Consider the following 230,686-nt stretch of genomic DNA (forward strand, 5'->3'; position numbering starts at 1 on the left):
GATATTCCCGCCTGGCAGACATTAAGTGTCGTAGAACAACAACTGACGATGCGCGTTTTTACTGGCCTGACGCTGCTCGACACGCTGCAAAATGTTATCGGCGCACCTTCGCTGATGCCCGATGCGATCACGCCCCATGAAGAGGCGGTTTTATCGAATATCAGCTTTATGGAAGCGGTTCATGCCCGCTCTTACAGTTCGATTTTCTCGACGCTGTGCCAGACCAAAGATGTCGATGCCGCCTACGCCTGGAGTGAAGAAAACGCGCCGTTGCAGCGAAAAGCACAGATTATTCAGCAACATTATCGCGGTGATAATCCGCTGAAAAAGAAAATCGCCAGTGTGTTTCTTGAATCATTTTTGTTCTATTCCGGTTTCTGGCTACCGATGTATTTCTCCAGCCGCGGAAAGCTAACTAATACCGCAGACCTGATCCGTCTGATTATCCGGGATGAAGCAGTCCACGGTTACTACATCGGCTATAAATATCAGAAAAACCTTGAAAAGATCTCCATGGCACGACGTGAAGAATTGAAGAGTTTCGCCTTCGATATGTTGCTGGAACTCTATGACAACGAGTTGCAATACACCGATGAGCTGTACGCCGAAACCCCGTGGGCTGACGATGTGAAAGCGTTTCTCTGTTACAACGCCAATAAGGCGTTGATGAATCTGGGCTACGAACCGCTATTTCCCGCAGAAATGGCGGAAGTAAATCCGGCAATCCTCGCCGCGCTTTCGCCGAATGCCGATGAAAATCACGATTTCTTTTCCGGTTCAGGCTCTTCATATGTGATGGGAAAAGCGGTCGAAACAGAAGATGAAGACTGGAATTTCTGAGTGTGTTATTTTCAAAAATATCACCAACCACAGTAGGGAAATAATTCCTGCCAAATAGCTTTTTATCACGCAAATATTTTGTGGTGATCTACACTGATACTCTGTTGCATTATTCGCCTGAAACCACAATATTCAGGCGTTTTTTCGCTATCTATGACAAAAAAATATCAACTTTCTCGATTTGCTCTCAGCCCTTATATCATGGGAAATTCCGGCGATTTGCTCGCATCAATATTCATGCCACATTTGCCATCAGGGGTTGCCTCAGATTCTCAGTATGTTAGGGTAGAAAAAAGTGACTATTTCCATTGGGTAATGTATCGACATAAACAAATAACAGGAATCTTTCTATTGCATGGCAATTAAATTAGAAATTAAAAATCTCTATAAAATATTTGGCGAGCATCCTCAGCGAGCGTTCAAATATATCGAACAAGGACTTTCAAAAGAACAAATTCTGGAAAAAACCGGGCTATCGCTTGGCGTAAAAGACGCCAGTCTGGCCATTGAAGAAGGCGAGATATTTGTCATCATGGGATTATCCGGTTCGGGTAAATCCACAATGGTACGCCTTCTCAATCGCCTGATTGAACCCACCCGCGGGCAAGTGCTGATTGATGGTGTGGATATTGCCAAAATATCCGACGCCGAACTCCGTGAGGTGCGCAGAAAAAAGATTGCGATGGTCTTCCAGTCCTTTGCCTTAATGCCGCATATGACCGTGCTGGACAATACTGCATTCGGTATGGAATTGGCCGGAATTAATGCCGAAGAACGCCGGGAAAAAGCCCTTGATGCACTGCGTCAGGTCGGGCTGGAAAATTATGCCCATAGCTACCCGGACGAGCTCTCTGGTGGGATGCGTCAACGCGTCGGATTAGCACGCGCATTAGCAATTAATCCGGATATATTATTAATGGACGAAGCCTTCTCGGCGCTTGATCCATTAATTCGCACTGAGATGCAGGATGAGCTGGTAAAATTACAGGCGAAACATCAACGTACAATTGTCTTTATTTCTCACGATCTCGACGAAGCTATGCGTATTGGCGACCGAATTGCCATTATGCAAAATGGTGAAGTGGTGCAGGTTGGCACACCGGATGAAATTCTCAATAATCCGGCGAATGATTATGTCCGAACCTTCTTCCGTGGCGTCGATATTAGCCAGGTGTTCAGTGCAAAAGATATTGCCCGTCGTACACCGAACGGCTTAATTCGTAAAACCCCCGGCTTCGGCCCGCGTTCTGCACTGAAATTATTGCAGGATGAAGATCGCGAATATGGCTACGTTATCGAACGCGGTAATAGATTTGTCGGTGCAGTGTCTATCGATTCGCTTAAAACCGCGTTAACGCAGCAGCAAGGTCTTGATGCGGCGCTGATTGATGCGCCATTAGCAGTCGATGCGCAAACGCCTCTTAGCGAGTTGCTCTCTCATGTCGGACAAGCGCCCTGTGCGGTGCCCGTGGTCGACGAGGACCAACAGTATGTCGGCATCATTTCGAAAGGAATGCTGCTGCGCGCTTTAGATCGTGAGGGGGTAAATAATGGCTGATCAAAATAATCCGTGGGATACCACGCCAGCGGCGGACAGTGCTGCACAATCTGCAGACGCCTGGGGTACACCGGCGACTGCACCGACTGACGGCGGTGGCGCTGACTGGCTGACCAGTACGCCTGCACCAAACGTCGAGCATTTTAATATTCTCGATCCGTTCCATAAAACGCTGATCCCGCTTGACAGTTGGGTAACTGAAGGGATCGACTGGGTCGTTACCCATTTCCGTCCGGTCTTCCAGGGCGTGCGCGTTCCGGTCGATTACATACTTAACGGTTTCCAGCAATTGCTGCTGGGTATGCCCGCACCGGTGGCGATTATCGTTTTCGCTCTCATCGCCTGGCAGATTTCCGGCATCGGAATGGGCGTGGCGACGCTGATTTCGCTGATTGCTATCGGCGCAATCGGTGCATGGTCGCAGGCAATGGTCACTCTGGCGCTGGTGTTAACCGCCCTACTGTTCTGTATCGTCATCGGTTTGCCATTGGGGATCTGGCTGGCGAGAAGTCCGCGAGCGGCGAAAATTATTCGTCCACTGCTTGATGCCATGCAGACCACGCCAGCGTTTGTTTATCTGGTGCCAATCGTCATGCTGTTTGGCATCGGCAACGTGCCGGGCGTAGTGGTGACTATAATCTTTGCTCTGCCGCCGATTATCCGTCTGACGATTCTTGGTATTAACCAGGTTCCGGCGGATTTAATTGAAGCCTCGCGCTCATTCGGTGCCAGCCCGCGGCAGATGCTGTTCAAAGTTCAGTTACCGCTGGCGATGCCGACCATTATGGCGGGTGTTAACCAGACGCTGATGCTGGCCCTTTCTATGGTGGTCATTGCCTCGATGATTGCCGTCGGTGGGCTGGGTCAGATGGTACTTCGCGGTATCGGTCGTCTGGATATGGGCCTTGCCACCGTTGGCGGCGTCGGGATTGTGATCCTCGCCATTATCCTCGACCGCCTGACGCAGGCCGTTGGGCGCGACTCACGCAGTCGCGGCAACCGTCGCTGGTACACCACTGGCCCTGTCGGTCTGCTGACCCGCCCATTCATTAAGTAACTCTGCACTTGCCCGGTGACGCCGGGCATTATCACCCTGCCAAAAAAAGGAATAACAATGCGACATAGCGTACTTTTTGCGACAGCGTTTGCCACGCTTATCTCTACACAAACTTTTGCTGCCGACCTGCCGGGCAAAGGCATTACTGTTAATCCGGTTCAGAGCACCATCACCGAAGAAACTTTCCAGACGCTGCTGGTCAGCCGCGCGCTGGAGAAATTAGGTTATACCGTCAATAAACCCAGCGAAGTGGATTACAACGTTGGCTACACCTCGCTTGCTTCCGGCGATGCAACCTTCACCGCCGTGAACTGGACGCCACTGCATGACAACATGTACGAAGCTGCCGGTGGCGATAAGAAATTTTATCGTGAAGGAGTATTTGTTAACGGCGCGGCACAGGGTTACCTGATCGATAAGAAAACCGCCGACCAGTATAAAATTACCAACATCGCGCAACTTAAAGATCCGAAGATCGCCAAACTGTTCGATACCAACGGCGACGGTAAAGCGGATTTAACCGGCTGTAACCCAGGCTGGGGCTGCGAAGGTGCGATCAACCACCAGCTTGCCGCGTATGGACTGACCAATACCGTGACGCATAATCAGGGGAACTACGCAGCGATGATGGCTGACACCATCAGTCGTTACAAAGAGGGTAAGCCGGTGTTTTACTACACCTGGACGCCGTACTGGGTGAGTAACGAACTGAAACCGGGGAAAGATGTGGTCTGGTTGCAGGTGCCGTTCTCCGCACTGCCGGGCGATAAAAATGCCGATACCAAACTGCCGAATGGCGCGAATTACGGCTTCCCGGTCAGTACCATGCATATCGTTGCCAACAAAGCCTGGGCCGAGAAAAACCCGGCAGCAGCGAAACTGTTTGCCATTATGCAGTTGCCGGTGGCAGACATTAACGCCCAGAACGCCATCATGCATGACGGCAAAGCCTCAGAAGGCGATATTCAGGGACACGTTGATGGCTGGATCAAAGCCCACCAGCAGCAGTTCGATGGCTGGGTGAATGAGGCGCTGGCAGCGCAGAAGTAATTTTTATTCGGGCGGATAAGGCGCTTTTGCCTCATCCGCCGCTCTGTACACAATGCCTGATGCGATGCGGCCGCGTCTTATCATGCCTACAAACCACACCGCACATTTCAACAATCTATCTTTCATCCCATATTCATCAACATCCGCTATTATTGATTTCCAGCTTAATCATCACCTGATGAACAAAAATAATGACTAAACCTAATCATGAGCTTAGCCCGGCACTGATCGTGCTGATGTCTATCGCCACCGGTCTGGCGGTAGCCAGTAACTATTACGCCCAGCCATTACTCGACACCATCGCGCGTAACTTTTCCCTTTCCGCCAGTTCGGCGGGCTTTATTGTTACCGCCGCGCAGTTGGGCTATGCCGCAGGTCTGCTGTTTCTTGTTCCCCTCGGTGATATGTTTGAACGCCGCCGCCTGATTGTCTCGATGACCTTACTGGCAGCGGGCGGTATGTTGATTACCGCCAGCAGTCAGTCGCTGGCGATGATGATCCTCGGTACGGCATTAACCGGTTTATTCTCGGTCGTGGCACAAATTCTGGTTCCGCTGGCAGCGACGCTGGCTTCACCGGACAAACGCGGCAAAGTGGTCGGCACCATTATGAGCGGGCTGCTGTTGGGGATCTTGCTGGCACGAACCGTTGCCGGGTTGCTGGCAAACCTCGGCGGCTGGCGCACCGTCTTTTGGGTTGCCTCGGTGTTAATGGCACTGATGGCGCTGGCGTTATGGCGCGGCCTGCCGCAGATGAAATCAGAAACCCACCTCAACTATCCACAGTTGTTAGGTTCCGTTTTCAGTATGTTTATCAGCGATAAAATTCTGCGCACCCGCGCGTTGCTGGGCTGCCTGACCTTTGCCAACTTCAGCATTCTCTGGACCTCAATGGCCTTTTTGCTCGCCGCTCCACCTTTTAACTACAGCGATGGCGTCATTGGTCTGTTTGGACTCGCGGGAGCTGCCGGAGCGTTGGGCGCTCGTCCGGCGGGCGGTTTTGCCGATAAGGGCAAATCGCACCACACCACAACTTTCGGTCTGCTGCTGCTGTTACTTTCATGGCTTGCTATCTGGTTTGGCCACACTTCCGTACTGGCCTTGATTATCGGCATCCTGGTGCTGGACCTCACCGTGCAGGGCGTGCATATCACTAACCAGACGGTAATTTATCGAATACACCCTGATGCGCGTAATCGCCTGACCGCAGGTTACATGACCAGCTACTTTATTGGCGGTGCCGCCGGTTCGCTAATTTCAGCCTCAGCCTGGCAACATGGCGGTTGGTCTGGCGTTTGTCTGGCTGGCGCGACGATTGCCCTGGTTAACTTACTGGTCTGGTGGCGAGGTTTTCATCGTCAGGAAGCCGCAAATTAAGCAATCAGCAACCGTTTTCGTGGCTTTACACTTATAAGGGTGTTAAGAAGCCCATCAGTCTGATAAGGTTAAGATATTCATTCAGTCTATTTATAATATTAACAATCGTTAAGCGTACACTCTATGGAAAGCCCTACTCCACAGCCTGCTCCTGGTTCGGCGACCTTCATGGAAGGATGCAAAGACAGTTTACCGATTGTTATTAGTTATATTCCGGTGGCCTTTGCGTTCGGTCTGAATGCGACCCGTCTGGGATTCTCTCCTCTCGAAAGCGTTTTTTTCTCCTGCATCATTTATGCAGGCGCGAGCCAGTTCGTCATTACCGCGATGCTGGCAGCCGGGAGTAGTTTGTGGGTTGCTGCACTGACCGTCATGGCAATGGATGTTCGCCATGTTTTGTATGGCCCGTCACTGCGTAGCCGTATTATTCAGCGTCTGCAAAAATCGAAAACCGCCCTGTGGGCGTTTGGCCTGACGGATGAGGTTTTTGCCGCCGCAACCGCAAAACTGGTACGCAATAATCGCCGCTGGAGCGAGAACTGGATGATCGGCATTGCCTTCAGTTCATGGTCATCGTGGGTATTTGGTACGGTAATAGGGGCATTCTCCGGCAGCGGCTTGCTGCAAGGATATCCCGCCGTTGAAGCAGCATTAGGTTTTATGCTTCCGGCACTCTTTATGAGTTTCCTGCTCGCATCTTTCCAGCGCAAACAATCTCTTTGCGTTACCGCAGCGTTAGTTGGTGCCCTTGCAGGCGTAACGCTATTTTCTATTCCCGTCGCCATTCTGGCAGGCATTGTCTGTGGCTGCCTCACTGCGTTAATCCAGGCATTCTGGCAAGGAGCGCCCGATGAGCTATGAGGTTCTGCTGCTTGGGTTACTGGTTGGCGCGGCGAATTATTGCTTCCGCTATTTGCCGCTGCGCCTGCGTGTGGGTAATGCCCGCCCAACCAAACGTGGCGCGGTAGGTATTTTGCTCGACACCATTGGCATCGCCTCGATATGCGCTCTGCTGGTTGTCTCTACCGCACCAGAAGTGATGCACGATACACGCCGTTTCGTGCCCACTCTGGTCGGCTTCGCGGTACTGGGTGCCAGTTTCTATAAAACACGCAGCATTATCATCCCAACACTGCTTAGTGCGCTGGCCTATGGGCTCGCCTGGAAAGTGATGGCGATTATATAACCCACAAGAATCATTTTTCTAAAACAATACATTTACTTTATTTGTCACTGTCGTTACTATATCGGCTGAAATTAATGAGGTCATACCCAAATGGATAGTTCGTTTACGCCCATTGAACAAATGCTAAAATTTCGCGCCAGCCGCCACGAAGATTTTCCTTATCAGGAGATCCTTCTGACCCGTCTTTGCATGCATATGCAAAGCAAGCTGCTGGAGAACCGCAATAAAATGCTGAAGGCTCAGGGGATTAACGAGACGTTGTTTATGGCGTTGATTACGCTGGAGTCTCAGGAAAACCACAGTATTCAGCCTTCTGAATTGAGTTGTGCTCTTGGATCATCCCGTACCAACGCGACGCGTATTGCCGATGAACTGGAAAAACGCGGTTGGATCGAACGTCGTGAAAGCGATAACGATCGCCGCTGCCTGCATCTGCAATTAACGGAAAAAGGTCACGAGTTTTTGCGCGAAGTTTTACCACCGCAGCATAATTGCCTGCATCAACTCTGGTCCGCGCTCAGCACAACAGAAAAAGATCAGCTCGAGCAATTCACCCGCAAATTGCTCTCCCGTCTCGACCAGATGGAACAAGACGGTGTGGTTCTCGAAGCGATGAGCTAACGCGTCATCTCGCTCAAAAATCCAGATTTATAACAGAAAAAATGACTGGCCAGCATCGCAACATGCTGGCCTTTTTGGCAAGCAGGTCGGCTCAGCCGATGAGTTAAGAAGATCGTGGAGAACAATATGAGCGCAAATGCGGAGACTCAAACCCCGCAGCAACCGGTAAAGAAGAGCGGCAAACGTAAGCGTCTGCTCCTGCTTCTCACCTTGCTCTTTATAATTATTGCCGTAGCGATAGGGATTTATTGGTTTTTAGTACTGCGTCATTTCGAAGAAACCGATGACGCATACGTGGCAGGGAATCAGATTCAAATTATGTCTCAGGTGTCTGGCAGCGTGACGAAAGTCTGGGCCGATAACACCGATTTTGTAAAAGAAGGCGATGTGCTGGTCACTCTCGACCCGACAGATGCTCGCCAGGCGTTTGAAAAAGCCAAAACGGCACTGGCTTCCAGCGTGCGCCAAACCCACCAGCTGATGATTAACAGCAAACAGTTGCAGGCGAATATTGAGGTGCAAAAAATCGCCCTCGCGAAAGCACAAAGCGACTACAACCGCCGTGTGCCGCTGGGCAATGCCAACCTGATTGGTCGCGAAGAGCTGCAACACGCCCGCGACGCGGTGACCAGTGCCCAGGCGCAACTGGATGTCGCCATTCAACAATACAATGCCAATCAGGCGATGATTCTGGGGACTAAACTGGAAGATCAGCCTGCCGTGCAACAGGCTGCCACCGAAGTACGTAACGCCTGGCTGGCGCTGGAGCGTACCCGTATTGTCAGTCCGATGACCGGTTATGTCTCCCGCCGAGCAGTACAGCCTGGGGCGCAAATTAGCCCAACGACGCCGCTGATGGCGGTCGTTCCAGCCACCAATATGTGGGTGGATGCCAACTTTAAAGAGACGCAGATTGCCAATATGCGCATCGGTCAGCCGGTCACCATCACCACGGATATTTACGGCGATGATGTGAAATACACCGGTAAAGTGGTTGGTCTGGATATGGGGACAGGTAGCGCGTTCTCGCTGCTTCCGGCGCAAAATGCCACTGGTAACTGGATAAAAGTTGTTCAGCGTCTGCCTGTACGTATTGAACTGGACCAAAAACAGCTGGAACAATACCCGCTGCGTATCGGTTTATCCACGCTGGTGAGCGTCAATACCACTAACCGTGACGGTCAGGTACTGGCAAATAAAGTACGTTCTACGCCGGTAGCGGTGAGCACCGCGCGTGAAATAAGCCTGGCTCCTGTCAATAAACTGATCGACGATATCGTAAAAGCTAACGCTGGCTAATCCAGAGGTGCGTGTAATGCAACAGCAAAAACCGCTGGAAGGCGCGCAACTGGTCATTATGACGATTGCGCTGTCACTAGCGACATTCATGCAGGTGCTGGACTCCACCATTGCTAACGTGGCGATCCCCACTATCGCCGGGAATCTGGGCTCATCGCTCAGCCAGGGAACGTGGGTAATCACTTCTTTCGGGGTGGCGAATGCCATCTCGATCCCGCTTACCGGCTGGCTGGCAAAACGTGTTGGGGAAGTGAAGCTGTTCCTCTGGTCGACCATCGCCTTTGCTATTGCATCGTGGGCATGTGGTGTCTCCAGCAGCCTGAATATGCTGATCTTCTTCCGCGTGATTCAGGGGATTGTCGCCGGGCCATTGATCCCGCTTTCGCAAAGTCTATTGCTGAATAACTACCCGCCAGCCAAACGCTCGATCGCGCTGGCGTTGTGGTCGATGACGGTGATTGTCGCGCCAATTTGCGGCCCGATCCTCGGCGGTTATATCAGCGATAATTACCACTGGGGCTGGATATTCTTCATCAACGTGCCGATTGGCGTGGCGGTGGTGTTGATGACACTGCAAACCCTGCGCGGACGCGAAACCCGCACCGAACGGCGGCGGATTGATGCCGTGGGGCTGGCACTGCTGGTGATTGGTATCGGCAGCCTGCAGATTATGCTCGACCGCGGTAAAGAGCTGGACTGGTTCTCATCGCAGGAAATAATCATCCTCACCGTGGTGGCGGTGGTGGCTATCTGCTTCCTGATTGTCTGGGAGCTGACCGACGATAACCCGATAGTCGATCTGTCGTTGTTTAAGTCGCGCAACTTCACCATCGGCTGCTTGTGTATCAGCCTCGCGTATATGCTCTACTTCGGCGCGATTGTTCTGCTGCCGCAGTTGTTGCAGGAGGTCTACGGTTACACGGCGACCTGGGCAGGTTTGGCCTCTGCGCCGGTAGGGATTATTCCGGTGATCCTGTCGCCGATTATCGGCCGCTTCGCGCATAAACTGGATATGCGGCGGCTGGTAACCTTCAGCTTTATTATGTATGCCGTCTGCTTCTACTGGCGTGCCTATACCTTTGAACCGGGTATGGATTTTGGTGCGTCGGCCTGGCCGCAGTTTATCCAGGGCTTCGCAGTGGCCTGCTTCTTTATGCCGCTGACCACCATTACGCTGTCTGGTTTGCCACCGGAACGACTGGCGGCGGCATCGAGCCTCTCTAACTTTACGCGAACGCTGGCGGGGTCTATCGGCACATCCATCACCACCACCATGTGGACTAACCGCGAGTCGATGCACCACGCACAGTTAACCGAGTCGGTAAACCCGTTTAACCCGAACGCTCAGGCGATGTACAGCCAACTGGAAGGGCTGGGGATGACGCAACAACAGGCATCAGGCTGGATTGCCCAGCAGATCACCAATCAGGGGCTGATTATTTCCGCCAATGAGATCTTCTGGATGTCAGCCGGGATATTCCTCGTCCTGCTGGGGCTGGTGTGGTTTGCTAAACCGCCATTTGGCGCAGGTGGCGGCGGAGGCGGTGCGCACTAAGGTTGTCAAAGGGAGCTGCGGCTCCCTTTTTATTTGCTCATTCTGTAAACGGTTGTTTTATCATCTCAAACGGTGTATCTTTTCGCCGCCCCAAACTCTTCCATTCACCATTAACCGGTTCTGAGCATTCGCTCAGGTTGTTAATTCTCTTTTTCCTTCGCCCTCGCTTTCGCGGGTGATACTCACATTTTTCTTTTAACCCCATAACTCGCACCCTCGCGGGCGTACATTTATTACACACAAAATAATGGATTATTATGAATACCCAACGGAAATACGGGAGAACCTGGCATTATCCTTTCTCCCCTGGCACCACCAGCGATGACCGTATTAATGCCGATTACTGGCAGGATTTACAGGCCATCACGCAATTGGTGCATACAGAAAAACTCGACGGCGAAAATAACTGCCTTAACCGCTACGGCGTGTTTGCCCGTTCCCATGCTGCGCCTACGCAGTCGGCATGGACTTATAAAATTCGCCAGCGTTGGCAACTGCTGAAAAACGATCTCGGCGATCTGGAACTGTTTGGTGAAAATCTCTACGCCGTTCATTCCATTGAATACCGCGCCCTGGAACAGGACTTTTACCTGTTTGCCGTTCGCTGCCAGGATATGTGGCTGAGCTGGGAAGAGGTGCAGTTTTACGCCGCTCTGTTTGATTTCCCCTGCGTTCCCGAAATCTCCGGCCCGCAGCCGGGGAATGATGAAAAAAGCTGGCAACGTGATTTTCTGGCGCTGACCAATGCGCGCGGCGCGTTCGATCCCTGGGATACACAAACCGGGCAACCCTGTACGCTGGAAGGCATTGTCAGCCGGAATCGTGATGCGTTTTCCGTCGCTGACTTTTCGCATAACGTCTTCAAGTATGTGCGCAAAAATCATGTCAAAACCACCGAGCACTGGAAACGCCACTGGCGACGGGCGCGGATGGCCCATGAGTTCGCTTATGGAGAACAGTCATGATTTGGCAACTTACCGACGACAAACGCTGGTCGACGCTACGCCAGCGTTTTAGCTGGGTTGAGGATATGCATAACACGCCGCAAGACCCGGAGCATCATGGTGAAGGCGACGTTGGTGTGCATACTGAAATGGTGCTGAACGCACTCGTTGCGATGGCTGAGTTTCAGCAACTCCCCGCTCAGCAGCAGGAAATTTTATGGGCGGCGGCGTTATTGCATGACGTTGAAAAGCGCAGTACTACCGTGCAGGAAAACGGACGTATTCAGTCCCCTGGTCATGCTCGTCGGGGGGAATTGACGGCCCGACAAATTTTATGGCGCGATATCCCGACGCCGTTCGTGCTACGCGAGCAAATTGTTGCACTGGTGCGTCTGCATGGGTTACCGCTATGGTTACTGGAACGTCCGGAACCGGAGCGTTTGCTGCTCACGGCTGCAATGCGTATCGACACACGTCTGCTCGCTTTGCTTGCTCGTGCCGATCTGCTTGGTCGCCATTGTCATGATCAGCAATCAATGCTGGAACGCATCGATCTGTTCGAGCTATTTTGCCAGGAGCAACAATGCTGGGGAAAAGTGCGTTCATTCGCTTCGGATTCCGCACGCTGGCATTACCTGACCCATGAACAAAGTTCTCCTGATTTTGTTCCCTGGGAGGCTGAATCTTTTGAGGTTATTTTGCTGTGTGGTTTACCGGGTATGGGCAAAGATCGCTTTATCAGTGAACAGTGCCAGAGAGTGAACGTTATCAGCCTTGATGATATGCGGCGGCGAATCAATGCCAGTCCGGACGACAAAACCGCCACCGGGCGTATTGTGCAACAGGCAAAAGAAGAAGCGCGCGTTTTTTTACGCCAGAAGAAGCCGTTCATCTGGAATGCAACGAACATTACCCGCCAGTTGCGTAGCCAGCTCATCAGTCTATTTACGGCTTACGGTGCACGAGTAAAAATCGTTTATCTGGAAGTACCGTGGGCGCAATGGAAGCAGCAAAATGCCAGGCGCGAGTATGCCGTTCCTGAAGCGGTCGTGATGCGGATGGCCTCAAGGCTGGAAGTTCCTCAACCTGATGAAGCACATAGCGTGGAATATCGGGTGACTGACAGGTAATAAAAGCCGGGCGGTGATTTCACCAGCCCGGCCTCTTCTGCTTAAACTGACTAGATGTGCAATTCCTGCAACTTCTCTTTTGGCAGTGCCAGTTCTTCATTACTGTTAATGCGTACATCGCGCTCCAGAATGCTACGCGCAATATCCTGCGCTTCCTGCAACGAATGCATCTGGTAAGTGCCACACTGGTAGACGTTCAGTTCCGGGATCTGATTCTGATCCTGCACTTTCAGCACGTCTTCCATTGCCGCTTTCCAGGCATTAGCGACACGCTGCTCATCTGGCGTACCAATCAGACTCATATAAAAACCGGTGCGGCAGCCCATTGGCGAGATATCGATAATCTCTACGCCATTACCGTTAAGATGGTTACGCATAAAACCAGCAAACAGGTGCTCCAGGGTATGGATCCCTCTTTCTGGCATCACTTCTTTGTTCGGCACGCAGAAGCGCAGATCGAACACGATGATTGCGTCGCCATGCGGGGTGTTCATTGTTTTCGCCACCCGAACTGCAGGCGCTTCCATCCGGGTATGATCGACTGTGAAGCTATCTAACAACGGCATTTAGCCACCTCCGGTATTTTTTTTAAAAATTTTCTGAACTCTTTCTTCCCAGGCGAGTCTGAGTATATGAAAGACGCGCATTTGTTATCATCATCCCTGAATTCAGAGATGAAATTTTGGCCACTCACGAGTGGCCTTTTTCTTTTCTGTCAGGCGTGTTTTTCCAGCCACACCGCAAACGGTTCGGTATCAGCGGCTTCCATTTCCTGCTGACGGCGTTCAGACGCCTCGCGCTCAGCTACAAAATCCTCTTCGCGCAGAATTTCCAGCGGCTCTTCACGCAGCAGATTACGGTACGCTTCAGCAAACGCTTTACCTGTTCCGCCAATACCATTATCAATCATAGACCTTAAGATACGGGCAGAGAAAGTCAGATCGGGATTATCGAAGCAGGCGACCAGTTCATCACACACTTTCTGGTACGCTTCGCCGCCGTTAATGCTATCCAGCGTTTGCGCCACGCGTTTCAGATCGCGGAACAAATCTTTCCCCACCTGCGGCAACGGGAACTGCGCGGTTTCGCAGCCGATACCCAGCGTCAGGCCCGGTTTGCGACCTTCGAGGATCACCCGGTTCCAGTTAACGCGTGTACAGGCAAGCTCGCTACTGCTCATTTCCGGTGCATCAGCCAGCGCACACCAGACCATAAACAGATCGAGGAATCGCACCTGTTGTTCATCTACACCAATCGGCGAGAACGGGTTGATGTCCAGCGAACGCACTTCAATATATTCAATGCCGCCACGTAACAGTGCATCAGAAGGCGACTCGCCGCTGCGGGTAACGCGTTTTGGACGAATCGGCGCGTACAGTTCGTTTTCAATCTGCAGCACATTGCTGTTGATTTGCAACCGCTTACCGTCTTTCTCAATACCAATCTTTGCGTACTCTTCCGATGGCGTTTTGATTGCCTGTTTAAGGCCCGCTACGTACTCGTAGAGATCGTTGAAGGTGATACCAAGATTGCTTTGCGATTTATTGGTATAGCCAAGATCGCTCAAACGAAGAGAGGTTGCATAGGGCAGGTAATACATACCGCACTCGGTTTTCTCAAACGGCAACGACGTTGGTTTTCCTTGCAAGAAAGAAGAACAAATCGCCGGAGACGCGCCAAACAGATAAGGAATGACCCAACCGAAACGATAGTAATTGCGAATAACGCGGAAATAGCCCGCAGAAATTTTCTCTTTGGCATCAGCGCCCGAGATATCGCCGCACTTCGCTTGCCAGAATGCCATTGGCAAAGAGAAATTGTAGTGCACGCCGGAAATGGTTTGCATCAGCGCGCCGTAGCGATTTTTCAGCCCTTCACGGTACAGCGTTTTAAAGCGTCCGGTGTTAGAAGTGCCGTACTGTGCCAGTTCGATGTCCTGACCTTCTGCGATGTAGCATGGCATACTTAACGGCCACATCCGCTCATCGCCCATATTGCGCGCCGTATAGCGATGCAGATCGCGCATAAAGGTCAGCATATGTTCAATATCACCATCCACTGGTGTAATGAATTCCAGCAATGCTTCCGCAAAATCGGTAGTAATCCATTTGTGCGTCAGTGCGGAACCTAATGCTTCAGGATGACCTGTTGTTGCCAGTGTGCCATCAGCATTAACACGCAAAGTTTCGCGCTCAAGCCCACGCTGTATCCCCTTTAACGCCTGAGGATGTTTTTCCAGCCAGGCCAGCGCCTGTGATACGTCCGGGATCAAATTGACCTCCCGCCTGTCAAAATCGTTTTAATTAGCATAACTGTAATGGTGACCATGTGTGCAGGCCTACAATTAGTGCCACCATATCATGCCCTGAACGGTCGCTGCTGCAACTGCAACATAACGTAACGCTTTACCAAGACACAAAAAAAAGATTACTGGCCCCCAGGAGATGCGCATCCATCCCGCTAACAGACACAGTAAATCGCCAACCACGGGCATCCAGCTTAATAATAGCGTGACTGCACCATAGCGTTTCAGCCAACCAGTAGCTTTCTCTTGCCAGCGCGATGTTTTACGCAATGGAAAGAAACGCCCAAGAATAACGTTAGTTAACCCTCCAAGGCTATTACCCATTATTGCTGTTAACACTAAAACCCAGGGATGACTTACCCCGGAAAGCAACATTGCAACCAGCACGACTTCGGAATTACCGGGTAATAGTGTAGCGCTGAGGAAACTACTGGCAAACAACGAGAAAAGCGATAAAGCTTCACTCACAGCAAGCGAACATCCACAGCGTCCATGCCTGCAGCACGGGCCGCCTGAATACCGAAATCAGCATCTTCAAAGACCACACACTGCGTTGGTTGCACGCCCATACGCTGCGCGCACAACAAAAATGTGTCTGGCGCAGGTTTATGATGTTTGACGTGATCGGCAGCAACGACGGCGTCAAAATAACGGCGTAATCCCAGGTGCGTTAGCAGTGCCTCAGCGATGGCGCTTTCACTCCCCGTTCCTACAGCCATTGGTCGACGTCCGTGCCAGCTTTTCACCACTTCAACAAGGGGGAGTGGTTCGACGCTATCGAGTAACATGCTTCTGACTGCTTCTGTTTTTTCACGCGCCAGCGCATGCGGGTCGAGATCGGCCTGATTCAGTTCAATAATCGCCTGAGCAATGCGCCACGTGGGCGAGCCATTAAGCGCAATCATCGACTGAACATCGTACTGAAGACCGTAGTGCCCTAATACTTCGCGCCACGCTTTACGGTGCGTAGGCTCCGTATCCAGGATTGTGCCATCCATATCAAAAATTAAACCTGCATAACGCTCGTACATGGTCTTCTCGCAAGTCGAAAAATATGACGCTACTTTAGCGTAATTGCTTGATTTTGTCGCTGATGGCGAAGGAGAAGAATATTCAGGAAATGGATAAAATAGTTATTTAGAAATGAAATATTTTTGAAGGGGATTTTTTGGAGGAGATGGTGCCTGCGGTTAGTACCGCTACCTCTTCGATACGTTCATTGCTGAAGGTTACGGAGAATATGGTGCATCCGGGAGGATTCGAACCTCCGACCGCTCGGTTCGTAGCCGAGTACTCTATCCAGCTGAGCTACGGATGCATCGGGAAAACTTATTTTACTGCTGATATTGATACCGCTACTAAAGCCATATCAAATAAGAAAATCCATCTTAACCATCATCACTGATGATTACGGAGAATATGGTGCATCCGGGAGGATTCGAACCTCCGACCGCTCGGTTCGTAGCCGAGTACTCTATCCAGCTGAGCTACGGATGCATCGGGAAATTTATTTTACTGCTGATATTGATACCGCTACTAAAGCCATATCAAGTAAGAGATGGTGCATCCGGGAGGATTCGAACCTCCGACCGCTCGGTTCGTAGCCGAGTACTCTATCCAGCTGAGCTACGGATGCATCGGGAAACTTACTTTACTGCAGATTTTTTGATACCGCTACTAAAGCCGTATCAAGTAAGAGATGGTGCATCCGGGAGGATTACTCGCCTTACGGCTCGCCCTTCGGGCCGTTGCTAAAGCAACGTTATCCTCCCTGGTGCTTGCGGTTAGTACCGCCACCTCTTCGACACCTTCATTGCTGAAGATTTCGTAGAATATGGTGCATCCGGGAGGATTCGAACCTCCGACCGCTCGGTTCGTAGCCGAGTACTCTATCCAGCTGAGCTACGGATGCAAATGGCGGTGAGGCGGGGATTCGAACCCCGGATGCAGCTTTTGACCGCATACTCCCTTAGCAGGGGAGCGCCTTCAGCCTCTCGGCCACCTCACCACACGCCTCTTACGAGTGCTTCGAAGAACTTGTTTATCGCTCATCGTCGCTGCGTGGCGCACATATTACTTTCTGAGACTTATAAGTCAAACAATTTTTCCCACACTTTTATCGTTTGCACACTTCACGCTCAATTAGTCTGTAAAAACGTCAAAAAGAGTGTTTTATCAACAGAAAAACGGAGGTCTGACAGATAGCAGTAATGCAAAAAAATGGAGACTTAAGTTGAATGAACGGGAATAACGCGAAAAGAAATGGAGTGAAGGAGGAATTTTGAGGGTGCGTCTCACCGATAAAGATGAGACGCGGAAAGATTAGTAACTGGACTGCTGGGATTTTTCAGCCTGGATACGCTGGTAGATCTCTTCACGGTGAACAGAAACTTCCTTCGGGGCATTTACGCCAATACGTACCTGGTTGCCCTTTACCCCTAAAACTGTCACGGTGACCTCATCCCCAATCATGAGGGTCTCACCAACTCGACGAGTCAGAATCAGCATTCTTTGCTCCTTGAAAGATTAAAAGAGTCGGGTCTCTCTGTATCCCGGCATTATCCATCATATAACGCCAAAAAGTAAGCAATGACAAACACATTACATGTAAGCAGTCATGGCATTACATTCTGTTAAACCTAAGTTTAGCCGATATACACAACTTCAACCTGACTTTATCGTTGTCGATAGCGTTAATGCGAATGCCGTGAAGCGAGTCCACGGCATTGCCTGACGCTTATATTATTGCAATTTCGCGCTGACCCAGCCTTTCACACTGGCTAACGCTGCAGGTAAGGCCGCAGCATCCGTACCACCGGCTTGCGCCATGTCAGGACGTCCACCACCCTTGCCGCCCACCTGCTGAGCGACCATACCAATCAGTTCCCCTGCTTTCACACGATCTGTGACGTCCTTAGATACGCCTGCAATCAGAGAAACCTTACCTTCGGCTACCGTTGCCAGCACGATAATTGTCGACCCCAGCTGATTTTTTAAATCGTCAACCATGGTACGCAACATTTTCGGCTCAACACCGCTAAGCTCGCTAACCAACAGCTTAACACCATTAACATCAATTGCCTTACTGGAAAGATTTGCGCTCTCCTGTGCGGCAGCTTGTTCTTTAAGCTGTTGTAACTCTTTTTCCAGCTGACGCGTACGTTCCAGTACTGAGCGCACTTTATCAGCCAGATTATTGCTATCGCCTTTCAACAGATGTGCGACTTCGCTTAAGCGATCGCTGTCTGCATGAACGGTGGCGATAGCGCCTTCTCCGGTTACCGCTTCGATACGACGAACGCCTGCAGCAGTACCCGATTCAGAGATGATGCGGAACAGACCAATATCACCGGTGCGGCTGGCGTGAGTACCGCCACACAGCTCGGTGGAGAAATCGCCCATGCTCAGCACGCGTACGCGCTCATCATACTTCTCGCCAAACAGCGCCATCGCACCTTTCGCTTTCGCCGCTTCGAGATCCATGATGTTGGTTTCGATCGGCAAGTTACGGCGAATCTGCGCGTTCACCAGGTCTTCAACCGCACGAATCTCTTCTGGTTTCATCGCTTCGTTGTGTGAGAAGTCGAAGCGCAGCACTTTGTCGTTAACCAGTGAACCTTTCTGCGATACATGAGTACCCAAAACCTGGCGCAGCGCAGCGTGCATCAGGTGCGTTGCGGAGTGATTCAGACGAATACGAGAGCGACGAGCCTCATCAACATCAGCCTGCACCGCGTCGCCCACTTTCAGAGAACCCGCAGCAAGTTTACCGATATGACCAATCGCCTGGCCGTATTTCTGCGTATCTTCCACCGCAAAGGAGAAGTTAGCGCCTTTCAGTTCACCTTTATCGCCAACCTGACCGCCAGATTCCGCATAGAATGGCGTTTGATCCAGCACGACCACAGCTTCCTGGCCTGCATTGATGGCATCAACCGCTTTACCATCAACAAACAGCGCAGTCACTTTGCCGTTCAGTTCCAGATGGTCATAGCCTTTAAATTCAGATGCACTGTCAACACGGATCATTGCGTTGTAATCGGCACCAAAGCCGCTGGCTTCGCGCGCACGACGACGCTGCTCTTCCATTGCTGCTTCAAAACCAGCTTCGTCAACTTTGATGTTGCGTTCACGACAAACATCAGCCGTCAGGTCAACCGGGAAACCGTAGGTGTCGTACAGACGGAAAGCAGTTTCGCCATCCAGCGTATCGCCAGAAAGTTTCGCCAGCTCTTCGTCCAGCAGCGCCAGACCGCGTTCCAGCGTGCGGGCAAACTGCTCTTCTTCAGTCTTCAGCACCTGCTCAACCTGCGCCTGCTGGCGTTTCAGGTCTTCACCTGCAGATCCCATAACGTCGATCAGCGGACCAACCAGTTTGTAGAAGAAGGTTTCTTTCGCGCCGAGCATATTGCCGTGACGCACTGCGCGACGAATGATACGACGCAGTACATAACCACGGTTTTCGTTGGACGGCATTACGCCATCCGCGATCAGGAACGCACAAGAACGAATGTGGTCAGCGATTACGCGCAGTGATTTATTGCTCAGATCGGTCGCGCCAGTGACTTTCGCTACTGCCTGGATCAGCGTGCGGAACAGGTCAATGTCATAGTTAGAGTTAACGTGTTGCAGCACCGCAGCAATACGCTCCAGACCCATACCGGTATCTACAGACGGCTTCGGCAGCGGTTCCATCGTGCCATCGGCCTGGCGGTTGAACTGCATGAAGACGATGTTCCAGATCTCAATGTAGCGATCGCCGTCTTCTTCCGGACTTCCCGGAGGGCCACCCCAAATGTGGTCGCCGTGATCGTAGAAGATTTCGGTGCACGGGCCACACGGACCAGTGTCACCCATCTGCCAGAAGTTGTCAGATGCGTATGGCGCACCTTTGTTATCGCCGATGCGAATAATACGTTCGCGCGGGATCCCTACTTCTTTTTCCCAGATTTCGTAGGCTTCGTCGTCGCTTTCATAGACGGTAACCCACAGACGCTCTTTCGGCAGGGCAAACCATTTTTCGCTGGTCAGCAGTTCCCATGCAAACTGAATAGCATCGTGTTTGAAATAGTCGCCGAAGCTGAAGTTGCCCAGCATTTCGAAGAAGGTATGGTGACGCGCGGTGTAACCGACGTTTTCCAGGTCGTTGTGTTTACCACCCGCACGCACGCAGCGTTGGGAAGTGGTAGCGCGGGAATAATTACGCTTGTCGAGCCCAAGGAACACATCCTTGAACTGGTTCATCCCGGCGTTGGTAAACAACAAAGTTGGGTCGTTATGGGGTACCAGGGAGCTGCTGGCAACTACCTGATGTCCCTTACTATGGAAAAAGTCGAGAAACGCCTGACGGATCTCAGCGGTGCTCTTGCTCATAATTATCCTGAAATCAAGCTAACGAAATATCGCCACCAGCTACAGCGTGTCTTAACCGCCGGGCTGGTAACTGAAAAGTGGGAATAAGATAAGTTTTCTTGACTGGGAAGTAAAATACCGTATGCGTTCAGTCGGCAAAATTTCGCCAAATATCCTGGATATCCTCCATCAGATAGCCGCGATAGAGCAGAAAACGCTGGATCTTAACTTTTTCTGAAAAGACAGTTGGCAAAGGTTCGCCATATTTTCGCGTCGCCTGATCGCGCGCCAGTGCACACCAGTCGATGTCACATTCACGCATCGCTTTTTCTGTCGCTTCGCGGGAAATACCTTTCTGATTCAGTTCCTGACGAATACGCGCAGGTCCATAACCTTTGCGGCTACGGCTGGCGATAAAGCGCGCAACAAATCGGCTGTCATCGAGATAGCCATGTTCATGGCACCAGGCAATAACACGCTCGTAATCCTCTGCCGTGGCATCAATCTCTTCCGGGCCATTTTTGCCCATGATCGGTGCCGCGAGTTTACGTCGCACTTCTTGCTCACTGTGATCGCGCACCGCCAGAATGCGTACCGCACGATCCAACAGGCGAGCATATGCCGGGCGACGGGATGTTGATTCTGTCATGGCATACCCTTACAACTTAAAAAGCAAAAGGGCCGCAGATGCGACCCTTGTGTATCAAACAAGACGATTAAAAATCTTCGTTAGTTTCTGCTACGCCTTCGCTGTCATCTACAGAGAAATCCGGCGTTGAGTTCGGGTTGCTCAGCAGCAACTCACGTACTTTCTTCTCGATCTCTTTCGCAGTTTCCGGGTTGTCTTTCAGCCAGGCAGTCGCATTCGCTTTACCCTGACCGATCTTCTCACCTTTGTAGCTGTACCACGCGCCCGCTTTCTCGATCAGCTTCTCTTTCACGCCCAGGTCAACCAGTTCGCCGTAGAAGTTGATACCTTCGCCGTAGAGGATCTGGAATTCAGCCTGTTTAAACGGCGCAGCGATTTTGTTCTTCACCACTTTCACGCGGGTTTCGCTACCCACCACGTTTTCGCCCTCTTTCACCGCGCCGATGCGACGGATGTCGAGACGAACAGAAGCGTAGAATTTCAGCGCGTTACCACCGGTAGTCGTTTCCGGGTTACCGAACATCACACCAATTTTCATACGGATCTGGTTGATGAAGATCAGCAGCGTGTTGGACTGCTTCAGGTTACCCGCCAGCTTACGCATCGCCTGGCTCATCATACGTGCCGCAAGGCCCATGTGAGAGTCGCCGATTTCGCCTTCGATTTCCGCTTTCGGTGTCAGTGCCGCCACGGAGTCAACGACGATAACGTCTACTGCGCCAGAACGCGCCAGAGCGTCACAGATTTCCAGTGCCTGCTCGCCGGTGTCCGGCTGGGAGCACAGCAGGTTGTCGATATCGACGCCCAGTTTACGTGCATAGATTGGGTCCAGCGCGTGTTCAGCATCGATAAACGCACAGGTTTTACCTTCGCGCTGGGCTGCGGCGATCACCTGCAGCGTCAGTGTAGTTTTACCGGAAGATTCCGGTCCGTAGATTTCGACGATACGGCCCATCGGCAGACCACCTGCCCCAAGCGCGATATCCAGTGAAAGCGAACCGGTAGAGATGGTTTCCACATCCATGGAACGGTCTTCACCCAGGCGCATGATGGAGCCTTTACCAAATTGTTTCTCAATCTGGCCCAGTGCTGCCGCCAACGCTTTCTGTTTGTTTTCGTCGATAGCCATTTTTACTCCTGTCATGCCGGGTAATACCGGATAGTCAATATGTTCTGTTGAAGCAATTATACTGTATGCTCATACAGTATCAAGTGTTTTGTAGAAATTGTTGCCACAAGGTTTGCAATGCATACGCAGTAGCCTGACGACGCACCGCATCACGGTCACCGCTGAAGCATTCCCGGCGGGTAATGCCTTCGCCGCGGGCAGTGGCAAAAGCAAACCAGACAGTGCCGACAGGTTTCTCTTCACTGCCGCCATCCGGCCCGGCGATACCGCTGACAGACACAGCATAATCAGCACGAGCCGCTTTCAGTGCGCCTATCGCCATTTCCACCACGACGGGTTCGCTCACCGCGCCGTGCTGCGCCAGCGTCTCTTCGCGTACGCCGATCATCTGCGCTTTGGCTTCGTTACTGTAGGTGACAAATCCGCGTTCAAACCAGGCGGAACTACCGGCAATATCGGTAATCACTTTCGCTACCCAACCGCCGGTACAAGACTCGGCAGTTGTTACGGTTGCGCCACGGGCTTTCAGCGCCTGCCCAACCTGTTCGCTTAACTGCATCAGTTCACTGTCAGTCATCACAACCTCTGTCAGTCAAAAATTTATGTCGGACAAGATAGCACTTTCGTCAGGAAGATGGTGTTGGCGTTGCAATTTTACGAGGAGGATTCAGAAAAAAGCTGATTAGCCAGAGGGAAGCTCACGCCCCCCTCTTGCAAATAGTTACTGCACGCGCGCCAGTGCCACGGCTTGTCCTAACTGCCAGACGGCCATTGCGTAATGGGTGCTGTGATTGTAACGGGTGATAGTGTAGAAGTTCGGCAAACCGTACCAGTACTGATAACCGGTGCCAACATCCAGGCGCAGTAAGCTGGCCTGCTGATGATTGCCCAGCGGCTGCTGTGGCGTTAGTCCAGCTGCAGCAAGTTGTGAAATGCTGTACTTGGTTTTGAAGCCATTCGGTAAGCCTGGAGCCTGACCGTTTGCCATCACCGCAACCTGATCACCTTTCACCCAGCCGTGCGCTTTAAAATAGTTCGCCACACTACCGATGGCATCAACCGGATCCCACAGGTTGATATGCCCGTCGCCGCTAAAATCCACTGCATATTGTTTATAAGACGATGGCATAAACTGACCGTAGCCCATCGCACCGGCAAAAGAGCCTTTCAGATTGAGCGGATCGTCCTGCTCGTCGCGCGCCATCAGCAAGAAGGTTTCCAGCTCACCAGAGAAATACTCCGCGCGGCGTGGGTAGTTAAATGACAACGTTGCCAGCGCATCGAGGATACGAGTTTTCCCCATCACGCGTCCCCAGCGAGTTTCGACGCCGATAATCCCGACGATAATTTCCGGCGGTACACCATACACCTGCCACGCACGATTCAACGCGTCTTCATACTGATTCCAGAAAACCACGCCGTTTTGCACGTTGTCCGGCGTAATAAATTTTTTGCGATAACGCAGCCATGCGCCGTTCGGACCTGATGGCGGCTTCACCGATGTGGTTGGTGCCTGGTTATCCATCAGCCGCAATACCGAATCCAGACGTTTCGCCTGGGAGAGAATTTCCTGCAACTGCTGACGATTGAAACCGTGTTTGTTCACCATTTTGTCGATGAACTGCTGGGCATTCGGGTTGTTAGCGAAATCGCCGCCCATCTGCATCACATTGTGCTGCGGCTCAAGCAGGAAGCCGCCAGACGGCGTTCCGGTGGTCGTTTCAGTCTCAGTAGATTTTGGCTTGCTGCTACAGGCGGCAAGCAACACAAAAAGGGGAAGCAATGTTACATAACGACGCTTGAACATGAGGGGTCCATTTAACAGATTCAACCAGGGGCAAGTATGGTAAAGCATCACGCCCCGCACAAGGAAGCGGTAGTCACTGCCCGATACGGACTTTACATAACTCAACTCATCCGCCTCACTATCCTTTTATACAAACTTTCAAATTAAAATATTTATCTTTCATTTTGCGATCAAAATAACACTTTTAAATCTTTCAATCTGATTAGATTAGGTTGCCGTTTGGTAATAAAACAATAAATCCTGAAGGAGAGAACAATGATAGAAACCATTACTCATGGTGCAGAGTGGTTTATCGGGCTGTTCCAAAAGGGCGGAGAGGTATTTACCGGTATGGTGACCGGCATTCTTCCGCTGTTGATTAGCCTGCTGGTTATCATGAACGCACTGATTAATTTTATCGGTCAGCATCGTATTGAACGCTTTGCTCAACGTTGCGCCGGTAACCCTGTTTCCCGTTACCTACTGCTTCCGTGCATTGGCACGTTTGTCTTTTGTAATCCAATGACCTTAAGCCTGGGTCGTTTTATGCCGGAAAAGTACAAACCCAGCTATTATGCGGCGGCCTCTTATAGCTGCCACTCAATGAATGGCCTCTTCCCCCATATCAACCCTGGCGAACTGTTTGTTTATCTTGGCATTGCCAGTGGTCTGACAACGCTAAATCTGCCACTTGGCCCACTGGCGGTGAGCTATCTGCTGGTTGGTCTGGTGACCAACTTCTTCCGCGGCTGGGTAACCGATCTGACCACCGCTATTTTTGAGAAAAAGATGGGCATTCAACTTGAACAAAAAGTTCACCTGGCAGGAGCAACATCATGACACGTATTCGGATCGAAAAAGGAACGGGTGGCTGGGGCGGCCCGCTTGAGCTGGAAGCCACACCGGGCAAAAAAATCGTCTATATCACCGCCGGTACACGTCCTGCAATTGTCGACAAACTGGCACAGCTTACTGGCTGGCAGGCTATCGACGGATTTAAAGAAGGTGAACCTGCGGAGGCAGAAATTGGTGTCGCGGTAATCGACTGTGGCGGCACATTACGCTGCGGCATCTATCCGAAACGGCGTATTCCCACCATTAATATCCACTCGACGGGCAAGTCCGGTCCACTGGCGCAGTACATTGTGGAAGATATTTATGTCTCTGGCGTGAAAGAAGAAAACATCACTGTAGTGGGTGATGCGACACCACAACCCTCTTCCGTGGGCCGTGACTATGACACCAGCAAGAAAATCACCGAACAAAGCGATGGTTTACTGGCGAAGGTGGGAATGGGTATGGGTTCTGCCGTTGCCGTGCTGTTTCAATCTGGCCGTGACACCATCGACACTGTATTAAAAACCATTCTGCCGTTTATGGCGTTCGTCTCGGCGCTCATTGGCATCATTATGGCTTCTGGCCTTGGTGACTGGATTGCCCACGGTCTTGCTCCGCTGGCGAGCCATCCACTGGGTCTGGTCATGCTGGCGCTCATCTGCTCCTTCCCGCTGCTTTCACCTTTCCTCGGCCCAGGCGCAGTTATCGCACAGGTTATCGGCGTATTGATTGGCGTGCAGATTGGTCTCGGCAATATTCCGCCGCATCTGGCTTTACCTGCACTGTTTGCCATCAACGCGCAGGCGGCCTGCGACTTCATCCCGGTCGGTTTGTCGCTGGCGGAAGCCCGTCAGGACACGGTTCGCGTCGGTGTCCCTTCTGTACTGGTGAGCCGCTTTTTAACCGGCGCGCCGACTGTACTGATCGCCTGGTTTGTCTCCGGTTTTATCTATCAATAGAGGCTGAAACATGACCGTTATTTATCAGACCACCATCACCCGTATCGGCGCGAGTGCCACTGACGCCCTCAGCGACCAGATGCTCATCACCTTTCGTGAAGGCGCGCCTGCGGATCTCGAAGAGTATTGCTTCATTCATTGCCACGGCGAGTTGAAAGGTGCACTCCATCCCGGTTTGCAATTTTCACTCGGGCAGCATCGCTATCCGGTGACCGCCGTTGGCAGCGTGGCGGAAGACAACCTTCGCGAACTGGGTCATGTCACCCTGCGCTTCGATGGTTTAAACGAAGCGGAATTCCCGGGCACTGTCCATGTGGCAGGCCCTGTACCCGACGATATCGCGCCGGGATCGGTTTTGAAGTTTGAATCTGTTAAGGAGTAAAAAATGAATCAGGTTGCCGTTGTCATCGGTGGTGGGCAAACCTTAGGCGCGTTCCTGTGCCACGGTCTGGCTGCCGAGGGGTATCGCGTCGCGGTTGTCGATATTCAGAGCGACAAAGCCGCAAATGTGGCACAAGAAATTAACGCCGAATATGGTGAAGGAACAGCGTATGGTTTTGGTGCTGACGCCACCAGCGAGCAAAGCGTTCTGGCGCTCTCTCGTGGGGTAGATGAAATCTTTGGTCGCGTGGATTTGCTGGTCTACAGCGCCGGAATTGCAAAAGCAGCCTTTATCAGCGACTTCCAGCTCGGTGATTTTGACCGTTCGCTACAGGTGAATCTGGTGGGTTATTTCCTGTGTGCGCGTGAATTTTCGCGTTTGATGATCCGCGACGGGATTCAGGGGCGCATTATTCAGATCAACTCGAAATCCGGCAAAGTGGGCAGCAAACACAACTCTGGTTATAGCGCCGCGAAATTTGGTGGCGTCGGGCTGACTCAATCACTGGCGCTGGATCTGGCGGAGTACGGCATTACGGTGCATTCACTGATGCTCGGTAATCTGCTGAAATCGCCGATGTTTCAGTCGCTATTGCCACAATATGCGACCAAGCTGGGTATCAAACCGGATCAAGTCGAGCAGTATTACATCGATAAAGTACCGCTCAAACGCGGCTGCGATTATCAGGATGTGCTGAATATGCTGCTGTTCTACGCCAGTCCAAAGGCATCGTACTGCACTGGTCAGTCGATCAATGTCACCGGCGGTCAGGTGATGTTCTGATCAACAGCGGAGATCCGTTAAGGATCTCCGCGAGACTAATAGAATGCCTGATGCGCTACGTTGATCAGGCCTACAGGACTTCCGCCGCTACATTAAGGAAAAGTTATGGTATCCACACTCATCACCGTCGCCGTTATCGCCTGGTGTGCGCAACTGGCCTTAGGCGGCTGGCAAATTTCTCGTTTTAACCGCGCCTTCGACGCACTTTGCCAGCAAGGGCGGGTTGGCGTGGGCCGTTCCAGCGGGCGCTTTAAACCGCGGGTCGTGGTCGCCATCGCCCTGGACGATCAGCAGCGCATCGTCGACACCTTGTTTATGAAAGGACTGACTGTCTTCGCCCGACCGCAAAAAATTCCCGCAATTACGGGCATGCATTCTGCTGATTTACAGCCCGATGTGATCTTTCCCCATGATCCACTATCACAGAATGCTCTATCATTGGCGCTTAAACTGAAACGTGGATAATTTCGTTGTGAATGTTACTAGCTTGCGAAGTTATCATTTTGAAACCTAAATCAGGTAATCACGCCCATGAAACCTCGTCAGCGTCAGGCCGCCATTCTGGAGTACCTGCAAAAGCAGGGGAAATGCTCGGTTGAAGAATTGGCGCAATACTTTGACACCACAGGCACAACCATTCGCAAAGATCTGGTCATTCTGGAACATGCAGGAACCGTCATTCGTACTTATGGCGGAGTGGTGTTGAATAAAGAGGAATCCGATCCGCCTATCGATCATAAAACACTCATCAACACCCACAAGAAAGAGCTGATTGCAGAAGCTGCCGTCAGTTTTATTCATGATGGCGATTCAATCATTCTTGATGCTGGAAGTACTGTATTACAGATGGTGCCCCTGCTCTCGCGCTTTAATAACATCACGGTGATGACCAACAGCCTGCACATCGTCAATGCGCTATCCGAACTGGATAACGAACAAACTATCCTGATGCCAGGCGGCACATTTCGTAAAAAATCGGCCTCATTTCACGGGCAGCTGGCAGAGAACGCCTTCGAACATTTCAGCTTCGATAAATTGTTTATGGGCACCGATGGCATCGATCTCAATGCAGGCGTAACCACCTTCAACGAGGTCTATACCGTCAGTAAAGCGATGTGTAATGCCGCGCGCGAAGTGATTTTGATGGCTGACTCATCGAAGTTTGGCCGTAAAAGCCCCAACGTGGTTTGTAGTCTTGAAAGCGTCGATAAGCTGATTACCGACGCAGGTATCGATCCGGCGTTTCGTCAGGCGCTGGAAGAGAAAGGGATCGATGTGATCATAACCGGAGAGAGCAATGAGTGAAGCACTACTGAACGCGGGGCGTCAGACGTTAATGCTGGAGTTGCAGGAAGCAAGCCGTTTACCAGAACGTCTGGGCGATGATTTTGTTCGCGCCGCCAATATCATCCTGCACTGCGAAGGCAAAGTGGTGGTTTCGGGAATTGGCAAATCGGGCCACATTGGTAAGAAAATCGCCGCAACGCTTGCCAGTACCGGCACGCCTGCTTTTTTTGTCCATCCGGCAGAAGCACTGCACGGCGATCTGGGGATGATTGAAAGCCGCGATGTGATGCTGTTTATCTCTTACTCCGGTGGCGCAAAGGAACTGGATCTGATTATTCCGCGTCTGGAAGACAAATCTATCGCGCTGCTGGCGATGACCGGTAAACCGACATCACCGCTGGGCCTGGCGGCGAAAGCGGTGCTGGATATCTCTGTAGAACGCGAAGCCTGCCCGATGCACCTTGCGCCGACCTCCAGCACCGTCAATACCCTGATGATGGGCGACGCGCTGGCGATGGCGGTCATGCAGGCGCGCGGATTTAATGAAGAAGATTTTGCCCGCTCCCACCCAGCTGGGGCTCTGGGCGCTCGCTTGCTGAACAAAGTGCATCATCTGATGCGCCGTGATGACACCATCCCGCAGGTGGCGTTAACCGCCAGCGTGATGGATGCGATGCTGGAACTTAGTCGCACCGGTCTGGGACTGGTAGCCGTGTGCGACGATCAACGGCTGGTGAAAGGCGTCTTTACCGACGGGGATTTACGTCGCTGGCTGGTTGGCGGCGGTGCACTCACCACGCCAGTTAATGAAGCGATGACGGCAGGCGGCACGACGTTGCTATCGCAAAGTCGCGCCATCGACGCCAAAGAAGTTCTGATGAAGCGCAAAATCACCGCCGCACCAGTGGTGGATGAAAATGGCAAACTTACCGGCGCAATTAACCTGCAGGATTTCTATCAGGCCGGGATTATTTAATCCTTCAGCCCCAGACGTTTCGCCAGCCGATGCAGGTTGGCGACGTCGGTTTCCAGCATCCGTGCGCTGGCAGCCCAGTTGTGATGATTTTGTGCCAGCGCCTGGCGAATAGTTTCACGCTGGAACGCTTCTGTCGCTTCACGCAGGTTTTGCTTAACAATAGGCACCGCCGCCGCTTCTGGCGGCGGCAACGTCACCTCAGGAAAAGCAAAATGTTGCGCCTCGAGAATCACTTCATCGCCGCTGCGGGTCGCTCTCGCCAGCACCACCGCCCGATGAATAGCATGTTCCAGTTCGCGCACGTTCCCCGGGAAACTATAATGTTGCAATAAATTCCGCGCCCCGGAACTTAACACCACGCGGGAAAGCCCCAACCGCAGGCGGCACTGTTCGCAGTAATACCCCGCCAGCAGAATGACGTCATCACCCCGCTCACGCAGCGGCGGCACCGAAAGCGGAAACACACTCAGGCGATGAAACAAGTCAGCACGAAATCGCCCTGCCAGCACCTCTTCGCGCAAGTCGCGGTTAGTCGCCGCCAGCACGCGCACATCGACCCGCAAACTGCGGTCATCGCCAACGCGCTGAATATCGCCATACTGCAACACCCGCAGCAGCTTGGCCTGCAATGCCAACGACAACTCGCCGATCTCATCCAGAAACAGCGTGCCGTTATCCGCCATTTCAAACTTCCCACTGCGGTTACTGATAGCGCCAGTAAACGCCCCTTTCACGTGCCCAAACAACTCACTTTCCGCCACACTTTCCGGCAGTGCGGCACAGTTGAGATAGACTAACGGATTCACCGCCCGTGGCGAGGCTTCATGAATCGCTTTCGCCACCAGCTCCTTACCCGTTCCCGTCTCACCACTGATTAGGACGTTGAGATCGGACGCCGCCACAATCTCAATCTCTTTTTTCAATTGCGTCATGCCTGGCGACAGGCCGATCATCTGCGTCTCTTTCAGCGCTTCAAACGGCGCGGCATCGCCCGGCAGCATATTCTGACTTTCCAGCTGTTCAATCAGCAACGCATTGCTTAACGCTCCCGCCGCCAGCGCGGCAATCAGCCGTAACTCTTCGTCGCTGAAAACATCGAACTGATCGGGCTGCATCCCGTCGAGTGTCAATGCACCGATCAGGTTTTGTCCGGCAAATAACGGCAGACCAACGCAGGCGTGAACCTTCAGACTCTCCTGCCCGGGAATCAAACCGTCATAGGGATCGGGCAATTCGCTGTCTGCGGGAAAACGCACCACGTCCCCGGCGCGGGCAATCGCTTCCAGCCGTGGATGACCTTCCAGCGCAAAGCGTCTACCGAGTACATCCTTCGCCAGCCCGTCGATGGCAAGCGGAATAAACTGCCGCGAGTCGTAACGTAGCAACGCAGACGCATCGCACTCCAGCACCTGACGCAGCGTGGTGATCAGGCGCTGAAAACGATCCTGATGACCAATCCCACGCTGCAATTCGATGGCGATATTCGCCAGCACATCAACGGAAAAACTCATCTTTGCCTCACTGTCAATTTGACTATAGATATTGTCATATCGACCATTTTATTGATAGTCATTTTGACTACTCATTAATGAGCATAAATTAATTTATAGATTAAAAACAATTAGATAAAAAACTGGCACGCAATCTGCAATTAGCAAGACATCTTTTTAGAACACGCTGAATAAATTGAGGTTGCTATGTCTATTGTGGTGAAAAATAACATTCATTGGGTTGGTCAACGTGACTGGGAAGTGCGTGATTTTCACGGTACAGAATATAAAACGCTGCGCGGCAGCAGTTACAACAGCTACCTCATCCGCGAAGAAAAAAACGTACTGATCGACACCGTCGACCATAAATTCAGCCGCGAATTTGTGCAGAACCTGCGTAATGAAATCGATCTGGCGGATATCGATTACATCGTGATTAACCATGCTGAAGAGGACCACGCCGGGGCGCTGACCGAACTGATGGCGCAAATTCCCGATACGCCGATCTATTGTACTGCCAACGCTATCGACTCAATAAATGGTCATCACCATCATCCGGAGTGGAATTTCAACGTGGTGAAAACCGGCGACACGCTGGATATCGGCAACGGCAAACAACTCATTTTTGTCGAAACGCCAATGCTGCACTGGCCGGACAGCATGATGACTTACCTGACGGGCGACGCGGTGCTGTTCAGTAACGATGCTTTCGGTCAGCACTACTGCGACGAGCATCTCTTCAACGATGAAGTGGATCAGACCGAGCTTTTCGAGCAGTGTCAGCGTTACTACGCCAATATCCTGACACCGTTCAGCCGCCTGGTAACGCCGAAAATCACCGAGATCCTGGGCTTTAACTTGCCGGTCGATATGATAGCGACCTCTCACGGCGTGGTATGGCGCGATAACCCGACGCAAATTGTCGAGCTGTACCTGAAATGGGCGGCGGATTATCAGGAAGACAGAATCACCATTTTCTACGACACCATGTCGAATAATACCCGCATGATGGCCGATGCTATCGCCCAGGGTATTGCGGAAACCGACCCACGCGTGGCGGTGAAAATTTTCAACGTTGCCCGAAGCGATAAAAACGAAATCCTGACCAATGTCTTCCGCTCAAAAGGCGTGCTGGTCGGCACGTCGACGATGAATAACGTGATGATGCCGAAAATCGCCGGGCTGGTGGAGGAGATGACCGGATTACGCTTCCGTAACAAACGCGCCAGTGCTTTCGGCTCTCACGGCTGGAGCGGCGGTGCGGTGGATCGTCTTTCCACACGCCTGCAGGATGCAGGTTTCGAAATGTCGCTTAGCCTGAAAGCCAAATGGCGACCGGACCAGGACGCGCTGGAGTTATGCCGTGAACACGGTCGTGAAATTGCCCGTCAGTGGGCGCTTTCGCCGCTGCCACAGAGCACGGTGAATACGGTGGTTAAAGAAGAAACCTGTGCCACCACGACGGCTGACCTCGGCCCACGGATGCAGTGCAGTGTCTGCCAGTGGATTTACGATCCGGCAAAAGGCGAGCCAATGCAGGACGTTGCGCCAGGAACGCCGTGGAGTGAAGTCCCGGATAACTTCCTGTGCCCGGAATGCTCTCTCGGCAAAGACGTCTTTGACGAACTGGCATCGGAGGCAAAATGAGCAACGGCATTGTGATCATTGGTTCAGGCTTCGCCGCCCGCCAACTGGTGAAAAATATTCGTAAACAGGATACCGGTATTCCATTGACCCTGATTGCCGCCGACAGCATGGATGAGTACAACAAACCTGATCTTAGCCATGTGATCAGTCAGGGGCAACGTGCCGACGACCTTACCCGCCAGACGGCGGGTGAATTTGCCGAGCAGTTTAATCTGCGCCTGTTTCCGCACACCTGGGTGACGGATATCGATGCCGAAGCCCATGTGGTGAAAAGCCAGAATAATCAGTGGCAATACGACAAGCTAGTGCTGGCAACCGGTGCCAACGCCTTTGTCCCGCCGGTGCCTGGGCGTGAGTTAATGCTGACGTTAAATAGTCAGCAAGAGTATCGCGCCTGTGAAACACAACTGAGGGATGCCCGACGGGTGTTGATTGTAGGCGGTGGTTTGATTGGTAGCGAACTGGCGATGGATTTTTGTCGGGCAGGCAAAGCGGTCACGCTAATCGACAACGCTGCCAGTATTCTGGCGTCGTTAATGCCACCGGAAGTAAGCAGTCGCTTACAGCATCGGTTGACGGAGATGGGCGTTCATCTGCTGTTGAAATCTCAGTTGCAGGGGCTGGAAAAAACGGATTCTGGCATTCTGGCAACGCTGGACCGCCAGCGCAGCATCGAAGTGGATGCGGTAATTGCCGCCACCGGACTGCGCCCGGAAACCGCCCTGGCACGACGTGCAGGGCTGACGATTAATCGCGGCGTTTGCGTCGATAGTTATCTGCAAACCAGTAATGCCGATATTTATGCGCTGGGCGATTGCGCGGAAATTAACGGTCAGGTATTGCCGTTCCTCCAGCCGATTCAACTTAGCGCGATGGTGCTGGCAAAAAATCTTCTCGGCAATAACACGCCGCTGAAACTCCCGGCGATGCTGGTGAAAATCAAAACGCCGGAATTACCGCTGCATCTGGCAGGCGAAACCCAGCGTCGGGATTTGCGCTGGCAGATTTGTACCGAAAGCCAGGGAATGGTGGCGCGCGGCGTTGACGATGCCGACCAGCTTCGCGCCTTTGTAGTCAGTGAGGATCGGATGAAAGAGGCGTTTGGATTGTTGAAAACCTTGCCGATGTAGGCGGGCTAGTGTGCCCAAAATGTCGGATGCGACGCTGGCGCGTCTTATCCGACCTACGGGAAGCGCATGTGTAGGCCGGATAAGGCGTTCACGCCGCATCCGGCACTGCGCCCAAATGCAACACGTTTATCCGTTCTGGGCTTCACCCGCCACCCAACGGGCCGCAGCAATAACCCCCTGCCCCAGAGACAACCCGCCATCCCCCGCAGGTAAACTCTGCGGGAAGAGCAACGTAAAGTCAGCAAGATAATGCGCCAGACGTGCACGCAGCAAACGGTTATGAATAACCCCGCCGCTAAATACCAGCGTAGTGATACCACGCATCGTGGCCTGCTCACGCATCAACGCGGCAAAACCCTGCGCCAGCGCATCATGAAATGCCCACGCGCGTTGATTAACCGGTGCCTGCCAGTTCAGCCACTGCTGCCAGAAAGTGGCGAGATCCAGTTGATTGTCCACCAGCGGCATCGTCACCGGATGCGTCACTCCCTGGCACGAAGCCGCCAGCGCCTCGAGGGCACAAGCCGCTTCACCTTCATAACTTAACGTGGCTGGCGCACAGCCCAGTGCCGCCGCCACAGCATCGAACAAACGCCCACACGATGACGCCAGCGGCGCGTTAATTCCACGCTCAATGGCCCGCGCCAGCACGCTCCAGTTTTGCTGTTGCACACTTACCGTTTCAGGGTAATTCTGCCACTCCGGCACAAAGCGCAGGCACTGCGCCAGCAGGTTTCGCCACGGCTGCTTTGCCGCAAGATCGCCCCCCGGAAGCGCCACCGCAGGCAAGCCGCCCAGGTGCTGGCATTCGCGATAGTTCACCCGCAAGCACTCGCCGCCCCATAAAGCGCCGTTTTCGCCCATACCAATACCGTCGAGCGTCAAAGCAATGACATCACTGCCATCCAGCGGCCAGTGATGTTCTGCCAGACACGCCGCCGCGTGGGCATGGTGATGCAGCACCGTTTGCGTCGGCAGATTCATCTCACGCGCCCACTGGCTGGAGACATAGCCCGGATGCGCATCATGCACCACAAACTGTGGAGTAAAATCGTAGATGTTTTGCATCAGGCGCAACGCTTCGCGCCACTGCATCTGAATGCCATCGTCACTTAAATCGCCCAAATGTTGACTCAACACCGCCTGTTCACCACGCACCAGACAGAAGGTATTTTTCAGATCCGCACCGAGACACAGCACAGGAGGAATATTTTTAAAGCCCGGAGGCAAAGCCAGCGCATCCGGTACATACCCCCGCGAGCGGCGCAACATTTCGCCACTTTCGCGCACCACTGAATCATCCATCCGCTGCACGATGTCGCGGTTATGAATCAAGAATCCGTCGGCAATGTCCTGCAAATCCTCCAGCGCCTGTTCGTTGCTGATAGCCGGTGGTTTACCGCTCAGGTTGCCGGAGGTCATCACCAGCGGGCATTGCAGTTCCTGTAACAGCAAATGCTGGAGCGGATTCGCAGGCAACATCACCCCGACTTCGTTAAGGCCAGGGGCGATATCGTCACAAAGTTCCGGAACATATATTTTATCCACCAGAACAATCGGCGCGGCAGGCGTGGTGAGCAACTGACGGGCAGCGTCGGGTAAACCTTCTGCCGTTGGCAACATAACCGCCAGCGGTTTCGCCGGGCGATGTTTGCGCGCCCGTAGTGTCGCCACCGCGTTACTGTTACGCGCATCGCAGGCGAGATGAAATCCGCCAATCCCTTTGATAGCGACAATGTTGCCCATTTTTAACTGAGCGATAGCCGCCTGTAATGCCGCATCTTGTTTCGCATGTTCACCATGACTTAGCCATTCAAGATGTGGGCCACACTCCGGGCAGGCCACCGGCTGGGCGTGGAAGCGACGATCGAGCGGGTCGCGATATTCTTTATCGCAGGCCGGACATAGCGGAAACGCCGCCATCACGGTAAATGGACGGTCGTAAGGCATCGCGCGAATAATGGTGAAACGCGGGCCGCAATGGGTACAGTTGATAAACGGATAACGATAACGCCGTTCGCCTGGGGTATTCATTTCGGCAAGACAGGCAGGGCAAGTTGCGGCATCGGGAACAATTTGCGTATTCATGACGCCGCCCGCGCTCTGGCGGATGGTGAACTCAGTGGGCGGCTGCATCCAGATAAACGGCTCACATTCGACGCTATCAATACGCGCCAGCGGCGGGCAGTGCTGATGCAATTGAACAAGAAACGTTTTCGGGTCTTCCAGCAGCCGGACTTCTACGCCATCGCCGTCATTACAGACATCGCCGTGAAGATTTAATTGCTGTGCCAGTTGCCAGACAAAGGGACGAAAACCGACGCCCTGCACTTTGCCACGAATACGCAGTTGGACACCGCAAGATGTGTTTTTTGCCATTGAGTTATTCCCGCCATCATGAATTGCGTAACCCGCCCAGCCGGACACGACCGCGTCGCATCCGGTAGTCACAGGTTGGCGATACCGCCCGCTCCGTATTCTACGAATATTTCCGGGAATTCCTTTGATGCCAGAACAGTTCTGTAAGATTTTTAGAACATTAGCGCCGTGCGGCGGCGTTTTTCTGCGCTCAGTTGTTCAAGTTTATTACGATCGACACAAATCAGCGCATGGGTCGGGCAAGCAGCCATACAGGCCGGGCCGTCTTCACGATGGTTACAGAGGTCGCATTTATTAGCTTCGGCTTTGTCAGCGCGTACGTTAAGCCCTGCGCCGCTGTTGCGAATCACCGGACGCACTACCACTTCCATCGCACCATACGGGCAAGCCACAACGCAGGTTTTGCAACCAATGCAACGTTCCTGCATGACATGAACAAACCCTTTATCACGGCTGATAGCACCATTCGGGCAGACGTTAGCGCACGGTGCATCTTCACACTGACGGCAAACTGTCGCCGTGGAAATGTTCACACCTTTAATGACATGGATTCGCGGTAAAAAAGTTTCCGGGGTCAGCGATGCACAGTCCTGATTCTCCTGATGAGAAACCACGCACGCCACTTCACAGGTACGACAACCAATACATTTACTCGCGTCAGCAATGATGAAACGGTTCATCAAATTCTCCAGCAATGACAGTTAATGCGCCGATACATTCACAAATCATGCCAACTTTTAATTGATTGTTATTTAAAGAAATTAAATTCTGCAATGCAGAAAAAACGATGTCATCGACACTAGTGACGATGACATGTGATGACAATGCTTATCGCGAAAGATCAATGAGGGAGTCGCGGCGGATCAGTTTTCCGCTGAAGGTTTTCGGCGGTGTGTAAGCACCACCATCGAGCATAAATATCAGCCGCCCAATTATTTCCTGAATCATCTCAGTCACAGGAATTTTTACGCTGGAGAGCGCCGGAACGGTGTAGGGGGCAATTGCGATATCATCAAATCCAATAACCGATACTTGCCCCGGCACCGCTACACCACGGTCATGCAACGCTTTCATCGCACCTATCGCCATATCGTCGTTACTGGCAACTAACGCGCTAAATTTAGCACCACGTTCGAGCAACGTTTCTACCCCTTCGGCCCCGCTGGCAGGCGTCCATTTACCGTTAGCGATAAGTTTTTCATTGAGTGCAATACCATGCTGCGCCAGCGCGTCTTTATATCCGGCAAGGCGTTCAATGCTGGTGGGGGAATCCATCGAACCGGTAAGGAAAGCAATCTCCTGATGTCCGGCGTTTATCAACTCTGCCACGGCGTTAAAGCTGGTCTGTTTATGATCGCACCAGACGCTATGGCTACTGTTTTTGCGCAGGCGGCGATTGAGCACCATTATCGGCTGATTGTGTGCATCAATGATGTCATCAATCTCATCCACGCTTAAAAAGCGCGGGTAAATCATAATGGCGTCGCAGCGCAGATCCAGTAGATACTGAATCGCCTGGCGTTCTTCTTCGGCGCTATGTTTGCCATCTGCCAATAGCAGCTGACGCCCTTTCTCTTCCGCCATTCTCGCGGTATGAAACAGTAATTCACTAAAATAAATGCCGTGGTAAAGCGTGTTGGTCACTACCAGCCCCAGCGTCTGGGTACTCTTCGCTGACAGATTGCGCGCCAGCAAATTTGGGCGGTAGCCGCTCTCTTCCACCGCCTGAAACACGCGATCTTTAGTTTCCTGGCTGACGTAGCCATTACCTGAAAGCACGCGGGAAACGGTCGCTTTTGAAACCCCGGCGCGCTTCGCCACTTCCAGCATTGTCGTCATCATTTTCATCCCTTTACACGCAATCAACGCAGTGTACTGCACCGTTGGCTGATTGTCCTTGTGCAAGCAGCGGGAAAAATATTCAGGTGACCGGTTTCACAAATATAAAAAATGAGCAATTAACTCTCTTGCTTAATCAGTATCAACTATTCATGATTTTGTGAAACCGGTTTCTTAATTCCGTTTCAGCATCGGCAATTTCCCGTCACGTCGACTGATAACAACTACCTCTACCCTACTGATAACAGGATAAAATCCGATGGCCAAAAATTATGCGGCGCTGGCACGCTCGGTGATAGCGGCACTGGGCGGCGTTGATAACATCTCGGCAGTCACGCACTGTATGACGCGTTTACGCTTTGTTATCAAAGATGATGCATTGATCGACAGCCCAACGTTAAAAACTATCTCCGGCGTGCTCGGTGTGGTACGTAGTGACAACCAGTGTCAGGTGATTATAGGTAATACGGTTTCGCAGACCTTTCAGGAAGTTGTCAGCTTGTTACCTGGAGATATGCAGCCCACGCAGCCCGTGGGGAAACCCAAACTCACGCTACGTCGCATTGGTGCGGGGATCCTGGATGCGCTGATCGGCACCATGTCACCGCTGATCCCGGCGATCATCGGCGGATCGATGGTCAAACTGCTGGCGATGATCCTCGAGATGAGCGGCGTGCTGACAAAAGGATCGCCGACCTTAACCATTCTCAATGTGATTGGTGATGGTGCTTTCTTCTTCCTGCCGCTGATGGTCGCTGCTTCTGCCGCCATCAAATTTAAAACCAATATGTCGCTGGCGATTGCCATTGCGGGTGTGCTGGTACATCCGAGTTTTATTGAGCTGATGGCGAAAGCGGCCCAGGGTGAACATGTTGAATTTGCCCTGATTCCGGTCACCGCGGTGAAATACACCTACACGGTGATCCCGGCGCTGGTGATGACCTGGTGCCTGTCATATATCGAACGCTGGGTGGACAGCATTACACCGGCGGTGACGAAAAACTTCCTCAAGCCAATGCTGATTGTGTTGATTGCCGCACCGCTGGCAATCCTGCTGATTGGCCCGATTGGTATCTGGATCGGTAGCGCCATTTCGGCGCTGGTTTACACCATTCATGGTTATCTGGGCTGGCTTTCAGTCGCCATTATGGGCGCACTGTGGCCTCTGCTGGTAATGACCGGGATGCACCGCGTCTTTACGCCAACCATCATTCAAACTATTGCCGAAACCGGCAAAGAAGGAATGGTCATGCCATCAGAGATCGGCGCTAACCTGTCGCTGGGCGGTTCATCACTGGCGGTGGCGTGGAAAACGAAAAACCCGGAACTGCGCCAGACGGCGCTGGCTGCGGCGGCATCAGCCATTATGGCGGGGATTTCCGAACCCGCGTTATACGGCGTGGCGATCCGCCTGAAACGTCCGCTTATCGCCAGTCTTATCAGCGGTTTTATTTGCGGCGCGGTTGCCGGTATGGCGGGGCTTGCCAGCCACTCAATGGCAGCGCCGGGATTATTTACCAGCGTGCAGTTCTTCGATCCGGCGAATCCAATGAGCATCGTCTGGGTGTTCGCCGTCATGGCGCTGGCGGTCGTGCTGTCGTTTATCCTCACACTGTTGCTCGGCTTTGAGGATATTCCTGTTGAGGAAGCGGCTGCCCAGGCGCGAAAGCATCAGAGCGTACAACCGACTGTCGCCAAAGAAGTAAGTCTTAATTGAGGATGAAAATGTCAGTATTTCCGCAAGGTTTTTTATGGGGCGGCGCGCTTGCCGCCAACCAATCTGAAGGTGCGTACCGTGAAGGTGGCAAAGGGCTGACCACGGTCGATATGATCCCGCACGGCGAACATCGAATGGCGGTGAAACTGGGGCTGGAAAAACGTTTTCAGTTGCGCGATGACGAGTTTTATCCCAGCCATGAGGCGACGGATTTTTATCATCGTTATAAAGAAGATATCGCCCTGATGGCAGAGATGGGATTCAAGGTTTTTCGTACCTCGATTGCCTGGAGCCGCCTCTTCCCGCAGGGCGATGAACTGACGCCCAACCAGCAGGGCATTGCTTTTTACCGCACGGTTTTTGAAGAGTGTAAAAAGTACGGTATCGAACCGCTGGTCACGTTGTGTCACTTCGACGTGCCGATGCATCTGGTCACTGAATATGGCTCCTGGCGTAACCGCAAGCTGGTGGAGTTTTTCAGCCGCTACGCCCGGACCTGCTTTGAAGCATTTGATGGGCTGGTGAAATACTGGCTCACCTTTAATGAAATCAACATCATGTTGCATAGCCCGTTCTCCGGCGCGGGTCTGGTTTTTGAAGAAGGAGAAGATCAGGAGCAGGTGAAATATCAGGCTGCGCACCACCAGCTGGTTGCCAGTGCGTTAGCCACCAAAATCGCCCATGAGGTTAACCCGCAAAATCAGGTGGGCTGTATGCTGGCGGGCGGCAACTTCTACCCTTACAGCTGCAAGCCGGAAGATGTCTGGGCAGCGCTGGAGAAAGACCGGGAAAACCTGTTTTTTATCGATGTGCAGGCGCGGGGTGCGTATCCGGCTTACTCTGCCCGCGTATTTCGCGAAAAAGGGGTAACCATCGACAAAGCACCGGGCGATGATGAGATCCTGAAAAACACCGTCGATTTTGTCTCTTTCAGCTATTACGCCTCGCGCTGCGCCTCGGCGGAGATGAACGCCAACAACAGCAGTGCGGCGAACGTGGTGAAATCGCTGCGTAACCCGTATCTACAGGTGAGCGACTGGGGCTGGGGAATTGATCCACTCGGTCTGCGTATCACCATGAATATGATGTACGATCGTTATCAGAAGCCGCTGTTTCTGGTGGAAAACGGCCTGGGCGCAAAAGATGAATTTGCTGCCAATGGCGAGATTAACGACGACTATCGCATCAGCTATTTACGCGAACATATCCGCGCAATGGGCGAAGCGATTGCAGACGGCATTCCGCTGATGGGCTACACCACCTGGGGCTGTATTGATTTAGTTTCCGCGTCAACGGGTGAAATGAGCAAACGCTACGGTTTTGTCTATGTAGACCGTGACGATGCAGGCAACGGCACGCTGGCGCGCACGCGTAAGAAATCATTCTGGTGGTATAAAAAAGTGATTGCCAGTAACGGTGAAGATTTAGAGTAAGCAAACGTGCCGGATGCGGCGTGAACGCCTTATCCGGCCTACATAGTTCGTGCGACATGTAGGCCCGATAAGCGCAGCGCATCGGGCAATCTGGCGTTTGGCATCAGAGCTGATTCACCCCATCAAGCATATCCTCTGTTATCAAGCAACGCTGGGTCAACGCCAGATCTTCCGTTTGCGGGTCGCGCCCGGCAATGGGTTTGAGGACGAGTTTACGGTTGGGGGTATAAGTGAAACGCGTGAGCGCGGGATAGCTTAACTTGCCAAACCAGCCGTGAACACGTTGCCATTTGGCGTCTTTTACCTGATACAGACTGGTTATCCAGTAACCAGAATTAAACTGCATATCCAGCAATTGTGTGTGGCCATTGCCTTGCAAATCCAGCAAATCATCTACGCCAGTTTTGCTTGCGGTGTAGAATCCCCAGGGTTCAAAGACACAGGGACGACCATCGCGCGTGAACGTCATAAGGATTAAATGTGCATAAGGAGCCAGACCATTACCAGCACTTGGTAACCAGATAACCAGATCCTGAATGCCGTTACGATCCAGATCGGCGCGATAGAGTTGCCCTTTGCCCGCCATATTTGCCAGCATACCCACAGGCACCTTCCAGGATTTACCGGCGCGGTCTTTAGCAGTTAATTGCCAGTAATCCTCTTCATTTGGCATCTTCTCAAGCGTCACGCCAGCAACGCCCACTTTTCTAAAATGCCAGGTTTGCTCGGTATAATAAGGCATAGTCAGGAGAGGTTTCAGCGCCCGCTTTTGCGCGTATTCGCTGTCACTCATTGGCAGATATTCGGTAAAGCTGGTAGCCTGCGCAGGAAGCACTAAGCAAAATAAAAAAGCGCACATCCCTGTTCTGATTTTCAATTCCCTGAATTCCTTACTGAAAAACTACTCTTCTTCCACCGCTAACTGCGCAAATCCACCATTCCCTTCCCAGCCTTCAAGTCGTTGATAAACGGTTTCTACGGCGTCTTTAATCGGCTGGGTCATCGGGTAGTAAAAACCGACGATATCCGGCTGGATGCCGAGGAAAATCACTTCGCCAATGTCTTCTTTTAACTGGTCGATAAGGTAGTTCAGCGGCATGTTATGGGTAGTCATCATAAACATCTCGGCGATGTCATCCGGGTCGATGATGCGGATCTCGCCGGGGTTTAGCCCCATATCAGTGGCGTCGACAATCAGCAGTCGCGTAGGGCGCAGTTCACGGATGGCGACAATGTCGTTTTCCGGTGCGCTACCGCCGTCAATCACCACCCAGTTACCTTTCGGCGCGGCGGCGCACTTTTCCGCCAGCAGCGGACCTGCGCCATCATCGCCCATCATGCTATTGCCAACACAGAGTAAAACGTCAGTCACGCAGTCTCCTCACCATCAAATAGATGGCATTTTCCTGATAAATATCATGCAGCATACTTAACAGCATGGTACTCCATTCTTTCTGCTGCGAAGTTTGCGTTGCCCGGGCTTTATCGAATGCGTTGGCCAGCATCGGCACATGGTTAATGTCGATAACGATCTCACCATATTTCGGCACGCCTTCCATTTTACGGCGGGCTTCACTGCCCGCCTCCAGAGTGGCAATCCATGCCAGATATTCATCCCACGGGCAGGTGAGCGCGGCTTCCAGGCAATCGATAACCCCAAGGTGGTGACCAATCGCCAGGCTGTAATAGACCACCTGCTGCGCCTCGGCGGGCGTAGCATCGTTCTCATCAATAAATTTACGGCTCAGTTGACTGAACACCACCTTTTCACTCATCGAATACGCGCCTCTTCAACAACATGATTCAGATGGCTGACAATCTCGTTCAGACGCGGATCGTTTTCCGCTTCCAGCCAGCGTGCAACCTGCTCTTCACCCTGCCCTAACTGCGTCAGGAAATCATCGGCAATCTGGCGACCGTAACGATAACCCGCCAGGCGGCGTGCTTCGCGATCTACTTTTACACGCAGCGGCTGCACCATATCGCCATGCAGGATCTCTGCCGGTTGTTCATCCAGTTCACCCGGCCCACGGGCGTGAATTTTCTGCTCCAGCAGGCCGAGCGCCATTGCAAAGCCGTACAGCGTGGCGGCTGGCGTTGGCGGGCACCCCGGAATGTAGACATCCACCGGGACGATTTTATCCGTACCCCCCCACACGCAGTAGAGATCGTGGAAGATCCCGCCGCTGTTACCGCAGGCACCGTAGGAGATACAGATTTTCGGGTCCGGCGCGGACTGCCACGCACGCAGCGCAGGGGATCGCATTGCACGGGTGACCGCGCCGGTAAACAGTAAAATATCCGCATGACGCGGAGAAGGAACGACTTTAATGCCGAAGCGTTCTGCATCGAACAGCGGCGATAAGGTTGCGAAAATTTCAATTTCGCAGCCGTTGCAGCCGCCGCAGTCCACGCGGTAAACGTAGGCAGAACGTTTGATTTTTTTCAGTAACGACGCCTTCATACTGGCGATGGATTCATCCACCGTCATCGGGACCGGAATGCCGTTGGCGTCACGGGGGCCTAATAAATTGCTCATCAGATGGCCTCTTTCATATGGCGAGTCAGTTCAATACGGTCGGACGGCACCAGGCATTTCTGGCGCTTACATTCCGGGCAAGTCTCAAAGCTTTCGCGGTGGTTTTCCGCACGGCTGTCACCATTGTGCTTAAGCAGCGCAATGGCGTAGTCGATCTCTTTCTGGACGGCGAAAGGACGATTGCAGACGCGGCAGTTGCACAGCGCGAAGCGAGACTGTTGCAGGAAATCTTCTTTCTTCCACACCGCCAGTTCGTACTCTTGCGACAGTTTGATCGCCGCCGTCGGGCAGACTTCTTCGCAGCGTCCACAGAAGATGCAGCGACCGAGATTGAACTGCCATGCCAGCTCACCGGTGGCGAGATCAGTTTCAACCGTTAAGGCGTTTGACGGGCAGGCATTGACGCAGGCTGCACAGCCGATGCACTGCTGCGGGTTCTGCTCTGGCTTACCACGGAAGTTTTTATCAACCGCAATCGGCTCCAGCGGGTAAGACGAGGTCGCCGTGCCGGTTTTGATGACTTTTTTGATAAAGGTAAACATGGCGATTCCTTATTTCAGCGGCGAGTTTTTACGCTCAATGCTGTAGCGCTCAAGTTCTTTGTACGGCACCACTTTGCTCTTCTTCTTACGCACATCGACCACGGTCATGCGGTCGGTACAGGAGTAGCAAGGGTCCAGGCTACCAATAATCAGCGGCGCATCAGAAACGGTGTTGCCGCGCAGCATGTAGCGCAGGGTCGGCCAGTTCGCGTAGGTCGCGGCACGGCAGCGCCAGCGGTACAGCTTCTGGTTGTCGCCGGTCATGCTCCAGTGAATATCATCACCGCGCGGCGCTTCGGCAAAGCCCAGCGCAAAACGGTGCGGAATGTAGGTAAAGCCTTCCACCATCAGCGGGCCGCCCGGCAGGTTATCCAGACCGTAGTCAATCATGTTCAGCGCGGTATAGACTTCGTTGATACGCACTTTCAGACGGGAAATCACATCGCAGCCCTGCTCACTGTGAACTTCCATTGGCAGTAAGCCATAGCCAACAAACGGGTGATCGGCGCGGGTATCGCGGGCGTGACCACTGGCGCGGACCATCGGGCCGACGTTACTGAAGTCGCGGGCAATTTCCGGGTCCAGACGACCAATGCCGACAGTGCGCTGTTCCATGTTCGGTGTGCTCAGCAGCACATCCACCAGCTCCTGCACTTCACGACGCATCTGCTGCGCCAGTTGACGGGTCTGGATCATGTCATCTTTCAGCAGATCGCGACGAATCCCGCCGATCAGGTTCAGGCCGTAGGTTTTACGCGCACCGGTAAGGATCTCCGCCATTTTCATGGAGGTTTCACGCACGCGGAAGAACTGCATAAAACCAGAGTCAAAGCCAGTGAAGTGGCAGGCAAGGCCAAGGTTGAGCAGATGCGAGTGCAGGCGTTCCACTTCCAGCAAAATGGCGCGAATCATCTGCGCACGTTCTGGCACCTGAATACCCATCGCGTTTTCCACCGACGTGGTGTAAGCGGTGCTGTGGGCGAAGCCGCAGATCCCGCACACACGGTCGGAGAGGAAGGTCACTTCGTTGTAACCCATGCGGGTTTCCGCCAGTTTTTCCATGCCGCGATGGACATAGAACAGGCGGTAGTCGGCGTCGATAATGTTTTCGCCATCAACGAACAGACGGAAGTGGCCCGGTTCGTCAGAAGTGACGTGCAGTGGACCAATCGGCACGACGTTGTTTTTCTTGTCGCCCAGTTCGTTGATGAACTCGTAGGTTTCAGCATCAGTAGTTGGTGCCGGACGTTGACGATAATCCATGCTGTCTTTACGCAGCGGGTAGAGTTCATCCGGCCAGTCATCCGGCAGCACCAGACGGCGTTCATCCGGAAGCCCTACCGGAATCAAACCGTACATATCGCGCACTTCACGCTCGCCCCACACCGCCGCCGGAACGCGCGGCGTCACGGACGGATATTCTGGTTTGTTGGCGTCAACTTCGACGCGAACCGTAATCCAACACTTGGTGCCCTTCTCCATCGACAGCACGTAATAAACGGCGTAATGACCATTCAGTTTGCGTTCATCGTTACCAAACAGCACCGACAGCCAGCCCCCCTGCTTGTAGTAGAGGAACTCCACCACTTCCGGCAGATAGTTCACCTTCACGGTGACAGTCAGCTGATCTTTGGTCTGCCAGGCGTGGTCCAGCACGACGCCCGGAAATGCCTCATTCAGCGCGGCGAGATAATGTTGACCTAATTTTTCTTCAGACATGCTCAAACTCTCTTTAATCACGCCGCCAGCAAGGAGACGAACGCTAAAAATGCAAAGCCAAAACCAGCCCAGGTAATGCGTGGAGTAATATCAAGACGCAGACGGGCCATGCTGTTTTCGAACAGCGCGATAACCAGTACGCCGACCACAAGTTTGACGATGGCAATCACCAGCGCCAGCAGCAGCCCACCGGCAGTGAAGGTTTCCATTTGTCCCCACGGAATAAACACCCCGACGAACATCTGTAACACCACCAGCTGTTTCAGGCTGATACCCCATTTCATGACGCCAAAGCCGCTGCCGCTGTACTCAGAGAGCGGACCTTCCTGCAGCTCCTGCTCGGCTTCCGCCAGGTCGAACGGCAGTTTGCCCATTTCGATAAAGGTGGCGAATGCGCAGGCACAGAGCGCCAGCACCAGCGGAATGCTCTGGCTCAGCGGCCAGTGATAAACGGTGTCGGTGATGTTGCTGATGTTGGTGGAACCAGCCACCTGCGCGGCGACCCACAGACCAAGCAACAACATCGGTTCGACCAGCACGCCCAGCATCGCTTCACGGCTCGCGCCAATAGCAGTAAACGGACTACCGGTATCCAGACCAGAAATGGCAAAGAAGAAACGCGCAATGGCGAAGAGATACAGTAAAGTGATCAAATCCCCCAGTTGCGGCAGCGGAGAACCGACGGTCACCACCGGCAGCGCGGTAGCGATAGTCAGCATGACGCCCACCATCACATACGGCGTCAGGCGGAACACCCAGCCGGAGGCATCGGGGCCAACGCTCTGACGACCCAGCAGTTTGATAATGTCGCGATACTCCTGCAACACGTCCGGCCCGCGACGGTTATGCAAGCGGGCGCGCGCCACGCGGGTAATACCAGAGAGCAGCGGCGCAACGGCAAATAACACCAGCGCCTGAATTAACGGATATAAAACACTCATTCTCAGGCTCCTCGTGAAACAATAATCACCACCAGCACCGCCAGTTCAACCAGCGCCATCCGGCGGAACAGCAACGCACTCCCCTCGCACTGCCAGCCTGGTACCAGCGACACCGGATTCAGCCATTTGCGCAGTTTCAGCACTGGCGCAAATGCCTGTTTCACCGGCATGGCAAAACCGTGAGCGGTAATCACCATTGATTTTTCATGGTCGTAGCCGCACACCCAGGCCGCGCCGCGGGAACGCGACGGCAAACGATCGCCTTTGCAAATCGCCATAATGATGAATGGCAGCAGCGGGCAGGCAATCAGCAGCAACGTGATCATTGGTTGAGAAACGGTTGTATTAGCAGGCTCCAGCGGCAGAGGTACGGCAGCAGACAACATCGGCAGCAGCCACGGCGCAGCAACACCGCCAATCACGCAGCAAATCGCCAGTGCCACTACGCTTACGCTCATCAGGAGCGGCGCACAGGTGGCGTTTTCGGCTTCTTTGGTACGCGGCGCGCCAAGGAAAGTAACGCCATAAACTTTCGCCATACACATCACTGCCAGCGCACCGGTAATTGCCAGCCCCACTGCGAGCAGCGGCCCCAGCAGACGGGCAACAAACGCGCCACTATTGCTCAGTTTGAAGAAGGATTGATAGATAACCCATTCCCCGGCAAACCCGTTCAGTGGCGGCAACGCAGCCATTGCCATCAGCCCAACTAACATGGCGATGGAGATAACCGGCATTTTTTTGCCAATACCACCGAGTTTTTCGATATCGCGATGCCCGGTACGGAACCAGACGCTCCCCGCACCAAGGAACAGTACGCTTTTGAACAGGCTATGGTTAAGCAGATGGTACAGACCACCGACCAGGCCAAGGGCAATCAGCGCCGGTTGTTCAAGCGCGATACCCGTTACGCCAGCGCCTAGCCCCAGCAGGATGATGCCGATATTTTCCAGAGTGTGGTAAGCCAGCAGACGCTGAATGTTGTGCTCCATCAGCGCATACAGACCGCCGACGAACGCGGTGATCATGCCGAGTACCAGAAGTGCAATTCCCCACCACAGCGGCGCATTACCGCCCAGCAGAGACAGGGTTAAAATACCCAGCAGGCCAATTTTCATCACCACCGTGGAAAACAGCGCGGCAGCTGGCGCAGAGGCGTTAGCATGAGCCTGTGGCACCCAGCCGTGCAGCGGGATAATCCCGGCCAGCAGGCCAAAACCAATCACACCGAGCAGCCAGATATCGGAACCAAGCGGCAGCTGTTGCATGCGCATATCCAGCAGGCGCAGATCCAGCGTGCCGTAACGTTGCCACAGCAGCCAGCAAGCAATCGCCAGCAGCAAAGTGCCAAGACGCCCCAGCGCAAACCACAGTTTGCCCTCTTTGCTGTTGTTGGTGAGGAACACCGCACACAGGGCCATGATTTCTGCCATTACTACGAACATGCCCAGATTGCTGGCAATGACGGCACAGACGGCAGCAGCCATCAACATATTGATCTGCAAGCCGTTACACTTCACCTGCGCATGGCGATGCCAGTCAATGTTGTAGAGGCTGACAAACAGACCGCACAGGCCGAGGGTTATCAGCCAAATCGCATTAAGCGGAGAGATTTGCACATTGTAGCTTACCAGCGACAACGCGCCGCTCACGCCAACCGCGCCAGTCAGCACAGTGAAGCCTGCGGCTGCCGTATACAGGCTACCCACCGCGCCGCCAATTCCGGCAATCCAGCTGCTTAACGCCTTTTGAAAAGAAAAGAGAAATGCCAGAACAGCAGCAGCAACAAACCACGCCACGCCGCTATTGATCAGGGAAATTGCGCTCATTTAGCCTCTCCACTTTGAGCCTGCTGAAACAAGGTGAGATCGCCAAAGTCCGTGTTAAAGGTCAGCTCACGCTTACGCTTGCTGACGCGGGCGATATCGGTGTTATCCACCAGATGCAGGGCTTTGGTTGGGCACATCCGCACGCAGGCCGGACCTTGTTCATCAAAGCTACAGAGGTCACATTTGACGGCGATCGCGCGAATACCCGGCACCCAGTCAAGCAACGTGCTGACACGCGCCGGAGCAGGCGGTGCCGGTGGTGCTTTCGGGGTATTGGCGTTTGCCGGAATATCCAGCGGACGGCTGCCGGAAAATTCGATTGCGCCAAACGGGCAGGCGATGCCGCACAGTTTGCAGCTTACGCACAGGCTTTCATTCAGCTGCACTGCCCCATCAACGCGGGTGATAGCGTTAACCGGGCAGACCACCGCACAGGGTGCATCTTCACAGTGGTGACAGAGCTGCGGCGCAGATTCTTTTTCATTTAGCATCACTCGCAGGCGCGGCATTGATTGCAGGCCGTGCTGGCGATGCGTCTCTGAACAGGCGGCCTCACAGGTGTGGCAGCCGATACAGAGCGTGGAGTCAGCAATTACAAAACGATTCACCAGGCATTCCTCAGGTGATTGTCATTTTTGACGAAAACATGCCGATGAAATGTCATTTTCGACACTCATCGACACGCCCATCCCCAAACAGGCGTAACGCCTGCAAAACGGGCAAAGCCTCAGCTCATGCCGCCGGGCTTTGTCCCTTTACCAGTTGGCTTAAATTCACCGGTACATTGTTTTCAATGGCGGTGTATAAGCTGTCGTAAACGCCAGCGATTTTTTCGAGATAGTGTTCCAGTACCTGTTCGCGATCGCGGATGTTGACCTTGCCATCTATCATTCCGTCAATGCTCAATTGTGCCTGCGCAATCCGCTGTTTTTCTTCACCCTCTTTCGTTTCGACGTAATACTCGATGGTGTGGCTGTTAAAGCCATCCGCCAGGGTGACGTAAATGCGAAAATGTTCAAAAAGGACGAAACAGAGTTCTTTGTCTGGCGCACAGCTCATGGCGTGATGCAGGCGCGCTTTCGATAACGTGATCCCCTGAACCAGCGAATTGCAGTAGAGATGCCACTGGTCCTGTAGGCGACGATGCCGCTGTGCGATGTAATCGGCTTTCTCGCTTATTTCCCAAATAGTCATTGTCAGGTTACCCGTTTAACAGAGATGCCAGCTTTAAGCATTTTCTGTGCCAACTTTTAATTTATTGTTATTAAAGCAATTTTTAAGCTAAAGATGAATTTCGTCGCCGTGTCGACGTGTCATTTCGACATCATCGACATTATTCACTTTAGGGATAATCAACACTGGCACAATTATTGCTTGTAGCTGGCAATAGTTAATGGGAGGCGATATGCACGAAATAACCCTCTGCCAACGGGCACTGGAATTGATCGAACAGCAGGCCGCAAAACACGGCGCAAAACGCGTAACTGGGGTCTGGCTCAAAATTGGCGCATTTTCTTGTGTCGAAACCAGCTCTCTTGCCTTTTGTTTTGATCTGGTTTGCCGCGGCAGCGTGGCAGAAGGTTGTAAACTGCACCTCGAAGAACAAGAGGCCGAATGCTGGTGTGAAACATGCCAACAGTATGTGACGCTACTGACCCAGCGCGTCCGGCGCTGTCCACAGTGTCATGGCGACATGCTACAAATTGTGGCAGACGACGGTTTACAGATTCGGCGGATAGAAATAGACCAGGAGTGAGCGATGTGTACAACATGCGGTTGCGGTGAAGGCAACCTGTATATCGAGGGTGATGAACATAACCCTCATTCCGCGTTTCGTAGCGCGCCATTTGCCCCGGCGGCACGCCCGAAGATGAAAATCACCGGCATTAAAGCGCCTGAATTTACCCCCAGCCAGACTGAAGAAGGCGACCTGCATTACGGTCATGGCGAAGCGGGCACTCACGCGCCGGGCATGAGCCAGCGTCGGATGCTGGAAGTCGAAATTGACGTGCTAGACAAAAACAACCGTCTGGCTGAACGCAACCGAGCGCGCTTTGCTGCCCGCAATCAGTTGGTACTCAACCTGGTTTCCAGCCCTGGTTCCGGTAAAACCACCCTGCTGACGGAAACCTTGATACGCCTGAAAGACAGCGTTCCGTGCGCAGTTATTGAAGGCGATCAGCAAACCGTGAACGATGCCGCGCGCATTCGCGCTACCGGCACACCAGCGATTCAGGTGAATACCGGTAAAGGCTGCCATCTTGACGCACAGATGATTGCCGACGCCGCGCCGCGCCTGCCACTGGACGATAACGGTATTCTGTTTATCGAAAACGTTGGCAACCTCGTATGTCCGGCGAGCTTCGATCTCGGTGAAAAACACAAAGTGGCGGTGCTTTCCGTTACCGAAGGTGAAGACAAACCGCTGAAATATCCACATATGTTTGCCGCCGCCTCGCTGATGCTGCTCAACAAAGTTGACCTGCTGCCGTATCTCAATTTCGACGTTGAGAAGTGCATCGCCTGCGCCCGCGAAGTCAATCCAGAAATTGAAATCATCCTTATTTCCGCCACCAGCGGCGAAGGGATGGACCAGTGGCTGAACTGGCTGGAGACACAGCGATGTGCATAGGCGTTCCCGGCCAGATCCGCACCATTGACGGCAACCAGGCGAAAGTCGACGTCTGCGGTATTCAACGCGACGTCGATCTAACGTTAGTCGGCAGCTGCGATGAAAACGGTCAGCCACGCGTGGGCCAGTGGGTACTGGTTCACGTTGGCTTTGCCATGAGCGTAATTAATGAAGCCGAAGCGCGCGACACCCTCGACGCCTTACAAAACATGTTTGACGTTGAGCCGGATGTCGGCGCGCTGTTGTATGGCGAGGAAAAATAATGCGTTTTGTTGATGAATATCGCGCGCCGGAACAGGTGATGCAGTTAATTGAGCATCTGCGCGAACGTGCTTCACATCTCTCTTACACCGCCGAACGCCCTCTGCGGATTATGGAAGTGTGTGGCGGTCATACCCACGCCATTTTTAAATTCGGCCTCGACCAGTTGCTGCCGGAAAACGTCGAGTTTATCCACGGTCCGGGTTGCCCGGTATGTGTACTGCCGATGGGAAGAATCGACACCTGCGTGGAGATTGCCAGCCATCCGGAAGTCATCTTCTGTACCTTTGGCGACGCCATGCGCGTACCAGGGAAACAGGGGTCGCTGTTACAGGCAAAAGCGCGCGGTGCCGATGTTCGCATCGTTTACTCGCCAATGGATGCGTTAAAATTGGCGCAGGAGAATCCAACTCGTAAAGTGGTGTTCTTCGGCTTAGGGTTTGAAACCACCATGCCGACGACGGCCATCACTCTGCAACAGGCGAAAGCCCGCGATGTGCAAAATTTTTACTTTTTCTGCCAGCATATTACGCTGATCCCAACGCTACGCAGTTTGCTGGAACAGCCGGATAACGGTATCGATGCGTTCCTCGCGCCGGGCCACGTCAGTATGGTTATCGGCACCGACGCCTATAATTTTATCGCCAGTGATTTTCATCGTCCTCTGGTGGTTGCTGGATTCGAACCGCTTGATCTACTACAAGGCGTGGTCATGCTGGTGGAGCAGAAAATAGCGGCCCACAGCAAGGTGGAGAATCAGTATCGTCGGGTGGTGCCGGATGCCGGTAACCTGCTGGCGCAACAGGCGATTGCGGATGTCTTCTGCGTCAACGGCGACAGCGAATGGCGCGGCTTAGGCGTGATTGAATCTTCTGGTGTACACCTGACGCCGGATTATCAACGATTTGACGCCGAAGCGCATTTCCGCCCGGCACCGCAGCAGGTCTGCGATGACCCGCGCGCGCGTTGTGGCGAAGTCTTGACGGGCAAATGTAAGCCGCATCAATGCCCGCTGTTTGGTAACACCTGTAATCCTCAAACCGCGTTTGGTGCGCTGATGGTTTCCTCCGAAGGAGCGTGCGCCGCGTGGTATCAGTATCGTCAGCAGGAGAGTGAAGCGTGAATAATATCCAACTCGCCCACGGCAGCGGCGGCCAGGCGATGCAGCAATTAATCAACAGCCTGTTTATGGAAGCTTTTGCCAATCCGTGGCTGGCAGAACAGGAAGACCAGGCGCGCCTTGAGCTGGCGCAGCTGGTGGCAGAAGGCGACCGTCTGGCGTTCTCCACCGACAGCTACGTCATCGACCCGCTGTTCTTTCCTGGTGGCAATATCGGCAAGCTGGCGATTTGTGGCACCGCGAATGACGTTGCGGTCAGTGGCGCTATTCCGCGCTATCTCTCTTGTGGCTTTATCCTCGAAGAGGGATTGCCGATGGAGACGCTAAAAGCCGTGGTGACCAGCATGGCAGAAACCGCCCGCGCGGCAGGCATTGCCATCGTTACAGGCGACACTAAAGTGGTGCAACGCGGCGCGGCAGATAAACTGTTTATCAACACCGCTGGCATGGGCGCGATCCCGGCGAATATTCACTGGGGCGCACAGACGCTAACCGCAGGCGATGTTCTGCTGGTGAGTGGAACTCTCGGCGACCACGGAGCAACTATTCTTAATCTGCGCGAGCAACTGGGGCTGGATGGCGAACTGGTCAGCGACTGCGCAGTGCTGACGCCGCTCATCCAGACGCTGCGTGATATTCCCGGTGTGAAGGCACTGCGTGACGCCACCCGTGGTGGAGTGAACGCGGTAGTTCATGAGTTCGCGGCAGCCTGCGGTTGTGGTATTGAAATTTCAGAAGCGGCACTGCCGGTTAAACCTGCCGTGCGCGGCGTTTGCGAACTGCTGGGGCTGGACGCCCTTAACTTTGCCAACGAAGGCAAACTGGTGATCGCCGTTGAACGCAACGCAGCAGAGCAAGTGCTGGCGGCGTTACATTCCCATCCACTGGGGAAAGACGCGGCGCTGATTGGTGAAGTGGTGGAACGTAAAGGTGTTCGTCTTGCCGGTCTGTATGGCGTGAAACGAACCCTCGATTTACCACACGCCGAACCGCTTCCGCGTATATGCTAATAAAATTCTAAATCTCCTATATTTAGTCAATGACCTTTTGCACCGCTTTGCGGTGCTTTCCTGGAAGAACAAAATGTCATATACACCGATGAGTGATCTCGGACAACAAGGGTTGTTCGACATCACTCGGACACTATTGCAGCAGCCCGATCTGGCCTCGCTGTGTGAGGCTCTTTCGCAATTGGTAAAGCGTTCTGCGCTCGCCGACAATGCAGCTATTGTGTTGTGGCAAGCGCAGACTCAACGTGCGTCTTATTACGCGTCGCGTGAAAAAGACACCCCCATAAATTATGAAGACGAAACTGTTCTGGCACACGGTCCGGTGCGCAGCATTTTGTCGCGCCCTGATACACTGCATTGCAGTTACGAAGAATTTTGTGAAACCTGGCCGCAGCTGGCCGCTGGTGGGCTATACCCCAAATTTGGTCACTATTGCCTGATGCCACTGGCGGCGGAAGGGCATATTTTTGGTGGCTGTGAATTTATTCGTTATGACGATCGCCCGTGGAGTGAAAAAGAGTTCAATCGCCTGCAAACTTTTACGCAGATCATTTCTGTCGTCACCGAACAAATCCAGAGCCGCGTCGTCAATAATGTCGACTATGAGTTGTTATGCCGGGAACGCGATAACTTCCGCATCCTGGTTGCCATCACCAACGCGGTGCTTTCTCGCCTGGATATGGACGAACTGGTCAGCGAAGTCGCCAAAGAAATCCATTACTATTTCGACATTGACGATATCAGCATCGTCTTACGCAGCCACCGTAAAAACAAACTCAACATCTACTCCACTCACTATCTTGATAAACAGCATCCCGCTCACGAACAGAGCGAAGTCGATGAAGCAGGAACCCTCACCGAACGCGTGTTTAAAAGCAAAGAGATGCTGCTGATTAATCTCCACGAGCGAGATAATTTAGCCCCCTACGAACGCATGTTGTTCGACACCTGGGGCAACCAGATTCAAACCTTGTGCCTGTTACCGCTGATGTCTGGCGACACCATGCTGGGCGTGCTGAAACTGGCGCAATGCGAAGAGAAAGTGTTTACCACGACCAATCTGAATTTACTGCGCCAGATTGCCGAACGTGTGGCAATCGCTGTCGATAACGCCCTTGCCTATCAGGAAATTCATCGTCTGAAAGAACGACTGGTTGATGAAAATCTCGCCCTGACCGAGCAGCTCAACAATGTTGATAGTGAATTTGGCGAGATTATTGGTCGCAGTGAAGCCATGTACAGCGTGCTTAAACAAGTTGAAATGGTGGCACAAAGTGACAGTACAGTTCTGATCCTCGGTGAAACTGGCACCGGTAAAGAACTGATTGCCCGCGCGATCCATAATCTCAGTGGGCGTAATAATCGCCGCATGGTAAAAATGAACTGCGCGGCGATGCCTGCCGGATTGTTAGAAAGCGATCTGTTTGGTCATGAGCGTGGTGCGTTTACCGGAGCCAGCGCCCAGCGTATCGGTCGTTTTGAACTGGCGGATAAAAGCTCCCTGTTCCTCGATGAAGTGGGTGATATGCCGCTGGAGTTACAACCGAAGTTGCTGCGTGTATTACAGGAACAGGAGTTTGAACGTCTCGGCAGTAATAAAATTATACAGACGGACGTGCGTTTAATTGCCGCGACTAACCGCGATCTGAAAAAAATGGTTGCCGACCGCGAGTTCCGTAGCGATCTCTATTATCGCCTGAACGTATTCCCGATCCACCTGCCGCCACTACGCGAGCGTCCGGAAGATATTCCGCTGCTGGCGAAAGCCTTTACCTTCAAAATTGCCCGTCGTCTGGGGCGCAATATCGACAGCATTCCTGCCGAAACGTTGCGCGCGTTGAGCAATATGGAGTGGCCAGGTAACGTACGCGAGCTGGAAAACGTCATTGAGCGCGCGGTATTGCTGACACGTGGCAACGTGCTGCAGCTGTCATTGCCTGATATTGCTTTACCGGAACCTAAAACGCCGCCGACTGCAACGGTCGTCGCTCAGGAGGGCGAAGATGAATATCAGCTAATTGTGCGTGTATTAAAAGAGACTAACGGCGTGGTTGCCGGGCCGAAAGGCGCGGCGCAACGTCTGGGACTAAAACGCACCACACTGCTATCACGGATGAAACGACTGGGGATTGATAAATCGGCATTGGTTTAACTGCATGAGGTGCCGGACAGATCTGCCTGTCCGGTATACTATTCACGATTTTTTTTCGGGCGATATTTTTCTGGCAACTCCGGCACCGGACGCTTGTCATCAATGAGATGGCGTACGGTTAGGATCGGATGACGCCACAGCATGCGCGGCCCGGCCCAACGCATAATCTGTTTCATCTCTTCACGCTTTGCAGACTGGTAACAGTGCACCGGACACTGCTTACAGGCGGGTTTGTCTTCGCCGAACACACATTTATCCAGCCGTTTTTGCGCGTAGGCAAACAGCGCTTCGTAATGCTCCGGCTCCGCTGACGCCTGCGGGCATTTCGCTTGATAAAGATCGATCATTTTTTTAATCGTCAGTTTTTCACGAGAGATACGCTTGCCAGACATGCTGCCTCCATACTCTTAAGATGTATTTATATTACAACTTAATTTGAAAGGGGACTATGGCTCTGAAGAAGAAGGGTTCGCCAACTGATACAATTTTGCGTACTTGCTTCATAAGCATCACGCAAAAGCTGCAAAACAGCATCTTTCCCGGAATCACCATCAAGAACTCGCCGTTCGCTTCTTCCCCTGAAATGATTAACTCCGGTATCATGTGCGCCTTATGTGATTACAACGAAAATAAAAACCATCACACCCCATTTAATATCAGGGAACCGGACATAACCCCATGAGTGCAATAGAAAATTTCGATGCCCATACGCCCATGATGCAACAGTATCTCAAGCTGAAAGCCCAGCATCCCGAGATCCTGCTGTTCTACCGGATGGGTGACTTTTACGAACTGTTTTATGACGACGCAAAACGTGCGTCACAACTGCTGGATATTTCACTGACCAAACGCGGCGCTTCCGCGGGAGAGCCGATCCCGATGGCGGGGATTCCATACCATGCGGTGGAAAACTACCTCGCCAAACTGGTGAATCAGGGCGAGTCCGTTGCCATCTGCGAACAAATTGGCGATCCGGCGACCAGCAAAGGTCCGGTTGAGCGCAAAGTTGTGCGTATCGTTACGCCGGGCACCATCAGCGATGAAGCGCTGTTGCAGGAGCGTCAGGACAACCTGCTGGCGGCTATCTGGCAGGACAGTAAAGGTTTCGGCTACGCGACGCTGGATATCAGTTCCGGTCGTTTTCGCCTGAGTGAACCGGCTGACCGCGAAACGATGGCGGCAGAACTGCAACGCACTAATCCGGCGGAACTGCTGTATGCAGAAGATTTTGCTGAAATGTCGCTGATTGAAGGTCGTCGCGGCTTGCGCCGTCGCCCGCTGTGGGAGTTTGAAATCGACACCGCGCGCCAGCAGTTGAATCTACAATTTGGCACTCGCGATCTGGTCGGTTTTGGCGTCGAGAACGCGCCGCGCGGACTTTGTGCAGCCGGTTGTCTGTTGCAGTATGCGAAAGATACTCAACGTACGACTCTGCCGCATATTCGTTCTATCACTATGGAACGTGAGCAGGACAGCATCATTATGGATGCCGCGACGCGTCGTAACCTGGAAATTACCCAGAACCTGGCGGGCGGTGCGGAAAACACGCTGGCTTCCGTGCTCGACTGCACTGTAACGCCGATGGGGAGTCGAATGCTGAAACGCTGGCTGCATATGCCAGTGCGCGATACCCGCGTGTTGCTTGAGCGCCAGCAAACTATTGGCGCATTGCAGGATTTCACCGCTGAGCTGCAGCCGGTACTGCGTCAGGTCGGCGACCTGGAACGTATTCTGGCACGTCTGGCTTTACGGACTGCCCGCCCACGCGATCTGGCCCGTATGCGTCACGCTTTCCAGCAACTGCCGGAGCTGCGTGCACAGTTAGAAAATGTCGATAGTGCACCGGTACAGGCGCTGCGTGAGAAAATGGGCGAGTTTGCCGAGCTGCGCGATCTGCTGGAGCGGGCAATCATCGATACACCGCCGGTGCTGGTACGCGACGGTGGTGTTATCGCATCAGGCTATAACGAAGAGCTGGATGAGTGGCGAGCGCTGGCTGACGGCGCGACAGATTATCTGGAGCGTCTGGAAGTTCGCGAGCGTGAACGTACCGGCCTGGACACGCTGAAAGTCGGCTTTAACGCGGTGCATGGTTATTACATTCAGATCAGCCGTGGACAAAGCCATCTGGCACCCATCAACTATATGCGTCGTCAGACGCTGAAAAACGCCGAACGCTACATTATTCCAGAGCTAAAAGAGTATGAAGACAAAGTACTCACCTCGAAAGGTAAAGCGCTGGCACTGGAAAAACAGCTTTATGAAGAGTTGTTCGACCTGCTGTTGCCGCATCTGGAGGCGTTGCAACAGAGCGCGAGCGCACTGGCAGAACTCGACGTACTGGTGAACCTGGCGGAACGGGCCTATACCCTGAACTACACCTGCCCGACCTTCATTGATAAACCGGGTATTCGCATTACCGAAGGTCGCCATCCGGTAGTTGAACAGGTACTGAATGAGCCGTTTATCGCTAACCCGCTGAACCTGTCGCCGCAGCGTCGCATGTTGATCATCACCGGTCCGAACATGGGCGGTAAAAGTACCTATATGCGCCAGACCGCACTGATTGCGCTGATGGCCTATATCGGCAGCTACGTACCGGCGCAAAAAGTCGAGATTGGCCCGATTGACCGTATCTTTACCCGTGTGGGCGCGGCTGACGATCTGGCATCCGGGCGTTCAACCTTTATGGTGGAGATGACCGAAACCGCCAATATTCTGCATAACGCCACGGAGTACAGCCTGGTGTTGATGGATGAGATTGGGCGCGGAACGTCCACTTACGATGGTCTGTCGCTGGCATGGGCGTGCGCTGAAAATCTGGCGAATAAGATTAAAGCGTTGACGTTGTTTGCTACCCACTACTTTGAACTGACTCAACTGCCGGAGAAAATGGAAGGCGTCGCCAACGTGCATCTTGATGCGCTGGAGCACGGCGATACCATTGCCTTTATGCACAGTGTGCAGGATGGCGCGGCGAGCAAAAGCTACGGCCTGGCGGTTGCTGCTCTGGCGGGCGTGCCAAAAGAGGTGATTAAGCGCGCACGGCAAAAACTGCGTGAACTGGAAAGCATTTCGCCGAACGCCGCCGCTACGCAAGTGGATGGTACGCAAATGTCTTTGCTGTCAGTACCGGAAGAAACCTCGCCAGCGGTCGAAGCACTGGAAAATCTCGACCCGGATTCACTGACTCCGCGTCAGGCGCTGGAGTGGATTTACCGCTTGAAGAGTTTGCTGTAATGGCATAATCCCCGATGGCCTTCCCATCGGGGATTATTAATTATTATTGGCTCAATAACAGATGGAGTATAATTAAAATCAGGACTCAACAATTAATTCATGGAATGTATGAAAAAGTTAATTTTATTTACTCTACTAATTTTGCATTTTCCTCTTACAGGTTATTGTGCCAAAGAACCCTCGCTTGATGATCTTATCCAGGCTGAACAACGTTATTCTAAAAACAAACAGGAAAACCTGAAAAATATCATCGCAAAGGCACAAGGCGGCGATAAATCTGCGCAAAAAGGATTGGGAATTGTTTACCAGGAAGGGGTAACGGGGGTTAAAAACCGCGATAAAGCATTTTACTGGTTTAATCTGGCAGCCAGTCAGGGAGATGACATTGCGCAATTTTATGTCGGGCTTTTATATCATCAGGGAGATGAAGACACACCGCCGGATTACCAGAATGCCATTCACTGGTATGAGAAATCAGCCAGACAGGGAAATCTTCAGGCACAGATAAACTGTGCCAATATCTATCAGTTTGGTCCAGAGAAGTTCCATGATATCGATAAAGCAAAATCCTGGCTCGTTAAAGCGGCGCAAAAGGGAAACCCCATTGCACATGCTAATTTAGGGCTCCTCGCAGCCGAGGAAAAGAATTATCTCCAGGCTGCGACATATCTTAAGTTTGCCGCAGAAAAAGGCGACAAAATTGGTCAGTATAATTATGGTACGCTCTTTTTAACGGGCGATGGTGTACCCGCTGATATTAAACAGGCTAAATACTGGTTTGAAAAAGCTGCCGCACAAGATTTACCTCATGCCCAAATATCCTTAGGCCGCATTTACGCCTGGGGCATTGATGAGAACGGTGTGGATAAAGACAAAGCGCTATACTGGTTACATAAAGCAGAAGCAGCTGGCGCAATCACTGATGTCGAGATTAACACCATTCTGTTTCAGAAGCCGGAATAATTCTTTTTACGGAACGCGATCAATGCCAGATATTCGTTATCGTAAAATTGAAACCACTCATTATCGCCATATCTGGGTGGTAGGTGACATTCATGGAGATTATCAATTATTGCAATCCCGCCTGCACCAATTATCTTTTTGCCCTGAAACCGACTTACTTATTTCTGTCGGCGATAATATTGATCGTGGGCCGGAGAGTCTTAACGTGCTGCGCCTGCTAAACCAGCCCTGGTTTACATCGGTTAAAGGCAACCATGAAGCGATGGCATTGGATGCGTTCGCGACCGGCGATGGCAATATGTGGCTTGCCAGCGGTGGCGACTGGTTCTTTGAGTTAAGTGATACGGAACAAAAAGAAGCAATAGACCTGTTGCTACGTTTTCATAATCTTCCGCATATTGTTGAAATCACTAACGACATAATAAAATATGTCATCGCGCATGCAGATTATCCGGGGAATGAATATCTCTTTGGCAAAGAAATAGCGGAGAGAGAATTGCTCTGGCCTGTTGATCGCGTACTGAAATCGCTCAAAGGCGAGTTACAGGAAATAAACGGCGCCGACTGCTTTATCTTCGGTCATATGATGTTTGATAACATCCAGACGTTCGCAAACCAGATTTATATTGATACCGGATCGCCGAAAAGCGGGCGGCTGTCATTTTATAAAATCAAATAACGTGGCCGGGTAAAGCAAAGCCTCTACCCGGCCCTTTTTTATTAGCGCTTATCTGCCGCCAGCAGCGGCGGAATGCTCGGCACCATCGGTGCGTCATCAATATCTTTTTGAGTCATACGGAACGCTTGCGGGTAATGTTCGCGGCTGGTGCGGCGTAGCGGTTCAGTATCGCGCCAGGTATAAAGGCAATGCTGGCACTGGTAGACCGTCCAGACATCTTTCACCGGCGATTTCGCCATCACTTCAATCTGTTCATCGGCACAACGTGGACAAATCATCTTGTTCTCCTTATTTACGTGCGGCCAGCATAGCGGTCAGTTTTTCAGCCCAGGCTTTGGTTTCCGGTAAGTCCACCACCGGCTGGCTGTAGTGACCACGGTTGTCCGGGGCGACAGGCGTAGTGGCGTCGATAATCAGCTTATCGGTGATCCCCGCCGGGCTTGAGCCAGGGTCGAGTTCCAGTACTGACATATTCGGCAACTGCACCAGATCCCCTGCCGGGTTCACTTTCGACGAAAGCGCCCACATCACCTGCGGCAGGTTGAACGGATCAACGTCTTCATCGACCATAATCACCATCTTCACGTAGCCCAGACCGTGCGGCGTGGTCATCGCACGCAGGCCCACCGCGCGGGCAAAGCCGCCGTAGCGTTTTTTGGTGGAGATAATCGCCAGCAGGCCGTGGGTGTACATGGCGTTCACCGCCTGCACTTCCGGGAACTCGGCTTTCAGTTGCTGATACAGCGGCACACAGGTGGCTGGCCCCATCAGATAGTCGATTTCGGTCCACGGCATACCGAGATAGAGCGATTCAAAAATCGGTTTGGTGCGGTAAGAGACTTTATCGATGCGCACTACGGTCATGTTGCGCCCGCCGGAGTAGTGGCCGGTAAATTCACCGAACGGCCCTTCAATCTCGCGTTTACGGCTTTCGATTACCCCTTCGAGGATCACCTCCGAGCCCCACGGCACATCAAAACCGGTCAGCGGGGCGGTGGCGATCGGGTACGGGCTTTCGCGTAGTGCGCCAGCCATTTCGTACTCTGATTGATCGTATTTCAGCGGGGTGGCGCCCATCAGGGTGATGATCGGATCGTTACCCAGCGTGATGGCAATTGGCAAATCTTCACCACGTTCTTCCGCTTTATGCAGATGCAGGGCGATATCGTGCATCGGCACCGGTTGCAGGCCGAGCTTACGCTTACCCTTCACTTCCATGCGATAGATGCCGACATTCTGCTTGCCGAAGTTATCCGGGTCGAGCGGATCGCGGGAAACCACGCAGGCTTTGTCGAGATAGAAACCGCCATCGCCATCGTTTAAACGAAACAGCGGCAGGATATCGAACAGGTTAATCTCTTCGCCATCGACGGTGTTCTGCGCCCACGCTGGATTAGCGCGGCGTTCCGGGGCAATCGGGAAGTTATCCCAGCGGCGGATAAACTCATCAATCTGTTTTTTAACCGGGGTGTTTGGCGGCAGGCCGAGGGAAATCGCGTGGTTCTGCCAGGAACCGATAGTGTTCATCGCCACGCGGGCATCGGTAAAGCCGCGAATATTGTCAAACCACAGCGCCGGTGCACCGTCGCCGATACGCCCAGTGGCGTTGGCAGCGGCTGCCAGATCCGGCTCGGCGTTCACTTCTTCACTGATTTTCAGTAACTGACCGTAGTCATCAAGCGCCTGTAAAAAGCTGCGTAAATCATCAAATGCCATTATTCATTCTCCTGGGAAAAATTCCGGGCCTGCGGCAATCCTTGCCAGCGCCTGGCGTGAGGATGTTCGAGGCCAAATTGATCCAGCACGCGGGCTACCACGTGGTGGACAATGTCATCTACCGTTTCGGGATGGTTATAAAAGGCAGGCATCGGCGGCACCATCGCCACGCCCATGCGCGAAAGTGCGAGCATATTTTCGAGATGGATGGTGCTAAGCGGCATTTCACGCGGCACCAGCACCAGTTTGCGGCCTTCTTTGAGCACGACGTCCGCCGCGCGCCCTACCAGGCCATCGGCGTAACCAGCGCGGATACCGGCGAGCGTTTTCATACTGCACGGAATAACGATCATGCCGTCGGTACGAAAGGAACCTGAGGAGATGGTTGCGGCCTGATCCGCCGGGTTATGGCAGAAGTCTGCGAGGGCAGCAACATCGCGGGCGTTGTAAAGCGTTTCCAGTTCAATGGTGGTTTTCGCCCACTTCGACATCACCAGATGAGTCTCGACATTCGGCATCTCCCGCAGCGCTTGCAGTAATGCCACACCAAGAGGCGCTCCGGTGGCCCCTGTCATCCCGACGATCAGTCTCATTGTTAATTCTCTTAATTGTTCGTATACGAACGTTATTATTAAAATACGCCTCTGTTCTCATCGCGGCAAGCACTGAAAAGTAACAACATCCCCTGCGTCACTGAAAAACCGCTATGATAGCGGCAGATAGTTTGCCCGGAGTTTACATGGCGTTACGAAATAAAGCGTTCCATCAGTTACGACAGCTTTTTCAGCAGCACACATCTCGCTGGCAGCACGAGCTACCTGACCTGACCAAACCGCAGTACGCGGTGATGCGCGCCATTGCTGATAAGCCTGGCATCGAACAGGTTGCGCTGATGGAAGCAGCAGTCAGCACCAAAGCAACGCTGGCAGAAATGCTGGCACGAATGGAAAATCGTGGCTTAGTCAGACGAGAACATGACTCTGCTGATAAGCGGCGACGCTTTGTCTGGCTGACTGCCGAAGGAGAAAAGGTACTTGCTGCGGCGATACCGATTGGTGACAGTGTGGATGAGGAATTTTTGGGGCGTTTGAGTGGAGAAGAGCAGGAGCTGTTTATGCAGCTGGTGCGCAAGATGATGAGCAAATAGGATGCTGATTGCCGGATGGGACGCTGACGTGTCTTATCCAGGCGACAAAACACACCAACTCCCCATACAAAAGAAAAAGGCCAGCCTCATAAGAGACTGGCCTTTCTGACAGATGCTTACTTATTCGCGGAACAGCGCTTCGATATTCAGCCCCTGCGTTTGCAGGATTTCGCGCAAACGGCGCAGGCCTTCAACCTGAATCTGGCGAACACGTTCACGGGTGAGGCCAATTTCACGACCTACATCTTCCAGTGTTGCCGCTTCGTACCCCAGCAAACCGAATCGACGTGCCAGCACTTCACGCTGTTTGGCGTTCAGTTCGAACAGCCATTTGACGATGCTTTGTTTCATATCGTCATCTTGCGTGGTATCTTCCGGGCCGTTTTCTTTTTCATCGGCCAGGATGTCCAGCAACGCTTTTTCGGAATCTCCACCCAGCGGGGTGTCCACCGAGGTAATGCGCTCGTTAAGACGAAGCATACGGCTGACGTCATCAACTGGCTTATCCAGTTGCTCTGCGATCTCTTCCGCACTTGGTTCGTGGTCCAGTTTATGCGACAACTCACGTGCGGTTCGCAGGTAAACGTTCAGCTCCTTTACGATGTGAATCGGCAAACGAATAGTACGGGTTTGGTTCATAATCGCCCGCTCGATCGTCTGGCGAATCCACCAGGTTGCGTATGTTGAGAAGCGGAAACCACGTTCCGGGTCAAACTTCTCTACCGCGCGGATCAGCCCCAGGTTGCCCTCTTCGATAAGATCCAGCAAAGCCAGACCACGATTGCCATAACGGCGGGCAATTTTTACCACCAGACGCAAGTTACTCTCGATCATCCGGCGGCGGGAGGCAACATCTCCTCGCAGTGCGCGACGCGCAAAATAAACTTCTTCTTCGGCCGTTAACAGTGGTGAATAACCAATCTCACCAAGGTAAAGCTGAGTCGCGTCCAACACACGCTGTGTGGCCCCTTGCGATAACAGTTCCTCTTCGGCCAAATCGTTATCACTGGGTTCCTCTTCTACTAAGGCCTTTTCGTCAAAAACCTCAACTCCGTTCTCATCAAATTCCGCATCTTCATTTAAATCATGAACTTTCAGCGTATTCTGACTCATAAGGTGGCTCCTACCCGTGATCCCTTGACGGAACATTCAAGCAAAAGCCTGGTTCCGCCGATTTATCGCTGCGGCAAATAGCGCAGCGGGTTTACGGATTTCCCCTTGTAACGAATTTCAAAATGCAAGCGTGTTGAACTGGTTCCGGTGCTACCCATAGTCGCTATTTTTTGCCCCGCCTTCACTTCTTGTTGTTCCCGGACCAGCATTGTGTCGTTATGGGCGTAGGCACTCAGGTAATCATCATTATGTTTGATGATAATCAGATTACCGTAGCCGCGCAGCGCGTTACCGGCATAAACAACGCGGCCATCTGCGGTCGCGATAATTGCCTGTCCTTTGCTGCCTGCGATATCAATCCCCTTGTTACCCCCCTCAGAAGCACCAAAGGTTTCGATCACTTTGCCCTCAGTCGGCCAGCGCCAGGTGGAGATAGGCGCACTGGTTGATGTACTGCTGACAGTCGGCTCGGTTGTGCTTGCTGTTGGTACCGTTACAGGCGCTGTGACCGTGGTCCCAGTTGGCTTGTTGTTCGGCAACATTTTGTTAGCACTCTGTTCACCCGAAGACTCAGAATACGTAATTGTCGGTTGCGACGCAACAGCAACGGTGGAATTTTGTGCAGGCTTGATCACAACTCCTTGCTCTGCTGCATCGGCCTGGGTAATGGCATTTCCACCAGTGATTGGCGTACCGGAAGCATTACCCACCTGTAAGGTCTGACCTACATTCAGCGCGTATGGTGCCTGAATATTGTTGCGCTGAGCAAGGTCACGGAAATCATTGCCAGTAATCCAGGCGATATAGAAAAGTGTGTCGCCTTTTTTCACGGTGTATGTACTGCCGCTATAACTGCCTTTCGGAATGTTCCCATACTGACGGTTGTAGACGATGCGTCCGTTTTCCATCTGTACCGGCTGCTGAGCTACTGGCTGCACTGGCTGGATTTGCGGTTGTTGTGCAGATTGAATTTGTGGCTGCTGTACCGGCTGAATTTGCGGTTGCTGCGTTGTAGACGTCGTCCCCATTTTCGGCGGCGGCGTAATCAACATACCAGAATTGGTGTTTGCAGACGCATTGCCATTAACGGAGCTGACCGGTGCCGGTGGATTTGAAGTGTCAGAACAGCCTGCCAGCCATAGCGAAACCAGTGACAAAGCCGCAATGCGGCGAACGGTGAATTTTGGGCTTCCCGCGCTCATTTATCCCCCAAGAAAAATTGGTTAATAACCAGTGACATAATTACCGTGCAAGGCACCATACTGAACACTGGAAAAGATGTTCACGATACGCTGACCTGCGGCAAAATAACCAGGAAAAATCCAGGTATTTCCTCACGTTTTAAGCCAGCTCACCCTTCACTAAAGGGACAAAGCGCACGGCCTCCACGGTATCGATAATAAATTCGCCTCCCCGACGACGCACCCGTTTCAAATACTGGTGCTCCTCCCCTACGGGTAAGACGAGAATCCCGCCTTCGTCCAGCTGCGTCATTAGCGCAGTTGGAATTTCCGGCGGTGCCGCCGTAACAATGATAGCGTCAAACGGCGCACGTGCCTGCCAACCTTGCCATCCATCGCCATGACGGGTTGAAACATTATGTAAATCAAGGTTTTTCAGGCGGCGACGCGCCTGCCACTGCAAGCCTTTAATACGTTCAACCGAGCAAACATGCTGAACAAGATGCGCCAGAATTGCCGTTTGATATCCCGAACCGGTGCCAATTTCCAGCACCCGCGACTGCGGCGTCAGCTCGAGTAATTCGGTCATTCGCGCCACCATATACGGCTGCGAAATTGTCTGCCCCTGACCTATCGGCAAGGCGATATTGTCCCAGGCTTTTTGTTCAAACGCTTCATCAACGAATTTTTCACGCGGCACGGCGGCAAGTGCATTCAGCACCTGCTCATCCTGAATACCTTGCGCACGTAATTGATCCAGAAGTGCTTGTACGCGTCTGCTTACCATTGCGTGCCAACTCCCACGCTGTTTAACCAGTCTGAAACCACATCTTGCGCGCTATGCGCAGTTAAATCCACATGCAGCGGCGTGATAGAGACATAGCCCTCATCGACCGCAGCAAAATCGGTCCCCGGACCGGCATCGCACTTACCACCCGGCGGGCCAATCCAGTACAGCGTATTGCCGCGCGGATCTTGCTGCGGGATCACCTGATCTGCCGGATGTCGGGTACCGCAGCGCGTCACGCGAATACCTTTGATTTGATCCAACGGTAAATCCGGTACGTTAATATTGAGAATACGCCCGGTGCGCAACGGCTCTTTACACAGAGCTCGCAAAATGGAACAGGTTACCGCCGCGGCAGTGTCGTAATGTTTATGCCCGTCAAGCGAGACAGCAAGCGCCGGAAATCCTAAATGACGGCCCTCCATCGCGGCGGCTACCGTACCGGAATAGATAACATCATCCCCCAGATTCGGCCCGGCGTTAATCCCCGACACAACAATGTCCGGGCGCGGACGCATCAGAGCATTCACGCCAAGATAGACGCAATCGGTCGGGGTTCCCATTTGCACAGCAATATCACCATTTTCAAAGGTAAACGTGCGCAAGGAGGATTCCAGTGTCAGAGAATTTGAAGCGCCGCTGCGGTTACGATCTGGGGCGACCACCTGAACGTCAGCAAACTCACGCAAGGCTTTCGCCAGCGTTTGTATACCGGGTGCATGTACCCCGTCATCATTACTCAGCAATATGCGCATAATCACCTGTTGTGTTGATAAGTTCCCTGACAACGCTGGTCGCAAAACTGCCTGCCGGAAGCCAGAAACGGATTTCTACGGTGACGTCATCCCACCAGTTCCAGCTTAATTGTTGCGGATACAGCAGCATCGCTCTGCGCGCGGCTTCAACTTTTTCGCGCACCAGTAAGGCTTGCAATTCAGTTTCTTCGGCGACAGCTGCTTGTTCGAATGCCAGCGCTTCACGCTGAGTTCCCCATTCGCCACTGCCCGGCAATGCAGCAGTAATCATCAGCTCTTTATCGTTGACGCGACGCTGTAATTCCGCCAGTTCTTCATTGGAGGCAACAAACCAGCTGCCACGTCCGGCTAATTGTAGCGCATCGCCGTCAACAACTTGATTAACGTCTGCTTTTTTGAGGCGCTCAGCAACAATCTGATTAAACAACGCACTGCGGGCTGCCGACAACCAAAAACTCCGTTTATTGCGATCACGCACCGGAGTATTGGTTTGCGCCCAGCGCAGCGCACCCTGCAAGTTGCTGCCGCTAATACCAAAACGTTGGGCACCAAAGTAGTTCGGTACACCTTTTACGCAAATATCGATCAGACGTTGTTCAACGTCATCACGATTGCTCACTTCGCGGAGTACCAGGGTAAAAGCGTTACCTTTCAGCGCCCCTAAACGCAGCTTACGCTTGTGCCGCGCATACTCCAGCACCTGACAACCTTCCAGTTGAAAAGCACTGAGATCGGGCATCTCTTTGCCTGGCACGCGAGCGCATAACCACTGTTCCGTAACAGCATGTTTGTCTTTTTGCCCAGCGAAGCTGACTTCACGGGCATGAATTTTCAGGAATTTCGCCAGTGCATCCGCCACAAAACGGGTATTACAGCCGTTTTTGAGGATTCTAACCAGAATATGCTCACCTTCACCATCAGGCTCAAAGCCCAAATCTTCCACCACCACAAAGTCTTCCGGATTGGCTTTCAGCAGCCCGGTACCTTGCGGTTTACCGTGGAGGTAAGTGAGATTATCAAACTCAATCATTTTGTTGCCTTAATGAGTAGCGCCACCGCTTCACAGGCAATCCCTTCCCCACGCCCGGTAAATCCTAATTTTTCCGTAGTAGTGGCTTTCACGTTAACATCATCCATATGGCAGCCGAGATCTTCGGCAATAAACACGCGCATTTGTGGAATATGCGGCAACATCTTCGGTGCCTGAGCGATGATAGTGACATCGACGTTACCGAGGGTATACCCCTTCGCCTGAATACGACGCCAGGCTTCGCGCAGCAATTCGCGGCTGTCGGCCCCTTTAAATGATGGATCGGTATCCGGGAACAGCTTGCCGATATCCCCCAACGCCGCTGCACCAAGCAATGCATCGGTCAGCGCATGTAACGCCACGTCGCCATCAGAATGCGCCAGCAACCCTTTTTCGTAAGGAATGCGTACGCCACCAATGATAATTGGGCCTTCACCGCCAAAGGCGTGTACGTCAAAACCGTGTCCAATTCGCATTATGTATTCTCCTGATGGATGGTTCGGGTGAGGTAAAACTCGGCCAGTGCCAAATCTTCCGGACGCGTGACTTTAATGTTATCCGCGCGGCCTTCGACCAACTGCGGATGGAATCCGCAATATTCCAGCGCCGAGGCTTCGTCGGTAATAGTCGCACCTTCATTTAAAGCGCGCGTCAGACAGTCATGTAACAGCTCACGAGGGAAAAATTGCGGCGTCAGCGCGTGCCATAAGCCGTTGCGATCAACGGTATGAGCAATGGCATTTTTGCCAGGTTCGGCACGTTTCATGGTATCGCGCACCGGTGCGGCGAGGATCCCCCCTGTGCGACTGGTTTCGCTCAACGCCAACAATCGCGCAAGGTCATCCTGATGCAGACAAGGACGAGCGGCGTCATGCACCAATACCCACTGCGCGCCGTCAGCGGCTTTCAGACCTGCCAGCACGGAATCGGCACGCTCATTACCGCCATCTACAACGGTAATTTGCGGATGATTCGCCAGAGGAAGTTGTGCAAAGCGGCTATCGCCAGGACTTATGGCAATGACGACACGAGTCACCCGGGGATGCGCCAGCAGCGCATGCACCGAGTGTTCAAGAATGGTTTGATTACCGATTGAGAGATATTGCTTAGGACATTCCGTTTGCATTCGACGGCCAAATCCGGCCGCCGGAACCACGGCGCAAACATCCAAATGAGTGGTTGCCATGTTAATTCCCGGGCTGATTTATCGAGTGTTTTGCCCCGCAGACTGTGCGCGTTTCGACGCGTCAGGCACCAGACGATAAAAAGTTTCGCCCGGCCTGGTCATGCTGAGTTCATTACGCGCACGCTCTTCGAGCGCCTCCTGGCCGCCATTGAGATCGTCAATTTCGGCAAAAAGTTGATCGTTTCGCGCTTTAAGTTTCGCGTTTGTAGCTTGCTGTGCCGCCACATCATCATTGACGCGGGTATAGTCATGTATACCGTTCTTACCGAACCACAGCGAATACTGTAGCCAGACCAGAATAGCCAGCAACAGCAGCGTTAGTTTACCCATCCTGCCCCCTGAAAAACGGCATCATCATCCCATGCATCCGAAGACGACTCTACATCCTCTGTTGGGGATACCGCGACAACGCGGGCAAATGTACCACATTTGTCCATTGTTACGTATACCCAGGGCGTGCAGAACATAATCTCATTATTCGTTACGGTTTGAATTATGAACAGAGGAGACGGGAAAGTACAAATTAGCCCAGTAGCCACATAAACAGTGCGCCAAACATAATGCCGACTGTCACCAGGGTGAAAACAATACTGTAGCGTAGCTTTCCGTCCATCAATGAATGCAGTGCAATCCCCACCACCACCGCGACAGGCATCAGTGCCAGAAAGAAAGGCCAGGTGTAGATAAAGAAGAACAGCGTGTTAGAGCCATAAATCAACATCGGCATCGCCAGCGCAAATAACCAGGAGACAAAACCGACCACAGCACCTGGCAGTGACCATGTGGTTTCTTCATCCTCAGTAAGGCTGTCGTTATTTGTTAGTGTAATGTTATGGCTATTACGCATATTTGATCCTGTAACTTTGACGGACCGGGCATGGAAACCCGGTGGTGTCTCAGGATCTGATAATATCGTTCTGTCTCAACAGATCTAATAATTGCTGTACCAAATTTGTTACTAATTGTTCACCATTGAGATGAATTTCTGCCGATTCAGGCGCTTCGTAAACGGAATCTATTCCCGTAAAGTTGCGCAGTTCACCGGCACGCGCTTTCTTATATAAGCCTTTTGGATCGCGGGCCTCGCAAATCGCCAGCGGCGTATCGACAAACACTTCGATAAAACGCCCTTCTCCTACACGTTCGCGAACCATCTGGCGTTCGGCGCGGTGTGGCGAGATAAACGCGGTCAGCACCACCAGTCCAGCTTCAACCATTAAATTCGCCACTTCACCGACGCGACGGATATTCTCTTTACGATCGGCATCGCTAAAACCGAGATCGCTGCATAATCCGTGGCGAACATTGTCGCCATCCAGCAGATACGTACTGACGCCGAGTTTATGTAACGCCTCCTCCAGCGCCCCGGCGACCGTTGATTTACCGGACCCGGAGAGGCCGGTAAACCACAGCACTACACCACGATGACCGTGGTGTAGCTCGCGTTGTTGTACAGTGACTGGATGGCTATGCCAGACGACGTTTTCGTCATGCAGCGCCATTATTTATCCCCCAGTAAATCGCGCGCGCCCCAGTGTGGAAAATGGCGGCGAACCAGGGCATTCAATTCCAGTTCGAATGCACTGAATTCAGATGGCGCAGTAGTTGCCTGGCTAACTGGCTCGTGCACCATACCGGCCCCCACGGTCACATTGCTCAGGCGATCGATAAAAATCAGCCCACCAGTAACCGGGTTTTGCTGATAACGATCTAACACCAGCGGCTCGTCAAAAGTGAGATCCACCAAACCAATGCCGTTTAGCGGCAGATTTTCAACTTCGCGTTGAGTAAGGTTATTAATATCAACCTGATAGCGAATACCATCAACACGGGCACGCGTCTTCTTACCGGCAATTTTGATGTCGTAGCTTTGTCCAGGGGAAAGTGGCTGTTCCGCCATCCACACCACATCCACCGACGCGCTCTGCACTGCCGGTAGCGCTTCGTCTGCCGCCAGCAGCAGATCACCACGGCTGATGTCGATCTCATCCGTTAGCACCAGGGTGATCGCTTCTCCGGCAAAGGCTTCTTCGCGATCGCCATCAAAGGTCACGATCCGCGCGACGTTTGATTCCACACCAGAGGGCAGCACTTTGACACGTTGTCCGACTTCCACGCGACCGGATGCCAGCGTTCCGGCATAGCCACGAAAATCGAGATTCGGGCGGTTAACGTACTGCACCGGAAAGCGCATTGGCTGAGCATCCACCACTCGCTGGATTTCCACGGTTTCCAGCACTTCGAGCAGTGTCGGACCGCTGTACCACGGCATACTTTCACTTTGCGAAGCCACGTTGTCGCCTTCCAGTGCAGAGAGCGGCACAAAGCGGATATCCAGATTACCCGGCAGCTGCCCGGCAAAAGTCAGATAATCTTCACGAATACGGGTGAACGTCTCTTCACTGTAATCCACCAGATCCATTTTGTTGATCGCCACGACCAGATGTTTGATCCCCAACAGTGTGGAGATAAAACTGTGACGACGGGTTTGATCGAGCACGCCTTTACGGGCATCGATCAGTAAGATCGCCAGTTCACATGTCGATGCGCCAGTCGCCATATTGCGGGTGTACTGCTCGTGCCCTGGGGTGTCGGCGATAATAAATTTACGCTTCTCGGTAGAGAAATAGCGGTAGGCCACATCAATAGTGATGCCCTGTTCGCGCTCAGCTTGCAGGCCGTCCACCAGCAGTGCCAGATCCAGCTTTTCGCCCTGGGTGCCGTGACGCTTACTGTCGTTATGCAGCGATGAGAGCTGATCTTCGTAGATTTGGCGGGTATCGTGTAGCAGGCGACCAATCAGGGTACTTTTGCCGTCATCGACGCTACCACAGGTCAGAAAACGCAGCAGGCTTTTATGTTGTTGCGCAATCATCCAGGCTTCGACGCCGCCTTCATTGGCGATTTGTTGTGCAAGTGCGGTGTTCATCTTAAAAATACCCCTGACGTTTTTTCAGCTCCATAGACCCCGCCTGGTCGCGGTCAATTACGCGGCCCTGACGTTCACTGGTGGTGGAAACCAGCATCTCTTCGATGATCTCCGGCAGTGTTTGCGCATTTGACTCCACCGCGCCGGTCAGCGGCCAGCAGCCCAGCGTACGGAAACGCACCATCCGTTTTTTAATCACTTCGCCTGGTTGCAGGTCGATACGGTTGTCATCAATCATCATCAACATACCGTCGCGTTCCAGAACCGGACGTTCCGCAGCAAGATACAGCGGAACAATGTCGATATTTTCCAGCCAGATGTATTGCCAGATATCCTGCTCGGTCCAGTTAGAGAGCGGGAAGACGCGGATACTTTCGCCTTTGTTAATTTGCCCGTTGTAGTTGTGCCACAGCTCCGGGCGCTGATTTTTCGGGTCCCAGCGATGAAAGCGGTCACGGAAAGAGTAGATTCGCTCCTTAGCGCGGGATTTCTCTTCGTCGCGGCGCGCGCCACCGAAGGCGGCATCAAAACCGTACTTGTTCAACGCCTGCTTCAAACCTTCGGTTTTCATAATATCGGTATGTTTTGCGCTGCCGTGCACGAACGGGTTAATCCCCATCGCCACGCCTTCCGGGTTTTTATGTACCAGGAGCTCGCAGCCGTAGGCTTTAGCCGTACGATCGCGGAACTCATACATCTCGCGGAATTTCCAGCCAGTATCGACATGCAGCAATGGGAAAGGCAGCGTACCCGGATAAAACGCCTTGCGCGCCAGATGCAGCATGACGCTGGAATCTTTACCGATAGAGTAGAGCATCACCGGATTTGAGAATTCTGCCGCCACCTCACGAATAATGTGGATGCTTTCCGCCTCCAGTTGCCGCAGGTGAGTAAGTCGTTTTTGATCCATAACCGTTCCTTTGCAATACCGCTATTTTCTTGCCATCAGATGTTTCGACTATAGGGAGCGTAAGAGAACGAATGAAATTACCAATTAGAATGAGTAGTTCCTTAACGGAATAACGATTTGGCAAAGCTAATATCAAAAAGTGCTTAAGGCACCGGATTTCGGGCGTTTAGGAAGATTTGAAATTGTTTTAGCGCAGCGGCAGTTTCATACTATGGCGGTAAAAAAATTTGCATGGTATTTAAGGACTCACTATGTTTTCCGCATTGCGCCACCGTACCGCTGCCCTGGCGCTCGGCGTATGCTTTATTCTCCCCGTACACGCCTCGTCACCTAAACCTGGTGATTTTGCTAATACACAGGCACGACATATTGCTACTTTCTTTCCGGGACGCATGACCGGAACTCCTGCAGAAATGTTATCCGCCGATTATATTCGCCAACAGTTTCAACAGATGGGTTATCGCAGTGATATTCGGACATTTAATAGCCGATATATTTACACCGCCCGCGATAACCGCAAAAACTGGCACAACGTGACGGGAAGTACGGTGATTGCCGCTCATGAAGGCAAAGCGCCGCAGCAGATCATTATTATGGCGCATCTTGATACGTACGCTCCACTGAGCGATGCCGACGCCGATGCCAATCTCGGCGGGCTGACGTTACAAGGAATGGATGATAACGCCGCAGGTTTAGGTGTCATGCTGGAACTGGCTGAACGTCTGAAAAATACGCCTACCGAGTATGGTATTCGTTTTGTGGCAACCAGTGGAGAAGAAGAAGGGAAATTAGGCGCTGAGAATTTACTCAAGCGCATGAGCGATACTGAAAAGAAAAATACGCTGCTGGTGATTAATCTCGATAACTTAATTGTTGGCGATAAATTGTATTTTAATAGTGGTGTAAATACACCAGAGGCTGTCAGGAAATTAACCCGTGATCGAGCGCTGGCAATTGCGCGTAATCATGGGATTGCAGCGACAACAAATCCAGGTTTGAATAAAAACTATCCGAAAGGCACCGGGTGTTGTAACGATGCAGAAGTTTTCGACAAAGCCGGTATTGCGGTACTTTCGGTGGAGGCGACCAACTGGAATCTTGGAAATAAGGATGGTTATCAGCAACGCGCAAAAACACCGGCCTTCCCGGCGGGAAATAGCTGGCATGATGTAAGGCTTGATAATCAACAGCATATTGATAAGGCGCTTCCTGGAAGAATAGAACGTCGCTGCCGTGACGTTATGCGGATAATGCTACCGCTGGTGAAGGAACTGGCGAAGGCGTCATGAGGCGTTTGAAAATGGGAGCTGGGAGTTCCCCGCTGACGCGGGGGAGCTCAGTTATGGGTAACAGTACCCCAGAACCGAGAGCGGTTTATCCCCGCTGGCGCGGGGAACACGGCACGCTGGACTGAACAAATCCCTGGGCCATCGGTTTATCCCCGCTGGCGCGGGGAACACCCCATCGCTTTCAGCGCATCAAGTACAGTTTCCGGTTTATCCCCGCTGGCGCGGGGAACACGCCAGAACTCCGTTTTTTCTTTGCCGGTGGCCACGGTTTATCCCCGCTAGCGCGGGGAACACCACATCCGATAGTGAGAACGTCATGGTTTTGGCGGTTTATCCCCGCTAGCGCGGGGAACACGATTTTGATATTTACAATCTCCGCTCCGCGCACGGTTTATCCCCGCTAGCGCGGGGAACACATATCGTCACCGTGCCCGTGATTTCCCTGCCCCGGTTTATCCCCGCTAGCGCGGGGAACACCGCAGTGAGTCTGTGCAGGCGCAATATGACCGCGGTTTATCCCCGCTAGCGCGGGGAACACTGAAGCCCATGCGGTAGCGACCTGTGGTAGCGCGGTTTATCCCCGCTAGCGCGGGGAACACCGAAACAGGTCGGCGTCAAAGATGATCGCCGCCGGTTTATCCCCGCTAGCGCGGGGAACACACTAAGCATACGTATCTGTTTTTAAACAATTTTATTCCACATCAACAATCTACCAACTAAATTCAAACATTTCCTTATTTTTAAAGAACGGGTAACTTATTGATTCTCAACAGGAAGAAACGAAACCAACCGTAACCCATCCAAATCCACCGGAATACGTCTGTTTTCACCCCAGGTCTGAAATTCAAAACCCGACTCGGTATTGGTCGCCCAGGCCATGACCACATTTCCGCAACCTGCCAGTTGGGAGATTTGCTGCCAGATCATCTCCCGAATACGTTTGGATGTATCACCAACATAAACACCAGCACGCACTTCCAGTAGCCAGATCACGAGCCGTCCACGTAAGCGCGGCGGGACATTTTCTGTAACAACCACGACCATGCTCATCCGCTGCGCCCCCGGTGACCACTATCACCCAGCGTTTCAGGTTCCGGGATAGCTGGCGGTAACATATCCGGCGCGGGTTGTGGTGGTTCAATTTCACCGGCGGCAAGGACTTCCTCAATTAACGGGATTAATTTGCCCGTTAACTTAGTGCTACGGAAAATATCGCGACAGGCCAACCTGACTTCTTTATCTGGTTCTGCGGGTTGCCTCGCCGCTATTTCAAATGCCTTTGGCACAACCAAATCAAATTTAATGATATCGGCTATGTCATAAACAAATGAAAGCGGTTTGCCACTATGGATAAATCCAATAGCGGGCGCATATCCCGCGGCTAATACTGCCGCTTCAGAAATACCGTACAGACATGATGTGGCAGCACTGATGCAGCGATTCACAACATCGCCTTTTTCCCAGTCTTTAGGATCGTATTTGCGACCATTCCATTTCACACCATATTGCTTCGCCAGTAATGCATAGGTCTGGCGTACTCGGGCTCCCTCAATTCCCCGTAGCTGCTCCACTGAACGGCGAGCTGGCGGTGGTTCACGAAAACGTAATTCATACATTTTGCGCACCACCTTCAACCGTAGATCTTCCGTTAAAGCCAGCTTTGCCTGGTAGAGTAATTTATCTGCCCGCGCCCCTCCGGGTTGTCCGGAGGAGTAAACGCGAACGCCCGCTTCACCAACCCAGACCAGCAGTGTCCCCACCGTGGCGGCCAGATGCACCGCCGCGTGGGAAACTCTCGTTCCTGGTTCGAGCATTATGCAAGCGACCGATCCCACCGGAATATGCGTGCGGATCCCTGTTTTGTCGATCAGCACGAAAGCGCCGTCCAGTACGTCGATCTGACCGTACTGGAGGAAGATCATGGAGGTGCGATCTTTTAACGGGATCGGACTCAGTGGTACAAACGTCACGCCTCTGCTCCGGGTTTGATTAACATCAGACCACAGCCGAACGCCCGGCTTTTGCCATACCCCAGGCAGAGACGTTGCAGAAATAACCCTGGCTCGGTGACCGTCAGCATCCCCGTATAATCCACGCTACTGAACTGGATCAGTTGCCGGGCATTTTCCCGCCGCAGTTGCTGTTGTCGGTAGGCATCGACCGAGGTATCCAGCAGTGTAAAACCACTTCTCTCTCCCTGCGCAGCCAGCCAGCCCAGCGCCGCCTGTTGTTGATGCAACCAGACATCACTTCCTTCCGCCTGCCCCCTCACCTGCCGTTTCGCCTCCATCAGCAGATCGTGGCGCTTACCCGCTTTACAGACTGTTGGATTCGCTCGCAGGTTGAAAAAAAGGGATTGTCCGGTACGCAGTTCCGGCGCAAATGACCGGCATTCGATGGTGAACGTTTCACTTTCCGCCGGGCGTTCCTGCGACAGGACAAAAAAGCGAAACGCGCCCTGGAGTTCTTCCCGACGATAAAGAAATTGCCTTTCTTTGCCGCCAGGAAAAAGATCCCACAGCCACTGATGCATCACATATTCACCGCGATCCACCAGATGCAGTAACTGCGCAGGCGAAAGCTGGCCGGTATGTAAGGTTATTCTTGAGAGGTACATGGTTCCTCCTTGCTGAGCCACGGCCCCTGATTGACGGTGCGTTCCCCAAACAGCCACTGCTGACGATTTAAAGGAACATCCCGGCGGCGTAATATTTTGCTCGCGACCAGGCCATCGTGCTCCCCTTCCCACCAGCATTCATCCTGAAGTTTCGGGAGTGAGACTTTTAGTTCGTGGAAACGATCCTGATACTGTTGATATGCGGTACGTAAGGCATCAGACGCGTTGCCTTCGAGCAGTAACGGCGCAAGGGGTAACGCCAGCGGATGGCTTTTTCGCCCCAGATAAAGCGGAAAAACCGGATGGCGTAAACCTTCCTGCAACTGTTCGAGGCTGTAAGGCGCATCAGCTGTTGTTGCCACGGCCACCATCCACCAGGCATCGGTGTAGTAGTCGCGCCGGGAGATAATCGCGCTTAGAAGATCAGGGTCGCTCAACTCTTCGCGACGGCTGAAATAACGCGCTTTACGCACCTCTTTTGGCATCTGGACCGTGTGATAATCCCGTGCCCAGCGCGGGTTACGGCTGGCGCAAACCACCAGTGAATAGTGGCGATTAAACGCGTTTAAGCATTCGGTGTCATCACGCCGTATCCCTAACCCGGCAGCCAGCAGCCCCAGCAATGCTGAACGCGAAGGCAGTTCATGGGTATGACGCACCTCACCGGGTGCATCAACGCCCCAGGATGCCATTGGCCCATGAAGCTGAAAAATCAGATATTGGCTCATAAGCCGCCCCTTACGCGCAGATAAAGTCCAGCACGTCCTTCATGCTTCCCTGTTTGTTCATCACGTCAAAACTTGCGCATTCGGTCTTCTGTTCGTAAACCGTATTCATGTTTTCGCGAAGCGTTGTAATACGCTGCACTGCCACATCTAACTGACGTGTGCCATTAATGGGTTCATAGAAAGCCGCCGCCAGAGAACGCGGTTGTTCGGTGCCTTTTTCTGCCAGCGCCCAGGAGGCGTAGGCACGGCTGGCAAAGCTGTTTTGTTTACCGGTTGGGGAAACTTTAAACGCTGCTTCCGTAAAGGCGCGCAGGGTCTGATTAGCTAATGCTTCGTCACCGCCGAGGTTTTCGACCAGCAGATCTTTATCAATGCAGATATAGGTGTAGAACAGCGCAGAACCAAACCCAGTTTCACCAAGATGCCCTGCACCAGCATCTTCAGAGGCCTGGCGCAAATCATCAACGGCGGTGAAAAAATCATCTTCGACAATCGTTTCACTGACACCAAACGCGTGCGCGACCTGACAGGCGGCTTCAACATTAAACTCGGGTTTATTCGCCAGCATACGACCAAACATGGCGATATCTACCGCCATACGATCTTTACGTAACAAAGCGAGATCGTCCTCTTTTGGCGCGCGCTTTTCTTCTGCCAGTTGATGGGCCAGCGCTTTTACGGCGTCAAATTCTGCCGGGCTGATATGGACGAGCTGTTCAGTTTCAGCGTTAGTGAGCGGATCTTTTGTTTTTTTGTCTTTTTTGGCTTTACCAAGATAATCGGCAATATCTGCCGCCCATTCGATGGCTTTTTTTTCTTCGATTCCTTTCTCAATCATGATAGTTGCTGCCTCGCGCGCGATACGCCCACTACGAATACCAATATGGCCCGCCAGCGCCTGTTCAAAAAGTGCAGAAGTGCGCCACGCACGTTTCAGACTTTGCGAGGAAACGCGCAGACGCGTTGCTCCACCCAGCACCACGGTTTTCGGCGCACCGGTGTCATCACGGTTAAGGTTGGCTGCAGGGTAAGCGGTTAACAAATGGAGCTGAATAAATGTCGTCATGAGATAGTCCTTTATTAATTTTGTTCGTTATCGGCGTCGCCAGCCTTGTAATATTCCAGCGCCCAGCGGATACGGATAAATTCTGTTGGCCGCTGCTGACGGCGGTGATGGTTGAGCAGGTCGTCACTCTCCTGGCACCAGCGGAAAATATCGTCTGCCAAAGAGATAAGATTGACGGAACCGTTTAATAATTTGACCGCGCGACGTAACTGGCGCAGTAAATCATCCGGCGTTTTTACTGCCGACAGGCGCGAAAACCGCCCTTCTGACATTACTGCCGCCAGCTGCGCGGCAAAAGGCTGCCGTTCATCAATGGCTTTTACATTGGCGCTAACTGCAGCGACCAGTGCCAGTGCGGTAAAACGCCACTCTTGCGCTTCAACTTTCCACAACGTGTGGGTCTGCATCAGCAGAGAACGAAACCCTTCTGACAAACAAACATCATTAACCGTCGTACTACGCCGCAGACTGGCACGATTGCCGCGTTTTTCCTGCAATTCCTCGTGCCATTTGCGCAGCGTGGCTTTGTGCTCCTCTTTTACAATACTCATTCAGCAGCCTCCTGCTTTTTCTCCCTGGCGGCTTTAGCACTTTGCTTCTCCGCCGATGTTGTAAAATATTTCTTGCGCGCGGTCATGACGCGTTTCAAATCAACGGGCTCATAAGGATTAGTGAATACCCGCTCGTCAAAATCCTGACGCGCGAATAACCACATTTCCTTTTGCCATTTGCTGAGTAATTCATCCGGCTCCTGACCTTCTTCAATTTGACGCACTAACCTCAGGAAGCGATGCTGAGTTTTGTTCCAGAAGTCGATATCCACAAAACTGAAATCACCCCGTGCACCTTTTGGATCGGAGAACCATGCTTCTTTCAATGCACTCCGTAACAGACTTAGAATCCGTGAAGCCGTTTGCGCAGCCAGCCGCAGCTTTGGTATCTGGCCTTCTTTTTTATTGAGCAGTAGCGGGAAATGGTGTTCGTACCAACAGCGCGCTTTCATGTTGTCGAAATCATAGCCAAATCCCCACAGGCCCACTTTTGCCTGTTTCAGACTGCTGGCATTAAAGAGTTTCACCACCAGCGCGGGAAATTCCGTATTGTTTTCTGACTTACCCGTTTCGATAAGACCTAACCAGTCGCGCCAGATTAAACCGCCCGGTTGTGGCTTGACCGAGTAAAGCTCGCCGCCCTCTTTAAGTGGTACACGGTAGGGCGTTAAGGGATGCTGCCACATGGCATAATTCGCACCGTAATTTTTGGTCGTCATCAGGCTCAGGAGCGCGTCGCTCTGCTCACCGCAAATATCGCAGTTGCCGACTGTCGTGGTATTAAAATCAACACGTAAGCGCCGAGGCATTCCCCAGTACGCCTGGAGTTTGTTGACCTGATCATCAGTTACCACCGCACCGGCCAGTTCACTGGTACGCGTCGGGCCAAGCCAGGGGAAAACCAGATCGTCAAATTTTTTGGGTAGCGGTAAGTCAGATTCATCCTGCGGCATCACGTTGAGCCACAGTTTGCGCCACAAGGGAGTTTGTTGATTGCCCTGATATTCCTGCAATTCAATCAGCGTCGTCATCGGCCCACCGCCGCGCAAACCGGTGCGATAGCCTTTGCCGCCCGCTGGTGCATTCAACTGTAAAGAGAACAAGGCCAATGCTAAGCAATGGGGGCACAGGTGTTCCGTTACACCACGCTTGATAAAGTGGTCTTTATTAAACTTCGTCGTTTGAGAGCCGGGAATTTCAGGCAGTAATGAAGCTACCGGAACTTTATCTCCCGTAAGCGCCTCGAAATCCTGCATAAATGAAGGGGAATCTGGGCCAAACTGGAAAACGTGTTCTAAAGACAGCAATGCTTCCCGTAGCTTTTCAACCTCCAGCCCGTCTTCCCAGATATCATCCCAACGACCGTGATTTTTGGGCGCGAAGCTGGTTTGTAGTAGTCCCAGCAAAAACTGCCATGCCGCCCCCTGGAGATCTGCCCGCGGCGCAGCGATATCGACAACATTTTCATCCGCCAGATCGACTGGCGCCAGTTTGCCTGTCGTTCCGTCTTTATAACGAACGGGCAACCACGGGGTTGTCAGAAGTGAAAACGAGTTCATACGCATCCTCTCGTAAAAAAGACCATCCCAGGTCGGTTATCCATCCTTCCATCCTTTTTTGTGTATCAACTATTCAGAGAATCCTGTCGCAGGCATCTCAACCAACCTTGCCAATCAATCCCTCCGTAGCCGAATACCCGCAACTTTCGTCATCGGTAACTAAAATCACATTTACCATCTCCGGATCTTGCCGCTGTTCAACGCACCACTGCCTGAACGCATCCCCTTCCAGTAAAGAAAACTCATCCCGATGTTTTTTCCACCAGCTTTGGCGCGCTCTGACAACGCTCATTTCCCATGCGTGAGCGCCAGTGGCATAAGGCTTCACCACACCGTCAATACAGGTAGCCAACCACAAGGAAACAGACTCCTCAGCCAGACGTGTCGACAGTTTTTCCGGAAGGTAATCGTTGATATTGGCGGCATAGCCGGGCCTGAAGTTCAGCACAAACTTATTAGCCATTGAACGATCGCAGTAGTATTTGCCCACTTGCTCCTGCTCGCTGCGGGCAAACCCTTCCGGCATTACCACGTCCTCACCGTAGACTGATTCAATCAGAAGCCGGGCTGAGTGTGGCATCTGAATCGCGCCTTGTTCACGCAGCACACGCTGCGTCAACCAGATTCGCCCATGATCGGGATAGACAAATGCACTGTTACGCATGGCACTGGCAAACCATTCTTCACCCGGAGAGTCGTCCCAGACGGGGGCCAGAATCAGCAATACAGGAGGGTGACGCTCGTCTTTACCGTCACGCTTTAACTGACCATTAATATCGCGGATATGTCGCTGTAATCGCCCTGCTCGCTGGATCAGTAAATCAACAGGGGCAAGGTCGGAAATCATTTCGTCCAGGTCGCAGTCGACGCTCTGCTCCAGGACCTGAGTACAAATGAGGACTTTTCCGGCACGCTGTGAACAGTCTTCTTTACCAAAGCGTGCCAGCGTCTCCGTTTCAATTCGCTGGCGATCGCTAAAAGCAAAGCGGCTATGAAAAAGTGAAAGGCTGGAAGCAGGAATGACGCCGCGGGCAAGCAGCTGACGATGAACCTGGATGGCGTCATCGACAGAATTCCGAATCCAGGCGATGCATTTCCCCTGACTTACCGCCGATTCGATACGCGCAATACACTCTTGTTCGCTATGAAGCCAACCCACACTCACGCTGCGCTCAACGTCTTTGCGCGTCGCTACCCGGTGCGAATGCACATCGGATTTCGTGACATGCGTCAGCCAGGGATAATCATCTTTTTCCAGCAACGGAGCTTCTTGCTGGCCCTCTGCACCACGCGCAAAGGCGGCGACGAGTTTGTCACGCTGCTGTTGAGACAACGTAGCAGAAAGCAAAATAACGCTGTTTCCGCCACGCGCCTGCCGCTCGATCAGCCCTTCAAGAATGCACGACATATAAGCGTCACAGGCGTGGATCTCATCGGCTAGCAGGATTTTGTTACTCAGCCCCAGAAGCCGCAGATTATTATGTTTGAACGGCATCACCGCCATCATCGCCTGATCCAGCGTGCCGACGCCAATTTCAGCCAGCAACGCCTTCTTGTTACTGCCAGCAAACCAGGCCGCACATCCCTGACTGAACGCTTGTTCATCCGGTTCTTCTGACCCCACAAAATCACCAGACCACAGCGATGCGTTAAAGCGATCCATTAGCGAACGAGCGCTGTGTGCCAGCACCAGGCTGGGGCGGGATTCCGGCGAATAGAAAGCAAGCCAGGTTTTGACCAGCCTATCGTACATGGCATTGGCCGTTGCCATTGTCGGCAAACCAAAAAACAGCCCCTGAGCGTTACCCGCAGACATCAACCTGTGCGCCAGGATAAGCGCCGCTTCTGTTTTACCTGCGCCAGTCACATCTTCCAGAATAAACAACTGCGGTTCTGGCTGGCTGATATCCAGATCCAGCACCTTTTGCTGTAACGGTGTTGGGTTCTCAATAAAAGGAAACAGCGTGTTAATTCCAGTGAAAGGTGCGGTTTCTGCTTTTGGAGGAAAGACGGTTAATGCGTTTTGAGCCTGAGCTAAAGCATTCTGCCAGTAATCTTTAATATCCATTACATGTGCGACGCGTGGAAAAAACCGCGTTGACGATCCCGTCCAGTCTGCGAGTACGACGGTTGCAGATATATACCAGGAAAGATGTTTTATAAGTTCAACGCCCTCGTCATCATCCCAGAATGTGGGGATCTCTATGAGCGGAAACAGTGACTTGATTGCAAGGAGAAAATCTCGTGCGGCAGCTTTGTCTTCAGGCAGAAAGTTGTCCAGTTCATCGATACGGTCAGGAGGCCGACCATGATGCCCGGTCGTCACGGGCATCCACATATCTATTACCCGTTTAAGTTTGCGCAAAGAGAGTGAAGATGAAGGAAGCAACTCTTCACATTCAATTAAATAATGATGCCACAACCAGTAACCCAGCGTTGAATGAGAGATCTTTTCGTAATTCTTTCTTGCGCCTTCCGGAACCTTGAGTTGTGGGTGCAGGTAAAGTTGCTGAAATGAGCGGGCAAATTTTCCAGTATCGTGCCAGCACAACAACCAGGCGAAAAATTGTGCTGCCTGATCCGTGTCAGCGAAACCTAATTGACGAAAATAGTCAGCCAGCCCGAAACAGTTGTTTTTGACCATTAAATAGCCTATCGCGGCTACATCCAGCGAATGCCAGCAAAGAAGGTGATAATCGTCGCCACCCTCTTTCTCGCCACGTCGGGTTTTTCCCCAGAAATCAAAGAAAGTCACAATGTTTTTATCCTTCAGTAAAACTTAAAGGATATTTACGCATATATTAAGAATTATCTGTGATATATATCGTTCAATAAAATATTTACATTGTAAATAATTCAATGATTTTCATTGGTGATATATATAAATAATAAACACAGGCATAATATTCACAAAAACAATATAAATGAAAAAAAGGGTGCAGGAGACCAAACCATCACAATTCAATACGCGGGGTTTTACCCCCGCGTGGTGGCTACTTCTTCGATTCGTAAGCGAGAACTGCCTTAAACTCCATACCACGTTCTCTGATACTCAACTCACACAACGAGTCGCCTACCATCAGCGTGAATCCCAGTACTGTACAACACAGTACGATGATTGCCACAAGGGCATATTTTGTCAGCATGTCTTGCCTCCCTGCAAAGAAGAGACTAACATCCGAATTGCTACGTTCGAACGCGAGCCTCAGGTTGATAGAAATATCGCCTGGGGCTTTTGTCCATCTGGAACCTCGCGAATGCTCAACGCCAGACAGCCTCAAGCACCCGACGCCATTCTATAACTGTTGATTTCCCTTGCTATATTCACGTTTAAATGCCGGAATGCTGCTCGCAAAATAAAAACGCCCCATCATTTCTGACAGAGGCGTTTATTTTATCCGGCAATATTTACCCTTCGTGCAGCCCACATTCCCTTTTTAAGCCAAAGAAACGCGTTTCTTCTTCCGCCATACCAGGTTCCCATTTACGGGTTGTATGGGTATCACCGACCGATAAATATCCTTCGTCCCATAATGGATGATATTTCAGGCCATGTTTTTGCAGATACTGATATATCGTCCGATTATCCCAGTCAATAATGGGCAGCACCTTAAATACGCCACGCTGAATTGCCAGCACCGGTAAATTAGCGCGGCTGCCGGATTGTTCACGGCGCAGGCCAGCAAACCACGTTTGCGCGTTTAGTTCTTTCAGCGCCCGGTTCATCGGTTCGACTTTGTTGATATCGTTGTACTTTTCAATGCCTTCAACGCCCTGTTCCCACAGTTTGCCGTAGCGTGCTTCCTGCCAGGCGGCGCTTTCGGTAGCGCGGTACACTTTCAGGTTGAGCTTGAGTTTGTCCGTTAACTCGTCAATAAAGCGGTAGGTTTCCGGGAACAGATAACCGGTATCGGTGAGGATCACCGGAATATCCGGGCGAATCTGATTCACCAGATGCAGGCTCACCGCCGCCTGAATGCCAAAGCTGGAAGAAAGTACATATTCACCGGGCAGATTATCCAGCGCCCAGGCAACGCGGCCTTCAGCATCCAGTTTTTCAAGCTCGGCGTTAGTTTCCGCCAGCGCCAGAATGCGATCTACCTTCGGCAGTTCGTTCAGGGCATTTAGATCGAGTTTGGACATAGATTCCTCACTGTTTGCCTTGCCTGATGCGACGCTTACGCGTCTTATCAGGCCTACAAGACTGGACTGATGGTTAATCCCACAAATCGCGCGCCGGATCGAGCACCGGGCGAATGATGCCCGCACGCACCGTAAAGTCGCCGAAGCCTTCACCCGCTTCACGTTCTTTCGCCCAGCGCCCTATCAGTTCATCAAGCGTCGCCAGGATTTCCGGCTCGGTGATGTTTTCTTTATGCATCCGTGGGATACGTGTCCCAATGCGGTTGCCACCAAGATGCAGGTTGTAGCGCCCAGGCGCTTTACCCACCAGGCCAACTTCCGCCAGCATCGCGCGACCACAACCGTTCGGGCAGCCTGTTACACGCATCACGATGTGCTCATCGCTGACACCATGTTTCGCCATTAAATTATCGATGTTATCGATAAACGACGGCAGGAAACGCTCCGCTTCCGCCATCGCCAACGGGCAAGTCGGGAATGACACGCAGGCCATTGAGTTTTCGCGCTGCGGCGTGACGGCATTCATCAATCCGCTCTCTTTGGCGATCTTCTCAATCTTCGCTTTCTCGCTTTCCGGTACACCAGCGATGATCAGATTCTGGTTCGCCGTAATGCGGAAATCACCTCTGTGGATCTTTGCGATCTCCAGCAGGCCGGTTTTCAGCGGACGCCCCGGATAATCAATAATTCGGCCATTTTCGATAAACAGCGTCAGGTGCCATTTGTCGTCGATCCCTTTTACCCAGCCGATACGATCGCCGCGTCCGGTAAATTCATAAGGACGGATCGGCTCAAATTTGATCCCCGCGCGACGTTCCACTTCTGCTTTAAACGTCTCAACACCCACGCGCTCCAGCGTGTATTTGGTTTTGGCGTTTTTACGGTCAGTACGATTACCCCAGTCACGCTGAGTGGTAACGACCGCTTCCGCCACCGCCAGCGTATGCTCCAGTGGCAGATAGCCAAACTCGCTCGCCGTGCGGGCGTAGGTTTTCTTGTTGCCGTGTTCGATAGAAAGCCCACCGCCCACCAGCAGGTTGAAGCCCACCAGCTTGCCGTTTTCCGCGATCGCCACAAAGTTCATGTCGTTGGCGTGCAGATCGATATCGTTCTGCGGTGGGATCACTACCGTGGTTTTGAATTTACGCGGCAGGTAGGTCTGACCGAGGATCGGTTCTTCATCGGTGGTGGCGACTTTCTCCTGATCGAGCCAGATCTCCGCGTAGGCGCGGGTACGCGGCAGCAGATGTTCAGAGATTTTCTTCGCCCACTCATACGCTTCTGCGTGCAGTTGCGACTCGTACGGGTTCGAGGTGCACAACACGTTACGGTTCATGTCGTTGGCGGTCGCCAGCGCATCAAGACCGACCGAATGCAGCATCTGGTGCACCGGTTTGACGTTCTTTTTCAGAATGCCGTGGAACTGGAACGTCTGGCGGTTGGTCAGGCGAATGCTGCCATAAATGGTGTTTTCACCGGCGAATTTATCAATTGCCTGCCACTGTTTAGTGGTGATCACCCCACCCGGCAGACGGCAGCGCAGCAGCATCGCATGACGCGGTTCCAGCTTCTGTTCAGCACGTTCCGCGCGGATATCGCGGTCATCCTGCTGATACATACCGTGGAAACGGATCAGCAGGAAGTTGTCGCCCTTAAAGCCGCCGGTCAGACCGTCGTTTAAATCTTCCGCAATGGTCCCGCGCAGGTAGTTGCTCTCAAGCTTCATGCGCTCCGCGTCTGTCAGTTTTCCTTCGACCACTAAAGGCCCTGGATGTTTTTCGTTCATTAGTAGACATCTCGCTGATAACGGCGCTCTACGCGCAGCTCACTTAAAAATTCATCCGCCGCTTCGGTGTCCATGCCACCAAATTCGGCAATCACTTCCAGAAGTGCCTGTTCAACGTCTTTCGCCATGCGATTAGCGTCGCCGCAGACATAAATGTGGGCACCGTCATTGATCCAGCGCCACAGCTCTGCGCCCTGTTCGCGCAGTTTGTCTTGTACGTAAACTTTTTCTTTTTGATCGCGCGACCAGGCAAGATCAATACGTGTCAGCACGCCCTCTTTGACGTAGCGCTGCCACTCCACCTGGTAGAGGAAATCTTCCGTAAAGTGCGGATTGCCAAAGAACAGCCAGTTTTTGCCCGGCGCTTCGTCAGCAGCACGTTGCTGCATAAAGGCGCGGAACGGCGCGATGCCGGTGCCTGGACCAATCATAATCACCGGCGTTTCCGGGTTAGCGGGCAGGCGGAAGTTATCGTTATGTTCGATAAAGACGCGGACTTCGCCCTCTTCTTCCACACGATCCGCAAGGAAGCTGGAGGCACCACCGGCACGGGCGCGGCCTTCAATGTCATAACGAACGACACCAACGGTGACGTGTACTTCGTTCTCGACTTCCGCCTGCGAGGAGGCGATGGAATACAGGCGCGGCGTCAGCGGGCGCAGCAAGTTAATGAGGGCTTCAGCGTCAAGCTGTGCCGGAGAGAAACGCACCATATCGACAATCGGCGTCGTCGCGGCGTAATGCTGTAACTTCGCTTTATCGCCCACCAGCGGCAGCAGCGTTTCACTGCGGGTAAGCGTGGCGTAGTTCTCAACGATGTTGGCGGTGTTGACGGTCAGTTCGAAGTGCCACTGTAGGGCCTCGTTCAGAGGTAACGTTTTGCCCTCGACGGTGACAGGTTCATCGCCTTTCAGCCACAGCAGTTCGACAAGTTCTTTCACCAGTGCCGGATCGTTCTGATACCAGACGCCCAGCGCGTCACCCGGCTGGTAACGCAGGCCCGAGTCACCTAAGTCAATTTCGATATGGCGAACGTCTTTTTCAGAGTTACGCCCGGTAATTTTCTGGTTAACAGAGAGGCTCGCCACCAGCGGCGCGTCTTTGCTGTACGGGCTGGTGTGGATTTCATTTACCGCGCCAGTAGCGACGGATTGCGAAGGTGCCGCGACAGGCGTACGGGACTTCAGAACATCAACCACGCGGGCGCGCCACTCGATGGCAGCAGCCTGGTATTCAACGTCGGCATCGACACGGTCGAGCAGGCGTTCACCGCCCAGTTCCGCCAGCTTGCTGTCAAAATCTTTCCCGGACTGGCAGAAAAATTCATAAGAGCTATCGCCGAGGCTAAACACGGCAAATGCAGTGTTTTCCAGCTTTGGCGCTTTTTTGGAGAACAGGAACTTATGCAGCGCGACGGCTTCTTCCGGCGGTTCCCCTTCACCTTGCGTTGACGTCACCACGATGAGCAGTTTTTCGCTGGCGATTTGTTTGAATTTATAGTCGCCCGCGTTCACCAGCTTAACGTTCAGTTTTGCCGCTAATAAATCATCGCGTAATGTTTCAGCAACCCGGCGCGCATTGCCGGTTTGCGAAGCGGAGATAATAGTTATACCCGGCATTTCTGCGGCGGGGGCGGGCGCTGGCGTCGCTGTAAGCGCAGCAGGCTGTTGGTTGAGCACGCCCCAGAAATAGCCAGAAACCCAGGCAAGCTGGGTGGGAGTTAAATCGGTCGTGGCCGCCTGAAGGCGTGCCAGTTGCTCCGGGTTCAACGGAAGCAACGCGGAAGGTGGGACCTGTGTCGTCATGCGTCGTTATGTTCCAGTAAGCAAAGCTGTTTCTGCGCCCTGTCAGCGCCCATAAAACAGAAGAGAAGGTAAGGTTAACGGGGTGAACGGTGTGGATTAAAGACGGGATAGCGATAACTAATAACCAAATCGACTAACCTGTTTTAGCAATAGTCTTTAACAACAAAACAGATTAACCAACCCAATGAAAAACAAATGAATTTAGCCAATCATTAAGATAAATCAGCGATTTTGCGCAACAAAGTCGTTTTAGATAATGCGAAAAAACAGCCTTTCCGGTACTCTACGGCGGTTTTATCGTCATGTAGAGAAATTATGATGTCCACCACGTTATTTAAAGATTTCACCTTCGAAGCCGCTCACCGCTTACCACACGTCCCGGAAGGACATAAATGTGGTCGCCTGCACGGGCATTCCTTTATGGTGCGACTGGAAATTACCGGGGAAGTCGATCCGCATACGGGCTGGATTATCGATTTCGCTGAACTGAAAGCAGCGTTTAAGCCAACTTATGAGCGCCTCGATCACCATTATCTCAATGATATTCCAGGTCTGGAAAACCCAACCAGCGAAGTTTTAGCAAAATGGATTTGGGATCAGGTTAAACCCGTTGTGCCGCTGTTAAGTGCGGTGATGGTAAAAGAAACCTGCACCGCAGGTTGTATCTATCGCGGCGAATGATAAGAGTGTGTCGGCGGTCAATTTCCCTTAAGTAACGCTATGTTAGGGTGTTGCGCTCTGGATATCTGGGGCATGACATGGAAGACGACTGCGACATTATTATTATTGGTGCGGGTATAGCAGGCACCGCTTGTGCTTTACGCTGCGCGCGGGCAGGTTTATCCGTTCTGTTACTGGAACGCGCTGAAATTCCCGGCAGTAAAAACCTTTCCGGCGGGCGTTTATACACCCATGCGCTCGCGGAACTCCTCCCTCAGTTTCACCTGACCGCGCCTCTTGAACGACGCATCACTCACGAAAGTCTTTCTCTGCTAACGCCGGATGGCGCAACGACGTTTTCCAGCTTACAGCCCGGCGGTGAATCCTGGAGCGTATTACGTGCACGGTTCGATCCGTGGCTGGTTGCCGAAGCCGAAAAAGAAGGTGTCGAATGCATCCCTGGTGCGACGGTGGATGCACTGTATGAAGAAAACGGCAGAGTTTGCGGCGTTATTTGTGGTGACGATATTCTCCGCGCCCGTTATGTGGTGCTGGCAGAAGGTGCCAACAGCGTCCTGGCTGAGCGTCACGGGTTAGTGACTCGTCCTGCTGGCGAAGTGATGGCGTTGGGGATCAAAGAAGTTCTTTCACTGGAAACATCCGCTATTGAAGAACGTTTTCATCTGGAGAATAACGAAGGCGCAGCGTTGCTGTTCAGCGGCGGAATCTGTGATGACTTACCCGGCGGCGCATTTCTTTATACTAATCAACAAACGCTCTCGTTAGGGATTGTTTGCCCGCTCTCTTCACTTACGCAAAGTCGTGTTCCGGCAAGCGAGCTGCTGGCTCGCTTTAAAACGCATCCGGCAGTGCGCCCGCTTATCAAAAACACGGAATCACTGGAGTATGGTGCGCATCTGGTGCCAGAAGGTGGCTTGCACAGTATGCCGGTGCAATATGGCGGTAACGGCTGGCTGCTGGTGGGCGATACGTTACGCAGTTGCGTCAATACCGGAATTTCCGTGCGCGGCATGGATATGGCGCTGACTGGCGCGCAGGCGGCGGCACAAACGCTGATAAGCGCCTGCCAGCACCGCGAGCTGCAAAATCTGTTTCCGCTTTATCATTACAACGTAGAGCGCAGCCTGTTGTGGGATGTTCTACAGCGTTATCAGCATGTTCCGGCGCTTTTGCAACGCCCTGGCTGGTATCGGGCGTGGCCTGCGTTAATGCAGGATATTTCCCGTGATTTATGGGATCAAGGTGATAAACCTGTTCCGCCGCTGCGCCAGTTGCTCTGGCGTCATTTACGTCGTCATGGCCTGTGGCATCTGGCGGGCGATGTTGTCAGGAGTATTCGATGTCTGTAGCCCGTAATCTCTGGCGCGCTGCTGATGCGCCACATATTGTTCCGGCAGACTCCGTTGAGCGCCAGACGGCAGAACGGTTGATTAACGCTTGTCCGGCTGGTCTTTTTTCGCTCACGCCGGAAGGCGACTTACGCGTTGATTATCGCGGCTGCCTGGAGTGTGGCACCTGCCGTTTACTGTGTGATGAAAAAACCCTACAACAGTGGCGCTATCCGCCTTCCGGATTCGGCATCACCTACCGCTTTGGATAAATAATAAGGATAATTTATGCCCCTCTTACACCTGCTCCGCCAGAATCCGGTGATTGCTGCCGTTAAAGACAATGCCAGCCTGCAACTGGCAATCGACTCTGAATGCCGGTTTATTTCCGTGTTGTACGGCAATATTTGCACCATCAGTCATATCGTCAAAAAGATTAAGAACGCCGGAAAATATGCTTTTATTCATGTCGATTTGCTGGAAGGCGCGTCAAATAAAGAAGTAGTAATTCAGTTTCTGAAACTGGTGACCGAGGCGGACGGCATTATCAGTACCAAAGCGTCAATGCTAAAAGCGGCGAGAGCGGAAGGCTTTTTCTGTATTCATCGCTTGTTTATTGTTGATTCGATTTCATTTCACAACATTGATAAACAGGTTGCGCAATCGAACCCGGATTGTATTGAAATTCTGCCAGGCTGTATGCCTAAAGTACTGGGCTGGGTAACGGAGAAAATCCACCAGCCGCTGGTTGCTGGCGGGCTGGTGTGCGATGAAGAAGATGCGCGTAATGCGATTAACGCCGGTGTAGTGGCGCTTTCTACCACGAATACCGGGGTCTGGACGTTAGCGAAAAAATTGCTTTGACGAGATAATCGTAACGAATTGAATTTGTGTGATTTGTAGGCTGCACGCCACATCCGACATTCAGCGCCTGATACGACGCTTGACGCGTCTTATCAGGCTTACAAGTCCCCAGCCCAGAACCGTAGGCAGGATCATCCGGCAGCACGTTATTGGCAATCTGCGTGAATGGTTGTCACCAGTGCCTCCAGCACCGCTTTCCAGTCATCAACCACGCCAACATCTGCCTGTGAAAATACCGCCGCGCTGGCGTCATGATTAATCGCCACCACAAACTTGCTATTGCGGACGCCCGCCATTAACGCTGCTGCGCCGGAAGCGCCAACAACAATACACACCTCAGGTGCCAGCAGATGTCCGGAAATACCAATCACTTTTTCGGCATCAACGCCACCGTTCATTACTCGCGCCCGACTGTAGCCCACTTCGGCTCCCAGCTTTTCTGCCAGCATAGCGATTTCCTGGTTATCTGCCTCTCCGCCCTGCCCCACCACCAGCACCCGTCTGGCCTCAGCTAATGGGTCACGGGTAACATTTTTCAGATCCTCTGTGCTAACCAGCCAGTCGGGAAGCGCGCCGGGGACAATGTTCAGTTGCTGCATACCAGAGGGCAACGTGGCATTTTTCACTGCTCCCGCCTGGCGGGCAAGGGAAAGGCATAGCGGGCGTTTTTCTGTTTGCAGCGTCGCCGTTAGCGCATTTCCCCAGTGGGATTTGCGTACGCTTCCGGTTGGAATATTTAATGAAGTCACCTGGCATATACTGGCACCATGTAAACGCCAGGACAGGCGGGTAGCCAGTTCATCGCCAAACGTTCCCGGCGGAAAGAGAACAACGTCCGCAGGCGTTCGCTGCCACTGTTCTACCAGCGCATCCAGCACCTGTTCCGCGACCATCGGCTGCGGCTCGATTTGCCAGTGCGTTAATGTGCTGCCGCTGAAATCCTGCTCCGCCAGCCAGCTCGCTATTGCGGCATGGTCCTGATTTATTGTCACAATTGCGATATTCATGGCTGCATCCTCTGGCACAAATAATCCCGCCACAGTTTTTGCGCTTTTTCTGCTACCGTTGGCCCATCAAGAAGCGTTGCACCGCGTCGTTGCTCTGGCCTTTCCAGTTGCCGGCACTGCATCGCTGGCGATTCAGCAGTAACAGTTTTGCGGATAATTTCAGCTTTCCCCGCAGCCATTCGCTGGCGCATTCCCGGTACTGGCAAGGCCACCTCGCCACACTGGCGCACGGCAATCACCGCAGGCAAGCGAACCCGACAACAGCGTAATCCATGTTCAGTACGCTGTTCGAGCGAGATAAACGGTGCGTCGAGAGTAAAACGCTCCACCTGGGTAAAGCAGGGCCAGGTCAGCATTTCCGCCAGCAAAAATGGCGTTTGCCCGTTCTGCCCTTCGCTGCTCTGGCAGCCAGTAATGATCAGATCCAGCGGATTCTGGCGCTGCCATTCGGCAATATGGCGAGCGACAAATTCCGGCGCAAAGCGCATATCTGCCGCCGTCTCCAGCAATACAGCTTCCTCAAACCCAAGAGCCATGAGATAGCGCAGCCAGTGCAACGCCCGTTCATCCCCCATGCTCAACGCGGTTAAAGACATCGACATACCGTTTTTTCTCTGCGCCAACAGCAGCGCGGCGGCAGCCTGTTCATCAGCACCGAGTAAACTTCGCAGAAGCGAAACATCCGGTCCGCTATTACCCTGAGCCGCTGCCTGCCACTCTTTTTCCGCCAGCATTCCGGCATCCGGTTCGGCTTTAAACGCTAACAGAATGTTCATTCGTACCTCCTACATTTCCCGCCGCCACCAGCGGGAGTGCTTTGGTTTCTGGTGCCCATAGCCAGGTCACAACAAAACCAACCAACAACACTGCCGCCAGGAGCAATAAGGTGACTTGCATTCCCCACTGCGCCAGCACCCACGGCAGCAGGCCAGTACTTACCGCCGCCCCCAACCGACTCATGGCAGTGGCAAAACCGACACCCAGCGAGCGAATGTCAGTAGGAAAACTTTCCGCAGGCAAAATGCCCACCAGATTACTGACTGCCGAAATGGTGGTGCTGAAGAGAACAAAAAGCAGCAGCGTTAATGAACTGCCAGAAGGCAAACAGGCCATCACTACCAGCGTTGCCGCCAGCAGCAAAAAACTTCCCAGCAAAAATTTGCGATGTGCCAGCAGGTGCGTCAGAAATAATCCCAGCAGCGCGCCCACAATTAACAACGCATTAAGCATCAGGCTGGCAGTCAGCGCATCTTCCAGTCCAATAGTCTGGGCGATAGTTGGCAGCCAGGTATAAATCACAAACCACGGGATCACGAGGCAGACAAAGAAGACACTGTTAAACGCCGTGCGCCGCCAGTAGCGCGAAGAGAACAAGGTTTTGATGTGTTTATGGGTCGCCGTTGCCACTTCATCGCCCAGTAAAACATGGGGACCAAAATAGCGATGCACGATAGCGTGAGCTTCTGCAAAACGCCCCTGGCGCAGTAGCCAGCGTGGCGATTCTGGCGTTCCCCAACGTAACAACGTAATCAACAGGGCAGGAAATGCCGCCGATGCAAGTAACCATCGCCAGGCTTCGGGGCTTTCGCTAATAAAGTGATGTCCGGCAAGACTTGCCAACACATAACCTACGGTCCACACCACGCTGAAAGCGCCCAGCAAAATACCGCGATGGCGGCGCGGAGAAAATTCAGCCAGCAAGGTGTGGCCTACTGAGTAATCGCCTCCCAGCCCAATGCCGATCAAAATGCGCAGTCCAATAAGATGCTCTGGCGTGGTGGCAAAAAATTGCAGGAACGAGGCGAGTGTAATCAGCATAAAGCTGAAGGTGAAGATTTTTTGCCGCCCGATATGGTCGGAGATCCAGCCCAAAACCAGGCTGCCGATAAACAGGCCAAGTAGCGCCGAGCCGCCGATCATTCCCGCCATAAACGGCGTCAGTTGCATGGCGGGTGTAAGCTGAATTATGGCGTAACCAATGACGCCGAGAACATAACCGTCGGTCAGGTGTGCGCCGAAAGTCAGCGCAGCAATTCGACAGTGAAAACGGTTAAGCGGTAAATCATCCATTCGCACCGGTGAAGTGTTCATCTTTACCCCTTCATTGTCCGGTAATAAGAACGGCTTCCCTGTTGAGAAGCCGAAAAGACAACGCCCCGTCATCGCGAAACGCTGCCTGACACATTATTTTTCAATCGGATAGATAGTACCCGTATTCATAATGCCGTTAGGATCGAACTGTTTTTTCAGCCCTTCCAGCAATGTCCACGCGCTGCCGTGTTCCAGTTTGCTCCAGTGAACACGATGTTTACCGATACCGTGATGGTGTACCATCGAACCGCCGAGGCGAATGGTTTCTTCGCAGATGATTTTGTTGAGCGGATTGTGGTATTTGTCGATTTCCTCTTCCGGCTTACAGTCAACGACGTTGTAGTCGTAGACGAAGTACATGTTGGTGCCGTTCTGATAGCTATGAGAGGAGTGACCGCCCAGCATGGTGATGTCGTCGGCGTGCGCGAACTCGGTACGAATACGGTTAATAACGCTTTCGTAGATTTCGTGTATACAACTCCAGCAGCCGGACACTTCGGTGGTAAAGCCCATGTTGCCGGTTTTGAGGATCTGCACACGTTCGGCAGCCACTTTATCCGGTCCCCAGTTCAGGTTGTTAAACCAGGTTTCGATCAGCTTACTGTCCACGCGCTGGCATTGCGGGTAACGTGCCACGATTTCTGCAATCCCTTCGCCCGTCGCCTTCGCAATGCGAGGGTTACCTTCAGCCATAAAGATCAGTACACATTTACCGTCGGCAAAATGGGTGAAGTGTTGCGTGCCATCTTCAGCATCATATAAACGAGCGATCGACGGACGATATCCTTCCACCATGATTTCACGTAGGATGTTGAAGCCGGTTTTCATGTTTTCCAGGATATAACCGTAGAAGAGGTTGTTTTCCGGGGTGAATTTAAAGATTTTCACAGTGACTTCAGTGATATAGCACAATGCGCCTTCGTTGCCGATGATGATGTGACGAATGTCCGGGCCCGCCGCGCGTCGTGGCACGTTTTTAATGCGTGTCACGGTGCCATCAGCCAGTACTGCTTCCAGGCCAACGACCATATCCTCGATTGCGCCGTAGAGTGTGGAGAACTGCCCGATACTACGGGTCGCCACCAGTCCCCCCATCTGCGCCAACGGTTTTGACTGCGGAGAATGCCCCGTGGTGTAACCTTTTTCACGCAACGCGTTTTCCAGCACTTCCAGCGGAACGCCACATTGCGCCGTCGCCTGCATATTCTCTATATCAATATTAATGATTTGATTCATTGCAGAGCCATCAAGCACTATCGAGTTTTCCACAACAGTTTCCAGTCCACCTTCGGTAGCGGAAGCACCGGTACGCGGCACACCGTTAATTTTGTGCGCATTCATAAAATTCAGCACACGGGATACTTGTTCTGTGGAACCGAGTTTTACGACCGCTGCCGGAATCGGCAAAGTATAAATGCCATGAATATCCGGAAATTTGCGAAAACGGTCAATACTGTTTTTCTTTAATACTGTTTCATCGGTAATTACGCGATCTGCACCAACAATTTCCTTTAGCTGGTCGACAATCGCTGCGCGAGATAAAGACATAGTAATTCCTTCCTGATAATAAAAATGGAATAATCATTAATAAGAGAAAACAGAAACCACCGTTATGGATTAGCGCACTAAATAACCGCCATCGACCACTAATAAATGCCCGTTAACATAATTTGAAGCCGGACTTGCGAGGAATACGGCTGCGCCCATTAAATCCTGAGTATCGCCCCAACGGTTTGCCGGAATATGATCAAGAACGCGCTGATTAGTTTCTGGATTACTGCGTGTCGCCAGGGTGATATCTGTTGCATAATAGCCAGGGGCAATACCATTTACCTGAATATTATATTGACCTAGTTCATCGCAATAAGCTTTGGTGAATCCGGCAAGAGCATGTTTAGTGGCAGAATAAGCAGGAGACCATTGACCACCTAAGTAGGAAAACAGTGAACAGATATTAATGATTTTACCGCTTTTCTGCGGGATCATAATTTTTGCCGCTTCGTAGCTTAACTCGAATGCGGCGGTCAGGTTCACGTCAATCATCGGGTCCCAGTCGGCACGACCGAAATCCAGCACCTTATTCAGCTTACATATACCGGCATTGTTAACCAGAATATCGACGGTGCCGAAACGTTCACAACAGGCGGCAATTATCTTCTGCGCCGCGCCTTCTGCGGTGATATCCACCTGCATGAAGCCCACCTCAACCCCCTGTTTTTCAATCATTTCCTTTGTTTCGCCATTATCTTTAACGAAACTAGGAATAAAGATATTTGCGCCTGCTTTTGCCAGTGCCATGGCAAATGCCTGGCCTAAACCGCTATTCCCACCAGTAACAATTGCGGTTTTACCTTTCAGGGAGAAAAAATCCATTGAGAACGCATTGAGAGATTCGATTGACATAGTTAGCTCCAATTTCCGTAAGGCAAAAAAAAAGAAAGGTAACTTCCCCCGCGAGAGGGAAGTTACCTTTCTCATTATCTCTGGTAACTGGAGATAATTTTTAGCATAAGGGCATAAGCGCTAATGTGATCGTAATCACAGTGTGATATTCGTATTATCAAATAATTTTAAAAAGCAGAAGCGTGACTACTCTCACACAACACCACTGCTTTCCATGTTATTTCTTATTGCAATTACTAGAGACCTGAGAAAAGTAATCCACCTGAAAGGGCGGCTTACTTTTCTCTTTTTTTTGTCTATTACAAATGGGAATACGATATGCAACACAACTCATATCGCCGTTGGATAACCCTCGCGATAATTAGTTTTAGTGGCGGCGTTAGTTTTGATCTGGCTTATTTACGTTATATTTATCAAATTCCCATGGCTAAATTTATGGGATTCAGCAATACCGAGATAGGTTTAATAATGAGTACCTTTGGTATTGCGGCTATTATTCTTTATGCCCCCAGCGGCGTTATTGCCGATAAATTTTCGCATCGCAAAATGATTACTTCCGCGATGATCATTACCGGATTGCTGGGTCTGTTAATGGCAACGTATCCACCGCTGTGGGTAATGCTCTGTATTCAGGTCGCCTTTGCGATAACGACGATTTTAATGCTGTGGTCGGTGTCGATTAAAGCCGCATCGTTGCTTGGCGATCATAGCGAGCAAGGGAAAATTATGGGCTGGATGGAAGGGCTGCGCGGCGTCGGTGTAATGTCGCTGGCGGTGTTTACCATGTGGGTCTTTTCTCGCTTTGCACCGGATGACAGCGCCAGCCTGAAAACGGTCATTATCATCTATAGTGTGGTTTACATCTTGTTGGGGATTCTGTGCTGGTTTTTTGTTAGCGATAACAACAACCTGCGCAATACCAACACCGAAGAAAAACAGTCATTCCAGCTTAGCGACATCCTTGCCGTTTTGCGTATCAGGACCACATGGTACTGCAGCATGGTGATTTTTGGCGTCTTCACCATCTACGCCATTCTGAGTTACTCCACCAACTATCTGACCGAAATGTACGGCATGTCGCTGGTGGCGGCGAGCTACATGGGGATTGTGATCAACAAAATCTTCCGCGCACTGTGCGGCCCACTTGGTGGCATTATCACCACCTACAGCAAAGTGAAATCCCCTACCCGCGTGATCCAAATCCTTTCCGTACTCGGCCTGCTGGCGTTAACTGCCCTGCTCATCACGAACTCTAACCCGCAATCGGTCGCGATGGGGGTTGGTCTGATTTTACTTCTGGGATTCACCTGTTACGCCTCACGCGGGCTGTACTGGGCCTGCCCCGGCGAAGCGAGAACACCGTCTTACATTATGGGCACCACGGTAGGTATTTGTTCGGTGATTGGATTCCTGCCGGATGTCTTCGTTTACCCAATTATCGGCTACTGGCAAGACACCCTGCCCGCGGCAGAAGCCTACCGCAATATGTGGCTGATGGGCATGGCGGCGCTTGGCATGGTGATCGTCTTTACCTTTTTGCTGTTCCAAAAAATTCGTACTGCTGATAGCGCCCCCGCAATGGCTAGCAGCAAGTAAGTCCAGAAAATTACAGGAGAAAAATCATGTCGAAAAAATACATCATAGGGATTGATGGCGGAAGTCAGAGCACAAAAGTGGTGATGTACGATCTGGAAGGTAATGTGGTATGCGAAGGCAAAGGCTTATTGCAGCCGATGCGCACGCCAGATGCCGATACCGCAGAACATCCTGACGACGATTTATGGGCATCATTATGTTTTGCCGGTCACGATTTGATGAGCCAGTTTGCCGGGAATAAAGAAGATATTGTCGGCATTGGTCTGGGATCTATCCGTTGCTGCCGTGCGTTATTGAAAGCCGATGGCACGCCAGCTGCGCCGTTGATTAGCTGGCAGGATGCACGCGTAACACGTCCCTACGAGCACACCAATCCTGATGTGGCATATGTCACCTCTTTTTCAGGTTATCTGACACACCGTTTAACCGGCGAGTTTAAAGACAATATCGCCAACTATTTTGGTCAGTGGCCGGTGGATTATAAGACCTGGGCATGGAGCGAAGATACCGCGGTAATGGAGAAGTTTAATATTCCCCGACAGATGCTTTTTGATGTGCAAATGCCGGGCACTGTTCTTGGGCATATCACACCACAAGCCGCGCTGGCGACACATTTCCCGGCTGGGCTGCCGGTTGTTTGTACCACCAGTGATAAACCGGTAGAAGCACTGGGAGCCGGGTTACTGGATGATGAAACTGCGGTAATTTCTCTTGGCACTTACATCGCGTTGATGATGAACGGCAAAGTACTGCCGAAAGATCCGGTAGCGTACTGGCCGATTATGTCTTCTATTCCGCAAACCTTGCTGTATGAAGGTTACGGTATCCGCAAAGGCATGTGGACAGTGAGCTGGCTGCGCGACATGTTAGGCGAGTCGTTAATTCAGGATGCCAAAGCACAGGATCTTTCACCGGAAGATTTGCTCAACAAAAAAGCGTCTTGTGTGCCGCCTGGCTGTAATGGTCTGATGACGGTGCTGGACTGGCTGACCAATCCGTGGGAACCGTACAAACGCGGGATTATGATCGGCTTTGATTCCAGCATGGATTACGCATGGATATATCGTTCAATACTGGAAAGCGTGGCGCTGACGCTGAAGAACAATTACGACAATATGTGTAATGAAATGAATCACTTTGCAAAGCATGTGATCATTACTGGCGGCGGTTCGAACAGCGATCTGTTTATGCAGATTTTTGCCGACGTGTTCAACCTTCCGGCACGCCGTAACGCCATTAATGGTTGTGCAAGTCTGGGGGCAGCGATTAATACGACGGTAGGTCTGGGGCTATACCCGGATTACGCAACGGCTGTCGACAAAATGGTTCGCGTGAAAGATATCTTTATGCCTGTTGAGAGCAACGCCAAACGCTACGACGCGATGAATAAAGGCATTTTCAAAGACCTAACCAAGCACACTGATGTGATCCTGAAAAAATCGTATGAAGTGATGCATGGTGAGCTGGGGAATGAAGATTCGATCCAGAGCTGGTCGAATGCGTAAGTGAGGAAGGCCGGGCGGGAAACTGCCCGGCCTGAACATACCTGAATGGTTATCCCCGCTGGCGCGGGGAACATAAGTTCGACAACTTAAAAAATGATAACAAGTCCGGTTTATCCCCGCTGATGCAGGGAACATAATAAAAACTTTAACTAGTTCGGTTTATCCCTGTTTTTACAAGGAATATTAACTACACTCGATGTCATTAGAATAAAAGACAATACGAATCGCACTTTATCAATTTTCACTTAAAGTATGAACTGGATATCTTTATTCATAAGAACTATTCATCAACAGCCTATAGAGGCGATTATGTAAAATCACTCATTAGCCTCAAAACAAAGACAAATTTCCAGATTTATTACTTAATCAATGAATAATAAGCTTAAAAAACAAACTATTATCCTAAAGAAAAAATTAACAAACATCAATTCAATATTAAAAAAATAATATATGATAATTTCTTAATGATTTAAGTATTATACAACTAACACTTTAATTAAATTTGATTTTTTGTATCGATAATTGTGAACTTCTCATATATGGAGAGCTATTTTGAACATGAGGTGTTACGTGGATATGTTGCTTAATACGAGTACTGCTAATATAAAAACTTGAGAAAGAGATAACGGGTTATATGGTGGTTTATTCCCGCTGGTGCGGGGAACTCTTGGCATAGGCGCTATAGCGGCGCTCTGTGTCCGGTTTATCCCCGCTAGCGCGGGGAACTCCGTAGTTCGTTCAATTCCGTGAGATCATCTTACGGTTTATCCCCGCTGGCGCGGGGAACTCACGTTGCTGGCAAAACCGGATGTGGGGCTGATCGGTTTATCCCCGCTGGCGCGGGGAACTCGATTGAATTAACCCCGGATGAGACATTATAGACGGTTTATCCCCGCTGGCGCGGGGAACTCCGGCGTGCCACAGTTCAGATGGCAAAAAACACCGGTTTATCCCCGCTGGCGCGGGGAACTCTGTCATCCAGTTAAACGCTGCGATATAGCTCTCGGTTTATCCCCGCTGGCGCGGGGAACTCCAGGCACTATTTGAACAATCCGCACTGGTGATCGGTTTATCCCCGCTGGCGCGGGGAACTCATTTAGTTACGTGTTGAGCGTACAAAATTACGCGGTTTATCCCCGCTGGCGCGGGGAACTCCTAATTAAACTGTTGATCAGCGATACTGACGGCGGTTTATCCCCGCTGGCGCGGGGAACTCGCCTATAAAAAAGTTAACGCCCGCATCGAGCAAGGTTTATCCCCGCTGACGTGGGGAACTCTCTAAACATAACCTATTATTAATTAATGATTTTTTAAGCCAGTCACAATCTACCAACTTTACAGGATCACACAAACAACACATCCATTATGTTAAAGAACACTTAATCCATTGATTAAAAAAGTAAATATTTAAAATAACTCTATACCCACTAAAATCTACCAAACTTTACCGCAATAATTTTCACTCCAACGAAAAATTAACGCCAGAGAATTTGTAGAGAATGATAATGATTAGTCCAGGATGGGCAAAATGGAGTTTTTTCAGAGGCGACAAAGAATATAAATGAGTGGAAGTCTTTACAGGTTCCACCCATTTATAACGCTTATAAATGTTTAATCAGGCAATATTTAAATATTTATGTGTTTGCATCGATAAACGCCAGTTACGCGCAATACAGGTTTCAATGCACAAACGTGTGGCATCGTCCTTCTGGCTAATTGGCTGCAGTGCAATGACTCGTGGTTTATCATCGGTCAGCGTTGCCAGTAGTTCATCCAGTGCTTCAATATCACGTACGCGTCCCACTGGATGCTTGATTTCGTTGGCTCGTTCCAGTGCCTGTGACAACACTTCATAGCCGCCGCGCATGTTCAGCTTTGGCGATACGGTAACCCAGGTATTCGGCGTGCAGCGTACTTCATGAGTACCGCTGGTTTCGATCTGGCAGCTAAAACCGTTCTTTTCGAGCAGGTCAGTCAGTGGCAGCAAATCATGAATGCAAGGCTCACCACCCGTAATCACCACATGCCGCGCGGTGTATCCCTGACGACCAATGACAGCCAGCAAATCTTCACTGCTCGCCGCCCCCCACTTATCACTCTCTTTGGTCTTCGCCAGAATGCTGAAAAGGGAGACTTCCCGATCCTCAAGCTTTTCCCAGGTGTGTTTGGTGTCGCACCAGGCACAGCCGACCGGGCATCCCTGTAAACGAATAAAAATGGCGGGGACGCCGGTAAAGTAACCCTCACCTTGCAGGGTCTGGAACATCTCGTTAATCGGGTACTGCATAGCATTCTCTGTGAAGTGGATAATTGTTAATTATTGCAGATCCTGCCACAACAATCATGTCTTATTAACATTCTGTTACAGGCAGGTTTAAGGCAAAAAGTGGATTAGATCATAAAGAATAAAATGAAGTGGCGTATTATGTTTTAAGGAATTAATTAAAAGGGATTTAACCATGCTCAGAACATTCATCGTAATTATATTTATTTTCAATTTATCAGGCTGTGGATATAACGATATTCAAACCTATGATGAGCAGGTTAACGCTTCCTGGTCTGAGGTATTAAATCAATATCAACGTCGCGCCGATCTTATTCCTAATCTTGTCGCCAGTATTAAAGGTTATTCCAGCCATGAACAAGAGGTACTGGAAGCCGTAACATTGGCACGTAGTCAGGCTAATCGCGCCAGTAGTGCTCTTCAGCAAACTCCGGGAGATGAACAAAAATTACAAACCTGGCAACAAGCTCAGGCGCAGGTGTCTCGCACTCTCGGTCAGTTAACGATAATTAGTGAACGTTACCCTGAGCTAAAGGCCCAGGAACTCTATCAAAATTTGATGGTACAGCTCGAAGGAAGTGAAAATCGAATTGCCGTTGCGCGAGGAAGATATATTAAAGCTATTGAACAATATAATGTCACTATCCGCAAATTCCCCGCAGTGTTAACCGCAAAGGTTATGGATTACACACCAAAGAAAAATTATTTGCCGGATGATGTCGCCGCTGTGAGTAAAGCCCCGACAATAGATTTTAGCCAGAATACTAATGCTCATTAAGCGAGGAAGTCCTGTGCGAAATTTTATCTTCCTTATGGCTTTCTTTTGTTCATCTGTGTTTGCCATACAAATTCCAGTACCTGAATCACCCAGGTATGTGAATGACTTAACCGGCAAATTGACGAACGATGAAGTAAATACGTTGACCAATCAGATTAAAGAGCTGACGCAAAAAAGCCACGCACAACTGGTCGTGTTAGTGGTTGAAACAACGGGCGATGAAACCATCGAGCAGTACGCTACGCGGGTATTCGATAGCTGGAAACCGGGTGATAAAGACCGCGATGATGGCGTTCTACTGTTAGTCGCCTGGCAGGATCATACCGTGCGTATTGAAGTCGGTTACGGACTGGAAGGCGTTATTACGGATGCGCAGTCCGGGAAAATTATTCGCAACAGTATTATTCCGGCATTTAAAAATGGCGACCTGGCTGGCGGCTTGCAAAAGGGAATAAGCGATATTGATAATCGTCTGACGGGGAATAATTTAGCAACGATAACACCGACCGATCACCCTTTGCCCTTTAACGGTTGGTGGGCTTTGTTAGTCTGGGCAATAGTACTGACCTTTATTTCCGCCAGAGGATATGTCAAAACGCTGGGACTAATTTGCTTCACAGCTATTGTACTGGCCTTTGTTTTACCTATAGCAGGTTTCAGCGGAAGCTGGGGAGTACTCGCAACATTACTCTGCTTCGCCACACCGTTCCTGGCTGTCGCCATCGCTTTTACCCCCTTCGGCAAAAAGGTTCGGGATTCGATGCGCAGTGCCAACCGACCGTCACATTACGAAAGAAGTAACTCGGCCTCCAGGCGTTCTTCATCATCGTCGTCATCTTCCTCTTCATCCTCTTTTGACAATGATAATTTCAGCGGCGGCGGCGGTTCATCTGGCGGCGGTGGCGCCTCCGGGCGCTGGTAACAAAAGGAATTGAAATGCGTATTTTTCTCTTACTTCTGATGCTATGTGGTTTCCAGGCATTCGCTGAACAATTGCCTTCAGTAACTGACTTAACCGGGACATTAACGACAGAAGAACAAACTGCTTTAACTCAACAATTACAGACTCTCGAGCAGCAAAACCACTTTCAGGTTGCCGTGTTGGTAACGCCGACCACTGGGGGTAAAGACATTAAACTTGCAGCCTCGCAAAGCTACGGGTTATATCACTGGAAACCTGTTGGAGAGAAGCGGTACGGCGAAGGTATCTTAATTCTCGTCGTTTGGCCGGAAGGGCTGGCGTCAATGAAGATTGGGCATGGACTGGAAGAGATGCTGCCACCGGAACAAGCTGCGCAAATTGTTCATTACCATATGCAACCGGAATTCAAAAAAAATAATCTCTTCTCCGGGTTAACGCAGGGAATTGAAGGCATTGCACAGTTTACCTATATAAAAGCGAATCTTAGCCCTTTGGATGCTTTAGCCAATCATCTGTTTGCTAATCCGCAACGCTCTCTGCCATGTCTTGCCTGGACACTGCTGATGATCGTTGCCATCGTTGTCCTCTGGCGATTTACCACCCATCCAGGGCCTGGCATATGGATGATATCGATGATTACCCCTATGGTCTGGTTTTTCTGCTTTCAGAACGATGTCATCATTCGACGGGTATCGGTCGTTTGTTTTAGTTTATTTTTCGCAGCAATCTGCTGGCAGCGTCTCGCGGTAGTTTTTAATATATGCCGCGCATTTCCTATGATGCTGGCCCCCCAAAATAAAAACGCTAAAGTGAAAAAACAAAAGAAGGCTCCGCAGGTTCGTGAATCAGGACGAAATTCATTGTTTGTCGTGCTGCTGATAATTGTTGTGGGATGGTGCCTGGTATTTGCCAGTAATAAAGATATTGCGTTCATCTCAACAATTATTGGGCTAATTGATCATTTTATCGGCCCAATAACCATTGCTGGCATCGTTCTGCTGATCATTGTGGCCAAATTTACTGGCAATCTTAAACTGGGATCAGGACATAAAATCAACAGGAAAATGGGGAATCGTAATGCTCATTCTCGCTCTTCGTCGAAAAACTCTTTCCGCGGTGGCGGCGGTTCTTCTGGCGGTGGCGGTTCATCCGGCCGTTGGTGATCGTTATGCGTATAATCCTTTTTCTACTCACTTTATGGTGCCTTCCTGTGCTTGCCCAGCAAATTGCTGTGCCGGAGCTGCGCCAACATGTGACCGATATTACTGGTACCTTAAGCACGTCTGAACAACAATCACTGACACAACAGCTGCAGGATATTACACAAAAAACACGGGCACAGGTTGCCGTATTAATAGTGCCATCCACCGGAGACGATACCATTGAACAATATGCAACACGCGTTTTTGATAGCTGGAAACTGGGAGATAAGCAGCGAAACGATGGCATTTTACTTCTGGTTGCCTGGGAAGATCATGCTGTTCGTATAGAAGTCGGCTATGGGCTGGAAGGGGTGGTTACCGACCTGCAAGCGGCAAAGATTATCCGTGATATATTAATCCCTGCTTTCAAAAGTGATGACCTGATGGGGGGGGTAACACTGGCAAGCGAAAATATCGGCGCACTTCTGATGAATGGTGAATTACCGGAAGGCAGGGGGAATTATTACAGTATCAATCCCCCTATCCCATTTTCGCTTGCTGTACTTATATTGCTGGCAGTGCTTTCATATTTTATTGTTTTTACCGATCCGTCGAATCTACCCTGGATAACTCTCACTGCCGCAATTTACGGGATGGTATTCCTCTATGTTGCCGAGCCAGGACCATGGACGAATTTAATCGTTGCCTGCGGTATGTTAACGCCTTTTGCGATCGTAGCGCTGCTTATCTTTTGGCTTATCGTTAATAAAAAGCTACGAGCCAAATACAAGACGCTCGGTAAAGAAAGAGCTTCAAGAAAAGGTTCTTCTTCATCCTCTTCCGGTGGCGGCTCAAGTGGCGGCGGATTTAGCGGAGGTGGCGGTTCTTCTGGCGGTGGCGGCGCGTCTGGCCGCTGGTAACTCAGCCATAAAAAATGCCAGCCCGAAGGCTGGCATTTTTAAATCAGATAAAGTCAGGCTTATGCCTGGCCTTTGATCTCTTTACGACCGTTGTACGGTGCTTTTTCGCCCAGAGCTTCTTCGATACGAATCAGCTGGTTGTATTTAGCAACACGGTCAGAACGGCTCATAGAACCCGTTTTGATCTGGCCTGCAGCAGTACCAACAGCCAGGTCAGCGATGGTAGCGTCTTCAGTTTCGCCAGAACGGTGAGAGATTACTGCAGTGTAGCCAGCGTCTTTCGCCATCTTAATAGCAGCCAGAGTTTCGGTCAGAGAACCGATCTGGTTGAATTTGATCAGGATGGAGTTAGCGATGCCTTTTTCGATACCTTCTTTCAGGATCTTGGTGTTGGTTACGAACAGGTCGTCACCAACCAGCTGGATTTTGTCGCCCAGAACTTTGGTCTGGTATGCGAAACCGTCCCAGTCAGATTCGTCCAGACCGTCTTCGATAGAAACGATCGGGTACTGTTTGGTCAGTTCTTCCAGGAAGTGAGTGAATTCTTCAGAGGTGAACGCTTTGTTGCCTTCGCCAGCCAGAACGTATTTACCGTCTTTGTAGAATTCAGAAGCTGCGCAGTCCATCGCCAGAGTGATGTCTTTGCCCAGTTCATAACCAGCAGCTTTAACAGCTTCAGCGATAACAGCCAGAGCTTCAGCGTTGGAACCCAGGTTCGGCGCATAGCCACCTTCGTCACCAACAGCAGTGTTCATGCCTTTCGCTTTCAGAACTTTTGCCAGGTGATGGAAAACTTCAGAACCCATGCGGATGGCTTCTTTCACAGTTTTCGCGCCAACCGGCTGAATCATGAATTCCTGGATATCAACGTTGTTGTCAGCGTGCTCACCACCGTTGATGATGTTCATCATCGGAACCGGCATGGAGTATTTGCCCGGAGTACCGTTCAGTTCAGCGATGTGCTCGTACAGCGGCATACCTTTAGCGGCAGCAGCAGCTTTGGCGTTAGCCAGAGATACAGCCAGGATTGCGTTCGCGCCGAATTTGGATTTGTTTTCGGTGCCGTCCAGGTCGATCATGATCTTGTCAATGCCAGCCTGATCTTTGGCATCTTTGCCAATCAGCGCCTGAGCGATCGGGCCATTCACCGCAGCAACAGCTTTGGTTACGCCTTTACCCAGGAAACGGGATTTGTCGCCATCGCGCAGTTCCAGAGCTTCACGGGAACCAGTAGAAGCACCTGACGGAGCAGCTGCCATACCGACGAAACCACCCTCCAGATGTACTTCGGCTTCAACAGTCGGGTTACCACGGGAGTCGATGATTTCACGACCGATGATTTTTACGATTTTGGACATTAGGTTTTCCTCAAGTCACTAGTTAAACTGAAACTCCAGACAAACAACGCGTACCCAGGGTACGCGTTGCCGTTCTAACTTTTTTCTTACTTCGCCTGACGTTTCTGGAACTCGCTGGCGGCTTTCACAAAGCCTGCAAACAGCGGGTGACCATCACGTGGAGTAGAAGTAAACTCCGGATGGAACTGGCAAGCCACGAACCACGGGTGATTCGGAACTTCGATGATCTCGACCAACTGATCATCCCCGGAACGGCCCGCAACGCGCAGACCTGCATCTTCAATCTGTTTCAACAGCATGTTGTTGACTTCGTAACGGTGACGATGACGCTCAACAATTGTCGGCGCATTGTACAGCTGGCGAACCAGGCTATCGTCAACCAACTGGCACTGCTGTGCGCCGAGACGCATGGTACCGCCGAGATCGCTCTTCTCGCTACGAACTTCAACGTTGCCGTTTTCATCGCGCCACTCGGTAATCAGCGCCACAACCGGGTACTTACAGTCTGGCACAAATTCCGTAGAGTTGGCGTTCTCCATGTTGGCAACATGGCGAGCGTAATCAATTAACGCCACCTGCATACCCAGGCAAATGCCCAGATAAGGAATATTGTTCTCACGCGCAAAACGCGCGGTCGTAATCATGCCTTCTACGCCACGATAGCCGAAACCGCCAGGTACGAGGATTGCGTCAAGACCTTTAAGGATTTCAACACCGCGCGTTTCAACATCTTGTGAATCGATCAGTTTGATGTTGACGCTGACACGATTCTTCAGCCCACCGTGTTTCAGTGCTTCGATCACGGATTTGTATGCATCCGGCAGTTCAATGTACTTACCGACCATACCGATGGTAACTTCACTTACCGGATTCGCTTCTTCGAAGATAACCTGTTCCCATTCGGACAGATTTGCTTCCGGGCAGTTTAAGCTGAATCGTTTACAAATATAATCGTCCAGCCCCTGCGATTTCAACAGGCCCGGAATTTTATAGATGGAATCGACGTCTTTCAGAGAAATAACCGCTTTTTCCGGAACATTACAGAACAATGCAATCTTCGCACGTTCGTTCGCCGGAACGGCGCGATCTGAACGACAAATCAGGATATCAGGCTGGATACCGATTGAAAGCAGCTCTTTTACAGAGTGCTGAGTCGGTTTGGTTTTGACTTCACCAGACGCTGCCATGTACGGCACCAGCGTCAGGTGCATAAACAGGGTGTGCTCACGGCCAATTTCAACAGCCATCTGGCGAATCGCTTCAAGGAACGGCAGGGATTCGATATCACCTACAGTACCGCCGATTTCTACCAGTACCACGTCATGACCTTCGCCGCCTTCCAGCACGCGCTCTTTGATAGCGTTAGTGATGTGCGGAATAACCTGTACGGTTGCGCCGAGGTAGTCGCCGTGGCGTTCTTTGCGCAGAACGTCAGAGTAGATACGACCCGTGGTGAAGTTGTTGCGGCGGCTCATTTTGGTACGAATGAAACGCTCGTAGTGCCCCAGGTCCAGGTCGGTTTCAGCGCCGTCTTCAGTAACGAACACTTCCCCGTGTTGGATTGGGCTCATAGTACCTGGATCGACGTTGATGTACGGATCCAGTTTCATGATGGTCACATTGAGGCCACGGGCTTCAAGAATGGCTGCGAGGGAGGCTGCGGCAATGCCTTTACCCAGAGAGGATACGACCCCGCCGGTCACAAAAATATAGTTCGTTGTCATGCTGAACCTGAGAAGTTAGGTTGAAAAGACGATGGAATAACCAGGACGGGAAAGCAGTATACCCGAACATGACCTGTGCCACAAACTTTCATTATCCCTCCTCTTCGCCAGCGCACTATTGAAATCAGGAGTGAGAAAATAGCCCCTTTGGGGTAAATGTTTTTGACGCAAATCAAGCGCTTGTCATTTAAAAAATGACACAAATCGCGCTTGACCACGTAATTCCCTTAGAGATCAATTTCCTGCCGTTTTACCTGTTGCCAGACTTCTTCCATTGTTTCGAGGTCAACACCTGTCATTTCCAGTCCACGCGCGGCAACAATACGCTCCACTTCGCGAAAACGGCGCTCGAATTTTTCATTGGCTTTTTGTAGTGCAATCTCTGCTTTTGTCCCTAAATGGCGGGCCATGTTGACCGTGGCAAACAGCAGGTCACCCATTTCCTCCTCCAGTTTAGCCTGGTCGACAACAGCCTGCCGCGCCTCGTACATCACCTCGTCGATCTCTTCGTAGACTTTATCGACTACCGGACCAAGCGTCGTCCAATCGAAGCCAACGTTGGCGCAACGTTTCTGGATTTTTTGCGCACGCATTAAAGCCGGTAAACTACGAGGAATATCGTCTAGCGCCGAATGCTGCGCTTTCTGCGCGCGCTCTTCGGTTTTGATTTGCTCCCAACGGGCAAGCACTTCATTACTGTTTTCGGCAGAACTGCCTGCAAAAACATGTGGATGGCGACGTTCTAGCTTATCGCTAATCGCGGCGCAGATATCATTAAAATCAAAGCGCCCTTCTTCCTGAGCCATTTGCGCGTAAAACACCACCTGAAACAATAGATCGCCGAGCTCACCGCGCAGATCGTCAAAATCTTCACGGGCGATGGCGTCCAGCACTTCGTAGGTTTCTTCAAGGGTGTAAGGTGCAATGGTGGCAAATGTCTGCTCTTTATCCCACGGGCAGCCGTTTTCCGGGTCGCGCAGGCGCTGCATAATAGTGAGCAAACGGTCGATTTGATTCATTGAATTGTCCTGAAAATTGCGGGTCTGTCAGGTGGAAACCTGTGACCAGAATAGAAGTGAGTTAGTAACACTACCCAATCAGTACGTTAATTTTGGCTTTAATGAGTTGTAATTCCTCTGGGGCAACCGTTCCTTTCTTCGTTGCTCCTCTTGCCCGCCAGGCGATACTTTTTACCTGATCAGCTAACGCTACACCATCACGTTCCTGACCGGATAAAACAACTTCGAACGGATATCCTTTTGATTGCGTTGTACAAGGAACACACAGACACATACCTGTTTTGTTGTTGTACATGAACGGACTCAGGACAACAGCCGGACGATGTCCGGCTTGCTCGCTACCTTTTGTCGGGTCAAAATCAACCCAAATCAGATCGCCCGTATCGGGTACGTATCGGCTTACCATTACCAGACTTCCTTATCTTTCGGCTCCCCCCAGTCGATATTCTCGTGGAGGTTTTCCGGCGTGATGTCGTTGACCAGTTCAGCAAGCGTAAATACGGGCTCTTTACGCACTGGCTCAATAATTAATTTGCCATCCACTAGGTCAATCTTCACTTCATCATCAATATTCAGATTGAGCGCCTGCATTAACGTAGCCGGGATCCGCACCGCCGGTGAATTTCCCCAACGCTTTACGCTACTGTGGATCATAACCCTTTCCTCAAACCGCTATCATATGTAGATACAGTATATATCAATCTACATTGTAGATACGAGCTAATTTCGGCCTAACTCCCGTGCAACCGACGCGCGTCGATAACATCCGGCACCTGGTTGAGTTTACCCAGCACGCGGCCCAGCACTTGCAGGTTGTAAATCTCAATAGTCATGTCGATGGTTGCCAGTTGCTGTTTGGTGTCGCTACGGCTGGCAACGCCAAGCACGTTCACTTTCTCGTTGGCGAGAATGGTCGTGATATCACGTAACAACCCACTACGATCATTAGCCACCACGCGGACCACCAGCGAATATCCGGCGGAGTAGCTCTCACCCCATACCGCGTCAACAATGCGTTCTGGCGCATGGGAGCGCAGTTCCGCCAGTTGTTCGCAATCGGCGCGGTGTACTGAAATACCGCGCCCCTGGGTAATGAAGCCGACAATCTCATCTCCAGGAATCGGCTGGCAGCAGCGCGCGATGTGGTGCATCAGGTTGCCGACACCTTCAACCACCACCCGACCGTTATCTTTACTGCGGTTTTGTGGCGTATAGCTTTTTTGCTGAAGTTGCTTCAGCGCGGCGGCATCCTGCTCTTCGGCACTCGGTTTATTAAATTGTGATTGCAGGAAGTTCACCATCTGATTGAGACGGATATCCCCGCCACCAATCGCTGCCAACAACTCGTCGACATCATTGAAGTTGTAACGCGGCAGCAGATGTTTTTCTGCTTCTTTCAGGCTGATCCCCAGATGTTCCAGCTCGTCGTCAAGGATTTGCCGCCCTGCCAGAATGTTTTTGTCACGGTCCTGTTTACGGAACCAGGCGTGAATTTTCGAACGCCCACGGCTGGTTGTGACGTAACCGAGGTTTGGGTTTAACCAGTCACGGCTGGGGTTCGGCTGTTTCTGGGTGATAATTTCAATCTGGTCGCCCATCTGCAACTGGTAGGTGAACGGCACAATGCGCCCGCCTATTTTTGCCCCGATGCAGCGGTGTCCGACATCACTGTGGATGTGGTAAGCGAAGTCCAGCGGCGTTGATCCCGCAGGCAAATCAACGACATCACCTTTCGGCGTAAAGACATACACCCGGTCGTCAAAGACCTGGCTGCGTACTTCGTCGAGCATTTCGCCGGAATCAGCCATCTCTTCCTGCCACGCAATCAGTTTACGCAGCCAGGCAATTCGGTCTTCATGTCCCGAACGTGCGCCGCCAGCAGCCGCGCCCTCTTTATATTTCCAGTGCGCAGCAACACCCAACTCTGCATCTTCATGCATCTGTTTGGTGCGGATTTGGATCTCAACGGTTTTGCCACCCGGCCCCAGAACCACGGTATGAATAGACTGATAACCGTTTGGTTTCGGGTTAGCAACGTAATCATCAAACTCATCCGGCAGGTGGCGATAGTGAGTGTGCACTATCCCCAGTGCGGCATAACAATCCTGTAAACGCTCGGCGACAATACGTACCGCACGCACATCAAACAGCTCATCGAAGGCGAGGTTCTTTTTCTGCATTTTGCGCCAGATACTGTAGATGTGTTTCGGACGACCATACACTTCAGCTTTAACGCCTTCAGCTTTCATCTCAGCGCGCAGATGACCGACAAACTCTTCGATATAGTGTTCGCGGTCGAGACGGCGTTCATGCAGCAGTTTTGCGATGCGTTTGTATTCGGTCGGGTGGAGATAACGGAAGCAGTAATCTTCCAGCTCCCATTTCAGTTGTCCAATCCCAAGACGGTTCGCCAACGGCGCGTAGATATTGGTGCACTCTTTTGCCGCCAGTACGCGTTCATCTTCCGGCGCGTCTTTTACTTCGCGCAGATGAGCAATACGCTCTGCCAGTTTGATGACCACGCAGCGGAAATCATCGACCATCGCCAATAACATCCGGCGAACGTTATCGACCTGTTCGGAGGAAACAGAATCGGTATGCGTCGCTTTCAGCTGGCGGATCGCCGCCATATCACGCACGCCGTGAATAAGGTTAACGACCGACTTACCGACGCTCTCACGCAGCACATCTTCGCTAACTACGTTGGCATCCGCCAGAGGGAACAGCAGCGCCGCCCGCAGCGTGTCAATGTCCATACTTAATGTCGAGAGGATCTCCACCATCTCAACACCACGCCACAATAACAGACTGGCATCCGGATGCCCCTGCGTCTGTTGCAGACAATACGCCCAGGTTTCGGCTAAGCACTCACACGACTTCTGGCTGGTAATACCCAGACTTGCGATCCATTTTTCCGGATCAAATTCACCAGCCTTATTGATATGTGCACTTCTTACCGCAACCATCGTCCTCTCCTTTAGGGACCAGACCTGCCGAAATCGGCAAATCGTAACTATTTAACGCGCGAGAAAAGTACCATCGATTCCAGATGTCCCGTGTGTGGGAACATATCCAGCATCGCCAGTCGCGCAATGGTATATCCTGCTTTTAATAACGCTTCGCTATCCCGAGCCAGCGTTGCAGGATTACAGGATACATAAACTATACGAATAGGTTCCAGTTTTATAATTTGCTGCATAACACCTGCGGCACCTGCTCGCGCCGGGTCCAGCAACACTTTATCGAAGCCGTTTTTCGCCCACGGCTGCTTTGTGACATCTTCTTCAAGATTTTCGTGATAAAACGTCACATTGTGTAAGCCATTAAGACGCGCATTCTGCTGGCCTTTTTCAACCAGCGCCGGAACGCCTTCTACACCCACCACACTGGCAGCTTGTGTCGCCAATGGCAGTGTAAAGTTGCCCATACCGCAGAACAGATCCAGTACGCGATCTTCAGGTTGTACATCCAGCCATTCCAACGCACGCGCTACCATTTTTTGGTTCACACCCGCATTGACCTGAATAAAATCGCGCGGGCTAAAAGTTAAGCGCAACCCGTTTGAGTCATACCAGGGCATCTCACCAGAGACGGTTTCGAGTATCTCACTATCGGGGGCGAGATACAGATCCAGGCCTTCAGAATGCGAAAAGCGTTCCAGTTTTTCGCGATCTGCCGAACTTAGCGGTGCGGTATGGCGCAAAATCATCAGCTTGCCGCTGGTTGCCTGTACCAGTTCAACATGACCAAGATGGCGCATAGCTTGTAAGCTGCCCAGGCATGCCCTGACTTTGGGCAGCAATGCTTCAAGTTGGGGCACTAAAATGGGGCATTGTTTAACGTCGACAATGTCACTGGAGCCCGCTTTGCGAAACCCCATCTGAAGTTGCTGTGTTTTCGGTAAGTAGTTCAAACTTAAACGCGCGCGACGGCGATAGCCCCAGGGAACATCGGCGATCACTTCAGAGACTTCGTGTTTCATTAATCGGGCAAGTGCCGCACTTTTGCTTCGCTGCTGTAAATCCTCGCTGGCGTGTTGTTGCTGACAGCCACCGCATACGCCAAAATGAGGGCAGCGTGGCGTTTCGCGTTCCGGGCTATCGCTTAACCGGCGCACGACTTTAGCGCGGGCGTACTGTTTTTTATCTTCAGTAACAGTAACTTCCGCGTTTTCCTGTGGCAATAATCCAGGAATAAATAACGCTTTGCCGTTATGTCGTGCCACGCCCTGACCAAAAGAGTCGAGGTCGTTGACTGAAACAGTTATGATCTGACGCGTCGTCGTGCGTCGTTTTGCAGAGTAGAATTGCGCCATTGGCGAGACTTTCTCAATTTAACAGTGTGACCTTAATTGTCCCATAACGGAACTCCATGACCAACTACAGCCTGCGCGCACGCATGATGATTCTGATCCTGGCACCGACCGTCCTTATTGGTTTATTGCTGAGTATCTTTTTCGTTGTGCATCGCTATAACGACTTGCAGCGTCAACTGGAAGATGCCGGAGCCAGCATTATTGAGCCGCTTGCAGTTTCTACTGAATATGGCATGAGCCTGCAAAATCGCGAATCTATCGGTCAGTTAATAAGCGTACTGCATCGTCGCCATTCCGATATTGTTCGCGCGATTTCGGTTTATGATGAAAATAACCGACTCTTTGTCACCTCCAATTTTCATCTTGATCCCTCATCAATGCAGCTCGGCAGCAACGTGCCGTTTCCTCGCCAGCTCACTGTCACACGTGACGGTGATATTATGATCTTACGCACACCAATTATTTCCGAGAGTTATTCCCCCGACGAATCGCCCAGTAGTGATGCCAAAAATAGTCAAAATATGCTGGGATATATCGCGCTTGAACTGGATCTAAAATCGGTTCGCTTGCAGCAATATAAAGAGATCTTTATTTCCAGCGTGATGATGCTGTTTTGTATCGGTATTGCGCTTATTTTTGGCTGGCGACTCATGCGTGATGTAACCGGTCCAATTCGCAACATGGTGAATACCGTCGACCGTATCCGTCGCGGACAACTCGACAGCCGAGTGGAAGGATTTATGCTCGGCGAGCTGGATATGCTGAAAAATGGCATCAACTCGATGGCAATGTCGCTGGCAGCTTATCACGAAGAGATGCAGCACAATATCGACCAGGCGACGTCCGATCTACGTGAAACGCTGGAGCAGATGGAAATTCAGAACGTTGAGTTGGATCTGGCGAAAAAACGTGCCCAGGAAGCGGCGCGGATTAAGTCTGAGTTTCTGGCAAATATGTCCCACGAGCTGCGAACTCCGCTCAATGGCGTTATTGGCTTTACCCGCCTGACGCTGAAAACAGAATTAACACCAACGCAGCGCGATCACCTGAATACGATTGAACGTTCGGCAAATAATTTGCTGGCAATTATTAATGATGTTCTCGACTTCTCGAAACTGGAAGCAGGTAAGCTGATTCTGGAAAGTATTCCATTCCCACTACGCAGCACGCTGGATGAAGTCGTTACCCTGCTGGCACATTCTTCTCACGATAAAGGGCTGGAACTGACGCTCAATATTAAGAGCGACGTGCCCGATAATGTAATTGGCGACCCACTGCGATTACAGCAAATCATCACTAACCTGGTAGGGAATGCAATTAAATTCACCGAGAATGGCAACATTGATATTCTGGTAGAAAAACGTGCGCTGAGTAATACCAAAGTGCAGATTGAAGTGCAGATTCGGGATACCGGCATTGGTATTCCGGAACGCGATCAATCGCGCTTATTCCAGGCCTTCCGACAGGCTGATGCCAGTATTTCCCGCCGTCATGGTGGCACCGGGCTGGGGCTGGTGATCACACAGAAACTGGTTAATGAAATGGGCGGCGATATTTCGTTCCATAGCCAGCCGAATCGCGGTTCAACTTTCTGGTTCCACATTAATCTCGATCTGAATCCGAACATTATTATCGAAGGGCCATCCACCCAGTGCCTCGCCGGCAAGCGCCTGGCCTATGTCGAACCAAACTCCGCAGCAGCGCAATGCACGCTGGATATTTTAAGTGAAACGCCGCTGGAAGTGGTTTATAGCCCAACGTTCTCCGCGCTGCCTCCCGCGCATTACGACATGATGTTATTAGGCATTGCGGTGACCTTCCGCGAGCCGCTAACAATGCAACATGAGCGATTAGCGAAAGCGGTATCGATGACCGATTTTCTGATGCTGGCACTTCCTTGCCATGCACAAGTCAATGCTGAAAAACTTAAGCAAGATGGTATCGGCGCGTGTCTGCTGAAACCATTAACACCTACACGCCTGTTCCCTGCCCTGACGGAATTTTGTCATCACAAACAAAACACGCTTTTGCCTGTAACCGATGAAAGTAAGCTGGCAATGACAGTCATGGCGGTTGATGACAACCCCGCTAACCTGAAACTTATCGGCGCATTGCTGGAAGATATGGTGCAACATGTGGAACTTTGCGATAGCGGGCATCAGGCCGTTGAACGGGCGAAACAGATGCCGTTCGATCTGATCTTAATGGATATTCAAATGCCGGACATGGACGGAATTCGGGCCTGCGAACTCATCCACCAGCTCCCACATCAGCAACAAACGCCGGTTATCGCGGTAACGGCGCATGCAATGGCCGGGCAAAAAGAGAAGCTGCTTGGCGCAGGGATGAGCGATTATCTGGCGAAACCGATTGAAGAAGAACGATTGCATAATTTGCTGTTGCGCTACAAGCCTGGCAGCGGTATTTCCTCTCGCGTCGTGACCCCCGAAGTCAATGAAATTGTGGTGAACCCGAATGCGACCCTCGACTGGCAACTGGCACTACGCCAGGCAGCAGGAAAAACCGATTTAGCGCGCGATATGCTGCAAATGTTACTCGATTTCCTGCCTGAAGTTCGCAACAAAGTTGAGGAACAGCTGGTTGGAGAAAACCCGGAAGGCCTGGTTGATTTGATTCATAAACTGCATGGCAGTTGCGGCTATAGCGGTGTGCCGCGTATGAAGAATCTCTGCCAACTGATCGAACAACAGCTACGCAGCGGTACTAAAGAAGAAGATTTGGAGCCGGAGCTGCTGGAACTGTTGGACGAGATGGATAATGTAGCGCGCGAAGCCAGCAAAATTCTTGGGTAATAAATATGTTATCCAGTAAAAACCGGCTCCTGACAGAGCCGGTTTTGGTTTTCTGTCTTAACGCACCATGCACGGACGCTTGTTATCGAACGTCCAGCCAGGAATCAGATACTGCATTCCCATTGCATCGTCACGCGCGCCAAGCCCGTGTTTCTGATACAGCTCGTGGGCTTTCATCACCTGATCCATATCGATTTCTATGCCCAATCCTGGTTTTTGCGGCACCTGTACCAGCCCGCCTTTGATCTCAAACGGTTCTTTGGTCAGACGCTGATTGCCTTCCTGCCAGATCCAGTGCGTATCAATAGCAGTAATTTTACCCGGTGCAGCAGCGGCTACATGGGTAAACATCGCCAGGGAAATATCGAAGTGGTTGTTAGAGTGTGAACCCCAGGTCAGGCCAAATTCATGGCACATTTGCGCCACACGTACCGAACCTTGCATCGTCCAGAAATGCGGATCCGCCAGCGGGATATCAACGGATTGTAACGAGAGCGTATGGCCCATCTGCCGCCAGTCGGTGGCGATCATATTGGTTGCGGTCGGCAGGCCAGTCGCGCGACGGAACTCTGCCATCACTTCACGCCCGGAGAAACCTTGCTCCGCACCACACGGATCTTCTGCATAAGCCAGCGAACCTTTCAGGTATTTACCGATTTTAATCGCTTCGTTCAGCGACCAGGCACCGTTAGGATCGAGGGTAATACGCGCCTGCGGGAAGCGTTGCGCCAGTGCCACAATAGATTCGGCTTCTTCTTCTCCGGCCAGTACACCGCCCTTCAGTTTGAAATCGTTGAAGCCATATTTTTCATATGCCGCTTCCGCCAGGCGCACCACCGCATCCGGCGTCATCGCTTCTTCGTGACGCAGGCGATACCAGTCGCATGAGTCATCCGGCTGGCTTTGATACGGCAGCGGTGTGGCTTTGCGATTACCGACGAAGAACAGATAACCGAGCATTTCGACTTCGCTACGCTGTTGACCATCGCCCAGCAGCGATGCCACGTTAACCCCCAGATGCTGCCCCAGCAGATCCAGCATTGCCGCTTCTATCCCGGTAACCACATGAATAGTGGTCCGCAAATCAAATGTCTGCAAACCGCGCCCGCCGGCATCACGATCGGCAAATGTATTACGCACCAGCGTCAGAACGTTTTTGTATTCACCCAGCGTTTTACCCACCACCAGCGGAATTGCATCTTCCAGCGTTTTACGGATTTTCTCGCCGCCGGGAATTTCCCCTACGCCAGTGTGACCAGAATTATCTTTGATAATCACAATATTACGCGTGAAGAACGGTGCGTGTGCACCACTCAGATTCATCAGCATACTGTCATGGCCCGCCACCGGGATGACCTGCATTTCAGTAACAACAGGCGTCGTAAATTGAGAACTCATCTTTATGTCCTTTTTCAAAATCAATGACGGCCGAAAACGGGACGTTTACGGTCAAAGGTCCAGCCGGGGATCAGGTACTGCATCGGGCCTGCGTCGTTACGCGCACCGCCAGGCAGACGTTTATAGGCCTCATGCGCCTTTTGTACCTGCTCCCAGTCCAGTTCCACGCCCAGACCGGGCGCATCAGGAACGGCAATTTTTCCGTTTTTAATCTCCAGCGGATTTTTGGTCAGGCGACAATCTCCCTCCTGCCAAATCCAGTGGGTATCGATAGCGGTAGGATTACCCGGTGCCGCCGCACCCACATGGGTAAACATCGCCAGAGAGATATCGAAATGGTTGTTGGAATGGCAGCCCCAGGTCAGCCCCCAGTCGTCGCAAAGCTGCGCCACGCGGACTGCACCGGAAAGCGTCCAGAAGTGCGGATCGGCAAGTGGAATATCTACCGCATTGAGCATCACCGCATGGCCCATTTCGCGCCAATTGGTGGCGATCATATTAGTCGCGACGGGCAAGCCGGTCGCCCGCCGAAACTTCGCCATCACTTCACGTCCGGAGAAGCCCTGTTCTGCTCCGCATGGATCTTCGGCATAGGTAAGAACATCATTCAGCCCTTTGCACAGAGAAATGGCTTCATCAAGCAGCCATGCACCGTTGGGATCAACGGTAATCCGCGCATCCGGGAAGCGTTTCTTCAATGCACGAACAGTGTCGATTTCTTGCTCGCCAGGTAACACTCCGCCCTTAAGTTTGAAATCTTTAAAGCCGTAGCGATCCTGTGAGGCTTCCGCCAGACGCACAACGGCTTCGCTGTTCATCGCTTTCTGATGCCGCAATTGATACCACTCATGGTTGCCCGGCGTATTTTCCAGATAAGGAAGATCGGTTTTAGTCCGATCACCGATATAAAACAGATAACCGAGGACAGTAATAGCATCGCGTTGCTTGCCTGGCCCTAACAGTTCGCAGACCGGAACATTCAGCGCCTTACCTAGCAGGTCAAGCAAGGCGGCTTCCAGCGCCGCCACGGCATTAACGCGCAATTCAAAAGTCCAGGCACCTTTGCCGAAGGTATCAAAATCGGCTGCCTGATTACCTTTATGCACCTGCTGAACCACTTTATTCAGGCGTGCGACCTCCTGGCCCAGCACCATCGGAATAGCATCGACCAGTGTCTGATAAATCACCTCTCCGCCGGGCGCTTCACCAATACCGGTATGCCCGGCGTTATCGGTGAGTACCACAATATTGCGGGTGAAATATGCGTTATGTGCCCCACCAATATTAAGCAACATGCTGTCATGCCCGGCCACCGGAATGACTTTCATATCAGTAATAACAGGACTGGATTGTGTCGCCATCTTATTGCCCCGCAACAGGTTTCAACTCGATACGCTTGATATCGCCCACCAGCACCAGGTAGCTCAGTACCGCGATTAGGGCATGAACACCAACATAAATCAGCGCCCCATTAAAGGAGCCAGTCGTGCCAACGATATAACCAATTGCGATTGGCGTGACGATACCGGAAATGTTACCAAACATATTGAACAGGCCACCGGAAAGACCGCTGATCTCTTTTGGCGCGGTATCTGCCATTACTGCCCAACCCAGCGCCCCAATGCCCTTACCGAAGAAGGCCAGCGCCATAAAGCCGATGATCATCCACTCAACGTTGACGTAGTTACAGAACACCATCACCATTGATAGCAACATGCCCATCACGATCGGTGTTTTACGCGCAATGTTCAGCGAACCTGTGCGGCGCATCAGCCAGTCTGAAATAATCCCCCCCAACACGCCGCCGATAAAACCGCAAACCGCCGGTACGGAAGCCACAAAGCCCGCTTTCAGAATCGACATCCCGCGTGCCTGCACCAGATAAACCGGAAACCAGGTAATGAAGAAGTAAGTCAGGGCGTTGATACAGTACTGACCGATATAAACGCCGATCATCATCCGTGACCCGAGCAGCTGTTTGATCTGCCCCCACTTCACGCTGAACGACACTTTAACTTTGGTATTTTGCTGATCCATATTGATCAGCGCACCACCCGCGGCGATGTACTCCAGCTCTTTCTGATTTACGCCCGGATGTTGATTTGGCTCATGGATGACTTTCAACCAGATAAAGCTGATGACAATGCCCAGACCGCCCATGAAGAAGAATACATGTGACCAACCCACTTCATGAGTCAGCCAGCCCATAATCGGCGCGAAGATCACCGTTGCGAAGTATTGGGCGGAGTTAAAAATCGACACCGCCGTTCCCCTTTCCTGCGCCGGAAACCAGGCCGCAACAATGCGGCTGTTGCCAGGGAAAGATGGCGCTTCAGCAAGCCCGACCAGGAAGCGCAGCGTAAACAGGGCAACGATAATGCCGAATCCACTAAAGATATCGACGAAGCCTTGCAGCAAGGTAAACATCGACCAGATAAAGATCGACCAAAAGTAGACGCGTTTTGAACCAAAACGATCCAGCAACCAGCCACCAGGGATCTGCCCGATAACATAAGCCCATGAGAAGGCAGAGAACACATAGCCCATTCCCACAGGATCAAGGCCGATATCTTTGGCCATTTCCGAACCGGCGATAGAGAGCGTAGCGCGGTCGCCGTAGTTGAAGGATGTGACGATAAACAACATCACCACTATCCAGTAACGAGCATTCGTGCGTTTTTCCACACTGCTCGCAGCCTGACTTAAAGAACTCATTGTTGCACTCCTGAAAATTCGCGTTAGCCACGCTCACTCTGGACTGCGACATCGCCAGGAAATCAGAGGTGACGTAGGGTATTTTTTGCCGTTTTTATAGGTCGTTCGCCGAATACGGCGCGTGTTTATATCTGGCAATAACAGTATAAAAAGCGCGCCATAGCGGCTCACCGTGCAACAACACAACATTAATGCGTTCAATGAGGCCCGATTTTGGCATTAGCCCTGGACGGTGGAATCCACTTCACGGAAATGAAAACAAGAACAAGAAAGGAAGGGTTAAAACGAAGAAATAAAGAAGAGTATGAAATGGATCGCTTGACTCCAGGCAAACGCCAGTAAAAATCCGCGCTATGAAGCAGTTTTTACTGGCATTTGCCTGAAAAGATTCGATTCAGTTTGCTTAAAACGGCAATTTTTCAGGACAACAGCGTGCCCCACTGTTCGACCCACGGATTTGATTCCGTTTCCGGTTCCGGGTTATCACTGGCGTCAATCAGCAGCATTTCCCCTATCCGCTGCGCACTCTGTTCCTGCAACAAGGCATCGAACTGTTTGCCGCCATTGCAGAAATTCACATAACTACTGTCGCCGAGCGCAATCACGCCATAACGCAGATTCGGCTGGAAGCCCAGGGTATCTTTAATTCCCTGAAAGAGCGGCACAATGCTATCAGGAAGGTCGCCCTGCCCGGTCGTGGACGTAACCACCAGAACATACTTATCCTGATAGGGCAGCCAGTCGCTTAATTCAGGATCTTCAAATACCGTTGCTTTGTGGCCCTGCGCGGTCAGAATTGCTTCCGCTTCTTCCGCCACTAACAGCGAATTTCCGTACATTGTGCCCACAAAAATACCAATTTCCGCCATACCGTTTTCTCCCTGGATTAGGAACTTATCTCTCCATCCTGACCCGATGGCGCACTGAACTCAACCCTTTCATTTTCAGGAAGCAGACCCCGCCAGCCAAATTGTGATAACGCCTGCATCCAGGTGCCGTCCAGGCCCGCGTGAATAGTCAACGGCTCGCCAGTAAAAGGATGTGTCAATGACAACTGACTGGCATGCAGCATTAACCGCTGAAGGCCAAAATGTTCAGCACCGCTACGATTTTGACGTAAATCACCATGTTTGCTGTCGCCAATAATCGGATGGCGCAAGTGGGCAAGATGGCGACGGAGCTGATGCTTGCGTCCTGTTTTCGGCTCCAGTTCCACCAGACCGTAGCGCGTAGTCGGGTAACGTCCGGTCGCTACAGGCATTTCTACGGTCGCCAGACCGCGATAATGTGTCACCGCTGGCTGTGGACCTTTATCTTCGCGGACGAATTTATCAGCGATTTTGTCCAGTTCTTCCACCAGCGGATAATCCAGCACAGCCTCTTCCATCAGCCAGCCGCGCACAATCGCATGGTAACGTTTCTGGATTTGGTGCTGTTCAAACTGTTGTGCCAGCAGCCGTCCGGCCTCGCTGGATAGTCCCATCAGCAATACGCCGGACGTCGGTCGATCCAGCCGATGCGCGGTAAATACATGCTGACCAATCTGGTCACGCACGGTTTGCATAACCACCACTTTCTCGTCGCGATCCAGCCAGCTGCGGTGAACCAGCCAGCCGGAGGGTTTATTTACCGCAACCAGCCATTCATCCTGGTAGATTATTTCCAGCATCAGCTCGCATCATCCGCAAAAAGAGCATCCAGTTTTTCCAGCTCAGCCAGAATAAGCGCGCGTTGCGGATGGTCCGTCGCCAGCGCCATTTCATAATAGGGTGCAACAGCAAAAGCGCCCGGTAATGGCTGGTTATTATCTAACAAATCGTGCATTCGCGGGATCAGCACCCATTGCAACCACTCCAGTGGTTCCATGGTGTCCATAAAGAACGGTTGGGTACTGTTAAATTGATGCGGCTGAGGATCATCGTTTCGCCAGTGCTGATGTTCACGCAGTAATGCTTCAAGCGCCTGCAACTGGAGACGAACGCGGTCATGAGTGGTCATAAAGCAACCTCAATAAGAAAAACTGCCGCGAAGGATAGCAGGAATAAAAATAAATATCCTCCGGCATAGCCGGAGGTTTTTCAAATGCGCCTGTAAGGCTCTGTTACCAGCCGCGCCCTAACAGGCGCATACGATCTGACATTTGCATTCAACTTCGTTACTTACGGCCCGTAAACGGGCTGCCCGGATATGGAATCGATAACTGCTCCCCCATTTTATCCTCTTCAAGCTGGTGCTTTATGTAGTCCTGTATCTTCGCCGTGTTCTTACCCACCGTATCGACATAGTACCCTCGGCACCAGAACTCCCTGTTTCTGTATTTGAATTTCAAATCCCCAAACTGCTCGTAAAGCATCAGACTGCTTTTCCCTTTCAGATATCCCATAAAGCCGGATACGCTCATTTTGGGTGGGATTTCCACAAGCATATGGATATGATCTGCGCAGCACTCTGCTTCCAGAATCCGTACGCTTTTCCACTCACACAGCTTTCTCAAAATACTGCCTATCGCCCTACGCTTCTCTCCGTAAAACGCCAGTCTTCGGTATTTCGGCGCAAAAACTATGTGATATTTACAGTTCCAGCGGGTGTGCGCTAAGCTCTTTTCGTCCCCCATTGGGACCCCCTTTTGATTTCTTGTTTGACACTTGCAGTTGCCAGACCGCAAGGTGTTTTAACAAATCAAAAGGGGTTTTAATAACTGGCTCAAAGCTGAAAGCTTTCCGGAACCCCCAGCCTAGCTGGGGGTTTTCTGTGCACAAAAAGGGAGCACTGTATTCACAGTGCTCCCGGTTCGTTTCGCAGCATTCCAGCTACTTTTGTTGCTCCCTGCTCATCCTTGACAACTTTTCCTCTGGCCTTGCGGCCAATCGTTCATCCTGAACTATTGCTTCCTGCTCACACCACCCCGATGTGATACTTCATCCTGAAGTGTCCCTGGCCTTCCTGACCCACCGAATCATCCTGACCGGTTCTCATTCTCCATCCTGGAGGTGTCCTTTAACGCGTCCTGCGTCATCCTCTTCGCTTCATCCAGAAGCCTTTCCCTGAAACACCCTCCTGGTGTGTCCTGCAGAAGTGTCATCATCCTGATGTTCACTTCGTTGTCTGACTCCCTGTCGACGAAGATAGAATCGTCTTTTTCGCGAAGTCTTACAAGGCGCTTACAGACAATGCCTTAAGGAAAATTTCATATGAAAGTTAGGAATTAACAAGCAATATATTGATTTTAAATGAAAATAACGATTCTTATCTTTTTAAGTATTCGCTTATTTCCTGGCGATCTCCTACAGAGTCTGTAAGAGATCTCTCACAACAAGATGGGGTATTTGGATTACAGAAGAGGCTTAAGTTGATTAAGGAATTCCGCAAGATTTGAGGCTAAATGCGTCCGTTTACGTGTTCCCAGCGTCTCTTTGCACACTTCACCGGAGAGATTACACACCGAGATGACCTCTAACTCTTCTTCCAGCGTCGCGATAAATAGCGTGGGCGGCAGTTTTAGCCTTTTCTGAGTCACCAGATGACCAATCAGATTTTCCTGCACCCGACGGAAGTCGTCTTCACTCCAGGTTTGCAGCAATGTCAGTTTGATATCGCCAAACTGCGCGTGCATATCCCCGGCAAACTGGGTCGTGTAAAAAGTATGAACCGTGGGTTGTATCACAATATCAAAAGCACGTTCAACCGCGTTTACATTTTGTTCACCGGTAAACGGCTGGGGTTGCCAGTATACAGCGTCTTCGGTGGTTGAAATAATGCACGGTGAAGGAACGCCGTACAGTTCCTCACTTAACGGCCAGCTTTTATGCTCTTCATGCCACGCATCGCAGTAGCGTGCAGTAAAATCTTTCAGGGCTTGTGCGGTCAAATCGTCCACTAATTTCTCTCTTCACTTAAACCAGATACACTTGTCGTTTAGTTTATCTGGTTTATGACGGTGAAACATGTCTTCTTATGCAAACCATCAGGCACTTGCGGGCCTGACTCTTGGAAAATCAACCGATTACCGGGATACCTATGACGCCAGCCTACTGCAAGGCGTTCCACGCAGCCTGAATCGCGACCCGCTGGGTCTGAAAGCGGATAACCTGCCTTTTCACGGTACGGATATCTGGACGCTGTATGAACTTTCCTGGCTGAATGCGAAAGGTTTGCCGCAGGTCGCTGTCGGTCATGTTGAACTTGATTACACCAGCGTAAATCTGATTGAGTCGAAGAGTTTTAAGCTTTATCTCAACAGTTTTAACCAGACGCGTTTTAATAACTGGGATGAGGTGCGCCAGACGCTGGAGCGCGACTTAAGCACTTGCGCTCAGGGTAAGGTTAGCGTGGCGTTATATCGTCTTGATGAACTGGAAGGCCAGCCGATAGGTCATTTCAATGGCACCTGCATTGATGACCAGGATATCACTATCGATAACTATGAATTCACTACTGACTATCTTGAGAATGCCACCAGTGGTGAAAAAGTAGTAGAAGAGACGCTCGTCAGCCACCTGCTGAAATCAAACTGCCTGATCACCCATCAACCAGATTGGGGTTCGATCCAAATTCAGTATCGTGGACGCCAAATTGACAGAGAAAAACTGCTGCGTTACCTGGTCTCATTCCGTCATCACAACGAGTTCCACGAACAGTGCGTGGAACGCATCTTTAATGACCTGTTACGCTTCTGCCAGCCAGAGAAATTGAGCGTTTACGCACGTTATACCCGTCGTGGCGGTCTGGACATTAACCCGTGGCGCAGTAATAGCGATTTTGTCCCATCGACCACAAGACTGGTTCGGCAATAAATTTTTTCTCAATTTTGCGTGCTGGATTCACGCAGAAGGTTGTGAAAGGTCATCAGGCAGGGCTATTGTAATCAAAGGGAATGACGATATTCGTCCCATAAGGAGTTTTTCTTGATTACACATATTAGCCCGCTTGGCTCCATGGATATGTTGTCGCAGCTGGAAGTGGATATGCTTAAACGCACCGCCAGCAGCGACCTCTATCAACTGTTTCGCAACTGTTCACTTGCCGTACTGAACTCCGGTAGTTTGACCGATAACAGCAAAGAATTGCTGTCTCGTTTTGAAAATTTCGATATTAACGTCCTGCGCCGTGAACGCGGCGTAAAGCTGGAACTGATTAATCCACCGGAAGATGCTTTTGTCGATGGGCGTATTATCCGCGCTTTGCAGGCCAACTTGTTCGCGGTTCTGCGTGACATTCTCTTCGTTTACGGGCAAATCCATAACACCGTTCGTTTTCCCAACCTGAATCTCGACAACTCCGTCCACATCACTAACCTGGTCTTTTCCATCTTGCGTAACGCTCGTGCGCTGCATGTCGGTGAAGCGCCAAATATGGTGGTCTGCTGGGGCGGGCACTCAATTAACGAAAACGAGTATTTGTATGCCCGTCGCGTCGGGAATCAGCTGGGCCTGCGTGAGCTGAATATCTGCACCGGCTGTGGTCCGGGAGCGATGGAAGCGCCGATGAAAGGTGCTGCGGTCGGACACGCACAGCAGCGTTACAAAGACAGTCGTTTTATTGGTATGACAGAGCCGTCGATTATCGCCGCTGAACCGCCTAACCCGCTGGTCAACGAATTGATCATCATGCCGGATATCGAAAAACGTCTGGAAGCTTTTGTTCGTATCGCTCACGGCATCATTATCTTCCCTGGCGGTGTGGGTACGGCAGAAGAGTTGCTGTATTTGCTGGGAATTTTAATGAATCCGGCCAACAAAGATCAGGTTTTACCATTGATCCTCACCGGGCCAAAAGAGAGCGCCGACTATTTCCGCGTACTGGACGAGTTTGTCGTGCATACGCTGGGAGAAAACGCGCGACGCCATTATCGCATCATCATTGATGACGCCGCTGAAGTCGCTCGTCAGATGAAAAAATCGATGCCGCTGGTGAAAGAAAACCGTCGCGATACGGGCGATGCCTACAGCTTTAACTGGTCAATGCGTATTGCGCCCGATCTGCAAATGCCGTTTGAGCCGTCTCACGAGAACATGGCTAATCTGAAACTGTACCCGGATCAGCCAGTAGAAGTTTTGGCCGCTGATCTGCGTCGTGCCTTCTCCGGTATTGTGGCGGGTAACGTAAAAGAAGTCGGTATTCGCGCCATTGAAGAGTTTGGTCCTTACAAAATCAACGGCGATAAAGAGATTATGCGTCGTATGGACGACCTGCTACAGGGTTTTGTTGCCCAGCATCGTATGAAGTTGCCAGGCTCAGCGTACATCCCTTGCTACGAAATCTGCACGTAATCTCCCCTTCCCCGGTGACATTAGTTGCCGGGTTTTCTCGTTTTTGGTTACTTACCCATCAATTCATTTCATTTGTTATATAAATGTTTCTTACCGTCCTCACGCGATAAACATCATCACAGTTAATATGTCATACAATTTATATTACAACGCAAACGTTTCCCTGTTTTCACAAACCACATTTTATCGCTATGAAAAATAAATTATCCCCATTATTCACTAAAAGTATTGATTTTTTCAGCTCAACCTACATATATTGCGCGCCCCGGAAGAGGTCAGATGTCGTTTAATGGGCAAATATTGCCCTTAAATTCTATTTTACTTTTGATTTACAGAGTAAAGCGTTGAGATTATCTATCTTCCAAGTAGATTATTGTATTTGAGATCAAGATCACTGATAGATACATAACTTGTGTGTATCTTTCCGCCCTCAAATTATTACGGCGGAAAATGATTAAGCCATCGCCGATAGACAGATTTCATTTTTACGGTCAGGCACCTTCCCGGGCTGAACTGGCTAAAAGCTGAATTATTTGCATTCCTCCAGGAGAAATTGATGGAAACGACTCAAACCAGCACGATTGTGTCGAAAGACTCACGTAGTGCATGGCGCAAGACAGACACCATGTGGATGCTGGGCCTTTACGGCACGGCAATCGGCGCGGGCGTGCTGTTCCTGCCAATCAACGCCGGTGTTGGCGGTATGATCCCGCTGATCATCATGGCTATCCTTGCGTTCCCGATGACGTTTTTTGCTCACCGCGGCCTGACTCGCTTCGTACTGTCTGGTAAAAACCCAGGCGAAGACATCACCGAGGTTGTAGAAGAACACTTTGGTATTGGTGCAGGTAAACTGATTACCCTGCTCTACTTCTTTGCTATCTACCCGATCCTGCTGGTTTACAGTGTGGCAATCACCAACACGGTTGAAAGCTTCATGTCTCACCAGCTGGGTATGACGCCGCCGCCGCGTGCGATTCTGTCTCTGATCCTGATTGTGGGTATGATGACCATTGTTCGCTTCGGTGAGCAGATGATCGTGAAGGCGATGAGTATTCTGGTATTCCCGTTTGTTGGTGTACTGATGCTGCTGGCTCTGTACCTGATCCCGCAGTGGAACGGCGCAGCACTGGAAACGCTGTCTCTGGACACTGCATCGGCAACCGGCAACGGTCTGTGGATGACCCTGTGGCTGGCGATTCCGGTCATGGTGTTCTCGTTCAACCACTCTCCGATCATCTCTTCTTTCGCCGTTGCGAAGCGTGAAGAGTACGGCGATATGGCAGAACAGAAATGCTCGAAGATCCTGGCATTCGCACACATCATGATGGTGCTGACCGTAATGTTCTTCGTCTTCAGCTGCGTACTGAGCCTGACTCCGGCAGACCTGGCTGCGGCTAAAGAGCAGAACATCTCGATTCTGTCTTACCTGGCTAACCACTTTAACGCGCCGATCATCGCGTGGATGGCTCCGATTATCGCGATTATCGCTATCACCAAATCCTTCCTCGGCCACTACCTGGGCGCACGTGAAGGCTTCAACGGTATGGTGATTAAATCTCTGCGTGGTAAAGGTAAGTCTATCGAAATCAACAAGCTGAACCGTATCACTGCGCTGTTCATGCTGGTAACGACCTGGATTGTTGCCACCCTGAACCCGAGCATCCTGGGTATGATTGAAACCCTGGGCGGCCCAATCATCGCGATGATCCTGTTCCTGATGCCGATGTACGCAATTCAGAAAGTACCGGCAATGCGTAAATACAGCGGTCACATCAGCAACGTATTCGTTGTCGTGATGGGTCTGATTGCAATCTCCGCAATCTTCTACTCTCTGTTCAGCTAAGTCCTTTCGCGCCGCTTTCGGGCGGCGCTTCCTCCGTTTTAACGCGATGTATTTCCTATGATTAGCGTATTCGATATTTTCAAAATCGGCATTGGCCCTTCCAGTTCTCATACCGTTGGACCAATGAAAGCGGGTAAGCAATTTACCGACGATCTGATTGCCCGTAACCTGCTTAAAGACGTGACCCGCGTGGTGGTTGACGTGTACGGCTCGCTCTCTCTGACCGGTAAAGGCCACCACACAGATATCGCCATAATTATGGGTCTGGCGGGTAACCTGCCGGATACCGTGGATATCGATTCCATCCCTGGTTTTATTCAGGATGTGAATACTCATGGTCGCCTGATGTTGGCAAACGGTCAGCACGAAGTGGAGTTCCCGGTTGATCAGTGCATGAACTTCCATGCCGATAACCTTTCTCTACATGAAAACGGCATGCGCATTACCGCGCTGGCGGGCGATAAAGTCGTTTACAGTCAGACTTACTACTCTATCGGCGGTGGCTTTATCGTTGATGAAGAACATTTTGGTCAGCAGGATAGCGCACCGGTTGAAGTTCCTTATCCGTACAGTTCCGCTGCCGATCTTCAAAAACATTGTCAGGAGACCGGGCTGTCACTCTCTGGTCTGATGATGAAAAACGAGCTGGCGCTGCACAGCAAAGAAGAACTGGAACAGCACCTGGCGAATGTCTGGGAAGTAATGCGTGGCGGTATTGAGCGCGGTATTGCCACCGAAGGCGTTTTGCCAGGCAAACTGCGCGTTCCACGCCGCGCTGCGGCACTGCGCCGGATGCTGGTTAGCCAGGATAAAACCACCACTGATCCGATGGCAGTTGTTGACTGGATCAACATGTTTGCGCTGGCAGTGAACGAAGAGAACGCTGCGGGCGGTCGCGTGGTGACTGCGCCGACTAACGGTGCGTGCGGGATTATCCCGGCAGTGCTGGCGTACTACGACAAGTTTATCCGCGAAGTGAACGCTAACTCACTGGCTCGTTACCTGCTGGTTGCCAGCGCGATTGGTTCTCTTTATAAGATGAACGCCTCGATTTCTGGTGCCGAAGTGGGTTGCCAGGGTGAAGTTGGCGTGGCGTGCTCTATGGCGGCAGCTGGTCTGGCAGAATTGTTAGGCGCAAGCCCGGCGCAGGTGTGCATCGCGGCGGAAATCGCCATGGAACACAACCTCGGTCTGACTTGTGACCCGGTTGCTGGACAAGTTCAGGTACCGTGCATTGAGCGTAACGCCATTGCGGCAGTAAAAGCGGTGAACGCTGCACGTATGGCGCTACGCCGTACCAGCGAACCACGTGTCTGCCTCGATAAAGTTATCGAAACCATGTACGAAACAGGTAAAGATATGAATGCCAAGTACCGCGAAACCTCTCGTGGTGGCCTGGCGATGAAGATTGTTGCCTGCGATTAATCGCTCTCCAGAGGCCTCGATTTGCGAGGCCTCTTCCCGTTTTCTCATCCAGCCGTAGCCTCTTCCAGTAGTGAATGTTACCCTTATCACCTGATCTTTAAGGGGGTTATCGTGGCTGTTCATTTGCTTATTGTCGATGCACTGAATCTTATCCGTCGCATTCATGCCGTTCAGGGTTCGCCCTGTGTCGAAACCTGCCAGCACGCGCTCGATCAGCTCATTATGCACAGCCAGCCAACCCACGCGGTCGCCGTTTTTGATGATGAAAACCGCAGTAGCGGCTGGCGTCATCAGCGTTTACCAGATTACAAAGCGGGTCGACCACCAATGCCGGAAGAGTTGCACAACGAAATGCCTGCATTACGCGCCGCCTTTGAGCAACGAGGCGTCCCGTGCTGGTCAGCCAGCGGCAACGAAGCCGATGACTTAGCCGCCACGCTGGCGGTCAAAGTAACTCAGGCCGGGCATCAGGCAACGATTGTTTCGACAGATAAAGGCTACTGCCAGTTACTTTCACCTACATTACGTATTCGTGATTACTTCCAGAAACGTTGGCTGGATGCACCATTTATTGATAAAGAATTTGGCGTTCAACCGCAGCAGTTACCCGATTACTGGGGGCTGGCGGGGATCAGCAGTTCAAAGGTGCCAGGCGTTGCGGGGATTGGCCCCAAAAGCGCCACGCAGTTGCTGGTCGAGTTTCAGAGTCTGGAAGGGATCTATGAGAATCTGGATGCGGTTGCCGAAAAGTGGCGCAAGAAATTAGAAATGCATAAAGAGATGGCATTTCTGTGCCGCGATATTGCCCGCTTACAGACTGATTTGCATATCGACGGCAATTTACAGCAATTGCGGTTGGTACGGTAACGGCGTGCCGGATACGGCGCAAACGTCGCATCCGGCATCGTCACATCAGCGCAATTACCAGGCGGTATGGTAAAGCGCTACAATATCCTCAAGCGTTGCTTCACGCGGGTTGCCACCGGTACAAACATCGTCCAGAGCCGCCTGCGCCAGTGCCGGAATGTCTTCCTTGCGTACACCAACATCACGCAAATGTGGCGGAATACCGACATCACGGTTGAGAGCAAATACCGCTTCAACAGCGGCATTACGCGCGTCTTCCAGGCTCAAACCTTCCACTTTTACGCCCATTACACGCGCAATATCGCGGTACTTCTCACCGGTAAAGTCAGCGTTATAGCGCATGACATGCGGTAACAGGATGGCGTTCGCAACACCGTGTGGCGTGTTGTAAAACGCGCCCAGCGGATGCGCCATACCATGCACCAGCCCTAACCCAACATTCGAGAAGCCCATACCCGCAACATACTGCCCGAGCGCCATTTCTTCTCCGGCATCCTTATCACCAGCAACCGATCCTCGTAGCGCCCCAGCAATAATTTCAATCGCTTTAATGTGCAGCGCATCGGTTAGCGCCCACGCACCACGAGTAATATACCCCTCAATAGCATGAGTGAGCGCATCGACACCCGTCGCGGCTTTCAGCGCAGGCGGCATACCATCCATCATGTCAGCGTCAATAAATGCCACCTGCGGGATATCATGCGGATCAACACAAACGAACTTGCGTCGTTTTTCTTCGTCAGTGATCACATAGTTAATGGTCACTTCTGCCGCAGTGCCTGCTGTGGTGGGGATTGCCAGAATCGGTACACTGGGTTTATTGGTCGGGGAAAGCCCTTCCAGACTGCGCACATCGGCGAATTCCGGGTTGTTGCTGATGATGCCAATCGCTTTACACGTGTCCTGTGGAGAACCACCACCAATAGCGATCAGGTAATCCGCACCGCTACTCTGGAATACACCAAGCCCTTCTTTGACGACAGTAATTGTCGGGTTGGGCACTACACCATCGTAAATCGCCCATGCCAGCCCTGCAGCATCCATCTTATCGGTCACTTTCGCCACCACGCCGCATTGCACCAGCGTTTTATCGGTGACGATCAGCGCCTTCTGATAACCACGGCGTTTCACCTCCTCAGTTAAGGCCCCAACAGCTCCCCGACCAAACCATGCCGTTTCGTTCAGAATCATTCTGTTAGCCATCATCCTGCTCCTTTTTGCTTTACGAAATTACTCTTCAATCCGTAACCCGTAGGTTTTGAATTTCTCCAGCACTACGGCAATCTCTTCATCGCTCAGCACTGGCACCGGGTCCGTAATCGCCAGGGTCGTCAGGTAAAGCTGCGCCAGCACTTCAACTTCATGCGCCAGCCATAACGCTTTCTCCAGATTCACCTCACAAGCGATAAGCCCATGATGTTGTAACAAAGTTGCCTTACGGTTTTTGAGAGCCAGCGCAACATGTTCAGAAAGTTCCCGAGTTCCAAAGGTCGCATAAGGCGCGCAAGGAATAGAATTACCGCCAGCCGCCGCAATCATGTAGTGAATAGCGGGGATAGGTCGGTTAAGAATGGAAACTGCCGTGCAATGAACGGCATGATTGTGAACAACCGCGTTGGCATCCGGTCTGCTTTGATAGGCCGCCATATGGAAACGCCATTCGCTTGAGGGAAGCTTTCCTTCCTCATGTTTACCGTTGCCATCAATAAAGACAATATGCGACTCCGTCAGTTTTTCATACGGAATGCCTGTAGGCGTAATCAGCATCCCATCCTGATAACGTACACTGACGTTACCCGCTGTTCCCTGATTCAGTCCCAGGCGGGTCATTTCCAGGCAAGTGTCAATAATCTGACGAGCAAGTTTATTTCGTTCCATTAGCTACCTCTCTCTGATTCAAAACAGGGCAATAATGTTGTTCCTTTCACACTATTGAATTAGCCGTTTAATTACCCACCATCTTCTTCCTGATTAACCGGAAAGAAATTCACAAGCTTATATTTTGTGACCTGGCTCAACTAATCACAGTAAATAACTGCAAGTTCTCTTTTTATAACCCCGTTAAAAATGACCGCTCTTAAAAATATTTATCAAAACGGTCATTTTTCCATTTCCCCTCGCCAGAAATGCCCGTTTTCGGCATAAACAATTAATACGGTCATCTGGTTTGTGTTTTTTATGATTTATTTTCTGAAACGGGCATGAAATTTCGATTATTAAAGTGATGGTAGTCACATAAAGTCACCTCCCAGCTAATAAGTGTGACCGTCGTCATATTACAGAGCGTTTTTTATTTGAAAATGAATCCATGAGTTCATTTCAGACAGGCAAATATTCACTGATATGAAGCCCGAACTCGCTGGTTTTGCACTTTTGAAAACATAACCGATTACGTGCTTAAGCTTCTGAACCTAAGAGGATGCTATGGGAAACACATCAATACAAACGCAGAGTTACCGTGCGGTAGATAAAGATGCAGGGCAAAGCAGAAGTTACATTATTCCATTCGCGCTGCTGTGCTCACTGTTTTTTCTTTGGGCGGTAGCCAATAACCTTAACGACATTTTATTGCCTCAATTTCAGCAGGCTTTTACGCTGACAAACTTTCAGGCAGGTCTGATCCAATCGGCCTTTTACTTTGGTTATTTCATTATCCCAATCCCTGCCGGGATATTGATGAAAAAACTCAGTTATAAAGCAGGGATTATTACCGGATTGTTTTTATATGCCTTCGGCGCTGCATTATTCTGGCCCGCCGCAGAAATAATGAACTACACCTTATTTTTAATTGGCCTATTTATTATTGCAGCCGGATTAGGTTGTCTGGAAACTGCCGCAAACCCTTTCGTTACGGTATTAGGACCAGAAAGCAGCGGTCACTTTCGCTTAAATCTTGCGCAAACATTTAACTCATTTGGCGCAATTATTGCGGTTGTCTTTGGGCAAAGTCTTATTTTGTCTAACGTGCCACATCAATCGCAAGACGTTCTCGATAAAATGTCACCAGAGCAATTGAGTGCGTATAAACACAGCCTGGTATTATCGGTACAGACACCTTATATGATCATCGTGGCTATCGTGTTACTGGTCGCCCTGCTGATCATGCTGACGAAATTCCCGGCATTGCAGAGTGATAATCACAGTGACGCCAAACAAGGATCGTTCTCCGCATCGCTTTCTCGCCTGGCGCGTATTCGCCACTGGCGCTGGGCAGTATTAGCGCAATTCTGCTACGTCGGCGCGCAAACGGCCTGCTGGAGCTATTTGATTCGCTACGCTGTAGAAGAAATTCCAGGTATGACCGCAGGCTTTGCCGCTAACTATTTAACCGGAACCATGGTGTGCTTCTTTATTGGTCGTTTCACCGGCACCTGGCTCATCAGTCGCTTCGCACCACACAAAGTCCTGGCAGCCTACGCATTAATCGCTATGGCACTGTGCCTGATCTCAGCCTTCGCTGGCGGTCATGTGGGTTTAATAGCCCTGACTTTATGCAGCGCCTTTATGTCGATTCAGTACCCAACAATCTTCTCGCTGGGCATAAAGAATCTCGGCCAGGACACCAAATACGGCTCGTCCTTCATCGTTATGACCATTATTGGCGGCGGTATTGTCACTCCGGTCATGGGTTTTGTCAGTGACGCGGCGGGCAACATCCCCACAGCCGAACTGATCCCCGCACTCTGCTTCGCGGTCATCTTTATCTTTGCCCGTTTCCGTTCTCAAACGGCAACTAACTGAACATATTTTCCGAATAAAGTGAGGAATCTGTAATGAAAAAAATCAGCTTACCGAAAATTGGTATCCGCCCGGTTATTGACGGTCGTCGCATGGGTGTTCGTGAGTCGCTTGAAGAACAAACAATGAATATGGCGAAAGCTACGGCCGCACTGCTGACCGAGAAACTGCGCCATGCCTGCGGAGCTGCCGTCGAGTGTGTCATTTCCGATACCTGTATCGCGGGTATGGCTGAAGCTGCTGCTTGCGAAGAAAAATTCAGCAGCCAGAATGTAGGCCTCACCATTACGGTAACGCCTTGCTGGTGCTATGGCAGTGAAACCATTGACATGGACCCTACCCGCCCGAAAGCCATTTGGGGCTTTAACGGCACTGAACGCCCAGGCGCTGTTTACCTCGCCGCAGCTCTGGCAGCTCACAGTCAGAAAGGTATCCCGGCATTCTCCATTTACGGTCATGACGTTCAGGATGCCGATGACACATCGATTCCTGCCGACGTTGAAGAAAAACTGCTGCGCTTTGCCCGCGCCGGTTTGGCAGTCGCCAGTATGAAAGGTAAAAGCTATCTGTCGCTGGGCGGCGTTTCGATGGGGATCGCCGGTTCCATCGTTGACCACAACTTCTTTGAATCCTGGCTGGGAATGAAAGTCCAGGCGGTGGATATGACCGAACTGCGTCGCCGTATTGATCAGAAGATTTACGACGAAGCAGAACTGGAAATGGCGCTGGCCTGGGCTGATAAAAACTTCCGCTATGGCGAAGATGAAAATAACAAACAGTATCAACGCAATGCCGAGCAAAGCCGCGCAGTTCTACGCGAAAGTTTACTGATGACGATGTGTATCCGCGACATGATGCAAGGCAACAGCAAACTGGCCGATATTGGTCGCGTGGAAGAATCTCTTGGTTACAACGCCATCGCTGCGGGCTTCCAGGGGCAACGTCACTGGACCGATCAATATCCAAATGGCGACACCGCCGAAGCGATCCTCAACAGTTCATTTGACTGGAATGGCGTACGCGAACCCTTTGTCGTGGCGACCGAAAACGACAGTCTTAACGGCGTGGCAATGCTAATGGGTCACCAACTCACCGGCACCGCTCAGGTATTTGCCGATGTGCGTACCTACTGGTCACCAGAAGCAATTGAGCGAGTAACGGGGCATAAACTGGACGGACTGGCAGAACACGGCATCATCCACTTGATCAACTCCGGTTCTGCTGCGCTGGACGGATCCTGTAAACAACGCGACAGCGAAGGTAAACCGACGATGAAGCCGCACTGGGAAATCTCTCAGCAAGAGGCTGACGCTTGCCTCGCCGCGACCGAATGGTGCCCGGCTATCCACGAATATTTCCGTGGCGGTGGTTACTCTTCCCGCTTCCTTACTGAAGGCGGTGTCCCGTTCACCATGACCCGTGTCAACATCATCAAAGGCCTGGGACCGGTACTGCAAATCGCGGAAGGCTGGAGCGTTGAGTTACCGAAGGATGTGCATGACATCCTCAACAAACGCACCAACTCAACCTGGCCAACCACCTGGTTTGCACCGCGCCTCACCGGTAAAGGGCCGTTTACGGATGTGTACTCGGTAATGGCGAACTGGGGCGCTAACCACGGGGTTCTGACCATCGGCCACGTTGGCGCTGACTTTATCACTCTCGCCTCCATGCTGCGTATCCCGGTATGTATGCATAACGTTGAAGAGACCAAAGTGTATCGTCCTTCTGCCTGGGCCGCGCACGGCATGGATATTGAAGGCCAGGATTACCGCGCTTGCCAGAACTACGGCCCGTTGTACAAGCGTTAATACATTACTCCCTGATGTGATGCCCGGTCGCCCCGGCTTCCGGGCCTGAACAAGCAAGAGTGGTTAGCCGGATAAGCAATGTTATCCGGCTATATTGCAGGAGCGATTATGAAACAAGAAGTTATCCTGGTACTCGACTGTGGCGCGACCAATGTCAGGGCCATCGCGGTTAATCGGCAGGGAAAAATTGTTGCCCGCGCCTCAACGCCTAATGCCAGCGATATCGCGATGGAAAACAACACCTGGCACCAGTGGTCTTTAGACGCCATTTTGCAACGCTTTGCTGATTGCTGTCGGCAAATCAATAGTGAACTGACTGAATGCCACATCCGCGGTATCGCCGTCACCACCTTTGGTGTGGATGGCGCTCTGGTAGATAAGCAAGGCAATCTGCTCTATCCGATCATTAGCTGGAAATGTCCGCGAACAGCAGCGGTAATGGACAATATTGAACGGTTGATCTCCGCACAGCAGTTGCAGGCTATTTCTGGCGTCGGAGCCTTTAGTTTCAATACGTTATATAAATTGGTGTGGTTGAAAGAAAATCATCCACAACTGCTGGAACGCGCGCACGCCTGGCTCTTTATTTCGTCGCTGATTAACCACCGTTTAACCGGCGAATTCACTACTGATATCACGATGGCCGGAACCAGCCAGATGCTGGATATCCAGCAACGCGATTTCAGTCCGCAAATTTTACAAGCCACCGGTATTCCGCGCCGACTCTTCCCTCGTCTGGTGGAAGCGGGTGAACAGATTGGTACGTTACAGAACAGCGCCGCAGCAATGCTCGGCTTACCCGTTGGCATACCGGTGATTTCCGCAGGTCACGATACCCAGTTCGCCCTTTTTGGCGCTGGTGCCGAACAAAATGAACCCGTGCTCTCTTCCGGTACATGGGAAATTTTAATGGTCCGTAGCGCCCAGGTTGATACTTCGCTGTTAAGTCAGTACGCCGGTTCGACCTGCGAACTGGATAGTCAGGCAGGGTTGTATAACCCAGGTATGCAATGGCTGGCATCCGGCGTGCTGGAATGGGTGAGAAAACTGTTCTGGACTGCTGAAACGCCCTGGCAAATGTTGATTGAAGAGGCTCGTCTGATCGCGCCTGGCGCGGATGGCGTGAAAATGCAGTGTGATTTATTGTCGTGTCAGAACGCTGGCTGGCAAGGAGTGACGCTCAATACCACGCGCGGACATTTCTATCGCGCGGCGCTGGAAGGGTTAACCGCGCAATTACAGCGCAATCTACAGATGCTGGAAAAAATCGGGCACTTTAAAGCCTCTGAATTATTGTTAGTAGGTGGAGGAAGTCGCAACACATTGTGGAATCAGATTAAAGCCAATATGCTTGATATTCCGGTAAAAGTTCTCGACGACGCCGAAACGACCGTCGCAGGAGCTGCGCTGTTCGGTTGGTATGGCGTAGGGGAATTTAACAGCCCGGAAGAAGCTCGCGCGCAGATTCATTATCAGTACCGTTATTTCTACCCACAAACTGAACCTGAATTTATAGAGGAAGTGTGAAATGCTGAAAACAATTTCGCCGTTAATTTCTCCCGAACTATTGAAAGTGCTGGCAGAGATGGGACATGGAGATGAAATTATTTTTTCCGATGCTCACTTTCCCGCCCATTCGATGGGACCGCAGGTGATCCGTGCTGATGGCCTGTTGGTGAGCGACTTACTCCAGGCGATTATCCCGTTATTTGAACTGGACAGTTATGCACCGCCGCTGGTGATGATGGCGGCGGTAGAAGGTGACACTCTCGATCCTGAAGTAGAACGACGTTATCGTAATGCGCTTTCACTACAAGCCCCCTGTCCTGACATCATCCGCATCAATCGTTTTGCGTTTTATGAGCGGGCGCAAAAAGCCTTTGCGATCGTTATCACAGGCGAACGAGCGAAGTACGGGAATATTCTTTTAAAAAAAGGGGTAACACCGTAATCTCATACCGGTACGCCCGCATGACGCGGGCGGTTATCGAATGATGGGGTGAAAAATATGAAAGCGGCACGCCAGCAAGCGATAGTCGACCTGCTGCTGAACCATACCAGCCTGACCACGGAAGCTCTCTCTGAACAGCTAAAGGTCAGTAAAGAAACCATTCGTCGCGATCTCAATGAATTACAGACGCAGGGTAAAATTCTGCGCAATCATGGGCGCGCTAAATATATCCACCGTCAAAATCAAGACAGTGGCGATCCCTTTCACATCCGGCTGAAAAGCCATTATGCGCATAAAGCAGATATCGCGCGCGAAGCGCTCGCGTGGATTGAAGAAGGGATGGTGATAGCCTTAGACGCCAGTTCAACTTGCTGGTATCTGGCACGCCAGTTGCCTGACATCGACATTCAGGTCTTCACCAATAGCCATCCGATTTGCCATGAACTCGGTAAACGTGAACGCATTCAACTGATCAGTTCCGGCGGCACACTTGAGCGCAAATATGGCTGTTACGTCAATCCCTCGCTGATTTCCCAACTTAAATCGCTGGAAATCGATCTGTTTATTTTTTCTTGTGAAGGGATCGATAGCAGCGGTGCACTGTGGGACTCCAATGCCATCAACGCTGATTACAAATCGATGCTATTAAAACGTGCCGCGCAATCGTTGTTATTGATTGATAAAAGTAAATTTAATCGTTCAGGGGAAGCCCGCATCGGGCATCTGGATGAGGTCACGCACATTATTTCTGATGAGCGCCAGGTTGCGGCTTCTTTGGTAACAGCCTGACGGAAAGGGTAGCAGGCCGGAGACGACGCCCCGGCCTTGCCTGTTATCGCTCGTCGCGACGGCCTCCCACCGCAGCCCAGATGCGGCGGACATGCACCGTCACTTCTTCACGATCGTGATACAACTGTCGCGCCTGAATCTGAGCATTTATGCCATGTTCATCAAGCTGTGCCTGAATATACGCCAGATTATGTGACACTTCTTCGTAGCGTTTTTTCATCGGCAGTTTGAGGTTGAAAATGGTTTCACGGCACCAGCCATTAACCAGCCACTGCGCCATCAATGCCGCAACTTTCGCCGGTTTTTCAACCATATCGCATACCATCCAGGAGATATTGCTGCGTGTCGGACGGAATTTGAAACCGTCTTCCCGCAGCCACGTCACCTGTCCGGTATCCATCAGACTTTGCGCCATCGGGCCGTTGTCGACGGAATAAACCCACATGTTGCGCTTCACCAGTTGGTAGGTCCAGCCGCCTGGGCAAGCGCCTAAATCCACCGCCCACATCCCGTTCGCCAGACGTTCATCCCACTCATCCGCCGGAATAAACACATGAAATGCCTCTTCCAGTTTGAGCGTGGAACGACTCGGCGCATCTGCCGGAAATTTCAGGCGCGGAATGCCCATATAGAACGGCGAATTATTGTTGCTGTATGAGTAACCGGTATAGCAGCAACCTGGTGCAATAAAGAATACATGCACAACCGGACGCTTCGGCGTTTCATAGTTCGCCAGCACCCCGGCATCGCGCAAGGCAGCGCGTAGCGGCACGGTGAATTTACGGCAGAATTTCAGCAACTCTTTGCTTTCGTTGGTATCGGCAACTTCAACACGCAGTTCACCGCCCTTCTCTACTACGCCCTGTAACATGCCGACAATGGGGGTAATACGATCTTCTGGCGGCAAATGCTGCAGGAGTTCCCCGACCACAAACCACTGGCGGGCAAAAATTAATGAACTGAACGGCAGCTCACGGATTAACTTATCGCCATCATCAGGTTGATAACATTCATAAATGACATAACCCGCATTCTCTTTCACGCGGGCAAAACCGAAAATTTCCCGCTGGCCGGCTTTATCGGTAATTTCTGCGGCGCACTCTTTTTCAAAGCCCGGACGGCACAGCAATACAACCTTATTCATGACTTACGCCCTTGCGCTTTAAACGGATAGCACCAACTAACATTAACGCCCAGCCCGCGAGGAAGCTCACGCCGCCAACCGGTGTGACAAATGCCCACAAACGCAGATGGGACAGCGCCAGGCAATAAAGGCTGCCGCTGAACAGCACCGTGCCTAACGCAAGGAAAACGCTACTCCAGTAAAACCAGATACTGATGCGACGCTGCATTGCCACCGCCAGACCTAAGATCGCCAGCGTATGGAACGCCTGGTATTCGAGACCGGTCTGGATCCAGCCCATCTCAACGGCCCCCATGGTTTTACTTAACACATGCGCGCCAAAAGCGCCCAGAGCCACAAAAATGAAGCCGCTAATGGCGGCAAAAATCAGCATAAAACGGCTGGTCATGGTCGTACCCTACGTAAATTATTGTTCATAACGAAAGCGGAATTTTTCTTGTTCAGCAGCGGCTTTCGCCAGGATCCATTGGCGAAAGGCGGCTATTTTACCCAGTTCTGCCTGGCTGTCATGACAAACCAGATAAAAAGCGTTTTTACTGACCAGAACATCATTAAACGGGCAAACAAGACGTCCGGCTTCAATTTCAGATTGCGCCATCACGTTATTCGCTAGCGCCACTCCCTGCCCGTGGATAGCCGCTTGCAGCACCATGGCGCTATGACTAAATATTGGTCCTTGCTGAACGTTGATATGATTTAACCCCAATTGGCGAGTATATGTCTGCCAGTCACGGCGAGACGCATCATGTAATAACGTATGTTTAGCCAAGTCTTCCGGGGTCTTCAAGGGTTTATCGCCTGTCAGCAGTAGCGGCGAACACACCGGCAATAAATATTCGGCGTAAAGTTTTTCCACCCGTAGTCCCGGCCAGTTGCCCCGACCATAGAATATCGCCACGTCAACATCATCCGCCAACTTATCTTCCTGACGATCAACCGCCTGGATGCGAACGTCAATTCCCGGATAAGCTGAATTAAAGCTGGAAAGTCGTGGAACCAACCAATGAATGGCGAAACTGGGGAGTAAACTGACCGTCAACGCCCCCTTGGCGCTACGGGCCTGGAGTTTACGTGTCGCTTCGGTTAATTGCGAAAATATCTCTTTGATATCGAGGAAATAGCTTTGCCCTTCCTCGGTCAGCAGGAGTGAACGATTACGGCGGCGGAACAGTTTTAGCCCCAGAAAATCCTCAAGAGACTTGATTTGATGACTTACTGCGGCCTGAGTCACAAAAAGCTCTTCTGCTGCGCGAGTGAAACTTAAATGGCGTGCTGCGGCATCAAAAACTCGTAAGGCATTTAGCGGTGGTAATCGTTTAGACATGGCTTTTAAACTTTGATGTTAAATGAATTTAACAATTAGATCACTCTGTGTAACCTATTAGTTTTTTTAATCTGAGCCATTATAAATTGTCCGTTGAGCTTCTACCAGCAAATACCTATAGTGGCGGCACTTCCTGAGCCGGAACGAAAAGTTTTATCGGAATGCGTGTTCTGGTGAACTTTTGGCTTACGGTTGTGATGTTGTGTTGTTGTGTTTGCAATTGGTCTGCGATTCAGACCATGGTAGCAAAGCTACCTTTTTTCACTTCCTGTACATTTACCCTGTCTGTCCATAGTGATTAATGTAGCACCGCCTAATTGCGGTGCTTTTTTTTACCTTGCGATCGCGAATTACTGATCCAGTTCGACCATCTCTTTCACGTCGGTACGGTTGATCTGCTGTTTGTTGCCATTAGCGTCTTTATACGAAATCATACCGGTATCGTTATCAGTCTGTGGTTTGCCGTCAGAGACGATGGTACGTCCGTCATTGGTGTGCATCACATAGTTCGAACCGGAACAGGCGCTCAGGGCAAAAGTCAGCATACAGGCAGAAATAATTGCGGCAGTCTTTTTCATCATCTTCTCCTTAAAGCGATTAATAAATCTTAATAGTATTGATTAACAGGCTAAAATTAACGCCTAACACTATTTAGCATATGTTACTTACGCGGCTTCGCCAGGATATCCAGATAATTCTGATGGTTAGCACTCTCCTTGTATCAAAGTGAATTTTGCGTCACGATCGGTGCATCAAGCCGAGGAGTACCATGAACGTTTTTAATCCCGCGCAATTTCGCGCCCAGTTTCCCGCGCTACAGGATGCGGGCGTCTATCTCGACAGTGCCGCGACCGCGCTTAAACCTGAAGCCGTGGTTGAAGCAACCCGACAGTTTTACAGCCTGAGCGCCGGAAACGTCCATCGTAGCCAGTTTGCCGAGGCCCAACGCCTGACCGCGCGTTACGAAGCTGCACGGGAAAAAGTGGCGCTATTACTGAATGCACCAGATGACAAAACTATCGTCTGGACGCGCGGCACCACTGAATCCATCAACATGGTGGCGCAATGCTATGCCCGTCCGCGTCTGCAACCGGGCGATGAAATTATTGTCAGTGTGGCAGAGCATCACGCCAACCTCGTCCCCTGGCTGATGGTCGCCCAACAAACCGGAGCCAAAGTGGTGAAATTGCCGCTTAATGCGCAGCGGTTGCCAGATATCGATTTGTTGCCTGAACTGATTACTCCCCATAGTCGGATTCTGGCGTTGGGCCAGATGTCTAACGTCACTGGCGGTTGCCCGGATCTGGCACGAGCGATTACCTTTGCTCATTCAGCCGGGATGGTGGTGATGGTTGATGGTGCTCAGGGGGCGGTGCATTTCCCCGCAGATGTTCAGCAACTGGATATTGATTTTTACGCTTTCTCTGGTCACAAACTGTATGGCCCGACAGGGATAGGCGTACTTTACGGCAAACCAGAACTGCTGGAAGCAATGTCGCCCTGGCTGGGCGGCGGCAAAATGGTTCACGAAGTGAGTTTTGACGGCTTCATCACTCAATCTGCGCCGTGGAAACTGGAAGCAGGAACGCCAAATGTCGCTGGTGTCATAGGATTAAGCGCGGCGCTGGAATGGCTGGCAGATTACGATATCAACCAGGCCGAAAGCTGGAGCCGTAGCTTAGCAACGCTGGCGGAAGATGCGCTGACGAAACGTCCAGGCTTTCGTTCATTCCGCAGCCAGGATTCCAGCCTGCTAGCCTTTGATTTTGCTGGCGTTCATCACAGCGATATGGTGACGCTGCTGGCGGAGTACGGCATTGCCCTGCGGGCCGGGCAGCATTGCGCTCAGCCGCTATTGGCAGAATTAGGCGTAACCGGCACACTGCGCGCCTCTTTTGCGCCATATAATACAAAGAGTGATGTGGATGCGCTGGTGAATGCCGTTGACCGCGCGCTGGAATTATTGGTGGATTAATGACAAACCCGCAATTCGCCGGACATCCGTTCGGCACAACCGTTACCATAGAGACGTTACGCGATACTTTCGCGCCACTGACGCAATGGGAAGACAAATATCGCCAGCTGATTATGTTGGGGAAACAGCTTCCTGCTTTGCCAGACGAGTTAAAAGCGCAGGCTAAAGAGATTGCCGGATGCGAAAACCGCGTCTGGCTGGGGTATACCGTGGCTGAAAACGGCACGATGCATTTCTTTGGCGACAGCGAAGGACGCATTGTGCGCGGCCTGCTGGCAGTGTTGTTGACTGCCGTTGAGGGGAAAACCGCCGCCGAATTGCAGGCTCAGTCGCCGCTGGCATTGTTTGATGAGCTGGGATTGCGTGCGCAGCTTAGCGCCTCACGCAGCCAGGGGTTGAATGCGTTAAGTGAGGCGATTATCGCGGCGGCGAAGCAGGGTTAAGCGCAAAACCAGGTCGGATAAGACGTTCACGTCGCATCCGACCTGATTGTTTACCCCTGACGCGCAGCTTTCGCCATCATCTTCTTCAACGCATGAGAAACCGCAACAAAACCAAAGGTGGCGGTCACCATCGTCGCCGCGCCAAATCCAGATGCACAATCCATCCGCTTCGGCCCTTCTGCCGTGGCTTTCATCGCGCACACCGTACCGTCTGACTGCGGGTACACCAGCGCTTCGGTAGAGAACACGCAATCCACGCCGAGCTTACCTTTGCTGTTTTTCACTACACCAAAATCGCTTTTCAGGCGCTCGCGCAACTTCGCCGCCAGCGGGTCCTGAATCGTTTTAGCCAGATCGGTAACCTGAATCTGCGTCGGATCAATCTGCCCACCAGCACCACCAGTCGTGACCAGAGGGATTTTATTGCGACGACAATAAGCAATCAGCGCCGCCTTGGGTCGCACACTATCAATGGCATCAATCACGTACGAATAACCGGCACTCATATATTGTGCTACGTTATCCACCGTTACGAAGTCATCCACCACCGTTACACGGCACTCTGGGTTAATCTGGCGAATACGTTCGGCCATGACTTCCGCTTTAGCCAGCCCGACGTTATCGCGCAGCGCGTGAATTTGCCGATTGGTATTAGTGACGCACACATCATCCATATCGATAAGTGTGATTGCGCCAATACCCGTGCGCGCCAACGCTTCCGCCGCCCAGGAACCAACGCCACCGATACCGACCACACAAATATGCGCATCAGCAAACAGTTGCAACGCTTTTTCACCATACAGACGCGCAGTGCCACCAAAACGCTGACGCCATGCATCACTAATTACCACAGACATAGCACCTCAGAATTAAAAAGGGCGAGGTTATCCCTCACCCTGTCGTATCCGTCAAAACGGTATACAGAATAACACATCAGCCGCTAAAGACGTTACCTGCGCCCGGGGCGGTTTTCAGCACCCAAACACGTCCATAGTGGTTGTACCAACCTGCGCGGTGTCCGGCTTCCGGCCCGATACCTTGATAAATATCGAAGTGTTGGCCTTTGATTGCACCACCGACATCCAGCGCCACCATCAGCCGTAGTTCGTACTGACCGTTAAATTTGCCGTTATTATCCAGCAGCGGCACTTCTGCCAGTAAGGTTGTACCAGGTGGGATAATGGAACGATCGGACGCAACTGAAGCGCGACCAACCAGCGGCACCGCACTTGCCCCTTTCACCGGAGCAAAAGATTGCGGTTTAAAGAAGACGAAAGACGGGTTCTGTTCCAGCAGCTCGCGAACCTCGGCTTCACTGTGTGTTTCACCCCAGTGACGAATCGCCTGCATCGACATATCTTCTTTTTTCACTTCGCCACGGTCAATCAGCACCTTACCAATACTGCGATAGGCATGACCATTCTTTCCGGCATAGCTGAAGAAGTTAAGCGGACTGCCATCACCAAAATCGATATACCCGCTACCCTGCACATCCATAATGAAGTTATCCATCAGAGAGTTGCTGTAAGCGAGGATGTATTTATCGCTCAATGCTCCCGCGTAGATCTCCGCACGAGACGGCAGACGACCACGTTTTGGCGGCATACGGTAAATAGGATACTGGAACTCGCCCTGACGGGTATGGCGCGCCTGAATGACAGGCGTGTAATAGCCCGTAAACTGCACGTTGCCATAGTTGTCGGCACCTTCCATCTGCCAGGCGTCAATGCCGAACTGACGCATATTGCGGGTATCACCGCCTGCGCGTAGCCACTCCTGCACCGCATTATAAACATTACTCTGGTTGCCATACAGACGCGGTGACGAAGTACGGATATGGTTAATTTGCTCGGCAAAATCACCGGCGTTAATTGGCGCGCCAACGGCATCTGGCTGGTTTACCAGAGAGAAAGGCTGGGTAAATTTCCCGTCTTTATATTGCTGTCCGCGATCGGTTGGTTTGGAAGAGCAGGCGGCAAGCATTGCCACAACCGTGCCCATAAGAAGGTACTTTACCCAACGTCCTTTCATTGTTCTCTTCTTCAGTTTAAAAAATAAGGCGCAATGAAGATAACAAACCGCCGCGTTTAATGAAATGAGCAGCCTCTCCCTGACGCAAATTTTGCACAAAAAACAGGCTTTAGTGATTTGTTTTTGCTCAAAATCATACCAAATCCGTGATCTGGGTAAAAAAAAGGTTGCATGAAAACGCGAGCGGAGTATAGTGCGCATCCACGGACGCGGGGTGGAGCAGCCTGGTAGCTCGTCGGGCTCATAACCCGAAGGTCGTCGGTTCAAATCCGGCCCCCGCAACCAATTAAAATTTGATGAAGTAAAGCAGTACGGTGACGCGGGGTGGAGCAGCCTGGTAGCTCGTCGGGCTCATAACCCGAAGGTCGTCGGTTCAAATCCGGCCCCCGCAACCAATCAAAATTTGATGAAGTAAAGCAGTACGGTGACGCGGGGTGGAGCAGCCTGGTAGCTCGTCGGGCTCATAACCCGAAGGTCGTCGGTTCAAATCCGGCCCCCGCAACCAACACTTATGATGCTGATAAACCGCAATGTGTTTCACAGATTGCGGTTTTTTTGTACCTGAAATCTTCCTTAGCTGAACTCACAGCACGTTTTTTATCTCCCTTCCTGCAAAGAAATCTATTATCGACCTGGCAACGTATATCCCGGTTTGCTGGTATGACTCAACGGTGGCGGCCGCAATATGCGGCGTTGTAATGATATTCCTGGCATGTAGCAATGGGCTAAATTGCGCTAGCGGTTCAGAGCTAAACACATTCAGTGCTGCAAAAACATTTCGTTCTTCAATTACCTGAAGTAAAGCCCCCTCATCCAGCAACTTTCCCCTTGCGGCGTTGATGATAAGAGCACCATTGCGCATCATCGACAAATATTTATGACTAATGAAGTTCTCCAGCTCAGGAGAAAATGGCAAAAGAACGATGATGACATGAGACTGCATAAAGATATCTTCAATTGATACGAACTGAACTCCATCTTTGCCTGCGGCCTGGAAATCGGGTTGTTTGTCAAAAGCTAAAAGCTCAACATCAAAACCAGATAACCTTTTCGCCAGTGTTTTGCCAATATTGCCGTAGCCAAGCAGGCCAATACGTTTACCTTGTAACTCGCAGCCATGCGACTCGCCCCAATAACCATTTTGCATCGCATGATAGCTACCGGGGATATTTCTCATGCTCGCAAAAATAAGACCAATGATAAATTCCGCGACTGCATTTGAATTAATCCCAACAGCATTATTGACCACAATACCTGATTGTCGAGCCGTATGAAGATCAATATTATCAATCCCTGTCCCGAATCTCGATATTATTTTCACTCCTGGTAGTCGCGATAACGTATCCGCTTGATAACAATCTTTTCCGGCAATGACTGCGCAAATAGATTCTCGTAATACTGTGGATTCTGATTTAACCAGATGCTCCACATTATTCTTGATAATAAGGTTAAAATGATTTTCTCTTAGCAGCTTGCTGGCAGAAACACAACGCGCTGAAAAGCTGGGAACGGTGACCAGAACGTTTTTCATAGCTGACACTCACATCAATGAACGCCACCCCAAAAGATGGCGTGACCGGTTACTGTTTTATATTCTAAAATTATGAGTTTGCTTTAATACCGAGCGCACCTCCTGGATGATATAAGCCGAAATCAGCACGAGTAAACTTTTTCAATTCGGAGAGCGCAAGCGCCACCGCATCACCAACAACCAGAACGACTGTTGATGAGCATGACGGCGCTAAACCTAAATTATCCGCCTCACTTTTTACGGGAATTTCAACGGATAAATCACAACTTATCGCAAGCGATGAGCGATGACTGCGGGTAAAGGAGATCAAATAATTACCCATTTTTTTCAGACTAGGTAGTGTTGCCAGGATTTCTGTCGTCTCACCACTGTTTGAAATAAGAATAACAACATCATCTTTCGCCACCATCCCAAGATCGCCGTGTACGGCTTCAGTACCGTGAACAAAAAACGAGGGAGTTCCAGTGCTGGCAAATGTTGCGGCGAGTTTTCGGGCAATAATACCGGACTTACCGACACCAATAAAAACAACTTTCCCCTGACAAGACTGTAATACTTTAATTAAATTTGCAACCTCCGAAAGGGGGGAATCAATAACTTCTTCAACTGCTTTATGTTCGTTACGCATAAAATGTTTAATGAGATGGATAAGATCCGTGCTGTTCATTTTTATTTTCCTTGATTAATATTTTTAATTACACTCGCAAGACGCGTAAGCCCCATATATAATTTTTCTCGACCGCAGGCCAGGTTCAGACGAAGGTAGCCCTCCCCCTCCGTTCCATAGACATTCCCCGCCATAATGCCCACTTTGCCTTCATGAATTAATCGACTGTAGAATTCATCAAATGGATAACCAATAGCAGAGCAATCTATCCACGAAAAATAGCAACCATCAGCTGGCCTTACGATCAATTCTGGAGTATTTTCGTTCAGATACTGCTGGGTGAATTGAATGTTAGAGGCAATATGTGCCTTTAATGACTTTAACCATCCCTCACATTCGTTATAGGCAATAATAGTTGCAATTATATTCAGTACGGATGGGGAGTTTACAAAATCGCGATATCTTGATATCGTTCTGAACTTATGATTAAAATTATCGTCAGTTGAAATCATATACGATCCTGTTAGCGCGGGAACATTAAATGTCTTCGATATCGAATTAAACACCACTACTTTTTCTTTTTTTATTTTAAGCGCAGATGTAAAGCTACGATTAAAAACAAAATCACTGTGAATTTCATCTGAACATAACCAGACATTATGTCTTGCACAGCTTGCAGCGATTTTATGCAGATCTTCTTCCGACCAGACGGTTCCTGTCGGGTTATGAGGATTACATAATAACACCATCTTTGCGCTTTGAATCTTAAGATCAAAATCTTGCCAATTGATAGCGTAGCCCCCCTCATTTTTTATAATCAAAGAGGCTGTCAGAATATTTCTCTCACTATGTTTAATTATATCAAAAAATGCATTATAGACAGGTGTAAAAACGAGAATATTATCACCATGCGATGTCAATAACTCTATTGCTTTAGCAATGGAGTACATCACGCTTGGGCTATAGGTGATCCATTCTGGTTTGATTTCAGTTTTATATTGTTGATGATACCAATTGACTATCGCATTCAGATAGTCATCATGCTGCCAACGGCTGTACCCTAAAATCGGGTGTTCCAGACGTTTTTTTAATGCCCTGATGATAGCTTCCGGTATCGGAAGATCCATATCTGAAATAGAGAATGGTAATACATCTTTTACACCAAATCTGTCCTCGCAAAAGTCCCATTGGGTACAATATGTTCCTTTGCGGGAAATAGGAGTATTAAAAACATCCATCAGCATATCCCCATGTAGTTATCCATATCCCGACGCAAGGCGATGACTTTAGTACCGATAATGACTTGTAGGGTATTTTGATCAAGTTTAACAACCGCAATTCCGCCAGCTCTTTTTATTGCTGCCTCGTCAATCAATCCCATATCTGCGATTGTTAAACGTAAACGAGTTACGCAATTATCCAGGGATTTAATATTCTCTTTACCACCAAGTGCCTTAACCATCTGCTCCGCTGCTTGCAGCTCTGATTTATCAAGCGGTGGGATATCCGCTATAGCCGTATCCTCATGAGCGTTCAGCGTGACAGGACTGGACTCTTCACGGCCTACCGTCATCAGGTTAAATTTGAGAATAGTCCAACGGAACACAAAGTAATAAATAAAGAAATAGGCCACTTCGACACACACCGCTATTGGCCAACCTGTTCTTGTGCCACGCAATACGCCAAAGCTAATAAATTGAATCAGATCGCCAGTAAATCCCATCTTCACGCCCATATATGGCAAGACCATGTTGGCGAATCCATTCATAAAAGCATGGAAGACAAATAGCAGTGGACTGACAAATAAGAACAGAAACTCAATCGGTTCGCTGACGCCGCCAATAATGACTGTAAGCACCCCGGAAATAAGCAATGCTTTGATAGCTTTTCTGTTTTGAGCATGAGCAGTGCGATACATCGCCAGCGCGGCACCAGCCAGACCATACTGAATCATCAGTTTGCCCTGTTCCATTTTCCCCGCCAAATCCAGCGGAATGACCGCATTCTCTTTGACGTACGCCATAAACATGTTCAGGGTGCCATAATACTCTTCTCCGCCGATCACTGCCGATCCGCCGATGGGGGTAAAGCGGAAAACTGACGTCACCAGGTGATTTAAACCAAAAGGTATCGTCACGCGTTCGGCGACTGCATAGAAAAAATAGCCAACAGGACCGGAAGTTGAAATCCAGTGGCCAATGAGCATGAAAAGATTGAAAAATGGCGGCCAGATAAAAGGGATGATCAGACCAAATCCGCTCATCACAATCAGTGTAATAATAGGCACCAGGCGTGGGCCACTATAAAATCCTAATGATTCAGGAATACGTAAGTTAACGATCTTTTTATACATACTGGCGACTAATAATCCTGCTATAATCCCACCCAACACACTGGTATTGTAGGACTGGATTCCCAGAATAATGGTTTGCCCATGTGTCGACATTTGATCAGCAGCGACCAATAAGTCATGTTGTTTAAGATAAAAGTTCGTTCCCAGATGCATCGCCATGAAACCAATTAAGCCAGAAAAAGCGCCATAGGCTTTATCCTCTTTCTCTTTTAATAACCCCAGAGGTATAGCTATCGCAAACAATACAGGTAAATTGACAAAGGCAAACAAACCAAGGCTAACAATAAAATCAAGAATGGTTTTAATTACGGGAATAGCCAGTAGTGGAATTAATTTTGCCATATCATCGCTGGCTAAACCACTTCCTAGCCCTAACATCATGCCACATACACTTAGCAGAGCGATGGGATACATAAATGCCTTTCCCAGGCTCTGAAAAAAACTCCAGGCTTTCTTTTGTTTCATGCGGGTTATCTCATATAAATGTTATATATAATCAGTCCATTAATACTTTGGTGCGAATAGAGAGATATAGTTTTTCTTCCAAAATCAATTCATATTTAAAAGTGGCGTACAAATACCTTTCAATTTCATGAATTGCGCGCTGTAACAGAATGTCTTTCTCAAGAAACTGTTCATAGAGATCACCAATATCTTTCTGTTTTATTTTTTCATTGCATAATACGCGACTTGAAAAATATTTAAGGTGTATCATGAACCTGGAATAATTAAATGAACTTCTGTCCACCTTTCTGTTATAAACAACTTCAATAAGCCCCGTGATTATTTGCGACAACTCAATAATCCGTACTGATTCATAATCAACTGAATTTTCATAATTATTTAAAATATGCAATGCTATAAAACCAATCTCATCATCAGGAAGTTGAACGCTGAATTGCTCATTAATGATAGTTAATGCATCGCGACTTATCGCATACTCTGCTTTGTACAACGCTTTGATTTCATCAAGGAAAACATTATTAATTTGTATGCCTGAAGCGACTCGGGATATTGCATTCGAAATATGATCAGCAAGAATCAATAGTAGCGATGGATTGAGATTTTTTTCGAGATTGTTCTCCGCATATTGCACTATTTTTTCGGCAACAAAAACATACTCAATATCCACATGTTCAATCAATTTGTAGAGTTTATTTTTTTGTTCATTTCTGACATAAAAAATCCGGTTAGCCGGATGCTCAGGGACCGACATTCCATATTTTTTGTTGTAACCGACGCCAGGCCCAGAAATGATAACCTCCTGTCCATTCATCGATGCCTGTACACAATTATTGTTCATGACTTTTTCGATGATCATTCCATAGCTCCAAAAAAAAAGGCAAGGCACGTCAGAAGTAATAATTACTTCAAACATTGCCTTGCCTGATTTAACAGTTACAAGATGATTAACTAATGCATATACATTACACGGAATTGTGCTTAATTAAAGAGATGGTCGGCTTATTTTTCAAGCCGACATTCAAATATTCGACATCAGTCACAAAACCAACGTCTAATATTCAGGTAAATATTATCTATTCAACGAAATATAAATTCATTGAATAAATAAAAACATTATCCCCTTCTCGCCAGCGTCGCCCCATCGGCAAAATACGCTTTTATCCCTGCGAGGATTGATTCCGCAACTTCCTGCTGGAAGGTTGCCGTTTTCAGTTTACGTTCTTCCTCAACGTTACTGATAAACGCCGTTTCGACCAAAATGGAGGGTATATCAGGCGCTTTCAGCACGGCAAACCCGGCTTGTTCAACCTGATTTTTATGCAGCTTGTTGATTTTACCGAGCTTATTCAACACAGCTTTACCAAACTTCAGACTGTCGGCAATGGTCAGCGACTGCACCATATCGAACATAGTATGGTCGACATAACGGTCGCCGCTCTTACTCACGCCACCAATCAAGTCCGAGGCGTTCTGAGTTTGCGCCAGATATTTTGCCGCGGTACTGGTTGCACCTTTGGTAGAGAGCGCAAACACAGAGGAACCGCTCGGCTGGCGACTGGTAAAGGCATCGGCATGAATAGAGACAAACAAGTCAGCACGCTGTTTCTGTGCTTTTGCTACGCGCACTTGCAACGGAATGAAGATGTCTTCATTACGGGTCATGTAAACTTTCATATTGCCCTCTTTCTCAATCAGAGAGCGCAAACGGCGGGCAATTTGCAATACCACATCTTTTTCACGCGTTTTGTATTTCCCCACCGCACCGGAGTCTTCGCCGCCATGGCCAGGGTCAAGCATAATGACAATCGGACGATCGCGCCCTGCTTTGCCTGGCTGCGGGCCACTCTGCGCAGGCGGCACCTGCTTTTCGAGATCGCCTTTATTGTAATCCTCCAGCAGCGCCAGCAGCGGGTCCTGCATGTCCTGAGCATTGGCAGGATAGAGATCCATCACCAGACGCTCTTTAAACCCGGCGACCGGAGCAAGGGCAAACAGCTGCGGTTTTACGTTTTGCTTTAACTCAAAAACCATCCGCACGGTTTGCGGGTCAAACTGCCCGACGCGCGCCGACTTGATGAACGGGTCATCAGCACGAATTTGTGCCGCCATCCCCTTGAGCACTGAGTTCAGGTTTACATCTTCGATATCCACCACCACGCGTTCAGGGTTACTCAACGCGAACTGCTTATATTTCAGCTGACGATTAGATTCTACCGTCACACGGGTGTAGCTGGACGCAGGCCAGACGCGCACCGCCACGACCTGGCTGACCGCAGCCAGACTGACCTGACTTACGCTCAATAGCCACATGGCACCCGCGCCTTGCAGTAAACGACGACGGCTGATTGCTGTGTTGGATCCCGACATGCATCTCCCGAGCAAAAAAATCTAAGCTGTGTAACAAATAAACGACTAATTTGACCGGAAACTTTAGCGAAAGACGCATAATCTGTCATCTAATAAACGGTAAACATTCTTTTTATATTCACGGCATTACTGATAAAAAAGTTGCTCATGCGTAAAATTTGCACTTGCACCCAGTGAAAAAACAGAATAAAAATACAATAATTACGAATAATCATGCAAAGAGGTGTGCCGTGGTGAAGGAACGTAAAACCGAGTTGGTCGAGGGATTCCGCCATTCGGTTCCTTATATCAATACCCACCGGGGAAAAACGTTTGTCATCATGCTCGGCGGTGAAGCCATTGAGCATGAGAATTTCTCCAGTATCGTTAATGATATCGGGTTGCTGCACAGCCTCGGCATCCGTCTGGTCGTGGTCTATGGAGCGCGCCCGCAGATCGATGCGAATCTGGCAGCGCATCACCACGAACCGCTATATCACAAAAATATACGCGTGACCGACGCCAAAACACTAGAACTGGTGAAGCAGGCTGCGGGAACATTGCAACTGGACATTACTGCTCGCCTGTCGATGAGTCTCAATAACACGCCGCTGCAGGGCGCGCATATCAACGTCGTCAGTGGCAATTTTATTATTGCCCAGCCGCTGGGCGTGGATGACGGTGTGGATTACTGCCATAGCGGGCGTATCCGGCGGATTGACGAAGATGCGATTCATCGTCAACTGGACAGCGGTGCGATAGTGCTGCTGGGGCCGGTCGCGGTTTCAGTCACTGGCGAGAGCTTTAATCTGACCTCGGAAGAGATCGCCACTCAACTGGCCATCAAACTGAAAGCTGAAAAGATGATTGGTTTTTGCTCTTCACAGGGCGTCACTAATGACGACGGCGATATTGTCTCCGAGCTTTTCCCTAACGAAGCACAAGCGCGGGTAGAAGCTCAGGAAGAGAAAGGCGATTACAACTCCGGTACGGTGCGCTTTTTGCGTGGTGCGGTGAAAGCCTGCCGCAGCGGCGTACGTCGCTGTCATTTAATTAGTTACCAGGAAGATGGCGCGCTGTTGCAAGAGTTGTTCTCACGTGACGGTATCGGTACGCAGATTGTGATGGAAAGCGCCGAGCAAATTCGTCGCGCAACAATCAACGATATTGGCGGCATTCTGGAGTTGATTCGCCCACTGGAGCAGCAAGGTATTCTGGTACGCCGTTCTCGCGAGCAACTGGAGATGGAAATCGACAAATTCACTATTATTCAGCGCGATAACACGACTATTGCCTGCGCAGCACTCTATCCGTTCCCGGAAGAGAAGATTGGGGAAATGGCCTGTGTGGCCGTTCACCCGGATTACCGCAGCTCATCAAGGGGCGAGGTTTTGCTGGAGCGCATTGCCGCTCAGGCGAAGCAAAGCGGATTAAGCAAATTGTTTGTACTGACCACGCGCAGTATTCACTGGTTCCAGGAACGTGGATTTACCCCGGTGGATATTGATTTACTGCCCGAGAGCAAAAAGCAGTTGTACAACTACCAGCGTAAATCCAAAGTGTTGATGGCGGATTTGGGGTAAGTGGTGGAAATCGCCAGATGCGACATGCGCAATGCCTGGAGGCATGATAAACACGCTAGCATCGCATCAGGTATTGACGCTCATCGTCGGATGCGGCGTGAACGCCTTATCCGACCTACATCAAATCAAAGGTGTTGATGGCGGATTTAGGGTAAGCGACGGAAATCGCCAGATGCGCATATGCGCAATGCCCGGAGGCATGACAGGACGCGCATGCATCGCATCAGGCAATCACGTTTATTCCCGCGAACTAAACAACGCCGCCAGACCACTGCGCCGCTCAGTACGAGTGGCGATTGCCGCACTTAATATGCGCTCATCGGCATACAACGACAGACGGCGACGCGCGCGGGTCACCGCAGTGTAAACCAGCTCTCGCGTTACAACTGGCGTGCGTTGGCTCGGTAAAATCAACGCCGCATGGTCAAACTCCGATCCCTGCGATTTATGTACCGTCATCGCCCACGTGGTTTCGTGTTCTGGCAGGCGGCTCGGTTGCACAGACTTAATATTGCCATCCGGCATCGCAAACCAGACGCGCGTCCCCTGCCCGCGATCCAGCGCAATACCGATATCGCCATTAAACAACCCAAGCGCGCTGTCATTACGGGCAATCATCACTGGTCGGCCTTCGTACCAACGAGAGTGCGGATGACGATGAATTTTGCGCTTCTGTTGCATAAACTGCTCAATTCGCTCATTCAGTCCAGCCACGCCAAACGGCCCTTCCCGCAGGGCGCACAAAAGCTGGTACTCATTGAACGCCTGAATGATTAAATCCGGCTCGGCACGTGCCTGAAGCAGATCCAGATAACGCCCGTAACCCGCAAGAGCCTCCTCAAGCATCGCAATATAGTCTTCGCCGCTCTGTAAAAGCCGTTTTTCGATATCAGTAAAATCCTGCTGAAAAACGGTTTTCACTGCCGTTTTATCACCACGGTTGATCGCCGCAGCTAACTGACCAATGCCAGAATCGCTGCCGAAACGATAGCTTTTTTGCAGCAGGCAGAGACTGTCGCGCAAAGATGCCGCTTCCGTACCGCTTCCCGCCGGGACGTGGCTTCCCGTCAGGCGGCTTAGCTGCCCGGCACGCTCTGCGGTAAAGCCCGCATTGGCATAAGCGCAGATATCGCCCAGCACAGCCCCAGCCTCAACCGAGGCTAGTTGATCACGATCGCCGAGAAAGATCACTCGCGCATGATCGGGCAAGGCGTCGATCAGTCTCGACATCATAGGCAGATCGATCATTGACGCTTCATCTACCACCAGCACATCAAGATGCAGCGGGTTACCGGCATGATGACGTAAACGCTGGCTACCCGGCTGCGCACCCAGCAATCGGTGCAAAGTGCTGGCATCTTCCGGAATGCGTTTCTTTTGTTCATCGGTCAGCGGTAACTGGCGCAAAGCCTTGCCGAGAGATTCGGTTAAGCGCGCGGCAGCTTTACCCGTTGGTGCAGCCAGACGGATACGGCAGCGTTCGCCGTCTGCCATTTGAATTAACGCTGCCAGCAACTTCGCTACGGTGGTCGTTTTACCGGTGCCAGGGCCGCCGGAAATCACCGAGATCCGCCGCGTCAGCGCCACTGCCGCCGCCACTTTTTGCCAGTTAATTTCATCGCTTACTGGAAAAAGTTTGTCCAGGGTTTGCGCCAGTAGAGCTTCATCAACCTCAATGGCATGATTCACTTCGTTGAAAAAGCGTGCCACTGTGCGCTCGTTACACCACATGCGATTCAAATAAAGACGATCACCACAGAGGATCATCGGCGTTGGTTCATCTCCCCGGCTGACCGCTTGTGAAGCCAGCAAGCATTCTTCCCAATTTTGTAACTCACCGATTTCGCTGACGCAGGTTGCTAACAGCGGATGTGACTCCTCGTTATTTTCCAGTCGTGAGAGCGGTAAACAGACATGCCCTTCCCCGGCGTCGTGGCTTAACAGGGCTGCCGCGAGGGTGACGGCAGGATGTTCATCTCCCGCCACGGTCAGGGCAAATTGCACATCCAGCGGGCGTAGCTGTTTGTGCTCCACAGCTTCCAGTAATTGCTTTTGCAATTTCATTACGCCTCCTCCAGGGTCATACCGGCAAACATCTCATCCATCAGGTCAATCAACCCGGCGTTGGGTCGGGTTGTGTAAATCCCTTGTTGCGGATGTTCTTTATCAACGCCACGCAGGAACAGATAGATAACGCCGCCAAAGTGACGATCATAGTCGTAATCAGCAATGCGATGGCGCAGATAACGATGCAGCGCCAGGGTATAAAGCTGATATTGCAGATCATAGCGGTGTGCCTGCATCGCCGCTGCCATAGCCTGTTGGGTATAAGCCGAACTGTCTTCACCCAGCCAGTTGGATTTATAGTCGAGCAGGTAATAACGCCCTTCGTGGCGGAATACCAGGTCGATAAAGCCTTTTAACATGCCGCGTACCTGCATGAACTCCAGCGGCGGGCAGCCAGCGGATAGCGGATCAAACTGGCGAATTAGTGCATCAAGCTGGCTGGCGATGAGCGGTTCACTAATCGGCAGGTAAAACTCCATCTCCACCTGTTTATCGCGGTCGGAAAGCTGATTCAGGCTAACACCCGTTTCATTGAGAGGTGCCTGGAGGACAGCCGTGATCCACTCGGTCAACACTGGTTCCCACTGCGATTCAAAGCCGCCGAGTTCCAGTTTTTCCTGTACCCAGTTCGGGTCAACCGGCTGGGTAAAATCGAGGTCTTCAAACAAACTGTGCAAGAATGTCCCTGGTGACGCACCGCGCGGGAACTGATGCGGTGTTAACGTCGGTTCTTCAACGACGCTGACCACGCCTGCGGCATCAACATCCAGCCGTGGCATCAGATCCTGAGCGATACCGTGACCACGCTGCTGCAAACCGGAGTAGCTGGTGACACGCCAGTTATCGCCGGGCAATCGTTGTAGCGTCCTCGCATTCAGTTCTGCAGTTAAAGCATCATTAACCTGCCAGGGCTGGTTATCACCAGTTTGTGCCGTTTGCCAGGCAATATCATCATCGCATAACGCTTCAATACAGGTGCGAAGCCCTGCCGCATCTTGCGGTTCCCCTTTTTGCAGCAAACGCCCGAGCGCACTTTGGTGGACGTCGGTGTCACCTTTTTTATCGCCACGACGGCGCACCAGCGGTGCAACGCCGAGACTGCAATGCCAAACCGAACGCGTCAGCGCAACGTAAAGCAAACGCAGATCTTCCGCCAGACGTTCGGCCTCCGCGAGGTCGACGCTTTCTGGCGCAGCATTAAGATCCAGAACAGCCTCAAACGAGTGGCGATCGTGATAAAACGCCTGATCCTGGACGCGGAAATTGGTGATAAACGGCAGCCAGACCAATGGATATTCCAGCCCTTTCGATTTGTGGATCGTGACAATCTGCACCAGATGTTTATCACTTTCGAGACGCATTTGTTGGCTGGAGGCATTACTGTCTGGCTCGAGGATATGTTGCGATAACCAGCGTACCAGCGCATGTTCACTTTCCAGCTGCGTTCCGGCTTCTTGTAGCAATTCGCTGATATGCAAGATATCGGTAAGACGCCGCTCACCGCCTGCTGTTGCCAGCAAGTTTTCTGCAATGTTACGCGCCGACATCAGCGCCCGCAGCATCGGCATAACGCCACGTTTGCGCCAGATTTGCCGATAACCATCGAACTCTTCGACTACCGCATCCCACGCATGTTCGTCATTATTCAGCGTTTCAATATCCAGCGCATTCAGCCCCATCATTGACGTTGCCAGCGCACTGCGCAGGGTGTTCTCACGTTCTGGTGTCATCACCGCCTGCAACAGCCAAAGCATCTCCTGCGCTTCCAGAGTTTCAAAAACACTGTCGCGGTTCGAAAGGTAAACGGAAGGGATTTCCAGCAGCGTTAAGGCATCGCGCACCTGAGCGGCCTCCTGGCGGCTGCGCACCAGCACACTGATGTCCGAAGCACGCACCGGACGCGCGTCGTCGCCGTTCATCAGCAACGCTTCGCCCCGCTGTCCGGCTTGTAGCCAGTCGCGGATTTGCGCAGCACATACCTGCGCCATGGTACTTTGATAATCGCCAACGCCGCAGCTTTCGCCTTCCATCAGCCACATTTTCATCGCAGGCTGCGTTTCACCTTTAAACACAAAACGTAACGCCTGATTTTTCCCGGCTGATTTCACTGGAATAAACGGTATTTCGCGAAACATGAACGCGTCATCAGTCTGACTGAAAAGCTTATTCACGCTGTTCACCATTCCTGGTGCGGAGCGCCAGTTGGTATCTAAGGTGTAGTGGGCGTGAACTTCGCTACGCGCCTTCATATAAGTGAAGATATCCGCACCCCGGAATGCATATATGGCCTGTTTCGGGTCGCCAATCAGCAACAATGCGGTTTCCGGCTGATGGTGCCAGATACGGCGAAAAATTCGGTACTGCTGGGGGTCGGTATCCTGAAATTCATCAATCATTGCCACCGGGAATCGCGTACGGATCGCCGCTGCCAACACCTCGCCGCTTTCGCTACGCAGCGCGGAATCGAGCCGACTTAACATGTCATCAAAACCCAATTCGCCACGGCGGCGTTTTTCACGCGCTACTGTTTCGCGGATCTCAGCCAATGCGCGGGTGATCACCAGATCACGGATCGACAATGGTTCTGCAAGCAGTTGATCGATCGCCTCAAACAGTGGATGTCGCGGGGTTTCCCCCCCGGCTTTCGTGCGATCTTCTAAGAAACGCTGAGAGAATTTTTCCAGCGACTCCGGTAACTGATAACTGTTGGTCTCTTCTTCTGCCCAGGCACTGATCTTCTCGATCCATTTAGCCTGATTGCTACGGTTAAACTTGCGTCGATCAATACCAGAAGATTCGATCAGCGCATCCAGTTCACCCACTGCGTCGCGCCACTGCTGTTTTACCGTATCAATACGCGCCACAATTTGCGCGTGGCGGGAAGCCAGCGTTTCATCATCGGGCGGCGGTGCTTTGATAACCGGTGCTTCGCCTTGCAGATAACGATTAATATCGCGCAGCAACGCCTGCGGCCCTTTCCAGGTTTCAAAGACCACCTGGGCAATTTCACGCGGCAGCGGGTAGCAGTGGCGACGCCAGAAATCGGCGCAGGCCTGGTAGCGTAGCAGAGACTCATCTTCAATCAGCTGCTGCTCAAACAGCATGCCGGATTCAAAGGCATTCAAGTTGAGCATGCGCTGGCAAAAACCGTGAATAGTAAAGACTGCCGCTTCATCCATCTGCCGTTCGGCTAACAACAACCACTGCGCGGCTTGCGCTTTATCGTCGATCTCTTCCAGCAGGCGTTCGTACAGTGGATTGTCGGTGGTTTCACGCAGACAGGCGATGCGCAACTCGTGGATATTGCTACGGATACGACCGCGCAATTCTGCCGTGGCAGCCTCGGTAAAGGTCACCACCAGCAGTTCTTCAACGGTCAGCGGGCGGGGAAAGGCGGCAGAACCGCCTAGTCCAAGTAACAGGCGCAAATAGAGCGCCGCAATCGTAAAGGTTTTGCCTGTGCCGGCAGAGGCTTCAATCAGGCGCTCGCCCTGTAAGGGCAAGCGCAAAGGATCTAGTGTCTCGGCGACATCACTCATTCTTTTCACTCATCAGGGGCATTGTTTGCTGCAACGCGCTGACGTTCTCCCACACTTTCCAACCTTCAGGATGCACATATTCGGCTTTCCCGTTCTGGCTGCCGGAAATCTGCGACAGAATAGCCATGCCTTGCGGCTCGACCACCGCCTGATGGAAGAAATCAGCAAGTTTTTGCGGCGTCAGCAGTTTTATCTGGGCCACGATTTTATCACGCGAATCGAAGCGCATATTGCCGCGATCGAAATCTTTACTTAACTTCGATGCTTCTTCGCCGAGCGTTTGCGGTGCCTGCAGCATCTGGGTTATTACCGCCTGCTGGATTTGCGCAAACTCTTCTGGCTTCATCGTCCGCAATTTTGCCTCTGCGGTTGGGAAAAACGCCTTGTAACGCTCCCACAAGAATGAAGGCTGTTTATCATTGCTTTGCAACAGGAAGCCCATGCCCCACTGACGTCCCACGCTCATTGGAAACGCAAACACGGCATAGCCCAACTGTTCTTCGGTACGCAACTGATTGTAGAACCACGGCTGTACGATCTGCCCCAGCAGAGAGCTATAGGCTGAGCTGGTGTATTCATCGTAGCCAGTCGGTACAAATACCGCTGCCAGTGCGGAGTCGGTGCTGTTACCGGCTTTTTCAAAGATGACGGATTGTTTTTTATCGACCACGACATCTTTGTTACGACACCACTCCGAACCATCAGCGCCCAACTGTTTTTGCACATCGCGTGCCAGCGTTGTTGCCTGGTCTTCGGTCATGTTGCCAATAACCATAAACTCTGGTCGAGCCCCTGATTTTAAGGCGTCGCGATAGGCCAGCACCTCTTTCAAAGTGATTGAAGGCAAAATTTTGCGCCGTTCATCTCGCGAGAAGTACGGCACTTGCGAGAGCATCTGCGCGGGCATAATCGCCTGCTCGAACGCTTTGCCCTTTTCTGCGGAATCCATCATCTGGTTATACCAGGACTTCGCCTGCTCAAGCTGATCTTCCGTAGCGGTATAGCTAAAGTAGCCCTCCAGCAGAGCCTGGAACAGCTGCGGCAGGCGCTGGGTGTAACCATTGGCATTAACCATAAGGCCGTTGTTAGCATTGGTGGAAAAACTTATGCCACCAACCGACGCCTGGTTGCTTAACTGATCAAGCGCCAGTCCGGCAAGATAATCATTGAGCGCAAACATCACCTGATTGCGGGCGCTGTCCATGGCTTTCGGGTTACGCAAAATCAGGCTAACATCAGCTTTGGGTTCGCTGGCAAAATAACGGCTTGGCGCATACACCACGCGCAGATTCGACTCATCAACAATCAGCTCTGGATGGTCGTATTTCTTCTCTGACTTAATCAGCGAGAAATCGTCAGGAATATAAGGGTTAAGCTCTGGCAAAGAGAGCACAATGTCGGCGGCTTTTTTCTGCCAGTCGGCGAAAGTTTGTGCGCTAATTTTATCTACCTGATACGGCGCATCGACAAAGTAAGCCGTTTTGTTGTGCGGCTCTTTCGGGCTGATATACCAGATACGCGCATTCTGCGGCGTCATCATCGCCAGGCGTTCTTTTACTGCTTTAGCATCGTACCGATCGGCAATATTGACTGCATCCAGCGTATGCTCAACAGGAACGCGAATCATGGTATCTGCCAGCCATTCAACGTAATCCATATCACGGGTGATTGACGGATAACGAAAGTCGATATCCAGCACATTCGCCAGTTCATCGAAGTATTGTTTATCAATCCCTTTTTCGCGTAACAGATTGAGGTAGCTAAAAATGGCCGCCACAACCTGATCGCGATTCGCCAGACCTTTATCGGTTAAAGACGCAGAGATCGCTAATACGCCACTGTTGCCGTTGACGATAGGATCGGAATTGGCGCTAATGCCCTCAACTAATCCCTGCTTTTGCAGCCAGTCAGAAAGTGTACCTGGGCTGCGATTACCAATCAGATAGGTAATCAATTCATCCGTTTTACTACGGAACTTCGCTGAATTGTTATCGATGCGAAACTCAACGCGCAGAACTTTACGCGGCAGCGCCGGGACGTAATGAATGATAATGCCCTTTTGCGCGTCGGTGACTACCGGCACGGTGATTTCCGGTTTTTTGCTCTCTTTGTTCGGCACGCGACCAAAAGTGTCCGCCGCCATTTTTGCCAACTCCGACAACGGTTTATTGCTGTATATAACCGCCTTCATCAGATTGGCAGAGTAATATTTCTCGTGGAAATCTTTCAGCGCCTGCTGTACCGGATTGCCGGGTTTATCGCTTAAAGTTTCGAGGTTACCACCAGAAAACTTTGAACCTGGGTGTGCCGGGTTAATGGTTTCTGCGCTGACCTGTGCCATGCGCATCCCATCACGCGTACGCGCCATGGTTAATTCAGCGTTCACCGCATTACGCTCACGTTCGGCGTATTTCTTGTCGAGCAAGGGTTCAGCAATAGCATCGGCCAGGCGGTCTACCGCACCGGGTAAGGCGTCGTTCTCAACTTCCAGATAGAAAGCCGTGCGATACGGTGCCGTGCTGGCATTGTGGCTGCCGCCGTGCATTTTGAGGTATTCAGCCAGACTGTCAGCCTGCGGGTACTTTTTCGAACCCATCAGACTCATATGTTCAAGGTAATGTGCCAGCCCCTGGTACGCCTCGGGATCTTCCAGCGACCCAACGGGCACCACCAGCGCCGAGAGCGATTTAACCGCCTGCGGGTCAGAAACCAGCAAAACCACCATACCGTTATCCAGACGTATAGCCTGATACTGGCGGTTATCTTTACCACTTTTACGGATGGTTTCCTGAATCGGCTGCCATCCCGTTTCTGCCTGACTTAAGGGTGCCCAAAGGGCAACAAACAACAATAATGCTTTGAACCAGGTGCTGCGGGGCATTCACGGACCTCATTATCAACTTTATTTTCTGTCCAGATTCAATACGTTAACGAAAATTATCCGGCAGAATTTAATCTTGTGCTGCACGAGTCAGCCTATGTCTATATAACCATCAGTCCGTGACTGGTGCGCATCATAAAGTAAGCAGATGAATTGCGCAATTTTTATACAGCACTCATGACTGATTAAAGCGAAACAGCGGTAACAGGAAACGTTGCGACTGTTCAACGATGGCTTCCATTGTCTCTGGTGTTAATTGCCGCCAGAGCCGTTGATACCAGATATCATCACCTTCTCCACGCACCATCATGTTGCCTTCGTAAGCCTGAAGGAATTTCGTACGGGCTTTCTGCAACGTGGAATCGTCATCCAGCATGGCATCGTTTTGCGCGTCATAACAGGTTTTTAGCCACGCGCCGCCACTTTCAGGTAACACCAGCAGCGGCGTGGACATCCCTTCACGATACCCCTCAATCAGTTCTGAGAGGTAATGTAAAGCCTGTTCGGCTGCAAGCGGCGGAAAACGCCACTCGCCGTCTTTGCGTAGAAAAAGGCGACTTTCACCATTACCACCGCTGGCACAGTAGACAAGGTGTTCCAGCCAAAGTTGCATTCCCTGCGCCACACTTAATAAAGAGGGACGCCAGCGTAACAGGCCATCCGGCTGCACCTGCGGCAACCAACCCGTTATTTGCACACCGTTGCAGGCGAGATCAATTTCCATACTTTGCCCCGGTTGGCGACAGGCAATGACTCTGTCGGCAAGCTGCTGCATCTCCTGACACTGTGTTTCCCAGAAAATTTCACCAAAAGCGCCATACGGTAAATCCCCTGCCGCCCGGAAGCGGCGGAATAAGCGATCGGCATCATCTTGCTCGACCAGAGCATTCAATAACTGCTGGTTGATTTGATAACGACTAAGCCCTTCAAGAATAAAAGGTTCGGTGTCGGGAATTTCGCTATCTTCGGTACGGAAGTTCACCTGCAAGCGCATCTGGAAAAACGCCCGCACCGGATGCGCCCAGAATCGTTGTAGCGTCTCCAGCGGCACGGTTTCCGGCAAGGTAAACGGCAGCGGCTGAACAAATTCAGAATGTGCCTTACCAGCCTGGCTTGCCGCAGGTAACCACTCACGTGCATAGCTTTGTCGTTCACCTGGCTGATAGTTTTGTGGATCAAACGGCATCCGGGTATGGAGGCAAGTAAGATGCGCTTTTACCCTCGCCTCGCTTTCATCACAATTGAGCGCTTCATCGCCCGGTAGATAATGGCTTTGCCCGATGTAGTCGATCAGTTCCTGCACCAGCACCGACGGGAAACGTTCACTGTTATCCTGAATGGAACGCCCGATATAGCTGATATAGAGTTTTTGCTGCGCGGAAATTAACGCTTCCAGGAACAGATAGCGGTCATCATCGCGACGGCTACGGTCGCCACGCTTCGGTTTCTGACTCATCAGGTCAAAGCCCAATGGCGCAAGCTGGCGTGGGTAAACGCCGTCGTTCATTCCCAGCAGGCAAACCACTCTGAATGGGATGGAACGCATTGGCATCAGAGTACAAATGTTAACCGGCCCGGCGAGAAAACGCTGGCTGATACGTTCCTGATCCAGACGTTGTGCCAGTTCATCACGCAATAGTGACAACGGCACCGCGTCGCCATACTGCGCACCTAAACCTTCGGCGATAATCGCCTGCCATTGTTGTTCGATCAGCGTCATCGCCGCTTCGGTTTCCGCATCCGGCAGGAAGAAGGCGTTGAGCATATCGCGACAAACCGGCAACCACTCTTCCAGCGGACGCTCCTGCGCCAGCCCGCGACGCCAGATGTTTAGCTGCATTAGCAGTGAAGCCAGATGCCCCACCAGTTCTGCAATTAAGCCGCTCGATTCATCATAAGGCAGAACCGATTGCCACTCGCCCTGCGCGCTTTCCATCGCGTAGCCCAGCAACATGCGCGTCAGGCCAAACCGCCAGGTGTGTTGACCTGTGGCGGGGAGTTCCAGCTCGCGAACGTTATCGTCATCTATCCCCCAACGAATTCCGGACTCGTTGACCCACTGACGTAAATAACGCAGCCCTTCTTCGGTGATGTCAAACCGCGCCGCCAGCACCGGCACATCCAGTAATGCCAGCACGTCTTCCGACACAAATCGGCTGTCTGGCAACGATAACAGGCTGATAAACGCTTCAAGTACCGGATGCGACTGCCGCGCTCGACGGTCGGAAATGGCGTAAGGCAGGTAACGATCCGCAGGTGCGCTACCAAACACAGCCTGAATAAACGGACTGTAGCTGTCGATGTCGGCCACCATCACGATGATGTCGCGCGGAGTAAGTGTCGGGTCTTCCTCCAGCATCGCCAGCAAGCGATCGTGTAAAACTTCAACTTCACGCTGCGGGCTATGGCAAACGTGGAAGGTGATACTGCTATCCAGTGGATCAAGAGGGCGTTTGTTATCGCTACGGGAAAACTCTTCGATGTTCACACCCGCAACGGCGCGGTTCTCCAGTTCCAGAATGTCAGACTGAATGTTATGCAGCAGGTTATCTGGCGTCACATCGACAAAAGCGTCCAGCTCCTGGCTGCTCTCCAGATCAGAAAGGAGATAAATGTAGTCGCGCCCAAGCTTGCCCCATGAGGCCAGCAGCGGGTTGCCGACATCCTGTTCACCATCGCTGTTAAAGAGCTGCCCGGCATTTTCGCTGTCGCGAAATAGCGGTAATTCGCGATCTTCAAAACTGTGTCGGCGCTGGCGAGTCAGCAGTTTCGCCAGATAAGCAGGATCTTTAACGTCGCCCCAGTAATAACGGCAGGGGTTGGTAAACAGGAGATGGATTTCAATATGTTTACCCAGCGCCTGTAGCGCCTGGAGATAAACAGGCGGTAACGCGGAAATACCGCATATAAAGACGCGCGAAGGTAACCCCGGCGGGCAGGTCGTCGCGGACTCCAGCGTTTCGATAAAGCGCTGATAGAGATTGGCGCGGTGCCAGCGCGGTTGCCCGAGTTGATGGGTATATTCCACCAGCGCCTTCCACAACGGCGCTTGCCAGGCCTGCGCCTCTCCAAGTCCTTCTACCAGATTCCCGGCTTCCCACTGTGCCAGCCAGTCCGGGCGATAGACCAGATACTGGTCAAACAGGTCCGCCGCTTTAGAGGAAAGCTGGAACAGTTTTCGCTTGTCGCTATCGTCAGTCAGATAATGCCGCAACAGGGTAAAGTCTTCGCGCTCCAACAGTTGCGGCAGCAGAGTCATCAGTTTCCAGCTCATGCTCTGTTTGTTAAAGGCGCTCTCTTTGGGGATCTCCGGTAACACCCGGACGAACATATCCCAGATAAAGCTCGCTGGCAGCGGAAAATCAATGTTTGCCGCAATACCAAACTTTTGCGACAGGGTCATTTGCAGCCACTGCGCCATACCGGTACTTTGCACCAGAATCATCTCTGGTTCGAAAGGATCGTCCAGCCGTTCGCGTTCGACAATAAACTCCATCAACGCTTCCAGCACGTCCAGACGATTGGAATGGTAGACCCTTAACATAGCGGCTCCTGACTACTGACGATTCGGGCAATGCAGGCGGGTCATCTCGCCTTCTCTGCCCCCGGGTGAAACTAGCGTAACGCTGATGCTGACACATCCCGCCTGCGATGTCTGCATTCGGTTGACCTGCCAGTTGGCAGGTGGCGAAATCGCACGCAGTTGCGTTTGCTGCCAGCCATGCCGCCAGAGCTGTTGGTACTGGTTTCTGCTGGCAAGACTGTTCATTAATGTTCGCTGGAAACCCGATAACGCAGTGACAATCATCACCATCAGCACCATCGCCAACATCACCTCCGGCAGGCTAAAGCCTTGTTGATTCTTCAGGGAAGCTGACATAACGCCCTCTCTTTCAGCGGACAAAAATCGCTCCAGCCGCGTGGCGAAAAAACAATGTTTCCATCGATGACTTCGCCTGTTCGCCACAACGAAACGCCTTCATAACCGGCAATCAATAAGGCTTCATTATCTGCCAATAAACGCAGACAAACCCGGGCACCGGTGGCAGCGTACAGTAAGCACTGAACTGCGGGCTGCGTCTGCCAGGCGTGCATTTTTCCCCACTCCAGCGTCGACTGAACGATGGCCTGGCGGCGCAATGACTGACTTTCCATGCTCACGCGAGAGGCAAAACTGCGATCCTGCTGACTCATTCCTTGCAATAGCAAGCTACCCAAAACCAGCAGCATAAGGACCAGAGCCAGTGACGAAACACCCTTTTCGCGGTTCACAGGTTGAATCCTGTCACGCTATAGCTGGCATCCACCACAGTTTGTGGATCAGCCTTGCTGGCAGCATGCATATTAACCGTCAACACCGGCGAGAAACCGCTGACATCCTGTCGGGTAACCTGAAAAGTGTCGATAATGATGGCATCCGGATTAGTGACTTTATCCCAGCCCTTACCTTCACAGGATGTCGCACCGCGTAGCGTTTCCAGCACATGCTCCTTCAGACGAAATGCAATCTGGTCGGACTCTTTTACCGGTTCGCGATCCCAGATACCGTTACTGTTCGCATCCCACTGCACAATGATACAGTCCCCCTGTCCGACAATTTCCAGCCCTTCGCCGGTACAGCTGCCATGACAATAACCCGCCCTCTGGAGATGCTTCGCGACGGTAAATACCCGCAGCCAGATTTCATCTTCCAGCGCCAGCTTACGGGTGCTCGTTAAACTTTCACGCTGTAACGCAGGCAGAAAGCGTGCTGCCCCCAGCAACAATACGCTACTGATCGCCATAGCAATCAACACTTCCAGCAGAGAAAAACCTAGCTCTTTTACAGGCATGCTTCTGTTTCTCCTTGCTGACAAAGCCGGAGTCTTCCCCACGGCGAAACCACCAGCCACCACTCGCCCGTTGAGTTTTTAAAGCGAATATGCCCGGCCCATGCGGTATTGCGCAGGCCAAAGAAAGCAAGCGAAGGTGTCAGGTCGCTCATTTCGACTTCGGGCCAGCGTGGCACAAAGACCAATGGTGAACTGCCATGACAGGTATTGGCCCCAGCCGCGGAACTCACAAGGCACCATAACGCCCCCTCCCTGATAACGCTGATACTGTGGTCGCGGTTATGCCAGTTGGCATCTTCACGTAAATAGAGCAAATAGTCCCGCGCCTGGCTGGCGGTTTGCCATAGCCGTTGCGACTGCTGCCAGTATTGCCAGCCATAGAGTCCACTTGCGCTTAGCATGACCAGAATCAGCATCGCGACCAGCGTTTCAATCAGCGTATAACCATGTTGTGTTTTCATGCCGGCAGTATGGAGCGAGGAGAAAAAAAGACGAGGGCCAGTTTCTATTTCTTCGGCGCATCTTCCGGACTATTTACGCCGTTGCAGGAGGTTGCAAAATTTCGGGAAGGCGTCTCGAAGAATTTAACGGAGGGTAAAAAAAACCGACGCACACTGGCGTCGGCTCTGGCAGGATGTTTCGTAATTAGATAGCCACCGGCGCTTTAATGCCCGGATGTGGATCGTAGCCTTCAATCTCAAAGTCTTCGAAACGGTAGTCGAAGATGGATTCGGGTTTACGTTTGATAATCAACTTCGGCAGCGGACGCGGTTCGCGGCTTAATTGCAGATGAGTTTGATCCATATGGTTGCTGTACAGATGCGTGTCGCCACCGGTCCAGACAAAATCACCCACTTCCAGATCGCACTGCTGCGCCATCATATGCACCAGTAACGCGTAGCTGGCAATGTTGAACGGCAGGCCGAGGAAGACGTCACAGGAGCGCTGATAAAGCTGGCAAGAGAGTTTGCCGTCTGCCACATAGAACTGGAAGAATGCATGGCACGGTGCCAGCGCCATTTTATCCAGTTCGCCTACGTTCCACGCTGAAACAATAATGCGGCGCGAATCCGGGTCGTTTTTCAGCTGGTTCAGTACCGTAGTGATCTGGTCAATATGACGACCATCCGGCGTTGGCCAGGCGCGCCACTGTTTACCATACACTGGCCCGAGGTCGCCGTTTTCATCGGCCCATTCGTCCCAGATGGTGACATTGTTTTCGTGTAGATAAGCAATGTTAGTGTCGCCCTGCAGGAACCACAGCAGTTCGTGGATGATGGAACGCAGGTGACAACGTTTGGTTGTCACCAGCGGGAATCCATCCTGCAGGTTAAAACGCATCTGATGACCAAAAATGGAAAGCGTTCCGGTTCCGGTACGGTCGTTTTTCTGTGTGCCTTCGTCGAGCACTTTTTGCATCAGTTCTAAATACTGTTTCATGGTTCCTCAGGAAACGTGTTGCTGTGGGCTGCGACGATATGCCCAGACCATCATGATCACACCCGCGACAATCATCGGGATGGAAAGAATTTGTCCCATGCTGATGTACTGCACCCAGGCACCGGTAAACTGCGCGTCGGGCTGGCGGAAAAACTCAACAATGATGCGAAACGCGCCGTAGCCAATCAGGAACAAACCTGAGACAGCTCCCATTGGGCGCGGTTTACGAATATACAGGTTGAGGATAATAAACAGCACCACACCTTCCAGCAGCAGCTCGTAAAGCTGTGATGGGTGGCGCGGCAGCACACCGTAAGTGTCGAAAATGGATTGCCACTGCGGGTTGGTTTGCAGCAGCAAAATATCTTCTGTACGGGAGCCGGGGAACAGCATGGCAAACGGGAAGTTCGGGTCAACGCGGCCCCACAATTCACCGTTAATAAAGTTGCCCAGACGCCCGGCACCAAGACCAAACGGAATGAGTGGTGCGATAAAATCAGAAACCTGGAAGAAGGAACGTTTAGTACGGCGGGCGAAGATAATCATCACCACGATAACGCCAATCAGGCCGCCGTGGAAGGACATGCCGCCGTCCCAGACACGGAAAAGATACAGCGGATCGGCCATAAACTGCGGGAAGTTGTAGAACAGAACATAACCAATACGTCCACCGAGGAAGACGCCGAGGAAGCCCGCATAGAGTAAGTTTTCAACTTCATTTTTGGTCCAGCCGCTGCCCGGACGATTCGCCCGACGTGTTGCCAGCCACATTGCAAAAATGAAACCCACCAGATACATCAGGCCGTACCAGTGAAGCGCTACGGGTCCTATTGAGAAAATGACCGGATCAAACTCCGGAAAATGCAGATAGCTACTGGTCATCTGTCACCACAAGTTCTTGTTATTTCGCTGAAAGAGAACAGCGATTGAAATGCGCGCCGCAGGTTTCAGGCGCTCCAAAGGTGCGAATAATAGCACAAGGGGACCTGGCTGGTTGCCGGATACCGTTAAAAGATATGTATATGATCCGCGCTATAACCCTCCGCGAATCAACCCGCCCATGCCGCGACGCTCCATAAAGGCCGCAACCTGATGGCGAACTTCGGTCGCCAGTTGCGCTTCCAGACTGCGCTGCGCAAGGTTTTCTGCTTCGGCAAAATCAATGCGCCGCAGCAGGTATTTTACGCGCGCAACAGACCGTCCGTTCATAGACAGATGGCGATAGCCAAGCCCAATGAGGATTGCCACGCACATGGGATCGCCTGCCATTTCACCGCACAAACGGAGATCGATGCCATGTATTTCCGCTTCCCGAGCGATCATCGCCAGAGCTCGTAACATTGCAGGATGAAGACTGTCATAAATGTTCGCCACCCGGGTATTGTTGCGATCAACGGCCAGGATGTATTGAGTCAGATCGTTGGTGCCAACAGAGATAAAATCGACCCGCTTTGCCAGATGCGGCAGCATAAATACCATTGACGGCACTTCAAGCATGATGCCGATACGTGGTTTGGGAATTTCGTAACCGATCATCTCCTCGACTTCACGTCCGGCACGTTCAATCAGGCGGCGTGCTTCGTCAACTTCATCGAGGCTGGTGACCATCGGCAACAGAATATTCAGGTTGCCCGTAGCGGCATTAGCACGCAGCATCGCCCGCACCTGAATCAAGAAGATCTCCGGCTGATCGAGCGTAATGCGAATCCCACGCCAACCCAGGCATGGATTCTCTTCGCTGATCGGCATGTAAGGCAGCTGCTTATCTGCTCCGACATCCAGCGTACGCAAGGTGACGGGTTTATCATTGAACATTTGCAGCATCCCCTGATACTGCGCCACCTGTTCTTCTTCCGACGGAAAACCACTTTGCAACATGAATGGGATTTCAGTGCGATAAAGTCCTATGCCATCAATACGGCTGCCCAGTTTTTGTTCATGTTCCGGGCTTAAACCGGCATTGAGCATGACTTTAATGCGCTCGCCGCTTTTTAACTGGGCGGGTAAATTGACGTCATCTTCCGCCAGACGGCTAAGCTCAATCTCTTCACTAATTAGCCGCTGATATTCTTGCAGCAGTACCGGCTCCGGATCGACCAGCAATTCACCGCGATAACCATCGACGATCAACGTCCGACGATGCAGCACAGAAGGCTGAATATCCGCGCCCATTACGGTAGGAATCCCCAGCGCACGTACCATGATCGCAGCATGGGAGTTGGCTGCGCCATCTCGCACGACAACACCGACTAAGCGATCCTGGGGCAGCTCAGCAAGCGTTGTCGCTGACAGTTCATCTGCCACCAGAATGAAACGTTCCGGCCAGGCGTTCGGCCCTTGATTAGCGTCATCAAGATGAAACAGCAATCGCTGACCCAGCGCACGTAAATCGCCAGCCCGCTCTTTGAGATAGTTATCGCTTAGCGCGGCAAACTGTTCGGCAAATTTTTCAATGACCGTTTTTACCGCCCACTCTGCCACCGAGCCTTTATCAACCTCGGCAAACAATTCGCGACGCAGCCGGGTGTCCGAAAGCAGGTGCGAGTAAAGATCGAAAATAGCCGCCGTTTCTTTTTGTGCACCGGCGGCAAAGCGTTTGCTGTAGCGGCGAAACTCGTTTGCCGCTTCTTCCAGCGCCCCGGTCAGTCGTTCGCGTTCCAGAGCCGGATCCAGCGTTGATGCCTGATACACCTGTTCCATTAAAGGTAACGTGGCATCCTGCCAGCCTTCGGCAATTGCTACACCGGGCGCTGCCGGTAATGCACGGATTCGCGTCTGGCGATATTGCCCAAACAAGGCAGTCAACTGCGACTGAGAAAGAATCGCTGCCATCTGGGTGGCAAGCGTCACCAGGAAGGATTCTTCACTTTCGTCATACTGGCGCAACTCTCGTTGCTGTACCACCAGTACACCAAGCAACTGGCGACGTTGAATAATTGGTACGCCTAAAAACGCGCGGAAACGTTCTTCTTTTACGGAGGGGATGTATTTGAAGCTGGGGTGCTTTTGCGCATCTGCAAGGTTTATCGGTTCCGCCAGCCTGCCAACCAGGCCGACGATCCCTTCATCAAACGCAAGCGTTACAGTGCGACCGCGTGGTTTTTTCAGCCCCCGGGTCGCCATCAGGTAGTAACAACGTCGGTCATGATCGGCCAGGTAGACCGAACAGACCTCGGTATCCATCGCAAGACAGATGTCGGTAACCAGAATATTTAACGCCTCATTCAGGCGTGGTGCGCTGGCTACCTTTTCGACTATTTCGCGCAGGCGAGTGAGCATAATTGGCGTGACTTAACCTCTTTTACGTCGATAAGCAGATGCGTTTTGTGGTTTTGGCGTATTATCCTGCAGCGCCATCACAACACTCGCGAACTCTTTCATTACCCTACGGTAGACATCACGTTTAAATGACACCACCTGTCTGACCGGATACCAGTAACTTACCCATCTCCAGCCATCAAACTCTGGTGTACTGCTGGTTTGCATATTGATTTCTGCATCGCCGCTCACCAGCTGCAAGAGAAACCATTTTTGTTTTTGGCCGATACAAACCGGCTTCGTGTCCCAACGCACCAAACGTTTCGGTAATTTGTAGCGCAACCAGTTACGCGTTGAAGCAAGGATTCGAACGTCTTTGCGGCTTAATCCTACTTCTTCAAACAATTCACGGTACATCGCCTGTTCTGCGGATTCTCCTGGGTTAATTCCGCCTTGCGGAAATTGCCAGGAGTGCTGACCAAATCGCCGGGCCCACATTACCTGCCCCTGGCGATTACAAATCACGATACCTACGTTTGGGCGGTAGCCATCGTCATCAATCACCGGACTACCTCAAAATAAAGCTTTATATACGAATGATTGTTTCATACTCCATGAAGACGGTAAACCACTCTCTGCAGGGCATTACACACTAATAACAATTGAATAACTCACAGTTATGTGCAGAGTTATAAACAGAGGAAGGGGTGGATAGCCGTTTTTATTCACCTTTTCTGTGGATAGAGTTGTGAAGAACTACGGAATTACTACGGGAAAACCCGGAGCATTCTGAATAAGCCTGATATCGACATTTTAAAATAATCATTATTAGTCAATGCATTACATGTAATTTAAGTAATAAAAAGGAGTAATTCGTGACCCAAGTCACACCTCTCATTTACAGGTTGGCGAAAGATCAACCAACGCCGTATTTATCCACAGAATGTGCCACTAAGTTAAGCACTGAACCACTAAAAACTGGAGTTTCGTCGCACGTCAAGGCTGTAAATGGAAACAGTAGTGGAGGTTTTTCACAGTTATCCCAGCTTTCTGTGGATAACATGGTGTAAGATCCTGTTTATTTTCAGTGACCAGATTTGGAAAACCCGTTGCAGTGTTGCGCAACTCGATTACCGACAATCTAAAAAGCAATATAAATCAGAGAATTGAACAACGCATGTGGAAAAAGTTACACTGCGAATATTCGGCACAGAAGTGCTGTTTGTTTTTTAACCAAGGTATCATGACATGTCCCAACCTCGCCCACTGCTCTCTCCTCCCGAAACTGAAGAACAATTGTTAGCGCAAGCACAACAACTTTCTGGTTATACATTGGGAGAACTGGCGGCACTTGCCGGGCTGGTGACGCCGGAGAATTTAAAACGCGATAAGGGCTGGATTGGCGTGTTACTGGAGATCTGGCTAAGTGCCAGCGCAGGGAGTAAACCTGAGCAAGATTTTGCTGCTCTGGGCGTGGAACTTAAAACTATCCCTGTGGATAGTCTTGGTCGTCCGCTGGAAACAACATTCGTTTGTGTTGCCCCGTTAACGGGTAATAGCGGGGTGACCTGGGAAACCAGCCACGTGCGCCACAAGCTCAAACGCGTACTGTGGATACCGGTTGAAGGCGAGCGCAGCATCCCGCTGGCGCAGCGTCGCGTAGGATCACCATTGCTATGGAGCCCGAATGAAGAGGAAGACCGGCAACTGCGCGAAGACTGGGAAGAATTAATGGATATGATTGTTCTCGGTCAGGTTGAGCGGATCACCGCTCGTCACGGGGAGTATTTACAGATACGCCCGAAAGCAGCGAATGCGAAAGCGCTTACCGAAGCCATTGGTGCCCGGGGCGAACGGATTCTGACGCTGCCGCGTGGCTTTTATTTGAAGAAGAATTTCACCAGTGCGCTACTGGCCCGTCATTTTCTGATCCAGTAGCCATCGCTTTGACCTGCCGCTTTCCGGGCATATAATTACCGCTTCATTTTTTTGGCAGGGCTTTTTAGATGTTATTTGCATGGATAACCGATCCTAACGCCTGGCTTGCGCTCGGTACGCTGACGCTGCTGGAGATCGTTCTTGGGATCGACAATATTATTTTTCTTTCTCTGGTGGTGGCAAAGCTCCCCACAGCACAACGTGCACATGCGCGCCGTCTGGGGTTGGCGGGAGCCATGGTTATGCGTCTGGCGCTGCTGGCATCCATCGCCTGGGTTACGCGCCTGACGAATCCGCTTTTTACAATATTCAGTCAGGAAATTTCCGCCCGTGATTTGATTCTGCTGCTGGGAGGTCTGTTCCTTATCTGGAAAGCCAGTAAGGAAATCCACGAATCCATCGAAGGTGAAGAAGAAGGGCTGAAAACACGCGTTTCATCATTCCTCGGCGCTATCGTGCAGATTATGCTGCTGGATATTATCTTCAGCCTCGACTCGGTGATTACCGCTGTGGGTCTGTCAGATCACCTGTTTATTATGATGGCAGCCGTGGTGATTGCCGTAGGCGTGATGATGTTTGCCGCGCGCTCGATTGGTGATTTTGTCGAACGCCATCCTTCGGTAAAAATGCTGGCGCTCTCTTTCCTGATTCTGGTGGGCTTTACCCTGATTCTGGAAAGTTTCGACATCCACGTACCGAAAGGTTACATCTACTTCGCGATGTTCTTCTCTATTGCGGTTGAAAGTCTCAACCTGATTCGCAACAAAAAGAATCCGCTCTGATACTCCGTACGCTCTCCTGCAGGAGAGCGTACTCACTCCTGTTACCCTCACAGTTTAAGATTTTCCTGCTTTCAAGATATATAACGTCGGTTTATAAAAAGACTATTATCATAGGTGGGCCAAATGAGGATAACCGGATGAAAAAATGGGCAGTAATAATTTCTGCAGTCGGACTGGCGTTTGCTGTTTCCGGGTGTTCCAGTGATTACGTCATGGCGACCAAAGATGGCCGTATGATTTTGACCGATGGAAAACCTGAAATTGATGATGATACCGGGCTGGTGAGTTATCACGATCAGCAAGGTAACGCGATGCAAATTAACCGTGATGATGTTTCGCAAATTATTGAACGTTAAAAAATAAGGTCAGCATCCGGCTGGCCTTAAGATTTTTCGCTTTCCCTTTTCCCTTCCCTCTGCCATTTTTATATTCCTTATGTCGTGATTATAAAAAGGAAACGGCTATGCAATATCACCGTATACCCCACAGTTCGCTGGAAGTCAGCACGCTGGGGCTTGGCACGATGACGTTTGGTGAACAGAACAGCGAAGCCGACGCCCACGCACAACTCGACTATGCCGTCGCTCAGGGCATTAACCTTATCGACGTTGCCGAAATGTACCCAGTGCCGCCGCGCCCCGAAACGCAAGGGTTAACCGAAACCTACGTCGGTAACTGGCTGGCAAAACATGGCAGCCGCGAAAAGTTAATTATCGCTTCCAAAGTGAGCGGACCGTCGCGCAATAATGACAAGGGCATCCGCCCGGATCAGGCGCTGGATCGGAAGAATATCCGCGAAGCTCTGCATGACAGCCTCAAGCGCCTGCAGACTGATTACCTCGATCTTTATCAGGTGCACTGGCCGCAGCGCCCAACCAACTGCTTCGGCAAACTCGGTTATAGCTGGACAGATTCTGCCCCTGCGGTTTCGCTGCTGGATACGCTGGACGCACTGGCAGAGTACCAACGCGCGGGAAAAATTCGTTATATCGGCGTGTCGAACGAAACTGCATTTGGCGTAATGCGCTACCTGCATCTGGCGGACAAACACGATCTGCCGCGTATTGTCACCATTCAGAACCCCTACAGTCTGTTAAACCGCAGTTTTGAAGTGGGTCTGGCAGAAGTCAGCCAGTATGAAGGGGTCGAGCTGCTGGCCTATTCGTGTCTGGGTTTCGGCACGCTGACCGGGAAATACCTCAACGGTGCAAAACCTGCTGGCGCACGTAATACGCTCTTTAGCCGCTTCACTCGCTATAGCGGTGAGCAAACGCAAAAAGCCGTCGCGGCGTATGTCGATATCGCCAGACGTCATGGCCTGGATCCTGCTCAGATGGCGCTCGCTTTTGTACGCCGTCAACCGTTTGTTGCCAGCACTCTGCTGGGCGCAACCACGATGGAGCAGCTGAAAACTAACGTCGAAAGTTTGCATCTGGAGTTAAGCGAAGACGTATTAGCTGAAATTGAAGCGGTACATCAGGTTTATACTTATCCGGCACCGTGATCCTTTCGCCTGGTGTTTTGCACCAGGCGTCTCTTTTCTCCACTTTTCAGAATATATTCACTACTTTTCTCCGCATCTTTCCTGACAAAGCGCAATAGACTCTTTTGGTCAACGCCAGCGCGCGTTTCAATGTCTGTGCCCATTGTTAAGGATAACCATGTTGATTTTCAAACCTATTCCCCTCGCCATGTTGCTTACCGGGTGCCTGTCCTCCGCTTGGGGGGCGCAGGTAACCCAACCGCTAACACTTAAAGACGTCACTGTTTATCTGCATGGTGCCAGCCTGCAAGGTGAAGAGATACTCCACTTACCGGCAGGTGAAAGCGAAATTATCTTTACTAATATCGCCAATTCAGTAACCGACGACAGCATCGCCATTTCTATCGATAACGGAGTGACGGTGCTTTCCTCACGTATCGCGCTAATGGAAACACAGCCGAATGCGCTGCCGTCAGATATTCAGCAACAGTTAAAAGCAGCAAAGGTGGAACAGGCAAAACTGACCGCCGAGAAAAACAATATCGCGGCTCAAATTAAGGTATTAGAGGCAAATAGCACATTAACCAATAAAAGTGCCGCCGAAGTTGGCAAGTATCTGCAAATGGTGAAAGAGAAAAATGGTGAGTTATTACAAGTCGACAATGAGTTGACGCAGAAACTTGCTGATAAGCAGCTTGAAATTGAAAAGCTGGAGCAACGCGAGAGCATGAGTAACGGCGATTCGGTGGCAGCCAATGATCCGCAGGTTATTATCGCTAAGGTCTATGCCCCAAAAGCCGTCACAGCGAAAGCGGTGGTACGTTATATGACCCCTGATGCTACCTGGACGCCGATCTATGATATTCACGCCACTGCCATAAACCAGCCGCTGCGTCTGGTTTACAAGGCTAATATTCGCCAGTATACGGGGTTGCCCTGGAAAGGCGTTAATCTCGTGCTCTCGACCAGTGAACCTGATACTCATCTTACGTTGCCACACCTGGAAACCCTGTATGTGGATGTTCCGGAGTATGGTGGTGTAAGCGGCTCGCTTTCAGCATCACCCGTGATGGAACAGCGTTCGGAATATTCGTCTAACCAGGATGCCTCAGAATTGCAGAAAACCCTGAAGGCAGAGATGCAAAAAACAAGGGAGCGACAAGCCGGGCGCAAGTATGCCGAACAGGCAGTGCCAGCTTCGGCTCGACCAGAAAGTTTCACTGCGCAAAATGTCCGCTATGCGCTTTCGCTGCCGTGGCAAATCGACAGCGATAATACCGCGCGCACGGTGGTCATTAAGGAAGAGTCGGTCAGCGGTAAATATCGCTTCTTTGCTATTCCGAAGATCAGTAATGACGCGTATCTCCAGGTGCAAATTAAAGAGTGGGAACAGTTAAATTTAATCCCCGGCGAAAGTCAGATCTTCTTTGGTAACAACCGTACCGGCGTGGGCTATTTGCAGCCGCCAGAAGATGGTAAGTCGCTGGATATTCAGCTTAACCGCGATCCTAAGCTGATTATTCAGCGTAAAGCCGTACTCAAAAAAGAGAATGCGTTATCTATCTTTAACGACAGCGCGGTACGCAACTTCAGTTACACCCTCAATGTAAAGAACAGCTACGGCGAAGCGGTGGATATCACTCTACTCGACCAGATCCCAGTCAGTGCTAACAGTGATATTACGGTGGAAAAAATGCAATATGGCCAGGCACAGTTTGATGCGAAAACGGGTGAACTGTCCTGGACGCTGAAACTGTCAGGCAAAGAGAACGTGAGTCTGCCATTCTCATACAGCGTGAAGTATCCGAAAGGTATGCACCCTTCGGGAATGTGATCTTCACCAGATGGCTGAATATGCCATCTGGTGAAAGCTTAATGACGGCGCTGCCAGATCCACAGCGCCGTTATTGCCAGCGCAAATAGCGCACCGAAGCCAATGCCAATGGGCACGACCGGGATGCCTACCATTACCGCCAGCGAGTAAATGCCCAGCATCAACAACATGGCGCTGTTTTCGCCAAGGTTTTGTACTGCAATTGCATTCCCCGCCCCGACGCTTTTTTTACCCCGTTCCTGTAGCAACGCATTGAGCGGAACGACAAAAAAGCCCCCCAGCACGCCAATCAGCATCAACAAGGCATAGGCTGGCAGCAGCTCGTGTTGCAGGGAGAAAATCAGTACCACCACGCCAATCAAAATCCCGGCAGGCATACAGCGTGACACGGTTTCCAGCGTAACCAGCTTCGCTGCCGCACCTGCGCCAACCACGATACCAATCGCTACCATCGCGTTGAGATAGGTGGGCGTAGCGTTATCGGTAATACCCAGCGCCACCGGTACCCACAGCACCAACAGGAAACGCAACGTGACACCCGCTCCCCAGAATAAACTGGTACCCACCAGCGAAAAACGCGTTTCACCATTGCGCCATAGCGATGTGCAGGCATTCAGGAAACTGCGGGTCATGCTGATGAGATTCCAGGACTGCCCCGGACGCGCCGCCGCCAGTTTAGGAATGTAGATATTGGCAACGACCGCACCACCGTAGGCCAGTGCGCATGCGGCCAGGGCGACCAGGACATGCCAGTCAGCCAGTACACCACCGGCTACGGAACCGAGCAAAATCGCCGCTATGGTAGACGCTTCCATTAAACCGTTAGCTTTCACTAACTTACTACCCGTGGTTAATTCGCCGAGAATACCGTATTTCGCCGGTGAATAGGCTGCAGCACCAACACCCACCAGCGTATAGCCGAGAAATGGATTGATACCAAAGCAGATACTGGCTGCGCCCAGCAGCTTCAGGCCGTTGGCAAACATCATCACCCGGCCTTTGGCGAAGCTATCCGCCACCTGCCCGACAAACGGCGCAAACAGAATGTAAGCACCTACAAACACCATTTGCAGGATGGGCTGGCTCCACTCCGGATAGAACTGCGCTTTCAGTAACGCCAAAGTGGCAAACAGCAGCGCGTTATCGCCAAACGCAGAGAGAAACTGCGCCACGATAACCGCTTTCATCCCCTTCGACCACAACGAAGTGTTAGTGTGCACTGACTCACTCATCGTGTTGTTCCGCTTCGTCTACCCAGCTTTTCAACGTGACAAAGTCAGGTTTGCCGCTGCCAAGTAATGGCATCTGTTTCAGATAGCGAATATCGCGCGGTACAGCAAGCTCCGGCACGCCGTGCTCGCGGGCATACTGTTGTAACTTATCGCGCGTCAGTTCGTTATCTGTGGTGAAAAGCACCAGCGCCTCGCCTTTGCTGGCATCGCTCTTAATCGCAGTGGCATGGACTTTATCTGGCGAAACACCAATTGCCAGTTGTTCCACCATTTCCAGCGATACCATTTCGCCTGCAATTTTGGCAAAGCGTTTTGCGCGGCCCTGAATCTGCACAAAGCCCTGCTCGTCGAAACGCACAATATCGCCAGTGTCATACCAGCCGCGCTCCATTTCGCCGCGAACATTCTCGGCGGTGGGCACTTCCAGTACACCTGGCTTCTCCACCCGGAGATAGCCGTTCATTATGTTCGGCCCTTTCAGTTGCAGGCGTCCGCCCTCTTCGATACCAGTAACCGACAACAGGCGCGCATCCATTCCTGGTAGAATACGCCCTACCGTACCGGGTTTCGCCGCCATCGGTACGTTGATGGAAACGACAGGCGCGCACTCGGTCACACCGTAGCCTTCAAGGATGCGCAGGCCAAATTTATCCTGCCAAAGCTGTTTGGTACTTTCTTGTAGTTTTTCTGCGCCTGCCACCACATAGCGTAGACGGTAGAAGTCATACGGGTTGGCGAAACGCGCGTAGTGACCGAGGAAAGTGGAGGTACCGAACAACACGGTGCAACTGCGGTCATACACCAACTCCGGCACAATACGGTAATGCAGCGGGCTTGGATAAAGGAACACTTCTGCACCTGTGAGCAGGGGCGTAAACAGGCCTACCGTCAGCCCAAAGGAATGAAACAGCGGTAACGCCGACATAAAACGATCGTTGGTAGTGAAGTCGGCAATTGTTTTAATCTGCTCGACGTTTGCCAGGATGCTTTTATGGCTATGGACGACGCCTTTCGGATGGCCTTCAGAACCGGAGGTAAAGAGGATCAGCGCCTCTTCTTCCGGCTGCTGTTTTACCTGTGCCAGACGCGGCATCAGCAAATGAGCGAAGATCCACATTTTGTCGGCAGTGGTGACATCTGCTTTTAAATCTTCCAGATAGACCCAGCGTACCTGAGTAAGTTGCTCCGGCAGATGCCAGAGTTTGCCTTTATCGAGAAACTGGCGGGAAGTGAAGATGGTTTTGATTTCAGCCGCCGTAATAGCACTGGTCAGCCCTTTTACCCCGGCGGTGTAGTTCATCATTGCAGGAATGCGGCGACGGGCGATGGCCCCAAAAATCACTGCCGCACTGATGCCTGCATTGGGCAGCATTAAGCCGATGCGTTCGCCTTCAACACTGTATTTTTCAAGGATGCGTCCAACAAACAGCGTTTTCGTAAGCAATTTGCGATAGGAGTCTGGGGTAAAGTTGACGTCTTCGACACATTTCTTCCCGGCTCCGAAGCGGTACATTGCGCTCAGTAAAGATTCGTACAGCGTTTCACGCGGGCGCACCGCCATACGCGCTTCCATCATTATTTGATGCAGCATTTCGCCAGCGTTTTTGCGACGGTCACGGGCACGCGGCGCATCCGGCATCTCCACCTGCGTTGGTGGCAAAATATGCAGCGTAATTTGCGGGAACAAGCGACGTTTAACCAGGCCTTTCAGGCGGCTGAAGTGCGTAAGTTCCGCCCCTTCAATACGCACAGGAATAACCGTTGCACCAGACTTCGCCGCGACAAAACCCGCGCCATCGTAGATTTTCATCAGCGAGCCAGTGGTGGTGATTCGTCCTTCAGGGAAAATCACCACCGGACGGCCCTGTTCCACCAGACGTACCAGATGTTTAATCGCCATAGGTTGCGTCGGGTCGAGAGGAACAAAGTCGATAAATGATTTCAGCCAACGCATATACCACTGTTGGCTTATTGAGGTGTAAACGGCAAATACCGGACGTACGGGTAAAAACAGTCCAAGCAAAATGCCATCAATAAAAGAGACGTGATTAGGCGTAATTAGAACGCGCTCGCCCTTCAGTGCCTGGGTGTCACCCGTAACGCGAACGCGATACAAAACACGGCACAAATTTCGAAAAAAGCTTAAAAGCATTCCAACTCCCTTTGCTCTGATTCAGTAAAAGCGAATGGAGGGAGATTACACGAGATAAAGAACGCGAGCGACAGTAAATTAGGTGCGAAAAAAAACCTGCGCATCCGCGCAGGTTGGTGCAAGAGACAGGGTACGAAGAGCGTACCGAATAATCTCACCAATCAATACCTCTGGGATCTTGATTGTGGTCTGCACGACGACTCTTCGCCAGCGAGAAAACGCAAAGGAATGAAGGGAAATGCAACGAGGTGTGTAAATTGTCGGTTACTGTTACAGATTGATGACCGGCAAAAAAAAACCTGCGCATCTGCGCAGGCTGGTGTAATTCATGTGCTCAACCCGAAGTTGACTTCACCTATCAATACCTCTGGGACCACCACTTTAGCAACCTGAAGCCAAACGCAACCAGCGGTCAATCGCAACAGCGTTTCGCAAAGTGTAACCAAAGGTTTGCAATCTCTTTTTTTGTCTTATTTATTTGCGTTTGGCTCACATTCCCACGATGAAAACACGTCGCCACTTGAACCAACAGGTATTTTCCGTAACACTGACAGAATGTAAGCGTTTACCCACTAAGGTATTTTCATGGCGACCATAAAGGATGTAGCCCGACTGGCAGGCGTTTCAGTCGCCACCGTTTCCCGCGTCATTAATAATTCACCCAAAGCCAGCGAAGCTTCCCGACTGGCTGTGCATAGTGCAATGGAGTCTCTTAGCTATCACCCGAACGCCAACGCCCGTGCGCTGGCGCAGCAGACCACTGAAACGATCGGTCTGGTCGTTGGTGATGTTTCCGATCCGTTTTTCGGTGCAATGGTGAAAGCGGTCGAACAGGTGGCTTATCACACCGGTAATTTCTTATTGATTGGCAACGGTTACCACAACGAGCAAAAAGAGCGTCAGGCCATTGAGCAACTGATCCGCCATCGCTGCGCTGCGCTGGTCGTCCATGCCAAAATGATCCCGGATGCCGACTTAGCCTCATTAATGAAACAAATGCCCGGTATGGTGCTGATCAACCGTATCCTGCCTGGCTTTGAAAACCGTTGTATTGCTCTGGACGACCGTTACGGTGCCTGGCTGGCAACGCGTCATCTAATTCAACAAGGTCATACCCGCATTGGTTATTTGTGCTCTAACCACTCTATTTCTGACGCCGAAGATCGTCTGCAGGGTTATTACGATGCCCTCGCTGAAAGTGGTATTCCGGCCAATGATCGGCTGGTGACGTTTGGCGAACCGGACGAAAGCGGCGGCGAACAGGCAATGACCGAGCTTTTGGGGCGAGGAAGAAATTTCACTGCGGTAGCCTGTTATAACGATTCAATGGCAGCGGGCGCGATGGGCGTTCTCAATGATAATGGTATTGATGTACCGGGTGAGATTTCGTTAATTGGCTTTGATGATGTGCTGGTGTCACGCTATGTGCGCCCGCGTCTGACCACCGTGCGTTACCCAATCGTGACGATGGCGACCCAGGCTGCCGAACTGGCTTTGGCGCTGGCTGATAATCGCCCTCTCCCGGAAATCACTAATGTCTTTAGTCCGACGCTGGTACGTCGCCATTCAGTGTCAACTCCGTCGCTGGAGGCAAGTCATCATGCAACCAGCGACTAACCGCAGTTAAAGCAATTCCAGCGCCAGTAATTCTTCAATGGTCTGGCGACGGCGAATCAACCGCGCCTGACCATTATCAAACAGAACTTCTGGTAACAGCGGACGGCTGTTGTAGTTGGATGACATTGATGCGCCATATGCCCCCGTATCATGCAGTACCAGATAATCACCCGCCTTCACTTCCGGCAAGGCGCGGGTTTCAACATTTCCCCCTTCCTGCTGGGTAAAGACATCGCCCGATTCACATAACGGTCCGGCGACGACGGTTTCCACCGTTGGTGCGTGTTCCAGAGAACGACCATCAGATGCCAGGGCACTGATATGGTGGTAACTACCGTACATTGCCGGGCGCATCAGATCGTTGAACCCGGCATCAACCAGCACAAAGTGGCGGCTACCCATTTGTTTGACGCTCCGCACTTGAGTAATTAATACGCCAGCCTGCGCTACCAGAAAGCGACCCGGTTCAATTTCCAGTTTCACAGGATGGCCCAAATGGCGGGCGATTTGCTCACGCGCGGCATTCCACAGACCATAATAATGTTCGGTATCAACCGCCTCTTCACCCTGTTGATAAGGAATAGAAAGCCCACCGCCCGCAGAAATAGCCTGTAAATCCTGACCAAATTCGATGACCTGACGCACCATAGCACCACACACCTGCTCCAGATGTGCGTAATCAACGCCGGAACCAATATGCATGTGAACACCGACCAGCTGCAGATGATGACGTTGTATCACTTCCAGTGCGGCGGGCAGGTCGGTATACCAGATACCGTGCTTGCTGTTTTCGCCACCGGTATTGGTTTTTTGGCTATGCCCGTGACCAAACCCCGGATTAACACGCAGCCATACCCGATGCCCTGGCGAAACCTGACCCAGTTGGTCGAGCATATCAACAGAACCCGCATTCACCGGAATTTGCAATTCACTGACGCGTTCAATCGTCGCCTGATCGATAACATCTGCCGTAAAAACAATATCATCGGGGTGCGTTTGCGGATTGTAACCCGCCACCAGTGCACGCTCTATTTCGCCTAACGAGACGGAATCCACTTTTACGCCCTGCTCACGCATTAAGCGCAAAATATGAATATTGGAACAGGCTTTCTGTGCGAAGCGCACCACATCAAACTGTTTTAGCGCTGCAATCTGCCGACGAATAATTTGCGCATCGTAGACCCACACCGGGCAGCCAAATTCTGCGGGCAAACGCAGCAGATTTTCGGCGGTGAGGTCGGTATCGGTGCTGAACAGTGAATGTGGCATAACAAACTCCAGATAAGTGCTTTTTTATGATTACGCCACATCATAAAAAGAATAAAAAATATCGATTTATGTCGAGTCTATGCAAAAATGATATGGATTACCGGATTGCGAGAGAGCGCTAATGGCTGCCGTTAACTTACGTCATATTGAAATTTTTCATGCGGTAATGACCGCCGGAAGCCTGACTGAGGCAGCACACCTGCTACACACCTCACAGCCAACCGTCAGCCGCGAACTGGCGCGCTTTGAGAAGGTGATCGGGCTGAAATTGTTTGAGCGCATACGTGGACGATTACATCCTACCGTGCAAGGACTGCGTCTGTTTGAAGAAGTGCAACGATCCTGGTACGGACTGGATCGCATTGTCAGTGCCGCAGAAAGTCTGCGCGAGTTTCGCCAGGGAGAACTGTCTATTGCCTGCCTGCCGGTCTTTTCGCAATCTTTTTTACCGCAGCTCCTGCAACCCTTTCTGGCACGTTATCCCGATGTCAGCTTAAACATCGTGCCCCAGGAATCACCGCTACTTGAAGAGTGGCTCTCGGCCCAGCGTCATGATTTAGGACTCACTGAAACGCTCCATACGCCTGCGGGAACAGAACGTACCGAATTACTCTCTTTAGATGAAGTGTGTGTGTTACCTCCGGGTCATCCGCTGGCGGTAAAAAAGGTATTAACGCCGGATGATTTTCAGGGTGAGAACTACATCAGCCTTTCCCGTACTGACAGCTATCGCCAGTTGCTGGATCAATTGTTTACTGAGAATCAGGTTAAACGACGCATGATCGTAGAAACCCACAGCGCCGCGTCAGTCTGCGCAATGGTACGGGCGGGGGTAGGTGTTTCGGTGGTTAACCCGCTCACCGCACTGGATTATGCGGCAAGCGGTTTAGTAGTGCGGCGGTTCAGTATTGCGGTTCCGTTCACCGTCAGCCTGATCCGCCCCCTGCACCGCCCGTCATCAGCGCTGGTTCAGGCGTTTAGTGAGCATTTACAAGCGGGATTACCGAAACTGGTCACTTCTCTTGACGCTATTTTGTCGTCAGCTACGACAGCATAAAAGCGACAGCATCCTCGGCATGGATCGCCGCGGTATCAAACACAGGCAGAACACTGCGCTCGTCTGGCACCAGTAAACCAATTTCCGTACAGCCAAAAATGACACCCTGTGCGCCCTGTTCTGCAAGGCGAGCAATCACTTGCGCATAATAAGTGCGTGACGCTTCGGTAAATTGCCCCAGACACAGTTCTTCAAAAATAATCTGATTAATTTTCGCCCGTTCATCCGCTTCAGGAATGAGACAGTTGATGGAAAATTGTTCCGTCAGCCGCCCGCGATAAAAATCCTGTTCCATGGTGTAACGCGTACCCAGCAGCGCCACACGAGTCATCCCAGCCCGGATAATTGCACGTCCAGTGGCATCCGCTATATGTAAGAAAGGCAGAGAGCAACGAGACTCAATGGCATCCGCCACTTTGTGCATCGTGTTGGTACATAACACAATGCCTTCTGCGCCCGCCCGCTGTAAGCCAAGCGCCGCCTCAGCCAGAATATCCCCGGTTTTGTCCCACTCGCCGCGACGCTGGCACTCTTCTATTTCATGAAAATCGACGCTATGTAGCAGCACTTGCGCAGAGTGAAGCCCACCAAGCCGCTGTTTAATACCTTCATTAATCAGACGATAATAAGGAATAGTGGATTCCCAACTCATTCCTCCCAGCAAACCAATTGTTTTCATTCCTCTCTCCTGATGTGTGTTACCGCAACAAGGCTGAATAAGGAACGAGACAAACGCCTCAACGGCCAGGTGCCCAATCTCTATTAACGAAAAAAGGGCCGGATGTACAGCACATCCGGCCCGTGAAATCAGACGCCGATATTTCTCAACTTCTCGCCTGCCATCAGTTTGCGTTCGATATGTTCCAGCGTGACATTTTTGGTTTCCGGAATGAGCCAGAAAGTGATGCCCACAAACGCAATGTTCAGCGCAGTGTAGAGCCAGAACGTACCGGCAGCGCCAATGCTATCAAGCAGTGTCAGGAAGGTCGCGCCGATAATCATATTCGACACCCAGTTTGTCGTCGTTGAGCAGGTGATGCCAAAATCGCGGCATTTCAGCGGCTGAATTTCAGAGCACAGGATCCACACCACTGGCGCGGCGCTCATCGCATAACCGGCAATACACATCATCGTCATGCCAACAGAGAGCCAGGACAAGCCACTGGAAGCCGTACCGTTCTCAAACTGCATCAGGCAGTAACCCAGCACCAGAGTGCCTAACGCCATCACGCTGAAACCAATTTTCAGAGCCGGCTTACGCCCTGCTTTATCTACCGTAAAGACCGCAATGAAGGTGGCGAACATAAAGGTCAGCCCTACGACCAGAGTCGCAATCATCTGTTGTTCTGTGGTCGTAAAGCCCGCCATTTTGAAGATACGCGGCGCGTAGTACATGATGATGTTCATACCGGTAAACTGCTGCATCGCCTGCAACAACATACCGAGAAACACAGCACGACGGACGTTACGGTTGATCTTAAACAGTGCCCAACCGCCCTGTTTTAACTTCAGGCTTTCACGAATTTCGTTGAGTTCTTCTCGCGCTTTTTCCGACGTATCGCGCAGCATACGCAACACTTCTTCCGCCTCAATATGACGCCCCTTTTCCGCCAGCCAGCGCGGGCTATTTGGCAGGAAGACCACCAGAATAATCAGCAGGACTGCTGGTAAAGCAAGAACCCCCAACATTGCGCGCCAGTTACCGCTATAACTGAACGCTGTATCGGATAAAAACGCCAGCACGATGCCGAGTGTGACCATCAACTGGTACATACTGATCATCTTACCGCGAACGTTTTCACTTGCCATTTCAGAAAGATACAGAGGAGCGGTGTAAGACGCGATCCCGACAGCAATGCCCAGCACCACACGAGCGGCGATTAACATCTCTACGCTGGTCGCAAAAGCGGACCCTATCGAACCGAGCACAAAAAGGATAGCCCCCGCCATCAGGCTGTATTTACGCCCCAGGCGGAACGACAGCCACCCATTAAACAGCGCACCAATTGCTGCGCCGAGCATCATGCTACTAACCACCCATTCCTGCAAACGGCTGGTCAGCACAAAGTGATCGGTAATGAACGGCAAGGCTCCGGCGATTACGCCGATATCAAGACCAAATAACAATCCTGCGACCGCAGCAGCTACCGAAACAAACATATTCATACGCCGCGTATCCCGCAAAGAACGTGGCGTTAAAGCAGATTCCGTATTGATAGTAACCATTTTTTCCTGCCAGCAGAGAGTAAGACATAGTGAAAAAATACGTGAACAATTCACACAGGTGTCAGGTCGGAAATAGCATAAATATGGATTAAATTGCTGCGACATGTCGTTATGTGATGGATATTCCAATTTTCAAATTAAGTTGAATTATTGAGATTATTATTAACCAACTAATTTTAAAGCAGATAAAATTCATAAAGTTCACTAATTGATAATTGATATGGATTATTTCATAACCATGATATGGATTATGATGATCTACAGGTATAAAAAACCCTGCCATGCGGCAGGGTCATAAAAGTAAGAAGAATGGATTAACGAGCCAGCCAACCGCCATCCACGGCAATGGTATAACCATTCACATAATCTGAAGCACTGGAGGCAAGAAACACTACCGGCCCCATCAGGTCACTCGGCAGTCCCCAACGGCCAGCTGGAATGCGGTCGAGAATTTCCGCGCTACGTTGTTCATCTGCCCGTAGTTGTTGAGTATTGTTGGTCGCCATGTAACCCGGAGCTATCGCATTAACATTAATGTTGTGTTTAGCCCATTCATTCGCCATCAATCGCGTCACGCCCATCACGCCGCTTTTTGATGCGGTATAAGAAGGCACACGGATCCCGCCCTGGAAGGAGAGCATTGACGCGATATTGATAATCTTGCCGCCATTGCCTTGTGCGATAAAGTGTTTCGCCGCTGCCTGAGACATGAAGAATACGCTCTTGATATTCAGGTTCATGACATCGTCCCAGTCTTTTTCGCTGAACTCGAGAGCATCTTCGCGCCGAATCAATCCGGCGTTATTCACCAGGATATCAATATGACCAAACTCAGCTACCGCGCGATCCAGCAGTCCAGGAATACCATCAATCTTTCGCAGATCGGCGGTCAGGCTTAAAAAACGACGCCCCAGCGCCGTGACCTGCTTGACGGTTTCAGTCGGTTCAACGATGTTAATGCCAACAATGTCACAGCCCGCTTGCGCCAGCCCCAACGCCATCCCCTGACCCAGTCCAGTATCACAACCAGTGACGACCGCAACTTTACCTTCGAGAGAAAATGCACTTAAAATCATAACAATACCTTATTCGTTTATGCCCACAACTAGCGCAAATCTTTAACGGCCACATGGTCCATATCATCAAAGACCTGGTTTTCACCGACCATGCCCCAGATAAAGGTATAAGCTTTGGTTCCGACACCGGAATGGATCGACCAGCTCGGGGAGATCACCGCCTGCTCGTTATGCATCACAATATGACGCGTTTCTTGCGGCTGCCCCATCATGTGGAAAACGCAGGCGTCATCATCCATATTGAAATAGAAATAAACTTCCATCCGGCGCTCGTGGGTGTGACACGGCATGGTGTTCCACAAGTTACCCGGAGCCAGCTCCGTCAGCCCCATACTCAATTGGCAGGTTTCCAGCACATCCGGGACAAAATATTTGTTAATCGTGCGACGGTTGCTGGTGAGGTTATCGCCTAACGTGACTGGAGATACTTCGTCCGGTGTGACTTTTTTGGTGGGATACGTCGTATGCGCAGGTGCGCAATTGTAATAAAACTTCGCCGGAGTAGCGGTATCAATACTGGCAAAGACAACTTCTTTTGCGCCTTTACCAACATACAGGGCTTCGCGGTGACCGATTTCATAGCATTGACCATCGACGGTAATCGTACCGGCACCGCCAATATTGATAACACCTAGCTCGCGACGTTCCAGGAAATAGCTTACCCCGAGTTGTTTACCAACTTCCCCGCCAACGGAAACCGTTTTAGTTACCGGCATAATGCCGCCAACAATAATACGGTCAATGTGGCTGTAAACCATGGTGTACTCATCGGCGACAAATACCTTTTCAACCAAAAATTCATTGCGCAACCCCTGGGTATCCAGCGTTTTTGCATGCGCACTGTGGATGCTCTGTCTTACGTCCACATCAACCTCCGATAATCAGTGAAGCGTGAAAATAGAAAACGATAGTGAAACGCTGTTTCGTTTTCTCTATAAGGGGATGATATGCCCACGGGATAGGGTTTTCAATTAAAAATAAAACAATGTTTCATTTTTAAGGTAAGGACTGAAAAAAGTGCAGTGTCGATCACGAATATGTCATGAGAATGGAAAAATCAGGGAGCCCTGAAAATGTATGTCGACTCGCCAGCCACCATTATTCAACAGATTAATGACGGCTGATATTTATCGGTAAGGAGGAAATGCAGAGCTATTCGTCACGTTCAATGGTCAATGCCACGCCCTGGCCCCCGCCGATACAAAGCGTAGCCAGTCCTTTGCGGGCATTACGTTTCACCATTTCATGAACCAGAGAAACCAGGATTCGGCAACCGGACGCGCCTATTGGGTGACCGAGCGCGATCGCGCCACCATTAACATTGACCCGACGCTCATCCCATTCAAGCATCTTGCCAACCGAAAGCGCCTGAGCAGCAAACGCTTCATTAGCCTCAATAAGATCGACATCAGCCAACTGCCAGCCGACACGTTCCAGGCAACGGCGTGTCGCATACACCGGCGCAATTCCCATTAATGCCGGATCTACACCAACGCTGGCAAATGCGCGAATGCGGGCAAGCACGGGTAAATTCAACGCTCGCGCTTTGGCTTCGCTCATCATCATTACCGCAGCTGCGCCATCGTTTATGGATGATGCATTACCCGTTGTCACAGAACCGAGACTATCAAATGAAGGATTTAAACGGGCCAAGCCTTCTGCACTGGCGTCAGTGCGTGGCTGTTCATCGGTATCAACAACCAACGCCTGACCGTTACTTTGGGTCATTACCGGGACGATTTCATCTTTAAATCGTCCGGCGTCAATCGCCGCTCGCGCTTTTTGTTGCGAGCTAAGTGCGTAAGCATCCTGCAACTGACGGCTGATGCCATATTCGCGAGCCAGATTTTCGGCGGTGACACCAATATGATAATCATTGAAGGCATCCCACAAGCCGTCATGCACCAGACTATCAACCAACTGGCTATTGCCAAGCTGTGCACCGGTGCGGCTATCTGTAAGAACGTGTGGTGCGCGGCTCATGTTTTCCTGGCCACCGGCGATGACAATATCCGCCTCGCCACACTGGATCGCCTGAGTAGCCAGATGCAGTGCTTTAAGCCCGGAACCGCAAACGTCATTAATAGTGATTGCAGAAACGCTGTTAGGAAGACCACCTTTAATAGCCGATTGCCTTGCCGGATTTTGCCCTGCCCCTGCAGTCAACACCTGACCAAGAATCACTTCATCCACCGCATATGCAGAAACACCGGTACGTTCTATTAACGCTTTCACGACCAGGCTGCCAAGTTCCACGGCGGAATGACCCGCTAACGCACCACGAAAACAGCCGATAGGTGTCCGTAACGCCCCGACAATCACAACGTCTTTCATCACAACCTCGCACCAATTGACAGTGCAATAGTAAATGATTGTTAATTACAGTTATCTTAATTGTTTAAAAAAAGTGATTTTTATCACAAAGGAAATACGCCTGACCAGCACTCAGAGACATAACTGGCACGTAAGGTTTGCAACCACTAACCCACCAATAGAGGGGTAGATATGGCGTTAATCTCCCATACTGAACCTGGTTTATGGTAAATTGCCCTCCATTTTGTTTAATTTGTAGATGATACGTTCAAATAATGTCTAAGATTTGGTCAAAAGAAGAAACTCTGTGGAGTTTCGCACTCTACGGCACAGCCGTTGGTGCAGGCACGCTCTTCCTTCCTATTCAGTTAGGTTCGGCAGGGGCTGTGGTCCTGTTTATTACTGCTCTGGTCGCCTGGCCTTTAACATATTGGCCACATAAAGCCTTATGCCAATTCATCCTCTCATCAAAAACATCAGCAGGTGAAGGGATAACGGGCGCGGTAACACACTACTATGGCAAGAAGATTGGTAATCTGATTACCACGCTGTACTTCATCGCCTTTTTTGTCGTCGTGTTGATATATGCCGTGGCAATTACCAACTCACTTACGGAACAGCTGGCAAAGCATATGGTTATTGATCTTCGCATCCGTATGTTGGTGAGTCTGGGTGTTGTATTAATTCTGAATCTCATTTTTCTGATGGGACGCCATGCCACTATTCGGGTAATGGGATTTTTGGTATTCCCATTGATTGCCTATTTCTTATTTCTATCTATTTACCTGGTCGGTAGTTGGCAACCTGATCTATTAACTACCCAGGTAGAGTTCAATCAGAATACCCTTCACCAGATATGGATATCGATTCCCGTGATGGTTTTCGCCTTTAGCCATACGCCCATTATTTCTACGTTTGCCATAGACAGACGTGAAAAATATGGCGAACACGCTATGGATAAATGCAAAAAAATTATGAAAGTCGCTTATCTCATCATCTGCATAAGTGTACTGTTCTTTGTCTTTAGCTGCCTGCTTTCTATTCCACCTTCGTATATTGAAGCGGCTAAAGAAGAAGGGGTTACCATTTTATCGGCGCTTTCTATGCTGCCGAACGCCCCAGCATGGTTGTCAATTTCCGGGATTATTGTCGCAGTAGTTGCGATGTCGAAATCATTCCTGGGTACGTACTTTGGCGTTATTGAAGGTGCCACGGAGGTCGTCAAAACAACACTACAGCAGGTTGGTGTAAAGAAAAGTCGTGCATTTAACCGCGCACTATCAATTATGTTGGTATCGCTCATTACCTTCTTTGTTTGTTGCATTAACCCGAACGCGATTTCGATGATTTACGCGATCAGCGGCCCGCTCATTGCCATGATACTTTTCATCATGCCTACGCTGTCAACATATCTCATCCCGGCGCTTAAACCCTGGCGTTCCATCGGAAATCTGATTACGCTGATCGTGGGTATCCTGTGCGTATCGGTAATGTTCTTTAGCTAATATCCGTTGTGAATGGTTCAAAATTGCTACAATTTTGAACCATTCCAGTTTTCATAATGTTCATTTGTTATTATTCCGCTCTATCACTTCTCTCGTCATATCCTAGTATTATCAGTTAGTTAAACACACAAAGAGATCTGAACATCTTAAATAAGACTATTTAAGATGCATAACTTAGATTCGCAAGATATCTTCTGGTCATTCAAAAACAATTTGCGATATAGATATTCTTATACCATGAGATAGTTATCTGGACCGTTCTCAACCATGCAAGATTAAATCAGTGAAACATAATCATATTTGATAACGAGAAATGCATTTTTAAATGCCTTACTCAGAATTATAGCAAATACAGATTAATCGCAATTTTTCCCAGCAAAATTACAAAATCATGGTGTATTGACATCATCAATAACCAATGAAATTATGCAATTATATACGGATAGGGAGGTTCTTAACATGGGGCTTTGTAGTCGTTATAAAAGTCTTACATGCAATAGTTGCTCAATGCATTGCCAAATAATGCCAGAAGAGTCACCGCGTTTGCAGTATTGCGCAAACTCGTGTTTTTGTATGTGGCCCGAAGAAAGTTCATATTTTAATCGTGGTGTGGTGGAAGGTATCTTAACAAAAAACCACAATGCGAGATTAAGCGGATATATTTTTGTCGATTTTTCAGTAAGTTTAGACTGGCCCCCTGAATCTCCAGACAACCAGTATCACTTAAATAAGTGATAGTCTTAATACTAGTTTTTAGACTAGTCATTGGAGAACAGATGATTGATGTCTTAGGGCCGGAGAAACGCAGACGGCGTACCACACAGGAAAAGATCGCAATTGTTCAGCAGAGCTTTGAACCGGGGATGACGGTCTCCCTCGTTGCCCGGCAACATGGTGTAGCAGCCAGCCAGTTATTTCTCTGGCGTAAGCAATACCAGGAAGGAAGTCTTACTGCTGTCGCCGCCGGAGAACAGGTTGTTCCTGCCTCTGAACTTGCTGCCGCCATGAAGCAGATTAAAGAACTCCAGCGCCTGCTCGGCAAGAAAACGATGGAAAATGAACTCCTCAAAGAAGCCGTTGAATATGGACGGGCAAAAAAGTGGATAGCGCACGCGCCCTTATTGCCCGGGGATGGGGAGTAAGCTTAGTCAGCCGTTGTCTCCGGGTGTCGCGTGCGCAGTTGCACGTCATTCTCAGACGAACCGATGACTGGATGGATGGCCGCCGCAGTCGTCACACTGATGATACGGATGTGCTTCTCCGTATACACCATGTTATCGGAGAGCTGCCCACGTATGGTTATCGTCGGGTATGGGCGCTGCTTCGCAGACAGGCAGAACTTGATGGTATGCCTGCGATCAATGCCAAACGTGTTTACCGGATCATGCGCCAGAATGCGCTGTTGCTTGAGCGAAAACCTGCTGTACCGCCATCGAAACGGGCACATACAGGCAGAGTGGCCGTGAAAGAAAGCAATCAGCGATGGTGCTCTGACGGGTTCGAGTTCTGCTGTGATAACGGAGAGAGACTGCGTGTCACGTTCGCGCTGGACTGCTGTGATCGTGAGGCACTGCACTGGGCGGTGACTACTGGCGGCTTCAACAGTGAAACAGTACAGGACGTCATGCTGGGAGCGGTGGAACGCCGCTTCGGCAACGATCTTCCGTCGTCTCCAGTGGAGTGGCTGACGGATAATGGTTCATGCTACCGGGCTAATGAAACACGCCAGTTCGCCCGGATGTTGGGACTTGAACCGAAGAACACGGCGGTGCGGAGTCCGGAGAGTAACGGAATAGCAGAGAGCTTCGTGAAAACGATAAAGCGTGACTACATCAGTATCATGCCCAAACCAGACGGGTTAACGGCAGCAAAGAACCTTGCAGAGGCGTTCGAGCATTATAACGAATGGCATCCGCATAGTGCGCTGGGTTATCGCTCGCCACGGGAATATCTGCGGCAGCGGGCTTGTAATGGGTTAAGTGATAACAGATGTCTGGAAATATAGGGGCAAATCCAAAGTTTTTTACGTCTATTCCTTGAAAAAGACTGGATTGACTATCTTGCAAGTACTGACATGGGGATTGTTTTAGTCAGCGACCGCAATATGCAATCGTTAGCTAACTACTGGCGAAAACACAACTCTGCAATATCTGCTGTCATATATAATGATGATGGTCTTGATGTTGCCAATGAAAAGATCAGACAACTATTTATTGGTCGTTATTTATCATTTACCAGAGGGAACACATTAACTCAGATGGAATTCACCATAATGGGGTATATGGTTTCTGGTTATAATCCATATCAGATTGCTGAAGTTCTGGATATGGATATCCGTAGCATCTACGCGTACAAGCAACGAATCGAAAAGAGAATGGGTGGTAAAATAAACGAGTTATTTATTCGTTCACATTCGGTCCAACATTGATACTCAACAATCTGCCAGAATCATACTCTGCTTATACGGGCATCTATTGAAATGCCCGTATTTTATAAATAAGCAGTAACCCCAAGAGTAAACAACATGGTATTTAAAACCATCACACGAAAAATTCAGAAGCATTACGAAATATGAATTTACAAACAATAGTGGCGTAAATGTTAATCATGTTAATTTACGTAAAGTTTTACGTTGCGACATTAAAGCCTCATTTCAATCATTATGATAAATATAAAATTAATATATATTTATGCCGTAAATACCAATATACTTAGCAAACTATGTGATTTCCATTTCGATTGATTTAGTGTCTATTGACGTATGTACTGGATTATTAACGATAATATCGAGTTCTGGCCTGAGCACCGAAAATTAATATCGGTACATAACGCCGATCTTAACGTCGTTCTGACAACGCCAGCCAGTCGTTGTTTATCACTTCTACTTGAAGCTTTTCCTGATGTGGTTGCACAACAAGATTTTTTCACCAGAGTCTGGGAAGAAGAAGGTATGCGTGTGCCAACTAACACGTTATATCAGAACATATCCATTATCAGACGCGGATTTCGCGCTGTTGGTGATACCACCCACTCGCTTATTGCAACCGTGCCGAGAAGAGGATTCAAGATTCATAATGACATTAACATACAAAATCATGCAATAAACTCTTCAACAGACGCACATACACACAATACCCCACCTGCCGTAAAAGGTAATGCGGGGTACAATGAGAGCATTGGTAGCGCAAACAATTTCAATAACAAAATCCTCAAACATATAAAAAGTTATCTAATTATGTTGAGCATATTTGCTATAGGCGTATATTCTGCACATTGGCTATGGAATAATAATCAACCGAAGCCATTCTTCAAGGATTACAAGACTGTTGCGGAAATTAATGGCTGCCATTTTAATGTGACAGAAGATACAATTGATGGGTTGAAAGAGTTCGATAAATATAAGACACGGATACTGGATTCGGGGATTAACTGTAAAAAATATCCGTGGTTATACTTCCCTCTTGCAAAATCCTCACCAAGGATGATTGTTATGGCATGCAATAAAAACTATAACCAACATGAAGTGGCAGGCTGTTTAACCCTGTCTTACCGTGAGGTTAATCGTGATTGATTATAAAAAAAACTTATTATTTATTTTAGTTTTCATCAGTGGGTTTATTCTCTTCATTGTTTACTCTTATACTGCAGAAAAAATGATATATAATGAAACATGCACTGCAAATTGGGTAATTTTTAATGACAAGGGGCGAGCAAATCTTACCATCGACTTTATGTATAACCAAAAAAATAAAACAGGAACTGTTGCGTTGAGCGGAACCTGGCAACAAGGCAACAGAGAAAGTAAATCAATACGGCGAAATATTGAATACACATGGATTGAAAACTATGACACAGCCCATTTAACATCAAAGAAAGTTAATAAATTTGAGATCATGGATCAAGTCGATGATGATAGACTTGCAGAACTTATTCCTGATTTTTATGTCTTTCCAGAAAAAAGTGTAAGCTATAATATACTAAAGCAAGGTAAGCATGCTTTTATTTTGAGTATTGGTAACAGAGCAATCATGCATTGTGCAAGGTAAACTTAAATAGATAACAAAAAGATGGAACCTCGTTAATCATAAAACAATAAAATTAAATATGCTTGTAGTATATGCCAGTATAAAGCATCAAAGTTTTGATCAACATCTTTCATTTTAGACATCACCTTGCAATGTAAAATATCATGTATCAACAACATCTGGTGCAAATCCATGAGTCGAACTCAACATTCATCTTAGCTCTATTATTATTCCTTCGTACAGTCGATGTAAACAATACAGAAAGAGGATTATTAAGAACCAGTTTACTTAGTGAATCAATAGAGGAAAGGACTAACGTTTCTTTAAAAGAATTGATTTCATCATCTGTTAAACTAAACTCATCATTGACAGATCGTGAGATATAACTGTTTTTAACTTTACTCTTTACGTTGACTTTACTGACAGAATTAACATTCACATATCTTGAATTTAGTGCCCATGATGTTGTTTGCGTGAGAACCTTCTCAGCATTAAGGAATTTTTTTAACGGAATCCTTGGTTTCTTTTTCGAGTCCGAATTTACAATATCATGCATATAGACCATTTCATGAATCTGCGAAAACTCAATGTCCATTATATACCTCACATTTTTACCGTGACTCGATGTTACTGTTCAATAATCACCTTCCATCAATACTAAATTTAATACCCCTAATGTGCCGATAACAAATATAGTCATTCTACGTAACGTCTCCATAAGGTGATAACCTTGATCAAATGAATTTCAAAAATAATAAAAGGAAATCTTTTGAGATGTTTGTCACGAATAAAGCTATTTATGTTACCAATATCATTTCGAGTGTGCACACTATCTATCTGTTTTTTCAGGATATAAAAAACAACATGTAAGTTATGTAAATTGCCGATGCTACTAAGTAACATTATGGTAAAAAAAGTAAAAATGAGCGATTTTTGATAGAATAAAGCATTAGAAAAGGTGATATTTGACATTATCAGAAGCTGCGAATTCGGATTTTGCTCTAATCAAATGAGAGAAATGTAAAATGAAGCCACGAAATATTAATAATAGCCTACCACTGCAACCATTAGTTCCTGATCAGGAGAACAAAAATAAGAAAAACGAAGAGAAATTCGTGAATCCAGTTAAAATTACGATGAGGTCTGGTTTAAATTATATTGAACAAGAATCTCTTGGAGGAAAATATCTAACACATGATTTGTCAATAAAGATAGCGGATATTTCTGAAGAAATAATTCAGCAAGCAATATTATCTGCTATGAGCATATATAAATTTCCGATAACAGATGATTTAATGAGTATGGCTACAAATGAACTCATAAAACTGGCCAAAATAGAGAATAATTTAGACCTGAATAAATTCTCTACTATATGCACCGACGTACTATCCCCCCTCGTCATCAGACATAATAAAGAAAAAAAACCAGACGACTTACTACCCTTCGCAAAAATCCCCTTTTTAATTTTCATCGAAAAAATGGAAATTGATAATATGAATCAAGGTCATGCATATTAAGGCATTTATGAAATATCGTAAATAAGATAACTAATAAGGTGAATATTAGAAAACAACTAATGACATTATTGGTTTATAGTGGTCAGTATTTTTACTAATAATGAACCAATATACCCATAAGCAATGCAAGCTTAAAACTCATAATTCAAAAAAGATAAATACAAAAAAAATTAATGAGTCAATCAATAATAATTTAGCATCACGAAACACATCACAGAGGAATATTATGAGCACAGATACACTTGAAATATTCAATAACAGTGATGAATGGGCAAGTCAACTAAAACACGCATTATCGCAAGGAGAAAATCTGGCATTACTACATGGATTGACTCCTGATATCCTTGATAGAATATATGCATATGCATTCGACTACCATGAAAAAGGTAACATAACGGACGCAGAAATTTATTATAAATTTCTGTGCATTTATGCGTTCGAAAATCATGAATATCTAAAAGGTTTTGCATCAGTATGCCAGTCAAAAAAGAAATATCAACAAGCATATGACCTTTACAAACTAAGTTACAATTACTCCCCGTATGATGACTATTCAGTTATTTATCGTATGGGTCAATGTCAAATTGGGGCTAAAAATATCGATAACGCAATGCAATGTTTCTATCATATTATTAACAATTGTGAGGATGAAAGTGTTAAGAGCAAAGCGCAGGCATATATTGAACTCTTAACTGATAATTCAGAAGATAATGGCTAAGCATTACAATCATTTGGTTAAAATTGCTGGTTATAGTGCAGTTAACCACTATGACCAGCTTCTCTTATGTTTTCTTAAATCAACATCTTAAAACAGTTAAGAACACACTATAAATTATTATTTTTCAACGCGTTAGAGAACAATCTATTTTATCAAAATTGAATAAGGCTATTTCAGATTACATCACTGAATTCCTAAGATAAATTAGTGAACACAACCATAGATATGTCGAATGTAAACTCCTATAGCATTAATGACACATAAATATGAATAGCCACTATTTCTATTGCTTATGCAGGATGCAAGAAACCAATTTTTTCATAGAGGTTAACTAATGGACTTAGAAAATAAATTCTCATATCATTTTCTTGAGGGATTAACGCTCACGGAAGATGGAATTCTTACTCAAGGAAATGAGCAAATTTATATTCCACCGAAAGAGTTAGGAGTATTGATCGTATTACTTGAATCCGCTGGTCATGTTGTCCTGAAAGATATGATCATCGAATCAGTATGGAAAAATATTATTGTAAGTGACGAGTCCCTGACAAGATGTATCTATTCTTTGCGCTGCATTTTTGAAAAAATTGGCTATGATCGTTGCATAGAAACAATCTACCGGAAAGGTTATCGTTTCAGTGGACAGGTTTTCAAAACTAGAATAAATGAAGATAACACTTCAGACTATGCCATAGCTATATTTCCTTTCACCACTTCATTGAATACCCTGGATCCATTAATACTTAATCAGGAATTAGTGCAAAACATTTCAAATAAAAAAATCGAGGGCCTTTATACCTATCCGATGGCTGCGACAAATTTTTGTAATGATCACATATCGCAAAATTCATTTTTGAGAAGATTCAAGCCAGATTATTTCGTTACAGGAAGAATAAACCAGAATAACGCAGTGAAAACTTTATATATTGAACTGATCGACGCTAAAAATCTTTTCCTCATCGCCAGTAATCATCTTCCTGTTGATGAACTACATAACACATCACAATTTATTATAGATAATATCCTTCAAACGGTACATAATCCAGAGCGTTCTGTAAGATTAGCTAAACCGGATCAAGGTTACAAGAATCATTATTTATCAGATGAACTGTTGGCTGGTAAGAAAGAACTTTACGAGTTTACTCCTGAAAGCATTTACAGGGCTATGACTATATTTGATGGATTACAAAATAAAAGTGATATACAGACGCTAAAAACAGAATGTTATTGTCTGCTAGCGGAATGCCATATGTCTTTGGCACTTCATGGAAAATATGAACTTGAACTTGCTGCTCAAAAAGCATTAGAGCTTTTACATTATGTATCAGACATAACCAATGTCGATGGAAAAATTTTAGCTATTATGGGACTGATAACTGGCCTGTCTGGACAAGCAAAAGTATCTCATATCTTATTTGAACAGGCTAAGATAAACACAACTGATATAGCCTCTCTCTACTACTATAGAGCACTTGTCAACTTTCATAATGAAAGAATTGAAGAGGCAAGGATTTGTATAGACAAATCACTACAACTCGAACCCAGAAGACGAAAAGCAGTCGTGATAAAAGAGTGTGTAGATATGTATGTGCCTAACCCGCTCAAAAGCAACATGAAACGCTACTATAAAGAAACTTCGAGTGAAAGCCATCGAGTTATAATTGACAACATTTTGAAACTAAAGCAACTGACGAGAATTTGTATGCGATAAATCTTTATTGTCGCAATTTTATTGTTTAGATGTATGCAGCTAGTTATTTAAACAGCAGAGATGAAAATATCTAAGATATTTACCTTATTGCAATATATATCAAATACTCTAGATTAAAAAGTATTGTGTATAGGCTATTGGCCTGGACAAATAAAAAGGGAACTTTATGACTAATCCAATCAATATGAATAATTTTTCTCAAAGTTTAAATATAGCAACTGCAACGGGTGAAGAAGTAGTTTCATTAGATAAACACATCACCACCAGTGCTACTGATACAGATCAAATACAAGCATTTATAGTTTCAACATGGATGGCATCTTTTCAAAATGATATGTATTCGAAAGATAATCCTATCTCTCCTTACTATGAACTGGAATGGTAGACAATTGACCACTTAAATGTTTAACGAGATACTGATTATATTAGTATCTCGTTCCTTTCCTTCAATCCTACACATAAAAATATATGCGCTTACCCAAAGTTAAAATCTTATCCATCTTCATGTTTTCTGTATTAATTACAAAAATGTCTTTCGCCAGTAGCGCTTGCTTTAATGAAGCAGGATCAATTTTCAGAATCGAACCAAATTTGATCAAAGCTATCGCTCTTGTTGAAAGTAATTTAAAAAATGATAGCATCGGCAAGAACAGGGATAAGAAAAACAATATAAATAGTTTTGATTATGGTTTAATGCAGATAAACCAGATGCACATTCCCATGTTAAAAAAACGTGGAATAATAAAAGATGAACGAGATTTGTTAGATAACCCCTGTCTGAACATTAAAATAGGGACCGAGATTTTATATAATCATTTTTCACGTTGTGGGGTAACGTGGCAATGTCTGGGGACTTATAACGCGGGTTTTGCAATGGAAAACCAAAAAAAGAGGCTGCAATATGCAAAAAAAATATATGTTGTATATACCAGACTTAATGAAATAGACAAGCGTAAGGCTTTAGCAAAATGAGCCTAAAGCCTCTTTTTTTATATAGTGCAAACACCCATACGTAAAGCTGTTTTGATCAACTCGATACCACTGTGAACATCTAATTTCTTCATGATATTGAGTCTATGAGTTTCGACTGTTTTCCTGCTTAACTGCAAGAAATTAGCGATTTCTTTGTTTGTTTTTCCATCAGCTATGAGTTGTAGTATTTCAGACTCACGATTTGTTAGTTGATTATCAGAGGAATATCTTGAAGATATTTTTTCACAATCCATATGTACACTATCAAAATAAGTGTAACCATTACTAATCGAATCAATAGCGCGATTTAGTTTCGCCGGGTGACTGGTTTTCCATACGCATCCTTTCGCACCGGCTTCAAGCAATTTTATTGAATCAATATACGGCATTTTTGCTACAAATGTAATAATATGAGCATCTATTTTATGCGATTTAACCCATTTTATGAGTTCGGACCCCATCATTCCACCTGCAAATTCTCCTAAAATAAATATTTGGGCTGCAGATTTGTTACACTCCGCTATAGCTTTCTTCAGATCTTTATAGCCCCCAACAACCTCATATAAATCGGGATAATGTCCGAGAAATCCAATTATCCCATCAATCATAAACGGCTGCTGATCTGAAACTACAATTTTAATCTTTCCCATATATTCATCCTGAGTGTAAATGCTATAACGCATTCATTTATAATCATCCCTTCCATTATTATTATAAGCAAAATCCAAAGAATACATTGATGAAATAATAATGAAATATAATTAAAAATAAAATTTTTGTGTAAGCAAAATAAGACCAGTGTTGAAAAATTATTAGGCGTTTAAAATATTAGAATTAGATTATATTCAAGTCATTAAACCGGAGACAGTGATCTATAAGTCCTCTGGGTTCGTCAAATCAGAATTATTCATAGCCAAAGAATCTATTTCACACATTCTTTCAACTAAATAATGTCTGGCATGTTCACAGATTTCATTGACCTTATCAGGGGAAAAACAGTGATTGCTAATTAAATATTGCTCACAATTATCCACAAATTCCTGCGGACTAAATTCAGCAATAAATTGATCTGTAAAAAAAATAAAACGTTTGTCATCATGATATGAAATATGGACATTCCATATTGACTTGTCGACAAAATATGACTCTACTTCAATAGACTTATCTTTGAAACTGTTAGGTATATAGAGATTTAAAGGGCCTGATATTGACGGTAATTTTGTTACCCAACTTTCAAAAATTTTGATAAATACTTCAACTTCCTCTGAAGATTTTAACAATATGCTCTTCAGATCGTTTATCATGTTTATTCTGTTTTTTTCTAATTCTGAGCTCAGCAAACTTATCAAGGGTATAAAATTATCCATCACATCAATAATGCCTTTCGCATAGCCATCATAATAACCTTGAATAACTTTTTCTTCTCTCTTTTCCTCAATACTCTGAATTTTTGCGGTGGTTTCAAGAAGGATCTGTTCTTTTAGAGAGACTATTTCTTTCAATCCATCAGAAATTATTCTTTTAATCACAACACCATTTGCAGGAGAGTTTATCAAGCTCATCTCTATTTTTTTTCGCATAAAATGTAATTCTCTCCAAAAGAGTAGACGCAAGTGGTAACGGAAATTGTATGTGGTCAACAAAATCAGGAAATAATAAATTAAATCGTTGCTGCATTGCCAACGGTTGTTGCCTTACATAGGGCAACAACGTTGAAAAACCACATGTGATGATATTCTGATAGTTAACGATGCCAGGTTTATATCGTGCCTTTTCATTTATTTCCATCGGTATCGCTGATAAATAATTCCTTAGCACATCAGGAACCTTGTAAAAAAATCCCCGTTCTGCAAACCTTTCTCGATAAAAGTGACAACCACTGAGTAAACAGATCAATGGAAATAATTTCCAATTGTTTATGTAGTAAATAAGTGAACTATTCAGACTGAAATGCTCAACTGAAAGATTGTACTGTAGGAGTATCATTTCATTGGTAATAGATCTAAGTACCGGATTGCTAATACGTGCATTATTCAAACTTACTCGTTGAGGATGAATATAACTAATTGGATCATATATAATCTTTCTTAGGGCAAGATTCATAACGTTCTCATATGTCTACTTATTTTTTAACCTGATTAAATTAGTTAGAATAGCCCTGTACTTCCATAACAGCCAGCAAGTCGCAATGGACATTAATGCAAGTAAGATAGAAACCGGCATAGTCTTATCATAAGCAAAAACAGGTTCGTTAATTTCATATGTTGGTGCTTGTTCAATAATATCTCTTCGTTTTGACAATACGACTGAAATATTATCATATTGTACGCTTGCAAAGCTATTAACAATAAATCTCTTAATGTCATTTATTTTTATTTCTGGATTGATATCTTTTTCATATACAGCGAGTACAGAAATATGAATTGGTAAAGCAGTTTTGCCACTATCACCTGTATCAACATCGTAACTAACATGTACTCTTGAAGAAACAATGCCATCCATAATTTTGAGAGATTGCTCTAAACGCTGTTCAATAGCAGAATACAATCTTGCTTTTTCCGCTCGTGGAGAGGAAACGAGTGCATCTGCAGGGAACATCTGCGATATTTGAATATCAGGCTTACCCGGGAGATTGTAGATTTTTAGCCAATCCACCGCAGAAGCAAAATCCGTTGGTTCTACATAGATTGAAAATCCAGTTTTGCCTTGATCCTTCTTCTCAGCATTAATATTATGTCTTTGTAAAACAGCAAGGACATCATTAGCTTGCTGTTGATCAAGATGGTTCAGTAATTCCTGCTGCTTGCAACCGCACAACAGCAGGATAAACAAGAATAATGATATATATTTCATGAGCGAGTCAACGTCTCAACTGCAGCGACAATTTTTCTTGCTAATGTTCCCACCAATGAAACCTCGACATTATAATTAAGCACATGATCCTGCAAGACTAATAATTTTTCAGGAGTTAACCCCTTTTTATCAGACCTTAATGCTTGTAACGCATTTTGCTGCCAATTTTCAGTTTGTACCGCATAGTTAGCAAAAGCGGAGATCATTTTATCATCCGGGTTATCAAGATTGAGAACCCGGTCATTTAAATCAATAACTTTCGCTTGCTGTATTTCATGAGCAGTTGATTGCTCAGCTCTATCAATAGGTGGCATATTGCTTACTGACATAATAAAATCCTTATCCAGTTTAGCGGAAGTTTTGTATGATTGCCGAATCAAGATCTTTATACGCTTTTACAACGTTAGATTGCGCATTTCGATATAATGTATACTCAGCTAATGCACTCTGATATTCGGCAAGGAATTTCGGGTCGGAAGGATTGGTTGCTAAATCCTCCAACGCCTTTTCAACTTGTTGGTTAAGATCATCAACGCCCTGATCAAATTGTTTGCTAATATCCATAATATAACCATTCCAATCTGCCATAAGTCCTCCTCAATTATTCCTGAAATGTCCACTTGCTACCTTGAGACTTCTCGAATCGGTTATCTCCGTAGCTAAATGAACTATTGTTTGTGTCCTGATTTTTCAAATTCACATTAAATCTTACATATTGTTTACCCCATTGTTTATAATATTCGTCAACATAATTATTAATTTTATTTAATTCACTGTCGCTTAACGTACCAATGATATTGAAATATACATTGTTAGCTGTTTTATATTTTTCATAAGAAAGACCTATTGCCGACAATGTTTCAATTGCCTGACTTTCCAATACATTATCATCTAATACCGCAATACTTATATTGCTGGCATATGGCATAGTTTGCAGTAATCCTTTAATAAGATTATCGATTAGTTGCTGTGTGATAGCATTCCGTTGCTTACTCACTGTCAGTCTTGGATTACTGGCATCTAATAGCTGTAGTTTAAAATATTGTAGATCTGGGAAATTATCAGCAAGCCATGAAAAAATTCGTATCGATTCATCATCAGGATTTATCACCCGTACTGGCTTTCCTGGTTGATTTTTTTCCAGTGCTTGTTTGACCCAGACAGCTTCATCCAAACTATTGGTATTGATATAGATGACATGATCCCTACCATATAAAATTTCATAATTTCTATTTTTGTTTACAAGAATTTTATCGATATGTCTCAGCTGCGGATCATTACTGGCATTAACAATATAAAAAGCTATAAAAATGATAGCAAAAAGAAAAAATAGCGTTACATATTTAAACAGCGTACTACTTAAGAAATGTTGTCTTGTTGAAGTAATGTTATTTTCAACAATACCTGGTATTGAATACTGCCAAACTTCATTTTTTCCTTTTACAGCAAATTTGAGGCCTAAAACTTCTATTTGCTGATTCAATGTTAACGTTCTATCTTCAGGTTCTTGTGCTGTTAATTCTCTGATTGTTACAACCAGATCAGGGTCGGTAGTGATTATTACCTCAAAACTGCCTGTAAGCTCTCCATAAGGAATGACTATCGTATTCTCTGGTAACTCAGAAAAAGAATCACTTCTTCCTAACGAAACATCATTACCAACGATAACGAGTACACGCCCATTAAGTATTTCATACTCGCATCCATTCAATGGTCCGCTCAATAAACGAATGGCATAAGATTCCAATAAGTCTTGTGATAAGAATTTATCATTATTTCCCATGAATACCACCCGCTAATTCCATAAGCTCTAGTTTAGAGTAGTGTAACAAGACGGAAATTTCATGACCAAATTATGATGACACACAATAAAAAGATTATAATTTTCGAGAACCATTTTAAATGCCTACATACATAACTTTATTTGCAATTTAAGGTATTCACCCTATTCCCTCATTGATATGCAAATATAACAATTACCATTATTTTAAATTTTACACGTAATATTTACCCTAAATGATTTTAGAGTGCAGGTTGGCATATGCAAGTCTTTTCCAGTGATGTCTACTTCACTGTAGGCACTAATGCATTATTAGCATCCCAAAAGGAATATTACAGCGATTTGGTTGCGTTGGTTGATCTTGGACATTCGTTCGTTGTTATTGATGAGCACCAACATCGAAATCTCAAACCAAATACAGAACCTGTAAACACCCTTTTGAGCAACAATTTCATCAGGATCAATAAGAATATTACATTATCTGATTTAACGCATTTCCTGGTTTCGAATCTTCATACACAAAATGTGTATTCCACTCAAGAACCACTTACCCATGATGAGATAGATATCCTGCGGTTATGTGTTTCTTATTCGTTAAAACAAATAGCCATTATCAAAGGAATTGATTATAAAACAGTATCATATCACAAAATAAGAGCCCTAAATAAACTTAACATAAAAGGTACTGTTGAGTTGTTTATAGCACTCTGTGAATGGGATAAACATTATTTTAAACTCCAATCTTGCATAAGAGAAAGTTGATATGTCATTAGTAAGATATAATAGTAAAATCATAATAACTGTCGCACTGATATCGTTGCTCTCTGCATGCACCAGAGAAAATTCATTAAAGGATACTCAGAATAAAAAAAGTGGCGAATCTCAAGCGATAGTAGATGCAAGACAGTTCTTTAGCGAACACCCGGAATATATATCATCAGCAGAACTAGAGCAGAAACTATATCGCGAATTTGCACAGGTTACGACTGTTCCAGCTTATAAAGAGATGAGTATGTATCAATTGCTTGTCATTTCGCAAGATCGTTTAACACATTAAATAAGAATCTACACGCTTTATGCGTGTAGATTCTTAAAAATTTCCGACTATGATAGATGTTTAATTTTTTTAATTATTGTCTTTATTCTCACTTTTTGTGTTTTCACCTTCTTTGCATTTATCTTCTGAGGGGAGCAGTTCATCTGGAATAGGTTGTCCAGCATTCTCCACATCTTCAAGCCACAGCAGAAGACGCAAGATCTCATCTATATTTTCGAAGCTAACATAATCGTAGCGACGATGGGTAGCATAAATTTTTCGTGCTAATTTTTTATCTGTAATAATTGGTATTCCGATTTCTTTTGCATATTTCCTTACGGCTAATGCGACCTCATTAGTTTCTCTTACAGAAATCAATGGTATAGGTGACAGATGTGGCTTAAAGTATATCCCTATGGCAATGTGCGTAGGGTTGGCAATCATCAGACGGCTATTACTGACATCAGATTTCAATTGCTCTGACAGAATTTCTTGATGGCGTTCTCTGCGTTTAGACTTAATTTCTGGATTTCCTTCTTGTTCCTTGTATTCTCTTTTAACTTCTTGTTTATCCATTTTCATATCTTTCATAAATAAAAAATACTCAGCGATAAAATCAAATATTAGAACAATTATCATACTGCCGAGACAATATAGTATGAGAAGGAATAGCATCTCTCCCCAATCTGATAATAAAGATATGATATCTCCATCAAGAGTTTTAAAAAGCAGTGATTTATGGTTACTCCAAAATACTTTGATCGCCAATGCAAAAAAAATAATATAAAGTATTGCTTTGACAAATTCTTTTACGGTTTTTAAGCCAAATATACGTTTTAAGCCATTTACTGGATTTAATGAATCAAACTTAAACTTAATAGCTTCAGTTGCTAATTGCATTTTACTTTGAAACCATGAGACAAGTATTGTTGTAAACATGCAAACCAGCAAAAAAGGAATGATCGTTTTCAACCAACCTATCCCCATAGCTTTAAAATAGTCCCAAATATCCGGTTTAGCGTTATGATCAAGGATGTATTCAAGAATCGACATAATATGATGCACATCAAATACATATCCGAGATATAAAGTGCCCACAAGCATTATTACAGAGACTGTTAAGTCTCTACTTTTTAGAATTTGCCCTTTTTTAGAAGCATCCTGGAGTTTCTTTTGTGTTGGCTTTTCAGTTTTATTTGCCATGAAACACTCTATTTATCAATGTATAATTGCAATTGTTCTGGGAAAAAGGATAACGGCATAACTCGTTCAGCCAGTATTGGGCCAAAATAAATAATTAATATTAAAAATGCCAGCGCACTTTTGACAGTCAGTGAGATGGCAAAAGCATTTAGTTGTGAAGCATAGCGTGCCAGCAATCCCAGGACAGCTTCACCGCCCAGCATAACCGCAATCACGGGGCTTGCGTAAACGATAGTATGAGTCATTATATTATTAATATATGAGAATAAAGGCTCTAATTTAGGAAAATTAAAATTTCCTGAAGGCCATAAGTTATAACTTTGCCATAGAGTCTCCAGAATAAAGTTCAATCCACCGTTAGTAAGATAAACTGCTGCAGAGAAAAGGTTAAATAATCTTGCTAATTCCGATGTATCGACACCTGTAGCCGGATCCAAAGTACTACTTAACGTTGCACCACGTTGGTTATCGATAAAGCTGCCTATAGCAAGGAAAATCCAAAATGGGGATGCTAATAAGCAAGCAATAAACAACCCTATGATAATTTCTCTGGCAGCAAACAAAGCGATATCTATTTCATTTAGGGTAGATAATTCATAGTGGTAATGCTGAACTAATGCACATGATATCACTATTATTATTGGATGGCGGACTACTGTTGGTATATTCCCACTGGCGAAAAATGGTAACAAATAGAAAGTTGGTGCCAATCGGCAAAAACCGAGCGCTGTAGCAGCCAGCAGACTATGCAACTGATAGAGTATCGCCTCCCCCATGCTATCCTCTCGCGAATGCTAAATTAAGCATTTCGATACCAAACGAATATAATTTTTCACCATACCATCCGCTCATTAAAAAAAAGCAAATACTTACGCACAATAATTTGACGCCAAATGGCAAAGTCTGTTCTTGCAACTGTGTTACCGTTTGAAAAAGCCCTACCAATAAACCAACAAATGTCGCAACTGCAATAGGTCCTGCAGACATAACTAAAATCAGATACAGCGCCCTATTCCCCGCAAAAACAATGTCGTCCATATTTTTTCCTCAGGGATTAATGGATAGGTCAAAATATTGTAAAATGAGTCCTTTCGATAACATTGTCCAACCGTCCATCGCGACAAACAGAATTAATTTTATCGGTGTAGATATGGTTACCGGACTCATCATCATCATACCTAACGTTAACAGAACGCTGGATATAACCAGATCAACTACAACAAAGGGTAAATAGATATAGAAACCTATAATAAATGCACTTTTTATCTCACTCAACGCATATGCCGGGAGTAACGAGAAAATTGAAATATTCTCATCATCGATTATCTCTTCATTGTCTTCAGAACTATTCACCTTCTGAATCTTTTCAAAAAAGCTAACCAACTCCGGTTCAGAATATTTTATCAAATATGATTTATAACCACTCATGCCTGTCTCAACAAAATTAACAACCGACGCTACATTATTGAATGAAAGATTCTCATTCTGACTGTTATTATATATTTCCTTCCCAACCGGCATCATTACGAACATTGACAATAGCAAAGCTACCCCATTAAGTGTCATATTTGATGGCACTTGCTGAAGTCCCAGTGCGTTTCGGACAATAACAAAAACAATCGAGAATTTAATAAAACATGTTCCGGATGCTATTATAAACGGCAATAGTGTAAATAATGATAATATCGCTATCAGCGAAATACTATTTGACATTATTATTCCCTGATAACCAAGAATGAATTTCTACGCCCAATTTATCATCCACTTCAACAAGTTCGCCATAGCCAGTTAGCGCGCCATTTACACGTATCTCTATATTTTTCTCAGCTTCAGGAAGCAAAGATATAATTCTTTTTGCACAGAGATCGTCTATTTCATATAGATTCATTATTTTCTTTCCAAGAACAAACTCAATTTTTACAGGCAAGTCTTCAAAACTATTAATCTGCTGATAGTCATTTTCATCATTAATCTCGATTTCGCTTTTTTTGATATCAAAGTCATCTGTTTCAAAATCTTCCTCGTACTCAAAATGATCAGCCATTTTTAACTCCTCTGGATAAATCAGATCACAAATCTTTGTATTATAAATAACCGCATAAGCAAAATTATCTGAAATTAATAAAACATCACCAACTTCAATATCAACAATGGTTCTGTAACATGTTTTACTAAATCCAATTACAAAATGAATGGGCCAATATAATGTTTTTTTGTCTAGCGTTAGAGCGTTTTCGTATTGGCAGACCGTGACTTTATCTAACCAAACATTTAATTCCCCTGTCCATATTCTTATTAGTGGTTGAGCTGGACTCAATACTCCATCAAATACTTTACCTACACACAAACGATTATATTTTAGTTCAGGATACTTTAGATTTAATGGGGAACTGGATAAACTGAGCCATTCCACTATTAACCTTTCCGTTTCTGGCATTAAAGCCATCCCAGCGAGCTCGGCAGAAATTAAGGGAAATATTTCTCGAAGTAACACCCATCCAGACCAGCTGCCGCTCTCTTCTGCTATCGGTAGCCATTTGGCGCTAAATTCGGGCATTAATAACGCAACATCTTCACCATTTTCTTTCCAGTTTTGAAAAGTGGTTTCAAAGGAATGAGTGTTTCCATTTACTTTTCTCAGACCGAACATTAACTTTCGTCCTTCTGATCGTTTTCGAATTTACCTTCATTTTCTTGCTCATCATGGGGCTGATGTCGTTGTCCTTGTCGTTCATCTTGCTCAGTCAATACCCAACGTTGTGCTGTAACATCATTGTGTTGGGCTTCATGGAGTCTGTCGGAGACAAGTGCGTCAGATGGTTTTAGTCGTATCCCTTCACTACTTTCCAGAATCCGGACTGTATGATTTTGTCCCCAACGCTGAAACTGATATGTCAATTCATTTTCTGGTACATTGGCACTATTAACAGAATTATTTATATCATTCTGATTGAGCGTATTAACATTCCTTTGTTTTTCGATATGTTGAGTAAACATGGTTCTGTTATCAGCAAACCTTCTTTCGTTAGTAATGTCTAATAAATGGGCCTGCGGTCCATTTATTTTGTCTCCATCGCGGTATTTTTTTTCACGATCTTTATTATTACTGTTTTTTTGATCTGTGATGAACTCTGTATGGCTACCATTATGGATTTTTTCCTTAATTTTTATCGTGTTATCAGATAGTTCAGAACTAATACCCTGACCTCGAGAAGTCATATTGAGAATTTTCTTTGTAGAAAATTGCTCTGTTCCATTTGTTTGCAAAGAAAGAGATGGATTCCTGTCAACCTGGAGAGACGATTTGTTGTCAATAGACTTCATTTGCCCATTCTTTTTCCCCAACGTAGAAAATTGGCTATCCTGAGTCTGACGTAATAACTGGAGAATGGTTCCAGCGACAATCTCACTCATTTCTTTATTTTTTTTGTTTTTCTTTAAGAAACGGTCTAAATCCGAAGCAGAATTATCGGGTGTGTCTGTGTTTAAAATTTTACCGTATTCAATTTTCTTGACTTCGTCCATTATATTTTTCCTCCTGTTCAAGCTCGTCTTGATAAAGCATCTGATTTAAAAGTTGTTTTTTGATGCGCTTCTTTAGTCGATCGTACTTTTCTCCTTTTAGCCACCAGTGTTTTCTTTGTGCTTGCTGCTGAACCATTTCCTTATTAAGTACTTTTCGCCGCTCTGCTATTTTTTGCTTTTCAAGATTTATCTCAGCGATCTGCTGCTGAATGACTGCAACTTTACGTAACGAGTAAAATATATCCTGGCGAAATACAACTTCACCGAGTAACTCCTTCATATCTAACAGTGACTGCAGGTTTTTAAGTTGCATATCATACAGGCGTTCCTGTTCGGCTAACTTTTCTTTTTCTGCGTTTAACCTTTGTAATGATGCTTCACATGCAGCCAGGCTCTGCGCTGTTCTTCGGATAAGTCGATTAACTTTACTTAACAATTCGGTCAAGCTCTTTTAGCGTTTCACTCATTGGCATTTTTTCATTAACTGATTGTTTCAACCAATTTGTGAGTTTAGGCCGGGCATTCATAGCAAAATCATTTTCAGCATTTTGCCCAGCGCGATATTCCCCTAAGTCAATAAACACCTGTAGATCTTCCAAAGTTGTGAGGATTTTTCTTACCCGTGCAGCATTATCTCTGTGTTTTTCATCAGTGACCTGACCAAATACTCGACTCACACTTTTTAGAACATCTATTGCCGGATAATGACCTTGCCCAGCGAGTTTGCGACTTAGATAGATATGGCCATCAAGGATTGAGCGAATTTCATCACCCAGGGGGTCTGATTCGTCTTCCCCTTCCAGTAACACGGTATAAAACGCGGTGATACTTCCTTTTAGTGTTGGTCCCGGCCTCTCCAGTAAGCGAGGCAAACTGTCAAAAACAGAAGCAGGATAACCACGTCTGGCAGGTGGTTCACCCGCTGCCAGTTTCATATCACGTAGTGCTCGTGCATAGCGCGTCATTGAGTCGATAAAAAGTACAACTCTCTTTCCTCGATCTCTAAAATACTCTGCCACGGTTGTCGCCATCAGGGCGGCATTACACCGATCTACTGACGAAAAATCAGAGGTGGCATAAACCAATACGCATTTTGCCGCATTTACTGATTGTTTCAGCGATTCCGCGCATTCCGTAACTTCCCTACCACGTTCGCCAATCAAGCCAATAACAAACACATCAGCTTCAGTATTGTTTACGAGCATATGCATTAAAACCGTTTTGCCACAGCCAGCCGATGCGAAAATCCCAACACGTTGACCAATGCCACATGTCAGTACGCCATCAATGACTCTTATGCGTGTCTCTAGTGGTGTATTAATAACTCGACGTTCCTGATACGACGGTGGCAGTTCATCAATCAGGCGTAAATTTCCTCTATCGCCTTGAGTGTCCGGGACAAACCTTTCCATAATTTGACCAGAGGCATTCAAAACCGAACCAAGAAAGGCATCACTGATCTGTATGGTTAACTGCTCTCCCGTTGGTTTCAAAACTGCAGTACGTGTAAGCCCCACAGAGCTGCCTATAAGGTTTAATAATGTCTTTCCATTGCGAAAGCCAACGACCTGAGCCCTGGCTATACGTTCATTTGCTTGCCAGTTCGCATAAATTTCGCATACTTCACCCACTGAAACGTCGTCAAGTTCTGCTTCAATCAGAGAGCCGTTTATGCTATGTAAGTAGCTGTATTTATTTAATAATTTTAATTTTTTCATACCGGCATGCTCCATATCGCAAGACATTATCCTAAATAGTTTTCAGAATATTAACGGGAACATTTTCCGTTAGTTCCCCGTACGAAAGTACTTCGAGGTCTCGATAACTAGATTCAATAAGTTTTTTGATAAAACGACGAATGTCCACAGATCCCAGTAAAATAATGTCTTTAATTGGAATATTGATTCCAGAAAGTGCCAGTTTAAAATTATCCAGAATCATCTCAGCTTCGGATGCATCGAGATTAAGAAAAGTACCGCCAGCGGTAGGCCTGACACCATCTCTGATTCTGTCCTCTATTTCAGGCGAAATCACAATTGCTTTAATTTCTCCAGAATATGAAAACTTATGGCAAATGTAGCGACCTAATGCACCTCGTACATGCTCAACGAGTGTAATTATATCTTTCTCTCGTGGGCTCCATAATGCTAAAGCCTCCATAACTAAACGCATATTGCGCACTGAAATTCGCTCCTGGATCAGACGCTGAATTACCTCTGAAATGCGCTGCACGGTTATATATCTTAATATTTCTTTTAATAGATCAGGATACTTCATCTCTAATTGATCAAGAATATATTTGGTTTCTTGTATACCAAAATACTCATTAATATTATGAGCCAGACATACAGATAAATGATTGTACATTTCATCCATGGCCGTGCGAGTATAACAGCCAATTTTTGTTAATTTTTGGGCATCACTTTTTGTAACCCAATAATATTGTTCACCATTACTATTTACGATGACAGGTTTCTTGATCAAAGTCGAAACCACTTCATCTGAATATTCAACCAACAAGACAAGATCATGATAAATTTTAAATTGCGAGGCTCTGACTTCATTTAGCATTAATATGACATCTTCATCATTAAGGCCTTCCCCCTCGCGAATGACAATACCGGGAATACGGATACCATACTCAATAAAAAACTGACTACGAATCCTATCAGCAAGATTGATTTCAGTGTATTTTTTAGCCTGTACACTATTCATAATCAAAACCAAGGGTACCGTTTCAGTAATAACCTGATCAAGTTTATTAATAATACCTAATGAAATATCATCATCCTGATTATAGGGTTCCAACCCAACGGTGATGTCTCCCTCAACAACCGTTTCTTCAACCCCTTTCTTTTTGAATTTAAAGTAAAAATAAATTCCTAAGATTACTGCCAAACATAAAAACACAAGAAGGGGAAAACCTGGAAGCAACCCAATACTTAGCGCGAGGACACATGTCACAATAATGACAAAAGAATTACTTAATAACTGGGACATTATATTTTGCCCAATATTATCACTATCGCCATTCACGCGCGTTACGATAAACCCTGCGCTAATAGCAATTAATAAAGCTGGAATTTGAGAAACAAGACCATCACCGACGGTAAGAATTGTGTAGACGGTCAACGCTGTCGAGAAATCCATTCCATTTTGGCCTACTCCTACTGATAGCCCACCGATAATATTAACAAAGATAATAATGATGTTTGCAATAGCATCACCTTTGATAAATTTCATCGCACCATCAAAGGAACCATACAGCTGACTCTCTCGCTCTAATACGCTACGACGTTCTTTTGCTAAATCTGCATCAATGATCCCGGCGCGTAGATCGGCGTCAATACTCATTTGTTTACCTGGCATACCGTCAAGCGAAAAACGGGCAGCAACTTCAGCCACACGTTCCGAACCTTTAGTAATCACGATAAACTGAACAATAGTAACAATGGAGAAAATAACAAAACCAACTACCAGGCTATCTCCAATAACGAATTCACCAAAACTCGTTATAATTTCTCCGGCGTCCGCCTCAAGAAGTATAAGTCGACTGGTACTGATCGCCAGCGCCAAACGAAATAACGTTGTGATGAGGAGAATTGATGGGAATGAAGAAAAACTTAAGATCCTATCAACATAGAATGATCCTAAAAACACAAGTATTGCCAATGTTAAGTTCAGCCCAATCAAAAAATCGATTAAGTAAGTGGGCAATGGAATTATGAGCATGGCGATAATCATCACCATTAATCCAAGAATTATTAATTCTGGATGACTCCTTAACCCTATCAAAACTTTGTTAAACATTGAACATTACCTTCTTCCATGGTTTTTTATTTTGTTTTTTATTACTGTTTTGTGTATCAAAGAGCTCTACTGCAAATGTTACTTTTATTGCCTGTTTACAACACTCCCTAATCTCTAATAATTGTTCATTATTAATAAAAAGTGAAAATGGAAGATTTGTACATCCGCTGTAAATCGCCTTCAGGAGTAACGTTTTGTCTTTATAATTAGCATCTGCGGGTAGGGTTACCAGTGCATTTTTCAGGAGTTCCTCTGCAGTCTCAGGAAATTTTATTAACGATATCAGAAAAAATATCCAGTAATCTTCTGCGCTAATAAATTTTTTAATTATTGGGTTATTCATTAAAGTTTTCAGAAATAAAGCCTCTGCCGACTGAAGAGACAATAGTTGTGACAACTTATTGAGAAACATACCAAATTCCAATGATGAACAACTCGCATCAAGTGCATTTATATCTGAGAAAAGCGTCTCTTTGATAAATTTTGTCACTAGCATTCTATTTTGATAGCCATAACTACCAATCCATTCTACATAAGTATCTACAGCATCGTCTTCTGCCATTAAAAATTGTCGATAACTTGCCCTTAGTAATTTTGGATTTAATGACAACGCCTGGCCAAATAACTTTGCTTTTAATGCCGAGTTAATGCCACTATTAATGAATTTTTTAGTAGTCTCTTGATTAACTTTTCTAAGTAATGCTTCAGCGTTCAGCCGCACATTTTCAGATATTTGTTTTTTACGTAAAATTGCACGTAATACAACCACCAGATCGCTTTCATCTGGAAATAATTTTTTAGCAAAGCTATACACTTCATAGTCATGGGTAGTTGCTGCCTTAAGCGCCTCCATGACTTTATCGGTTTTTTCTATTGGCTGATCTTCCAGGACATATTCTTCTCCGTCCAGAAAGTTGGCCAGTTGTTCTTCGTAGATTTTTTTCTTCATAAACTGCGTTAACGCTGCTGACATCTCGTCAGTAGCTTGTAAGAATCGAGCTTCTTTACCGGCGGGATCATCTCCCATTTTAGGCATTTCAGCTTCAATATCTTCATTATCTTCTGTGATAATGTCCTCTAAGCGAGAAACTTCTCTGGCTCTTTCTAATACACCGACATGCTCTACATGAATCGCCATTTCACTATCCTCCGACGACTTCACGATTCAGGTAAGTTTTTATCCATTTCTGCAGTAATTCATCGTTGATTTCTTTATTTTTTGCCATTTGCTGTGTTATTGCTCTGGCGTCAACCGCAGCCTCATTCGCATTATTCATCATGCGCTCATCGATCTCTCTTGGCTCAATAAGAAAGACACGAACGATGTTATTCGCATTTGTTCCTTCATATCCAAATAATTTACCAATAAATGGAATACTGCCTAATATTGGGATCTTGCGACTTTCATAGGTATTCGTATCTCGTGTATATCCACCAATCAAAAGACTTTTCCCTTGAGGCACGCGCGCAATAGTACTTATAAGCGTTCTACCAACCTGAGGCAGGTCATCAACATTGGTCTTGTCGGAATTGATTTCATTGCCATCTTCAATATTCAAGAGTAATTCAATTTGATTTCGCGAAGCAAATCGTGGTAGCACGCTAATCATCGTACCATAGGTTACTTCATCCAACTCCGCAGTACGCTCGCCGACTAATTTAGTATAGAAAGTACGGTTATTATCAAATATAGCAGGAATATTCTCCTGTGTTAAAACGACAGGACGAGCAACAACGGCGGCTCTTCTTTTTTGCGCAAGTGCCTGTATTGTTGCAATAAACTGTGTCCCATCCAGGGTACTAATTGAACCTGAATTATTAAATGATGCACTTAGGCTGGATCCAATTTTTATCGTGCCCGACCAGTCAGCTCCTAACTGTTCTAGATCAGTCTTATCAATATCTATTATCCATAAAGATAATTCAATATGTCGCTTTGGAATATCGAGCGTAGCTACTAACTTCTCGATAAAATCAACCTGAGATACTGTTCCTTTAACAAGTAAACTGTTGGTATCTGGATATGCAATAATTTGTATATCGTCAGTCTCTGGCGCTCCAGCTGTCGATATTATTTTCTCTACTTGTAGGTCATCATCTTCTTCAGCACCAGGAAAAGGAGGCATACGTGATACGTTTTTTAGTTGTTGACGACTTGAAATTTCAGAAAGTACGTTAACCCCAGTGCTTTGCTTAATGTTATTATTTAACAACGTCGATAGTACTTTTGCCATGCCAGGAATAACTATCTTTTCGCCACGTAATTCATAAGTCCGGTCATTAACGAATGTGTTGACCAGGTGAATAATACCTACTTTATTGCGTCCGATCTCAATGCCATCACTGTTTTGCTCCATTAATTTTGCAGCATTAACGACCAGGTCAACATAAACCGGTGGCCCCGATACATAGAAAGTACCATTGCCGCCCCCTTTAATTTCATAACGAGAGTTATACAGACCCGATTTTTTTAAAAAATTATTAAACTCATTCGTCGATACCTTTCTCAGATTAATCAGCGCATTACGCATCTCTGATGAGTCATAGATATAAATAGCTTTGCCATCATCGTACCAAATAAGTCCCATCTGCGCCGACAGGCGTTCAATCAAGGCATAGGGTTCGGTTAAATCAAAATTTCCGCTGATCTGTTTCTTCATGGCAAGCTTACTTACTATTGTAGGCTTACCCGCATATGATGAAACCGTTTCAAAAAAACTACGTAGATTTTCTTTATTTGCTACGTATCCATTCGCTGCTGTGGCATATGCACCAGGAGTCAATAATCCATTAAAAATGCATAAGGCTGAAATTAATATAATAGTAATACGTAATTTTATTTTCATAACTTTTTACATAGTTCTCTCGGTGTTTTTCCTAACCGGCTTTTTACTTCGGCTGAAAAGTGTGATGAGGATGAGTAGCCATATTTATGCGCAATAGTTGTCATATCACTGTTTCCTTCAATGATTTCCAACACGGCTCTGGCAACTCTCCAGCCACATAATTCCGTTTTAACTTTACCACCCAATGCATAACTACATAAACGGCGAAAATGTGAATACGATACGCCGTAAAGCTCACCAAGATCATAGAGTGAAGTCTGTATGAGCGATTGCGATAATAAATAGCGAACCAGTTTATAGCATTCTGTTTTTCTTAGATGCTGAAACAGAATTTCATTAATATTATCGCTGCTCAGATAAGTGGCTAAAAACCAGGCTTCACTTGCAACTTTACTGAATAGCACAACTTCTGATGCAAAGGGCAAGGCATCAGCAAACAAGTCATGGTGTTCCCTTTCCACACTCCCTGTTGATTCATCTATAAAAGCTAATAATTTACTCAGGATATCAATGCGAAGTGGATGATAAATTACTTTCCCTGCAGTTACCTCAATTTGGCTTCGGTCAATGAGCAGTAATATGTCTTCCACTACCATTAATTTTTGATGGTTATTACCAATCGTAATAACAAGGGTTACATCCTTGTTTTCATTTCCCCGTAAGAACCACATTTCAGGGTCCAGTAGGGTTAACTTCTGTCCTTGAAGCAAAACATTCATTGGAAGTAACAGCCCTTCTTCAATCATGTTTCATCTCCTTATTCCATATTCTCATTCTCCATAAACTTGCAATAAAAACATGATTAAAAAGTGATGATTCCTATTTATAAAATAATGATTTTGTTATGAGCGAATAGCTATCAGCCACTTACAGTAGTAAGTCATCCTGTCCATATACAGAATTGCAACTGTTGATATGTTTTACTTAAACATACCCCGTATTTCTTATAACACTTGTTTGGTGACTATTTTCAATAAAAATCATATTTGTTAGTTACACATTAACGCACTGCGAGTGTTTTGTTACTCCCCGCATATATTTTATTCTCCTGTTCGATTCTATTTTTCTTAATCGATCATATAATTTTCTTGTTAGTCGGATTTACGAATCATGAGACTTATAATGGAAGGAATGAGACTAAGCGGCCAGGTTAAACCTGTAATTATTGCAGCAAACAACCGATATGTTACTTTTTCTTCCGAGAAGATAAATATTAAAGTCGATGTCACAACCAGACCTATCAGGTAAGCTAACAGTAATTTATTGATCACTTTTACCTCCCCTTTCGATTTCTCTTTGAGCGGTCCTTTTAATCCAGGACCGCCTCATTATGAAAACTATTTATTTCCCTCATCATTGATAAGGTTGGACATCTCTTTCAACATGAGAGTCATTGAAGCTTTCGACCAATTTAGCGGAATGATAGGGCTTGGCGCTTCATGCAAAGTTCCCGACTTGTGGATATAGTTATAGCTTTCGGGAAGTGCCATTTCAGGTACACTCCTGCCATTTGCACCAATCATATTCTCGCCTGTTATTTGGGCCAATGATCTATTCATAAATTGCACTGAGTCATTCAAATACTCTTCTTTTCTTGATTCTTTATAAACAATTGCTGCTGTTTTTGCATACCATGAGTCAAAAAACCATTCTGCTTCTGTTGATGGTATGAAGCTCATTTCTCTTTTCGCATATGAATTTTGATCGGTATCGGTTTTAATATCATTGAACCAAAAATTTGCCGACTGATAATTATCCTTCTCGTATCTTTTTATACCATACGGACCTGCTAGTTTTTTAACTATTTTTAGAACTTGCTCTTTTCTTCTGGTATTTATCTTTGAAAGATTTGCAGGATAAATAACATTAAGTAAAGCCGCATCGGCTTCTCTGTAATGTTTATCTTTTTCCAGATAACCTGGGGATTCTCCCCCTAAATCAAGCTGTAACGTTATTCTTTCATAACCTTTATCTATGAGGTGGTTCAACCTCGTTGTTGAAAGAGGTTCATCCAGTTCATTAGCTTTAGCTTCGCGTAGTAAATCAGAGATAAAAACAGAGTCTTTCTTCGAGAGTAGGTTTGACAAACGTTCCAGTCCAGAGGTCACCAGTGCAACGGAAGATGTGTTTAATCTGGCATCTTCTTCTTCCCACGCTCCGGAATCTTCCATAACATAGAAATTGGCTTTATCCAGATAAGCAATCAGCAGCGCAACCGATTTTAATCGGTCACCTTTTTGCCAATCTTCAGCGTTAATAGTACCAGTGTCGATTGCTTGTATAAGGAGATCAAGATAAAGACCTAACGCATCATTTTGTTTATGGTTCCACAGCTGCGGCTTGCCTTCTTCCTGCACATCTGCCATCACGGGGGAGTTGCTGTCAAATCGGATATGCACAGCATTCATTTGCCCAGGAATACCATCCAGTCGTTTTGGGTTGCTAATGACGTCCTGCATCCGCTTAATCTGGTCGGGCGTAGACATATAATCCCACAGAGTGAGCAGAACCTTTTTTGCGGCTACACTATTTCCCTGATCTGATACTAATGCCATATAGCCCCATAAACTATCCCTCAGCCAGACAGCATCATAGTGGGTTTCTGCCGCTGTTTTGTCATCTTCGAAAGTAGAAGCAAGAATAAATGTTCCCCAGGGTTTCTCCGTCAACGTTAACTTTCGTGTATTTTCTGTTAATGTTAACAATCCTTGAATTTCGTCTTTGGTATAGTGGCTCTTTATTTCATTTTGTAATTTGGCTGAGTGAATCAGAAGACGATAATTAGGATACTTATCTGGATTTAACGATAAATAACTTTTATCAGTTGCTGCCCCTGTGGAATTAAGAATGTTAAATACAGATTCACTCGACACTTCTGCCCCTGTCGCCTGGCATGTGCCGCATGAAAATATACCAGCGAGCAGAAGAGTTAATGCAGATTTCCCTTTCATAAATGAAGCGGCGCACGAAAAACGCGAAAGCGTTTCACGATAAATGCGAAAACTTTAGCTTTCGCGCTTCAAATGAAACAGCAGTATTAATTACTGCTTTTTATTCATTACATGGGGATCACTTAGGGTATGGCTGAACCTTGAATAGCTTGGTATTTAGTCGCTTCCTTGCTCGCTTGTTCAGGAACCTGATGTAGCGATACTGATTAAATTTGTGCACCACAGCACGCTCTTTATTAGCCCGTAAATACACGCCTCGTTGTCCACCGCGTTTAATCGCGTTCATCGTTATCTCGTGATACCACTCACCATCCAGCTCGTAGAACGTGCTTTCATGGCTGCCAATAAAATCAAAATTTGACGCCTGATACACAACGCCAGCACGTCCGCAGCGTTCGTCTGCAAAAGACTGAACCCACTCCACTGACGGATACAGTAACCTTATGGTTTTCAGTGCATAACTGATGGCCCGTGATTCAGAGTTGCGGGGCATGTCGTCGTGTAGCCACATGCGGTTCAACTCCATATAGCCCCGGTTATCCGTTTCAAGCACGACACGACGACCTGAGTTGGGGTTAAGGGCATATCCCCACTGGAGAACGCCAACCAGATCGCGTCCGCTGAATACTCCCAGGTGGAGGTAAGAGTTATTCACAAAACGGCGGGAATAGTGCTTTGTCTGAATAATTGTGCGGGCCAGCCAGCAGGATATGGTTTCAACGCGCAGCTCCTTTGAACCATAGCCAACAATCTGGCCTTCATACTCAATAACGCACGGTTTCGTCAGAATGCGTGATTTTTTCTCTTTTCCCACAATGTTTCTCCGTGGGATGCTCGCAGGCATTCAGCATTATGATGTGACGTTTGCAACGCGGACACCTGATTTCAATGTGATCAAAGGAATCCGCCTTAAATAACAGTTTGTTGCAGTTTTTACAGCGAATTGATTTCATCTCACCTCCTTTGCATCAATTCGCCATTATCTTAAAAAACATCATGGGTTGAGTGTGGTTATTGAGACATAATCGATCTGTATTACCGATCGATTTGATTTATTCGATCGTCGTTTTCTATATGCGTTCGTTTCGCGGGGTGTTTTTTATACAGAGTTGACAGGGCCACATCGTAGATCAATGCAACCTGCTTGCGGGGGATTCCTTGTGCTAATAAACGCCCGGCCTGCTCCCATTCCGCTTTGGTTAGTTTAGGTGGTCGCCCACCAATACGGCCTTTATTTCTGGCGGCAGCAAGTCCTGCCATCGTTCGCTCGATGATTAGTTCTCGTTCCATTTCAGCCAGGGCACCCATAACGTGGAAGAAAAAACGCCCCATTGGGGATGACGTATCAATACTGTCAGTAAGGCTGCGAAAATTAATCCCTCGCTCCCGTAGTTCTCCGACGAGAGAAATCAGATGTTTCATGCTTCGCCCGAGGCGATCCAGTTTCCAGACAACCAGTGTGTCACCTTTTTGAAGACGCTTTAAAGCGCGCTTTAATCCAGGTCTGTCTGTCCTTGTTCCGCTTAATTTATCTTCAAATATTTGTTCACATCCTGCACAAAGAAGAGCGTTTCGTTGCAGGTCTGTATTCTGGTCATTTGTTGATACCCTTACATAGCCAATCAGCACTCTGGATCTCCCGTTTAAAAGCGCAAATCATGCCATGCAGGCCGGAAACAGCCATTATCTAAAACCTCGGTTTACAGGAAACGGTAAATCAGGCTTCTGGCGCATTGCAGAAAAACAAGAACGGTGAAGATATTCCGAATAAAGATAAATTCATACAAAACACAGGGGCTTGTCGTGCATTTAGCGGTCAGACTGATATCGATGGTTCACAAGGTGAATGGTCGACAGTTGCATTTATCTCGTGGCTGGAGAATAACGGAGCTTTCCGACATCCATACTGGATGTGTAAAGGGTCATGGTCCTATGCCAGAAACAGGGTTATTACGGATACCGGTTGTGGAAATATCTGCCTTGCCGGAGCCGTGATTGAGGTTATGGGAACCCGCGGCGCAATGACCATACGCGTTACCACGCCGAGCACATCAAGCGGTGGCGGAATTACTAACGCTCAATTCACTTATATTAATCATGGTGATGCTTATGCTCCTGGCTGGCGACGAGACTACAATACGAAAAACCAGCAGCCTGCATTTGCTTTAGGGCAAACAGGAAGCAGGGTTGCAAATGATAAAGCTGTTGGCTGGAACTGGAATAGCGGCGTTTATGATGCAGATATCAGTGGCGCATCGACATTAATCCTCCACTTCAATATGAATACGGGGAGCTGCCCTGCTGTACAGTTCCGCGTGAATTACAGGAACGGCGGTATTTTTTATCGTTCAGCGCGTGATGGTTATGGATTTGAGGCTGACTGGTCAGAGTTTTACACCACGACCCGCAAACCCTCTGCGGGAGATGTTGGTGCATACACGCAGGCAGAATGTAACTCAAGGTTTATTACAGGTATTCGCCTTGGCGGTCTGTCATCTGTTCAGACATGGAATGGTCCCGGCTGGTCTGACAGGTCAGGTTATGTCGTTACGGGTTCAGTTAACGGAAACCGTGATGAATTAATTGATACAACTCAGGCAAGGCCAATTCAGTATTGCATTAATGGAACGTGGTATAACGCGGGGAGTATTTAATTATGATGCACTTAAAAAATATTACTGCTGGCACCCCTAAAACAAAAGAGCAATACCAGCTAACGAAACAATTTAACATCAAATGGCTTTATACAGAGGATGGGAAAAACTGGTATGAGGAACAAAAGAATTTCCAGCCAGACACTTTGAAAATGGTCTATGACCATAACGGCGTTATTATTTGTATTGAAAAGGATGTTTCAGCAATTAATCCGGAAGGCGCAAGCGTCGTTGAATTACCTGATATTACAGCAAATCGCCGGGCTGATATTTCGGGTAAATGGATGTTCAAAGATGGCGTAGTGATAAAGCGAACTTATACCGAGGAGGAACAGAGGCAGCAGGCAGAGAATGAAAAGCAAAGCCTGTTGCAACTTGTCAGGGATAAAACCCAGCTATGGGACTCACAGCTACGGCTGGGCATCATTTCCAACGAGAATAAACAAAAATTAACCGAGTGGATGCTCTATGCGCAGAAGGTCGAATCCACAGACACCTCCAGCCTGCCAGTAACGTTTCCAGAACAACCAGAATGAAACAAGGCCCGCTATCGGGCCTTAATTTTTATTCAGGCTTTTGTGGCCATTCAGGATTTGCCGTATCCACACGGCTGACCAGAACACTGTAGCGTTCCCATGCTTCCAGTCGTGTGCGTTCCTCGTCTGTTGCCATATTCAGCCTGACAGCGCGTTCCAGCGGCTGGATGACTGATTCAGCTTCGGAAAGCAATGCGGCCTTTTGTGATTCGGCTTGTTGTTGCTGTTCGTCTGCCGTATAAATCCGTTTAACCACAGCTCCATCCTTAAACATCCACTTTCCTGAATCATCAGCGCGGCGGTTGGCTGTAATATCTGGAACCTCAACGACGCTAAAACCTTCAGGGTTAAGCGTGGAGGCATCTTTGGTGATGGCGACAATAATATTATTTTCATCGTAAACAATCTTTATTGTGTCTGGTTGAAAGTTTTTCACTTCCTCATACCAGTTTTTTTCGTCCTCAGAGTAAAGCCAGATGACTCCGTGTTTCTTTGTTAACTCATACTGTTCCAGTGTTTTAGCGTTAACCGCTTTTATGTTCTTTAAGTGCATCATATTAAACGCTCGCTACATTATACCAGGTGCCATTTATATACTTTTGAACGGGTCTGTAATAAACGCCCGCTATATTATCGGCAGAGTTGGACCCTGTATCCTGAACATTAATACCAGACAATACATGACCTGACGGGCACTGGAAATTCCATGTTTGCCAGTTGTTCACACCATAATATTGCTGTGAACCAAGTCGAACATCGTGCACGCCGATTTGTCTGAGGTAAGATGACAACCATCCTCCCCATGCAGTACCATTAATGTCACCATTCGATGCCAAAGTCGCTCCACCGGCAATTACCGGACCTGGCGAAAAAAATGATTTGTCGTTCGGGTTAAACTGCCATAAGGCTCCATTGCCGTTATCGCCACACACATGAATACATGGTACCGGGAATCCCTGCTGTTCAGTCAGCAAATAGCCAAAACTGACGGCTCCCGGATACCCCTGTCCATTGCGAATGGACAAGCCCTTAACTATCGGCACGTAATGACCACCAGGAGAGGGATTCCAGGCAAACTGCGTCTGAACAAAAGGCGCAGTGGCATTATTCAACTGGTCTGCAAATGCGCCACTTCCATCAGGAATTATTCCCTGATGAATATATGCAACCCGCTTATAAAAATCAGCAGATGCGGGTTGAAGCCCAAATGCCAGTTGTCCATTTGAATAGAATAAAAGGACACCGTCGCCGCCCTGTTTAATACCAGTGTCGTTATCTCCGAGAGTAATGGAATTACCGCCCAGTGCGTTATCTGTACCAAGCGCCAGCCCACCATCAATTTTGGCCCCGTGGCTGACAGATATAGCACCTGTTCTCAGATTTATAGCGAATGGCCTTAATGGGCCGATATCACCGTTTTCGCCTTGTCCTTCAGCCGTCGGAATGAAATGAAGAAAATCTTCTGAACGACGGAAAATAAGACCGAAGGCATCATTGAAAATTCGCAGCGCATTCATCGTGCCAATTTTCAGTTCTCCGGTCATTTTATCGCCGGAACGCTGAACGGCGTTACCAGCCCTGTTTACCGTTTCCTGTAAACCGAGGTTTTGGATAAACAGCGGCTTATTGGGAATATCTGCTCCGTTCCGGTCTTTTGCCAGACGGGCATTAGCATTATCCATCGCAATTTTCACCGCTTTTGCGGTGGCTGCCAGCGTTTCACTGGGGCTGTCAGTGGCACTGGTTAGCTGAACGAGTCCTTTTTTGTTCAGGCTGGCATCATAGATATCCAGATTTTCACGTGCTGTACGCTGTGCTGATGCCCCGGCAGTTTTAATTTCGCTGAGGTTATTTTTTATCAGCAGCGCGTTATTGCTCATAATGGCTTTAATGGACAGTGCAAGCTGGTTTAATTTTGTTTTATCCGGTTGAATACCGGCTTCTTCCAGCGTGTTTAATAACTCCGCCTGCACAATATTAAACCAGTCCATGCCGGGCCATGTGATAACATTATTCCCGTTACCTTCTGAAAACCAGCGAACGATAGCACTACGCTGGGCGGATACGGGCGGCATGACGGTTACGCCGCTGTCGTTATCAATATAAAACATTAGTTATCTCCGTCATGGTAAACAAATTTATAAATCTGATGCGCGGGTTTATATTTCTCCAGTAAACATTCCAGCGCACCCGATTCATAAACACGTAACGGCGTCAGAACATTATCCAGCACCGTTGCGTTGCGATAATTTTTAATACCGTAAATATTGACCTGCGTAACCCACTGGCCTTCTGTGGAATCCGTCAGCCTGACGGTAAAACCGTACTGCGCAGCCAGCCATTCATAAAAGCGCCGACTCAGATTGCCGGTCATACGCATTTTATTTGCGGCAGCCCGCTGGCGTTCTGACAGGGTGCCGTTTTCGCTGGTACAGTCCGGCAACCCCAGAAATGATTCCCACTCACCCAGATACCAGCGGGATGTGGACGGGAAACGCTCCCGCAGCATTTGCCGCGCATCATCCGCCGCAGTGGCAATCACGTCGCTGATGGCCTGCGCCAGCGCAGATAATTTGCTGTCGGGGCTTTTATTCCAGGCAAGCCCTGACGGCAGTAATTGCAGAAAGGCCGTCTGATAGGGTGTTACAGCCATTCAATTGTCCCCGGTGTTAACAGTTCCGTATTCTCCGAACGCTGGATCTCTGTCGGGAAACGCACTTCAAAATCATCCAGACCGGTAACACCTGCCACCGCACGGATAATACGGGAGGGGGCAAGTGCGCCGCCCGGCGTCACCTCATTAAAAAACATGGTATTAATGGCGTGAGTAATAGCCTGTTTCAGTTCGGCTGTCTTCGGTGATATATAAATCCGTGGATTTACCGGCTTTGCCTTTGGCGCAAATACAGTGACATTTACACCGTCAGGCTGTCCGACAATCAGACCAGTGATCGGGTCAGTATGACCGGCGATATAATCCGCCACGCGTTCCACATCTGCCGGTTGTGGAAAAATATTGCTCCGGTTATCCATAACAAACGTCACCCCGACTGTGCCACCGCCTTTCCATGTCGGAAAACACCAGGCACGGGTAACGCCGCTGACTTCACGTGCCCAGCGAACGTAATCAAACTGATTACCGCCGAACGGAGGGTACTGGACACGATATTCCAGCCGTGACAGCAGTTCCGCTGCACTCTCAATATCAGCTCCACCGGAAAACCCTTTTACAGTGATGGCATCGGAAACAACACAGGCAACCGGGGTGATCAACGTTAAAAGGGTATTCTCACCGGTATTTCCTGCTTCACCGGCAGCCAGTGCGGTAACGGTAATTTCCGTCGTTCCTGCACGGTCAATCACAATGGCATCAGCCAGGCTGTAAACCACACCATCAGCACGCTGCCAGCGTGTACCGGCAGGAATGGTGGTCGCTGCCGATGTGGTGACAGTCAGCGGGCCGCTGGCGGCTGTCGCCTGTTTGCGGCGCACGCCCCAGAACCGGCAGTGCTCCAGCAACTCATCTTCATCTGCTGTCGACGGGATAATCTGCCGTCCAACCCATGAAATATGCTCGTGACAACCGGCAGCAAGGCCCGCCTGAGCATAAGCAATGGCACTCAGCGTTTTTTCACGGGCCTGAGGCCAGCTACCCGGCAGGCGCTGTTCAATATTCTGTTCTGTACGGGCAATCAGCGATGATAATGTCGGTGGTGAATAAGCCATTTAAACCCCGTTAAATGCTGCTTTAAACTCATAAGGAATAACGGAACCATCCGGTAATGTCAGTGCAATGTAGAGGTATAACCAGCCCTGATGTAACTGTTCCGCTCTGACGTTAATCGCACTTACCCGGCCCGCTGTTTTCAGCCATTCCAGCGCCTCTTCGGCATACCCTCTGGCGCGTTCCAGCGTATCCGGTGTGGCTTTTTCACGTGATAACAGCCACAACCGCGAACCGATGGGGCGGTCGCGGTAACTGTCACCCCACCATCCACGGCGATCATCTGAACCATCCGGCAGCGTGTCAGAATCCAGCGCGCGCCGGTCGGTAAACAGGGAGATT

The 230,686-nt window shown here is 49.4% G+C and carries 215 protein-coding genes, 8 tRNA genes, 6 pseudogenes and 2 CRISPR repeat arrays (2 of these 231 only partly in view); of the genes and pseudogenes, 83 read left to right on the forward strand and 146 right to left on the reverse strand.

The genetic code is table 11. The features are described 5' to 3' along the window. The 12 genes from nrdF to QUE34_RS16450 form a co-directional block, all read left to right on the forward strand. Nucleotides 1–840, forward strand: the 3' portion of a protein-coding gene (gene nrdF, locus QUE34_RS16395) for a class 1b ribonucleoside-diphosphate reductase subunit beta (protein WP_032303624.1). Its footprint begins 120 nt before the window's first position; the window shows 840 of its 960 coding nt (coding positions 121–960); its start codon lies beyond the left edge, outside the window; it ends in the stop codon at nt 838–840. Between the two features lie 355 nt (nt 841–1,195). Then, a complete protein-coding gene (proV, locus tag QUE34_RS16400; RefSeq protein ID WP_000985497.1) occupies nt 1,196–2,398 on the forward strand; it encodes a glycine betaine/L-proline ABC transporter ATP-binding protein ProV in 1,203 nt (400 codons plus the stop codon). After that, a complete protein-coding gene (proW, locus tag QUE34_RS16405) occupies nt 2,391–3,455 on the forward strand; it encodes a glycine betaine/L-proline ABC transporter permease ProW (protein ID WP_032303625.1) in 1,065 nt (354 codons plus the stop codon). The genes proV and proW overlap by 8 nt, the downstream gene beginning before the upstream one ends. A 57-nt stretch (nt 3,456–3,512) precedes the next feature. After that, the gene (proX, locus tag QUE34_RS16410; protein ID WP_001216531.1) at nt 3,513–4,505 is read left to right on the forward strand and encodes a glycine betaine/L-proline ABC transporter substrate-binding protein ProX; all 993 of its coding nucleotides are present in this window, start codon (nt 3,513–3,515) and stop codon (nt 4,503–4,505) included. A 191-nt stretch (nt 4,506–4,696) separates the two neighbouring features. Continuing rightward, complete coding sequence (locus QUE34_RS16415) at nt 4,697–5,881, forward strand: MFS transporter (protein ID WP_032303629.1); 1,185 nt, start codon at nt 4,697–4,699, stop codon at nt 5,879–5,881. Between the two features lie 123 nt (nt 5,882–6,004). Next, a complete protein-coding gene (ygaZ, locus tag QUE34_RS16420; RefSeq protein WP_000445658.1) occupies nt 6,005–6,742 on the forward strand; it encodes an L-valine exporter subunit YgaZ in 738 nt (245 codons plus the stop codon). Then, entirely contained in the window at nt 6,732–7,067 is a 336-nt protein-coding gene (ygaH, locus tag QUE34_RS16425) for an L-valine transporter subunit YgaH (protein ID WP_000119749.1), read from the forward strand. Before ygaZ ends, ygaH begins: the two co-directional genes overlap by 11 nt. Before the next feature lie 90 nt (nt 7,068–7,157). Beyond that, the gene (gene emrR / locus QUE34_RS16430; RefSeq protein WP_105268758.1) at nt 7,158–7,688 is read left to right on the forward strand and encodes a multidrug efflux transporter EmrAB transcriptional repressor EmrR; all 531 of its coding nucleotides are present in this window, start codon (nt 7,158–7,160) and stop codon (nt 7,686–7,688) included. A 126-nt stretch (nt 7,689–7,814) separates the two neighbouring features. After that, nucleotides 7,815–8,987, forward strand: a complete 1,173-nt coding sequence (gene emrA, locus QUE34_RS16435) for a multidrug efflux MFS transporter periplasmic adaptor subunit EmrA (protein WP_001295175.1) — start codon at nt 7,815–7,817, stop codon at nt 8,985–8,987. Between the two features lie 16 nt (nt 8,988–9,003). Next, complete coding sequence (gene emrB / locus QUE34_RS16440) at nt 9,004–10,542, forward strand: multidrug efflux MFS transporter permease subunit EmrB (protein ID WP_001295176.1); 1,539 nt, start codon at nt 9,004–9,006, stop codon at nt 10,540–10,542. Nucleotides 10,543–10,799: 257 nt separating this feature from the next. Beyond that, complete coding sequence (locus QUE34_RS16445) at nt 10,800–11,507, forward strand: RNA ligase family protein (RefSeq protein WP_032303631.1); 708 nt, start codon at nt 10,800–10,802, stop codon at nt 11,505–11,507. Beyond that, complete coding sequence (locus tag QUE34_RS16450; protein ID WP_000638150.1) at nt 11,504–12,616, forward strand: AAA family ATPase; 1,113 nt, start codon at nt 11,504–11,506, stop codon at nt 12,614–12,616. Before QUE34_RS16445 ends, QUE34_RS16450 begins: the two co-directional genes overlap by 4 nt. A 50-nt stretch (nt 12,617–12,666) precedes the next feature. Here the strand turns inward: QUE34_RS16450 and luxS are convergent, their stop codons facing one another. The 15 genes from luxS to mltB all read right to left on the reverse strand — a co-directional run bounded on the left by luxS (nt 12,667) and on the right by mltB (nt 23,858). After that, the gene (gene luxS / locus QUE34_RS16455; protein ID WP_032303632.1) at nt 12,667–13,182 is read right to left on the reverse strand and encodes an S-ribosylhomocysteine lyase; all 516 of its coding nucleotides are present in this window, start codon (nt 13,180–13,182) and stop codon (nt 12,667–12,669) included. Between the two features lie 149 nt (nt 13,183–13,331). Beyond that, a complete protein-coding gene (gshA, locus tag QUE34_RS16460; RefSeq protein ID WP_032303634.1) occupies nt 13,332–14,888 on the reverse strand; it encodes a glutamate--cysteine ligase in 1,557 nt (518 codons plus the stop codon). A 72-nt stretch (nt 14,889–14,960) separates the two neighbouring features. Beyond that, nucleotides 14,961–15,389 carry a YqaA family protein gene (locus QUE34_RS16465; RefSeq protein WP_032303635.1) on the reverse strand — a complete coding sequence of 143 codons (429 nt, stop codon included), beginning with the start codon at nt 15,387–15,389 and terminating at the stop codon, nt 14,961–14,963. Next, nucleotides 15,386–15,952 (reverse strand): fructose-1-phosphate/6-phosphogluconate phosphatase, encoded by a 567-nt coding sequence (gene yqaB / locus QUE34_RS16470; protein ID WP_032303636.1) that lies wholly within the window; start codon nt 15,950–15,952, stop codon nt 15,386–15,388. The genes QUE34_RS16465 and yqaB overlap by 4 nt, the downstream gene beginning before the upstream one ends. A 210-nt stretch (nt 15,953–16,162) precedes the next feature. Continuing rightward, nucleotides 16,163–16,239: transfer RNA gene (locus tag QUE34_RS16475), tRNA-Arg, on the reverse strand. Nucleotides 16,240–16,341: 102 nt separating this feature from the next. Next, nucleotides 16,342–16,418: transfer RNA gene (locus tag QUE34_RS16480), tRNA-Arg, on the reverse strand. A gap of 62 nt (nt 16,419–16,480) precedes the next feature. Then, a tRNA-Arg gene (locus QUE34_RS16485) sits at nt 16,481–16,557 on the reverse strand. Between the two features lie 199 nt (nt 16,558–16,756). Next, nucleotides 16,757–16,833: transfer RNA gene (locus QUE34_RS16490), tRNA-Arg, on the reverse strand. A gap of 3 nt (nt 16,834–16,836) precedes the next feature. Next, nucleotides 16,837–16,929, reverse strand: a tRNA-Ser gene (locus tag QUE34_RS16495). Between the two features lie 314 nt (nt 16,930–17,243). After that, entirely contained in the window at nt 17,244–17,429 is a 186-nt protein-coding gene (gene csrA / locus QUE34_RS16500; RefSeq protein ID WP_000906486.1) for a carbon storage regulator CsrA, read from the reverse strand. Nucleotides 17,430–17,663: 234 nt separating this feature from the next. Continuing rightward, entirely contained in the window at nt 17,664–20,294 is a 2,631-nt protein-coding gene (alaS, locus tag QUE34_RS16505; protein ID WP_032303638.1) for an alanine--tRNA ligase, read from the reverse strand. Between the two features lie 127 nt (nt 20,295–20,421). Next, nucleotides 20,422–20,922 carry a recombination regulator RecX gene (gene recX / locus QUE34_RS16510; RefSeq protein WP_032303639.1) on the reverse strand — a complete coding sequence of 167 codons (501 nt, stop codon included), beginning with the start codon at nt 20,920–20,922 and terminating at the stop codon, nt 20,422–20,424. A gap of 67 nt (nt 20,923–20,989) precedes the next feature. After that, entirely contained in the window at nt 20,990–22,051 is a 1,062-nt protein-coding gene (recA, locus tag QUE34_RS16515; protein WP_000963143.1) for a recombinase RecA, read from the reverse strand. Nucleotides 22,052–22,130: 79 nt separating this feature from the next. Continuing rightward, nucleotides 22,131–22,628, reverse strand: coding sequence for a nicotinamide-nucleotide amidase (gene pncC, locus QUE34_RS16520; protein ID WP_032303640.1), 498 nt, complete (start codon nt 22,626–22,628; stop codon nt 22,131–22,133). A gap of 144 nt (nt 22,629–22,772) precedes the next feature. Further along, nucleotides 22,773–23,858 carry a lytic murein transglycosylase B gene (mltB, locus tag QUE34_RS16525; protein WP_032303641.1) on the reverse strand — a complete coding sequence of 362 codons (1,086 nt, stop codon included), beginning with the start codon at nt 23,856–23,858 and terminating at the stop codon, nt 22,773–22,775. Nucleotides 23,859–24,113: 255 nt separating this feature from the next. On the opposite strand from mltB, the gene srlA reads away from it, so the two are divergent. From srlA to gutQ, 7 genes are all read left to right on the forward strand, one after another. Beyond that, nucleotides 24,114–24,677, forward strand: coding sequence for a PTS glucitol/sorbitol transporter subunit IIC (gene srlA / locus QUE34_RS16530; RefSeq protein WP_000573321.1), 564 nt, complete (start codon nt 24,114–24,116; stop codon nt 24,675–24,677). After that, nucleotides 24,674–25,633 (forward strand): PTS glucitol/sorbitol transporter subunit IIB, encoded by a 960-nt coding sequence (gene srlE, locus QUE34_RS16535; RefSeq protein WP_000196934.1) that lies wholly within the window; start codon nt 24,674–24,676, stop codon nt 25,631–25,633. Before srlA ends, srlE begins: the two co-directional genes overlap by 4 nt. Before the next feature lie 10 nt (nt 25,634–25,643). Beyond that, nucleotides 25,644–26,015, forward strand: coding sequence for a PTS glucitol/sorbitol transporter subunit IIA (gene srlB, locus QUE34_RS16540; RefSeq protein WP_000216201.1), 372 nt, complete (start codon nt 25,644–25,646; stop codon nt 26,013–26,015). 3 nt (nt 26,016–26,018) lie between these two features. After that, nucleotides 26,019–26,798 (forward strand): sorbitol-6-phosphate dehydrogenase, encoded by a 780-nt coding sequence (gene srlD, locus QUE34_RS16545; protein ID WP_001077351.1) that lies wholly within the window; start codon nt 26,019–26,021, stop codon nt 26,796–26,798. A 105-nt stretch (nt 26,799–26,903) separates the two neighbouring features. Beyond that, nucleotides 26,904–27,263, forward strand: a complete 360-nt coding sequence (gene gutM / locus QUE34_RS16550) for a transcriptional regulator GutM (RefSeq protein ID WP_032303642.1) — start codon at nt 26,904–26,906, stop codon at nt 27,261–27,263. Between the two features lie 66 nt (nt 27,264–27,329). Next, nucleotides 27,330–28,103, forward strand: a complete 774-nt coding sequence (srlR, locus tag QUE34_RS16555) for a glucitol operon DNA-binding transcriptional repressor SrlR (RefSeq protein WP_000804546.1) — start codon at nt 27,330–27,332, stop codon at nt 28,101–28,103. After that, nucleotides 28,096–29,061 carry an arabinose-5-phosphate isomerase GutQ gene (gene gutQ, locus QUE34_RS16560; RefSeq protein ID WP_032303643.1) on the forward strand — a complete coding sequence of 322 codons (966 nt, stop codon included), beginning with the start codon at nt 28,096–28,098 and terminating at the stop codon, nt 29,059–29,061. The genes srlR and gutQ overlap by 8 nt, the downstream gene beginning before the upstream one ends. Here gutQ and norR read toward each other — a convergent pair. Then, nucleotides 29,058–30,572, reverse strand: a complete 1,515-nt coding sequence (gene norR / locus QUE34_RS16565) for a nitric oxide reductase transcriptional regulator NorR (protein WP_032303644.1) — start codon at nt 30,570–30,572, stop codon at nt 29,058–29,060. The two genes, gutQ and norR, sit on opposite strands and share 4 nt — an antisense overlap. 186 nt (nt 30,573–30,758) lie before the next feature. Here norR and norV point away from each other — a divergent pair, with 186 nt between their 5' ends. Both norV and norW read left to right on the forward strand, forming a co-directional pair. After that, the gene (gene norV / locus QUE34_RS16570) at nt 30,759–32,198 is read left to right on the forward strand and encodes an anaerobic nitric oxide reductase flavorubredoxin (RefSeq protein ID WP_000029633.1); all 1,440 of its coding nucleotides are present in this window, start codon (nt 30,759–30,761) and stop codon (nt 32,196–32,198) included. Further along, a complete protein-coding gene (norW, locus tag QUE34_RS16575) occupies nt 32,195–33,328 on the forward strand; it encodes an NADH:flavorubredoxin reductase NorW (protein WP_032303645.1) in 1,134 nt (377 codons plus the stop codon). Before norV ends, norW begins: the two co-directional genes overlap by 4 nt. A gap of 126 nt (nt 33,329–33,454) precedes the next feature. Here the strand turns inward: norW and hypF are convergent, their stop codons facing one another. From hypF to ascG, 3 genes are all read right to left on the reverse strand, one after another. Further along, nucleotides 33,455–35,707 (reverse strand): carbamoyltransferase HypF, encoded by a 2,253-nt coding sequence (gene hypF / locus QUE34_RS16580; RefSeq protein ID WP_103253797.1) that lies wholly within the window; start codon nt 35,705–35,707, stop codon nt 33,455–33,457. A gap of 152 nt (nt 35,708–35,859) precedes the next feature. Next, nucleotides 35,860–36,387, reverse strand: coding sequence for an electron transport protein HydN (gene hydN, locus QUE34_RS16585; protein ID WP_001078777.1), 528 nt, complete (start codon nt 36,385–36,387; stop codon nt 35,860–35,862). 148 nt (nt 36,388–36,535) lie between these two features. Next, nucleotides 36,536–37,546, reverse strand: coding sequence for a DNA-binding transcriptional regulator AscG (ascG, locus tag QUE34_RS16590; RefSeq protein ID WP_032303657.1), 1,011 nt, complete (start codon nt 37,544–37,546; stop codon nt 36,536–36,538). 259 nt (nt 37,547–37,805) lie between these two features. Between ascG and ascF the strand changes: the two genes are divergently transcribed. Continuing rightward, nucleotides 37,806–39,263, forward strand: a complete 1,458-nt coding sequence (gene ascF / locus QUE34_RS16595; protein WP_103253791.1) for a PTS cellobiose/arbutin/salicin transporter subunit IIBC — start codon at nt 37,806–37,808, stop codon at nt 39,261–39,263. Nucleotides 39,264–39,271: 8 nt separating this feature from the next. Further along, on the forward strand, nt 39,272–40,696 hold the full coding sequence (ascB, locus tag QUE34_RS16600; RefSeq protein ID WP_032303658.1) for a 6-phospho-beta-glucosidase AscB: 1,425 nt from the start codon (nt 39,272–39,274) through the stop codon (nt 40,694–40,696). 103 nt (nt 40,697–40,799) lie between these two features. On the opposite strand, the gene QUE34_RS16605 is transcribed toward ascB, so the two are convergent. From QUE34_RS16605 to hycA, 10 genes are all read right to left on the reverse strand, one after another. Then, nucleotides 40,800–41,555 (reverse strand): hypothetical protein, encoded by a 756-nt coding sequence (locus QUE34_RS16605; RefSeq protein ID WP_032303647.1) that lies wholly within the window; start codon nt 41,553–41,555, stop codon nt 40,800–40,802. 42 nt (nt 41,556–41,597) lie between these two features. Continuing rightward, nucleotides 41,598–42,068, reverse strand: a complete 471-nt coding sequence (gene hycI / locus QUE34_RS16610; RefSeq protein WP_000132961.1) for a hydrogenase maturation peptidase HycI — start codon at nt 42,066–42,068, stop codon at nt 41,598–41,600. After that, the gene (hycH, locus tag QUE34_RS16615) at nt 42,061–42,471 is read right to left on the reverse strand and encodes a formate hydrogenlyase assembly protein HycH (protein ID WP_001291923.1); all 411 of its coding nucleotides are present in this window, start codon (nt 42,469–42,471) and stop codon (nt 42,061–42,063) included. The genes hycI and hycH overlap by 8 nt, the downstream gene beginning before the upstream one ends. Further along, nucleotides 42,468–43,235 carry a formate hydrogenlyase subunit HycG gene (gene hycG / locus QUE34_RS16620; protein ID WP_000067390.1) on the reverse strand — a complete coding sequence of 256 codons (768 nt, stop codon included), beginning with the start codon at nt 43,233–43,235 and terminating at the stop codon, nt 42,468–42,470. Before hycG ends, hycH begins: the two co-directional genes overlap by 4 nt. Continuing rightward, nucleotides 43,235–43,777: a formate hydrogenlyase subunit HycF gene (hycF, locus tag QUE34_RS16625; protein ID WP_000493799.1), complete on the reverse strand. Its 543-nt coding sequence runs from the start codon at nt 43,775–43,777 to the stop codon at nt 43,235–43,237. Before hycF ends, hycG begins: the two co-directional genes overlap by 1 nt. Nucleotides 43,778–43,786: 9 nt before the next feature. Next, nucleotides 43,787–45,496, reverse strand: coding sequence for a formate hydrogenlyase subunit HycE (gene hycE / locus QUE34_RS16630; protein WP_001288122.1), 1,710 nt, complete (start codon nt 45,494–45,496; stop codon nt 43,787–43,789). A gap of 17 nt (nt 45,497–45,513) precedes the next feature. Next, complete coding sequence (gene hycD / locus QUE34_RS16635; protein ID WP_000115196.1) at nt 45,514–46,437, reverse strand: formate hydrogenlyase subunit HycD; 924 nt, start codon at nt 46,435–46,437, stop codon at nt 45,514–45,516. Nucleotides 46,438–46,439: 2 nt separating this feature from the next. Next, nucleotides 46,440–48,266, reverse strand: coding sequence for a formate hydrogenlyase subunit 3 (hycC, locus tag QUE34_RS16640; protein WP_105268684.1), 1,827 nt, complete (start codon nt 48,264–48,266; stop codon nt 46,440–46,442). Further along, a complete protein-coding gene (hycB, locus tag QUE34_RS16645) occupies nt 48,263–48,874 on the reverse strand; it encodes a formate hydrogenlyase subunit HycB (protein WP_001079186.1) in 612 nt (203 codons plus the stop codon). The genes hycC and hycB overlap by 4 nt, the downstream gene beginning before the upstream one ends. Nucleotides 48,875–48,998: 124 nt before the next feature. Further along, the gene (gene hycA, locus QUE34_RS16650; RefSeq protein WP_000158081.1) at nt 48,999–49,460 is read right to left on the reverse strand and encodes a formate hydrogenlyase regulator HycA; all 462 of its coding nucleotides are present in this window, start codon (nt 49,458–49,460) and stop codon (nt 48,999–49,001) included. Between the two features lie 211 nt (nt 49,461–49,671). Between hycA and hypA the strand changes: the two genes are divergently transcribed. The 6 genes from hypA (at nt 49,672) to flhA (ending at nt 55,441) form a co-directional block, all read left to right on the forward strand. Continuing rightward, a complete protein-coding gene (gene hypA / locus QUE34_RS16655; protein ID WP_001299100.1) occupies nt 49,672–50,022 on the forward strand; it encodes a hydrogenase maturation nickel metallochaperone HypA in 351 nt (116 codons plus the stop codon). Nucleotides 50,023–50,025: 3 nt separating this feature from the next. Beyond that, nucleotides 50,026–50,898 (forward strand): hydrogenase nickel incorporation protein HypB, encoded by an 873-nt coding sequence (gene hypB / locus QUE34_RS16660; RefSeq protein ID WP_000337676.1) that lies wholly within the window; start codon nt 50,026–50,028, stop codon nt 50,896–50,898. Further along, complete coding sequence (gene hypC / locus QUE34_RS16665) at nt 50,889–51,161, forward strand: hydrogenase 3 maturation protein HypC (protein WP_000334881.1); 273 nt, start codon at nt 50,889–50,891, stop codon at nt 51,159–51,161. The genes hypB and hypC overlap by 10 nt, the downstream gene beginning before the upstream one ends. Next, nucleotides 51,161–52,282 (forward strand): hydrogenase formation protein HypD, encoded by a 1,122-nt coding sequence (hypD, locus tag QUE34_RS16670; protein ID WP_001212982.1) that lies wholly within the window; start codon nt 51,161–51,163, stop codon nt 52,280–52,282. Before hypC ends, hypD begins: the two co-directional genes overlap by 1 nt. After that, nucleotides 52,279–53,289: a hydrogenase maturation carbamoyl dehydratase HypE gene (gene hypE, locus QUE34_RS16675; RefSeq protein WP_001059968.1), complete on the forward strand. Its 1,011-nt coding sequence runs from the start codon at nt 52,279–52,281 to the stop codon at nt 53,287–53,289. The genes hypD and hypE overlap by 4 nt, the downstream gene beginning before the upstream one ends. Before the next feature lie 73 nt (nt 53,290–53,362). Beyond that, entirely contained in the window at nt 53,363–55,441 is a 2,079-nt protein-coding gene (flhA, locus tag QUE34_RS16680; protein WP_032184993.1) for a formate hydrogenlyase transcriptional activator FlhA, read from the forward strand. A 38-nt stretch (nt 55,442–55,479) separates the two neighbouring features. On the opposite strand, the gene QUE34_RS16685 is transcribed toward flhA, so the two are convergent. Both QUE34_RS16685 and QUE34_RS16690 read right to left on the reverse strand, forming a co-directional pair. Then, nucleotides 55,480–55,833, reverse strand: coding sequence for a nitrous oxide-stimulated promoter family protein (locus tag QUE34_RS16685; protein WP_032303650.1), 354 nt, complete (start codon nt 55,831–55,833; stop codon nt 55,480–55,482). A 31-nt stretch (nt 55,834–55,864) separates the two neighbouring features. Beyond that, the gene (locus tag QUE34_RS16690; protein ID WP_032303651.1) at nt 55,865–56,044 is read right to left on the reverse strand and encodes a hypothetical protein; all 180 of its coding nucleotides are present in this window, start codon (nt 56,042–56,044) and stop codon (nt 55,865–55,867) included. A 75-nt stretch (nt 56,045–56,119) separates the two neighbouring features. Here QUE34_RS16690 and mutS point away from each other — a divergent pair, with 75 nt between their 5' ends. The 3 genes from mutS to pphB all read left to right on the forward strand — a co-directional run bounded on the left by mutS (nt 56,120) and on the right by pphB (nt 60,323). Further along, the gene (gene mutS, locus QUE34_RS16695; RefSeq protein WP_032303652.1) at nt 56,120–58,681 is read left to right on the forward strand and encodes a DNA mismatch repair protein MutS; all 2,562 of its coding nucleotides are present in this window, start codon (nt 56,120–56,122) and stop codon (nt 58,679–58,681) included. A gap of 108 nt (nt 58,682–58,789) precedes the next feature. Then, the gene (locus QUE34_RS16700) at nt 58,790–59,644 is read left to right on the forward strand and encodes a tetratricopeptide repeat protein (protein ID WP_050486622.1); all 855 of its coding nucleotides are present in this window, start codon (nt 58,790–58,792) and stop codon (nt 59,642–59,644) included. Nucleotides 59,645–59,666: 22 nt separating this feature from the next. Further along, complete coding sequence (gene pphB / locus QUE34_RS16705) at nt 59,667–60,323, forward strand: protein-serine/threonine phosphatase (RefSeq protein ID WP_032303653.1); 657 nt, start codon at nt 59,667–59,669, stop codon at nt 60,321–60,323. A gap of 41 nt (nt 60,324–60,364) precedes the next feature. On the opposite strand, the gene QUE34_RS16710 is transcribed toward pphB, so the two are convergent. The 3 genes from QUE34_RS16710 to QUE34_RS16720 are packed head-to-tail and all read right to left on the reverse strand — an operon-like array spanning nt 60,365 to nt 62,632. Next, nucleotides 60,365–60,601: a non-oxidative hydroxyarylic acid decarboxylases subunit D gene (locus QUE34_RS16710; RefSeq protein ID WP_000562985.1), complete on the reverse strand. Its 237-nt coding sequence runs from the start codon at nt 60,599–60,601 to the stop codon at nt 60,365–60,367. A 10-nt stretch (nt 60,602–60,611) separates the two neighbouring features. After that, complete coding sequence (locus tag QUE34_RS16715) at nt 60,612–62,039, reverse strand: non-oxidative hydroxyarylic acid decarboxylases subunit C (RefSeq protein WP_032303654.1); 1,428 nt, start codon at nt 62,037–62,039, stop codon at nt 60,612–60,614. Then, nucleotides 62,039–62,632: a non-oxidative hydroxyarylic acid decarboxylases subunit B gene (locus QUE34_RS16720; protein WP_032303655.1), complete on the reverse strand. Its 594-nt coding sequence runs from the start codon at nt 62,630–62,632 to the stop codon at nt 62,039–62,041. Before QUE34_RS16720 ends, QUE34_RS16715 begins: the two co-directional genes overlap by 1 nt. Before the next feature lie 146 nt (nt 62,633–62,778). Between QUE34_RS16720 and QUE34_RS16725 the strand changes: the two genes are divergently transcribed. Then, nucleotides 62,779–63,186: a MarR family winged helix-turn-helix transcriptional regulator gene (locus tag QUE34_RS16725; RefSeq protein WP_001208086.1), complete on the forward strand. Its 408-nt coding sequence runs from the start codon at nt 62,779–62,781 to the stop codon at nt 63,184–63,186. 120 nt (nt 63,187–63,306) lie between these two features. On the opposite strand, the gene rpoS is transcribed toward QUE34_RS16725, so the two are convergent. The 12 genes from rpoS to cysD all read right to left on the reverse strand — a co-directional run bounded on the left by rpoS (nt 63,307) and on the right by cysD (nt 73,077). Next, nucleotides 63,307–64,299 carry an RNA polymerase sigma factor RpoS gene (gene rpoS, locus QUE34_RS16730; RefSeq protein ID WP_000081550.1) on the reverse strand — a complete coding sequence of 331 codons (993 nt, stop codon included), beginning with the start codon at nt 64,297–64,299 and terminating at the stop codon, nt 63,307–63,309. A gap of 62 nt (nt 64,300–64,361) precedes the next feature. Beyond that, nucleotides 64,362–65,456, reverse strand: a complete 1,095-nt coding sequence (nlpD, locus tag QUE34_RS16735; RefSeq protein WP_308063818.1) for a murein hydrolase activator NlpD — start codon at nt 65,454–65,456, stop codon at nt 64,362–64,364. Between the two features lie 184 nt (nt 65,457–65,640). Next, complete coding sequence (pcm, locus tag QUE34_RS16740; protein WP_000254708.1) at nt 65,641–66,267, reverse strand: protein-L-isoaspartate O-methyltransferase; 627 nt, start codon at nt 66,265–66,267, stop codon at nt 65,641–65,643. Then, complete coding sequence (surE, locus tag QUE34_RS16745; protein WP_001295182.1) at nt 66,261–67,022, reverse strand: 5'/3'-nucleotidase SurE; 762 nt, start codon at nt 67,020–67,022, stop codon at nt 66,261–66,263. The genes pcm and surE overlap by 7 nt, the downstream gene beginning before the upstream one ends. Next, nucleotides 67,003–68,052, reverse strand: a complete 1,050-nt coding sequence (gene truD, locus QUE34_RS16750; RefSeq protein ID WP_000568944.1) for a tRNA pseudouridine(13) synthase TruD — start codon at nt 68,050–68,052, stop codon at nt 67,003–67,005. The genes surE and truD overlap by 20 nt, the downstream gene beginning before the upstream one ends. Beyond that, nucleotides 68,049–68,528: a 2-C-methyl-D-erythritol 2,4-cyclodiphosphate synthase gene (gene ispF, locus QUE34_RS16755; RefSeq protein WP_001219246.1), complete on the reverse strand. Its 480-nt coding sequence runs from the start codon at nt 68,526–68,528 to the stop codon at nt 68,049–68,051. Before ispF ends, truD begins: the two co-directional genes overlap by 4 nt. Continuing rightward, a complete protein-coding gene (gene ispD / locus QUE34_RS16760; protein WP_032303660.1) occupies nt 68,528–69,238 on the reverse strand; it encodes a 2-C-methyl-D-erythritol 4-phosphate cytidylyltransferase in 711 nt (236 codons plus the stop codon). The genes ispF and ispD overlap by 1 nt, the downstream gene beginning before the upstream one ends. A gap of 18 nt (nt 69,239–69,256) precedes the next feature. Then, nucleotides 69,257–69,568 (reverse strand): cell division protein FtsB, encoded by a 312-nt coding sequence (gene ftsB / locus QUE34_RS16765; protein ID WP_000517477.1) that lies wholly within the window; start codon nt 69,566–69,568, stop codon nt 69,257–69,259. A 193-nt stretch (nt 69,569–69,761) separates the two neighbouring features. After that, complete coding sequence (locus QUE34_RS16770) at nt 69,762–70,085, reverse strand: DUF3561 family protein (RefSeq protein ID WP_001246111.1); 324 nt, start codon at nt 70,083–70,085, stop codon at nt 69,762–69,764. Between the two features lie 49 nt (nt 70,086–70,134). After that, entirely contained in the window at nt 70,135–70,740 is a 606-nt protein-coding gene (gene cysC, locus QUE34_RS16775) for an adenylyl-sulfate kinase (RefSeq protein ID WP_001173673.1), read from the reverse strand. After that, nucleotides 70,740–72,167 carry a sulfate adenylyltransferase subunit CysN gene (cysN, locus tag QUE34_RS16780; protein WP_032185001.1) on the reverse strand — a complete coding sequence of 476 codons (1,428 nt, stop codon included), beginning with the start codon at nt 72,165–72,167 and terminating at the stop codon, nt 70,740–70,742. The genes cysC and cysN overlap by 1 nt, the downstream gene beginning before the upstream one ends. A gap of 1 nt (nt 72,168) precedes the next feature. Further along, on the reverse strand, nt 72,169–73,077 hold the full coding sequence (gene cysD / locus QUE34_RS16785; RefSeq protein WP_000372392.1) for a sulfate adenylyltransferase subunit CysD: 909 nt from the start codon (nt 73,075–73,077) through the stop codon (nt 72,169–72,171). 251 nt (nt 73,078–73,328) lie between these two features. On the opposite strand from cysD, the gene iap reads away from it, so the two are divergent. Further along, nucleotides 73,329–74,366 carry an alkaline phosphatase isozyme conversion aminopeptidase gene (gene iap / locus QUE34_RS16790; protein WP_000490407.1) on the forward strand — a complete coding sequence of 346 codons (1,038 nt, stop codon included), beginning with the start codon at nt 73,329–73,331 and terminating at the stop codon, nt 74,364–74,366. 81 nt (nt 74,367–74,447) lie between these two features. Continuing rightward, a CRISPR array of direct repeats spans nt 74,448–75,026; the repeat unit is 29 nt; unit sequence CGGTTTATCCCCGCTAGCGCGGGGAACAC. A 96-nt stretch (nt 75,027–75,122) separates the two neighbouring features. Here iap and cas2e read toward each other — a convergent pair. From cas2e to cysJ, 12 genes and pseudogenes are all read right to left on the reverse strand, one after another. Next, on the reverse strand, nt 75,123–75,416 hold the full coding sequence (cas2e, locus tag QUE34_RS16795) for a type I-E CRISPR-associated endoribonuclease Cas2e (protein ID WP_105268685.1): 294 nt from the start codon (nt 75,414–75,416) through the stop codon (nt 75,123–75,125). After that, the gene (gene cas1e, locus QUE34_RS16800) at nt 75,413–76,336 is read right to left on the reverse strand and encodes a type I-E CRISPR-associated endonuclease Cas1e (protein ID WP_032303661.1); all 924 of its coding nucleotides are present in this window, start codon (nt 76,334–76,336) and stop codon (nt 75,413–75,415) included. The genes cas2e and cas1e overlap by 4 nt, the downstream gene beginning before the upstream one ends. Beyond that, nucleotides 76,333–76,983: a type I-E CRISPR-associated protein Cas6/Cse3/CasE gene (gene cas6e, locus QUE34_RS16805; protein ID WP_032303663.1), complete on the reverse strand. Its 651-nt coding sequence runs from the start codon at nt 76,981–76,983 to the stop codon at nt 76,333–76,335. The genes cas1e and cas6e overlap by 4 nt, the downstream gene beginning before the upstream one ends. Continuing rightward, nucleotides 76,965–77,711, reverse strand: a complete 747-nt coding sequence (gene cas5e / locus QUE34_RS16810; RefSeq protein ID WP_032303664.1) for a type I-E CRISPR-associated protein Cas5/CasD — start codon at nt 77,709–77,711, stop codon at nt 76,965–76,967. The genes cas6e and cas5e overlap by 19 nt, the downstream gene beginning before the upstream one ends. A gap of 10 nt (nt 77,712–77,721) precedes the next feature. After that, nucleotides 77,722–78,777, reverse strand: coding sequence for a type I-E CRISPR-associated protein Cas7/Cse4/CasC (cas7e, locus tag QUE34_RS16815; RefSeq protein ID WP_032303665.1), 1,056 nt, complete (start codon nt 78,775–78,777; stop codon nt 77,722–77,724). Between the two features lie 14 nt (nt 78,778–78,791). Then, nucleotides 78,792–79,328 (reverse strand): type I-E CRISPR-associated protein Cse2/CasB, encoded by a 537-nt coding sequence (casB, locus tag QUE34_RS16820; protein ID WP_032303666.1) that lies wholly within the window; start codon nt 79,326–79,328, stop codon nt 78,792–78,794. Further along, entirely contained in the window at nt 79,325–80,887 is a 1,563-nt protein-coding gene (gene casA / locus QUE34_RS16825; protein WP_032303667.1) for a type I-E CRISPR-associated protein Cse1/CasA, read from the reverse strand. The genes casB and casA overlap by 4 nt, the downstream gene beginning before the upstream one ends. A 97-nt stretch (nt 80,888–80,984) precedes the next feature. Beyond that, a pseudogene (cas3, locus tag QUE34_RS16830) lies at nt 80,985–83,685 on the reverse strand (CRISPR-associated helicase Cas3'). 195 nt (nt 83,686–83,880) lie between these two features. After that, complete coding sequence (locus QUE34_RS16835; RefSeq protein ID WP_000956458.1) at nt 83,881–84,033, reverse strand: Hok/Gef family protein; 153 nt, start codon at nt 84,031–84,033, stop codon at nt 83,881–83,883. A gap of 262 nt (nt 84,034–84,295) precedes the next feature. After that, nucleotides 84,296–85,030, reverse strand: a complete 735-nt coding sequence (cysH, locus tag QUE34_RS16840) for a phosphoadenosine phosphosulfate reductase (RefSeq protein ID WP_000039850.1) — start codon at nt 85,028–85,030, stop codon at nt 84,296–84,298. A 73-nt stretch (nt 85,031–85,103) separates the two neighbouring features. Further along, nucleotides 85,104–86,816, reverse strand: coding sequence for an assimilatory sulfite reductase (NADPH) hemoprotein subunit (cysI, locus tag QUE34_RS16845; protein WP_286338860.1), 1,713 nt, complete (start codon nt 86,814–86,816; stop codon nt 85,104–85,106). Then, nucleotides 86,816–88,621, reverse strand: coding sequence for an NADPH-dependent assimilatory sulfite reductase flavoprotein subunit (cysJ, locus tag QUE34_RS16850; protein WP_032303672.1), 1,806 nt, complete (start codon nt 88,619–88,621; stop codon nt 86,816–86,818). Before cysJ ends, cysI begins: the two co-directional genes overlap by 1 nt. 318 nt (nt 88,622–88,939) lie before the next feature. On the opposite strand from cysJ, the gene queD reads away from it, so the two are divergent. The 4 genes from queD to QUE34_RS16870 all read left to right on the forward strand — a co-directional run bounded on the left by queD (nt 88,940) and on the right by QUE34_RS16870 (nt 91,494). Then, nucleotides 88,940–89,302 carry a 6-carboxytetrahydropterin synthase QueD gene (gene queD, locus QUE34_RS16855; protein WP_000108294.1) on the forward strand — a complete coding sequence of 121 codons (363 nt, stop codon included), beginning with the start codon at nt 88,940–88,942 and terminating at the stop codon, nt 89,300–89,302. A 77-nt stretch (nt 89,303–89,379) separates the two neighbouring features. Then, nucleotides 89,380–90,651: an FAD-dependent oxidoreductase gene (locus QUE34_RS16860; protein WP_032303673.1), complete on the forward strand. Its 1,272-nt coding sequence runs from the start codon at nt 89,380–89,382 to the stop codon at nt 90,649–90,651. Continuing rightward, on the forward strand, nt 90,642–90,902 hold the full coding sequence (locus tag QUE34_RS16865) for a ferredoxin family protein (protein WP_000109507.1): 261 nt from the start codon (nt 90,642–90,644) through the stop codon (nt 90,900–90,902). Before QUE34_RS16860 ends, QUE34_RS16865 begins: the two co-directional genes overlap by 10 nt. Before the next feature lie 16 nt (nt 90,903–90,918). Beyond that, nucleotides 90,919–91,494 carry a glycerol-3-phosphate responsive antiterminator gene (locus QUE34_RS16870; RefSeq protein ID WP_103253784.1) on the forward strand — a complete coding sequence of 192 codons (576 nt, stop codon included), beginning with the start codon at nt 90,919–90,921 and terminating at the stop codon, nt 91,492–91,494. Between the two features lie 146 nt (nt 91,495–91,640). Here QUE34_RS16870 and QUE34_RS16875 read toward each other — a convergent pair whose 3' ends face one another. From QUE34_RS16875 to QUE34_RS16895, 5 genes are all read right to left on the reverse strand, one after another. Next, nucleotides 91,641–92,501, reverse strand: a complete 861-nt coding sequence (locus tag QUE34_RS16875) for an electron transfer flavoprotein subunit alpha/FixB family protein (protein ID WP_103253783.1) — start codon at nt 92,499–92,501, stop codon at nt 91,641–91,643. Continuing rightward, nucleotides 92,498–93,277: an adenine nucleotide alpha hydrolase family protein gene (locus QUE34_RS16880; RefSeq protein ID WP_103253782.1), complete on the reverse strand. Its 780-nt coding sequence runs from the start codon at nt 93,275–93,277 to the stop codon at nt 92,498–92,500. Before QUE34_RS16880 ends, QUE34_RS16875 begins: the two co-directional genes overlap by 4 nt. Then, on the reverse strand, nt 93,255–94,664 hold the full coding sequence (locus QUE34_RS16885) for an MFS transporter (RefSeq protein WP_162754262.1): 1,410 nt from the start codon (nt 94,662–94,664) through the stop codon (nt 93,255–93,257). Before QUE34_RS16885 ends, QUE34_RS16880 begins: the two co-directional genes overlap by 23 nt. A 21-nt stretch (nt 94,665–94,685) precedes the next feature. Next, entirely contained in the window at nt 94,686–96,140 is a 1,455-nt protein-coding gene (locus QUE34_RS16890; protein ID WP_032303678.1) for an FAD-binding oxidoreductase, read from the reverse strand. Between the two features lie 69 nt (nt 96,141–96,209). After that, complete coding sequence (locus QUE34_RS16895; RefSeq protein WP_032303679.1) at nt 96,210–96,995, reverse strand: SDR family oxidoreductase; 786 nt, start codon at nt 96,993–96,995, stop codon at nt 96,210–96,212. Between the two features lie 318 nt (nt 96,996–97,313). Between QUE34_RS16895 and QUE34_RS16900 the strand changes: the two genes are divergently transcribed. Continuing rightward, nucleotides 97,314–98,591: an MFS transporter gene (locus tag QUE34_RS16900; protein WP_286338861.1), complete on the forward strand. Its 1,278-nt coding sequence runs from the start codon at nt 97,314–97,316 to the stop codon at nt 98,589–98,591. Between the two features lie 26 nt (nt 98,592–98,617). After that, entirely contained in the window at nt 98,618–100,096 is a 1,479-nt protein-coding gene (locus tag QUE34_RS16905) for an FGGY-family carbohydrate kinase (protein WP_032303681.1), read from the forward strand. Nucleotides 100,097–100,734: 638 nt separating this feature from the next. After that, nucleotides 100,735–101,373: direct repeats of the CRISPR family, unit length 29 nt; unit sequence CGGTTTATCCCCGCTGGCGCGGGGAACTC. Between the two features lie 338 nt (nt 101,374–101,711). On the opposite strand, the gene queE is transcribed toward QUE34_RS16905, so the two are convergent. Continuing rightward, nucleotides 101,712–102,383, reverse strand: a complete 672-nt coding sequence (gene queE, locus QUE34_RS16910; protein WP_001199973.1) for a 7-carboxy-7-deazaguanine synthase QueE — start codon at nt 102,381–102,383, stop codon at nt 101,712–101,714. A gap of 172 nt (nt 102,384–102,555) precedes the next feature. Between queE and QUE34_RS16915 the strand changes: the two genes are divergently transcribed. From QUE34_RS16915 to QUE34_RS16930, 4 genes and pseudogenes are all read left to right on the forward strand, one after another. Beyond that, on the forward strand, nt 102,556–103,158 hold the full coding sequence (locus QUE34_RS16915) for a LemA family protein (protein ID WP_103253780.1): 603 nt from the start codon (nt 102,556–102,558) through the stop codon (nt 103,156–103,158). Between the two features lie 13 nt (nt 103,159–103,171). Continuing rightward, nucleotides 103,172–103,843, forward strand: a pseudogene (locus tag QUE34_RS16920) (TPM domain-containing protein); the annotation flags it as partial. Nucleotides 103,844–104,094: 251 nt separating this feature from the next. After that, nucleotides 104,095–105,243, forward strand: a complete 1,149-nt coding sequence (locus tag QUE34_RS16925) for a TPM domain-containing protein (protein WP_032303685.1) — start codon at nt 104,095–104,097, stop codon at nt 105,241–105,243. Then, a complete protein-coding gene (locus QUE34_RS16930; protein ID WP_123059907.1) occupies nt 105,240–106,142 on the forward strand; it encodes a TPM domain-containing protein in 903 nt (300 codons plus the stop codon). The genes QUE34_RS16925 and QUE34_RS16930 overlap by 4 nt, the downstream gene beginning before the upstream one ends. A gap of 59 nt (nt 106,143–106,201) precedes the next feature. Here the strand turns inward: QUE34_RS16930 and eno are convergent, their stop codons facing one another. From eno to rlmD, 7 genes are all read right to left on the reverse strand, one after another. Next, a complete protein-coding gene (gene eno, locus QUE34_RS16935; protein ID WP_000036723.1) occupies nt 106,202–107,500 on the reverse strand; it encodes a phosphopyruvate hydratase in 1,299 nt (432 codons plus the stop codon). A gap of 86 nt (nt 107,501–107,586) precedes the next feature. Next, nucleotides 107,587–109,224 carry a glutamine hydrolyzing CTP synthase gene (pyrG, locus tag QUE34_RS16940; RefSeq protein WP_286338862.1) on the reverse strand — a complete coding sequence of 546 codons (1,638 nt, stop codon included), beginning with the start codon at nt 109,222–109,224 and terminating at the stop codon, nt 107,587–107,589. Nucleotides 109,225–109,451: 227 nt separating this feature from the next. Further along, on the reverse strand, nt 109,452–110,243 hold the full coding sequence (gene mazG / locus QUE34_RS16945) for a nucleoside triphosphate pyrophosphohydrolase (RefSeq protein WP_032303686.1): 792 nt from the start codon (nt 110,241–110,243) through the stop codon (nt 109,452–109,454). Nucleotides 110,244–110,313: 70 nt separating this feature from the next. After that, on the reverse strand, nt 110,314–110,649 hold the full coding sequence (mazF, locus tag QUE34_RS16950) for an endoribonuclease MazF (RefSeq protein ID WP_000254750.1): 336 nt from the start codon (nt 110,647–110,649) through the stop codon (nt 110,314–110,316). After that, a complete protein-coding gene (mazE, locus tag QUE34_RS16955) occupies nt 110,649–110,897 on the reverse strand; it encodes a type II toxin-antitoxin system antitoxin MazE (protein WP_000581937.1) in 249 nt (82 codons plus the stop codon). Before mazE ends, mazF begins: the two co-directional genes overlap by 1 nt. A 77-nt stretch (nt 110,898–110,974) precedes the next feature. Further along, entirely contained in the window at nt 110,975–113,209 is a 2,235-nt protein-coding gene (gene relA / locus QUE34_RS16960) for a GTP diphosphokinase (protein ID WP_000226815.1), read from the reverse strand. 47 nt (nt 113,210–113,256) lie between these two features. Beyond that, nucleotides 113,257–114,558 carry a 23S rRNA (uracil(1939)-C(5))-methyltransferase RlmD gene (rlmD, locus tag QUE34_RS16965; protein ID WP_032303687.1) on the reverse strand — a complete coding sequence of 434 codons (1,302 nt, stop codon included), beginning with the start codon at nt 114,556–114,558 and terminating at the stop codon, nt 113,257–113,259. A 56-nt stretch (nt 114,559–114,614) separates the two neighbouring features. Between rlmD and barA the strand changes: the two genes are divergently transcribed. Beyond that, complete coding sequence (gene barA, locus QUE34_RS16970; protein ID WP_000186438.1) at nt 114,615–117,371, forward strand: two-component sensor histidine kinase BarA; 2,757 nt, start codon at nt 114,615–114,617, stop codon at nt 117,369–117,371. Nucleotides 117,372–117,428: 57 nt separating this feature from the next. On the opposite strand, the gene gudD is transcribed toward barA, so the two are convergent. The 8 genes from gudD to syd form a co-directional block, all read right to left on the reverse strand. Next, complete coding sequence (gene gudD / locus QUE34_RS16975; protein WP_032303688.1) at nt 117,429–118,769, reverse strand: glucarate dehydratase; 1,341 nt, start codon at nt 118,767–118,769, stop codon at nt 117,429–117,431. Between the two features lie 20 nt (nt 118,770–118,789). Then, nucleotides 118,790–120,130: an enolase C-terminal domain-like protein gene (locus QUE34_RS16980; RefSeq protein WP_286338863.1), complete on the reverse strand. Its 1,341-nt coding sequence runs from the start codon at nt 120,128–120,130 to the stop codon at nt 118,790–118,792. Nucleotide 120,131: 1 nt separating this feature from the next. Further along, the gene (gudP, locus tag QUE34_RS16985) at nt 120,132–121,484 is read right to left on the reverse strand and encodes a galactarate/glucarate/glycerate transporter GudP (RefSeq protein ID WP_000097090.1); all 1,353 of its coding nucleotides are present in this window, start codon (nt 121,482–121,484) and stop codon (nt 120,132–120,134) included. Nucleotides 121,485–121,903: 419 nt separating this feature from the next. Next, complete coding sequence (locus QUE34_RS16990) at nt 121,904–122,353, reverse strand: flavodoxin (protein ID WP_032303689.1); 450 nt, start codon at nt 122,351–122,353, stop codon at nt 121,904–121,906. Nucleotides 122,354–122,370: 17 nt separating this feature from the next. After that, the gene (gene truC, locus QUE34_RS16995; RefSeq protein WP_032303690.1) at nt 122,371–123,153 is read right to left on the reverse strand and encodes a tRNA pseudouridine(65) synthase TruC; all 783 of its coding nucleotides are present in this window, start codon (nt 123,151–123,153) and stop codon (nt 122,371–122,373) included. Further along, nucleotides 123,153–123,482, reverse strand: coding sequence for a YqcC family protein (locus QUE34_RS17000; RefSeq protein ID WP_000206981.1), 330 nt, complete (start codon nt 123,480–123,482; stop codon nt 123,153–123,155). The genes truC and QUE34_RS17000 overlap by 1 nt, the downstream gene beginning before the upstream one ends. A gap of 157 nt (nt 123,483–123,639) precedes the next feature. Further along, a complete protein-coding gene (gene tnpA / locus QUE34_RS17005) occupies nt 123,640–124,098 on the reverse strand; it encodes an IS200/IS605 family transposase (RefSeq protein ID WP_000502112.1) in 459 nt (152 codons plus the stop codon). Nucleotides 124,099–124,815: 717 nt separating this feature from the next. Continuing rightward, on the reverse strand, nt 124,816–125,361 hold the full coding sequence (gene syd, locus QUE34_RS17010) for a SecY-interacting protein (protein WP_000342437.1): 546 nt from the start codon (nt 125,359–125,361) through the stop codon (nt 124,816–124,818). A 67-nt stretch (nt 125,362–125,428) separates the two neighbouring features. Between syd and queF the strand changes: the two genes are divergently transcribed. The 5 genes from queF to xni all read left to right on the forward strand — a co-directional run bounded on the left by queF (nt 125,429) and on the right by xni (nt 131,891). Further along, a complete protein-coding gene (gene queF, locus QUE34_RS17015; RefSeq protein WP_000100430.1) occupies nt 125,429–126,277 on the forward strand; it encodes an NADPH-dependent 7-cyano-7-deazaguanine reductase QueF in 849 nt (282 codons plus the stop codon). A 111-nt stretch (nt 126,278–126,388) separates the two neighbouring features. After that, on the forward strand, nt 126,389–127,753 hold the full coding sequence (ppnN, locus tag QUE34_RS17020) for a nucleotide 5'-monophosphate nucleosidase PpnN (protein ID WP_032303698.1): 1,365 nt from the start codon (nt 126,389–126,391) through the stop codon (nt 127,751–127,753). Between the two features lie 556 nt (nt 127,754–128,309). Continuing rightward, nucleotides 128,310–129,599 carry an HAAAP family serine/threonine permease SdaC gene (gene sdaC, locus QUE34_RS17025; protein ID WP_032303700.1) on the forward strand — a complete coding sequence of 430 codons (1,290 nt, stop codon included), beginning with the start codon at nt 128,310–128,312 and terminating at the stop codon, nt 129,597–129,599. A 57-nt stretch (nt 129,600–129,656) separates the two neighbouring features. After that, nucleotides 129,657–131,024 carry an L-serine ammonia-lyase II gene (gene sdaB, locus QUE34_RS17030; protein WP_000626401.1) on the forward strand — a complete coding sequence of 456 codons (1,368 nt, stop codon included), beginning with the start codon at nt 129,657–129,659 and terminating at the stop codon, nt 131,022–131,024. A gap of 111 nt (nt 131,025–131,135) precedes the next feature. After that, the gene (gene xni, locus QUE34_RS17035; RefSeq protein ID WP_001352986.1) at nt 131,136–131,891 is read left to right on the forward strand and encodes a flap endonuclease Xni; all 756 of its coding nucleotides are present in this window, start codon (nt 131,136–131,138) and stop codon (nt 131,889–131,891) included. A 54-nt stretch (nt 131,892–131,945) separates the two neighbouring features. Here the strand turns inward: xni and fucO are convergent, their stop codons facing one another. Further along, on the reverse strand, nt 131,946–133,094 hold the full coding sequence (fucO, locus tag QUE34_RS17040) for a lactaldehyde reductase (RefSeq protein ID WP_032303701.1): 1,149 nt from the start codon (nt 133,092–133,094) through the stop codon (nt 131,946–131,948). Nucleotides 133,095–133,121: 27 nt separating this feature from the next. After that, complete coding sequence (fucA, locus tag QUE34_RS17045) at nt 133,122–133,769, reverse strand: L-fuculose-phosphate aldolase (RefSeq protein ID WP_000440775.1); 648 nt, start codon at nt 133,767–133,769, stop codon at nt 133,122–133,124. A gap of 546 nt (nt 133,770–134,315) precedes the next feature. Here fucA and fucP point away from each other — a divergent pair. The 5 genes from fucP (at nt 134,316) to fucR (ending at nt 140,180) form a co-directional block, all read left to right on the forward strand. Next, on the forward strand, nt 134,316–135,632 hold the full coding sequence (gene fucP / locus QUE34_RS17050) for an L-fucose:H+ symporter permease (RefSeq protein ID WP_000528581.1): 1,317 nt from the start codon (nt 134,316–134,318) through the stop codon (nt 135,630–135,632). A 32-nt stretch (nt 135,633–135,664) separates the two neighbouring features. Continuing rightward, the gene (gene fucI / locus QUE34_RS17055) at nt 135,665–137,440 is read left to right on the forward strand and encodes an L-fucose isomerase (protein WP_032303702.1); all 1,776 of its coding nucleotides are present in this window, start codon (nt 135,665–135,667) and stop codon (nt 137,438–137,440) included. A gap of 108 nt (nt 137,441–137,548) precedes the next feature. After that, a complete protein-coding gene (gene fucK, locus QUE34_RS17060; protein ID WP_032303704.1) occupies nt 137,549–138,967 on the forward strand; it encodes an L-fuculokinase in 1,419 nt (472 codons plus the stop codon). Nucleotide 138,968: 1 nt separating this feature from the next. Continuing rightward, a complete protein-coding gene (gene fucU / locus QUE34_RS17065; protein WP_000920840.1) occupies nt 138,969–139,391 on the forward strand; it encodes an L-fucose mutarotase in 423 nt (140 codons plus the stop codon). A 57-nt stretch (nt 139,392–139,448) separates the two neighbouring features. Next, nucleotides 139,449–140,180, forward strand: a complete 732-nt coding sequence (gene fucR, locus QUE34_RS17070; protein WP_010378533.1) for an L-fucose operon activator — start codon at nt 139,449–139,451, stop codon at nt 140,178–140,180. Nucleotides 140,181–140,223: 43 nt separating this feature from the next. Here fucR and rlmM read toward each other — a convergent pair whose 3' ends face one another. The 4 genes from rlmM to QUE34_RS17090 all read right to left on the reverse strand — a co-directional run bounded on the left by rlmM (nt 140,224) and on the right by QUE34_RS17090 (nt 143,226). Next, a complete protein-coding gene (gene rlmM / locus QUE34_RS17075; protein ID WP_001045520.1) occupies nt 140,224–141,324 on the reverse strand; it encodes a 23S rRNA (cytidine(2498)-2'-O)-methyltransferase RlmM in 1,101 nt (366 codons plus the stop codon). Beyond that, on the reverse strand, nt 141,317–141,712 hold the full coding sequence (locus QUE34_RS17080) for a DUF423 domain-containing protein (protein WP_000203905.1): 396 nt from the start codon (nt 141,710–141,712) through the stop codon (nt 141,317–141,319). Before QUE34_RS17080 ends, rlmM begins: the two co-directional genes overlap by 8 nt. A gap of 18 nt (nt 141,713–141,730) precedes the next feature. Then, on the reverse strand, nt 141,731–142,648 hold the full coding sequence (gene gcvA / locus QUE34_RS17085) for a glycine cleavage system transcriptional regulator GcvA (protein ID WP_000044394.1): 918 nt from the start codon (nt 142,646–142,648) through the stop codon (nt 141,731–141,733). 350 nt (nt 142,649–142,998) lie between these two features. Then, the gene (locus tag QUE34_RS17090; protein WP_000750398.1) at nt 142,999–143,226 is read right to left on the reverse strand and encodes a YgdI/YgdR family lipoprotein; all 228 of its coding nucleotides are present in this window, start codon (nt 143,224–143,226) and stop codon (nt 142,999–143,001) included. A 191-nt stretch (nt 143,227–143,417) separates the two neighbouring features. Between QUE34_RS17090 and csdA the strand changes: the two genes are divergently transcribed. Both csdA and csdE read left to right on the forward strand, forming a co-directional pair. Then, nucleotides 143,418–144,623: a cysteine desulfurase CsdA gene (gene csdA / locus QUE34_RS17095; RefSeq protein WP_032303707.1), complete on the forward strand. Its 1,206-nt coding sequence runs from the start codon at nt 143,418–143,420 to the stop codon at nt 144,621–144,623. Continuing rightward, on the forward strand, nt 144,623–145,066 hold the full coding sequence (gene csdE, locus QUE34_RS17100; RefSeq protein ID WP_032303708.1) for a cysteine desulfurase sulfur acceptor subunit CsdE: 444 nt from the start codon (nt 144,623–144,625) through the stop codon (nt 145,064–145,066). Before csdA ends, csdE begins: the two co-directional genes overlap by 1 nt. A gap of 50 nt (nt 145,067–145,116) precedes the next feature. Here csdE and tcdA read toward each other — a convergent pair whose 3' ends face one another. Together tcdA and mltA are read right to left on the reverse strand one after the other, a co-directional pair. Continuing rightward, on the reverse strand, nt 145,117–145,923 hold the full coding sequence (gene tcdA, locus QUE34_RS17105; protein ID WP_000117731.1) for a tRNA cyclic N6-threonylcarbamoyladenosine(37) synthase TcdA: 807 nt from the start codon (nt 145,921–145,923) through the stop codon (nt 145,117–145,119). Nucleotides 145,924–145,999: 76 nt separating this feature from the next. Then, the gene (mltA, locus tag QUE34_RS17110; RefSeq protein ID WP_000678652.1) at nt 146,000–147,097 is read right to left on the reverse strand and encodes a murein transglycosylase A; all 1,098 of its coding nucleotides are present in this window, start codon (nt 147,095–147,097) and stop codon (nt 146,000–146,002) included. Between the two features lie 208 nt (nt 147,098–147,305). Between mltA and QUE34_RS17115 the strand changes: the two genes are divergently transcribed. From QUE34_RS17115 to QUE34_RS17125, 3 genes are all read left to right on the forward strand, one after another. Then, nucleotides 147,306–147,382: transfer RNA gene (locus QUE34_RS17115), tRNA-Met, on the forward strand. 33 nt (nt 147,383–147,415) lie between these two features. Next, nucleotides 147,416–147,492, forward strand: a tRNA-Met gene (locus QUE34_RS17120). Nucleotides 147,493–147,525: 33 nt separating this feature from the next. Further along, nucleotides 147,526–147,602 (forward strand) — tRNA-Met (locus QUE34_RS17125). A 78-nt stretch (nt 147,603–147,680) separates the two neighbouring features. Here the strand turns inward: QUE34_RS17125 and QUE34_RS17130 are convergent. The 6 genes from QUE34_RS17130 to amiC all read right to left on the reverse strand — a co-directional run bounded on the left by QUE34_RS17130 (nt 147,681) and on the right by amiC (nt 154,420). Then, nucleotides 147,681–148,628 (reverse strand): phosphoglycerate dehydrogenase, encoded by a 948-nt coding sequence (locus QUE34_RS17130; protein WP_105268696.1) that lies wholly within the window; start codon nt 148,626–148,628, stop codon nt 147,681–147,683. Between the two features lie 70 nt (nt 148,629–148,698). Further along, entirely contained in the window at nt 148,699–149,295 is a 597-nt protein-coding gene (locus tag QUE34_RS17135; RefSeq protein ID WP_001089172.1) for a KpsF/GutQ family sugar-phosphate isomerase, read from the reverse strand. Between the two features lie 2 nt (nt 149,296–149,297). Beyond that, a complete protein-coding gene (locus QUE34_RS17140; protein WP_000382401.1) occupies nt 149,298–150,473 on the reverse strand; it encodes a MalY/PatB family protein in 1,176 nt (391 codons plus the stop codon). Beyond that, nucleotides 150,473–152,053, reverse strand: coding sequence for a PTS transporter subunit EIIC (locus tag QUE34_RS17145; protein WP_032303710.1), 1,581 nt, complete (start codon nt 152,051–152,053; stop codon nt 150,473–150,475). The genes QUE34_RS17140 and QUE34_RS17145 overlap by 1 nt, the downstream gene beginning before the upstream one ends. Before the next feature lie 31 nt (nt 152,054–152,084). After that, nucleotides 152,085–152,909, reverse strand: coding sequence for a PRD domain-containing protein (locus tag QUE34_RS17150; protein WP_001318021.1), 825 nt, complete (start codon nt 152,907–152,909; stop codon nt 152,085–152,087). Nucleotides 152,910–153,166: 257 nt separating this feature from the next. After that, nucleotides 153,167–154,420 (reverse strand): N-acetylmuramoyl-L-alanine amidase AmiC, encoded by a 1,254-nt coding sequence (gene amiC, locus QUE34_RS17155; RefSeq protein ID WP_000016907.1) that lies wholly within the window; start codon nt 154,418–154,420, stop codon nt 153,167–153,169. A 230-nt stretch (nt 154,421–154,650) separates the two neighbouring features. On the opposite strand from amiC, the gene argA reads away from it, so the two are divergent. After that, nucleotides 154,651–155,982: an amino-acid N-acetyltransferase gene (gene argA / locus QUE34_RS17160; protein WP_000237940.1), complete on the forward strand. Its 1,332-nt coding sequence runs from the start codon at nt 154,651–154,653 to the stop codon at nt 155,980–155,982. A gap of 237 nt (nt 155,983–156,219) precedes the next feature. On the opposite strand, the gene recD is transcribed toward argA, so the two are convergent. The 13 genes from recD to ygdT form a co-directional block, all read right to left on the reverse strand. Beyond that, nucleotides 156,220–158,046, reverse strand: coding sequence for an exodeoxyribonuclease V subunit alpha (gene recD / locus QUE34_RS17165; protein WP_032303712.1), 1,827 nt, complete (start codon nt 158,044–158,046; stop codon nt 156,220–156,222). After that, complete coding sequence (gene recB, locus QUE34_RS17170) at nt 158,046–161,588, reverse strand: exodeoxyribonuclease V subunit beta (RefSeq protein WP_032303713.1); 3,543 nt, start codon at nt 161,586–161,588, stop codon at nt 158,046–158,048. The genes recD and recB overlap by 1 nt, the downstream gene beginning before the upstream one ends. Then, nucleotides 161,581–164,469 (reverse strand): pitrilysin, encoded by a 2,889-nt coding sequence (gene ptrA / locus QUE34_RS17175; protein ID WP_032303714.1) that lies wholly within the window; start codon nt 164,467–164,469, stop codon nt 161,581–161,583. The genes recB and ptrA overlap by 8 nt, the downstream gene beginning before the upstream one ends. Nucleotides 164,470–164,644: 175 nt before the next feature. Next, nucleotides 164,645–168,013: an exodeoxyribonuclease V subunit gamma gene (recC, locus tag QUE34_RS17180; RefSeq protein ID WP_032303715.1), complete on the reverse strand. Its 3,369-nt coding sequence runs from the start codon at nt 168,011–168,013 to the stop codon at nt 164,645–164,647. Between the two features lie 12 nt (nt 168,014–168,025). After that, a complete protein-coding gene (locus QUE34_RS17185; RefSeq protein ID WP_001276460.1) occupies nt 168,026–168,349 on the reverse strand; it encodes a prepilin-type N-terminal cleavage/methylation domain-containing protein in 324 nt (107 codons plus the stop codon). Continuing rightward, the gene (locus QUE34_RS17190) at nt 168,334–168,741 is read right to left on the reverse strand and encodes a DUF2509 family protein (RefSeq protein WP_001078401.1); all 408 of its coding nucleotides are present in this window, start codon (nt 168,739–168,741) and stop codon (nt 168,334–168,336) included. The genes QUE34_RS17185 and QUE34_RS17190 overlap by 16 nt, the downstream gene beginning before the upstream one ends. Continuing rightward, the gene (locus QUE34_RS17195; RefSeq protein WP_032303717.1) at nt 168,738–169,301 is read right to left on the reverse strand and encodes a prepilin peptidase-dependent protein; all 564 of its coding nucleotides are present in this window, start codon (nt 169,299–169,301) and stop codon (nt 168,738–168,740) included. Before QUE34_RS17195 ends, QUE34_RS17190 begins: the two co-directional genes overlap by 4 nt. Further along, entirely contained in the window at nt 169,292–169,762 is a 471-nt protein-coding gene (locus QUE34_RS17200; RefSeq protein WP_103253749.1) for a prepilin peptidase-dependent protein, read from the reverse strand. The genes QUE34_RS17195 and QUE34_RS17200 overlap by 10 nt, the downstream gene beginning before the upstream one ends. A 184-nt stretch (nt 169,763–169,946) precedes the next feature. After that, a complete protein-coding gene (thyA, locus tag QUE34_RS17205) occupies nt 169,947–170,741 on the reverse strand; it encodes a thymidylate synthase (protein ID WP_000816232.1) in 795 nt (264 codons plus the stop codon). Nucleotides 170,742–170,747: 6 nt separating this feature from the next. After that, nucleotides 170,748–171,623 (reverse strand): prolipoprotein diacylglyceryl transferase, encoded by an 876-nt coding sequence (gene lgt, locus QUE34_RS17210; protein WP_000204658.1) that lies wholly within the window; start codon nt 171,621–171,623, stop codon nt 170,748–170,750. Between the two features lie 150 nt (nt 171,624–171,773). After that, nucleotides 171,774–174,020: a phosphoenolpyruvate--protein phosphotransferase gene (gene ptsP, locus QUE34_RS17215; RefSeq protein ID WP_032303719.1), complete on the reverse strand. Its 2,247-nt coding sequence runs from the start codon at nt 174,018–174,020 to the stop codon at nt 171,774–171,776. A 12-nt stretch (nt 174,021–174,032) separates the two neighbouring features. Further along, a complete protein-coding gene (gene rppH / locus QUE34_RS17220; protein WP_000564486.1) occupies nt 174,033–174,563 on the reverse strand; it encodes an RNA pyrophosphohydrolase in 531 nt (176 codons plus the stop codon). 352 nt (nt 174,564–174,915) lie between these two features. Further along, a complete protein-coding gene (gene ygdT / locus QUE34_RS17225) occupies nt 174,916–175,062 on the reverse strand; it encodes a protein YgdT (RefSeq protein WP_269218580.1) in 147 nt (48 codons plus the stop codon). 185 nt (nt 175,063–175,247) lie between these two features. Here ygdT and mutH point away from each other — a divergent pair, with 185 nt between their 5' ends. The 5 genes from mutH (at nt 175,248) to QUE34_RS17250 (ending at nt 180,036) form a co-directional block, all read left to right on the forward strand. Beyond that, nucleotides 175,248–175,937: a DNA mismatch repair endonuclease MutH gene (gene mutH, locus QUE34_RS17230; RefSeq protein WP_103253748.1), complete on the forward strand. Its 690-nt coding sequence runs from the start codon at nt 175,248–175,250 to the stop codon at nt 175,935–175,937. A 68-nt stretch (nt 175,938–176,005) separates the two neighbouring features. Further along, a complete protein-coding gene (locus QUE34_RS17235; RefSeq protein WP_000895624.1) occupies nt 176,006–176,719 on the forward strand; it encodes a TerC family protein in 714 nt (237 codons plus the stop codon). Between the two features lie 137 nt (nt 176,720–176,856). Continuing rightward, entirely contained in the window at nt 176,857–177,075 is a 219-nt protein-coding gene (ygdR, locus tag QUE34_RS17240) for a lipoprotein YgdR (RefSeq protein WP_000758655.1), read from the forward strand. A gap of 107 nt (nt 177,076–177,182) precedes the next feature. Then, nucleotides 177,183–178,223, forward strand: coding sequence for an NADP(H)-dependent aldo-keto reductase (locus QUE34_RS17245; RefSeq protein WP_001199299.1), 1,041 nt, complete (start codon nt 177,183–177,185; stop codon nt 178,221–178,223). Nucleotides 178,224–178,380: 157 nt separating this feature from the next. Further along, nucleotides 178,381–180,036: a DUF4139 domain-containing protein gene (locus tag QUE34_RS17250; RefSeq protein WP_103253747.1), complete on the forward strand. Its 1,656-nt coding sequence runs from the start codon at nt 178,381–178,383 to the stop codon at nt 180,034–180,036. A 38-nt stretch (nt 180,037–180,074) separates the two neighbouring features. Here the strand turns inward: QUE34_RS17250 and lplT are convergent, their stop codons facing one another. Further along, nucleotides 180,075–181,268 carry a lysophospholipid transporter LplT gene (gene lplT / locus QUE34_RS17255; protein ID WP_000004624.1) on the reverse strand — a complete coding sequence of 398 codons (1,194 nt, stop codon included), beginning with the start codon at nt 181,266–181,268 and terminating at the stop codon, nt 180,075–180,077. Continuing rightward, nucleotides 181,261–183,420, reverse strand: coding sequence for a bifunctional acyl-ACP--phospholipid O-acyltransferase/long-chain-fatty-acid--ACP ligase (gene aas, locus QUE34_RS17260; RefSeq protein WP_103253746.1), 2,160 nt, complete (start codon nt 183,418–183,420; stop codon nt 181,261–181,263). Before aas ends, lplT begins: the two co-directional genes overlap by 8 nt. Nucleotides 183,421–184,005: 585 nt before the next feature. Here aas and galR point away from each other — a divergent pair. Next, nucleotides 184,006–185,037 (forward strand): HTH-type transcriptional regulator GalR, encoded by a 1,032-nt coding sequence (gene galR / locus QUE34_RS17265; RefSeq protein WP_000201041.1) that lies wholly within the window; start codon nt 184,006–184,008, stop codon nt 185,035–185,037. Between the two features lie 6 nt (nt 185,038–185,043). On the opposite strand, the gene lysA is transcribed toward galR, so the two are convergent. Continuing rightward, nucleotides 185,044–186,306, reverse strand: coding sequence for a diaminopimelate decarboxylase (gene lysA / locus QUE34_RS17270; protein ID WP_103253745.1), 1,263 nt, complete (start codon nt 186,304–186,306; stop codon nt 185,044–185,046). Nucleotides 186,307–186,427: 121 nt separating this feature from the next. Here lysA and lysR point away from each other — a divergent pair, with 121 nt between their 5' ends. Beyond that, the gene (gene lysR, locus QUE34_RS17275; protein ID WP_039020555.1) at nt 186,428–187,363 is read left to right on the forward strand and encodes a DNA-binding transcriptional regulator LysR; all 936 of its coding nucleotides are present in this window, start codon (nt 186,428–186,430) and stop codon (nt 187,361–187,363) included. Here the strand turns inward: lysR and ygeA are convergent. The 5 genes from ygeA to QUE34_RS17300 all read right to left on the reverse strand — a co-directional run bounded on the left by ygeA (nt 187,350) and on the right by QUE34_RS17300 (nt 192,999). Then, a complete protein-coding gene (gene ygeA, locus QUE34_RS17280; protein ID WP_000848650.1) occupies nt 187,350–188,042 on the reverse strand; it encodes an amino acid racemase in 693 nt (230 codons plus the stop codon). The genes lysR and ygeA overlap by 14 nt on opposite strands. Before the next feature lie 128 nt (nt 188,043–188,170). Beyond that, nucleotides 188,171–189,589, reverse strand: coding sequence for an arabinose-proton symporter AraE (gene araE / locus QUE34_RS17285; protein WP_286338864.1), 1,419 nt, complete (start codon nt 189,587–189,589; stop codon nt 188,171–188,173). 314 nt (nt 189,590–189,903) lie between these two features. Further along, nucleotides 189,904–190,665, reverse strand: a complete 762-nt coding sequence (kduD, locus tag QUE34_RS17290) for a 2-dehydro-3-deoxy-D-gluconate 5-dehydrogenase KduD (protein ID WP_000603531.1) — start codon at nt 190,663–190,665, stop codon at nt 189,904–189,906. Nucleotides 190,666–190,694: 29 nt separating this feature from the next. Continuing rightward, complete coding sequence (gene kduI / locus QUE34_RS17295; RefSeq protein ID WP_000383251.1) at nt 190,695–191,531, reverse strand: 5-dehydro-4-deoxy-D-glucuronate isomerase; 837 nt, start codon at nt 191,529–191,531, stop codon at nt 190,695–190,697. Nucleotides 191,532–191,817: 286 nt separating this feature from the next. Further along, nucleotides 191,818–192,999: an acetyl-CoA C-acetyltransferase gene (locus QUE34_RS17300; protein WP_286338977.1), complete on the reverse strand. Its 1,182-nt coding sequence runs from the start codon at nt 192,997–192,999 to the stop codon at nt 191,818–191,820. A 254-nt stretch (nt 193,000–193,253) separates the two neighbouring features. Between QUE34_RS17300 and QUE34_RS17305 the strand changes: the two genes are divergently transcribed. From QUE34_RS17305 to QUE34_RS17330, 6 genes and pseudogenes are all read left to right on the forward strand, one after another. After that, the gene (locus QUE34_RS17305) at nt 193,254–194,483 is read left to right on the forward strand and encodes an amino acid permease (protein ID WP_103253744.1); all 1,230 of its coding nucleotides are present in this window, start codon (nt 193,254–193,256) and stop codon (nt 194,481–194,483) included. Between the two features lie 459 nt (nt 194,484–194,942). Further along, nucleotides 194,943–195,167: pseudogene (locus QUE34_RS17310) on the forward strand (helix-turn-helix transcriptional regulator); the annotation flags it as partial. Between the two features lie 92 nt (nt 195,168–195,259). Continuing rightward, a protein-coding gene (locus QUE34_RS17315; RefSeq protein WP_088895425.1) for an IS3-like element IS2 family transposase occupies nt 195,260–196,488 on the forward strand; the annotation gives its coding sequence in 2 pieces (ribosomal slippage) (nt 195,260–195,575 and nt 195,575–196,488; 1,230 coding nt in all). 12 nt (nt 196,489–196,500) lie between these two features. After that, a pseudogene (locus QUE34_RS17320) lies at nt 196,501–196,911 on the forward strand (helix-turn-helix transcriptional regulator); the annotation flags it as partial. A 333-nt stretch (nt 196,912–197,244) separates the two neighbouring features. Then, nucleotides 197,245–198,054 (forward strand): winged helix-turn-helix domain-containing protein, encoded by an 810-nt coding sequence (locus QUE34_RS17325; protein WP_103253743.1) that lies wholly within the window; start codon nt 197,245–197,247, stop codon nt 198,052–198,054. After that, nucleotides 198,047–198,529: a YqeJ family protein gene (locus tag QUE34_RS17330; protein WP_000568331.1), complete on the forward strand. Its 483-nt coding sequence runs from the start codon at nt 198,047–198,049 to the stop codon at nt 198,527–198,529. The genes QUE34_RS17325 and QUE34_RS17330 overlap by 8 nt, the downstream gene beginning before the upstream one ends. 32 nt (nt 198,530–198,561) lie before the next feature. Here the strand turns inward: QUE34_RS17330 and QUE34_RS17335 are convergent, their stop codons facing one another. Beyond that, the gene (locus QUE34_RS17335) at nt 198,562–198,642 is read right to left on the reverse strand and encodes a hypothetical protein (RefSeq protein WP_072132081.1); all 81 of its coding nucleotides are present in this window, start codon (nt 198,640–198,642) and stop codon (nt 198,562–198,564) included. Nucleotides 198,643–198,677: 35 nt separating this feature from the next. Beyond that, nucleotides 198,678–199,103, reverse strand: coding sequence for a protein YqeK (gene yqeK, locus QUE34_RS17340; RefSeq protein WP_000350603.1), 426 nt, complete (start codon nt 199,101–199,103; stop codon nt 198,678–198,680). Between the two features lie 430 nt (nt 199,104–199,533). On the opposite strand from yqeK, the gene QUE34_RS17345 reads away from it, so the two are divergent. The 5 genes from QUE34_RS17345 (at nt 199,534) to QUE34_RS17365 (ending at nt 203,426) form a co-directional block, all read left to right on the forward strand. Continuing rightward, entirely contained in the window at nt 199,534–200,025 is a 492-nt protein-coding gene (locus QUE34_RS17345; RefSeq protein ID WP_039020558.1) for a hypothetical protein, read from the forward strand. 226 nt (nt 200,026–200,251) lie between these two features. Further along, entirely contained in the window at nt 200,252–200,743 is a 492-nt protein-coding gene (locus QUE34_RS17350) for a tetratricopeptide repeat protein (protein WP_000102383.1), read from the forward strand. Between the two features lie 334 nt (nt 200,744–201,077). Continuing rightward, nucleotides 201,078–202,454, forward strand: a complete 1,377-nt coding sequence (ygeH, locus tag QUE34_RS17355; protein WP_103253741.1) for a HilA family transcriptional regulator YgeH — start codon at nt 201,078–201,080, stop codon at nt 202,452–202,454. A gap of 166 nt (nt 202,455–202,620) precedes the next feature. Beyond that, nucleotides 202,621–202,839: a hypothetical protein gene (locus QUE34_RS17360; RefSeq protein WP_103253740.1), complete on the forward strand. Its 219-nt coding sequence runs from the start codon at nt 202,621–202,623 to the stop codon at nt 202,837–202,839. A gap of 83 nt (nt 202,840–202,922) precedes the next feature. Continuing rightward, nucleotides 202,923–203,426 (forward strand): lytic transglycosylase domain-containing protein, encoded by a 504-nt coding sequence (locus QUE34_RS17365; protein ID WP_103253739.1) that lies wholly within the window; start codon nt 202,923–202,925, stop codon nt 203,424–203,426. A 17-nt stretch (nt 203,427–203,443) separates the two neighbouring features. Here the strand turns inward: QUE34_RS17365 and QUE34_RS17370 are convergent, their stop codons facing one another. The 7 genes from QUE34_RS17370 to QUE34_RS17400 all read right to left on the reverse strand — a co-directional run bounded on the left by QUE34_RS17370 (nt 203,444) and on the right by QUE34_RS17400 (nt 208,062). Beyond that, nucleotides 203,444–204,076: a LuxR C-terminal-related transcriptional regulator gene (locus QUE34_RS17370; protein ID WP_000516283.1), complete on the reverse strand. Its 633-nt coding sequence runs from the start codon at nt 204,074–204,076 to the stop codon at nt 203,444–203,446. Nucleotides 204,077–204,298: 222 nt separating this feature from the next. Next, nucleotides 204,299–205,006: a hypothetical protein gene (locus QUE34_RS17375; protein WP_123057310.1), complete on the reverse strand. Its 708-nt coding sequence runs from the start codon at nt 205,004–205,006 to the stop codon at nt 204,299–204,301. Further along, nucleotides 204,948–205,529 (reverse strand): type III secretion apparatus protein OrgA/MxiK, encoded by a 582-nt coding sequence (locus tag QUE34_RS17380; protein WP_286338865.1) that lies wholly within the window; start codon nt 205,527–205,529, stop codon nt 204,948–204,950. Before QUE34_RS17380 ends, QUE34_RS17375 begins: the two co-directional genes overlap by 59 nt. Before the next feature lie 15 nt (nt 205,530–205,544). Further along, nucleotides 205,545–206,279, reverse strand: coding sequence for an EscJ/YscJ/HrcJ family type III secretion inner membrane ring protein (locus QUE34_RS17385; RefSeq protein ID WP_103253738.1), 735 nt, complete (start codon nt 206,277–206,279; stop codon nt 205,545–205,547). Beyond that, entirely contained in the window at nt 206,276–206,608 is a 333-nt protein-coding gene (sctI, locus tag QUE34_RS17390) for a type III secretion system inner rod subunit SctI (RefSeq protein WP_000116717.1), read from the reverse strand. Before sctI ends, QUE34_RS17385 begins: the two co-directional genes overlap by 4 nt. 19 nt (nt 206,609–206,627) lie before the next feature. Further along, on the reverse strand, nt 206,628–206,867 hold the full coding sequence (locus tag QUE34_RS17395) for a type III secretion system needle complex protein (RefSeq protein WP_000796272.1): 240 nt from the start codon (nt 206,865–206,867) through the stop codon (nt 206,628–206,630). A 13-nt stretch (nt 206,868–206,880) separates the two neighbouring features. Continuing rightward, nucleotides 206,881–208,062 (reverse strand): PrgH/EprH family type III secretion apparatus protein, encoded by a 1,182-nt coding sequence (locus tag QUE34_RS17400; protein ID WP_123057632.1) that lies wholly within the window; start codon nt 208,060–208,062, stop codon nt 206,881–206,883. A gap of 258 nt (nt 208,063–208,320) precedes the next feature. Between QUE34_RS17400 and QUE34_RS17405 the strand changes: the two genes are divergently transcribed. Both QUE34_RS17405 and QUE34_RS17410 read left to right on the forward strand, forming a co-directional pair. Continuing rightward, nucleotides 208,321–208,821, forward strand: a complete 501-nt coding sequence (locus QUE34_RS17405) for a helix-turn-helix transcriptional regulator (protein WP_001195865.1) — start codon at nt 208,321–208,323, stop codon at nt 208,819–208,821. Nucleotide 208,822: 1 nt separating this feature from the next. Next, the gene (locus QUE34_RS17410; protein ID WP_103253736.1) at nt 208,823–209,116 is read left to right on the forward strand and encodes an invasion protein; all 294 of its coding nucleotides are present in this window, start codon (nt 208,823–208,825) and stop codon (nt 209,114–209,116) included. 69 nt (nt 209,117–209,185) lie between these two features. Here QUE34_RS17410 and QUE34_RS17415 read toward each other — a convergent pair whose 3' ends face one another. The 18 genes and pseudogenes from QUE34_RS17415 to QUE34_RS17500 form a co-directional block, all read right to left on the reverse strand. Next, the gene (locus QUE34_RS17415) at nt 209,186–210,298 is read right to left on the reverse strand and encodes an EscU/YscU/HrcU family type III secretion system export apparatus switch protein (RefSeq protein WP_103253735.1); all 1,113 of its coding nucleotides are present in this window, start codon (nt 210,296–210,298) and stop codon (nt 209,186–209,188) included. An 8-nt stretch (nt 210,299–210,306) separates the two neighbouring features. Beyond that, nucleotides 210,307–211,074 (reverse strand): type III secretion system export apparatus subunit SctT, encoded by a 768-nt coding sequence (gene sctT / locus QUE34_RS17420; protein WP_103253734.1) that lies wholly within the window; start codon nt 211,072–211,074, stop codon nt 210,307–210,309. Between the two features lies 1 nt (nt 211,075). Then, nucleotides 211,076–211,336, reverse strand: a complete 261-nt coding sequence (locus tag QUE34_RS17425) for an EscS/YscS/HrcS family type III secretion system export apparatus protein (RefSeq protein ID WP_000341004.1) — start codon at nt 211,334–211,336, stop codon at nt 211,076–211,078. A 9-nt stretch (nt 211,337–211,345) separates the two neighbouring features. Further along, nucleotides 211,346–212,011, reverse strand: coding sequence for an EscR/YscR/HrcR family type III secretion system export apparatus protein (locus QUE34_RS17430; protein ID WP_000071537.1), 666 nt, complete (start codon nt 212,009–212,011; stop codon nt 211,346–211,348). After that, a pseudogene (locus QUE34_RS17435) lies at nt 212,001–212,988 on the reverse strand (YscQ/HrcQ family type III secretion apparatus protein). Before QUE34_RS17435 ends, QUE34_RS17430 begins: the two are co-directional and overlap by 11 nt. After that, nucleotides 212,948–213,517 (reverse strand): SpaN/EivJ family type III secretion system needle length determinant, encoded by a 570-nt coding sequence (locus QUE34_RS28475; protein WP_123059906.1) that lies wholly within the window; start codon nt 213,515–213,517, stop codon nt 212,948–212,950. The pseudogene QUE34_RS17435 and the gene QUE34_RS28475 overlap by 41 nt, the downstream one beginning before the upstream one ends. A 75-nt stretch (nt 213,518–213,592) precedes the next feature. Then, nucleotides 213,593–213,823, reverse strand: a pseudogene (locus QUE34_RS17445) (type III secretion protein); the annotation flags it as partial. Further along, on the reverse strand, nt 213,801–214,259 hold the full coding sequence (locus QUE34_RS17450) for a SpaM family type III secretion system protein (RefSeq protein WP_123059905.1): 459 nt from the start codon (nt 214,257–214,259) through the stop codon (nt 213,801–213,803). The pseudogene QUE34_RS17445 and the gene QUE34_RS17450, both read right to left, overlap by 23 nt. Beyond that, nucleotides 214,249–215,541, reverse strand: coding sequence for a type III secretion system ATPase SctN (gene sctN / locus QUE34_RS17455; RefSeq protein ID WP_123059903.1), 1,293 nt, complete (start codon nt 215,539–215,541; stop codon nt 214,249–214,251). The genes QUE34_RS17450 and sctN overlap by 11 nt, the downstream gene beginning before the upstream one ends. Nucleotides 215,542–215,572: 31 nt before the next feature. Next, the gene (locus tag QUE34_RS17460; protein WP_105268694.1) at nt 215,573–217,633 is read right to left on the reverse strand and encodes an EscV/YscV/HrcV family type III secretion system export apparatus protein; all 2,061 of its coding nucleotides are present in this window, start codon (nt 217,631–217,633) and stop codon (nt 215,573–215,575) included. After that, nucleotides 217,626–218,771, reverse strand: a complete 1,146-nt coding sequence (locus QUE34_RS17465) for a YopN/LcrE/InvE/MxiC type III secretion system gatekeeper (protein WP_023141999.1) — start codon at nt 218,769–218,771, stop codon at nt 217,626–217,628. Before QUE34_RS17465 ends, QUE34_RS17460 begins: the two co-directional genes overlap by 8 nt. Before the next feature lie 4 nt (nt 218,772–218,775). After that, the gene (sctC, locus tag QUE34_RS17470; protein WP_103253731.1) at nt 218,776–220,479 is read right to left on the reverse strand and encodes a type III secretion system outer membrane ring subunit SctC; all 1,704 of its coding nucleotides are present in this window, start codon (nt 220,477–220,479) and stop codon (nt 218,776–218,778) included. Next, nucleotides 220,476–221,225 carry a type III secretion system transcriptional regulator EivF gene (gene eivF, locus QUE34_RS17475; RefSeq protein WP_000568778.1) on the reverse strand — a complete coding sequence of 250 codons (750 nt, stop codon included), beginning with the start codon at nt 221,223–221,225 and terminating at the stop codon, nt 220,476–220,478. Before eivF ends, sctC begins: the two co-directional genes overlap by 4 nt. 345 nt (nt 221,226–221,570) lie before the next feature. Further along, nucleotides 221,571–221,750 (reverse strand): GhoT/OrtT family toxin, encoded by a 180-nt coding sequence (locus tag QUE34_RS17480; RefSeq protein WP_001301699.1) that lies wholly within the window; start codon nt 221,748–221,750, stop codon nt 221,571–221,573. Between the two features lie 66 nt (nt 221,751–221,816). Further along, nucleotides 221,817–223,430 (reverse strand): glycoside hydrolase family 15 protein, encoded by a 1,614-nt coding sequence (locus tag QUE34_RS17485; RefSeq protein WP_123059904.1) that lies wholly within the window; start codon nt 223,428–223,430, stop codon nt 221,817–221,819. A gap of 118 nt (nt 223,431–223,548) precedes the next feature. Then, entirely contained in the window at nt 223,549–224,274 is a 726-nt protein-coding gene (gene mom / locus QUE34_RS17490) for a tRNA(Gly)-dependent adenine aminoacyltransferase Mom (protein ID WP_032216540.1), read from the reverse strand. After that, entirely contained in the window at nt 224,195–224,383 is a 189-nt protein-coding gene (locus tag QUE34_RS17495; RefSeq protein ID WP_001300256.1) for a Com family DNA-binding transcriptional regulator, read from the reverse strand. The genes mom and QUE34_RS17495 overlap by 80 nt, the downstream gene beginning before the upstream one ends. 82 nt (nt 224,384–224,465) lie before the next feature. After that, nucleotides 224,466–225,059 (reverse strand): recombinase family protein, encoded by a 594-nt coding sequence (locus QUE34_RS17500; protein ID WP_001724390.1) that lies wholly within the window; start codon nt 225,057–225,059, stop codon nt 224,466–224,468. 104 nt (nt 225,060–225,163) lie between these two features. Here QUE34_RS17500 and QUE34_RS17505 point away from each other — a divergent pair, with 104 nt between their 5' ends. Both QUE34_RS17505 and QUE34_RS17510 read left to right on the forward strand, forming a co-directional pair. Further along, nucleotides 225,164–226,084 (forward strand): phage tail protein, encoded by a 921-nt coding sequence (locus tag QUE34_RS17505; RefSeq protein ID WP_286338866.1) that lies wholly within the window; start codon nt 225,164–225,166, stop codon nt 226,082–226,084. A gap of 2 nt (nt 226,085–226,086) precedes the next feature. After that, nucleotides 226,087–226,620, forward strand: coding sequence for a tail fiber assembly protein (locus QUE34_RS17510; protein ID WP_096938415.1), 534 nt, complete (start codon nt 226,087–226,089; stop codon nt 226,618–226,620). Between the two features lie 28 nt (nt 226,621–226,648). Here the strand turns inward: QUE34_RS17510 and QUE34_RS17515 are convergent, their stop codons facing one another. The 5 genes in view from QUE34_RS17515 to QUE34_RS17535 are tightly spaced (at most 1 nt apart) and all read right to left on the reverse strand, a layout consistent with a single transcriptional unit that may run on beyond the window. Beyond that, entirely contained in the window at nt 226,649–227,176 is a 528-nt protein-coding gene (locus QUE34_RS17515) for a tail fiber assembly protein (RefSeq protein ID WP_063082526.1), read from the reverse strand. Nucleotide 227,177: 1 nt separating this feature from the next. Beyond that, nucleotides 227,178–228,731, reverse strand: a complete 1,554-nt coding sequence (locus QUE34_RS17520) for a phage tail protein (RefSeq protein ID WP_105268650.1) — start codon at nt 228,729–228,731, stop codon at nt 227,178–227,180. Further along, on the reverse strand, nt 228,731–229,273 hold the full coding sequence (locus QUE34_RS17525; RefSeq protein WP_000301698.1) for a putative phage tail protein: 543 nt from the start codon (nt 229,271–229,273) through the stop codon (nt 228,731–228,733). The genes QUE34_RS17520 and QUE34_RS17525 overlap by 1 nt, the downstream gene beginning before the upstream one ends. Then, the gene (locus QUE34_RS17530) at nt 229,264–230,346 is read right to left on the reverse strand and encodes a baseplate J/gp47 family protein (RefSeq protein WP_000331811.1); all 1,083 of its coding nucleotides are present in this window, start codon (nt 230,344–230,346) and stop codon (nt 229,264–229,266) included. The genes QUE34_RS17525 and QUE34_RS17530 overlap by 10 nt, the downstream gene beginning before the upstream one ends. Beyond that, nucleotides 230,347–230,686, reverse strand: the 3' portion of a protein-coding gene (locus tag QUE34_RS17535) for a phage GP46 family protein (RefSeq protein ID WP_000130548.1). Its footprint extends 98 nt past the window's final position; the window shows 340 of its 438 coding nt (coding positions 99–438); the start codon falls outside the window, past its right edge — the gene reads right to left on this strand; it ends in the stop codon at nt 230,347–230,349.

It is taken from the genome of Escherichia sp. KS167_9B (genome assembly GCF_030295215.1).
In the GTDB taxonomy this organism is placed as follows: Bacteria; Pseudomonadota; Gammaproteobacteria; order Enterobacterales; family Enterobacteriaceae; genus Escherichia; species Escherichia coli_F.

Coding starts and splice junctions, on each gene's coding strand:
- proV (WP_000985497.1), top strand. CDS start 1,196: ATGGCAATTAAATTAGAAATTAAAAATCTCTATAAAATATTTGGCGAG.
- proW (WP_032303625.1), top strand. CDS start 2,391: ATGGCTGATCAAAATAATCCGTGGGATACCACGCCAGCGGCGGACAGT.
- proX (WP_001216531.1), top strand. CDS start 3,513: ATGCGACATAGCGTACTTTTTGCGACAGCGTTTGCCACGCTTATCTCT.
- QUE34_RS16415 (WP_032303629.1), top strand. CDS start 4,697: ATGACTAAACCTAATCATGAGCTTAGCCCGGCACTGATCGTGCTGATG.
- ygaZ (WP_000445658.1), top strand. CDS start 6,005: ATGGAAAGCCCTACTCCACAGCCTGCTCCTGGTTCGGCGACCTTCATG.
- ygaH (WP_000119749.1), top strand. CDS start 6,732: ATGAGCTATGAGGTTCTGCTGCTTGGGTTACTGGTTGGCGCGGCGAAT.
- emrR (WP_105268758.1), top strand. CDS start 7,158: ATGGATAGTTCGTTTACGCCCATTGAACAAATGCTAAAATTTCGCGCC.
- emrA (WP_001295175.1), top strand. CDS start 7,815: ATGAGCGCAAATGCGGAGACTCAAACCCCGCAGCAACCGGTAAAGAAG.
- emrB (WP_001295176.1), top strand. CDS start 9,004: ATGCAACAGCAAAAACCGCTGGAAGGCGCGCAACTGGTCATTATGACG.
- QUE34_RS16445 (WP_032303631.1), top strand. CDS start 10,800: ATGAATACCCAACGGAAATACGGGAGAACCTGGCATTATCCTTTCTCC.
- QUE34_RS16450 (WP_000638150.1), top strand. CDS start 11,504: ATGATTTGGCAACTTACCGACGACAAACGCTGGTCGACGCTACGCCAG.
- luxS (WP_032303632.1), bottom strand. CDS start 13,182: ATGCCGTTGTTAGATAGCTTCACAGTCGATCATACCCGGATGGAAGCG.
- yqaB (WP_032303636.1), bottom strand. CDS start 15,952: ATGTACGAGCGTTATGCAGGTTTAATTTTTGATATGGATGGCACAATC.
- csrA (WP_000906486.1), bottom strand. CDS start 17,429: ATGCTGATTCTGACTCGTCGAGTTGGTGAGACCCTCATGATTGGGGAT.
- alaS (WP_032303638.1), bottom strand. CDS start 20,294: ATGAGCAAGAGCACCGCTGAGATCCGTCAGGCGTTTCTCGACTTTTTC.
- recX (WP_032303639.1), bottom strand. CDS start 20,922: ATGACAGAATCAACATCCCGTCGCCCGGCATATGCTCGCCTGTTGGAT.
- recA (WP_000963143.1), bottom strand. CDS start 22,051: ATGGCTATCGACGAAAACAAACAGAAAGCGTTGGCGGCAGCACTGGGC.
- pncC (WP_032303640.1), bottom strand. CDS start 22,628: ATGACTGACAGTGAACTGATGCAGTTAAGCGAACAGGTTGGGCAGGCG.
- mltB (WP_032303641.1), bottom strand. CDS start 23,858: ATGTTCAAGCGTCGTTATGTAACATTGCTTCCCCTTTTTGTGTTGCTT.
- srlA (WP_000573321.1), top strand. CDS start 24,114: ATGATAGAAACCATTACTCATGGTGCAGAGTGGTTTATCGGGCTGTTC.
- srlE (WP_000196934.1), top strand. CDS start 24,674: ATGACACGTATTCGGATCGAAAAAGGAACGGGTGGCTGGGGCGGCCCG.
- srlB (WP_000216201.1), top strand. CDS start 25,644: ATGACCGTTATTTATCAGACCACCATCACCCGTATCGGCGCGAGTGCC.
- srlD (WP_001077351.1), top strand. CDS start 26,019: ATGAATCAGGTTGCCGTTGTCATCGGTGGTGGGCAAACCTTAGGCGCG.
- gutM (WP_032303642.1), top strand. CDS start 26,904: ATGGTATCCACACTCATCACCGTCGCCGTTATCGCCTGGTGTGCGCAA.
- srlR (WP_000804546.1), top strand. CDS start 27,330: ATGAAACCTCGTCAGCGTCAGGCCGCCATTCTGGAGTACCTGCAAAAG.
- gutQ (WP_032303643.1), top strand. CDS start 28,096: ATGAGTGAAGCACTACTGAACGCGGGGCGTCAGACGTTAATGCTGGAG.
- norR (WP_032303644.1), bottom strand. CDS start 30,572: ATGAGTTTTTCCGTTGATGTGCTGGCGAATATCGCCATCGAATTGCAG.
- norV (WP_000029633.1), top strand. CDS start 30,759: ATGTCTATTGTGGTGAAAAATAACATTCATTGGGTTGGTCAACGTGAC.
- norW (WP_032303645.1), top strand. CDS start 32,195: ATGAGCAACGGCATTGTGATCATTGGTTCAGGCTTCGCCGCCCGCCAA.
- hypF (WP_103253797.1), bottom strand. CDS start 35,707: ATGGCAAAAAACACATCTTGCGGTGTCCAACTGCGTATTCGTGGCAAA.
- hydN (WP_001078777.1), bottom strand. CDS start 36,387: ATGAACCGTTTCATCATTGCTGACGCGAGTAAATGTATTGGTTGTCGT.
- ascG (WP_032303657.1), bottom strand. CDS start 37,546: ATGACGACAATGCTGGAAGTGGCGAAGCGCGCCGGGGTTTCAAAAGCG.
- ascF (WP_103253791.1), top strand. CDS start 37,806: ATGGCCAAAAATTATGCGGCGCTGGCACGCTCGGTGATAGCGGCACTG.
- ascB (WP_032303658.1), top strand. CDS start 39,272: ATGTCAGTATTTCCGCAAGGTTTTTTATGGGGCGGCGCGCTTGCCGCC.
- QUE34_RS16605 (WP_032303647.1), bottom strand. CDS start 41,555: ATGTGCGCTTTTTTATTTTGCTTAGTGCTTCCTGCGCAGGCTACCAGC.
- hycH (WP_001291923.1), bottom strand. CDS start 42,471: ATGAGTGAAAAGGTGGTGTTCAGTCAACTGAGCCGTAAATTTATTGAT.
- hycG (WP_000067390.1), bottom strand. CDS start 43,235: ATGAGCAATTTATTAGGCCCCCGTGACGCCAACGGCATTCCGGTCCCG.
- hycF (WP_000493799.1), bottom strand. CDS start 43,777: ATGTTTACCTTTATCAAAAAAGTCATCAAAACCGGCACGGCGACCTCG.
- hycE (WP_001288122.1), bottom strand. CDS start 45,496: ATGTCTGAAGAAAAATTAGGTCAACATTATCTCGCCGCGCTGAATGAG.
- hycD (WP_000115196.1), bottom strand. CDS start 46,437: ATGAGTGTTTTATATCCGTTAATTCAGGCGCTGGTGTTATTTGCCGTT.
- hycC (WP_105268684.1), bottom strand. CDS start 48,266: ATGAGCGCAATTTCCCTGATCAATAGCGGCGTGGCGTGGTTTGTTGCT.
- hycA (WP_000158081.1), bottom strand. CDS start 49,460: ATGACTATTTGGGAAATAAGCGAGAAAGCCGATTACATCGCACAGCGG.
- hypA (WP_001299100.1), top strand. CDS start 49,672: ATGCACGAAATAACCCTCTGCCAACGGGCACTGGAATTGATCGAACAG.
- hypB (WP_000337676.1), top strand. CDS start 50,026: ATGTGTACAACATGCGGTTGCGGTGAAGGCAACCTGTATATCGAGGGT.
- hypC (WP_000334881.1), top strand. CDS start 50,889: ATGTGCATAGGCGTTCCCGGCCAGATCCGCACCATTGACGGCAACCAG.
- hypD (WP_001212982.1), top strand. CDS start 51,161: ATGCGTTTTGTTGATGAATATCGCGCGCCGGAACAGGTGATGCAGTTA.
- flhA (WP_032184993.1), top strand. CDS start 53,363: ATGTCATATACACCGATGAGTGATCTCGGACAACAAGGGTTGTTCGAC.
- QUE34_RS16685 (WP_032303650.1), bottom strand. CDS start 55,833: ATGTCTGGCAAGCGTATCTCTCGTGAAAAACTGACGATTAAAAAAATG.
- QUE34_RS16690 (WP_032303651.1), bottom strand. CDS start 56,044: ATGATACCGGAGTTAATCATTTCAGGGGAAGAAGCGAACGGCGAGTTC.
- mutS (WP_032303652.1), top strand. CDS start 56,120: ATGAGTGCAATAGAAAATTTCGATGCCCATACGCCCATGATGCAACAG.
- QUE34_RS16700 (WP_050486622.1), top strand. CDS start 58,790: ATGAAAAAGTTAATTTTATTTACTCTACTAATTTTGCATTTTCCTCTT.
- pphB (WP_032303653.1), top strand. CDS start 59,667: ATGCCAGATATTCGTTATCGTAAAATTGAAACCACTCATTATCGCCAT.
- QUE34_RS16710 (WP_000562985.1), bottom strand. CDS start 60,601: ATGATTTGTCCACGTTGTGCCGATGAACAGATTGAAGTGATGGCGAAA.
- QUE34_RS16715 (WP_032303654.1), bottom strand. CDS start 62,039: ATGGCATTTGATGATTTACGCAGCTTTTTACAGGCGCTTGATGACTAC.
- QUE34_RS16720 (WP_032303655.1), bottom strand. CDS start 62,632: ATGAGACTGATCGTCGGGATGACAGGGGCCACCGGAGCGCCTCTTGGT.
- QUE34_RS16725 (WP_001208086.1), top strand. CDS start 62,779: ATGGCGTTACGAAATAAAGCGTTCCATCAGTTACGACAGCTTTTTCAG.
- rpoS (WP_000081550.1), bottom strand. CDS start 64,299: ATGAGTCAGAATACGCTGAAAGTTCATGATTTAAATGAAGATGCGGAA.
- pcm (WP_000254708.1), bottom strand. CDS start 66,267: ATGGTAAGCAGACGCGTACAAGCACTTCTGGATCAATTACGTGCGCAA.
- surE (WP_001295182.1), bottom strand. CDS start 67,022: ATGCGCATATTGCTGAGTAATGATGACGGGGTACATGCACCCGGTATA.
- truD (WP_000568944.1), bottom strand. CDS start 68,052: ATGATTGAGTTTGATAATCTCACTTACCTCCACGGTAAACCGCAAGGT.
- ispF (WP_001219246.1), bottom strand. CDS start 68,528: ATGCGAATTGGACACGGTTTTGACGTACACGCCTTTGGCGGTGAAGGC.
- ispD (WP_032303660.1), bottom strand. CDS start 69,238: ATGGCAACCACTCATTTGGATGTTTGCGCCGTGGTTCCGGCGGCCGGA.
- ftsB (WP_000517477.1), bottom strand. CDS start 69,568: ATGGGTAAACTAACGCTGCTGTTGCTGGCTATTCTGGTCTGGCTACAG.
- QUE34_RS16770 (WP_001246111.1), bottom strand. CDS start 70,085: ATGCGTAATAGCCATAACATTACACTAACAAATAACGACAGCCTTACT.
- cysC (WP_001173673.1), bottom strand. CDS start 70,740: ATGGCGCTGCATGACGAAAACGTCGTCTGGCATAGCCATCCAGTCACT.
- cysN (WP_032185001.1), bottom strand. CDS start 72,167: ATGAACACCGCACTTGCACAACAAATCGCCAATGAAGGCGGCGTCGAA.
- cysD (WP_000372392.1), bottom strand. CDS start 73,077: ATGGATCAAAAACGACTTACTCACCTGCGGCAACTGGAGGCGGAAAGC.
- iap (WP_000490407.1), top strand. CDS start 73,329: ATGTTTTCCGCATTGCGCCACCGTACCGCTGCCCTGGCGCTCGGCGTA.
- cas2e (WP_105268685.1), bottom strand. CDS start 75,416: ATGAGCATGGTCGTGGTTGTTACAGAAAATGTCCCGCCGCGCTTACGT.
- cas6e (WP_032303663.1), bottom strand. CDS start 76,983: ATGTACCTCTCAAGAATAACCTTACATACCGGCCAGCTTTCGCCTGCG.
- cas5e (WP_032303664.1), bottom strand. CDS start 77,711: ATGAGCCAATATCTGATTTTTCAGCTTCATGGGCCAATGGCATCCTGG.
- cas7e (WP_032303665.1), bottom strand. CDS start 78,777: ATGACGACATTTATTCAGCTCCATTTGTTAACCGCTTACCCTGCAGCC.
- casB (WP_032303666.1), bottom strand. CDS start 79,328: ATGAGTATTGTAAAAGAGGAGCACAAAGCCACGCTGCGCAAATGGCAC.
- casA (WP_032303667.1), bottom strand. CDS start 80,887: ATGAACTCGTTTTCACTTCTGACAACCCCGTGGTTGCCCGTTCGTTAT.
- QUE34_RS16835 (WP_000956458.1), bottom strand. CDS start 84,033: ATGCTGACAAAATATGCCCTTGTGGCAATCATCGTACTGTGTTGTACA.
- cysH (WP_000039850.1), bottom strand. CDS start 85,030: ATGTCCAAACTCGATCTAAATGCCCTGAACGAACTGCCGAAGGTAGAT.
- cysI (WP_286338860.1), bottom strand. CDS start 86,816: ATGAACGAAAAACATCCAGGGCCTTTAGTGGTCGAAGGAAAACTGACA.
- cysJ (WP_032303672.1), bottom strand. CDS start 88,621: ATGACGACACAGGTCCCACCTTCCGCGTTGCTTCCGTTGAACCCGGAG.
- queD (WP_000108294.1), top strand. CDS start 88,940: ATGTCCACCACGTTATTTAAAGATTTCACCTTCGAAGCCGCTCACCGC.
- QUE34_RS16860 (WP_032303673.1), top strand. CDS start 89,380: ATGGAAGACGACTGCGACATTATTATTATTGGTGCGGGTATAGCAGGC.
- QUE34_RS16865 (WP_000109507.1), top strand. CDS start 90,642: ATGTCTGTAGCCCGTAATCTCTGGCGCGCTGCTGATGCGCCACATATT.
- QUE34_RS16870 (WP_103253784.1), top strand. CDS start 90,919: ATGCCCCTCTTACACCTGCTCCGCCAGAATCCGGTGATTGCTGCCGTT.
- QUE34_RS16875 (WP_103253783.1), bottom strand. CDS start 92,501: ATGAATATCGCAATTGTGACAATAAATCAGGACCATGCCGCAATAGCG.
- QUE34_RS16880 (WP_103253782.1), bottom strand. CDS start 93,277: ATGAACATTCTGTTAGCGTTTAAAGCCGAACCGGATGCCGGAATGCTG.
- QUE34_RS16885 (WP_162754262.1), bottom strand. CDS start 94,664: ATGACGGGGCGTTGTCTTTTCGGCTTCTCAACAGGGAAGCCGTTCTTA.
- QUE34_RS16890 (WP_032303678.1), bottom strand. CDS start 96,140: ATGTCTTTATCTCGCGCAGCGATTGTCGACCAGCTAAAGGAAATTGTT.
- QUE34_RS16895 (WP_032303679.1), bottom strand. CDS start 96,995: ATGTCAATCGAATCTCTCAATGCGTTCTCAATGGATTTTTTCTCCCTG.
- QUE34_RS16900 (WP_286338861.1), top strand. CDS start 97,314: ATGCAACACAACTCATATCGCCGTTGGATAACCCTCGCGATAATTAGT.
- QUE34_RS16905 (WP_032303681.1), top strand. CDS start 98,618: ATGTCGAAAAAATACATCATAGGGATTGATGGCGGAAGTCAGAGCACA.
- queE (WP_001199973.1), bottom strand. CDS start 102,383: ATGCAGTACCCGATTAACGAGATGTTCCAGACCCTGCAAGGTGAGGGT.
- QUE34_RS16915 (WP_103253780.1), top strand. CDS start 102,556: ATGCTCAGAACATTCATCGTAATTATATTTATTTTCAATTTATCAGGC.
- QUE34_RS16925 (WP_032303685.1), top strand. CDS start 104,095: ATGCGTATTTTTCTCTTACTTCTGATGCTATGTGGTTTCCAGGCATTC.
- eno (WP_000036723.1), bottom strand. CDS start 107,500: ATGTCCAAAATCGTAAAAATCATCGGTCGTGAAATCATCGACTCCCGT.
- pyrG (WP_286338862.1), bottom strand. CDS start 109,224: ATGACAACGAACTATATTTTTGTGACCGGCGGGGTCGTATCCTCTCTG.
- mazG (WP_032303686.1), bottom strand. CDS start 110,243: ATGAATCAAATCGACCGTTTGCTCACTATTATGCAGCGCCTGCGCGAC.
- mazF (WP_000254750.1), bottom strand. CDS start 110,649: ATGGTAAGCCGATACGTACCCGATACGGGCGATCTGATTTGGGTTGAT.
- mazE (WP_000581937.1), bottom strand. CDS start 110,897: ATGATCCACAGTAGCGTAAAGCGTTGGGGAAATTCACCGGCGGTGCGG.
- relA (WP_000226815.1), bottom strand. CDS start 113,209: ATGGTTGCGGTAAGAAGTGCACATATCAATAAGGCTGGTGAATTTGAT.
- rlmD (WP_032303687.1), bottom strand. CDS start 114,558: ATGGCGCAATTCTACTCTGCAAAACGACGCACGACGACGCGTCAGATC.
- barA (WP_000186438.1), top strand. CDS start 114,615: ATGACCAACTACAGCCTGCGCGCACGCATGATGATTCTGATCCTGGCA.
- gudD (WP_032303688.1), bottom strand. CDS start 118,769: ATGAGTTCTCAATTTACGACGCCTGTTGTTACTGAAATGCAGGTCATC.
- QUE34_RS16980 (WP_286338863.1), bottom strand. CDS start 120,130: ATGGCGACACAATCCAGTCCTGTTATTACTGATATGAAAGTCATTCCG.
- gudP (WP_000097090.1), bottom strand. CDS start 121,484: ATGAGTTCTTTAAGTCAGGCTGCGAGCAGTGTGGAAAAACGCACGAAT.
- QUE34_RS16990 (WP_032303689.1), bottom strand. CDS start 122,353: ATGGCGGAAATTGGTATTTTTGTGGGCACAATGTACGGAAATTCGCTG.
- truC (WP_032303690.1), bottom strand. CDS start 123,153: ATGCTGGAAATAATCTACCAGGATGAATGGCTGGTTGCGGTAAATAAA.
- QUE34_RS17000 (WP_000206981.1), bottom strand. CDS start 123,482: ATGACCACTCATGACCGCGTTCGTCTCCAGTTGCAGGCGCTTGAAGCA.
- tnpA (WP_000502112.1), bottom strand. CDS start 124,098: ATGGGGGACGAAAAGAGCTTAGCGCACACCCGCTGGAACTGTAAATAT.
- queF (WP_000100430.1), top strand. CDS start 125,429: ATGTCTTCTTATGCAAACCATCAGGCACTTGCGGGCCTGACTCTTGGA.
- sdaC (WP_032303700.1), top strand. CDS start 128,310: ATGGAAACGACTCAAACCAGCACGATTGTGTCGAAAGACTCACGTAGT.
- sdaB (WP_000626401.1), top strand. CDS start 129,657: ATGATTAGCGTATTCGATATTTTCAAAATCGGCATTGGCCCTTCCAGT.
- fucO (WP_032303701.1), bottom strand. CDS start 133,094: ATGGCTAACAGAATGATTCTGAACGAAACGGCATGGTTTGGTCGGGGA.
- fucA (WP_000440775.1), bottom strand. CDS start 133,769: ATGGAACGAAATAAACTTGCTCGTCAGATTATTGACACTTGCCTGGAA.
- fucP (WP_000528581.1), top strand. CDS start 134,316: ATGGGAAACACATCAATACAAACGCAGAGTTACCGTGCGGTAGATAAA.
- fucI (WP_032303702.1), top strand. CDS start 135,665: ATGAAAAAAATCAGCTTACCGAAAATTGGTATCCGCCCGGTTATTGAC.
- fucK (WP_032303704.1), top strand. CDS start 137,549: ATGAAACAAGAAGTTATCCTGGTACTCGACTGTGGCGCGACCAATGTC.
- fucU (WP_000920840.1), top strand. CDS start 138,969: ATGCTGAAAACAATTTCGCCGTTAATTTCTCCCGAACTATTGAAAGTG.
- fucR (WP_010378533.1), top strand. CDS start 139,449: ATGAAAGCGGCACGCCAGCAAGCGATAGTCGACCTGCTGCTGAACCAT.
- rlmM (WP_001045520.1), bottom strand. CDS start 141,324: ATGAATAAGGTTGTATTGCTGTGCCGTCCGGGCTTTGAAAAAGAGTGC.
- QUE34_RS17080 (WP_000203905.1), bottom strand. CDS start 141,712: ATGACCAGCCGTTTTATGCTGATTTTTGCCGCCATTAGCGGCTTCATT.
- gcvA (WP_000044394.1), bottom strand. CDS start 142,648: ATGTCTAAACGATTACCACCGCTAAATGCCTTACGAGTTTTTGATGCC.
- QUE34_RS17090 (WP_000750398.1), bottom strand. CDS start 143,226: ATGAAAAAGACTGCCGCAATTATTTCTGCCTGTATGCTGACTTTTGCC.
- csdA (WP_032303707.1), top strand. CDS start 143,418: ATGAACGTTTTTAATCCCGCGCAATTTCGCGCCCAGTTTCCCGCGCTA.
- csdE (WP_032303708.1), top strand. CDS start 144,623: ATGACAAACCCGCAATTCGCCGGACATCCGTTCGGCACAACCGTTACC.
- tcdA (WP_000117731.1), bottom strand. CDS start 145,923: ATGTCTGTGGTAATTAGTGATGCATGGCGTCAGCGTTTTGGTGGCACT.
- mltA (WP_000678652.1), bottom strand. CDS start 147,097: ATGAAAGGACGTTGGGTAAAGTACCTTCTTATGGGCACGGTTGTGGCA.
- QUE34_RS17130 (WP_105268696.1), bottom strand. CDS start 148,628: ATGAAAAACGTTCTGGTCACCGTTCCCAGCTTTTCAGCGCGTTGTGTT.
- QUE34_RS17135 (WP_001089172.1), bottom strand. CDS start 149,295: ATGAACAGCACGGATCTTATCCATCTCATTAAACATTTTATGCGTAAC.
- QUE34_RS17140 (WP_000382401.1), bottom strand. CDS start 150,473: ATGGATGTTTTTAATACTCCTATTTCCCGCAAAGGAACATATTGTACC.
- QUE34_RS17145 (WP_032303710.1), bottom strand. CDS start 152,053: ATGAAACAAAAGAAAGCCTGGAGTTTTTTTCAGAGCCTGGGAAAGGCA.
- QUE34_RS17150 (WP_001318021.1), bottom strand. CDS start 152,909: ATGATCATCGAAAAAGTCATGAACAATAATTGTGTACAGGCATCGATG.
- amiC (WP_000016907.1), bottom strand. CDS start 154,420: ATGTCGGGATCCAACACAGCAATCAGCCGTCGTCGTTTACTGCAAGGC.
- recD (WP_032303712.1), bottom strand. CDS start 158,046: ATGAAATTGCAAAAGCAATTACTGGAAGCTGTGGAGCACAAACAGCTA.
- recB (WP_032303713.1), bottom strand. CDS start 161,588: ATGAGTGATGTCGCCGAGACACTAGATCCTTTGCGCTTGCCCTTACAG.
- ptrA (WP_032303714.1), bottom strand. CDS start 164,469: ATGCCCCGCAGCACCTGGTTCAAAGCATTATTGTTGTTTGTTGCCCTT.
- recC (WP_032303715.1), bottom strand. CDS start 168,013: ATGTTAAGGGTCTACCATTCCAATCGTCTGGACGTGCTGGAAGCGTTG.
- QUE34_RS17185 (WP_001276460.1), bottom strand. CDS start 168,349: ATGTCAGCTTCCCTGAAGAATCAACAAGGCTTTAGCCTGCCGGAGGTG.
- QUE34_RS17195 (WP_032303717.1), bottom strand. CDS start 169,301: ATGCCTGTAAAAGAGCTAGGTTTTTCTCTGCTGGAAGTGTTGATTGCT.
- QUE34_RS17200 (WP_103253749.1), bottom strand. CDS start 169,762: ATGAAAACACAACATGGTTATACGCTGATTGAAACGCTGGTCGCGATG.
- thyA (WP_000816232.1), bottom strand. CDS start 170,741: ATGAAACAGTATTTAGAACTGATGCAAAAAGTGCTCGACGAAGGCACA.
- lgt (WP_000204658.1), bottom strand. CDS start 171,623: ATGACCAGTAGCTATCTGCATTTTCCGGAGTTTGATCCGGTCATTTTC.
- ptsP (WP_032303719.1), bottom strand. CDS start 174,020: ATGCTCACTCGCCTGCGCGAAATAGTCGAAAAGGTAGCCAGCGCACCA.
- ygdT (WP_269218580.1), bottom strand. CDS start 175,062: ATGTTATCCACAGAAAGCTGGGATAACTGTGAAAAACCTCCACTACTG.
- mutH (WP_103253748.1), top strand. CDS start 175,248: ATGTCCCAACCTCGCCCACTGCTCTCTCCTCCCGAAACTGAAGAACAA.
- QUE34_RS17235 (WP_000895624.1), top strand. CDS start 176,006: ATGTTATTTGCATGGATAACCGATCCTAACGCCTGGCTTGCGCTCGGT.
- ygdR (WP_000758655.1), top strand. CDS start 176,857: ATGAAAAAATGGGCAGTAATAATTTCTGCAGTCGGACTGGCGTTTGCT.
- QUE34_RS17245 (WP_001199299.1), top strand. CDS start 177,183: ATGCAATATCACCGTATACCCCACAGTTCGCTGGAAGTCAGCACGCTG.
- QUE34_RS17250 (WP_103253747.1), top strand. CDS start 178,381: ATGTTGATTTTCAAACCTATTCCCCTCGCCATGTTGCTTACCGGGTGC.
- lplT (WP_000004624.1), bottom strand. CDS start 181,268: ATGAGTGAGTCAGTGCACACTAACACTTCGTTGTGGTCGAAGGGGATG.
- aas (WP_103253746.1), bottom strand. CDS start 183,420: ATGCTTTTAAGCTTTTTTCGAAATTTGTGCCGTGTTTTGTATCGCGTT.
- galR (WP_000201041.1), top strand. CDS start 184,006: ATGGCGACCATAAAGGATGTAGCCCGACTGGCAGGCGTTTCAGTCGCC.
- lysA (WP_103253745.1), bottom strand. CDS start 186,306: ATGCCACATTCACTGTTCAGCACCGATACCGACCTCACCGCCGAAAAT.
- lysR (WP_039020555.1), top strand. CDS start 186,428: ATGGCTGCCGTTAACTTACGTCATATTGAAATTTTTCATGCGGTAATG.
- ygeA (WP_000848650.1), bottom strand. CDS start 188,042: ATGAAAACAATTGGTTTGCTGGGAGGAATGAGTTGGGAATCCACTATT.
- araE (WP_286338864.1), bottom strand. CDS start 189,589: ATGGTTACTATCAATACGGAATCTGCTTTAACGCCACGTTCTTTGCGG.
- kduD (WP_000603531.1), bottom strand. CDS start 190,665: ATGATTTTAAGTGCATTTTCTCTCGAAGGTAAAGTTGCGGTCGTCACT.
- QUE34_RS17300 (WP_286338977.1), bottom strand. CDS start 192,999: ATGAAAGACGTTGTGATTGTCGGGGCGTTACGGACACCTATCGGCTGT.
- QUE34_RS17305 (WP_103253744.1), top strand. CDS start 193,254: ATGTCTAAGATTTGGTCAAAAGAAGAAACTCTGTGGAGTTTCGCACTC.
- QUE34_RS17325 (WP_103253743.1), top strand. CDS start 197,245: ATGTACTGGATTATTAACGATAATATCGAGTTCTGGCCTGAGCACCGA.
- QUE34_RS17335 (WP_072132081.1), bottom strand. CDS start 198,642: ATGAAAGATGTTGATCAAAACTTTGATGCTTTATACTGGCATATACTA.
- yqeK (WP_000350603.1), bottom strand. CDS start 199,103: ATGGACATTGAGTTTTCGCAGATTCATGAAATGGTCTATATGCATGAT.
- QUE34_RS17345 (WP_039020558.1), top strand. CDS start 199,534: ATGAAGCCACGAAATATTAATAATAGCCTACCACTGCAACCATTAGTT.
- QUE34_RS17350 (WP_000102383.1), top strand. CDS start 200,252: ATGAGCACAGATACACTTGAAATATTCAATAACAGTGATGAATGGGCA.
- ygeH (WP_103253741.1), top strand. CDS start 201,078: ATGGACTTAGAAAATAAATTCTCATATCATTTTCTTGAGGGATTAACG.
- QUE34_RS17360 (WP_103253740.1), top strand. CDS start 202,621: ATGACTAATCCAATCAATATGAATAATTTTTCTCAAAGTTTAAATATA.
- QUE34_RS17365 (WP_103253739.1), top strand. CDS start 202,923: ATGCGCTTACCCAAAGTTAAAATCTTATCCATCTTCATGTTTTCTGTA.
- QUE34_RS17370 (WP_000516283.1), bottom strand. CDS start 204,076: ATGGGAAAGATTAAAATTGTAGTTTCAGATCAGCAGCCGTTTATGATT.
- QUE34_RS17375 (WP_123057310.1), bottom strand. CDS start 205,006: ATGCGAAAAAAAATAGAGATGAGCTTGATAAACTCTCCTGCAAATGGT.
- QUE34_RS17380 (WP_286338865.1), bottom strand. CDS start 205,529: ATGAATCTTGCCCTAAGAAAGATTATATATGATCCAATTAGTTATATT.
- QUE34_RS17385 (WP_103253738.1), bottom strand. CDS start 206,279: ATGAAATATATATCATTATTCTTGTTTATCCTGCTGTTGTGCGGTTGC.
- sctI (WP_000116717.1), bottom strand. CDS start 206,608: ATGTCAGTAAGCAATATGCCACCTATTGATAGAGCTGAGCAATCAACT.
- QUE34_RS17395 (WP_000796272.1), bottom strand. CDS start 206,867: ATGGCAGATTGGAATGGTTATATTATGGATATTAGCAAACAATTTGAT.
- QUE34_RS17400 (WP_123057632.1), bottom strand. CDS start 208,062: ATGGGAAATAATGATAAATTCTTATCACAAGACTTATTGGAATCTTAT.
- QUE34_RS17405 (WP_001195865.1), top strand. CDS start 208,321: ATGCAAGTCTTTTCCAGTGATGTCTACTTCACTGTAGGCACTAATGCA.
- QUE34_RS17410 (WP_103253736.1), top strand. CDS start 208,823: ATGTCATTAGTAAGATATAATAGTAAAATCATAATAACTGTCGCACTG.
- QUE34_RS17415 (WP_103253735.1), bottom strand. CDS start 210,298: ATGGCAAATAAAACTGAAAAGCCAACACAAAAGAAACTCCAGGATGCT.
- sctT (WP_103253734.1), bottom strand. CDS start 211,074: ATGGGGGAGGCGATACTCTATCAGTTGCATAGTCTGCTGGCTGCTACA.
- QUE34_RS17425 (WP_000341004.1), bottom strand. CDS start 211,336: ATGGACGACATTGTTTTTGCGGGGAATAGGGCGCTGTATCTGATTTTA.
- QUE34_RS17430 (WP_000071537.1), bottom strand. CDS start 212,011: ATGTCAAATAGTATTTCGCTGATAGCGATATTATCATTATTTACACTA.
- QUE34_RS28475 (WP_123059906.1), bottom strand. CDS start 213,517: ATGACTTCTCGAGGTCAGGGTATTAGTTCTGAACTATCTGATAACACG.
- sctN (WP_123059903.1), bottom strand. CDS start 215,541: ATGAAAAAATTAAAATTATTAAATAAATACAGCTACTTACATAGCATA.
- QUE34_RS17460 (WP_105268694.1), bottom strand. CDS start 217,633: ATGTTTAACAAAGTTTTGATAGGGTTAAGGAGTCATCCAGAATTAATA.
- QUE34_RS17465 (WP_023141999.1), bottom strand. CDS start 218,771: ATGGCGATTCATGTAGAGCATGTCGGTGTATTAGAAAGAGCCAGAGAA.
- sctC (WP_103253731.1), bottom strand. CDS start 220,479: ATGAAAATAAAATTACGTATTACTATTATATTAATTTCAGCCTTATGC.
- eivF (WP_000568778.1), bottom strand. CDS start 221,225: ATGATTGAAGAAGGGCTGTTACTTCCAATGAATGTTTTGCTTCAAGGA.
- QUE34_RS17485 (WP_123059904.1), bottom strand. CDS start 223,430: ATGAAAGGGAAATCTGCATTAACTCTTCTGCTCGCTGGTATATTTTCA.
- mom (WP_032216540.1), bottom strand. CDS start 224,274: ATGCCTGCGAGCATCCCACGGAGAAACATTGTGGGAAAAGAGAAAAAA.
- QUE34_RS17495 (WP_001300256.1), bottom strand. CDS start 224,383: ATGAAATCAATTCGCTGTAAAAACTGCAACAAACTGTTATTTAAGGCG.
- QUE34_RS17510 (WP_096938415.1), top strand. CDS start 226,087: ATGATGCACTTAAAAAATATTACTGCTGGCACCCCTAAAACAAAAGAG.
- QUE34_RS17515 (WP_063082526.1), bottom strand. CDS start 227,176: ATGATGCACTTAAAGAACATAAAAGCGGTTAACGCTAAAACACTGGAA.
- QUE34_RS17520 (WP_105268650.1), bottom strand. CDS start 228,731: ATGTTTTATATTGATAACGACAGCGGCGTAACCGTCATGCCGCCCGTA.
- QUE34_RS17525 (WP_000301698.1), bottom strand. CDS start 229,273: ATGGCTGTAACACCCTATCAGACGGCCTTTCTGCAATTACTGCCGTCA.
- QUE34_RS17530 (WP_000331811.1), bottom strand. CDS start 230,346: ATGGCTTATTCACCACCGACATTATCATCGCTGATTGCCCGTACAGAA.